Source organism: Cupriavidus sp. Agwp_2, from assembly GCF_040784895.1.
Taxonomy (GTDB): domain Bacteria; phylum Pseudomonadota; class Gammaproteobacteria; order Burkholderiales; family Burkholderiaceae; genus Cupriavidus.
The window spans coordinates 1,634,538-1,863,497 of record NZ_CP088083.1; the positions used below are offsets into that span (position 1 = coordinate 1,634,538).

The window sequence follows — 228,960 nt, forward strand, 5'->3', positions numbered from 1 at the left end:
CCGACGATCATCGGCGCGACCGGGTAGTCGTGGCAGCGCATGGCAAAGCCGACCAGCCCGAACACGACCAGCATGCCCAGCTCGACGATGGACGGGTTGGCCGCCAGCGTGCCCATCGCGGCGAACACCAGGATGCCGGCGTACAGCCAGGGCTGCGGCAGCTTGAGCAGGCGCACCCAGATGCCGATCAGCGGCAGGTTCAGCACCAGCAGCATCACGTTGCCGATAAACAGGCTGGCCACCAGCCCCCAGACCAGATCGGGCTTGTCGGCGAACAGCAGCGGCCCCGGCACCAGCCCGTATTGCTGGAAGCCGGCCAGCATCATCGCGGCGGTGGCGGAGGTGGGCAGGCCCAGCGTCAGCAGCGGCACCAGCGTGCCGGTGGCGGCGGCGTTGTTGGCCGCCTCCGGGCCCGCCACGCCTTCGATCGCGCCGCGGCCAAACTCGTCCTGGTGGTCGGTCAGCTTGCGCTCGAGGGTGTACGACAGCAGCGTCGGCACCTCGGCGCCGCCGGCCGGCAGCGCACCGATCGGGAAGCCGAGGGCGGTGCCGCGCAGCCAGGCTTTCCACGAGCGCTTCCAGTCCATGGCGGTCATGCGCAGGCCGCCTTTGACGGCCTCGATGGTGTCGTGCACGCCCTTGAACTTCGCCGCGGAAAAGAACGTCTCGCCCATCGCGAACAGGCCCACCGCCAGCGTCGTGACCTGGATGCCGTCGAGCATCTCCGGCACGCCGAAGGTCAGCCGCGCCTGCCCGGTGAGCTTGTCGATGCCGATCAGCCCCAGGCCGATGCCCAGCGCCAGGCTGGTCAGCCCGCGCAGCGTGGAATCGCCGAAGGTGGCCGACACCGTGACAAAGGCCAGCACCATCAGCGCAAAGTAATCCCACGGCCCGAACTTCACCGCCAGGTCGACCAGCACCGGCGCCAGCAGCGCCAGGCCCACGGTGGCCAGCGTGCCGGCCACGAAGGAGCCTATCGCCGCGGTGGCAAGCGCCTGGCCGGCACGGCCGGCGCGGGCCATGCGGTGGCCTTCGATGGCGGTGGCGATCGAGGCCACTTCGCCCGGCGTGTTGATCAGGATCGCCGTGGTCGAACTGCCGTACATGCCGCCGAAGTAGATGCCGGCGAACATGATCAGCGAGCCGGTCGGGTCGAGCTTGAACGTGACCGGCAGCAGCAGCGCCACGGTCAGCGACGGGCTGATGCCCGGCAGGATCCCGACCAGCGTGCCGAGCAGCACGCCGATGCCGGCAAAGAGCAGGTTGCCCGGCTGCGCCGCAACGGCGAGGCCCTGGGCAAGGTAGGTAAAGACATCCATTTGCAACTCCCTTCTTTGCCGGCTTAACCGAATACCAGGCGTTCCAGCGGCCCGGCGGGCAGCGCCAGCGACAAGGCCTTGGCAAAGAACGCATACACCACCAGGTTCAGCACCACGCCGATCGCGGCCGACCGGATCACGCGGCGCTCGCCGAAGCCCAGCGCGGTGGCGATGAACAGCAGCGTGGCGCCGGCGATAAAGCCGGACTGCAGTTGCAGCACCGCCATCAGCGCCAGCAGCCCGGCCAGCACCCAGCCGACCGCCTTCCAGTTCATCGGCTCGCGCGCCGGCGTTTCCGTTGTTTCCGTTGTTTCCGTTGCTTCCGTTACGCCGGCGCGGCGCGCCGCGGTGACCAGGTGCAAGGCGCCGAGCACGCCGAGCAGCCCGGCCACGAACAGCATGCCGACGGCGGGGCCGACGCCTGCGGCGGGCGCCGGCGGCAGCTGGCTGGCATCGGCGAATACCACCAGCGCCAGCAGCAACAGCCCGGCGCCGACGATGGCCCTGGGTTTATCGAAGCGCGCCGCGGCGCTGCGTGGTGTGGGTTGGGCGTGGGTCGTCATCGCTTTCATTTCGCCAGTCCGATCGATGCCAGGATGTCGCGCACGCGCGCCTGTTCAGACTTCAGGTAGGCGCCGAACTTGTCGGCGGGCAGGTAGGCATCGTCCCAGCCGCGGGCCTTCAGGATCTTCTGCCATTCCGGCGACTTGACCGCCTTGTCGACCGCGGCGGCCAGCGCCGCGGCCTGTTGCGGTGAAACATTGGGCGGCGCCACGATGCCGCGCCAGTTCAGCAGCTCGACGTCCAGCCCTTGCTCCTTCAGCGTCGGCACCGCGATGCCGGGCATGCGCTGCGCCGACGACATCGCCAGCGCGCGCAGCTTGCCGGTCTTGATCTGGCTTTCGAATTCGTTGTAGCCCGAGACCCCGGCGGTGACGCGGCCGCCCAGCATTTCCGCCAGCGCCTCGCCGCCGCCGGAGAACGGCACGTAGTTCAGCCGCGCGGTGTTGCCGCCCGCGGCCTTGACCACCAGCGCCGCCAGCATGTGGTCGGCGCCGCCGGCGGAGCCGCCGGCCCACACCACCTTGCCGGCATCGGCCTTGATCGCTGCCGCCAGGTCCTGGATGCTCTTGTGCGGCGAGTTCGCCGGCACCACCACGACCAGCGCATCGGCGGTCAGGCGCGCGATCGGCGTGACCTTGTCGAGGCTGACCGGCGCCTTGTTGGTGACCACCGCGCCGAGCATGGTGATGCCCATGGTCATCAGCTGGTTGCCGTCGCCCTTGGCGTTGTTGACGAACTGCGCCAGGCCCACGGTGCCGCCGGCGCCGGGGATGTTGTTGACCTGCACGCTTTTGGCCGCGCCGCTGGCGACCATGGCCTGCTGCAGCGAGCGCGAAGCGCCGTCCCAGCCGCCGCCGGGTGCGGCGGGGGCGGTGATCTTCAGTTCCAGTGGCGCGGCCTGCGCGTGGGCGTGGTGCAGCGGCACGGCGGTGCCCAGCAGGGCCAGCGCGGTGGTGGCGGCGAACCGGTTCAGTTTGGCAAGCATGGTGTCTCCTGTTGTCATGTCCTGGCGGCCTGCGCGGTGAGGTGCGATGGCGGCGGCGCAGGCGGGGGTAAAACGTAAGGGAATTGAAGAAATCAGGCGGCAGCCTCGGCGGGCGCGACCGATGCCCCCGCGATCTGGTGCCGGGCCAGCGCCTGCGCGACCAGGCCGCTCGCCTTCATCTCCTCAACAAAGGCATGCAGGTACGCTGCGGCGGCGCTGCCGCGGCTTTGCGGCAGGCCCATGGCCTGGCGGATCACCATGAAGCGCTCGTCCAGCAGGCGCAGGCCGGGGTGCTTCGCGGCATCGGCTTCCAGTTGCTGGCGCACGCCGGCGGCCACTTCCAGTCCTTGCTCCAGGAAGGCCTGGACCACCGTGGGCGAAGTCGGCGCGCGCACGATCTGCGCCGCCTTCAGTTCGCGCGTCAGGAACAGGTCATAGGCGCTGCCCTTGCCGACCGCCACGCGGTTGCCGGCGATGTCGACCTCGGCGTTGGAGCGGACCGGCGAGGCATCGCGCACCAGGTACCAGCCTTCGATCAGCACGTACGGCGCGGTGAAATGGATGGTCGCGGCACGCTTGGGATCGATGGCGAAGAAGCCGACGTCGGCCTCCTCGCTGGAAACCACTTCAACCGATTTGCCGGCGGCGTCGACCACCACCAGCTGCAGCGGCAGGTCCAGCCGCTGAGCCAGCGCGTTGGCAAGGTCGACGGACACGCCGAAAGGCTGGCCATCCTCGCCGCGGTTGGCGAGGATCGGATTGCCGAGGTTGATCGACGCACGCAGCACGCCGGTCGGGGCGAAGGCTGCAATCAGGTCTGGGTCAGGGCGCATGGCGAAATCAGGGCTTGGGGGCAGGCCGGGCAAGTGCAGGCCCGCGAGTTCGGGAAAGCTCGCGACAGCGCATGGCGAGCGGCGGGACAGCACGCGTCAGGCGGCGGGCTGCGACAGCGTCTTGTGCAGGATCAGCGGGATGACGCCGCCGCGCCGCAGCAGTTCGACTTCGAGCTGCGTCTCGACCGCGGCGGTGGCATCGATCACATCGACAGCGCCGCTGGCGCGCTCGATGCGGATTGGGACGCGGCAGCGTGGCGCGATGGCATGCGCGGGCGCCTCCACGTGGATCTTGTCTCCCGGCCTGATGTCGAGTGTGTGCGGCCCGGTGCCGCGCGGCAGCCGGACCGGCAGGATGCCCATGCCGATCAGGTTGGAACGATGAATGCGCTCGAAGCTCGGTGCGATCACCGCGCGGATGCCGAGCAGCCGCTGGCCCTTGGCGGCCCAGTCGCGCGACGAGCCGGTGCCGTAGCGTTCGCCGGCAACCAGCACCACCGGATCGCCGGCGGCACGGTAGCGCTCGGCGACTTCGAAGATCGGCTGCACTGCATTGCTGGGCACGTGCAGCGTATGGCCCACCGGCGCGGCCGGATGCAGCAGGTTGGCCAGCGTCTTGTTGTAGAACGCGGCGCGCATCATCACTTCCCAGTTGCCGCGGCGCGAGGCGAACACGTTCAGGTCGTTGCGGTCCTCGCCGCGCGCGACCAGGAAGTCGGCAATGAAACTGTCCTTCGGGATCGCGCTGGCAGGCGAGATATGGTCGGTGGTGATGTCGTCGCCCAGCACCAGCAGCGGATAAGCCGTGTAGCTGCCAAGCTGGCTGCCCTGGTCGGCCGAGGCAAACGGCGGGCGGCGAAGCGCGGTCGAGGCCGGGCTCCACGGGTAGCGCGGCGTGTCGGCCGAGGGCAGGGCGTGCCACAGCGGGTTGGCGGTGGCGACGCGGAAGGCCTCGCGGTAGTCGGCGGGCGCGGCGCCGCGCGCCACCAGTGCGTCGATCTCTTCGCGGGTCGGCCACAGGTCCTTCAAATAAACCCGCGTGCCGTCCGCGGCGGTCTGCACCGGGTCGCGGCTCAGGTCGGCCTCGGCATTGCCGGCCAGCGCAAACGCGACCACCAGCGGCGGCGACATGATGAAGCCCAGGCTCAGGTCCGGGTGGACGCGCCCCGGGAAATTGCGGTTGCCCGACAGGATCGCCACCGGCTGCGCGCTGCCATCGGCGATGGCCTCGGCAATCGGCTGCGTCAGCGGGCCGGGGTTGCCGATGCAGGTGGTGCAGCCGTAGCCGACGATATCGAAACCGACCGCGGCGAGATCATCGATCAGGCCCGCGCGCTCCAGGTAGCGCGCCGCCGCCGGCGATCCCGGCGCCAGCGATGTCTTGATCCACGCCGGCACCCGCAGGCCGAGCGAGCGCGCCTTGCGCGCGACCAGTGCGGCAGCGACCAGCAGCGCCGGATCGGTGGTATTGGTGCAGCTGGTGATCGCCGCCAGCGCGACCGGATGCCTGGGCATGCCGGGATGCGCATGCGACGGCGTGAAGCCGAACTTTTCCAGCGCGCGCGCCGTTTCGGCATAGCCAAGCAGGTCCTGCGGACGGCGCGGGCCGGCCACGTGCATGCCCACGGTTTCGAGATCCAGTTCCAGCACGGTGGTGTAGCGCGGCCGCGCGGCGCCGTCGAACCACAGGCCGACGCGGCGCGTATATGCCTCGACCAGCGCGATCGCGGTCTCGTCGCGGCCGGTGCTGCGCAGGTATTGCAGCGTGCGGTCGTCGACCGGGAAGAACCCCGTGGTGGCGCCGTACTCGGGCGCCATGTTGGCGACCACGGCGCGCTCGTTCGCCGACAGCGTCGACACGCCCGGCCCGAAGAACTCCACGAATTCGCCGGAAACGCCCAGGTCGCGCAGCCGCTTGGTCACCGTCAGCGCAAGGTCCGTGGCCAGCACGCCCGCGCGCAGCGCGCCGGTCAGGCGCACGCCGATGACGTCGGGAATGCGCTGCATCACCGGCATGCCGAACATCACCGTCTGCGCCTCCAGCCCGCCCACGCCCCAGCCCAGCACGCCGATGCCGTTGACCATGGGTGTATGGCTGTCGGTGCCGATCATCATGTCCGGCACGGCCCAGGCTTCGCCGCCGCGCTGTTCGCACGTGACCACGGTGGCGAGCTGCTCGAGGTTGATGGTGTGCATGATGCCGGTGCCCGGCGGATGGATGCGCACGCCGTGCAGCGCCTTCGAGGCCCAGCGCAGGAAGCCGTAGCGCTCGGCATTGCGGCGCGTTTCGGTTTCCAGGTTGAGCGGCACGGCGTCGGGGCGGGCGTAGTACTCGACCGCCAGCGAGTGGTCCACCGACGAATCCACCGGCAGCACCGGATTGAGCAGGTCGGGATCGCGGCCGGCCTCGGCCACGGCATCGCGCATCGCGGCCACGTCGACCAGCGCGGGGGTGCTGGTGGTGTCGTGCATCAGCACGCGGCCGGGCTGGTAGGCGATCTCGGCTTCGCTGGTGGCGTGCTCCAGCCACGCCAGGATGCCGCCGACGGCGTCGTCGCGCTCGGCGCCTTCGGCATTGCGGATCACATTCTCCAGCAGCAGGCGGAGGACGACAGGCAGGCGCCAGAGCTTGTCGCCGGCGACGGCAGGCAGGTCGACGATGCGGTAAGTGGCGTTACCGACGCTCAACGCTGCCGTTGGGGTGGGGTTGGTGTTTTTCATGACTGTATATTTGCATGTTTATGCGTAAAAATGCAATCAAGTGAAAACCCGAAGACAGCCAGATGCAATCCCCGAAAGTGTCAGATCCCTCTCATTGGCCGAACGCCACGCGCCGGCACCTGCTGCAAGGCGCCGCTTCCGCCGTTGTGCTGGCGGGGCTGGGCGCCATCGCCGACCCCGCCCACGCTGCCCGGAGCGCTAGCCCGAGCCACCAATCCAGACCATCGAAAGGAAAGTTCATGTACGCCTATGTCGGCTCCCGGACCACCCGTGAGCGCAACGCCCGCGGTGAGGGCATCAGCGTGTTTCGCGTGGAGGCCGGCAGTGGCGCACTGGAACCGGTGCAAGTCGTCGGCGATCTCGTCAACCCGTCGTTCCTGGCGCTGAACCGCCGCGGCGACCGCCTGTACAGCGTGCATGGCGACGTGAGCGACATCAGCGCCTTCGCGGTCGACCGTGCCAGCGGGCGGCTGGAATTCATCAACCGCCAGAGCACCCACGGCAAGAACCCCGTTCACCTGGCGCTGGACCCGAGCGAGCGGTTTGTGGTGGTGTCCAATCACATTGGCGCCAGCCTCGCGGTATTGCCGCTGGACGGCGAGGGCGCGCTGGGCGAGATGACGCAGCTGGTCAAGCTGGATGGCCCAGTCGGCCCGCACCGGATCGAGCAGAAGCAGGCCGAGCCCCATTTCAACCCGTTCGATCCGTCCGGCAACTTCGTCATCGTTCCGGACAAGGGACTGGACCGCACCTTCGCCTTCCGCTTTGCCGACGGCAGGCTGGCGCCGGCGTCGCCCGGCTTTGTCGAGTCGCGCGAGTCGTCCGGGCCGCGGCATGTTGCCTTCCATCCCAACGGCCGCTATGCGTATGTCGTCAACGAGCTGGACTCGACCGTGACGACGTATTCGTACAACCGCAACACGGCGCAGCTCACACCGCTGCAGATCCTGTCGACGCTGCCCGAAACCTTCACCGGCAACAGCCGCGCGGCCGGGATCGAAGTGGACCACGGCGGGCGCTTCGTCTATGCGTCCAACCGCGGCCACGACAGCATCGCGGTGTTTGTGGTGGACCCGCGCACCAGCCTGCTGCGCTTTGCCGGCGCCGACCTGTCGCTCGGGCGCACGCCGCGCTTCTTCACCACGGACCCCACGGGGCGCCTCCTGTACGCGCTCAACGAAGACAGCGACACCATCGTCGCCTTCCACATCAATCCCGACTCAGGCCGGCTCTATCCCACCGGCTTCAGCGCGCGCACCGGCAGCCCCGTGTGCATGGTGTTCTCGCCGCCGCAGGCCTCACCCGCTTTTATGAAATCCGCCGAGGAACCCGGCGTCGCCGACGCCGGGCAGACAGCATGCAATCTAGCCAGCCCCGGCCCGCTGCACGCCCGGGCGCCGGTTCTCCACCACAAACGCCGCCTGCGTGCCGACCGGGCTGTCCACGCGGGCCACGTCTTCCACCGCGCGCAGCGTGGCGGCCCACCGTGCGGGCGTGGCCTCCACCACGGTGTAGCCGCGCTGGTCCGGCCGCGCCTGCACGATATGCGGATTCTGGGCCACGATTTTTGCGACGCTCTGCACGCTGCTGCCCGAGGCCGAGGCGATGGAGGTCGTGCAGAACTCGCTGGCGATCACGCGGGATGACGGGTCGCTGAAGTCCGCCAGCACATTGCAGGCGTAGTTCTGGTGGATATCGCCGCCGATGAACACGGTGTTGCGTGGCGCCGCCGCCGCGATGCTGTCGAGCAGGCGCTGGCGCGCGGCGGGATAGCCGTCCCAGGTGTCGCTGTGGAAGGCTTCCTCCGGCGGCGCCTTGTAGTTGCGCCGCGAGAAGATGGTCTGCTGGGCGATCGCGCTCCAGCGCGTCTGGTCGCGCCGGTCCTGCGCCAGGCCCTGTGCCAGCCATTGCTCCTGCGCGCCGCCCAGCATGGTGCGGCGTGGGTCATAGAGCGCGCTGCATTCGCCGGGGGACACCGAGCCCTTGCGGGGCGGGCCAGGTTCGCGGCAGGGCTGGATATCGCGGTACTGGCGGTCGTCCAGCACATGGAAATCGACCAGCCGGCCCCAGCGGTGGCGTGCCTGGATGCTCAGCGCATCCGGCGAGCCAAGGCCCGCCGTGCCCCGCACCAGCGTGCTCGCGCGGATCGGCATGTTTTCGTAGAACGCCTGGTAGCCGGCTGTGCGCCGGGCGAGAAACGCTGCCGCGGGCTCGCTGCCCGCGCGTCCCGCGTAGTCGTTCTGGACTTCATGGTCGTCCCAGGTGACCAGCCACGGGCACGCGGCATGCATGGCCTGCAGCAGCGGGTCGCTCTTGTACAGCGCGTAGCGGTCGCGGAAGTCCTGCAGGCTGGTCGCGGTGGGCAGGCTGTGCGTGCGCGGCAGGTGCGCGCGCGCGTTGGCGGGCACCGCGGTCTCGTAGATGTAATCGCCCAGGAACACCACCAGGTCCAGGTCTTCCTGCCGCATCTGCCGGTACGCGGCGTAGTGGCCCTGTTCCCAGCGCTGGCAGGAGGCAAAGGCAAAGCGCACGCGCGGGGCCAGCGTGTCGGCCGCCGGCGCGGTGCGGGTGCGGGCAGGGGCGGTGGCTGCGTCGCCGTGCATGAACCTGTAGAAGTACCAGCGGTCCGGGCGCAGCCCGTCGACTTCCACATGAACCGAATGGCCCAGTTCGGGCCGCGCCTGCGCCTGGCCGCGGCGGACGATGCGACGGAACGCTTCATCCTCGGCGACTTCCCACTGGACGGTCAGCGGACCTTGCAGCGGCGTGATGCCCTGGGCATCGGCCTGGGGCGTACCCGGGACGGCGCCGTCGAGCAGGCGCGTCCACAGCACGAATCCGTCCGGCGTGGGGGCGCCGCTCGCCACGCCCAGTTTGAACAGGTCGCGCCCGCGCAGCGTGGCGGAGAGGGCCCAGCGGGGCAGCTGGGTGGCAAGGGCGGAGGCCGCCGCCAGCTTCAGGAAAGTTCTCTTTTGCATGCCGGTTCCGGGAGGTCGGTGGTTCGTCCAGCGCTGTCGATGTGCAGAACTATAGCGAAACGGGTTTACCGGTTCGGGAGATCCGAAAGTCGTCCCGGATGCACCTCGCTGGCCGCGGGCCGGAGATATCCGGCGTGCCGTCAAAGGCCTTCCATGGCAATGCAGCCGCCTTTCTGGCGACCGCCCAGCGTTTCGTGAGCGCCTGTTTTCCGCTTTCCGTAAGGATCGGCCCGACCGCTTAATTGATGGCCGCGCCCCGGCGCCATATCGTTCAGCCAAACCAACAAGACGACACGGGCGCAGCCTCGGGCCCGTTCGGTGCCGTTCCAGGCGGCCTCACAAACAAGGAGACAAGACATCATGGCCTATCCCTTCCATACGTTGCCGTAGCGGCAGATCCGAATCTCCGGCCGGGCACCCGCGCTGCCGGATTCCCCTGACTTCCTTGCCAGGCGGTGTGCGCAGACGCGCGCACGCCGCCACGGAGCCGTTATGTCCCCTCACGTCATTTCCATCTCGGTGCTCGGGCTGATGTTCGTCATCGCCACGGTCCTGCCGATCAACATGGGCGCACTAGCCTTTGTCGGCGCCTTCCTGGTCGGTACGCTGGTCGCGGCCATGCCGGCCAAGGCGATCCTTGCCGGCTTTCCTGCCGACCTGTTCCTCACGCTGGTCGGCATCACCTACCTGTTCGCCGTGGCGCAGAACAACGGCACCATCGACTGGCTGGTGCGGCTCGCGGTGCGCGCCGTGGGCGGCAGGATCGCCGCCATTCCGTGGATCATGTTCATGATCGCGGCGCTGCTGACGTCGGTCGGCGCGGTCAGTCCGGCGGCGGTGGCCATCATCGCGCCGATTGCGCTGGGCTTTGCCGCGCGCTACGGCATCAATCCGCTGCTGATGGGCCTGATGGTGATCCACGGCGCGCAGGGTGGGGGCTTCTCGCCGATCAGCATCTATGGCGGCATCACCAACAAGATCGTGCAGAAGGCCGGGCTGCCGCTCAACGAGATGGCAACCGCATTCGCCAGCCTGGGCGTGAACCTGGCCGTGGCCGCCGGCCTCTTCGTTGCGCTGGGCGGGCTGCGCCTGATGCGCCAATCGGCGCCGGCGGCGCCCGCACCGCAACCGGTCGCCGGCGGCGTGCTGGCCATGGGTGCGCCGTTTGGCGCGCGCACCGTGCCGGCACAGGGGGCGCAGATCTATGGCGATGCGGAGGCCGAGGCCGGCATGGAAGAGCAGAAGACGATGGCGCGCGACCCCGCTTCGGTGCTCGGCGGCGAAGCCGAAGGCACCAGCCAGGCGCCGGCCGGCCTTTACCAGTACCTGACCGTGGCGGGCCTGGTCGCGCTGGCGGTGCTGACGCTCTATTTCAAGCTCGATATCGGCTTTGTCTCGCTGACCATCGCGCTGCTGCTCACGCTGATGGCGCCGGAGCTGCAAAAGCGCGCGCTGAGCCAGGTGTCGTGGCCCGAGATCATGCTGATCGTCGGCGTCAGCACCTTCGTCGGGGTGATGGACAAGATGGGCACCATCGACTTTGTCGGCCACAGCGTGGCCGGCCTGACGTCCCCGCTGATGGCCGCGCTGCTGCTGTGCGTGGTCGGCGCGGTGGTGTCGGCGTTCGCTTCGTCGACCGCCGTGCTGGGTTCGCTGATCCCGCTGGCCGTGCCGTTCCTGCAGCAGGGCTCGGACGTGAGCGCGATCGGCTTTATCGCCGCGATGGCCGTGTCCTCCACCATCGTCGACGTCAGCCCGTTCTCGACCAACGGCGCGCTGGTGCTCGCCAACGCGCAGGGCGTGGACCGGCAGGCCTTCTTCCGCACGCTGCTGATCTATGGCGCGCTGGTCACCGTGATCGCTCCAGTCGTGCTGTGGTTCGTCTTCGTCGTGCTCTGATTCCTGTTGCCGCTACCTGACTCCTGACCATGAAACTGCTTGAATCCGTCATGCACGCCCAGCAGGCCATCCGGCCCGCGCGGGCCCCGGCCCGGCCGGCCGCCATTCCCGACCTCGCCGCCTACCAGGCGCTGTGCGAGGAAGCCGAACGCGACTACGAAGGCTTCTGGGCGCGCCACGCCCGCGAGCTGCTGCACTGGAACAAGCCCTTCACCAAGGTGCTGGACGAGAGCAACGCGCCGTTTTACAAGTGGTTCGAGGACGGCCAGCTCAACGCGTCCTACAACTGCCTGGACCGCAACCTTGAAAACGGCAACGCCGACAAGGTCGCGATCGTGTTCGAGGCCGACGATGGCACCGTGACGCGCGTCACCTACCGCGAACTGCATGCGAAGGTGTGCCGCCTGGCCAATGGCCTGAAGACGCTCGGCATCAGGAAGGGCGACCGCGTCGTGATCTACATGCCGATGTCGGTCGAAGGCGTGGCCGCGATGCAGGCCTGCGCGCGCCTGGGTGCCACGCATTCGGTGGTGTTCGGCGGCTTCTCCGCCAAGTCGCTGCAGGAGCGGCTGGTCGACGTGGGCGCGGTGGCGCTGATCACTGCCGACGAGCAGATGCGCGGCGGCAAGGCGCTGCCGCTGAAGGCCATCGCCGACGACGCGCTGGCGCTGGGCGGCTGCGAGGCGGTCAAGAGCGTGATCGTCTACCGCCGCACCGGCGGCAACGTCGGCTGGACCGAGGGCCGCGACCGCTGGCTCGACGACGTCTGCGCCAACCAGCCCGATACCTGCGAGGCCGAGCCCGTCGGCGCCGAGCACCCGCTGTTCGTGCTCTATACCTCGGGCTCCACCGGCAAGCCCAAGGGCGTGCAGCACAGCACCGGCGGCTACCTGCTGTGGGCGCTGATGACGATGAAGTGGACCTTCGACCTCAAGCCCGACGACCTGTTCTGGTGTACCGCCGACATCGGCTGGGTCACCGGCCATACCTACATCGCCTACGGCCCGCTGGCCGCCGGCGCCACGCAGGTAGTGTTCGAAGGCGTGCCCACGTACCCGAACGCCGGCCGCTTCTGGGACATGATTGCGCGCCACAAGGTCAGCATCTTCTACACCGCGCCGACCGCGATCCGCTCGCTGATCAAGGCCGCCGAGGCCGACGAGAAAATCCATCCGAAGCAATACGACCTGTCGAGCCTGCGCCTGCTTGGCACCGTGGGCGAGCCGATCAACCCGGAAGCGTGGATGTGGTACTACAAGAACATCGGCAACGAGAACTGCCCGGTGGTCGATACCTTCTGGCAGACCGAGACCGGCGGCCACATGATCACGCCGCTGCCGGGCGCGACGCCGCTGGTGCCGGGTTCGTGCACGCTGCCGCTGCCGGGCATCATGGCCGCCATCGTCGACGAGACCGGCCATGACGTGCCTGACGGCAATGGCGGCATCCTGGTGGTCAAGCGCCCGTGGCCGTCGATGATCCGCACCATCTGGGGCGACCCGGAGCGCTTCAGGAAGAGCTATTTCCCGGAAGAACTGGGCGGCAAGCTCTACCTGGCCGGCGACGGTTCGATCCGCGACAAGGACACCGGCTACTTCACCATCATGGGCCGCATCGACGACGTGCTGAACGTGTCGGGCCACCGCATGGGCACGATGGAGATCGAGTCGGCGCTGGTGTCCAATCCGCTGGTGGCCGAGGCCGCGGTGGTCGGCCGTCCCGACGACATGACCGGCGAGGCGATCTGCGCCTTCGTCGTGCTCAAGCGCTCGCGGCCGAGCGGAGACGAGGCGGCCAAGCTTGCTGCCGAGCTGCGCAACTGGGTCGGCAAGGAAATCGGCCCGATCGCCAAGCCCAGGGACATCCGCTTCGGCGACAACCTGCCCAAGACGCGCTCGGGCAAGATCATGCGCCGGCTGCTGCGATCGCTGGCCAAGGGCGAGGAGATTACGCAGGACACCTCGACGCTGGAGAACCCTGCGATCCTCACGCAACTCGGCCAGTCCAGTTAGCGGTGCGCATTGCCCGCCACGCGGCTAAGATAGGAGCCTGCCCCCAACCTGCACCCGAGCACCCCCGACCCCATGAGAATCCGCATTGGCGAAGAGATCACCTTCCGCAAGCTCGAAGCGTTGCTGGCGTTCATGGAATCGGGCAACCTGGCCAAGGCGGCCGAGATCCTGGATACCAGCACGGTCAGCGTGCACCGTGCGCTGCACTCGCTGGAAGAGGGCACCAGCTGCGCGCTGTTCCGCCACGAGGGCCGCAACCTGATCCCGACCGACGCCGCCCATGTGCTGGCGGATACGGCAAGGGAAGTGCTCAAGGCCATGGCCGACGGCATCCGCGCCACGCGCGAGGCCGCCGGCTTTTCGGCCGACCACCTCAAGATCGGGTCGCTCTATTCGCTGACGGTCCAGACCGTGCCGAAGATCGTGATCGGCCTGAAGCTGCGGCGCCCGGAACTGCAGACCGAACTGGTGCTGGGATCGAATGCGGACCTCCTGCAGAAGCTAAAGCAAGGCTCGATCGACGCTGCGCTGATGGCGGTGCCCGACCCCGACCCGGAGATCGAGTCGATCCCGCTGTTCGAGGACGATATCTTCTTTGCGGCGCCGGCCGATTCGCCCTATGCCTCGATGCCCGCGGTGGACCTGCGCGCCTGCCGGGACGAGCCCTTCGTCACCCTGAGCGAAGGTTTCGTCACGTACAGCGGCTTTGTCGAGGCGTTCCGCATCGCCGAATTCACGCCTAATGTGGTGATGAAGGTCGGCGATATCTTTTCGCTGATGAACCTGGTGGGCGGCGGCATCGGCTACACGTTGCTGCCGGGCCGGGTGAAAGGCGTGTATTCGCGCAATGTGGCGTTCGTGCCGCTGGCCGGCGAATACGACATCAAGCAGACCATCGCCCTGAACTTCCAGCGCCGCCGCGAACGGGACCCCAACCTGCTGGCGCTGGCCGCGGTTTGTCGCATGGCGATGCGCGAGGCTGACCAGTAGGGCAGGGGGCGGTTTTTCGCCCACACCCTGGTCTCGCTTCCGGCCAGCGTAACGGTTCATTTCCTGGCGTGATTGTTTGCTGGACGCCGCCTGTTTAAGGTGTAGCCATCAGACAGACGCCAGCCGGAGACGCGATGACCAACACCAGCACGGGCCGCCAGTGGAATACCCGCAGGGAAGCCAAGGCGCGCCGCAAGCAGAACGCCGCCGCCATTGCCGACGGCAAGGTGGTGCCGACCAGCGACATCGTCGCGTTCCTGGAGGCCGTGCTGGCCTGCGGCGACCGCGTCGTGCTGGAGGGCAACAACCAGAAGCAGGCTGACTTCCTGTCGCGCTCGCTGGCGCAGGTCGATCCCGGGCGCGTGAATGCGCTCCACATGATCATTCCCAGCGTCAGCCGGGTCGAGCACCTTGACCTGTTCGAACGCGGCATCGCGCGCAAGCTGGATTTCTCGTACGCGGGGGCGCAGAGCATCCGCATCTCGCAGTTCCTGGAGGATGGGCAGCTCGAAGTGGGCGCGATCCATACCTATATCGAGCTGTATTCGCGGCTGTACGTGGACCTGGTGCCCAATGTGGTGCTGATCGCCGGCTTTAAGGCGGATCGCCAGGGCAACCTCTACACCGGCCCGAGCACTGAAGATACGCCGGCGCTGGTCGAGGCCGCGGCATTCCGCGACGGGCTGGTGATCGCGCAGGTCAACGAGATCGTCGACGATCCCGCGGGCCTGCCGCGCGTCGACGTGCCGGGTTCCTGGATCGACTACGTGGTGCAGGCAGACAAGCCATTCTTCTGCGAACCGCTGTTCACGCGCGACCCGCGGCTGATCAAGCCGGTCCACGTGCTGATGGCGATGATGGCGATCCGTGGCATCTACGAGCGCCACCAGGTGCAGTCGCTCAACCATGGCATCGGCTTCAATACCGCGGCGATCGAGCTGATCCTGCCGACCTACGGCGAGTCGCTCGGGCTGAAAGGCAAGATCTGCAAGTACTGGACGCTCAACCCGCACCCGACGCTGATCCCCGCGATCGAAACCGGCTGGGTCGAGAGCGTGCACAGCTTCGGCAGCGAACTGGGCATGGAAAGCTACGTCGCCGCGCGGCCGGACGTCTTCTTTACCGGTGCGGACGGCTCGATGCGCTCGAACCGGGCCTTCTGCCAGCTCGCCGGCCAATATGCGGTGGACCTGTTTATCGGCTCGACGCTGCAGATCGACGGCGACGGCCATTCGTCCACGGTGACGCGCGGGCGCCTGTCCGGCTTTGGCGGCGCGCCCAACATGGGGCACCAGCCAGGCGGGCGCCGGCACCCGACGCCGGCCTGGCTCGACCTGATCGAGACCGACGATCCGCTCGCGCGCGGCCGCAAGCTGGTGGTGCAGATGGTCGAGACCTTCCAGGCGGGCGGCAAGCCGACCTTCGTTGAATCGATGGATGCGGTCGAGGTGGCGCGCGAAAGCGGCATGCCGCTGGCTCCGGTGATGATCTACGGCGACGATGTCACGCACGTGCTGACGGAAGAGGGCATCGCCTACCTGTACAAGGCGCAATCGCTGGAAGAGCGGCGGCGGATGATTGCCGCCGTGGCCGGCGTCACGCCCATCGGCATGAAGCACGATCCCGCCACCACGCGCCGCATGCGCAGCGACGGCCTGATCGCATTGCCGGAAGACCTGGGCGTGCAGCGCAGCCAGGCCACGCGCAGCCTGCTGGCGGCCAAGAGCATGGCCGACCTGGTGGACTGGTCCGGCGGGCTGTATGAGCCTCCGGCACGCTTCCGGAGCTGGTGATGGCAGGCGCCGCAGCAAGGATCCTGCACGCCCGGCCAGCGGCCTCCGCCCATGCCGAGGCGCTGGCGGGACTGGCCGTCAGCGCCATCGCCGAAGAGGCGCGGCTCTCGCCCAAGCCCGGCCTGGTCGACAGCCGCGGCAGCGGGGCGCATGCCGACCTGACCTTGCCGTTGATGCTGCGCTCGGCGCACGCGCTGGGGCCGTCGTTCGCGGCCATGGCCGATGCCGGCCTGCAGGCGCCGCGCCTCGGCTATGGCCTGCGCGAACAACTGGGCGCGCTCGGGCGCGAGGCCGAGGCCGTGATGCTGGCCGCCACCGGTGGCGTCAACACGCACCGCGGCGCGATCTGGTGCATCGGCCTGCTGGTAGGAGCCGCCGCGAACGCCAGCGCGGCGGGGCTGGCCGCCAGTGCCGGAGCGATCAGCGCCAGGGCCGGCGCCATTGCCTCGCTGGCAGACCGGCACCGGCCGGTTCTTACCGGCAACAAGGGCGAACTCGCCTGCCTGGCCTACGGCGTTGGTGGCGCGCGCGCGCAGGCGCGCGCGGGCTTCCCGCACGTGACGCGGCTGGCGCTGCCGGCGCTGCAGCGCAGCCGCGCGCGCGGCGATACCGAATCGACGGCACGGCTGAACGCGCTGCTCGCGCTGATGAGCGAGCTGGACGATACCTGCGTGCTGGCCAGGTCGGGACGGCCCGGGCTGGACTACATGCAGGCGGGCGCCAGGGCGGTGCTGTTGGCAGGCGGCGCGGGCACGGTGGCCGGGCGGCGCCAGCTGCGCAGCCTCGATGCGGGCATGCTGGCCCGGCGGGCCTCGCCGGGCGGCGCGGCGGACCTGCTGGCTGCGACGATCTTCCTCGACGGGCTGTCACGAGACGGGACTGCCGATGTGACGGCCGCGAGAACGGCCGCTAGAACTGCCGCGAATAACGACTTCAGGGGGCTTTGATGGAACAACTGCGATTTGAATTCCCGGCGGGACAGCCGGCCACCGGGCGCGTACTGGTAGGCGTGGTGGGATCGGGCGACCTGGAGGTGGTGGTCGAACCCGGCCAGGGCGGCAAGACCACGGTGGAGGTCACCACCTCGGTCAATGGCTACGGCCGCGTCTGGGATGCGCAGCTCTCGCGTGTCTTTGCCGCCGAGCCGCGCGCCTCGATGCAGATCCGCATCCACGATTTCGGCGCGACGCCGGGCGTGGTCGGCATGCGCCTGGCGGAAGCCTTTGAAGCGCTGGGCGACCCGCAACAAGGAGACGGTGCATGAACACGGCAGAACTGCTGGCGCGCAACAGCTTTATCGAACTGGGCGCACGCGAGCGCGCGCGTGCATTGCTGGACCCGGGCACCTTCCGCGAACTGGCGGGCCCGTTCGATGGCCTGCAGTCGCCATGGCTGCCGCCGCAGGGCGTGGTGCCACAGAGCGATGACGGCGTGGTGGTGGCCAAGGGCCGCATCGACCAGATGCCGGTGGTGGTGCTGGCCATCGAAGGCGCCTTCCAGGGCGGCAGCATGGGCGAGGTCGGCGGCGCCAAGATCGCGGGGGCGCTGGAACTCGCCGCAGAAGACAACCGCCGTGGCGAACCGACGCGCGCGGTGCTGCTGCTGGAGACCGGCGGCGTGCGCCTGCAGGAGGCCAACCTTGGTTTGGCCGCGATTGCCGAGATCCATGCCGCGATCGTTGATCTGCGCCGGTACCAGCCGGTGGTCGGCGTGATCGCGGGACAGGTGGGCTGCTTTGGCGGCATGTCGATCGCAGCCGGCCTGTGCAGCGCGCTGGTGATGACGCAGGAAGGCCGCCTGGGGCTGAATGGCCCGGCCGTGATCGAGCAAGAGGCGGGCATCGCCGAGTACGACTCGCGCGACCGGCCCTTTATCTGGAGCTTTACCGGCGGTACGCAGCGCGTCGCCACCGGTTTCGCCGATGCGTATGTCGACGATGACAGCGACGCGATGCGCGCGCAGGTCGCCGCGCTGTTGCGCGAGCCGGGCGCCGCCAGCCATCGCAGCGAGCAGTACACGCAATACCTGGCCGCGCTGCAGGCGTACGACGCCAGTGCCCAACCCACGCCCGCGCAGGTGCAGGCGCTGTTTCAACGGGGGACCGACGCATGAACGCACCACTTCATCCCGCTGCCGCGCGCGAAGCCAGCCGCGGCGAACGCTGGCTGCAGGCGCTGGCGCCAACGGCGTCGCGCCAGCCGGGCTACCCGGACTCCGTGCAGGTGGCCGACGGCGAACTGGCCGGCACCGCGGTGCGCTGGATCGCGCTCGTGCCCGATGCCGGCAGCCGCTTCCCGCGCGCGCGCAATGGCGAGGCCGGGCTGCTGGAGGGCTGGTCGCTGGCGCGCGCGGTGCGCGAAGCGATCGAGGCGGATCGTGCCGCGCCGGCCAGGCGCGCCATCGTGGCGATTGTCGATACACCAAGCCAGGCGTACGGCCGGCGTGAAGAGGCCCTTGGCATCCACCAGTCGCTGGCGGGGGCGGTGGCCGCCTATGCCGAGGCACGCCTCGCCGGACACCCGGTGGTCGCGCTGATCGTCGGGCGCGCCATGTCGGGCGCCTTCCTCGCGCACGGCTACCAGGCCAATCGCATCATCGCGCTCAATGACCGTGGCGTGCTGGTGCATGCGATGGGCAAGGAAGCCGCCGCCCGCATCACCATGCGCACGGTCGAGGACCTGGAAGCGCTGGCGTCGACGGTGCCGCCGATGGCCTACGACATCGAGAACTTCGCCACGCTGGGCATCCTGTGGCGGCTGATCGATGTCGAGTCGGCCAGCGCACCGGAGGCGGCCGACGCGCACCTGGCCCGCGACACCATCCTGTCCGCGCTGGCCGACATCCGCCGCGACCCGACGCAGGGCCTGCAAGGCCGTCTCGGCGGGGCCAACCGGCAAGCGTCGGCCGCGGTCCGCGCGTGCCTGTCGCGGCAATGGCAAGCCTGAGCCCCCTTATGCCTGCCACGCCCGCGCCGCACGACCTGGTCTGGCTGGACGACCCGGCCAGTGCCCTGGAGCGCGATGCGCTGCCGGCGTGGGTCTCGCTGCCGGCACTGCACGACACCCCGCTAGTCGTGCGGCGCGACGGCCGCCGGCCGGGTGAGATCCCGGTCGGCCTGCGCGGCAGCACGCGCGCCGAGCGCTTCGGCACCTGGATCGCGCCATCGGCGATCCGCAAGCTCGTCACGCCGATGGACCTCGCCGCCCAACGCGCCTGGCGCCTGCGCCCGGCGCTGGCGGCCTTGGCCCCCATCCGCGCGCTGGAGGCCATCGCCGACCCGCTCGATGCCGCCGGCATCCGCTGGGGCGTGACCGGCAGCGCCGGCTTCTCGCTCGCCTGCGCGCACAACGTGCTGCATGCCGACAGCGACCTCGACCTGGTCGTGCAGGCAGAGCAGCCGCTGCCGCCCGGCCATCTCCAACTGCTTGCCGAATTGCTGCGCGCCGCACCGGCCCGCGTCGACATCCAGGTCGCGACCCCGCACGGCGGGTTCGCGCTGCTGGAACGCCTGCGCGGCGGCGGCAGGGTGCTGCTGAAGACCGGCCAAGGCCCGCGCCTGTGCGACGATCCCTGGCAACCGGCGCCATGCAAGTCCTGATCACCTTTCCCGGCCAGGGGACGCAACGCCCCGGCATGCTGAAGGACCTGCCGTCGGACCCGGCAGTAACGGCGGTGCTGGCCGAGGCCGAGGAGATCCTGCAGGTGCCGGTGGCAGGGATGGATACGCCCGAGCGCCTGCAATCCACGGTTTGGACGCAGCTGTGCCTGCTGACGTCAGGCGTGGCGATGGCACGGTGCCTGGCCGCGCACGACGCCCGCGCCGACGCCGTGGCCGGGCTGTCCATCGGCGCGTATGCCGCCGCGGTGACTGCTGGTGTGCTTGCCTTTGCCGATGCCCTGCGCCTGGTGCGCCTGCGCGGGGAGCTGATGGCGCAGGCCTATCCCGGCGGCTACGGCATGACCGCCATCCTGGGGCTCGACCAGAACCGGCTCGCACCGCTGGTGGCACAGGTCTGCTCGCCGCAACGGCCGGTGTACCTGGCAAACTTCAACGCCCCCACGCAGATCGTGATCGCCGGCAGCGAGGCTGCGATGGCCGAGGTGTCAGCGCTGGCATTGGCCGCCGGCGCGCAGGCGGCAAAACCGGTCGCCATCCATGTGCCATCGCATTGCCCGCTGCTCGATGCCGCGTCGCTTGCACTGCAAGAGGCCATGCAGGCCGTGGTGCTGTCCGCACCTTCGCTGCGCTATTTCAGCGCCAGCAAGGCGCGCGAACTGCGCGACCCACGCAAGATCGCCGACGACCTGGCGCTGAACATGGCCACGCCGGTGCGCTGGCACGACACCATGGTGCTGGCCCATGCCAACGGCGCAAGGCTGGTGGTGGAAGCACCGCCGGGCGATGTGCTGACGCGCCTGGCGCAGCCCGTCTTCGCCGACGGCATGCCGTTGGCGTGCGACAGGACGCGGCTGGACTCGATCGTGGCGATGATGCGGCGCCGGTAGGGTGCCGGTAGGGCGCCGCCGCAGCAAGCCGGCCAGCTTCGCCGCGGATGGACGGCACAAGGCACGAACCGCAGCGGCATCGCGATCACTGACAGGGCGTGTCAGATTTTTCTCTATTTGCTTCGACATCGCTTCCCGGCATATCCCATCGCTATAGTCGGTCCTGCTGCGCCTTCGCGGCGTCACTGACAAGGCAGGAGGAAGAGATGGTTGTCACGCCGACCGCTTCGCGCGCGGAAGCTTCACGGAAAGCACAGCAGGAACAGGCGCCACGCGAGACCATCGGCCGCGGTATTGCCGAGTTGTTGCTGGGCGTCGTGCTGGACACAACATGCGGTGTCGCCAGCCCGGTCATGCTGACCGTGCATACCGGCGGGCCATTGCGAGATGGCCCATTCGGCCTCGATGCGCGCCTGTCGCATGCGCAGGGCCACCAGCAACGATGGTTGGCAGAGCTCACGCAAGCGGGGCTTCCCGTGAGCCGCGCGCACGTTGTCGTGGCAGCCGAACTGCCTTCCTCCAGTTATGTGCCCTGGCATGGCGCGACCCGGCCCGCAGCGTACCGCCATGACGACGGCATTGCGCATTGCCTGCGAGTGGCACGGCTGCTCGATACGGCGATCCGGTTGCGTGCTGACGCAAACGCGCAGTTTCCGCTGTGGTTCACCGTCCGTTATTTCGGCGACGCCGCGCAGTTCGCACGCTTGCGGGAACCGTTGACGGTGTCGGCGATGGGCGAGCAGCTTCTTGGCACGCTCCAGCAATACGAAGTGAAAGTGTGCCAGGGGAGCGAACGGGTCGCGACGCTGACCGCCGTCTGTCAACACAACCATGCCTAGACGAGAGAGCCGCTCGGCGCGTCCCGCCGTCGTCGCCGCAGTGATCGGGCTGGCTCGCCGTGGCGGGCTCCACAGCTCATTCCCGTTCGCGCAATGCCAGCAACTCGCGCCTGGCCGCGGCCAGCACCGCATCGGACCGCTTGCCATCGGCAAGCACCCGTGACACCACCAGCGCGCCGATCATCGCGCTGACGGCGAACATGGCCTTGTCGGGATCGTCACCGCCCAGTGTCTCGTCCATCCGCGCGATAAACCGTTCGATATGGGCCGACATGGCTTCGCGCGCGGGCTCGTCGGCACGCGCCACGTCGCCCGCCAGCGCGGCGATCGCGCAACCGGTGGTGCGCGCCTCCCGATGCGTGCGGCTCAGGTAGCCGCGCACCGTGGCGCCATAGTCAGGCGTCCCTTTGCCGCTCTTGGCCTCGAATGCGGCCTTGCCGTCATCCAGCGCGCGTTCCAGCGCGTGCACCAGCAATTCCGAGCGCGAGGCGAAGTGACCATAGAAGCCGCCATGGGTCAGGTTGGCGCTGCGCATCAGCTTGCCGACGCTGACGGATTCCAGCCCGCCATCCCGGATCTGTTCCGCTGCCTGCTCCAGAATGCGCTCCCTGCTGCGCGCCTTGTCCGCCTGAGAGTGGCCCATCTGTCATTCCCATCATGTCACCTTGACATTCTGCATTGTGATCGTCATTCTCCTGAATGACAACCATCATGCAGATTGCGGACCGCTGCCATGGCCGAAACGGACGAACTCGACGTTGACCTGGATGATTACGAGGTGCCCTTCAAGGGCATCGTCGAACAATCCATCGCCGGCATCTACATCCTGCAGGATGGCCGTTTCCGCTACGTCAACGAGACTTTCGCGCGCATGTGCGGGCTAAGGCGCGAGCAACTGCTCGGCGCCCGCCTGCGCGACGTGGCCCACCCATCGCAACGCGCCGAGCTGATGGACCAGTACGCGCGCAGGATCAAGGGCGCCGCGCCCGCCGACCTGTTCGTCATTCGCCGGACATCGTCCCACAACCCGGGTTGCTTCGAGATCCATGGCACGCGCGTGATCATTCACGGGCGCCCGGCGATCGTTGGCGTCGGCATCGACATTACCGAGCGCGAGCGGCAGCGTGACCGGCTGGTCGAGGCCAGCGAGCGCCTGCAGGAACTGGTGGCAAGCGCCAACAGCGTGCGCGAGAACGAGCGCAACCGCGTGGCGCGCGAGCTGCACGACGTCATCGGCGGCATGCTGACGGCGATCAAGTTCGACCTGTCGCGGCTGTCGCGCGGCATCGAGGCGCTGGACCGCGCCCGCGCGCCGCGCGCCAGGCGCAGCCAGACGGAGGCGCCGGCCCTTGCGTCCCTGGCGCTGACCGCGGCCCAGACCCTGCAGCTCACGCAGGAGACCATCGAGGCCGTGCGCACCATTTCCGAAGGGCTGCGGCCGGGCGCCCTCGATCACCTGGGCTTGTGCGACACGTTGTGCCTGGACCTCGGCCGTTTCGAGAGACGCTACGGCATTGCCACCCGCATGCGCACTGCCGGCGACGCGCGCGCCATGGACCGCTGCCGGGAAATGGGCATCTACCGGATCTTCCAGGAAGCGCTGACCAACGTCGCGCGTCATTCGATGGCCACGGAAGTCATGGTCAGCCTCGACTGGGCAGAGGACCGGCTGGACGTGGAAATCTCGGACAACGGCCTCGGATTTGATTTCGGCTCTGCTACGGCCGAAGGGCACCTGGGCTTGCTCGGCATGCAGGAACGGGCGCGCGAACTCGACGGCATGCTGGCCCTGGACACCGGACCGCGCTCCGGCGCGCGCGTGCGCCTGAGCGTGCCGGTCCCATCCTGCACCCGTCGGCAAGCCAATGCACAAGCGACCGGATGCACCAGCACCGGCGCGGATGAAGACGGAGAGAGACATGATTCGCCTGCTGCTGATCGACGATCACACCATATTCCGCCAGGGGCTAAAGCGCCTGCTGGCCGAGCACGATGAATTCGACGTCGTAGCCGAAGCCGGCGACGCCTCCGAGGCGCTGGGCCGCCTGCGCGAGCAGCCGTTCGACGTGGCGCTGCTCGACGTCAACCTGCCGGGCCGCAGCGGCCTGGAGATGCTGCCTTCGCTGCGCGCCGAGCGGCCCGCGATGCCGGTGGTCGTGCTGAGCATGTACCCGGCCGAGCAGTATGCGCTGCGGGCCTTCCAGGCGGGCGCATCCGGCTATGTCACCAAGGACATGGACGCGATGGAGCTGGTCGATTCCATCCGCAACGTGGCGAAGGGCAAGCGCTATATGACGCCCGCGGTGGCCAACTGCCTGCTGGATGGCTTCGACCGTGTCGCCGACAGTGCGCCGCACCGGCAACTGTCGTCGCGGGAGTACGAGATCATGCTGCTGATCGTGCGCGGCATCCGCCTGACCGAGATCGGCCGCCAGATGTTCCTCAGCGTGAAGACCGTGAGCACCTATCGCTCGCGCATCCTGAAGAAGCTCGGTGTCGCCAGCAACGCCGAACTCGCACGCTATGCCGTCGAGCATCGCCTGATCGACTGAAGTCCGGACCGCTACCTGCGCCGGCGGCAGCTTCAGAAAACGCTGACACGGCGCAGAGTGAGTTCCGACAGCGAGATTCGCGCCCGGCATCCAAACTCTCCTCAACGACACGACTCCACCGGAGTCGGAACCGAAGGAGAGAAAGATGACCACGGACGTGCTGCTGCACCTGGACGACGGCGTGCTGGTCGTGACGATCAACCGGCCGGCAAAGAAGAACGCGATCACCGCGCAGATGTATCAGGCGCTCGCCGACGCCGTCGTGGCAGCCGATCGCCGCGACGACGTCCGCGCCGTGCTGCTGCAGGGCGAGGGCGGCAACTTCAGCAGCGGCAATGACATCGGGCTGTTCGTGAATGGGCAGGCCGCCGAACACAAGACGTCGCCCGCCGCGCCGTTCCTGCGCGCAGTCATCGCGCTGCGCAAGCCGATGGTGGCCTGCGTGTGCGGACATGCGGTAGGCATTGGCGCCACCGTCCTGCTGCATTGCGACTATGTCGTCGCCTCCGACGACGCGCGCATCCGCTTCCCGTTTGTCGATCTCGGCCTGTGCCCCGAATTTGCATCCACGCTGCTGCTGCAGCATGTGGTCGGCCGCAACAAGGCGGCTGAATGGCTGCTGCTCGGCGCCACCATTCCCGCCGCCGAGGCGCATCGGGCGGGGTTGGTCAATCGCGTCATGCCCCAGCACGCCGTCAGCGATGAGGCTTTGTCGGTCGCGAAGTGCCTTGCCGCCAAGCCGCGCCAGGCCCTGATGGCAACGCGCGGACTGGTGCGCGACGCCACCCGTGCGCTGGTCGAGAGCAGTCTCGAGCGCGAGACCGTCGTCTTCGACACCCTGCGCCAGTCACCGGAGGCACAGGAGATCTTCAGCCGCTTCCTGCAGCGCACGCAGGCCCCGGCGCCGGTCGGCGCCTGAGCGGCGGCCGCACTCAGCGCAGTTCCCCCAACCTGAGCCGGGCAGAAATCCCCCGATACGCAAAAGACGCAATAGACGCGAAAGACGCGAAAGACGCAAAGGACCTCCCATGAGCACCGAGTACACAGTCATCGACGACATCGCGGTCATCACGATCGCCAATCCGCCGGTCAACGGCCTGGGCCATGCCGTGCGCGTCGGCATTGTCGACGGCATCGACCGCGCCGCGGCCGATGCAAGCGTCAAGGCCATTGTGCTGAGCGGCGCCGGCAAGGCCTTTTCCGGCGGCTCCGACATGCGCGAATTCAATTCGCCGAAGACCGGCCGCGAGCCGGGCCTCAACACCGTGCTCGCGGCCATCGAAGACAGCGCCAAGCCGGTGGTTGCCGCCGTGCACTCGGTGGCAATGGGCGGTGGCCTGGAACTGGCGCTGGCGTGCCATTACCGCGTGGCCGTGCCCAGGGCGCGCATCGCCTTGTCCGAAGTAACGATGGGACTGCTGCCCGGTGCCGGCGGCACCCAGCGGCTGCCGCGCCTGATCGGCCTGGAGGCGGCCACCAACATGATCGTCCACGGCACTTCGATCCCGTCCGAGGCGCTGGCCGGGTCCGGGCTGTTCGACCGGCTGGTGGACGGCGACATCCTGCCCGCCGCGCTCGCCTTTGCGCGCGAGGTCTCCGCGCGTCCCGGGCCGCATCCGCGCGTGCGCGACCTGTCGGTCAGCCATCCGAATCCCGAGGGCTACCTGGCGGTGGCGCGTCCCGCCATTGCCGCGCGCTACCAGAACCTGCCAGCGCCGCGGCGTTGCCTGGACGCCATCGAGGCCAGCTTCAAGCTGCCTTTCGATGAGGGCCTGGCGCTCGAACGCCGCTTCTTCCTCGAACTGATGAACGGTCCTGTGTCGAAGTCGCTGCGCCATGCGTTCTTTGCGGAAAGGGCGGCGGCCAAGCTGGCGGACGTGCCCGAATCGGTGGCGGAACGGACCATCGACAAGGTGGCCGTCGTTGGCGCGGGGCTGATGGGCAGCGGCATCGCAATGAATTTCCTCAGCGCCGGCATGCACGTGGTGCTGCTGGACGTCTCGGAAGCCGCGGTGCAGAAGGGGGTTGCCGCCATCCGGCGCAACTACGAGGCCAGCGTGAAGAAGGGCAAATTGTCCGTCGAAGGCGTCGAGACGCGGATGGCGCTGCTGCAGCCGACCGTGGAACTCGGCCGCGTTGCCGATTGCGACCTCGTGATCGAGGCGGTCTATGAAGACATGGACGTCAAGCTGCGCACCTTCCGGGCGCTCGACGAGGTGGCGCGCCCCGGTGCGATCCTGGCCACCAATACCTCGACGCTCGACGTCGACCGCATCGCCGCAGAGACCGGGCGCCCGCAGGATGTGGTGGGCCTGCATTTCTTCAGTCCCGCCAACGTGATGCGCCTGCTGGAAGTGGTGCGAGGCGCGCAGACCGCGCCCGACGTGCTGCAAACCGCGATGCGGCTGGCGCGCCGGATCGGCAAGGTGGCGGTGGTGTCCGGCGTCTGCGACGGCTTTATCGGCAACCGCATGCTGGCCAGATACACCCGGCGCGCCGGCGAACTGCTGGAGCAGGGCGCCCTGCCGGAACAGGTCGACCGCGCCATCGAGGCCTTCGGCTTCGCGATGGGGCCGTTCCGCATGGCCGACCTGGCCGGCAATGATATCGGCTGGGCCATCCGCAAGCGCCGCTATGCCGAGGATCCGGCCTTGCCCCGCTTCGAACTGGGCGACCGCCTGTGCGAAGCCGGCCACTTCGGCCAGAAGACCGGCGCAGGCTGGTACGACTACGCGGCCGGCCAACGCAAGGCGTTGCCGTCGGCACGCACGCGCGCCATGCTGGAAGGGTACTGGCAGCAGCACGGCGTGACGCCCCGGCGCTTCCGCGACGAGGAGATCGTCGAGCGGCTGGTCTACGCGCTGGTGAACGAAGGCGCCGCCATCCTGCAGGAAGGCATAGCCGCCCGCGCCTCCGATATCGATGCGGTCTACCTGCACGGGTATGGCTTCCCGAGCTGGCGGGGCGGACCCATGTTCTACGCCGATACGGTTGGCGTGACCAACGTCCGGCGCACGCTGCGCGCGCTGTCCGCCGAGGATCCCGGCTGGATCCCGGTAGCGCTCATCGAACAGCTTGCCGACGAAGGCAACGCCTTCAACGCCTGAATTCCCCAACCCAACGGAAAACCATCATGAATGAGGCCGTCATCGTATCGACCGCCCGTACCGGCCTGGCCAGGAGCTGGAAGGGCGCCTTCAACATGACCCATGGCGCCACGCTCGGCGCGCATGCGGTGCAGCATGCCGTGGCTCGCTCGGGTCTCGACCCGGCCGAGATCGAGGACTGCATCATCGGCGGGACCTTTGGCGAAGGCACCACGGGCGGCAATATCGCCCGAGCCATCGCGCTGCGCGCTGGCCTGCCGGTCACCACGGGCGGCGTCAGCGTCAACCGCTTCTGTTCGTCCGGCCTGCAGACCATTGCCATGGCGGCGCAGCGCGTGATGCTGGAGGGCGCGCCGGCCATTGTCGCCGGTGGCGTCGAGTCGATCTCGTGCGTCCAGAACCAGGCGAACACGCACATGCGGCGCGATCCGTGGCTGGCCGAGCACAAGCCGGAGCTGTACTGGAACATGCTGCAGACCGCCGAGCAGGTTGCCAGGCGCTATGGCATCGGCAAGGACGTTCAGGATGCCTATGGCGTGCGCAGCCAGCAGCGCGCCGCCGCGGCACAGGCCGCCGGCAAGTTCGACGACGAAATCGTACCGATGACCACCACCATGGGCGTGGTAGAGGCTGACGGTCGCGTCATCACCCGTGAAGTCACGATCTCGCACGACGAAGGCATCCGCGCCGACACCACGCTGGAGGCGGTCTCGCGCATTCGTCCCGCGCTGCCGGGCGGCGTGGTCACCGCCGGCAACGCGAGCCAGTTCTCCGATGGCTCGTCGGCCTGCGTGGTGATGAGCGCGAAGCTCGCGGAGCAGCGGGGCATCGAGCCGATGGGGCTGTTCCGCGGCTTCGCCATTGCCGGCTGCGAGCCGGACGAAATGGGCATCGGTCCGGTCTTTGCCGTGCCGCGCCTGCTGGAGCGCGCCGGCGTCCGGCTGGAAGACATTGGCCTGTGGGAGCTGAACGAGGCGTTCGCCTGCCAGGTGCTCTATTGCCGCGACCGGCTCGGCATTCCCGACGACCGGCTCAACGTCAACGGCGGCGCGATCGCGGTCGGCCATCCCTACGGCGTCAGCGGCTCGCGGCTCACCGGCCATGCGCTGATCGAAGGCAAGCGCCGCGGCGCGAAGTATGTCGTGGTGACCATGTGCATCGGCGGCGGCCAGGGCGCCGCCGGCCTGTTTGAAGTGCTTTGACAGTGCTTTGACAGCATCCATCCCTCAGCAAGGAGACAGCAATGACAGTAGTGGCAAATCTTTTCGACCTGAAGGGCCGCACGGCCCTCGTCACCGGCGGATCCAGCGGCCTGGGGCTGCAGATTGCCGAAGCGCTCGGCACGCAGGGCGCGCGCGTGGTGATCTCGGCGCGCAAGGCGGACGCGCTGCAATCGGCGCAGGCGCACCTGGCCAGCCTGGGTGTTGACGCGAGCTGGATCGCCGCCGACAACGCGGCCGAGGACGATGTCGAGCGGCTCGCCAATGAAGCGATGGAACGCCTTGGCAAGGTCGACATCCTGGTCAACAACGCGGGCGCAACGTGGGGCGCGGCCACGGCCGACCATCCGCTGGCCGCCTGGGACAAGGTCATGAACCTGAACGTGCGCGCGATCTTCCTGCTGACGCAGAAGATCGGGAAGCTGTCGATGCTCCCGAACCGCTACGGCCGCGTGATCAACCTGGCCTCGATTGCCGGCCTGAAGGGCAATGGTCCCAAGGGCCAGCCGACGCTTGCCTACAACACCAGCAAGGGCGCGGTCGTGAACCTCACGCGCGCGCTCGCCGGCGAATGGGGGCCGTACGGCATCACCGTCAACGCGCTCGCACCGGGCTTCTTCCCATCGAAGATGACCAGGGGAACGATCGAGAAGGTCGGCGTCGAGAAGCTGTCGGAACGCGCGCCGCTGCAGCGCATCGGCGACGACGACGACCTGAAGGGCGCTGCGTTGCTGTTTGCCAGCGACGCGGGCAAGCACATCACCGGCCAGATCCTCGCCGTCGACGGCGGCCTGACCGCGGTCTGAGTCCATCCACCCCATCCACCCTTGTCCCTTGTCTCTTATCCCGATCCACCTCAAGCACAGGAAGCCATCATGAGCACCGCAGCAGGAACGCCCGAAGTCCGCATGACGATCGAGGACCATATCGCCATCATCTCGCTCGACAACGCAGCCAAGAAGAACGCCATCACCCCGGAACTGATGCAGCAGCTGTCACAGCGGCTGACCGAATTCGACAACGACGACAACCTGTGGGTGGCAGTGCTGGACCCGGCCGGCGAGCACACCACGGCGGGCCTCGACATGCCGAAGTTCTTCGGCCCGACCGCCACGGCAAAGCCGATTCCCGACGACCAGGTCGATCCGTTCGGCCTGCGCAAGCGCTGCCGCAAGCCCGTGATCTCGGTGGTGCACGGCATCACCTACACCATCGGCATCGAGCAGATGCTGGCTTCGGACATCGTGATCGCGGCCGATACCGCGCGCTTCTGCCAGCTGGAATCGAAGCGCGGGATTGCCCCGCTTGGTGGCGCGCATTTCCGCTACCTGACGCGCACGGGCTGGGGCAATGCCATGTATCACCTGTTCCTGTGCGACGAATTCTCCGCGCAAGAGGCATACCGCTGCGGCTTTGTGCAGGAGGTCCATCCGTACGGGCGCCACCGCGAGCGCGCGATGGAAATTGCCCGCGCGATCGCCAGGGTGGCGCCGATCGGCCTGCGCGCCACCAAGGCGGCGGCGCTGACCTATATCGAGCATGGCGAGCAGGCGGCCATCGCGGTGATCCCGCAGGTGCGCGAAGAGGTCTTTGCGTCGGAGGATTTCAAGGAAGGCATCCAGTCCTTCGTTGAACGTCGCGAAGCCCGGTTCACGGGGCGTTGAGAATCGGCTGGCCCAGGGGAGCACCCATGCAGACCTTCACGTCAATCGAAGCCCTGAAGGCATTCCAGGGCAAGGAGGCCGGGCCCGGCGACTGGCATCAGGTCACGCAGCAGGCGGTCGACCTGTTTGCGCAAGCCACGGGCGACGACCAGTGGATCCACGTCGATCCGGAGCGCGCCAGGCGCGAGTCGCCGTTCGGCGGGCCGGTCGCGCATGGGTTGCTGACACTGTCGCTGCTGCCGATGCTGATGGCGCAAGTGACGCAGTTCGAGGGCGTGCGGGCGCGGATCAACTACGGCCTGAACCGCGTTCGCTTTACCGCACCAGTACATGTCGGCGCAAGGGTGCGCGTCCGCGCTGTCCTGCAAGACGTGGATGACGCAGGCGAGGGCGGCGTGAAGGTGACCTGGGCCGTCACGTTCGAGCTGGAAGGCGCGCCCAAGCCCGTCTGCGTCGCGGAATCGCTGGCCAGGCTGCATTTCTAGGCCAGCGCCCTCGTCGGGAACCCGGATATCAGGCGGTGCCGCGCGATGCCTTGCGTCGCGCGGAAGGCGACCTGCGCCCTGCGCATGGCGCCGGGCCCGGGAATGATAAAGAAAACTGGAGACAACAAGATGGCATTTCTCGCATGGAGGTGTCGCTGCGCGAGGCTCGCGGCGGCGTCGCTGCTGATCCTCGGCACGGGAGCCGGCAACTGCGCGCTGGCGCAGTCGCCGGGCCGCACGCCCGCCTCACTGATCGTTCCTTACCCGGCCGGCAGTTCGTTCGACATTGTCGCGCGGCGGATCCAGGCCGACCTTGGTACGCGCCTGAACCGTGTGGTCGTGGTCGAGAATCTCGGCGGCGCATCGGGATCGCTGGGCGCGCAGCGCCTGCTCAAGGCCGACGGCGAGACGCTGGCGATGCTGGTGGCCTCGCCGAACGAACTGACGCTGCCGCCGCTGGCCATGAAGAGCGTTCGCTACAAGCCGGAGGACTTCCGCATGGTCGCGCAACTGACCTCGGGCGTGCTGGCGGTGATGGCACGGCCCACCTACCCGGCGAACAGCCTCAGGGAGTTGATCGACAAGGCAAGGCAGCCCGGCGCGCAGCCGCTGTCGTTTGCCAGCACGGGTGTCGGTTCCATCTTCCACATGGTGGGCGTCGACTTTGGCCGGCGCCTCAGCCTTCCGGTCAATCACGTGCCCTACAAGGGCGGCGCGCCCGTCATGCAGGACCTGATGGGCGGCCAGGTGGATATCACGTTCCTGCCGCTGATTCCCGGCTACATCGAGGCGGCGAAGGCCGGCAAGATCAAGGTGCTGGGGATCCTGTCAGCGGAGCGGCATGCCGCCTTGCCGGAGGTCCCGTCCGTTGACGACATTGCCGCATTGCGTGGCTTCCACTACGCGATGTGGACCGGCCTGTTCGTGCCTTCCAGGCTGCCGAAGGCGACTGCCGAGGCCGTCGGCAAGGCCGCCAGCGCGATCGTCGCCGCCCCGGCTTTCCGGGATTGGGTCGCCGAGCGCGGCAATTCGGCCGGCACTCCCATGGATCTGGAGCAGGCCGCCACGTACTACCGCCAGGAGTCCGACCGCTTTTCGCGGCTGGCACGCGACATCCAACTTGAACGCGAATGAGCCTTGCAATGGAGCGCTCCATGACTGCCCAGATGCCTGATTACTGGACCGACGAAGTCCTCTTGAACGAATCCGAGGTGGCGCGATTCGAGCAGGTGCCGCTTGCGGCCCGCAAGCTGCCGGCCTCGACCTACGAGATGCTGATGGACGGTTGTGCCATCGCACCGTCCAAAGTCGCCATCCACTATTTCACCGACGGCGCCCGTCCGCTGGAGACTGCCCGCCAGGTCACCTATGCCGAACTGCGGGCAAAGGTCCACCAGACGGCCAACCTGCTTGGCGACCTTGGCGTCGGCAAGGACGACGTGGTGTCGGTGCTGCTGCCGGCGATTCCCGAGTCGCAGTTGGTGCTGTGGGGCGCGCAGGCGGCCGGCATCGTGAATCCGGCGAACTGGATGCTCGAGCCGGACATCCTGGTGCAGATGTTCCGCGCGGCCGGCACCAGGGTATTGGTGGCGTATGCCGGCGACGGGAACACCGGGATCTGGGCCAAGGCCGAGGCCGTCGCGCGTGGGCTGCCGTCGCTGGCGGCCGTGATCCGCGTGGGCGGTACCGGACCGGCACCCGCCGCGGTGAACGGCGTGCCCGTGATCGACTTCGCGGCAGCGGTGGAGCGCTATCCCGCGGACCGGTTGCTGTCCGGGCGCGTCTTTTCGGCCGACGACACGGCATCCCTCTTTCATACCGGCGGCACGACGGGCGCGCCGAAGCTGGCGCGCCACCTGCACCGCAACCAGGTGTTCTGGGTGTGGGCGTCGAAATACCTGTCGGGTTTCGACTCGACGGAGGTGAGGCTGGTCGGCGTGCCGGTCTTCCACGTCGCGGGTGCCGTGGTCGGCTGCTTCGGCCCGCTGGCGAAGGGTGCGACGGTCATCCTGATGACCGCCGCCGGCTTCCGGCATCCGTCAGTGCTGCCGAATATCTGGCGGATCGTTGATGTCACGCGGGCCAACATGCTGACGCTGGTGCCGACGCTGGTCAACCAGGTGCTTTCGGTCCCGATGGACGGCGCTGACATCTCGACGCTGAGCTACGTCGCTTCCTCGACGGCGCCGTTGTCGACCACCGTCGCGCAGGCGTTCCATCGGATGACCGGGCTGCGGATCCGGGAAAGCTGGGGCATGACCGAGACGACCGCCGTGACGTGCATCACGCCGCCGATCGAGCAGGTCAAGGTGGGCAGTTCGGGCGTGCGCCTGCCGTACACCCAGGTGCGGATCGTGCACCCGGACGGCGAGGGGGCGAGCGACTGCGCGCCGGGCGAGTCCGGGCTCGTCATCGTGCGCGGGCCCTCTGTCTTCCCCGGCTACCTGGGGCAGGAGTCGGCCGCGCGCTGGTTCGACGGCGAGTGGCTGGATACCGGAGACCTCGGCTACCTCGACACCGATGGCTGGCTATGGATCACCGGGCGCGCCAAGGACCTGATTATCCGCGGCGGCCACAACATCGACCCGAAGATGGTGGAGGAAGTCCTGTTTGGCCATCCGGCGATCCAGGATGCCGCCGTGGTCGGGGCGCCGGATGCGCATGCCGGGGAGGTGCCGGTCGCCTACGTGGTGCTGAAGCCGCAGGCGACGGCTTCCGCGCAGGCCGTGCTGCAGTACGCGGCCGAGCACGTGCCCGAGCGCGCCGCGATTCCCCGGCATTGCTTCGTGCTGCCGGAGATGCCGAAGACGTCGGTCGGGAAGATCCAGAAGAACCTGCTGCGTGTCGACGCCATCGAGCGGATGTTCCGCGCCGCGCTCGACGGTATCGGCCGCGGTTCGGACACCATTGTGCAAGCCACCGACCGGGGCAGCCGCGGCTTCTTCGTCGAGGTCCGCGTGCCGGCGCGCGATGCGGACGATGCCGCCCTGGCCGACGCGCTGCGCAGCTTTACCGTCCCCTATGCAGTCCGAACCGCCGAAGGAGCCTGACCATGACCCGACCCATTGACCGACGAACGGCAGGCAAGTGGCTGTTTGCCGGCGCCGCCACGGCAGCCACCGCCGGCCTGCCGCGCGCGCTGCTGGCGCAGCCGGCCTTTCCGTCAAAGACGCTGCAGCTCGTCGTGCCCTATCCGGCAGGCGGCACGACCGATGTGGTGGCCCGTACGCTGGCGCACGGCTTGTCGGCTCGCGCTCCTGCGCCGGTGATCGTAGAGAACCGGCCCGGCGGCTCCAGTTCCATCGGCACCGGCTTCGTCGCCCGCGCTGCGGCGGACGGCCACACGCTGCTGGTAACCACGGGCAGCACCGTGACGCTGCTGCCGCATACGCAGGGGCTGCCGTTCGATCCTCTGAAGGCGTTGGCGCCGGTGGCGGAGCTGGGCCGCACGCCGCTGTTCCTGTATGCCAATCCCCGCATCCCTGCGAAGGACCTGAAGGGGCTGGTCGCGTGGATGAAGGCCAATCCCGGGAAGATCACCTACGGGTCGTACGGGCAAGGCACGCAAGGGCACTTCGGTGGCGTGATCCTGGGCAAGGCGGCGGGGGTGGACATGCTGCACGTCCCGTTCCAGGGCGGCGCGCCTGCGCTGCAGGCCCTGGTTGGCGGCCATGTGCAACTGCTGATCGACGCGTACCAGCCGGCGATGGAGCAGGTAAAGGCAGGCAGGGTGCTTGCGCTGGCGGTGTCGAGCCCGGAACGCAGCCCGTACGCCCCTGCCGTGCCGACCTTCCGCGAGCTGGGCCTGCCGCAGGTCGAGTCCATCAGCGGGTTCTTCGGCATGTTCGCGCCCGCGGCGACAAAGCCCGAGACCGTTGCCGCGCTGAGCCGGCTGGTCTCCGGCATCACTGCCTCCGATGCCTATCGGCAGAGCCTGGCGAAGCTGGGCGTCCTGCCGCCGCAGGCCCTGGGCCCGGCGCAGATGGGCCAGTCGATCCGGCAGACCCATGCGGCCTGGGCGAAGTTTGTCCGCGACATCGGCTATCGGCACGGCGACACCTGACCGCAGCGGGTTGCCCCATCCATCGCATTCACCAACAAGGAATTGCTGTGTCTACACAATACAAGGCTCCCGTCGACGACTATGTGTTCTTGCTGCATGACGTGATCGCGCCGGTCGCGCCGCATGCGCTGGGCGATATGGCGCGCGACGATACGCGCCAGGTGCTCGAACAGGCCGCCCGGTTCTTCGAAGAAGTCTGGGCGCCGCTGGACGGGCCGGCCGACGCAGAAGGCTGCCGTTTCGAAGACGGCGTGGTGCGGACGCCAGCCGGCTACCAGGCAGGCTACGCCGCGCTGTGCGAGGCCGGCTGGAACCGCGTGTCGGCTCCGCAGGCATGCGGCGGCGCCGGACTGCCGGAAGCTATCGGGCAGGCGGTGCGCGAGTTCTCTGCATCGGCCTGCAATTCGCTCGGTCTCTATGCAGGGCTGACCGCCGGCGCGCATGCCACCATCCGCCGCACCGGCGAGCCATGGATGTTGAGACACGTCGTGCCGCCGATGGTGGACGGGCGCTGGGCCGGCACCATGTGCCTGACCGAGCCGCATTGCGGCACCGACCTGCGGCTGATGAAGACCCGCGCGGTGCCGCAGCCGGACGGCAGCTGGCGGCTGAGCGGCACCAAGATCTTTATCTCCGGCGGCGACCAGGACCTGACCGAGAACGTCATCCACCTGGTGCTGGCCAAGGTGCCGGACGAGAGCGGCCGCATCCACGACGACCTGTCGACGGTCCGGCTGTTCCTGGTGCCCAAGCGCGTCGTGGATGCGGATACGGGCACGCTGGGCGGCCCCAACGGCGTCGTCGTGGCCGGCATCGAGCACAAGATGGGTTTGAAGGGCAGCGCCACCTGCACGATGTCGTTCGAGCATGCGCTGGCGTATCCGCTGCGCGAGTCGAGCCAGCCGGCCGGCTCGCAGCGCAAGTCGTCCGCCGGCATGAGCGGCATGTTCGACATGATGAATTCCGCGCGCCTCGGCACCGGGCTGCAGGCCCTGTCGTCGGCGACACGCGCCTATGGGCATGCGGCCGGCTACGCCCGTGAACGGCTGGCAGGCCGTGCGGCGAAGGCTGAGGACCGCACCGGCGGCGCGGCGGATCCCATCGTGGTCCACCCGGACGTGCGCCGGCTGCTGCTGAAGCAGGCGTCCTTCCTGGAAGCGGCCCGCGCGCTGGCATTGCAGGTCAGAACGCTGCTCGACGAGCCGGACGACGCGCTGCACGGCGAACGCAGCGCCATCGGCAGCCTGCTGACCCCGGTGGTCAAGGCGTTCTTCAGCGACCGTTCGTTCGAGTCCGCCAATGACGCCATGCAACTGATGGGCGGGCACGGCTATATCCGCGACAACGGCGTCGAGCAGCTCGTGCGCGACAGCCGCATCTTCCAGCTCTACGAAGGGGCCAACGGCGTGCAGGCGCTGGACCTGGCGCTGCGCAAGCTGCCCGCCGGTGGTGGCCGCGCCCTGGCCGGCTTCCTCGATCTGGTCGAGGCCACGGCGTCGGAGGCGGGGCAGCACGAATCGCTTCGCCAGCATGCCGACGCACTACGGCAAGCCGCGCAACAGGTCCGTGCCTGCGGCAAGTGGTTCGCCGACCCGGCGCGGGACCCGCACGACGCCGGGGCGTCGTCCAGCGACTTCCTGGCCATGATGGGCATCGTTGCCTGCGCATGGATGTGGCTGCGGATGTCACAGGTGGCGCTGGATCTGCTGCCTGCCGCGGAAAACAAGCCATTCCTCGAACGCAAGCTGGAACTCGCCCGCTACTGGTTCGCGCGGGAACTGCCGCTGGTGCCGGCGTTGCGCCAGCGCGTCGAAACGGGCGCAGCCTGCCTGATGGCAATGCCGGCCGAACGGTTCTGAGCGGCATTCCGATTCAGTCCATTCATTCCTGAGGAGATTTGCCGATGAAGACACAGATCACGGAGATGTTCGGCATCGAGCATCCGATTATCCAGGGCGGCATGCACTACGTCGGCTTCGCCGAACTGGCCGCCGCGGTATCCAATGCGGGCGGCCTGGGGACCATTACGGCGCTGACGCAGCCGGACCCCCAGTCGCTGGCGCGCGAGATCCGCCGCTGCCGGGAAATGACCGACAAGCCTTTCGGCGTCAACCTGACGTTTCTTCCCGCACGCAATCCGCCGGATTACCCCGGCTACGTGCGGGCCATCATCGATGGCGGTGTCAGGGTCGTCGAGACCGCCGGCAACAATCCGCAGAAGTGGCTGCCGATGCTGCACGAAGCCGGGATCAAGGTGATCCACAAATGCACATCGGTCAGGCATGCACTGAAGGCCGAGAGCATTGGCTGTGATGCGGTCAGCGTGGACGGTTTTGAATGCGGCGGCCATCCCGGCGAGGATGACGTGCCCAACTTTATCCTGCTGCCCCGCGCCGCGGATGAACTGCGGGTGCCGTTCGTCGCCTCGGGCGGCATGGCCGACGGCCGCTCGCTGGTGGCGGCGCTGGCGATGGGCGCCAGCGGCATCAACATGGGAACGCGCTTCGTGGCGACACACGAAGCCCCGGTACACCAGAAGGTGAAGCAGGCAATCGTCGCGGCCACCGAGCTGGATACGCGGCTTGTGATGCGCCCGCTGCGCAATACCGAGCGCGTGCTGAACAACGCCGGGGTCGAGCGATTGCTGGAGAAGGAACGGCGGCTCGGGAGCGAGATCGCGTTCTCGGACATCGCCGAAGAGGTGGGCGGCGTCTATCCGCGCGTCATGAAAGACGGCGACCTGGACGCGGGCGCGTGGTCATGCGGCATGGTCGCCGGACTGATCCACGACATTCCCGGGGTCGGGGAACTGGTTGAGCGGATCATGCGCCAGGCGGAGGAGATTGTCGCGCAGCGGCTTCAGGGGATGCTGGCGCGCGGCTGAACACAGCGGATACCAGAGGAGGAAACAGCAATGCGTGGAATTATTGCGAAGATCAGGATCAAGGAAGGCCGGGCGGCTGAGTTCGAAGCACTGGCGGATGGACTGGTGACCGAGTCGCGCCGTGAAGAAGGCTGCCTGTCATACGACCTGTGGCGCTCGGACGAAGCGGGTGAATACGTCTTCATCGAGCGTTATGCGGACGAGGCGGCAGCGCAGGCCCACGTCAAATCCGATCACTATCGCCGGATCGGTCGCCAGATGGGAGCGCTGATGGACGGTGCGCCGACCGTGTTCAGGCTTGCGGCACCGGCATCCGGTGCCGGCGTGGCTCCGGACAAATAGGCCGCCTTGTACGGCCTGCAAGGGGGTACGGTCGCAGGCAGCGTTACAGCAAAGCGTCGTCTCTCCCGGGCCCACCTGGGGCGCCGGGATTTGTCCCGCGGTCAATCCGCGGGTTCTTTTTTCCTGCTGCGCGCAGGTCACGATGCCGCCGCCTCACGCAACGCGCGCTCCACCGCCCGCACGGCGATCGCACGCTTGGTCGCATCCGCGCTCTTGGGTGGAATTGCCTGCATGGCGGTCACCAGCGCGTCATGGAATTCCGGCTTGTCATGGCGCTTGCCCTGGATCGCGGCTTCCACCGACGCCAGCCGCCACGGCCGGTGCGCCACGCCGCCCAGCGCAATGGCGGCGCGCTTGACGGTCTTGCCTTGCAGCGTCACCGCCGCCGCCACGGATACCAGCGCTGACTGGTAGGCGGCGCGGTCACGCACCTTCAGGTAGACGCTGCGGCGCGCCAGCGCGCCACGCGGCACGATGATCCGCACCAGCAGTTCGTGCGCCTTCATGTTGTGGTCGCGTTGGGGCGTGGTGCCGGGCGTGCGCAGGAAATCCTGCGCCGCCAGAACGCGCTCGCCGCTCGGGCCGCGCACCACGATCTGTGCGTCCAGGGCGGCCAGTGCGACCGCGAGGTCGGACGGATGGGTGGCGATGCAGGCGCCGCTGCGGCCGAACAGTGCGAAGGCACGCGTGGCACCGGCAAGCAGCGCGGCGCAGCCGGAACCGGGCGTGCGCTTGTTGCAGGGAACGTCGGTGGTGCCGTTGCGGAAGTAGGGGCAACGGGTGCGTTGCAACAGGTTGCCGCCCACGGTGCCGGCGTTACGGATCTGCGGAGAGCCGATCTGTTCGAGTGCCTGGGCCATGGCCGGGCATTCGCGCACGACATCGGCGTCGGCGGCCACGTCGCTGAGGCGCGCGAGCGCGCCGATGACCAGTGCCGAGCCGGTCATCGAGATCTGGCTCAGTTCGGCGATGCCGCTCAGGTCGACCAGCGTGCCGGGCGCACAGATGCCTTCGCGCATCAGGTTGAGCAGTTCGACGCCGCCGGCGATGCACATCGTGTCTGCTGCGCCGATGGCTGCCAGGGCATCGGCGACGCTGGTGGCGCGCACGAAGGCGAATTCGCGCACGTCAGCCGCCTCCGCCCGGATGCTCGCGGGCGTAGTCGAGCACGGCTTCGACAATGTTGGGATAGGCGCCGCAGCGGCACAGGTTGCCGCTCATCCAGGTGCGTACCTCGTCCGCCGAGCCGGCATGGCCCTCGGTCACGCAGGCCAGCGCGGACATGACCTGGCCGGCGGTGCAATAGCCGCACTGCAGGGCGTCGTGGTCGACAAAGGCGCGCTGCAGGGCATGCAGCTTTTTGGCCGAGGGCGCCAGGTCCTCGATGGTGCGGACGGTATGGCCGTGCGCCATCACGGCCAGCATCATGCAGCCGAGCACGCGCCGGCCGTCGACGTGGAGGGTGCAGGTGCCGCACTCGCCCCGGTTGCAGCCGAGCTTGGTGCCGGTCAGGCCGAGCGCGTCGCGCAGGACATCGGCCAGCGTGGCGCGGGTATCGACGGTCAGGTCGCGGGGGATGCCGTTGACGGTCAGGTGGATGGCGGTGGTTGGCATGCCGGGCTTCGTCAGTGCAAGAGGGTATCGAGCCGGATCGGCAACCGGCGCACGCGCACGCCGGTGGCGTGGTACACGGCGTTGGCGATGGCCGCGGCAATGCCGACGATGCCCAGCTCGCCTACGCCTTTGCTGCCGAGCGGGTTGGCCTTGTCGTCCAACTCTTTCACCAGGATCACGTCGATGGCCGGCACGTCCGCGCAGGTCGGCACCAGGTACGACAGCAGGCTGGCGTTGACAAAGCCGCCCGCCACCGGATCGGAGACCGACTCTTCCAGCAGCGCCATGCCGATGCCACCGACGATGCCACCGGCCAGCTGGCTGCGCACCAGCAGCGGGTTCACAACTTGCCCGACGCCGAAGGCGCTGACCACGCGGCTGACGCGCGGGACCGGTATGTCGATGTCGACCACCACTTCGACGAAATGCGCGCCAAAGGACAGCATCGGCCCCGGCGCAGTGGCGGGTGGGGCCGTATTGGCACTGGCATCGAGCGACGCGCCGCCGGCGGCAACGATGCTGTCAAAGCCGACGCCCTGTGCCGGCGATGCCGTCAGGAAGACGCGGCCGCCGCCGGTAGCCATCGCATCGACCGGCTTGCCCGTGAGCGCGGTGCCCGGCTGCGCCGCGGCGGCGGCGAGCAGCTTGCCGCGCAGGTCGTGGCTGGCCGCGAGCACCGCGGAACCGACGCTGGCGAGCGTGCGCGAGCCGCCCGACACGGTGGTGCGGGGCAGGGCGGTGTCGCCGATCTCGACCTTGACGCGGGCCAGCTCGGTGCCGACTGCATCCGCGGCGATCTGGGCCAGGGCGGTGCAGATGCCCCCGCCCATCTCGTGCGTGCCGCTCCTGACGGTAAGCACGCCGGCCGCGTCCATCGATACGCTGGCGGACGCGGGCGAACGGTTGACGGGATACGCCGCGCTGGCCATGCCCCAGCCGATGCGCTGGCCCTGCGCGTTGCGCATTGAACCGGGCACGGGCTGGCGCGCGGACCAGCCGAATTTCCGCGCGGCACGCTCGTAGCACTTGCGCAGGCTGTTCGAGGTCCATGCCACGCCTGACACCGGGTCGGTGCCGGCGAAGTTCTTGAGCCGCAGCGCGACCGGGTCCAGGCCGAGCGCCACGGCCAGCTCGTCCATCGCGCTTTCCAGCGCGAAGAAGCCGGTGGCTTCGCCGGGCGCGCGCATGGTGGTGGGCGTGGGCAAGTCGAGCCGCACCAGCGAGCGGCTGACTTGGCCCGACGGGCAGGCGTAGATCATGCGCGTGCGCGACGTGGCCGGCTCGAAGAAGCTGTCGTTCATCGAAGTCGTGGTTTTTGCGCTGTGCGTCAGCGCCTTGAGCGTGCCATCGCTGCCGGCGCGCAGCGTCAGCTGCTGCTCGGTGTGCGGACGGTGGCCGACCATCGAGAACATCTGCGCGCGGGTAAGCGCCAGCGCCACCGGCCGCCCGACCCGCTCCGCGGCCACGGCCGCCAGCAGCACGTGCGGCCAGGTCAGCCGCTTGGCACCGAACGAGCCGCCGACAAACTTCGACACCACGCGCACCTTCGCCACGGGCAGGCCAAAGCAGGCGGCCACCATCGCCTGCTCGCCGCGCATCCATTGCGAACCGTCGTGCAGCGTGAGCGTGCCGCCCTGCCAGGCGGCAACGACGGCGGTGCGCTCCATCGGATTGTGGTGCTCGAACGGTGTGAGGTAGGTCTGGTCGACCAGCACATCTGCTGCGGCGGGCGCGACGGCGGCGGGCGTTGCCGCGGCCCAGCGGAAGTTATGCATCGGCGAGGCGGCGGGGCGCGCGACCAGGTGCGCGGCGGGAATGACCGTGGCCGGCTTGGGCGAGTAGCGCACGACCAGGCTGTCGGCGGCAAACTCCGCGGCCTCGCGGTTGTCCGCGACAACCACGGCGATCGCCTGGCCAAGATGGACGACCTTGTCGTCCTGCAGCGGCAGGCGTCGCTGGCCGGCCGCGGTGGGGAAGGGGTCGGTGACCTGGAAGCGGCGGCAGTCGGCGGCGGTGATGATGTCGAGCACGCCAGGCACGGCGCGGGCAGCGCTGTCGTCGATGGACAGGACGCGCCCCTTCGCGATCGCACTGGCGCGGATAACGGCATGCGCCGCATTGGCTGGGGCGGCATCGGCGGCGTACTGCGCGCGCCCGGTGACCTTGGCATGGCCGTCGATGCGCGGTACGGATTTCCCGACTGACGGCATGGTCGGCCCTCCTCCCACATCGCAAGAACTCTAGTACATGAAATCCGGCCCTTCAATGACATGTGGTTGATGTCTGACCTGCAGCGAACTAGGCTAGGTACGCAAAGAAGCGCGTGGCACGCAAGAAGGGGGGACCATGAGCGAGGCACTCGATTTCAGGAAGTCGCTGGCGCGCCAGCTGCTTTCAGCCGGCATGACCGAAGCCGATTTCGACAACCATCCCACCGTGGCGACCACCCTTGCCGCCGCGCCCGGGCTGGCGGCGCACCCCACCATCGCGTTCCCGGCCACGCTGCGGCCCATCCCGGTGCCGATCGATCCCATGCCCGCGCTGGACGCCGCGCTGCCGCGCGCCGATGTGGTGGTCATTACCTGGACCGTGGATGAGACCATGGCGTTGTGCGATGTCATGACGCCGGGATTTTCGCGCGACCACTGGTATCGCTATGCCCGCAACTTCGACCAGTACCTGCCGAAGATCCGCGCCGGCGCGCCCGCGCGCGGCGTGATGCGGCTGGCCAGCTATTTCCCGGTGCGGATCGGTGCGAAGAAGGTGCTGTGCATGAAGTCGGAGCTGCACCTGAACCAGGATGGCATCACCAGGCCGCCGGCGGGCAGCGCGCACAAGGCGTCGCTGCCGGTGCGCGACCTGTTCCACCAGATCCTGACCACCGATTTCTTCGAGTTCGGCACTTCGCTCAACCACCTCGAGGAGATCGGCTCCGCCGTCGAAATGGGCGATGCGGTACTGGGGCTGGTGGTGGAAGAACGCGCCGCCGCGGGCAAGCCCACGCCGCGCTGGCTGGTGGTGCGCAATTGCTCCGACCCGCAGATCAACGGCAAGCTGCGCAGCAAGCCTGCGCGGCAGAGCCTGCAGGCGATGTGGGCCGTCTACTACTACCAGGGCTTCGGCTACTGGACCAGCATGAACAGCGCATTGGCCTGCTGGGCGATCATCGCGGCGAACTGACCGAATTGACAGTAGCGCCGGCCCTAGCCGCCGACACGGATCACCAGCGCGTAACTCTGCGGATCCAGCGCTACCGAGTGCGCCACCACCGCAACCGTAGCTGTGCCCGCCGGGATCTGGTTCCAGTCCACCTGCTCGACGTTGTTGACGCGGTCGAACCCGGCCGCGCCGCGCGTCATGTTGCCGTGCCATTCACGCGTGCCGGCCTTGACGATCAGGTCCAGGTCGCTCTGCAGCCCTTCGCCCGGCGGGTCGGTCCACACCAGTGTCACCTTCAACCGGCGCGCGTCGGTCGGGATCGCAACCAGGTACTCCTCACGCTCGCCGGTATCGAGGCTGGCGTCTTCATCGAAGAACTGCAGCGTTTCATTCTCGGCATAGGGGCCGACCACGGCCTGCAGGTCCACGCGGCCGAAACCCTGGGCGTTGTTGGGCACCACACCGGCCTCTGACGGGGTGTACTGGCCCGCCAGCGAGCGCGCGCCGTTGATCAGCAGCGCCTTGAGCAGCGCGGCGCTGGGCTTGCGCAGCTGGTGCTGCACGCGCAGGAACTGCCGCGTGACGGCGACGCAGCCGGCCACCAGCGGCGTTGCCATGCTGGTGCCGCCGTCGAACATGTAGAGCGGATCGCCGGACAGGCCCCAGCCTTCGGAGCGCGTTGCGCGCGAGCGCGCGGACAGGATGTAGGTGCCAGGCGCCACCACGTCCGGCTTCAGGCGCAGGTCGAGCGTGGGCCCGCGGCTGCTGAAGGCGACCATCCCGTCCGGATTGCTGGCGAGCCGGTCCGAGCGGATCGGGCTGGCGCGGAAATCCGCGGGCCAGCCCCGGCCGTAGGTCATCCGCATGGCAGGACGCAGGCTTTCGCTGGCGCCGATGGTCAGGCAGTTCTTGGCGGTGCCTGGAGGCGGCAGCGAGGAGGGATCGACCTGCCCGTTGGCGTCACGGTCCTTGCCAGCGTTGCCCGCGGCAAAGCAGATCAGCATGTCACGGTGCCGGTAGACAAATTCATCCACCTCCTGCGCCTGCTGGTCATAGACGCCGAAGTTGCCCTGGCTGCACCATGAATTGGAGTGCACGCGCGCCTTGTGGGTCTTGTAGGGCGGCTCGAACAGGTCGTTGAGGTTGTCGGGCAGCCCGCCAAGGCCGGCGTTGCGGTCCAGCACGGATTGCAGCACCAGCCTGGCGCCGGGCGCGGCGCCGCAGACCACGCCGTCGGACGCGGACACGCCGTCGCCCAGGACCGAGCCGGCGACATGCGTGCCGTGGCCGTCGGGGTCGTCCTTGCGCCCCGGCCGGCCCAGCGCGTAGAGCGCCTTGACGCGGCCCTTGAAAGCGGGATGGACGTCGGTGGTCGAGCCTTTGTCTAAGCCGGTATCGGCCACCGCGACCACTTCGCCATCGCCGCGCAGGGCGTGGCGGTCGGCAGACGCGGGCGCGCGCAGGATGGCGCGGGCAACGTTGTTGGCCAGGCGGCGGGAGAAGACCTCCTCGATATGGCGCACGGCGTCGAGCGCGGCCACGTCGGCCAGGCGGCGGCGCTTCAGCGTCAGGCGCAGCTTCTGGCCGGTGGTAACCACGTCCGCCGGCTCCACGTGCGCCGCGGCGGCGACGTCCTTGGCCGCCTGCGCTGGCCTGGCGTTCCGGTGCAGCACCACGTCCACGGTTACGCGTGAACTGTCCAGCGCGGGGGGCTGCACCAGCGCGGCCGCCGCAACGGCCACGCCGCCAGGCTGGGGCGCGAGACGCCGCAGCGACGGCGACAGCTTGACCACCTGCGGATACAGCTCGGCCCAGTCCACGAACGGCAGCGCCCGCACCTTGGCCAGGCTGGTCTTGGGGTAATAGCACACCAGGCCGCCACCCGGCACGGCCTCGAGGATGCTGGCCCCCGTGCGTGCGAGCTGCTGCTTCTGCCTGGCGTCGAGCGGCGCGGTCGGTACCACGATGATGTAGTTCGTGGCTGCGGCGTCTGCGTTGTCCAGCGAGACCGCAGCCAGCGCCGCGCGCGGCGCGGACGTGTCGATGGCGATGCCGTTGATCGTGATCGAAGCCATGGCGGAGTCCTCCAAGGGGGCAGCACCTTGCCGCCGCCTTCTTTCGGTTCTCAGCCTGTTCTAGACGGAAAGCCCGCGCACCGTGATGAAAATTTTCTCGGGCCGGTTGAAATGACAGTGGGTTGTGGCGCAGGCGGCGCAAAGGCGGGCACGGGAAAGCACCGGGCTTTCACCGGGAAATCAGCCCATGGGCCTCGCTCAGCCCTGCACGCTGCGCCAGGTCCGGTCCAGCACCATGCGATAGGAGAAACGGTCCGCCGGATGCACCGACAGCGCCATCTCGATCAGCCTGCCGCCCGCATCCCGATACTGGCGGTTGATCCACAGCCCCGCCGTGCCAGGCGGGACCTGCAGCAGTTGCGCGATGTCCGGGGGCAGCGCGCCCGCGTGGATGACCTGTTCGATGCGCGATACCGCGACATTGAACTGCTGCTCGATCAGGTGGAACACCGAGGCTTCGATATCCCGTTCCGTCCCGCTGACGCCACGGAAGTCAGGGTGGACCCAGACCTCGTTGTAGCAGATCGGTGCGGGGCCGGCGTCGCCGGTGCGAACGCCGCGGATCACCAGCCAGTGCTGGCCAATGTAGGGGTTGAGCACCGGATCGGCATCTTCGTCGACTTCGCGCAGTTCGCGCGAGACCACGCGCATGCGGGTGCTGGCGGCGTACTGCAGCAGGTCCCCGACCTGCCCGACGGCCAGTTCGTAGCCGCCCTTGGCGCGCGATGCGGTGACGACCGTGCCGATGCGCGGCGTGCGCGTAATCAGCTCGAGCCTGACCAGCCGCTCGATGGCGGCGCGCACGGTATGGCGGCTGGCGCCGAACTGCTTGCACAGTTCCATTTCCGTGGGCAACTTGCTGCCGACGGGGTAGGTGCCGTTCTCGATTTCCGAGCGCAGTGTCCGTGCCAGCGCCAGGTAGCGCGGGCCGGCACCGTTGCGCACATCGGCGCCCGGGCCAACAGCGTCGTCGTCGAGATTGCCAGCTTGTTCCATGGTTCCGCTGCATCGGTGTTGGTGAATGACGCTCGCAGCATAGCCGCGACCCGTCCCACGGGCAAGCGAGGCGCCCGCGTCACGGGTTGAGCGGTGTTTGCGGCGGATTATCGCTCTTGCCGGGCTTGGCGGGCTTGGCGGACTTGCAGGCAGGTGCCACCGCAGCCGCGCGGCGTCTGGCACGCCCGCCCCACAGCAACAACGCCACGCTGAGTGCCGGCACGACCGCCAGCGCAAGATAGGCCACGCCCAGGCTGTGGCTGCGCTCGGCGAGATAGCCGAACGCCGGCGGCCCCGACACCACGCCAAAGTAAGTGAAAAACAGCGCGCCACCGGTCACCGACGCCACGCGGCCCGGCGGCGCCAGCCGCGCGACTTCGCCCAGATAGACGCCATTCCAGCCGATTGCGGTCGCGCCCAGCAGCGACGACACCAGGCACAGCGGCACCAGCGTCCACTGCGCAGTGAACAAGCCGGTGGCCACCGCGCTCGCGCTCATCAGCACCGACAGGAAAATCAGCACGCCGCGCGGCGATCCGGTCAGGTCAGCCAGGTGGCCCCACAGGATGCGTCCGACAATGCCGGCGCCTTGCGTGACGGCATACACCATGCCGGCCTGCGCGAGACCGATGCCGACCTCGGTGGTCAGATACACCATCAGGTAGCCGCTGACCGACAACTGGCACGCCGAAAACAGCAGCGAGACCGCCGCCATCGAGCGCAGGCGGCTATCGGCCAGAACGTCGCTGAACAGCCGCCCCAGATTGCCGGCGAACGTCATGCGGCCAGTCGCCCCGACGTCAAACTCGCGCCGCTGGCCGTTGCTGATCGCGGCCACAAGCAGCGCCAGTAGCGCCAGCGCGCCCAACGCCGCCTGCCACGACCACAGCGTGGCCAGCAGCGGCAGCGCCGCGCCGGCCAGCAGGCCGCCGAGCGGCACGCCGGTCTGTTTCAGCGAGAACACGAAGCCCATCCGCTCAGGCGTGGTGCTGCGCGCCAGGATCTGCGAGCTTGCCGGCGTGATCGGGCCGTAGCCCAGGCCGCTGACGAGCGCGGCCAGCAGCCTTGCCTGCGGCTCGCCGGTGGCCAGCAGGCCCAGCGCCACGGCTTGTGCAAGCAACCCCAGCTGGGACGCGCGTACCGGGCCCACTCCCGCCACCAGCCCGGCCCCGGCCAGGCTGCCGAGCATGCCGCCGACATAGACCATGGCCAGGTAGATGCCGACGCTGGCCAGCTCGACACCGGGGATCACCGGTGCCAGCACCGCAAAGGCCAGCGTGCTGGCGGTCGCGACCATCTGTATCGCCAGCGAGCAGGAGAGGGTGGCGGCAGCGCGCCACCGGCCGGCGGCCGCTTCAATCATGACGCGTGGCGCTTGTCGAAGTCCCACACCGATTCGAAATCCATCAGCGTGTTGAAGCGCGGGAAGTCATAGAGGCGGTCGCCGATGCCGAGCGAAGTGCGGTTGGCCTTGACGTGGCCGTAGACGTCTTCGAGCGCCTTGCCCGCGGCAAGGAAGCCCACCGCGGGATAGATGGCGATGGCAAAGCCCATCTGCTCCAGCGTCTCGGCAGGCAACACCGGCGTGCGGCCGGTCTCCACCACGTTGACCAGCAGAGGCAGGTCGAAGGTCTTGCCGATGATCTCCAGCTCCTTCTCCGACTCCGGCGACTCGACGAACAGGATGTCCGCACCGGCGCGCGCGTAGGCTTCGGCGCGGCGCAGCGCCTCATCCAGGCCGAGCGAGGTGCGTGCATCGGTGCGGGCGAGGATCAGGAAATCCTTGCTCTCGCGCGCCTCCACCGCGACCTGGATCTTCTTCACCATGTCCTCGGCCGGAATCACCCGCCGGCCCGGCGTGTGGCCGCATTTCTTGGGGAATTCCTGGTCCTCGAGCTGGATCACGCTGGCGCCCGCGCGCTCGTAGCCGCGCACCGTATGCGCGACGTTGAGCAGGCCGCCATAGCCGGTATCGCCGTCACAGATCACCGGCATGGTGGCCGCGGAACAGAAGGCGCCGACGCGGTTGACCATGTCGGTATAGGTCGCCAGCCCGGCATCGGGCAGGCCGAGATAGGAGGCCACCGTGCCATAGCCGGTCATGTACAGGCAGTCGAAGCCCATGCGGCTGGCGATGCGTACCGAGATCATGTCGAACACGCCGGGCGCGGCGATCAGGCGCTTGCGCGCCAGCAGTTCGCGCATGGTCGGGCGGGTGGTCGTTTGCGGGTGGGTCGATGTCATCAGGCAGCTTCCTTGTTTTCGGGGTAGATGCGCAGCTTCATGCCGTGCGCGCTGGCGATGCGGGCCTCGAACGCGCGGATCTGCGGCGTGATGCCGATGCCGCGGAAACCGCCGCGCACGCAGGCGGCATCGACATCCTTGTAGGCGTCGAGCCAGCCGTGCGGCAGCGGCTGCGCCTGCGGCAGCGACAGCCACAGCCGGAACAGGTGGCGCTTGCGCTCGGGTTCGGGATGGTCCTCGTACTCGGTGCGCGAGTGCAGCACGATATGGTTGTTCAGCAGCTGGATATCGCCCGGCTGCAGGTCCATGTGGTAGCACAGGTCCTCGCGCGCGAGCAGTTCGTCGAACAGGTCCAGCGCCTCGGTCTGCTGTGGCGTCAGGCGCGGCACGTCGGGGAAGGACTGCTGCGCGCCCTTGATATGGTTGCGGATATGGCGGCAGGCAAAGTGCCCGTCGCGGATGCCGAACACCGGCGCGGTGTAATAGGGCGCTTCTTCCGGGGCGTGCTCGCCCTGGCGGCCGAAGACCAGCGGCGCATAGAGTTCGGCGGCCAGATCCGGGCGCAGTCGCAGCATTTCGTTATGCGCGGCGATCGAGCTGGAGATCAGGCTGGAGCCACCGCTCTTCGCGGTACGCACGCAGAAGAGGCCAACCATGTCGCTGCCATCCGCATGGAAATCCAGCCCCGAACGCGTGTTGTAGCCACGGCCGGTGTTGGAGCGGTAGGTGCCGCCCGCGTCGCGGACGTCGGACACGAACTGGCTCAGCTTGCCCTGCGGGCGCGGCACGCCCAGCACCAGGCCAATGCCCCAGAACAGCAGCCGCAGCGCGTCCTCGTCCCAGCGCTGCACCGGGAAACCGCGCAGCAGCTTGAAGCCGAAGCCGCCCTGGGTCTCGTCGATCAGCCCCACCAGGCGCTGCCGCACGCCGGCGTCCAGCGGGAAATCCTCCACCGACATGTCGAAGCGGTCCTTGCCGGTCTGTTGCGCGTGGCGCAGCGCCTGCTCCAGCGCGTCGATCTCCACCTCGCTCAGCACATGGATCCAGCTGTGGTCCTGCTCCACGTCACGGCGCGTCCAGCCGCCTGCCACCGGGCCGATCGATTGGGTGTTCGTGTTGGTTGCTTGCATGTTGACTTGTTTCACTCCGCTTGCAGGTTGACCTCTTTAGCCAGGCGTTGCCAGACCGCGAAGTCTTTCTTCACCTCGGCATTGAATTCATCGACCGACTGCGCCACAGGCGTGGCCGCCTGCTCTGCCAGGATTTCCTTCATATCGGGCGCCATCACCACCGCATGGACCTCCTTCTGCATGCGCTCCAGCGCTGCCTTCGGGGTCTTGGCCGGCGCGTACAGGCTGTACGAGGTGTAGACCTCGAAGTCCTTCATGCCGGACTCGATCATGGTCGGCACGTTGGGCAGGGCCGGCGTGCGCTGGGCGCCGGTGACCGCAAGGGGACGCAGCTTGCCGGCGGTGATGAACGGCTTGGCGGTCAGCACGCTGGTAACGCCCACCGTGGTGACACCGCCGATCACGTCGGTCATCAATGGCGCACCGCCCTTGTAGGCCACGTTGACCATGTCCAGGTTCTGCGCCTTGTTGTACATCGCGCCGACCAGCCGGGTCATGTTCTCCGAGCTGCCATAGGAGTACTTGTCCGGCTTCGCCTTGACGTAGCGCGCGAAGTCGACCGCGTTGCTGGCCGGGAATTCTGTCTGCGTGACGAACACCAGCGGCGACTTGGCCACCATCGTGACCCCGATCAGGTCGTTGAAGGTGTCGTACGGCATCTTCTTGTAGAGGATCGGGTTCAGCAGGTGCGTGTTGACCACCAGCACGTAGGTATGGCCGTCCGGGGCCGACTTGGCGACGGCATCGGTACCGATGATGCCGTTGGCGCCAGGCTTGTTCTCGACCACCACGGTCTGCTTCAGGCGCGGGGTGAGCCGCTCCGCCAGCCGGCGCGCGACGATGTCGGTGCCTCCGCCAGGCGAGTAGGGCACGACGATACGGACGGTCTTGTCCGGGAATTCCGCGTGTGCCGTGCCGGGCAATGCCAGCACGGCAAAGGTCAGCGATAGGCTGATCGCCGCGAGTTGAAGTGGGGCGGGCATGCTTTGTCTCCTCTTTCCTGTCGAGGGGTGGGTAGTCCGGTTGGGCCGGATCGAGAACCGTAAATTGTCCGTATTTATTTTTTTGTCCGGACAATTTGTTGATTCAGGATAGACAGGCTGGGGCGAACTTGCAAGGAAGGAGGTTTCGGGGCTTACCCTAGGGCGGGGACGGGGGTGGACAGAAGGGCGCAATGCCGCGCCAGGACTGGCGCGGACCCCTTTTTACTGCTTACGGCGCAAGCAGAGGAGTTTCAGGCACGAGGCTCGCGCGTCACAGCGCGATCTGCATCAGCGTTCCGATTTCGGCCTGGTCGCCACGCATTGCCGGGGAGGCAAGCACCGCCGGAGCGAGATCCGCGTAGCTGATGGGCGTAAAGCCGAGGCGGGCGAAGTAGCCGGACGCATGCCTTGTCTGCAGCACGATTGACTCGACACCCTCGAGACGGACGTCCGCCACGATGGCGGAAATGAGAAGTTCGCCAAGACCGGATGACCGGGCGCGCTGCGCCACGGCAAGGCCTCGCAGGACACCTGTGCTCTCATAGCGTTCCAGGCCTGCGCAGCCGAGCAGGCCGGCGTTATCCCGGACGACCATGTATTCGCTGATGCGGTCCTGAACCCCCGCCACGGATAATGAGGATGCGTTCAGGAGCGCATGAATGTCCGGCCAGTCCGCCTCGGTCGCATAGTGAGGGCGCATAGCGAAAACCCCGCATAGTTCGTCCTTCTATCCTACTTTCGAGGGGGCATGCTGCCTGTAGGGATTGTTCCTTAGGTGAAAATGCTATTTGGCTGCGATGGCCCGACTGCCGGGGCAGTTTTTTGGTGGGAATCGCTAACGCCAGACGAGGGTGGTTTCCTCTAGCAAATGGCCCGGCAGGATGTAGTCGCCATGCTCGATGGCGAGTGACTCGAGTTCGCACAGCATTGCCTCGGGCAAGGCAACCATGTCGAACTGGCAGTAAAGGTATCGCTGCCTGAAGGTCAGCTTTTCTTCGCGAAGCCCGCGTGTCAATGCGTCGGCAGATTCGACACAAATATGCTCGACAGTCCGGTACTGGACATCGACGCCCAGCTTCTGTCCGAGTCGACCAAGCTCGATCGCATCTTCCCACGCTGTTTCATAGTCCAACTCGACCGTACCTTTCGCGCAGGCGTTGATGTATGCCACGGCGCTGGCCCGGTTGCGTGCAATAAAGGCGCTCATTGGGAAGTCTCCGCGATGGCGTCATCGCGGATGACTATACCTGCCAGGGGGGGCATGACACAAGCAAGTTAGTGTCACCTGAAGAGGAGCGCGCTACCGACGATCAATACCATCAACAGCGCCCCGAGCCACACCGTGTCCGAGGCCCTGGCGCGCCTTGAGGCTCGCAAGGCTACCGATTCGGACTTGTGGAATTCGGCCAATCCGCCAGAGTAGAGCTTTTCCCATCGCATTTCCATAGCAGCCTCCCTTCATCCATGAGTGCATTCTTCAGCGCACGCCAGAACTTTGCAACGGGCAGGAGGGTGGAAATGCGGTAGTCCTTTTGGCTGATAGCAGGAAAGGGGATTGGGGGTATGCTGTTTCTCGCGGATTTCTCTCGTGCCTTCAATCCACCCGGAGAAACTGAAGGTCATGGACCGTCTTGTCTCCGCTTCGAGGCGCCCTGGCGCGCTTGCGGCAAGCTTCGACTGCCTCGCGTATCCGTAGCGCTTCGCGTCGCGATACCGCCCCTGACCATATCGTCTCGCCCCGGCAGAACACCTGTACTGAATACTTTGGCAGTTCCCATGCGAGCACGGTCGGAGCATCGCCCTGGGCTATCTCCGCGTAAACGAGTTTCTTTTTCAACGGCGACTCGATCTTGTAGAGGATGGATTCCGCCGGCACCACGCCACTGATGTCCCGGCCGTCATGGTGGCCGACCAGAGAGATCTCGCGACCATTGACCGGCGCCATTACCAGGCCGTTGAGCAGAAGATAGGACTTGCAGTACAGCAGAAACCGGTTCCGCAACTGCCATACGAAACAAGCCACCGCCGCCGCCACCAGGATGGCGGGAAAGAAGGTTGCTTCCATGTCTCCTCCCATACCGCGCGCTATGTTTGCCGCTGCTAAGTAGTCTAGGCGAACAAATCAGGCTGGTAAGGGCCTGTGGCTTGCCGCCTACAGATCCCATTTTGGAAATCTGCCGGGCCCGTCGGCACCTATGGTGCCGGCAAGGCCACGGGTTCAACTGCGTCGGCGGCTTCTGCAAGTCGATCCCTGCTATCTCCTCCCTGGCTGGCGCAGCACCCCGTCCCCGGGGTTTCTTGTATTCGAATGTATCGATTCAAGTTCTGAACACGTGGTGATACGTTCGCGCGCGTCGATCGACATAGCCGGGATACATGCCATTTCTTCAATGGTCCTTACGCGATGGACATTTCTCTCGACGCTACACGGCGTCCATGCGTTCTTCCCATTTTTGTCAAACGAGACAGAGGAGTCAGCAAATGAAATCGACCCGAACGATGGCTGCGGCCATGCTTTTCGTCGGCAGCGGCCTGGTGATGCAGGCGGCTCAGGCCCACACGCCAGGCGTCCATCGAACGGATCTCGTCCGGCACGACCTGGTCGTGCCAGATCGCGAGGGCATCCAGGTCAGGGTTGACTTCGAACCTGGCGCGTTCGCGCCGATGCATTCGCATCCGGGCGAGGAGATCGCCTATGTCCTGCAGGGGACGCTGGAGTACCAGCTCGGCAATAGCCCGCCCGTCACACTCAAGGCGGGGGAATCCCTGTTTATCCCGGCTGGGACCGCCCACTCGGCGCGCAATGTTGGCAGCGGCACGGCATCTGAACTGGCAACGTACATCGTGAAAAAGGGCGCACCGCTGGTGGTGCCGGCCAAATGAGAGATCGGCATCAGTCGGTGCATCAGTCAGCGCATCAGTCAGCATGACGCGTTGCGCGCAAGCCATATCGGACCTCCGTTTTTGTATGCGTCTGTATTGCGCGGCCGGATCGATACGCTGCCAGACAGGAGCTGCCTTCCTGCACTACATGGGTGATACATCGGTCTTCTCTAATACGTTCCGTGGCCCGGCGCAGAACACCAGCGAAAGCGAGCACCGGGTGCTCAACATTCAACGCCAACTCTTGAGGAAACCGATCATGACTTCCAACATCGCCCGCCGTCTTGTAATGGCCATCGCTCTGACCGCCGCCGCGGCAGGCGCACAAGCCGCGAGTCTGTCCCATGTGGGCGCGCGCGATCCGTACACCGATGGCGCCCGCTCCGTGCTGGATGCGCGTGACCCGTACAGCGAGGGGGCGCGTTCGGTACAGGAGCCTCGCAGCCCTTACAGCGATGGCGCTCGCGGCTTTGACCCCTATCTAGACGGCGCTCACGCCTGACCCACACCCTCACCGTAAATCAAGGAGCAAAACATGACCCAAATCGAAAATGTGCTGTACACCGGCAAGGTCCATATCACCGCGGGTGGCCGCGACGGCGAAGCCCGTAGCGACGATGGCCGACTCAACCTGAAGTTGTCGTCACCGGGATCCAAAGGACCTGGCACGAACCCGGAGCAATTGCTGGCGACGGGATGGTCGGCTTGCTTTATCGGCGCGATCGGGCTGGCCGCGGGCAAGATGAAGATCAAGCTGCCGTCCGACTTGTCCGTCGACGCGGAAGTCGACCTCGGCACGGCCGGCGAAGCCTACCTGCTGCAGGCCCGCCTCAATGTCCGGATCCCCGGCGTCGAGCGCGAAGTGGCCCAGGCACTGGTGGATACCGCGCACCGGACTTGCCCGTACTCGAAAGCCCTGCACGGCAACGTTCATGTTGAAACCAACCTGATCTGAGGACCCGGGAACTGCCTGCGCTCGCCAGGCAGTCCCTCAACTGAAGGAGAACTCCATGTCGAACACCAGCACTCCTGCTGCCATGGCGATTTCACCGGGCACGTTCCATGGCATTACGCTGGTTGGGGCTGTGGTGGCCGCCGTGACAACGTTCGTGACGCTTGCCGCGGCGTTGCCGGCCTGGGCCATGTTCCTGGGCTGGGTCGGATACAACTCTCGCGGGCAGACGGTGCGCGAAGGCCTGGCGAATCTTGTGGCGCTCTTGCTCGGCATCGTGTTTGGCGCAGGGACAGCACTGCTGATCGGATGGCTGACCCCGCACGTCGGGAATCTTGCCACGCCGCTTGCGGTATTCGCCGACGTCGTGCTGGTGCTCAGCCTGCGGGCATTGCCTGGCATCAACAACCCGCTTGCCTATTTTCTTGGCCTGATCAGCTTCTTTGCCGCGGGCCAGCCGCCGTCGCCCCTGCTGCTGGGGGGGCTGGTCGCGGCTGGGGTGCTTGGCGCGATTGGCGGCGGCATCAGCAACGTGCTGCAAGGGCGCCTGGCGCGGTAGGCCAACAGGCCGCATCCCGGGCCCTTGGCGGCCCATCCACGACTAATTTCACCTAAAGTTGTTTGTGGCCAGGCGAGCATGGGTCTGGCACGGGATGCCGCAGGCCACCGCGGTGCTGCCATCCTCACTGCAGTTGGTGCGGGACGAGTGAAGGAGAATCGTGATGGCTCAAGGATTCGACGCGATCATCATCGGCACCGGACAAGCCGGTCCCGCACTTGCCGCGCGGCTGTCAGGCGCCGGCATGAACGTGGCGGTCATCGAGCGCGCGCGCTTTGGCGGCACCTGCGTCAACACCGGCTGCATACCGACCAAGACCTTGATCGCAAGTGCGTATGCGGCGCACCTGGCGCGGCGCGCGGCCGAGTATGGCGTGACGATCGGCGGGCCGGTGGCGGTCGACATGAAGCAGGTAAAGCAACGCAAGGATGAAATTTCCGGCCGGTCCGCCAACGGCATCGAAACGTGGATGCGTGGCCTGGCGAAGGGCTCGGTCTACCACGGGCATGCGGTGTTCGAGACCGCGCACAGTGTGCGGGTCAACGGCGAATTGCTGGAAGCCGACCGGATCTTCATCAACGTCGGCGGCCGGGCCCTGGTGCCACCCATGCCCGGGCTTGACCAGGTTCCGTACCTGACCAATTCGGGCATGATGGATGTCGATTACCTGCCGGAGCACCTGGTCGTCATTGGCGGCAGCTACATCGGACTCGAATTTGCCCAGATGTACCGGCGCTTCGGCGCAAAGGTGACCGTTGTCGAAAAGGGCCCGCGACTGATCCAGCGCGAAGACGAGGACGTGTCGCAGGCGGTGCACGAGATCCTGGCGGGCGAGGGTGTCGAGATCCGGCTCAATGCCAACTGCCTGAGCGCGCGCAGGGAGGGCAATGGCATTGCCGTCGGACTGGATTGCACGGATGGATCGCGCAACGTCCAGGGCTCGCACCTGCTGCTGGCAGTCGGGCGCGTGCCAAACACGGATGACCTGCAACTCGACAAGGCCGGCATCGAGGCCGACGACCGCGGCTATATCAAGGTGGACGAACAGTTGCAGACCAACGTTCCTGGCATCTGGGCGCTGGGTGATTGCAACGGCCGCGGCGCCTTCACGCATACGTCGTATCACGATTATGAAATCGTCGCCGCCAATCTTCTCGACAAGGACCCCCGCAAGCTTTCGGATCGCATCACGGCCTATGCCTTGTTCACCGATCCCCCGCTTGGCCGCGCCGGCATGACCGAGACGGAAGCCCGGCAGTCCGGGCGCAGGGTGCTGGTTGGCAGGCGCCCCATGAGCCGCGTCGGGCGAGCAGTGGAGAAGGGCGAGAGCCAGGGCTTCATGAAGGTGGTGGTCGATGCGGATAGCAAGCTCATCCTGGGTGCCGCGATCCTGGGCCTGGGTGGCGACGAGGTGATTCACACGCTGCTCGACGTGATGTATGCCAGGGCACCCTACACCACGGTCAGCCGCGCCATGCACATCCATCCGACCGTGTCGGAGCTGGTGCCGACGCTGCTCCAGGAACTGGCCTGAATCCGGCAAGGCAGGACGCGCGCCGCGGTTGCCTTGCCTGGGATGCAGGGCGATACTCCCGGGCAGTTGGTGCCCCTGTACCACGACAGGAAGGGGATGCGATGGGCGAGACAGCAAAAGTACCCGCCTCCGCGCAAGCGGAAGCGCACGCGGAACTGCCCGGGCAGGTCGTGCTGGTCCTGCAAGGCGGGGGAGCGCTTGGTGCCTACCAGGTCGGCGTCTATCAGGCCATGCATGAGGCCGGCTTCGAGCCGCGGTGGGTGATCGGTACGTCGATCGGGGCGATCAACGGGGCCATCATCGCCGGCAACCCGCCAGCCGAGCGGCTCTCCCGGCTCAAGCGGTTCTGGGATGGCGTCGCATACCGCCGCGACGGCGCGGGAAGTGGCCACTACGGCGAATGGGAGAACTGGGCGCGGGTGCTGTCGATCACCACGCATGGCATTCCGTCGTTCTTCACGCCAAGTCTTGCCGCCTGGTGGCTGGGATTGCGCGCCACGGTGGGTCTTGCCCAGTCGGCGTTCTACTCCACCGCGCCGTTGCGCGCGACCCTGAGCAACCTGGTCGACTTCGATTACCTGAACGCCGGGAACACGCGGCTGACCGTCGGTACCGTCAGCGTGCGCAATGGCCGCATGCGCTACTTCACCAACCGCGACACGCCGCTGAACGTCGCTCACGTGATGGCCTCGGCGGCATTTCCGCCTGGCTTTCCCGCGGTTCAGCTGGACGGCGAGCCGTACTGGGACGGCGGTATCTATTCGAACACCCCGCTGGAAGCCGTCCTGGACGACCGTCCTCGCCGCAGTTCGCTGATCTTCGCCGTACAGTTGTGGCCGGCCAGCGGCCCCGAACCTGACTCCATCTGGCAGGTCATGAGCCGGCTGCGCGACATCCAGTATTCCAGCCGCGCGGAATGCCATCTCGAGCGGCAGCGGCAGATGCACCGCCTGCGGCATGTGATCCGCGAACTGGGCAAGCACATCCCGGAACGCGAGCGCGCGCAGGCCGCCGTGCAGGAGTTGCTCGAGTGGGGCTGCGGCACCACCATGCATGTGGTCGAGCTGGATGCGCCGCAGTTGGACAACAACGATATGAACCGCGATATCGATTTCTCCGCGCGCGGGATCGAACGCCGCTGGGCAGCCGGATACCAGGACACGCGAGATGCAATTTGCCGAGCGCCCTGGCGCGAGCCACTGGACCCGATCGAGGGAATCGCCGTGCATCGGATTCAGGCGGGCATCCCGGATGCCGCACGTGCCCCGAGATAGTCGTCCTTTGCTTACGGCTGCGCCGGGACGTTGCAGCGATGCGCTGCTGTTCCGCGCTGGCGCTTTCTGGCCGGTATCGGCATTGGGTCTGTGCACGCGGTGGGCCGTGATATATTCGCATGCGAACAAAATCCCCTCTCATATTCCGTCGTACACATGGAACATCGCCTCGTCTATCTGTTGAATGTGGGCCAGCGGCGCCTGCAGCGGTGGTCACAAGGACGCAATGCCGCGGGTGGCGTGACATCCGCCCAGGCCGGGCTGCTGTTCTTTCTGGGCAGGAACGATGGCGCCCTGATAAGCGAGGCCGCCGCGGCGCTGGACCTGGGCGCGCCCGGGATGAGCGGCCTGGCCGACCGGACCGAACGGGCCGGCCTGATCGAGCGCCGGCCGGACGACACCGATCGCCGTGCATCGCGCCTGTGGCTGACGGCGGCGGGGCGCACGGCGCGCCAGCGTTCCAAGGCGAGCATGAAGGTATTGAATACCAAACTGATCGAGGGCTTCACCCCTGCCGAGATCGAGGTAGTGGCGCGCTGGCTGGGCAGCCTGCAGACGAAGTTCCCGGCCGCCGACGAGGGTGAGGTATAACCCGGGCAGCGGCGCGGAAGCGAGGCAGTCGGCTTACTGCCCGTCAATCCTGGTGAAGTCCGGTTTCCGCTTTTCGGCGAAAGCCAGGAAGGCTTCCCTGGCTTCGGCACTGGCCAGCCGCTCCTCGAACCTGGCGCTTTCACTGTGCATCTGCGACACCAGCTTTTCCGCATCGCGCATCAGCTTTTTCATTGCGCTGAGTGAGCCGGGCGGCCTGGTGGCCAGCTTCTCGGCCATCCGGCGCGCCTCCTGGCGCAACTCGTCATTGCTGCATACCTTGTTCGCGATGCCCCAGGCCACCGCGGTTTGCGCGTCGAGCGGTTCACCCAGCGCAAACATTTCGAAGGCCCTGGCGTGGCCGATCCGCAGCGGGAGCAGGTAGCTAGAAGCCGCTTCGGGAACCAGGGCGAGGTTGACGAAAGGCGTGATCAACTGCGCATCCTGGCCGAGCACGACGTAATCGCAATGCAGCAGCATGGTGGTCCCGACGCCGACGGCCTTGCCGTTGACCGCGGCGACAATCGGTACGGTCGAGTTGGCAAGGGCGTGCAGGAAGCGGTGCACGTGGCGTTCGCCGGGGCGCTTTCCCGCAGCGATCGCGGCGAACTCGCCGATGTCGTTCCCGGCCGTAAACATGTCCCCATCTCCCTGGACCAGCACGACCCGGACACTCCGGTCCTGCTGCGCCTGCTCGATCGTGTCGGCGAATACGCCATACATCTCGTTCGTCAACGCGTTCTTCTTGTCCGGCCGGGCAAGCGTCATGGTCAGCACGCCGCCGTTCAGTTCAATGCGGATTTCCGGGGTCATGGTTCGGTCTCCAGGTGGTTTGCATGATGCCTTGCAGGCATCGCGATAGGTTCGCATGCGAAGTATATAGATAATTCGCATGCGAAGTAAACCGCCGAGGGAACAGGGTAGTGCGCGGGTTCCGGAATTGCGAGCCCCGACGGCCGCGTCGACGGTCAGAACCGGTGGCGCACACCCATCACTGCACCGAGCTGGCTCTTGCCTGGCTCCACGTTATAGACGGCCGTCGCGCCCGTGCCGCTGTTGTATCCGCTGACGCCCAGGTATGACTGCTCTTTGTTGAGCGCATAGGCCACCGATGCATAGAGGTCGGTACGCTTGGAGAAGGCGTAGTCCGCCGTGACCACGAACTGCCAGGGGTCCGATCCGGTCTGGCGGAAGTCCTGGTAGTAGGCTGCGCCCGTCAGCGCAACGGCAGGTGTCAGCTTGTAGTTCACCCCAAGCCAGTAGAGGTTGGCGCCGGCGTTCGCAGCCTGCGCACCGGGCAGCCGGGCGCCGTCGATGGCCTTGGCCAGGCGGTATCCGGCGAATACCTTGGCCGGGCCCGCCGCGTACGTGCCGGCTACCGCATAGCGCCGCAGCACCGGTGCCTGGTTGGCCGGCGTGCCGGTGTGCTGGTCGTCATAGGCCAGCCCCAATGACACCGGGCCGCTGGCGTAGCTGAGGTAGGCGCCGTACTCGCGCCCGAACACATCGCTGCCTGCCACCTCGTTGCCATTGGTCTGGAACGAGTAGAAAACCGCGCCGGTCAGTCCGCCGAACTTGCCGACATACTTCACGGCGTTGTCCGCCCGCGCGCCGAACTCGGGCGCGATGCCCAGGATGCCGTAGCGGTCCGCCGTGGAAGCCGGGTCATAGAGGCCATTGAAGTCCCGCAGGGCAGTGTGCTGCCGCCCGAGCAGCACACTGCCATACGGACTCTCCAATCCAACGTAAGCATTGCGGCCAAACAGGCGTCCGCCCTGGGCTGAATTGCCGGTATCCAGGTCAAAGCCGCTTTCCAGCTGGAACACGGCTTTGAGCCCGGCGCCCAGGTCTTCGGTTCCGCGCACGCCCCAGCGCGAGCCTGACTGATTGCCGGAACTCAGCCTGAACAGATTGTCGCCGTTGCGGCCGGCGTTGCTGTTGTACTCGATACCGATATCGGCAACGCCGAACAGCGTGACGCCGGATTCGGCGCAGGCAGCATTTGCCGCCACGGATGCGGCAAACACCGCGAACATCTTCTTCATGATTCTCCAGTTTCCTTTTGTTGCGTTTCCATGTGCGAGACGCATTAGAGGGAACCGGTGTATCTGTCCTGTAGCGCCGGGACACTACTTCTGTCAGCGCGTGTATCGTTCCCCGCGCCGGATACAAAGCGGTACAAAGCGATGCGCAACAGCGCGGGGCGCTTGCACGGAATCCGGCGCGGCGAACCGCCACGGAACTACCGCGCCACGCGATACCGGGCCGCGGGCTGGTCACGTGACAGATTGGGGCCAAGCGCGGCACGTGCAGCCTCGAACGCCGTCCAGTCGGCTTCATCAGGCAACGATGGCACGGTAATCACTTCGCCCAGGTCAAGCCCGGCCAGCGCGGCATCGACCAGGTCGTCGCCGCTCATGACAATGCCTTGCGGCAGGTTCTCGACCGGCTGGCCGGCGGTGTCCCAGAACTCGGTTCGCGTCGCGCCGGGAAGCACGGCCTGCACGCGCACGCCCTTGCCGGCGAGCTCATGCTGCAGCGACTGGGTAAAGGCCAGCACGAACGCCTTCGAGCCGCCATAGACGCCGTTCAGGACCTCAGGCGCCACCGCGACGATCGAGGCGATGTTGATGATGGTGCCTTCGCCGCGCGCCACGAATGCCGGCGCAGCAGCATAGGTCAGGCGAGTCAGGGCCGTGACGTTGAGCTCGATCATCGCCTGCATCTTGTCGATATCCGACACCAGCAACGGTGCCGCGGCGCCAACGCCGGCATTGTTCACCAGCGTGGTAATGCTGGCATCGGTGCGCAACAGGTCTTCGATGCGCCGGACATCGGCAGCCTGTCCCAGGTCCGCCGTCACGATCTCGACCGAGCGGCCGGTTTCATCGGTGATGCGGCGGGCCAACGCTTCGAGCCGGGAGCGGCTGCGAGCCACCAGGATGAGATCGTGGCCCCGGCGCGCGAGGCGGTCTGCGTAGATGGCGCCGATGCCGGAAGATGCGCCGGTGATGAGGGCGGTGCCGGCGTGGGTGGGCGTAGTCATGGTCAAAGCTCCGGAGTTCAGTGGGGAGGGAAGCCGTCGCCGGACTGGCCGGCTGCGTGAACTCAAGATTAGGTGCACAAGGGCATGGCGCCAATGTCATAGATGCAACGTTTTCTGCCATCCCCTTTTGGGCATCCCCCTTTTCTGCCGGTACCATCGCCGGTGCCGGGGCAGCAAGCGGATATGTAATGGATTGTGGCGCCTCCTGCGCCAGATACAGTGCGATACACGGAGAATCGCCGGCACCCATACAATGGCGTCGAAGCGGTTTGCCGTTCACCTTACTTTTCTCAGGGGACAGAGATGGATGCACACGTCGACCATATCCTGGTTGTCGATGACGACCGGGAAATCCGGGAGCTGGTATCGACCTACCTGACCAAGAATGGCCTGCGCGTGACCGTGGCGCAGGACGGCAGGCAAATGCGATCGTTCCTGGATGCCAATGCCGTGGACCTGATCGTGCTGGACGTGATGATGCCGGGCGACGATGGCCTGGTGCTGTGTCGTGAACTGCGAGCGGGCAAGCACAAGACCACGCCGGTGCTGATGCTGACCGCGCGCAGCGACGAGACCGATCGCATCCTCGGCCTCGAAATGGGTGCGGACGACTATCTGCCCAAGCCTTTCGCGGCGCGCGAGCTGCTGGCTCGCATCAAGGCGGTGCTGCGCCGGACGCGCATGCTGCCGCCCAACCTGCAGATCACGGAAGCAGGCCAGTTGCTGGAATTCGGCGACTGGCAACTGGACACCACGGCCCGGCACCTGATTGACCGCGATGGCATCATCGTCGCGCTGAGTGGCGCGGAGTACCGCTTGCTGCGCGTGTTTGTCGACCACCCGCAGCGCGTGCTCAACCGCGACCAGCTGCTCAGCCTCACGCAAGGCCGTGAGGCGGAGATGTTCGAGCGCTCGGTCGACTTGCTGGTCAGCCGCTTGCGCCAGCACCTCAAGGACGATGCGCGCGAACCCCGCTACATCAAGACCGTGCGCAGCGAGGGCTACGTGTTCTCGATGCCGGTTGCGATCCGGGAGGCCCGGCAGTGAATCTCCGAGGCTTGCCATGGCCCCGCACGCTGGGCTCGCGCCTGTTCCTGATCTTGCTGACCGGGCTCGTGGTGGCGCATGGCCTGTCGTTCGGCGTGCTGTTTGCGGAGCGCTACATCACCGCGCGCCAGGTGATGCTCGGCACGCTGGAAACCGACGTGTCCACGTCGATTGCCATCCTCGACCGGGTGCCCGCGGCGGAGCGGCCGCAGTGGCTGCCGCACGTCAATCGCGGCAACTACCAATATATGCTGGGGCCGGGCCTGCCGGGGGTGCCGGAGATGAGCGAGCAGGCGCAGGAGATCGCTGACCGCATTACCGAAGCGAGCGGCGGCCGCTTCCCGGTCAGGGTCGAATCCATCCCGGGGCAGGGCAAACGCATGCAGGCGCACCTCACCCTCAGCGACGGCAGCCCGCTGACCATCGACGTGCATCCGAAACCGACCCCGGTCGCGCAATGGCTGCCTTATGTGCTGGTGCTGCAGTTGCTGCTGCTGGTGCTGTGCTGCTGGCTGGCCGTACGGCTGTCGCTGCGCCCGGTGGTGGCGCTGGCCAATGCCGCCGACGCGCTCGACCCGAACGCAGCGGGCGAGCCGCTGGCCGAGGCAGGTTCGACCGAACTGGTGCGTGCCGCGCGCGCGTTCAACGCCATGCGCGAACGCATCGCGCGCTTTGTCGAGGAACGCGTGCAGATCCTGGCGGCGATCTCGCACGATCTGCAGACCCCGATCACGCGCATGAAGCTGCGCGCCGAGATGGCGGAAGACTCCGAGGACAAGCGCAAGCTGGTGCACGACCTCGACGAGATCGAGACGCTGGTGAAAGAAGGGCTGGCCTATGCGCGCGCCATGCATGGGGATGGCGAGAAGGCATCGCGGATCGACGTCGGGTCCTTCGTCGAGAGCCTGGTCTACGACTACCAGGACACCGGCAAGGCCGTCACCATCCAGCAGAATATCGCCGGCGCCATCATGACGCGCCCGCACGCGCTGCGCCGCATCCTGACCAACCTGACCGACAACGCCATCAAGTTCGGCGGGGCGGCGGAGCTGAGCGTGCGGCGCGACGGCGGCGCGGTGGTGATCGGCGTGCTCGATCGCGGCCCGGGTATCCCGGCAGAGAAGCTCGAATCCGTGATGCAGCCGTTTGTCCGGCTGGAGGAATCGCGCAACCGGGAAACCGGCGGCACCGGCCTGGGCCTGGCCATCGCGCACCAGCTGGCGCTGGCGATCGGCGGTTCGCTGACGCTGCGCAACCGGGAGGGCGGCGGGCTGGAGGCGCAGCTCAGGCTTGGCTGAGGCAAGGCAGGAGAGCGCAAGCCTGTGTTCCTCGGCGACCTGCCGCCGCTTGACCTTAAGATCGATCCCTCCTTCGCGCCGTACTACCAGCCGCCGCCCAGCGCACGGAACGTTGCCACCGCCGCGCGGGCATTGTCGGCGCGCACGCGCGCCTGCTGGTCGCGCGCGGACAGCAGCAGGCGGTCTTCCTCGAGCACTTCGAACAGGCTGACGGCGCCGCCCTTGTAGGCGTCCTCGGCCGCGCCGCGTGCGCGCGCATGCGCGGCCACTTCAACGGCCAGGTCCTTGCTCTGCAGTTCCAGCTGGGTCAGGGCGATGATCGCGTTCTCCACGTCCTCGGTGGCGCGCAGCATTGCCTTGCGGTAGTTCGCCAGGGCTTCGGCATTGGCGCCTTTGGCTTGCGCCACTTCGGCGTCCACCCTGCCGAAGTCGAACAGCCGCCAGCGCAGCCCGGCCGCGGCGGCGGGCTGGAACGCGGCGGCGGTGAACAGCTTGCCGGCGGAGAGGCTTTCGAACCCTAGCAGCGCCGACAGCGACAGCTTCGGGTAGTACTCGGCAGTGGCCACGCCGATGCGGGCGCTCGATGCCGCCAGCCGGCGTTCGGCAGCGATCACGTCGGGCCGGCGCTGCAGCAGGCTGGCGGGGCCTTGCGCCACGGAAACCTGCGGGACGGTGGTGCGCTCGGCCGGCGCCAGCAGTTCGGCGGCATACGTGCCCGGATGCGAGCCCATCAATACGTCGAGGCGGTTCAACTGCGTCTCCAGCTCGATCTGCAGCGGCGGGATGGTCACGCGCGTCTGTGCGAGCTGCGCTTCCGCCTGGGCCCGTTCGCGTTCCGCGCCGACGCCGTCGGCCAGCCGGAACTGCACCAGTTCCAGCAGCCTTGCATTGGTCCGCACCTGCTGCTGCGCGATCGCGATGCGCTGCTGCGCGCCGCGCACGCGGAAGTACGCATCGGCGGCTTCCGCGGCCACCAGCACGCGCACGCCCATGTGCTCGGCTTCGGCGGCCTGGGCTTCCGCGCTGGCGGCCTCGGCGCCGCGTCGCAGCCCGCCTGCCACATCGATCTCCCAGCTGGCGCCGGCGCCCACGCTGTACACCGTGCTGTTGCGGTCGAAGCCCGGGCGGTTTTTGGCAAGACTGCCCAGCGGCCCCTCCAGGGATTGGTGCTGCCTGGTGACGCCGCCCGACAGCGACCCCTCGGGCAGCAGCGCGGCGCCGGCGTACTGCGCCGCCGCGCGGGCCTGGTCGACACGCGCGATGGCAGCCGCCAGGTCGAGGTTCTGTTCCAGCGCGCGCTGGATCACCCGGGTCAGTGCGGGGTCGTCAAAGCCCTGCCACCAGCTGTCCAGCGCCGGCGCTTCGCGGGTAGCTGCGCGGGCTTCCAATGCCGCGGCGTGCGGGTAGGCGGCGGGCATCTCCGGCACCGGGGTCTTGTAATCGGGCCCTGCCGCGCAGGCGGCGAGCGCGGCCGCCAGCAGGAGGGGCACGACGCGGATGACGCCGGAGGGGCGGGCCGGGCGGGAGGGGCGGGAGGGGCGGGAGGGGGAACTTGAGGGATTTTGCGGCATTGCTTACACCTTTCAACGACGACCTTCAACAACTCGACAACGACTCATCAGCGACGAATACAGCACAAGCCAAAAACTAACTTGCAAGATGATAGTGACTACTCTAGACTAACTTTCAAATTGATAGCAACTAGATTTTCCAAGGACGCTGATCATGCCGAAAAAGCCACTTGTTGAAATGCCGTGTCCCATCGCACGCACCGCCGCCCGCGTTGCCGACAGCTGGAGCGTGTTGATCCTGCGCGAATCCTTCTACGGCGTGACCCGCTTCGATGAGTTCCAGCAGAACCTGGCGATCGCTCCCAACATGCTCACGCGGCGCCTGAACTCGCTGGTCGAGGAAGGCATGCTGGAACGTCGCCAGTACTGCGACCGACCACCGCGCTCCGAATACATCCTGACCGAGCGCGGGCGCGATTTCCGCCAGGTACTGCTGGCCATGCTGGCCTGGGGCAACAAGCATCTCGCGCCCGAAGGCGAGAGCGTGCAGCTGGCGAGCCGGCGCACCGGCGCGCGCGTGGAACCCGTCCTGGTCGACGCCGCCACGGGCCGCCCGGTCACTGATGCCGACTACCACATTGCACCCGGGCCCGCCGCCAGCGATCGCGTGCGCCAGCGGCTGTCCCGCTCGGCCGAAGCCTGACCTCATATTCCGATTTCCCGACCCTGCCGCACCACAGGCGGCGCAGCCCCCCCCCCAAAGCAAAGAGCAGCAAGCAGAAAGGAAGTGCCATGAGTAGCAATACGCTGACTGAACGGACAGGTACCGAACCCGTTCCCGCGTCGAAATCCAGGACCAGCCCCAAACGACTGCTGGTGGCTGGCGCGCTGGTTGTCGCGGGGCTGGCGGGCATCGGCTACGGTCACCACTGGTGGGCATCGGGCCGTTACCTGCAAAGTACCGACGATGCCTATGTCGGCGGCGATGTCACGGTGATCGGTGCCAAGGTCGGGGGCTATATTGCCGAAGTCGCGGTGACCGACAACCAGTCGGTCCGCGCCGGCGACGTGCTGGTGCGCATCGACGACCGGGACTATCGCGCCGCACTGGCCAAGGCAGAGGGCGCCGTGGCAGCACAGAAGGCACTCCTGGCCAACCTGGATGCCACCGCACGGCTGCAGGAAGCGGTCATCGCGCAGGCCAGGGCGGGCATCGCGGCGACCAATGCCGACACGGTGCGGGCGCGCGACGACCAGGTCCGCTACGCCAGCCTGGTGGCCAAGGCGGCCGTCTCGATCCAGAGCTCGCAGAAAGCCGACTCGGACTACAAGCAGGCGCAGGCCAATGGCGACAAGGCCCGTGCCTCGCTGCTGGCGGCGCAGCGCCAACTGGACGTGATCGGCACGCAGAAGCAGCAGGCCGAGGCGGCGCTGGCGCAGGCGAGCGCCGAGCGCGACATCGCCAGACTGAATCTCAGCTATACAGAGCTGCGCGCCCCCGTGGACGGCACCGTGGGCAACCGCCGCGCACGCGTCGGCGCCTTTGCCGGTGCGGGCAGCCAGCTACTGTCGATCGTTCCGGCCAGCGGGCTTTGGGTGGACGCGAACTTCAAGGAAGGGCAGCTCGCTCACATGCGCCCCGGCATGCCGGTCGAAGTAGAGGCAGATATCCTGCCCGGACGGGTCTTCCATGGCCGGGTCGCGAGCCTGGCGCCCGCCACCGGTGCGCAGTTCAGCGTGCTGCCGGCGGAAAACGCTACCGGCAACTTCACCAAGATCGTCCAGCGCGTACCGGTGCGCATCCGCCTCGACGACGAGGACGCCCGGCTGGGAGTCCTGCGTCCGGGCCTGTCCGTGATCGCGCAGGTCAATACCCACCCCGCGACGCCGTCGACCTCGCAGGTGCAGTGATGACGACGGCCAGCGTGACTACTACAGCGGCCGCCGTAGAATCAACGCCGGACGCGATGTCCACCGGCGCCAAGGTATTCGCCTTCGGCACCATGTGCGTCGGCATGTTCATCGCCTTGCTGGATATCCAGATCGTTTCCGCCTCTTTGCGCGATATCGGCGGTGCGCTGTCGGCCGGCGCCGATGAAACCGTATGGGTGCAGACCAGCTACCTGATCGCCGAGATCATCGTCATCCCGCTGTCCGGCTGGCTGTCGCGCGTCATGTCGACGCGCTGGCTGTTCGCGGCCTCGGCGGCCGGCTTTACCGTGACCAGCCTGCTGTGCGGGTTGGCGTGGGATATCCACAGCATGATCGTGTTCCGCGCGTTGCAGGGGTTCCTGGGCGGCTCGATGATCCCGATGGTGTTCACCACGGCATTCGCGTTCTTCAGCGGCCCGCAACGTGTGATCGCCGCGGCCACCGTCGGCGGGCTGGCCTCGCTGGCGCCGACGCTCGGGCCCACGGTGGGCGGCTGGATCACCGATCATTTCTCGTGGCACTGGCTGTTCTTCATCAACCTGGTGCCGGGCATCTTCGTCACCGTCGCGGTGCCGCTGCTGGTCAAGGTCGACCGGCCGAACTGGTCGCTGGTGCGCGGTGCCGACTACCTTGGCATCGTGCTGATGGCGCTGTTCCTGGGCTGCCTCGAATACACGCTGGAAGAAGGGCCGCGCTGGGACTGGTTCGATGATGACGTGATCCTGGCGACCGCCTGGATCTCCGGCCTGTCGGGCGTGGCCTTTCTGTGGCGCACGCTGACCTACGCCAACCCTATCGTCGACCTGCGGGCGCTCAGGGAACGCAATTTCGCGCTTGGCTGCTTCTTTTCCTTTGTTACCGGCATCGGCATCTTCGCCACCATCTACCTGACACCATTGTTCCTGGGGCGGGTACGCGGCTTCAGCGCGCTGGACATCGGGCTGGCGGTGTTTTCCACCGGCGTGTTCCAGATGGCTTCCATCCCGCTCTATGCCTTCCTGGCGAACCGCGTCGACCTGCGCTGGCTGATGATGGCCGGGCTGGCGATGTTCGCGGTATCGATGTGGTTCTTCGCGCCCATCACCCACGACTGGGGCGCGGCGCAACTGATGCTGCCGCAGGCGCTGCGCGGCATGGCACAGCAGTTCGCGGTGGCGCCCACCGTGACCCTGACGCTGGGCAGCTTGCCGCCAGAGCGGCTCAAGCTGGCGTCCGGCCTGTTCAACCTGATGCGCAACCTGGGCGGCGCCATGGGCATCGCGGCCTGCGCCACCGTGCTCAACGACCGCGGCAACCTGCATTTCCTGCGCGAGGCGGAGCACCTGACTATCCGCAATGAAGCCATGGGAAGCGTGCTGCAAGGGCTGACCGACCAGTTCGTGGCCGCCGGGCACGATGCCCTCGATGCGCATACCGCAGCGCTCAGGCAACTGTGGGGGCTGGCCTGGCGCGAAGCGCAGACGCAGACGTTCGGCGATGCGTTCCTGGTGATCCTGGTCTGCTTTGTCATCGCCACGGCCATGGTGCCGCTGATGCGCAAGGTCGCGGCGCCGAAGGGCCCGTCGGCGGATGCGCACTGATCGGGAGCAGGGAATGAAAACCGATCTGTTCAAGAGATTGCTGTGTGCGCGCTGATCGCGTGCGGGGCGACGCTGGCACACGCTGGCAATGAGCGTCCGCGTGATACGGGCGTAGCCTGTGCTCGTGCAGGCAATACATATTGCAACCTTCAGGAGCCGGCCGCCGGGCGCTTGCCGCATGGCGCCGCGACTGAAGGGCGTGCGACCGATTGATCTTTGATCTTTGGTGTTGGGCAGGGAGAAAGCGATGAATGCAAGAGATGTCGTGCTGTGTCAGCCGGTGCGGACCGCCATTGGCGCCTACAACGGTTCATTGAAGTCGATTGCGGCAACCGATCTCGGCGCCGCGGCAATACGGGCCAGCGTGGCCGATCGGCGCGACCGGCGCGGTGCTGACGACGCGGCTGCTGCATGCCATGCGCGCGGATGGCATCTGCCGTGGCATCGTCACGCTGTGCATCGGCGGGGGACAAGGGATTGCGCTGGCGCTTGAGGCGTCGGCCTGATTCGCCGGTTCTTGATCCGCGCGCCGGTCGTCGGGATCGGCGCACAACCTACTGAACAATGGAGGAGCAAACAATGAACATCCAATACATCGAGGATCTGGCGCCGGGCCAGAAATATGGTTCCGGGCGGCTGACCGTCGAGACTGAGCGGATCAAGTCCTTCGCCGCTGAATTCGACCCACAGCCTTTCCATCTCGATGAAGCCACTGCCCGCGACACGCTGTTCCGCGGCCTGGCCGCGAGCGGCTGGCACACGGCGGCTCTGACCATGCGCCTATTGGTCGACGGCGAGCTCCGGCCCGCGGGCGGCATCATCGGTGCCGGCTTCGAGGAGCTGCGCTGGCCCAAGCCGGTGCGGCCCGGTGATGCCTTGCATGTCGAGAGCGAGATCCTGGAGGTGCGGACGTCCAGGTCGCGTCCTGACCAGGGCATCGTGAAGGTGCGCATCACGACCTTCAACCAGCATGACGAACCGGTGCAGACCGGCGTGGTCAACCTGGTCGTGCAGTGCCGTCCCGCCGCCAAAGCGTAGACGGGAGGCGCCATGAAAATCCTTGTACTCGGCGCTGGCGCCATGGGCGGCTACTACGGTGCGCGGCTGATCGAGGCGGGCGCGGACGTCACCTTCCTGGTGCGGCCCGGCCGCGCGCAGGCCCTGGAACGCCACGGCCTTGCCGTACGCAGCGAGCTCGGCGCCTTCCATCGTCCGGTCAGGACTGCCCTGGCGGGACAGGTAGACGCGCAGTTCGACCTTGTCCTGCTGGCATGCAAGACCTATGACCTTGCCGACGCGATCCGGGCGATCAGCCCCGCCGTGGGCCGTGACACCGCGGTGCTGCCCTTGCTCAACGGACTCGGTGCCTATGATGGTCTCGATCAGTGCTTTGGCAGGCAACGCGTGATGGGCGGGGTTGCCTACATCGCGACCACGCTGGCGGCGGACGGCACCGTCATGCACGCCGGCCGCCTGGACCGGCTCGTCGTCGGCCCCCGCGCCGCGCAGACCTCCACCCTGGCCGCGGATTTCCACGCGCTGCTGTCACGGGCGGCGGGTACGCGAGAAGTATCGGGCGCCATCGGGCAGGAGCTCTGGAACAAGTGGGCCATGATCGCCGCGGGCGCCGTCATGACATGCCTGATGCGCGGCTCGGTGGCGGACATCATGAAGACGCAGGATGGCCGCCGGCTGATGCTTGACGCGATGGCCGAGTGCCGCACGGTGGCGCAACTGTGCGGCCATGCCATTCCCGAACCCGTCGTTGCTGCCATGCAGGCCCGGCTGCTGGACGAAACCTCCAACTGGGCTGCATCGATGATGCGGGATATCGCGCAGGGCGCGCCACGCATCGAAGCCGACGCCATCGTCGGCGACCTGATCAAGCGCGCCGGCGAGCACGGGCACGAGCTTCCGTTGAGCCGCACGGCCTATTGCCACCTGCAGGTCTATGAGCGCCAGCGCGCTGCCGAACAGGCTGCGGCCTGAGACGCGCCCGCTCACCTGAAACAACCACGACTCACGACATGACGACCTTTTCCTCCCTGTTGCAGCACACGGAAGGCAGCGTGCTGGTGCTCACCATCAACAACCCGGGCAAGCGCAACGCCATCGCGGCGGATCTCTATGACAACATCCGCGCCGCACTGGCGGCCGCCGCGGACGATCCGGCGGTCGGCGCCATCGTGCTGACCGGCGCCGGCAACTACTTCTGTGCGGGCGGCGACCTGGCATTGATCCGCCAGCGGCGCGAACTGACTTACGACGAGCGCATCGAGAAGCTGGGGCATCTGCACGATGTGGTGTGCAAGCTGCGCGATTTCCCCAAGCCGATTGTTGCAGCGGTGGAAGGCGGTGCGGCAGGCGCCGGCTTCTCGCTGGCACTGGCCTGTGACCTGCTGGTGGCATCCTCCGGCGCGGCTTTTTCGATTGCCTATGTGAAGGTAGGCCTGACACCGGATGGCGGCATCACGGGCCTGCTGGCGCAGAGCCTGTCGCGGCAGGTGCTGACGCAGCTCGCGTTGACCGGCGATCGCATCACGGCCGAGCAACTGCAGCATTTCGGCGTCGTCAACCAACTGGTGGAGGCGGGGCAAGCCGGCGTGGCGGCGATCGCGCTGGCGGCGCGGCTTGCCCAGGGCCCCCAGCAGGCGCTGGGTGCGATCAAGGCGCTGTGCCGTCATGCGCATGAACGCACGCTCGATGACCAGCTGGAAGCGGAGCGGGTCGCGATGGCCGTGGCCCAGGGTGGTGCCGAAGCCGCGGAGGGCATCGCCGCCTTCCTGGAAAAACGCCCCACGAACTTTGCAGGGTTGCGCCGCGGCGATCCGGCATAGCCGCGGCTGCCCGCCTTGCCGCCGGGCGCTACGCCGGGCGCTATTGCCCGGCGAGTTTCAGGCTTTTGGCGATGCGGGTCAGCTTCGCATGCTCGTTGGCCAGGAATGCTTGCGCCTGGGCCATCGTCATCGGCTCGATCGCGCGCTGCAGATTGACGGAACGCCTGGTACGGTTCTCCGGGCTGCCCACCCAGGCATTCATGGCGTCCACCACCCGTGCCGTCACGGCGTCCGGGGTATTTGGCGGCGCCAGCACGCCCGCCCACTGGCTGTACTCGAAGTCGGCAAGTTCCCTGGTTTCCGACAGCGCGGGCACATCGGGCAACGACGGATGCCGGGCCTTGCTGGCGACGCCGATCGGCCGGAAGCGGCCGGCCTTGATCATCCCGTAGGTCGGGCCGCCCATCGGAATGAAAGTCAGGTCGACCTGCGCACCCGCGATATCGCTTGTGACCGGCGCCGCGCCTTTGTAAGGGACTTCCAGGAAGCGCACGCCGGTACGGGCCTGGAAGTCGGCGCCGACCAGGTGGGGTGCCGAGCCGGGCCCCCAGTGCGCCAGTGACAGCGGGCGGTTCCTGGGGTTCTTCGCATACGCGATGACCTCGTCGACGTTCTTGAACGACAACGAGGGATTCGACACCAGGATGAAGTCCGAAATCCCGCTGAAGCCCGCCAGCTTGAATTTCTCCGGCGAATACCTGGCCGATGCGATGGTCAGCGGCGCGACCAGGAAATCGATGCCGGTCGTTCCCAGCAGGGTGTAGCCATCGTTGGCGGCGCGCAGCACGTTCATTGCACAGATCGAGCCGCTCGCGCCGGGGAGGTTGTCGGCAAGGACGTTCTGCCCGAGGCTTCTCTTCATCACGACGGCTGCCGCGCGGATCGATTCATCCGCCGGCCCACCGGCGGGAAATGCGACCTTGACGACAACCGGCTTGCTCGGATAGGTGCCTTCGGCCCGCAGCCAGGATGGCGCAAGCATCGCAGGCACGGCGCCGCAGGCCGCCTGCAGCAGGCGCCGCCGTGAAAGCTGGATAGTCATGATTGTCTCCTCTGATAGTTCTGCATGCCGGCAGCGCATCCCCGTTGGGGCGCTGCCGGCATGCACTGCTTCTGTGAGGCCTGCTCAGGCGAACGGGCTATTCGTAGACCACCGCGTACTTGATCGTCAGCGTCGAGAACGCCTTGCCGATGGTTGCGGCCGCGATTTCCCGATCTTCAGGGCTCAGCGCGGCAGGCAGCACCAGCGTGGACAGGATGCCCTGGTCGCCCCGGTCCTCGATGCGGATATCGACAAGCGGCACGGGCGTCTGCGCATTGACCTCGGCAAGCATCTGCCGTTGCGCACGCAGGACGGCATCGCTGCGCAGCGCGTTCTTCTGGATCTTGCCGACGGCCGTCTTGGGAATGGCATCGACCAGGTAGAACTGCTTGGGCACGGCGGCGCGTTCCGGAATCACCTCATAGGCGTAGTGCTTGATGCGGCCAAGCGGGAAGGTGCTGCCCGGCTTGAGCGCGATGTACGCCACCGGCAGTTCCCCGGCATGCGCGTCAGGCAGCCCGACCGCCGCGGCGTCGAAGACCTCGGGGTGGCGATACAGCGCCTCTTCGATCATGCGCGGGTCGATATTGTTGCCGCCGCGGATGATCAGATCCTTGGCCCGCCCGGTCAGCCAGAAGTAGCCATCTTCGTCCGCATAGCCCAGGTCGCCGGTATTGAACCAGCCGCCTTCGAACCAGATGCCCTTGTTCTGTTCCGGGTTCAGGTAGCCCGCGAAGATGTTGGGGCCGCGCACCACCACGATGCCAGGTTCCCCCGGCTCGCAGTCGCGCTGGATGCGCCCGCCGGCGACCTTGACGACCTTCATCTCCTGGTAGGCCATGGGCAGGCCAATGGAGCCGATGCGGCGCTGGCCATAGCGCGGGTTGGTGGCGCTGAGCGCGGTGCCTTCGGTCAGCCCGTAGCCCTCGAAGATCATCGCGCCGGTCAACCGCTCGAAGGCTTCGGCTACGGCCACCGACAGCGGCGCGGTACCGCAGCTGGCTGCCTTGAGGGAGCTGATGTCGGCGTCGCCAATCGGGATATTGAGCGCCATGTTGACCACGCTCGGGACCATTCCGAGCGCCGTGACGCCGAAGTGCCCGACGATCTGCCAGAGATTGCGGATGACCGAGGGATCGCGCCAGCCGCTGGAGGTCAGCAGCACGACCGAGGCGCCGCGGGCCAGCGGCATCAGGCAATTGGTCAGCACGCCGGTGACATGGAACATCGGCACGCCGCAGACGCGGACATCCTCGGGCTGCACGTCGATCTGCATCGCGCTGACCCATGCCATGGCCACTTCGTTGCCGTGGGTGTGCAGCGCCAGCTTGGGCGTGCCGGTCGTGCCCCCGGTATGGAACATCGAAGCGGTATCGCCCGGCGAAAACACCCGCTGGCTGTCCAGCGAATCGTCGTCGAAGCGCTCAAGCCCGGCATCGAGATCGACGATGCCCGCCTCGCTGGCCTTGCCGCCGCCGGCCTTGATCCAGTGCTGCACGCCCGGCAACTCGCGGCGCACCAGCATGGCCTTGTTCCAGGCTTCGATATCGGGGTCGGGGCCGTAGGCAATCACCGCCTTGGCGCCGGCATTGCGCAGCAGCGCCGCGATAATCTCGGGCTCCAGCATCCAGTTGACCGGGCAGGCAATGCCGGTCGCCTCGCTGCCCCAGATCGCGTATTGCGATTCCGGTGTCACCGGCATCAGCACCCCGATCACGTCATCGGCGCCCAGGCCGAGCGAGTGCAGCAGGTTGGCGGTCTGCGTGATGCGCCCGAACATTTGCGCATGGGTGATGGTGACCGACTTCGCCAGCTCGTCGCCGGAGGTGAAATAGTGCAGGGCAGGCGCCTCCGGCGCACGATCGCGGGCCAGGCGCAGCAACTCGTAGGTGCTGTCGGGCAGGCGGCGGTCGGCAAGGGGCGTCTGCTCGAAGCGGCGGATATCGGCAAGCGCCGTCACGGTCAGCCTGGGGCGGTAGGGGTCCGGTTGCGCCAGGTTGGTGGCCGCCTGCACGTGGGTGGTGAGCTGCGTCATGTTCAGACCCCCCGGTACACCGGACGGCGCTTGTCGAGGAACGCTGCGCCGCCTTCGTGCATGTCTTCGGTGCTGAACAGCGTGGCAAAGGCCAGTTGCTCCAGCATCAGCGCGGTATCCAGCGTGGCGTCCTGGCCGTTGTTGATCATCAGCTTGGCCATGGCGATCGAGTGGGGCGATTTTTCGGCAATGCGGTGCACGTAGGCTTTCGCCTCGGCCAGCAGTTCGTCCGCGGGCACCACCTTGTTGACCAGGCCGATGCGGTAGGCCTCGTCGGGCTTGATGATTTCGCCGGTAAAGATCATTTCCTTGGCGCGAGTCGCGCCGACCAGCCGGGTCAGCCGCTGCGTGCCCCCACGCCCCGGGATCAGGCCAACGTTGGTTTCGGTTTGTCCCATCAGGGCATTTTCCGCGGCGACGCGCAGGTCGCACGCCATCGCGAGTTCCAAACCACCGCCAAAGCACGGCCCGGCGATGGCCGCGATCACGGGGATGGTGCTGTGATGGATCAGCGCCCACAGGTTGGGCGCGCCGCTGGTCGGGACGAAGGCTTCGATCGGGCGGCGCGCGAGCATTTCAGGGATGTCGCCGCCTGCCACGAAGGCCTTGGTCCCGCCCCAGAGGACAATGCCGCGAACCGTCCGGTCCGCCATCAGCGACGACAGCGCCGCGTAAAGGTCAGTGCGCAGCCCCGTGTTCAGCGCGTTGTACTTCTCCAGCCGGTTCATGGTGACGACGGCGCAGGGGCCGTCGCGGTCGATAAAGACGGTGTCGTACTCGGTGATGCCGGTCATCGGTGTCTCCGTTGTCTCTGTGGGATGCTCAGTGGATGAACTCGAACAGGCCGGCCGCGCCCATGCCGCCAGCGGCGCACATGGTCACGACGCCATACCTGGCCTTGCGGCGGCGGCCTTCCAGCAGGATGTGGCCGGCCTGGCGCGCGCCGGTCATGCCATACGGGTGGCCGATGGCAATGGCGCCGCCATTGACGTTGACGCGCTCCAGCGGCAGGCCGAGCTTGTCGATGCAATACAGCGCCTGGCAGGCAAAGGCTTCATTGAGTTCCCACAGGTCGATGTCGTCGATGGAAAGCTCGTTGCGTTCCAGCAGCCGCGGCACCGCGCGCACCGGGCCGACGCCCATCTCGTCCGGTTCCACGCCGGCAGTGGCCAGGCTGACAAAGTAGCCGAGCGGTTCGAGGCCGCGCCGTTCGGCTTCACGCTCGGACATCACCACCAGCGCCGCGGCGCCGTCGGACAACTGGCTGGAGTTGCCGGCCGTCACCTGGTAACCCTCGCCCTTCACGGCGGGCAGCGCACTCAGGCCTGCCACCGTGGTGTCGGCACGGACACCTTCGTCCGCCTCGAGCAGGAACTCCACCGTCGACGTCTCGCCGGTCACTTTGTCCTTCACCGACTTCACGGTTGCCAGCGGGACGATCTCGTCAGCGTAGCGGCCTGCCTTCTGGGCTTCCACGGTGAGTTGCTGGCTGCGCAGCGCGAACTCGTCGGAGCGCTGCCGCGACATGCCGTAGCGCTCGGCCAGGATTTCGGCCGTATCGATCATATGCAGGTAGACGTCGGGGCGGTTCTTCGCCAGCCACGCTTCCTGCTGGGCGACCTTCAGCGTGACGGGTTGCGACAGGCTGATGGATTCGACACCACCCGCCACCATCACCGGCACCTTGTCGATCAGCACGCGCTGGGCGGCAAACGCGACCGCCTGCAGGCCGGACGCGCAGAACCGGGTCAGTGTCGTGCCGCTGACGGACACCGGCAGGCCCGCGCGGATGCCGCCTTGCCGGGCGACATTACCGCCGGTGGCTGCGATGGGCTGGCCGCAGCCGAAAATGATGTCCTCGACTTCCGCGCCGTCAATCCCCGCGCGCTGGACGGCATGCTGGATGGCATGGCCCGCCATGGTCGCGCCATGGGTCATGTTGAATGCGCCTCGGGTGGCTTTTCCGATCGGGGTGCGGGCAAACGAAACGATCACTGCACGCGACATGGGTTCTCCTTTGATGTAGATGCGGGCGGTAGTCCGCCTAATATAGACAGTGGATACATTGGTGTGTGTGTTGTTGCGTTGGAACGGGAAGCCAGACGCCGGCACTCAGTGTATCCACTGTCTACATACTAGGATCGCGATTGCGAAGGCGTCAAGAAGTCGTTGTGCAAGGTCGGGTTTACCAGCCTGCCAACGCTGCTGGCATCGCAGCGTCAGCCAGATTGGTGAAGGTGCATCGTTGCTAGGGTTAGCACTAGGGGCAAATGGCTTCCCGTTCCTTGACGCTGGCCGACGCGCTCCCTACGATATAGACGCTGGATACATTGATGTTCAGACATGCGGTGACGGGATAACAGAAGCCGATAGGAGGAAGTATTGGAATTCACTGGCAAACAGGTAATCAAGGCTCCCAGGGCAGAGGTCTGGAAGCGCTTGAACGATCCGGCGACTTTGCAGCAGTGCTTGCCGGGATGTGAACAGTACGGGCAAGGGGAAGACGGCGGGTATGACGCGGTCATCGTCGCGGCCGTCGGGCCGATCAAGGCTCGCTTCAAGGGAACAGTCCGCTTTTCCGACCACCTCGAAGGCGTCGGCTACCACATCGAAGGCAGCGGGAGCGGTGGCGTCGCGGGATATGGCAAGCTGGGTGCCGACGTCCGGCTGGAAGACGTCGATGGTGGTACCACGCTGCACTATGTGGCCGCAGCCCAGATCGGCGGAAAGCTCGCACAGATCGGATCCCGTCTGGTGGGCTCCGTCGCGAACAAGTTCCTGGCGGAGTTCTTTTCCCGCTTCGAACAGCTGGTCACGCAAGAGATGGAGCAAAGTGCCGCCCTGTAAACTTCCCCTGAATGAGCGTCGGACGGAAGGGAAGTGCACCCAAAAATTTTTTGGCCTTTAGTATGATGTTCGTAATACTATACGCATCGCGTGTGCTGATGCTGAAGGTGCTAACGGAACACAGAGGTGACCGTGAAAATTGAAAACACCATCAATGGCGTGACGGGGACGACCGAGATCGAGCCAAGGCGGCTGCTGGTGCATATGCTGCGGGACCAGAAGCGCCTGACCGGCGTTCACATCGGCTGCGATACCTCCCAGTGCGGCGCTTGCACGGTGCTTGTGGACGGGGCGACCGTGAAGTCTTGCACGGTACTTGCCGCACAGACGGACGGATGCGACCTTCGCACGATCGAAGGGATGGAGCACGACCACACCACATCGGCGCTCAAGCAAGCCTTTAACGAGTTGCATGGCTTGCAATGCGGATTCTGCACCCCGGGGATGCTGCTGGCGGCGCGCGCGCTGCTGGAGCATCACCCCGCGCCGGCCGAAATCGACGTCAGGGAAGCGCTGCACGGCAACCTGTGCCGCTGCACCGGGTATCAGAACATCGTCGATGCGGTGCTGCTTGCCGCCACCAGGCTGCAGCAAGCGCCAGCCGCCATGCAAGGGGAGGCCTGAGATGAGCGAAGCACTGAACGGCAGCGCAACCCGGTACATCGGCAAATCGGTCAGGCGACGGGAGGACAAGCGCCTGATGAGTGGCCAGGGCAGGTTCACTGATGACCATCAGTTCCCTGGCATGGTCTACGCGGCCTTTGTCAGGTCGCCATATGCCCACGCCAGCGTCACCGGAGTCGACACGTCAGCCGCGCGCGCGCTTCCCGGCGTGATCGGCGTGCTGACCTATGCGGATATCCACGGCAAGGTCGGCGACATCCGGCCGAACTGGGTGGTGGGCAATTCCAGGGTGCCACCGCATCCTCCGCTTGCGGCGGAGCGCGTGCGGTACGTCGGGGAGGCCGTGGCGATGGTGGTGGCCGAGAGTCGGGAAATCGCGGCGGATGCCGCCGAACTCGTCGCGGTAGGCTATGAAGAATTGCCGCCGGTCGTCGATGCGGAAGCCGCGCTGTCTGACACGGCGCCCCAGCTTCACGATAACGTGCCGGGCAATCACATCGGCACGTTCCGACTCAAGGGCGGCAGCTACGAGGATGCATTGAAACGCGCCGATCGCGTGATATCGATCCGGCTGGTGAACCAGAGGCTGATACCCAGCCCGCTTGAACCGCGCGCCTTGTGCGCGAATTTCGACCCGGTTGACGAGCGTCTCACGTTTATCGTCCCGACCCAGGTTCCGCATATGTCGAGACGCTGGCTGGCGGAAACCCTGCGCTGGCCCGAGCACCGGGTCCGGATCGTGGCGCCCGATATCGGCGGCGGATTCGGCGCGAAGATGCATTTCTACGCGGAAGAGGTGCTGGTGGCGTTCGCTTCCAGGCATTTCGGGCTCCCGGTAAGCTGGACCGAGACGCGCAGCGAGAATTTCGTCGCGACTACGCATGGCCGTGCGCATACCGAGTATGTGGAAGCGCCTGTCACGACCGACGGCAAGGTGCTGGGGATCCGGGTGCGCTCGTTCGCCAACCTTGGCGCCTACCTGTCGAACATGGCGACGGGTATTCCCACCGTCAACACGGCCAACTACATCACGGGCAACTACCAGATTTCCTCGGTCGACGTGGAGGTGAACCTGGTAACGACCAATACCACGCCGGTCGACGCGTACCGCGGTGCCGGACGCCCGGAAGCCGCTTACATCATCGAGCGGCTGATGGACGCCGTGGCAGGAGAACTGGACCTGGATCCGGTGGAGCTGCGGCGCCGCAACCTGGTGCAGCCCGATCAGTTTCCCTATCTGCCGCATGACGGCGCGCGCGGCAGGTGGGATTCCGGCGACTACGAAGCCTGCCTGAACAAGGCGACCGAACTGATCGGCTACCGGCGCTGGCGGACGGAGCAGGCGGCGCTGCGCGAGCAGGGCAGATACATCGGCATCGGCGTGATCTGCTATCTGGAACTGGTCGGCATGGGCATTTCGCCGATGCTGGAGAAGGTCGGGTTCAACCGCGGCGGCTGGGAAAGCGCGCATATCCGCGTGCATTCGGACGGCAAGGTGACGCTGTTCAGCGGGTCGATGCCGCAGGGCCACGGCCATGCCACCAGCTTCGCGCAGATCGTCGCGGAAGCCCTGCAACTGCCGATGGAAGATATCGATGTCGTGCAGGGCGACACCGACCGCGTGCTGGCTGGCCACGGCACGTTCAATTCACGCTCGATGCCGGTGGGCGGCAGTGCTGCCTACGTGGCAGCGGGCAAGATCCTCGCCAGGGCCAGGCGCATCGCCGCCTTCATGCTGGAAGTCCCGGAAGCGGAGGTGGACTATGCAGATGGCCAGTTCTCGAGCGCAGCCAATCCCACCGTTATCCCGTTCTCGCAGGTGGCAAGGATGGCATACCTTGCGCACAAGCTGCCCCGGGATTTTGAAGCAGGGCTGGATGAGCGCGTCTTCTATGAGCCGGTCGCCCTGGGAGCACCGAATGGCTGCCATGCCGTGGTCGTGGAGGTCGATGCGGAGACAGGCGTGGTGACGATCCTGGACTATGTCGCGGTCGACGACGTGGGGGTCATGATCAACCCGATGCTTTGCCACGGCCAGATGCACGGTGGCATCGCGCAGGGTATTGGCCAGGCGCTGTTCGAAGAAGCCAGCTACGACGATGCTGGGCAACTGCTGTCCGGATCGCTGCTCGACTACGGCTTTCCGCGCATCGAGCAGGTTCCCCGCATGCGCACCGGTTTCCATGTCTCGCCGGCGCCGTCGAACCCGATTGGCGTCAAGGGCATCGGGGAGGCGGGCTGCGTCGGTGCGCCGCCCGCGGTGGTCGCGGCGGTATGCGATGCACTGAAGCCATTCGGCATATCCCATCTCGATATGCCGCTGACGCCGCCGAAGGTCTGGCGTGCCATCCAACAGAGCCGGAGCGCGACATGATTCCATACGAAGTCGAGTACCTCAGGGCCGGCAGCGTGCAACAGGCACTCGCCGCCCTTGCCCAACACCCCGAGGCGAAGATCCTGGCCGGCGGCCATACGCTGCTACCGATGATGAAGCTCAGGCTCGCGCGGCCCGGACTGCTGGTGGACATCGGCCGCCTGCCCGAACTTCGCGGGATCGTGGTCCACGAGGATTCCGTTTCCATCGGCAGCGCCACGACCCACGCCGAACTCGAGGCGAGCGCGGCACTGAAGCAACTGGCCCCGCTGTTCCCGCTCGCCGCGACGGTGATTGCCGATCCTACCGTCAGGAACCGTGGCACGATCGGCGGCGCGCTGGTGCACGCGGATCCGTCGGCCGACTGGCCGGCTGTCGCGCTTGCCATGGACGCGGAGATGGAAGTCGTAGGCGCACACGGAAGCACGCGCATTCCCGCGCACGAGTTCTTTGCCGGCTTCATGGCGACAGCCGTCGAGCCGGACGAGATCCTGACGCGCATCCACGTGCCATTGCCGGCGCCGGGCAGGGTTGCCTACCGCAAGTTCCGCCATCCGTCGTCCGGCTACGCGGTCGCTGCGGCGGCCGTTGCGATCAGCGTCGGCAAAGACGGCTACGCATGGGGAAGGATCGCCATCACCGGCGTTGCCGACACGGCATTCCGCGCATGGGAGGCCGGGGCGTTGCTGGAAGGCAGCTTCTCAGACCTGCCGGGCAAGGTCGATGCCATCGTCGAAGCGGCGTTCGCCAACGTGACCCCGCTGGCGGACAACTTTGCCGATGGGGCATACCGGCTGCAGCTTGGCCGGGTGATGCTGAAGCGCGCGCTTGCCGATGCGCTGGAGCCGCCCGGCGCAAGCTGAAGGACCTGGGGGAGGGTTACGCCTGCGCGGCGCTGCGTGGCCTTGCCTTCGGTTTGCCTGCGGCGGCCTCGTTGGCCGCCGCGGCCTTTTTCTGGCCCGCAGCCAGCAGGCCGGTCAGCACGAACTGCTGTACGCTCTGCCGCCATTGGGCCAGCGCCACGCGCGGGCGCGGGCTGGGCCCCGCCGGCCTGGCACTGAAGAACATGCTGACACCGTGCATGGCCGACCACGCGCAGCGCACCATCATGTCGTCGAACTGCTCGGCAAGACCGTTCTCGCGGAAGTAATCATGGACCCCGCCAGACAACAGCTGGTAAGACGCGCTGCCGGCTTCCAGCAACTCCGGATACCGTTCCTTATCCTCGATCTGCGGCCCGAACATCAGGTAGAACAGCGCGGGATGCTTGACGGCGAACTCGATGTAGCCATCCATGATCGTGAGCAGCCGCGCCTCGGCGCTCATCTCCGGCGCGAGGCGGGCCCGCCGCACCGCAACCAGTTCGCGGAACCCTTCGGCGGCGATGGCGGCCAGCAGGCCTTCCTTGTCGGAAAACTGGTTGCGCGGCGCGCCGTGTGACACTCCGGCGAGCTTGGCCGCGGAGCGCAGGGTCAGTCCATGGACGCCCTGGCTGGCGAGGATTTCGCGGCCGCAGCGGATCATTTCTTCCCGCAGGTTGCCATGGTGATAGCTTTGGCGGGCCGGGCGCTTGGTGGTGGTCGTCATGAAAATGCGGGTCGCGATGTCGTCAGGCCTCCATATTAGCGCTAACGCACCGCCTGCCCCCGCGTCGCAGCGGGATGGCGCGGGCCGCAATGGGGAGCTACCGTACCTGGGCGTCGACAACCTCGATGTCGTCGAAGGCGATCGGCGAACCATCGGCGCGTGCCAGCGGTGGCGCTGCGATCTCAACGCCTGTTTGCTTGTCCACGAAGCGCTTGGCGCGCCGCTTCGGTTCCGCTACCCATCGTTCCGCCCACGCCTTGAGGCTCAGGTACGTCGGCAGGAAATCGCGTGCGCTCTCGGTCAGGAAGTACGCGCAACGTGTGCTGCCTTCAGGCTTCCTGCGTGCCAGCAGGCCATGATCGGTCATTGTCTGGAGCCTGGCGCTCAGGATGTTGGAAGCGATGCCGAGCCGGCGCTGGAACTCCTCGAATCGTGTCGACCCGTAATACGCCTCGCGCAGGATCAGGATGACCCAGCGTTCGCCCAGTACTGCCGATGCCTGTGCGACAGGACATGGCATCGGGAGGAATCCGGATTGGCTCATATCGGCGCAGGGGCTGGTGCAGGGGCCGGTGCAGGGGCGAGCGCCCTACAGGGAGGTCTGGAGTGCATCCAGGATTTCGCTGGACAGCGCTTCCGACCTGACGGAACGCGCCAGCACCATCCCGCCGACCATGGCCGACAGCGTGACGATGGCGTCCTTGCGCGCGGCCTCGTCATCGCCCCCTGCAATGGCTTCGATCAGTGCGGTCACGCGCGCCTCGAAGCGCTTGCGCGTCTTGGCGTCAAGGCGCGACACATCGGCGCCGAGTGCCGCGATGGCGCAACCCGATCCGGGATTGTCGCGGTGCTTCTTGTTCACATACGCCTGGACCACGGCTTGCTTGCGCTGCCGGGAAGAGGTTACCGACGTCGCCTCTTGCAGGAAATCCATGGTCTGGTCAAAGGCCGCGTCGACGGCCTCGGCAACCAGCGCATCCTTGGATTCGAAATGTGCGTAGAAGCCACCATGGGTGAGGCCGGCGCTTTTCATCAGCTGCGCAACGCCGATGCCGTTGACGCCGTGCTTGCGGAATTGCGTCGAGGCGGCCTTGACGATGTGCTTGTGGGTTTCAGCCTTCTGGTCGAGCGAGTAGCGCATGATCTGGAGCGAAGAATGACAGGGCGTGAGTGTCTGCAATATATAGCATTACGGTCATCATTGCATCGGGCGATTCCCGCAGGCTGCCGATTGCGCCAGGAAATGTGGCTGCCAATGGATGCGGGCCACCCCCTTCACTAGGGATAGCACCAAGGCAGCGGCAGGATGTTCGTCCTTGACCATGCCGGTCCGCCTGACTAGCATGTAGACGCTGGATACATCAGCGGGGCATTGCAGGAATCTGACGACGCGCGGCATGTGGAACGACATGGCCGCCGCGATCGTACGCCCATCTATATGACGATCATCATGGCATGACGGATAACGGAGACAAAGCACATGAAACCACAGCAATCCAGCTCGCCGGGGACGGTTGACGTCCAGGCGTTTATCGACAGCCAGAGATTCTCGCCTTACCAATGGATGGTCCTCATCGTCTGCTTCCTGGTGGTGGTGGCGGATGGCTTCGACACGGCCGCGATCGGCTATGTCGCGCCATCCCTGACCAGGGAGTGGGGCGTTTCCAAGCTGGCGATGGGCAATGTGCTGAGCGCTTCGCTGGTTGGCCTTGCACTCGGCGCGCTGATCGCCGGCCCCTTTGCGGACCGGTTCGGGCGCAAGCCCGTGCTGGTTGTATCGGTGGCCGTCTTCGGCCTGTTCAGCCTTGCCACCGCGTCGGCGGCGTCCGCCGTCGAGCTGTCCGGCTGGCGCTTCCTGACGGGCATGGGGCTGGGTGCCGCCATTCCCAACGCGACCACGCTGCTGGCCGAGTATGCGCCCGCCAGGCGCCGCGCGTTCCTGGTGAACAGCATGTTCTGCGGCTTTACGCTGGGTGCCGCCGGCGGTGGCTTCCTTGCCGCGGTCATGATTCCCGAGCTTGGCTGGCGCAGCGTCTTTATCGTCGGCGGCGTGGTGCCGCTGGTCCTTGCCGTCATGGTGCTTGCGCTGCCGGAATCGATCCGGTTCATGGTCCTGCGCGACTGGCCGGCGGAACGGATCAGGACGGTGCTGGGACGCATCGCAGGTTCCGCGCAGTTCCAGGCGTCCCGCTTTACCTTGCCCGATGACCAGGCCGACAGGCTGCGCTCGCCGCTCTGGCTGATCCTGTCGCAAAAGTATCGGATGGGAACGTTCATGCTCTGGACGACCTATTTCATGGGTGTCCTTGTCTTCTACCTGGTGACGAGCTGGATGCCGACCCTGGTCAACGAAACCGGCGCGACACCGGCTGAAGCCTCCCTGATCGCAGCCCTGTTCCCGCTGGGCGGCACGCTGGGCGCCATGGCGTGCGGCTGGCTGATGGACCGCATCAATCCGCATCGCGTCATCGGCCTGGCCTATTTCTTTGCGGCCGTATTCACGCTGGCAATGGGGCACGCGAGCAATGGGTCATACCTGACGATGCTGACGCCGGTCGCCGGGCTGTTCATGGGGGCGGGCCTGGTCTCGATGCCCGCGCTGGCCGCCTCGTTCTATCCAACGCAGGGCCGCGCCTGCGGCGTCGGCTGGATGCTCGGCATCGGGCGCTTTGGCGGCATCCTCGGCGCTGTCGCCGGTGGCACGCTGTTGCAGCTGGGCCTCGACATGAGCGCGATCCTGAGCATCCTCGCCGTGCCATCTCTTTTCGCAGCCATTGCTGTCGCCGCAAAGGGAATGGCGGCGGACGGGAAACCGTCGCAGCAAACGGCTGTTGCGAAAGAGGCATGACCCACCTGTTGGCCCCGGGGTGTTGACCCGGACATGAGCCTGCTCCGCCTGCCAGGGGGCAGCGGACGCGGGCTGCAGGACAGGCAAAATCCCGCCGGGAGATGCCGACGGATAGCATCGGCGCACGCGGGGTATCGTCACGCCGTAACGGCGTTGCGGCTTGACATGCAGGTTGGCCGCGGCCTCGCAAGGACGGTCGCGGCCACTCGCGTCATGTGGTGCTTGCAGGAGCGCCCGCGCCACTGTCGTTCAGATCCGTGGGGTGCTGCGTCACTGCAGGCTTGCCCGGATTGATCTCGTTCGCATCGGCAGGCACCCTGATCCGGTACCAGATCGCATACATCGCTGGCAGGAACACCAGGGTCAGCACCGTGCCGGCAAAGGTGCCGCCGATCAGCGTGTAGGCCAGCGTTCCCCAGAACACCGAATGCGTCAGCGGAATGAAGGCCAGGATCGCCGCCAGCGCGGTCAGGAGCACCGGCCGGGTACGTTGCACCGTCGCCTCGACGACCGCATCGAACGGCGCCATGCCGGCTTGCTTGTTCTGGTGGATCTGCCCGATCAGGATCAATGTGTTGCGCATCAGGATGCCGGACAGCGCGATCAGCCCGACCAGGGCGTTGATCCCGAACGGCTGCTGGAACAGCAGCAAGGTAGGGACCACACCGATCAAGCCCAGCGGGCTGGTGGCAAGCACCATCACCATGGCGGAGATCGAACGCACTTGCAGGATGACGATCAGCAAGGTCAGGGCCAGCATGATCGGGAACAGCGGCAGCAACGCCTTGGTGGCCTTGTCGGACTCCTCGATGGCGCCTGCCTGTTCGATCCGGTAGCTTGCCGGCAACCTGGCGACGATCGGCTGCAGTTGCTGCTGGATAGCCGCGGATACATCGGGCGGCTGCAGCCCCTCGGCGATATCGCCGCGTACCGTGATCGTCGGCGTACGGTCGCGGCGGCGCAGGATCGGATCTTCCATGCGCACATCGACGGTGCCTACCTGGGAGAGCGGAATCCGCTGTCCCGCCGCCCCGGTCAACGTGAAGCCGGAGATCTTTGCGGGATCCAGTCGGATGTCGCCGGCGGCGCGGGCAAGGACCTGTACCGAGCGGATGTCCTCCCGGACTTCGGTGACCGGCACGCCGTTAAGGAGCAGCTGCAATTGCTGCGCGACGCCGCTGGAAGTCAGGCCGACGGCCTGCAGACGATCCTGCTGCAGCGTGAAGTGCAGGGCGGGTGCTCGCGACCCCCAATCGGTATTGACGGTTCTCATCAGCGGGCTGGCGTCCATTACCTGGCGCACGTCCGCGGCAATGGCACGCAGCTTGTCCGGATCCGGCCCGGCGACGCGGAATGCGACCGGGAAGGGCGAGTAGGGACCGAACACCAGCTGGCTGACGCGCACGCGGGCCTCCGGCGCCAGCCCGTCGGCAATTGCCTGGCGCAAGCGGACCTTCAGCGCTTCACGTTCGTCCTGGCTCTCGGTCCGCACCACGATCTTCGCAAAGGAGGGGTCCGGCAACTCCGGCGCCATGGCGAGATAGAAGCGGGGCGCGCCCTGGCCGACGTAGGCCGTCACGATCTTCGCTTCCGGCTGCCTGGCGAGCCAGGCTTCGACCTTTGACGTGGCCGCGCTGGTCCCGCCGATGGCAGTGCCATAGGGCATCTGCACTTCGACCAGCACCTCGGGGCGATCGGAAGTCGGGAAGAATTGCTTCTTCACAATGCCCATGCCCAGCACCGACACCGCGAAGCCGCCCACCACGACCGCGGCCACGATCCACTTGCGCCGGATCACAAGCCCCAGCAGACGACGGAAGCGGTTGTAGTTGGGCGTGCCATAGATGGCGTCGTGACCACCTTTCGCCTTGCCGATCTCGGGCAGCAGCTTGACGCCAAGGTAAGGCGTAAAGGCAACGGCGACGATCCAGGACACGATCAGCGCAATGCCCACGATCCAGAACATGTTGCTGGTGTATTCGCCGGCCGTGGAGCGGGCAAAGCCGTTAGGCATGAAGCCCACCGCAGTGACCAGGGTGCCGGACAGCATCGGCGCGGCAGTATGGCTCCAGGCATAGGCCGAGGCGGCAATGCGGCTGTAGCCTTCCTCCATCCTGACCACCATCATTTCGATCGCGATGATGGCGTCGTCCACCAGCAGGCCCAGCGCCAGGATCAGCGCGCCCAGGGTAATGCGGTCGAAGCTCTTGCCTGTGGCCGCCATCACGACGAACACCGCGGCCAGCGTCAGCGGGACAGCCGCAGCCACGACGATGCCGACGCGCCAGCCCATGCTCAGGAAGCACACCACCAGCACCACCAGCAGCGCGACAAAGAACTTGACCATGAACTCATCGACCGATGCGCTGATGTTGACGGACTGGTCGGTCACCTTGGTGAGGCTTATGCCGAGCGGCAATGCTTCATTGATCGCCGACACCTCCGCATCCAGCGCCTTGCCCAGGTCCAGGCCGTTCCAGCCGTCTCGCATCACGACGCCCAGCAGCAACGCGGGTTCGCCGTTGTTGCGGACGAGGAAGGTCGCCGGATCTTCATAGCCACGTTCCACCGTGGCGACATCCGAAAGCTTGAGTGTGCGGCCCTGTGCCACCACCGGCGTGTCGCGGATCTTCTGCAGCTTGTCGAAGGCGCCGTCGAGGCGGATGAACACCTGGGGACCCGCGGTGTCGATCGAACCGGCGGGCGTGAGTGTGTTCTGGCTGTTCAGCGCCGCCAGGATGGCCTGCGGCGAGATGCCCAACGTCGCCAGGCGGTCATGGGAAAAGCTCACGAAAATGCGTTCGGACTGTTCCCCGATGATGTTCACCTTCTTCACGCCGGCGACGTGCAGGAGGCGCTGCCGCAGTGCTTCGGCATCGCGGACGAGCGCCCGCTGCGACTCGCCCCTGGCCTTCAACGCGAACAGCGCGAAGGTCACGTCCGAATATTCGTCGTTGACAATGGGGCCGATGACGCCGGCGGGCAGGGCGGCGGACTCATCCCGGATCTTCTTGCGGGCCTGGTAAAACTCTTCCTGGACCTCCGAAGGGGGGGTGCTGTCGAGCAGGGTTACTGTGGTGAATGCCAGGCCGGGGCGCGTGTAGGTCTCCGTGCGGTCGTACCAGCGCAATTCCTGCATGCGCTTTTCCACCCGTTCGGCCACCTGGTCCTGCATCTCCTGCGCCGTCGCGCCCGGCCAGGCCGTGATGACAGTCATGGTTTTCACCGTGAAGGCGGGATCTTCCGCGCGGCCCAGCTGGAAGAAGGCGATGACGCCTGCCACCGACACCAGGATGATCAGGAACAGCGTGACGGACCGCTCGCGGACCGCGAGTGCCGAAAGGTTGAAACCACTCATTGCAGCGCTCCTTCCCCGGAAGCCTGGGTAGCCTTGGTGCCAATGGCTGCGATCCGAACCTGGTCGCCTTCCCGCAGCAAGTGCGCGCCGAGCGCCACGATCCGGTCGCCGGCCCTGAGCTCACCCGCCACGCGCGCGGCATCGTCGTCCAGGCTGCGGACCTTCACCGGGCGCCAGGTGACGCGGTTGGATTTTCCGTTCAGCATCCACACACCCGGGCCTTTGCCCGGATCGAAGAGGGCGCCGATCGGCACCTGCAGGTCGGGTTGCGTGGCGGTGCGGCTGACTTCCGGGATCTGGACGATAACGGTGGCGCCGAGCGGGGCCTCGGCCAGCGCGCCTTCGAGCACGTACCTCGCTTCGTAGGTGCGGGTCTGCCGGTCCGCCGCGCTGGAAAGCTGCCTGAGTTTCGCCGGTACGGTCAGCGTGTCATTGCCGTAGAGCGTTGCCTCGCCAACGGAACCCACCGGCGGCAGCAGCGTTTCGGGCAGGTGGACGACGGCTTCGCGCCGGCCGGCATGCGCCACGCGCACCACCACCTGGCCGGCACTGACGACCTGCCCGGCATCGGCCAGTGTTTCCACGACAACGCCGTCGGCGTCGGCGACCAGGACCGCGTAGCCGGTTGCATTCCTCGCCACGTCGGCCTGGGCTTCCGCTGCTTTGAGCTGGGCCCTGGCCGACTCCGCCGCTGCCTTGATCTGGTCATAGGCCGAGGCCGATACCGCGCCGGTCCCGACCAGGTCGCGATACCGGGCTTCGTCCTCCGCCGTTTGCCTGGCCCGTGCCCGCGCGGCAACAACCGTCTCCTGCTGCGCATGCGCTGCCAGCTTCAGGTCGTTCGGATCGATGCGCATCAGCGGCTGGCCGCGCTTGACGGCCTGGCCCGTATCGACGAGCCGCTCAACGACTTTGCCCGCCACACGAAAGCCCAGATCGCCCTGGATTCTGGTGGCCACGATTCCCGTGAATGCACGAGTCGGGGTGGCCGGATCCTGGACGATTCCGACCCTGACCAGCGGAGGCTGGCTGCGGGGATCGGGTGCCGCGGGCTCGCCGCAAGCGGCTAGTACAAGTGGCAACACGCACGCGGCGGCGGATAAGGCGATTCGGTGCTGAAGCATAAGATCCTCTCGAGCGAGACTGAACCTGGATTATTGTTCTGGTGACTAATTTAGTCAATGGTCACAATGGCGCAAAACAAAAGCGGCGTCTGATGCGCCGCTTCCGGCAATGTTCAGTTCCTTCCTATGGAGCCAGGCTGCGCAGGATCAGGCTGGAAAGCTGGGCGTGAGCCTCCGCGGCGACATCGAGGTTGTGCTGCAGCAGCAACGGATCGATGTAGGGACGCATGACGAGGTAGATGCCGTTGGCGGTCTCGTCCAGCGGTGTCTTGCGCTCGAATTCCCCGGATTTGCGACCCTCCAGCACGATCCGCATGACGAGATTCCGAATGTGGTCCTCATAGGCGAGTACCGGCTGCCACCGCTCCTGCGCCGCCGCCGAGGCAATGGCGTAGAGCTTGCGGTCCTGGAAGAACAGGCGCACCCCGGCCTCGACGAGCGTCTTGAAAAGGCGCCGCAAGCGCTCGGAAGCGGTCGGGACCGCTGCAAGGGCCTCGTCGACCTCGCTTGTGATCGCGCCCAGGCAGTTGGCGCATATCACTTCACCGATCGCCTGCTTGGAATCGAAGAACTTGTAGATGTATGCCTTGGAGAAGCCGATTGCCTTGGCGAGGTCGGAAACCGTTGTCTTCTCGTAGCCGTAGAGGCTGAAGTGCTCGGTGGCAGCCTCAACGATCTGCGAGCGGACGTTGTGGTCCGCGGGGCCTCGGGACGGCAGGACAGGGGGTGTGGTTTCGATCATTCGGCCAGCTTACCGTGGCAGACGGTCATTGACAACTAGTGACCGTTTTATAATATAGTCACAGTTCCGATCGATCTTGAGTACCGCACATCCATGCCTTTTCCTCGCTATCTAACCCTGTTGCTGAGTGCCGGCGTCATGGCGGGTTGCGCAGTCGGCCCTGACTACAGAAAGCCGGATGCCCCGGTTTCGCAAAGCTACCTGGGACAGTCCGGTGTTGAACAAAGGCAGGCGCCGACGCCGGCGGAGCTGACGACGTGGTGGGAAGGATTCGGTGACCCGATGCTGACCCGCCTGGTGTCTGTGGCGTTGGCGCAGAACCTGGACCTGGCGCAGGCCTCAGCGCGCGTCACCCAGGCACGCGCGGGCCTCGGCGCGGCCAACGCGGCCTTGCTGCCTTCAGGCAGCGCCAGCGCGCAGGCGGCCAGGAGCTACCAGTCGATCGAGACGCCCGTCGGCAAGTTGCTGAATGCCACGCCGGGCTTTGACAGGTATGGCAACGCCTACGAGGCAAACCTCGGCGCCGGCTGGGAGCTGGACGTATTCGGCGGACTGCGCCGCGGGCGGGAAGCCGCCCTGGCGGAGTACCAGGCCTCCACAGCGGGTGCCTCCGCGACGCGCCTCGCCGTGGCCGCGCAAACGGCCGATCTCTACATCACCGTGCGTGGGTTGCAGGCCCGTCTCGGCATCGCCAGGCGGCAGATGGAGACCCAGCAGAAGCTGCTCTCGACGGTTCGCCTGCTGTTCAGCAAGGGGCTTGCAGCCGAACTGGAAGTCCGACAGGCCGAGGGGGCGCTGGCTCAGGTCAGCGCCACCATCCCGGTGCTGGAGACCGGGCTCGATGCCGCGTTGAACGCGCTGGACGTGATGCTCGCTGTCCCGCCGGGCACGTATCGCGCCGAACTGGCCGGTCCCGGTACGATTCCCGCCGCACCGCAACTCGCCGGCACGGGTTCGCCGGCGGACCTGCTGCGACGCAGGCCCGACCTCATCGTCGCGGAGCGCCGGCTGGCGGCGGCCAACGCACGCATCGGCGTAGCGATGGCGGAGTATTACCCCAAGTTCTCGATCAGTGCCCTGTTGGGCAGCGCCACGACCGTAGCCAGCGGCAACCTGTTTTCAGCGGGCGCGAGCCAGGCAGCGGGCGTGCTGGGCTTGCGCTGGCGCTTGTTTGATTTCGGCCGCATCAATGCACAGATCGAGCTGGCCCGAGGCCAGGAGGCTGAAGCTTTGGCGGCGTACCGGCAGGCCGTGCTGCGCGCGACCGAAGATGTCGAAAACGCCTTCTCCGCGCTGATCAATCGTGAAAGCCAGGCCGGCACACTGGCACAAGGCGAAGCCTCGCTCACGCAGGCGCGAAACGCCTCGCTAGCCGCCTACCAGAAGGGCGTCGTTCGCCTGATCGAAGTGCTGCTTGCTGACGAGAGCCTGCTGCGCACGTCTGATGCCAGGGCGCACGCACAGGCCGAATCGGCCCGCGCCGCGGTGGCGGCGTTCAAGGCGCTCGGCGGCGGGTGGGAGCCGGCAACGGGTGTGGCTGCGCTGGTCCCGGCGGGAAGCCAGATGAATTAACGACGTATGAACAAGCCATGGCATTACGGTCATCAGGGCGACCACGCGCGCTGGCTTTATACGGAATCGCCCACAAGGAACGCCATGGGCGACAGGAAGGGCGCGCCAGCGCATGGCTGGCGCCGCTTACTACAGTGACAGCCGCAGGATCAGACAGCGCGGCGGACCATCAGCTCCTTGATCTTGCCGATGGCCTTGGTCGGGTTCAGACCCTTGGGGCACACGTCGACGCAGTTCATGATGCTGTGGCAGCGGAACAGGCGGTACGGGTCGTTCAGGTTGTCCAGGCGCTCGCTGGTGGCCTGGTCACGGCTGTCCGCGATGAAGCGGTAAGCCTGCAGCAGGCCGGCGGGGCCGACGAACTTGTCCGGGTTCCACCAGAACGAGGGGCACGACGTCGAGCAGCTGGCGCAGAGAATGCACTCGTACAGGCCATCCAGCTCGTCGCGCTCTTCCGGCGACTGCAGGCGCTCTTTCTCGGGCGGCGGCTCGTCGTTGATCAGGAACGGCTTGATCGAGTTGTACTGCTTGAAGAAGTTCGTCATGTCGACGATCAGGTCGCGCACCACCGGCAGCCCGGGCAGCGGACGCAGCACGATGCGGTCCGGCAGCTCGCGCATGTTGGTCAGGCAGGCCAGGCCGTTCTTGCCGTTGATGTTCATCGCGTCCGAGCCGCACACGCCTTCGCGGCACGAGCGGCGGAACGAGATGGTCTCGTCCAGCTTCTTGAGCTTGACCAGCGCGTCCAGCAGCATGCGCTCGTGACCGTCCAGCTCGACCTCGTAGGTCTGCATGCGCGGTGCCGCATCCTTGTCCGGATCGTAGCGGTAGACTTCGAAAATACGCTTCATTTCTGTGGGTCCTGTTTTCTCTACGACGCGGTGCTCAGAAGGTACGGGCCTTCGGCGGCACGCTTTCCACCGTCAGCGGTTCCATCTTCACCGGCTTGTAGTCGAGGCGGTTGCCTTCGCTGTAGAACAGCGTGTGCTTGAGCCAGTTCTGGTCGTCGCGGTTCGGGAAGTCGCTGTGCGCGTGGGCACCGCGCGATTCCTTGCGGGCCGCCGCCGAGATCATGGTGGCCTTGGCCACTTCCACCAGGTTGGCCACTTCCAGGGCTTCCACCAGCGCGGTGTTGAAGACCTTGGACTTGTCCTTCAGGTGGATGTCGTTGGCGCGCTCGGACACTTCCAGGATGCGCTCGACGCCTTCGTCCATCAGCTTCTGCGTACGGAACACGCCGGCATGCGACTGCATGTTCTTGCGGATGTCGTTGGCGACGTCCTGCGTGTACTCGCCCGACGACGTGGCCTGCAGCTTGGCCAGGCGCGACAGCGCGAGGTCGGCGGCATCGGCCGGCAGCGGCTTGTGTTCCTTCTGCTTCAGGTTCTGCGCGATGATGTGGTTGCCGGCGGCACGGCCGAACACCACCAGGTCGAGCAGCGAGTTGGTGCCCAGGCGGTTGGCGCCGTGCACCGACACGCACGAGCATTCGCCGATCGCATAGAAACCGTTCAGGACTTCGTTCGGGTTGCCGTTCTTCGGCACCACGACCTGGCCGTGATAGTTCGTCGGGATACCGCCCATCTGGTAGTGGATGGTCGGGACCACGGGGATCGGTTCCTTGATCGCGTCGACGTTGGCGAACTTCATGCCGATTTCGCGGATCGACGGCAGTCGCTTCATGATGGTCTCGGCACCGACGTGGGTCAGGTCGAGCAGCACGTAGTCGCCGTTCGGGCCGCAGCCGCGGCCTTCCTTGATTTCCTGGTCCATCGAGCGCGAGACGAAGTCACGCGGCGCCAGGTCCTTCAGCGTCGGGGCATAGCGCTCCATGAAGCGTTCGCCGTCCTTGTTGCGCAGGATACCGCCTTCGCCGCGCACGCCTTCGGTGATCAGCACGCCCGCGCCGGCCACGCCGGTCGGGTGGAACTGCCAGAACTCCATGTCTTCCAGCGGCACGCCAGCGCGTGCGGCCATGCCCAGGCCATCACCGGTGTTGATGAAGGCGTTGGTGGAAGCGGCGTAGATACGGCCGGCACCGCCGGTCGCGAACAGCGTGGTCTTGGCTTCGAGGATGTAGACCTCGCCGGTTTCCATTTCCAGCGCGGTCACGCCCAGCACGTCGCCGTCCTGGTCGCGGATCAGGTCCAGCGCCATCCACTCGACGAAGAAGTGGGTCTTGGCGCGCACGTTGCGCTGGTACAGCGTGTGCAGCAGCGCGTGGCCGGTACGGTCAGCCGCGGCGCAGGCGCGCTGCACCGGCTTCTCGCCGTAGTTGGCGGTGTGGCCGCCGAACGGGCGCTGGTAGATGGTGCCGTCGGGGTTGCGGTCGAACGGCATGCCGAAGTGTTCGAGCTCGTACACGACCTTCGGGGCTTCACGGCACATGAACTCGATGGCGTCCTGGTCACCCAGCCAGTCCGAGCCCTTGATGGTGTCGTAGAAGTGATAGTGCCAGTTGTCTTCGCTCATGTTGCCCAGCGAGGCACCGATGCCGCCCTGCGCCGCCACGGTGTGCGAGCGGGTCGGAAACACCTTGGACAGCACGGCCACGTTCAGGCCGGCTTCCGCGAGCTGGAGGGATGCGCGCATCCCGGCGCCGCCAGCACCGACGATGACCACGTCAAAGCGGCGACGCGGCAATCCAGTCTTGACTGCGACCATTTATTACACCCTCCAGAGAATCTGAGCAGCGTAGCCCGCGCAACCGACGAGCCACAGAATCGTAAGTACTTGCAGCACGAGGCGCACCGCCATCGGCCTCACATAGTCCATCCAGATGTCGCGCACGCCGATCCAGGCGTGGTAGAGCAGCGACAGGATGGTCAGGAACGTGATGATCTTCATCCACTGGTTGGCGAAGAGCCCTGCCCACGCTTCGTACGAAGCGCCGTTCGACAGCAGGAAGGCAATGGCCAGGACCACGGTGAACACCACCATGATCACGGCCGTGACGCGTTGCGCGAGCCAGTCTTTCAGGCCGTAGTGGGCACCGACGACCAGACGCTTGGGACCGATATTGTTATTTGCCACCTTGATTCTCCTCAGAACAGGCCGAACAGCTTCAGGCCGAAAATCAGGGTAAGCAGCAGGCTGACAACCAGCACGCTGATGGCAGACTTAGCCGAAGCGGGCTTGGACACACCAACGTGCACATCCAGCAGCAGGAAGCGGATACCCGCGCAGAAATGATGCAGATACCCCCAGATCAGGGCCAGCACAACCAGCTTGACAAAGCCACCGGACAGCAGGGCCGAAAACTTTGCGAAGCTCAGTTCGGAGGTGATGCTCTGCTCGAACAGATACAGGACGAAGGGAAGGAGGAGGAACATCAAGGCACCGCTCACGCGATGCAGGATGGATACCTTGCCGGCCCAGGGCAACCGGTATTTCGCGATCTGCGAAATACCGATATTCCGGTATTCGGGCCTGGTGGATAGTTGCTTTTCCATGGGGCGCTGATTTCTTGTAGTGGGATGATTCGCCGCCTTTGCCTTGAACAACACGATTCGAACGCGGTCTTCGACACCGTGAAGCCCCGGCAAGGGGTGATACGCGCGTATTTTGGCCTTCCGCTGATATACTGTCCAATATCTATCGCATCTTTCTGATATATAGGACGGCAGATATCGCATGGAGCTGCGGCATATTCGCTACTTTCTCGCCGTCGCTGACGAGCGCAACGTAACGCGGGCAGCGGAAAAGCTCGGCATTGGCCAGCCGCCGCTCAGCCAGCAGATTCACGCGCTGGAGGAGGAGCTCGGTGTAAAGCTGTTTCGCCGGACCGGGCATGGCGTGGTCCTGACCGAAGCGGGCGAGGCGTTCGCAGCGGATGCCCGGCGAATACTCCATGACACGCGCGCGGCCGTAGAAAAGGCACAAAGCGCCGGACGGGGCGAGATCGGGCGCCTCAACATCGGATTTACCGGTTCTGCCGCGTTCAACCCCGTGGTCTCCAGGCTGATCCGCGCATATCGGCAGGATTACCCCAATGTTGTCCTGACCCTGGCGGAAGGCAACACCTCGCAACTCCTCTCCTATCTCAACGATGGCCGTGTCGATGTGGCGTTTGTCCGATTGAGCGGGCAGTCGCCGGCGGGGGTTCAACTGCAGCACATTGCCGTGGAGCCAATGAAGGTCGTGCTTCCCGCAACCCATCCTCTTGCGAAGCGGCGCCGGATATCCCTCGAAGCATTGGCGGAAGACCATTTTGTCCTGCTACCCCGCGAGGCGAGTCCGACCTTGCATGACGTCATTGTCGGCGCCTGCAAGCAGGCCGGTTTTGATCTCATCGCCGGGCAGGAAGCGCCGCAACTCTCTTCGGTTGTGAATCTCGTTGCAGCGGAGTTCGGCGTGTCCATCGTCCCTGCGTCTGTTTGCCAGATTCAGGTCGAGGGCGTTGTCTATAAGGACATCGTCGGCAGCCCGGTTTCCATCCGCCTGGCACTCGCGTCACGGATTGAGTCGACCCCTGCGAAAACGGCTAACTTCCTCGAAAAGGCTCAGGGATTCGGCGTCGGCGCCAACGCAGGCTGACCTGCATGATGTGGCTGGGACGTGAAGACACGCCTTACCATCGGCGCAAAGACTTCCAGCGGCAGGGTGTCATAGTGGGGATCGAACGAGTTTTGATCCCACTGTTCGCAGAAGCGTTCGGCCGATGCAAAGTACGGGTGCCCGCGAAACGCCTCGCGTGCGTGCCTGTCGCGACCAATATGGTGCCAGTAGTAGACCCCCTGGAAGACGCCATGGTGCCGGATGACCCAGTAAATCTCGTCCGAGACAAACGGCCGCAGAATCTCCGCCGCGACGGCTGAATGATTGTCCGGAGCCAGGACGTCACCGACATCATGCAGCAGCGCAGCAACGATCCATGCCTCGGATGCCCCATCACGACAGGCACGCGTCGCGGTCTGCAGGACATGCTCCAGGCGATTGACCTGGTAGCCGCCATCGTCGCTCGCCTGTGTTGACAAGATCTCCAGGATCCGATCGGGTAGCGCATGGCTGTATGCCTCGTCCCGGGCGGCCAGCATCTGGAACTCTTCGGCCGTGCCGGCCTTCATCTCGATGAAATTGACTTTTTCCACGTTTAACCAGAAATAGTAGAGGGTGCGTCAGTTCGGCACGGCCACGGGCAGTTGTCGGCAGCCGTGCCACTGGTCGGCAATGCGGATCAGTCCAGCTTGATGCCGACCTCGTCGACGACTTTCTTCCACTTGCCGGTTTCGCTCTTGATCAGCGCACTGAGCTGCTCGGGCGATCCGCCAGCCGGAACGAGGCCCATTTCGGTCAGCTTTGCCTTGGTCTCCTTCTCTTGCAGGATGGCGTCGATCGCTTGATTCAACCGGGTGACGATCTCTTTCGGCGTTCCTGCCGGCGCCACGAAGGCGGACCAGAAGATCAGCTCGAACCCGGGCACCCCGGACTCTGCCACCGTGGGCAGGTCCGGATAGTCGGGAGAGCGCTTTGTCGTGGTCACCGCCAGGGCCTTCAGCTTGCCCGCCTTGACCAGGGGCATGGCTTCAGGCACGAGCGCCATCATGACTTCTACCTGCCCGGCCATCAGGTCCTGGAGCGCGGGCGCCCCGCCTTTGTAAGGCACATGCATCGGCTTGACGCTGGTCGCCTTCTTGTAGAGCTCCATGCCCAGATGGTTTGGCGTACCGTTTCCGCCGGATGCGTAGGCGATGCCGGGCCGCGCCTTCAGGTACTCCAGCAACTGCGGCATGGACTGCACCGGTACGCCGGGATTCACGACCACTACGCAGGGAATCGTTGCGGCGAGGGCAATTGGCGCGAAATCTTTCTGCGGCGCATACGGCAGCTTGCTGAACAAGCTCGGGTTGACCGTCAAGCCGCTCATGGTGGAAAGAAAGATCGTGTAGCCATCGGCCGGCGACTTGGCAACGAAGCTTGCCGCGATGGCCTCGCTTGCACCGGGCCGGTTCTCGACGACAACAGGCTGGCCGAATTTCGCGGAGAGCTTCTGGCCGACCAGCCGCGCGACGGCATCCGTCGATCCGCCTGCCGGATACGGGACGACCAGACGGATCGGCTTGGTGGGGTAATCGCCCGGCTGCGCCATCGACTGCATCGGGCTCAGCGTCAGGCAGGCGGCGAAGAAGGGAATAGCGAACTTCATGGCAGTCATCCTCTGGATGGAAAGATAGCGCATGCGGGCTCTGGCCCGTACGCGGGGTGAGCTGACATTCAGCCGCTGCTCGAGCGCACGGAAGGGGTTGGCTTCCGGCTCTATCGCATTGCGTCGCGCCGATGTCGTCATGTCGGCATCATCGGCGACGGATGCGGCGCGAGACAAACAAGAATTTGATGGCGCCAGGGCAAGCTTCGCTGGTTCGGTAATAACCCTGAGCCGGTGATGGTGCATCGCGACGCTGCTGCGACACGCGTATGGTGCACCCCGACATCCGACGCACCATACCCATGGCATGCGCACCAGAATGCGCATACCTGACAGGCTTGTGCGCCCGATGATGGCGCAATGTCCTGCTTGCATGCGCAGGACTAGGGTTAGTACGGAATCAGAACGGCTTGCCCTGGTGCCATCAAATTCTTGTTTGTCAGCCGCCACATCGTTCGCCCATGATGATCTCAACGCGGCGTCGGGGGCTTCGGTGTGACAGCCTCCACGCGCTAATCCTCCGAGGCAAGGCATCGAGAAAATGGGCAAAGATACACAACAGATCAGGGCAGGCGTCGATATCGGCGGCACCTTCACGGATGTTGCACTGGAGTGCAACGGCCGCATCCATACGGCAAAGATACTGACTGACTACGAGAAGCCCGAGCGTGCCATCGTCGCCGGGCTGAAGGCCGCGGCGCGCGAGGCATCGATACCAGTGGGATCGATCGGCGCGATTATCCACGGCACCACGCTGGCCACCAACGCACTGATCGAGCGGCGCGGTGCGCGCACCGCATTCATCACGTCGGAGGGATTTCGCGACGTGATTGAAATGCGCACCGAAGGGCGTTTCGAGCAGTATGACCTGGGCATTACGTTGCCGGCGCCGCTGGTCCCGCGCAATGACCGGTTTACCGTCGCAGGGCGTCTGGATGCAACGGGCCAGGAACTTGTGCCGCTGGACCTGGCCGGGGTGGAGGCCGTGACCCGAAAACTGCGCGCTGGCGAGTATGAAAGCGTTGCGATCGGCCTGATGCACAGCTATCGGAATGGCGCACACGAACGCGCGGTGCGCGACCTGGTGGCAAAGGCGCTGCCGGACATCGCCATCTCCATCTCGAGTGAAGTGTCGCCCCAGATCCGTGAATTCGAGCGGTTCAACACGGTTTGCGCCAATGCCTATGTCAAGCCGCTGATTTCTTCGTATCTGAACCGGCTTGCCGGTGCGCTGGCCGAGGACGGGATGCGCTGCCCCTTGTATCTGATCCACTCCGGCGGGGGGCTGATGTCGCTGGGAAGCGCCGCCGAGTTTCCGGTGCGGCTGCTGGAATCCGGGCCGGCAGGCGGGGCGATCTTCGCCAGCGACATTGCCGCGCGCTACGCGTTGCCGGAGGTGGTTTCGTTCGATATGGGCGGGACGACGGCAAAGATCTGCCTGATCGAGAACCAGGTGCCAAAGACAGGGCGCGTGTTCGAGGTGGCGCGGACCTATCGCTTCAAGAAGGGCAGTGGCATGCCGATCTCGATCCCCGTCATCGAAATGATCGAAATCGGCGCTGGTGGCGGCTCGATCGCCCACGTCGATGAGATGAAGCAGGTGCGGGTCGGACCGGAAAGCGCGGGTTCCGAGCCGGGGCCGGCATGTTATGGCCGCGGCGGCAGGCGCCCCACGGTGACCGATGCGGACCTGGTGCTGGGCAAGCTCGATCCTGAACGCTTTGCCGGCGGCAGCATCAGGCTGGACCGCCTGGCATCGGAGACGGCGCTGGCCAACGATATCGGCAAGCCGCTGCAGGGCGAGACCATCCAGGCCGCCCACGCCGTGGCGGAAGTGGTCGATGAGAGCATGGCCAATGCGGCGCGCATGCATGCGGTAGAAAACGGCCGCGCCCTGGAGCAGTACACCATGATCGCCTACGGGGGCGCGGCGCCGCTGCATGCCGTGCGCTTGTGCGAAAAGCTTGGCATCCGCAGGCTGCTGGTCCCCGCCGGGGCAGGCGTAGGCTCGGCCATCGGTTTCCTGCGCGCGCCGTTTTCTTATGAGTCGTTGCGCAGCGCCGTGATGCGACTGGCAGATTTCGATGCCGGGGTGGTGAACCATCTTCTTGAGCAGATGGAGGCTGAGGTTTCGTCCTTCCTGGCGGATGCCGGCTACGAAGGCGAAACCATACGCGAACTCCGCGCCTACATGCGCTATGCGGGGCAGGGCTGGGAGATCCCCATTCCCGTGGAAATCCACCGCTTCGATGCGGCCAGCACCGGGACGTTGCGCGAGCGTTTCACCGCGTCCTATGTCGAACTGTTCGGACATGCCGTCGATGGGCTCGATGTCGAGGTTGTCAGCTGGGCGCTTTCGCTGCGCACCGAACTGGCCCCTCCGCAACGTGTACAGGCATGCAGCGGCCAGGTGCCGCCTGCCGGGGCCGCCACGGCACCGATGGCATGGCGCGATGTCCTCGACGCAAAGACCGGGCAGCAGCACCGCTGCGCAATCTATGACCGCGGACAACTCGTGCAGGGGGAGGGCATCGACGGGCCCCTGATCGTTGTAGAGCGGGAGACCTCTACCTACGTCAGCCCGGACTACCGGGTCACCCGCCAGCAGGACGACTGCCTGCTCATCGAACGCCGCAATTGAGGATGAAAGCAATGAGCCATCAAATCGCAGTACACCAGCAGATCATGTGGAACCGCCTGATTTCCGTGGTGGAGGAACAGGCGATCACGCTGATGCGCACCGCGTTCTGCACCAGCGTGAGAGAGGCGGGAGACCTGTCCGCCGGGGTTTTCGATGCGCAAGGCCGCATGATTGCGCAGGCCGTCACCGGAACGCCTGGCCATGTGAACTCCATGGCGGAGTCGGTGGCGCATTTTGCGCGCTTGTTCGACCCGCAACGCCTGGCACCCGGCGATGTGCTGGTCACCAATGACCCCTGGATGGGTACCGGCCATCTGCACGACATCACCGTGGTGACGCCAGTCTTCCGCAAGCAGGGCGACGCGCCACGGCTGATCGGCTATTTCGCGTCGACGGCGCATGTGGTGGATATTGGCGGCCGCGGCTTCGGGCCCGACGCAGGGGATGTGTTCGAGGAGGGAATCTGTATCCCGCCGATGAAGCTGTACAAACGCGGCGAGCTTAACGAAGACCTCATCGCCATCCTGCGCTGCAATGTACGAGAGCAAGACCAGGTCGTTGGCGACTTCCAGTCGCTCGCCGCCTGCAACGAGACCGGCAGGCGCCGCCTGGACGCGATGCTTGATGAGTTTGCCTTGACGGATCTCGCTTCGCTGGCCGAATTTATCTTTGCGCACAGCGAGCAAGCCACCCGCGCGCGCATCCAGGGACTGCAAGGCGGACAGCACAGGTATGCCATGACCGTCGATGGCTATGAGCGGCCGATTGAACTGAAGGTTGCCGTCGAGGCCAGGGCGGGGGCGCTGCACGCCGACTTTGCCGGCACCTCAGGCACTAGCCGCTATGGCATCAACGTACCGCTGACCTATACCAAGGCTTACACGTGCTATGCGCTCAAGTGCGCCATCGCGCCTGATATCCCCAATAACTGGGGTTCCCTGCTGCCGTTCGAGATCTCGGCCCCGGCAGGCTGCATTCTCAATGCACCGCGGCCATGCCCGGTATCGGTACGGCACGTCATCGGGCATCTGATTCCCGATGTCATCCTCGGCGCGCTGCAGCCGCTTTGCCCGGAAGTCGTTCCCGCTGAAGGGGCGAGCGCGCTGTGGAACCTGCAGATGCGCTTCCAGGGCGTCACCGACGAGACGAACGGGCTCCAGCACGAAGTGCTGATGTTCAACACTGGCGGCACCGGCGGCCGCCCGTCGAGCGACGGACTCAGCGCCACGGCATTTCCAAGCGGTGTCCAGGCCATGTCGGTCGAAGTGACGGAGAGCGTGGGCCCGATCGTCATCTGGCGCAAGGAGCTGCGGCCGGATTCGGCGGGCGCAGGGCGGTGGCGGGGTGGCCTGGGCCAGCATATTGAAATCAGTGCCCGCGCCGGCTACGAGTTCAGCCTGAATGCCATGTTCGATCGTGTTGCGTTCCCCGCGCGAGGCCATCACGGCGGTGGCAACGGTGCCGCCGGCAGGGTGGCCCTGGACGACGGCACCGTCCTGAGAACCAAGGGCAAGCAGACCATTCCGGCCGGCCGCAGGCTGGTGCTCGCCCTTCCGGGCGGTGGCGGCAACGGGCCGGCCGGCGAGCGCGCGGCAGACCTTGTCAGGCGCGACGTCGCCTTCGGCTACCTCAGCCGAGAGCAGGCAGAGCGCGACTATCCGCACGTCTTTGCCGCTGCTGCCGCGGCCGTAAGCAGCGTCTAAGCAGCGTCTAAGCAGCGGCTCGCCAACGCCAAAGTCCTGGCGTTGTCATCCAGGGCCTGCGCCATGCCCGGCTGCAGGCCTTTCTGCTTGCTAGCCTGCTTTCCACTTGCAACGCGATTCGTAGCCGATGACCTCGGGCTGGCAGACATACTCGAGCAACCACTCGATAAACCGCTTGAGCACGGGAGACTGCGCGCGTTCCTGCTTGAAGCAGAGGAAGAATTGAGGCGTTTTCTCCAGAGGCAACTGGCGCAACAGATCTACGCCGAACGGCGCAACCAGTTCCCCGGCTTCGATGTGCCTGAGCGCGTCCAGGTAGGAGATAAAGCCGATACCTAGCCCGGCCAGCGTGGCCTCCAGCATGGCGTCGTGCGTGTGCAGCTGGAGCACGGACTGTCCCGCTTTCGGTTCGAGCCCCAGCATCTCGAGCGTGTCAGGCCAGAGCGAATTCTTTGCCAGCGGCAGCACCAGGTTATGGCGCAGCAAGTCTTCCGGTGCGTTGATCGGCTGCCGTGCAAGCAGGGGCGGGGCGGCAACCAGTACCTTCAGGTCTTCGATCAGCGGTATCTCGGTCAGCGTGCTGCTGCCCCCGTAGCCCCAATGGATCGCGGCATCGATGCCCTGGTGGTCAAGATCGACCATCTCCACGCCGACCGACATGCGGAACTCCAGTTCAGGGAGGTCGGCGGTGAAGTTTCCCAGGTTGCGCACCAGGTAATGCGTGGAGAAATAAGGGCTGACATGGAGATACAGGCTCTTCTTCGCCGTGTCACCGCTTACGGCACTGACGCCCTGTGCGAACTGGTCCAGACCCTCCTTGACCGGGCCATAAAGCCGCCTGGCTGCCTCGGTCGGCGTCAGGCTGCGGATGCTGCGCTCGAAGAGGCTTTGTCCCAGCGAGGACTCCAGGATCTTGAGTTGCTGGCTGATCGCCTGTGGCGTCAGGCAAAGCTCGGCCGCCGCCTGGCGAATGGAGCCCCGGCGATAGATGGCCTCGAAGATGCGGAGCGTGTTCAGAGGTGGCAGTCTGTATTGCATGGATCTCATCACGTTGCGCAATTGGATAGGGACGGTCGTTCCTACGGCGTCCAGGGAGCGCGAGCACCGGCGTCGATTCCGCAAGCCGTTATAGCACCGGGCATGCGCCCCGTAAATCTAGGCTTGCCCTCGGCCGAGGAATTTCTTGTTTGTCAGTGCCTGCCGCCGCGGAAAAGAATGGGAGGCAGCGAGATGCGCCTTGCCTGCGCTGTCTTCCGTGAAACCAGAGACCTGAAGAGACGACACCATGATCTCCACCACCGACCCGCATATCAATCGCGTACCCAGAAACATGTCCCGGGAAGAATGGGAGACGCGAGTCCAGCTGGCGGCCGCCTACCGTCTTGCCGCGAAGTTCGGGATGACGGACCTCATCTATACCCACATCTCCGCCCGCGTGCCCGGTACCCCGGACCAGTTCCTCATCAATCCGCATGGTTGGTTCTTCGACGAGATCACCGCCTCGTCACTGGTCAGGATCGACGTGAACGGTCAGCCGATCGGGGACGAGCGCTTTGAAGTCAATGCAGCCGGCTTCACCATTCACAGCGCGTTGCATATGGCACGCCATGACGTGGAATGCGTGGTGCATCTGCACACCACCGCGGGAATGGCCGTCGCGGCGATGAAATGTGGCCTGCTTCCCATCAACCAGATCAGCATGCAGTTCTACAAGCGCGTGGCCTATCACGACTACGAAGGCATCTCCCTGGAGCTGGATGAGCGCGAACGCATCGTCCAGTCGCTGAAGGACAAGGATTACCTGATCCTGCGCAACCATGGCCTGCTTACCACCGGCAGGTCGGTGGCCGAGGCGTTCACCCGCATGTTCTACCTGAATCGCGCCTGCGAGATCCAGGTGACGACGCTGTCGGCTGGGCAGGAGCTGGTAATTCCTTCGCCCGAGGTTTGCGAGCACGCGGCCAGGCAGCACGATAACTACGCCTGTCTCGACACTGTGCATCTCGATCGCGAGTGGACGGCGCTGCTGCGGCTGCTGGAGCCGGATGCCGCGGGGTATCGTTGCTGAATCTGGATTTGACAGCGGGGTCCTTGAATGGTGCCGACGAACGCATCCTGCAAGTTGCCGGGGCGATTGAGAAGGGCCTTCGCTGAAGGGCAGTGCGCTTGGACGCTCTAGATACCCGGCTGTCCTACGATCTTGGCTTCCACCACAGGGCCAGCCCGGGCTACCTCCTGGTCCAGCAAGTCAATGATGCCGGCGACGACGCGCAGTTCGCCCATCCGCACGCCTGCCAGCGCAAGCGACAGCGGCAGGGCGGGCGCGGCGATGTGTTGGCCGATTGCTGCCACGTGGCGGTCCTGCCGTTCGATCAAGCCACTTTCGCCGCCGCCGCTGGCGTGCAATGCCTGGCCGAAATCCCATGCCGCGGCGCGCGTCTGCACAAGCGCCGCGCCGATCAGCGTTTCGTCCAGGCGGCCGGCCACGTTGTCTGCCAGCCGCAGCAGCGGCCAGACCGCGGCGAGCCGGTCCTGAACCTCATCGACCATCAGCAACAGGAGATCGTTGACGCGCTCGAAATCCGCCCGTGGCAGCGGGTAGTCGGCCAGCGTCCGGGCCGCGGCGATACCCAGGTCCAGGTTGATATGCGCATTGATGCCGAGCAGCAGATGTTGCGATACCGTAGGCCGCCAGCGCCCTGCGGCATCGAAGGCGACCTGCCATGAACGGGTCACCGGGGCGCCGCCGAGGTGCGCCGCCAGCGCTTCGAAGTACCGGGTGGCGAACAGCACCACCAGGCGTTCGGCTGCCTGGGGTTGCTCGAAGGCGCCGGCCGCGAGGGCACTGCGGGCACGCAGCGTGACGCCGCGGTAGAGCGCGGCAAAATAGCCGAGCCGGCTTGCATGCTGGCGCGACCAGGCAAGGACCGCATCGAAGCGCGCGAGGACTGCCGCGCCGTCAGGCGGCGGCAGCGGATCGAGCAGGAGGCTCATTCGCCTATCGTGACGTGTTCGATCCCGCCATCGTCGTCGAGCGCAATCGAGACGCACAGGTTTTCGTCCCGCGCCTTCTCCAGCAGGCGTCGCAGGCGCTCGTCGTGGCGCTTCACGGCAACCTCGCGCTGTCCGTCCAGCAGGGCAGCGAGCAGCCGCCCGCGGGCATCGAAGCGCAGGGCGGTGACGAAGCCCTTCAGCAGGCGGTGCCCGCTTCCCGGCAGTTTCTCCACCACGATTCCGCCAAGGGTTTCGGCATCGGGCTGGTAGGTCAGCACCTCGCGCGCACCGGGGAAGGCGTCGCCGGCGACCGCGATTTCCGCGATGGCTTCGAGCGGGCTCAGCACCGTGAAGCGCACGACTTCGATACCCGCCCCGAAAGCGATCTGGGTTGCGGCGGTGAAGGCCGCATCGTGGATCGTTACCGCTACCCTGTAGCGGCGGCCCGGCCGGAAGCGGGCGGGCTCGACCGTGAGGCGTGGATCGCGCGGGCGTCCGACCTGCACCGAGGTGAACTCCATGCGCGCGACCTTGTGCTTGCCTTCCAGCAGGCCCTTCAGTTCGACGCGCAGCGGGGCGATACCAGGTTGCGGGAAGTCTGCCTTGGCAACGAGGGTGCCATCCTGCTGCGGATGCATCGGCCAGGTGCGGCCGGTGAAGTCGCTCAGGACCGCTTCGAACTTGCCGGCGGCGGGCTTGCCCTGGAACATCGGCGTCGCGGTGACGACGCTGGTGTCCTGCGGATTGAGCTGGAAGGGATCGACATGCAGCAGGATATCGAACTCCGGGCTGACCGAGCGCGCCATCAGGTTCATGCGCAGCGGCCGGAACTGCGGGTCGCCGGCCACGCGCACACGCCAGGTACCGGCTTCGGGCGAGGGGACGTGCAGCGCGGTCATCCATCCCACGCCGATCTCGAAGGCACCGTTGATCCCGTGGCGGAACAACGTGCCCGACGGCGAGGTGGCTTCGATCGAAGGGCGGCCGGGGTGATGCCACGTCAGTCCCAGCAGGAGTTCCTGCGAGATGTCGTCGACATCGACTTCGAACTGCGCCTCGTTGATGCGGCGTCGCGATCTTTCGTCGCTGCCTTCCGTCGTCAGGCCCGGCAGGCTGAACTGCTCCCACAGCAGCCTGGAGGCTGGCCATGCCAGCGGCCGCAATGGCAGGATGCCGTTGTTGTTGACGACCTTCATCGAGTTCGTCATCAGCGCTGCCGAGGTGTCTGCCGCATACGACGGCGTGGTGCTGATCGTCTTTGCGGTGCTGCCGAAGGGCTCGGCTTCGGCGACCAGGTCCGTCAGCGTCGCGTTGAGCAGATCCGAGCCGATCCCCTGCGCATTGAGCGCGATGCCGTTGCCTGCCAGCAGCACGGCAAAGTCGATGCCCTGCTCGAATTCATAGCCGCCCTTGGTCAGCCGGTTGTCATGCTGGATGGTCTGGTTGCCGTCGGTGAACAGCACGATTTTCTTCTTGTACACCGCGGGGAACAGCGGCGGAGGGTTGGCGACCATGAAGTCGGCGACGGTCCGCACCGCATGGAAGATATCGGTCATGCTGCCAACCGCTGCCTGCACGGAGGGCTGGTTTTCGATGGCGCTGACCACGTCTTTCCAGGTCGTGGTGTCTCCCACCGGAAAATTGCCCTGGCCGATCAGTCCGTTGGTCTGCGTGGCGAAGTACCAGAACGAAACCGCCCAGGTTTCACCGGATGACGATGTCTTGTTCTGGATCTCATCGATGATGTACTGCACCGACTCCGAGGCTTCGACGATCTTGTCCTTGGACGAGCCGTTGCCGGCGGCGTGGAACATCGAGCCCGAGGCATCGATCAGGATAGCGAGTTGCTTGTCCATGCAGTGCTCCTGTTCGGACGAATAGCGCTTGCGCGACGGACAGGGGCAAGTTCGAACCCCAGTTAGTTATAGTGCGTCGGGCAATGACCGCGGGGCCGGTTGTTGCTTTTCTGTCTATCCCTCTGGTGCAAGTGAAAATCGTGCAGATCTCATCTGCAGACGGTTTGAAGCCTGCCTTGGGTTTCAGTTTCCCGGTCAACCAATCCCCTGCACGTCGAAGACGTGATAACCCCACGGGGGCAGGTCCAGGAAAAGTCCGCGGGCGCGCAGGTCATTGCCAGGTCGATCATAGGCAGCCGGGCTGAGCCGGTCCTGCAGCCGCACGGTCCGCTCGCCCAGTTCCGTGAGTTCCGGGAAGGGCGTTTGCATGAAGCATTGGCTTTGCTGCGGCGAGTAGTTCACGGCAACGAACATCCACTCGTGGGGATCGCCCACCCAACGGTATGCAATGAAATTATCCGACGACTTGTTGTCGGCCCAGGCGGGAACGCATTCCAGCAAGGACCAATTACCATCGCGAAGCAGCGGTTGGTGTAACACGGCGAGGAGCCGGGCATAGAACTGGGCGAGGGCGCGGTCCTCCGCTTCCTCCGGCGCGCGGACCAGATGTGGCGAAATACGCGTGCGCCAGCCCGCGAACTGCCCTTGGTGGAAAAAGCGCAAGCCTGGCGAGAGGAATGTCAGCACTGCCGCGGCGGGATGGGCTTCGGGCGCAAAGGTCGATGCGGCGCGCGGCTCGTCGTGATTCTCCAGAAAGCGCGCCAGCTTGTCCTGATAGGCCATGTCCGCGTGCAGGTGCTCGCGCACGGGGCGGGCGCGCTGTTCGCGCAAGCGGTCGTACAAGCGCTTGTCATAGGTGTAGTCGAAGCCCTGCTGCTGCAGCGTCCATTCCAGATCCCAGTAAACCTCGGCCATGAACAGGAAGCCGGGATGCTGGCGCCGCACCGCCTCAATCGCCTTCGGCCAGAACAAGTCGGGCCGGATGCCCCAGGTGCGCTCGAACACCTCGGGCAAGACGAGCATGGCCATGTCGCAGCGCACGCCGTCGCACTGGCCGGCGATGCGCTCCAGTTCGGCAATCATCGCTTGCTGCAGTTGCGGATTGCCATAGTCAAGCTGCAGCGTGTCGGGCCAGCCGTCAAAGTAAGGGTCCCTGCCGTAGGCGAGGCGAAGCGGTCCGTTCTTCGTCGCCATGCGGCAATAATTGCGGGGCGAACGCACCAGATCTTCCTCGGTGCCATGGACGAAATAATCTGGGTGCTCGTCGACCCACGCGTGATCCGGGGCCATGTGGTTCGGCACGAAATCGAGCATCAGGCGCAGCCCGCGCTGTCGCGCGCGCAGGCGCAGGCGGGCCAGCGCATCGTCGCCGCCGAGGTCGCGGTGCACGGTGTAGCTTTGGATCGCAAAGCCGGAGCCGGCGATATCCGCCTCGCGCAGGTCGGGCAGCGTTTGCTCGAACTCGTGCCGCCACCCTGCGTTGGTGCGCGAGATGCGCTGCGCGGCAGGCCCGGTCTGCCAGACACTCAGCAACCAGAGCCAGTCGAAGCCCATCTCCGCCAGGCGGTCCAGTTCGGTGTCAGTGATGTCGTCCAGCGTGGCCGCATGGCCCAGCGACTGCGACAGTTCGGTTAGCCGGACCCTGGTGTTGAGCTGGTAAAGCGCTGGATAGCGAGGTGTCAGCATGGCAGCCCCTAACTGTGCGCGGCTCTCAGCGCTCGCAAGAGCGCCACTTCGGCGCCCGGTGTGAGCAGCATGTCCTTCGACAGCACGGAGTTCGCCTGGATGATGCGCGCGACGCAGCCGGTCCAGCCGGTCTGGTGGCTGGCGCCGATCCCGGCACCGGTGTCGCCGTGGAAATATTCGTAGAACAGCACCAGGTCACGCCAGTGCGGGTCGTCGCGGAACTTGTGCGCCCCGCCGTAGATGGGCCTGCCTTTGTCGCCGTCGCGCAGGAAGATCCGGCTCAGGCGTTCGCCCAGTTCCTTCGCCACTTCTAGCAGCGTCATCATCCGTCCAGACCCGGTCGGGCACTCGACCTTGAAGTCCTCGCCGAAGTAGGCATACAGGCGTATCAGCGACGTGTAGAGCAGGTAGTTGATCGGCATCCACACCGGCCCGCGCCAGTTGGAGTTGCCGCCGAACATGCCGGTGTCCGAATCGCCCGGCACATAGGCCACGCGATACTCCTGGCCTGCGTGGCGGAAGACATAAGGGTGCTCGAGGTGGAAGCGTGACAGCGCGCGGATGCCGTGGGGGCTGAAGAATTCGCTTTCGTCCAGCATGCGCGCCAGGATCCGGCGCAGCTTCTGCTCGCCAACGATTGCCAGCATGCGACGGTTGGCGACGCCGGGCTGATCGGGAAGATGCATGTTGGCGGCGAGCTCAGGGTGCCGTTCCAGGAACAGCCTCCCGCGCTCGGGGAACTTCTGCAGCCTCGCGAGGATGTCTTCTTCGAACACGGCCACGGCAGCCAGTGGCAGCAGCCCGACGATGGAGCGCACCTTGAGGCGCGTGGCGCTGCCGTCCGGGAAACGCAGCACATCGTAGAAGAAGCCATCCTCTTCATCCCACATTTCGTCGTTCCGCTCGCCAACGCAGTCCAGCGCGCCGGCAATGAACACCGTGTGCTGGAAGAATTTCTCGACGAACTCTTCGTAGACCGGCTCCTGCAACGCAAGCTCGACCGCGATGCGCAGCATCTGCTGGCTGAAGAACACCATCCACGCGGTACCGTCGGCCTGGTCCAGGTAGCCGCCAGTGGGCAGGGGGGACGAGCGGTCAAACACGCCGATATTGTCGAGTCCGAGGAAGCCGCCCTCGAACACATTGGCACCCGTGCGGTCCTTGCGATTGACCCACCAGGTGAAGTTGACCAGCAGCTTGGAGAAGGCGTACTTGAGGAACTCGACATCGCCCCGGCCGCCGTGACGCTCCTTGTCGAGGACGTAGAGTTGCATCGTTGCCCAGGCATGCACGGGTGGGTTGACATCGCCGAAGTTCCATTCGTAGGCGGGGAGCTGGCCGTTCGGATGCAGGTAGTCGTTGCGCAGCATCAGGTCTAGCTGTTGCTTGGCGAAGTCGGGATCGACCATGCTCAGCGGAATCATGTGAAACGCCAGGTCCCACGCGGCGAACCAGGGATACTCCCATTTGTCCGGCATCGAGATGATGTCGTCATTGAACATATGGGCCCAGTCGCTGTTGCGTACCCGCCTGCGCTCCGGCTTCGGCAACCGGGCACCCGCGCCGTGCTGTTCGAGCCAGAGGCCGAGGTCATAGTTGAAGTACTGCTTGGTCCAGAGCATGCCGGCAAGCGCCTGGCGCATGACGTTCCCCCGGTCTGGGTCGTCGCGAATGGCGGGCGGTGTGATCGATGCGTAGAAGGCATCGGCTTCCACCAGCCTGGCGGCGAACACCGTGTCGAAGTCATGGAAGGGCGCGGATGCCGCGGCTGGCGTCCGGGTCGTCAGCCGCAACCGCACGACTTGCGACTCACCCCCGCCGATGTTGAGCTGATAGCAGGGCGCCGCCTTGGTTCCCTGCTGTGCGGGATTTACCGCTGCGGCATCGCCGTGCACGATGAAATTGTGGATACCGTCCTTTACGTAGGGCGACGTGTTGGCCGTGCCGAATACCCGGGTGTTGTTGGTCTCGTTCTCGGTGAAGAGCAACGGCACGTCGGCGTCGCAGCAGAGGTAATAATCGCCCAGCGAGTCCTTGAACATCGGATCGCTGTGACGGGCGCGGACCGTTGCCCGGCCAGGGGAATCGACGCGCTCGAGGATCGGCTTCAAGCCGCCCGCCGGCTGCGACCATGTGTTGCGGAACCACAGGGTCGGCACGAGGTGCAGCGGCGCCGCGTCCGGACCGCGGTTGAAAACGCTGATGCGCACCAGCACGTCCTCGGGCGCCGCCTTCGCGTACTCGACAAAGACGTCAAAATACCGGTTGTCGTCAAACACGCCGGTGTCCAGCAACTCGTACTCGGCCTCATGCTTGCCGCGCCTGCGGTTGGTCTCGACGAGGTCGGTGTATGGATAGGCCTTCTGCGGATACTTGTACAGATACTTCATGTACGAGTGCGTCGGCGTGGAATCGAGATAGAAGTAGGCTTCTTTCACGTCCTCGCCATGATTGCCCTCGCCGTTGGCCAGGCCGAAGGCGCGCTCCTTCAGGATAGGATCGCGCCCGTTCCACAGGGCTAGCGCGAAGCACAACACCTGGTGGTCGTCGCAGATACCGCCAAGGCCGTCTTCGCCCCATCGGTACGCGCGCGACCGCGCCTGGTCATGGGTAAAGTAATTCCAGGCGTCGCCGTTCTCGCTGTAGTCCTCGCGCACCGTTCCCCATTGCCGCTCGCTGAGGTAGGGGCCCCATTTTTTCCAGGCCGCGCGGCCCGCCTGCGCTTCGTCGAGCCGGTCCCTCTCTGCATCGTTGCTCATCGCGCTCTCCCTTTGGCCAGCGAAGCTGGGCATCCGGATTGGAACGGCCTGACGTGGAGCACGAAACACGTGCGGTCCCGTCAGGTATCAAGCTGGCTAAATAGTGAGAATCCGCCCCCGGGGCCGCTGAACGAAATGCCGTTATCCCAGGGCAGGGCGGCAAATCGTGGGCAACAAAAAAGCACCCTGTCTAAGGGTGCTTGGGTACGTCCGAACCGGGTCAGCAACTTATGATCCGGTTCGGACTCGCAGGCACTCCGGCCTGCGCGACCACGCTCTCAATCAGGGAAACATGATCGCTTTTTCTGACCTACCTCCGCTTGTCACGGCGTGTCTCAGTCAGCGTTGAAAGTATAGGTCAGCCCGTGCGCACGTCAACCACGGTCGCAATGGTGTGCGGACATATGCACGTACTGCTGAGTGGGAGTCCTGCTTGCGCGACGGCTGGGCTACCGGGGGTCCCCGCCGGAGTCGTGCCGCGAAAACATCGACATGTGCCGGGTGATGTGATCCAGCAGCTCGAGCGCCGCCGCCGGCAACGGCCTGCCGGCCTTCACCAGCAGCCGGGCCTGGGTGCCCAGGAACAAAGGGTGATCGATCGGCACGACGGCCAGCGTTCCCGCCGCGATCTCGCGGTAGGCAGCGAACTCACCGATCAGCGTCATGTAGTCGCCGTAGGCGACGAACTGCTTGAGCGCTGTCAGCGAGTTGCTGACCAGCGTCGCGCGGATCGAGAGGTTCTCGGCGAACTCGACCATGCTGAGTGCATGCCCGACGCCGAACGATGCCGGCATCATCGCAAGCGGGTAGGCGAGCAGGTCCTCTACGGTGGCCGCGCCGCCGCGCAGGGCCAGCGGGTGGCCGGGGCGGACCAGCAGCACCACCGGCTGCGGCGCGCTCGCGCGGTATTCGATGCGCGCGTGCGGCGGCGGGTTGTAGGCCAGGCCGATGTGGGCGCGGCTCTCCGCGACTTCCTCCAGCACGCCATCCACCGCCAGGATGTCCATGCGGATATCGAGCCTGGGGTAACGCGCGCAGAACTGCGCCAGGACTTCGTTGACCAGGAGATCCACATAGCCCTCGCTCAGCACCAGGCTGATCTCGCCTTGCTGCAGTCCCTTGAGCGAGTGCAGCTGGTCCTCGAGCTTCTCCTGGTGCGAGCGATAGCCCCGCCAGAACTCCAGCAGGTGCGTGGCGGCCGCAGTCGGCTTGAGGCCTCGTGCTTCGCGCTCGAACAGCGTTGCGCCGAGTTCTTCCTCCAGCAGCCGGATCTGCCGGGTGATCACTGACGGCGACGTATTGAGGTTTTCCGCGGCGCCGCGGATGGTTCCGCGCGCCAGCACCTCACGGAAATACCGCAGCCGCTGCTGATTGATCTCTCGCATGTCGAACCGCCCGCTCAAGGTGTTTTTGCCGAGCGATAACGATACCTGAACCCCGTTCGTGTTGTCTGTCACGTGCGCCGTGAAGCACCGCATGCCCGCGAAAGTGGTGTTCGCACCTCTCTCAGCAAGCGTGTTGCTCAAAAGGGAACGGATCGTGGACTTTGTTGCTCTTTGCCCCCATCGCCGCGACTGCCAATATCAAGGCCACAAAAGAGCCATCGAAACACAAACCACCCGGAGACATGCAGCATGCTGGCAATCCCTACCCCGAGCACCGTCGACGACGCCTCGGCGCTCTACAGCAAGATCAACTGGCGGTTGCTGCCGTTCCTGCTGATCTGTTATCTGTTCGCCTACCTGGACCGCGTCAACATCGGCTTTGCCAAGCTGCAGATGCAGAGCGACCTGGGGTTTTCCGATGCGGCATATGGCGTGGGAGCCGGCATCTTCTTCCTGGGCTATGTGCTGTTTGAAATTCCGAGCAACCTGCTGCTGCCGCGGGTTGGGGCACGCAAGACGTTCAGCCGCATCCTCGTGCTGTGGGGCATCACGTCCGCGTGCATGCTGTTCGTGCGCAATGTGCCGATGTTCTATGCCATGCGCTTCCTGCTCGGCATCTTCGAGGCCGGCTTCGCGCCGGGCATGATCTATTACCTGTCGTGCTGGTACGGGCCGCAGCGCATGGCCCGTGCCATTGCCATCGTGTTCCTGGCGGGGCCGATCGGCGGCATTGTCGGTGGCCCGGTCTCGGCGTGGCTGATGACCGCGCTCGCCGGCCATGCCGGCCTGGCCGGCTGGCAGTGGATGTTCCTGGTCGAGGGCCTGCCCTGTGTCCTGTTGGGCATCCTCGCGCTGCGGCTGGTGCCGGACCGCCCGGCGCAGGCGGCATGGCTCAGCGATCAGGAGCGGCGGCTGCTCGAGGCGGAACTCGGGCATGCGGCGGCGCACAAGCACTCGTTCAGGGCGGTCGCGAAGGATGCCAGGGTCTACGTCCTCGCACTGGCCTACTTCTGCATCATCGCCACCATCTACGCCATCAGCTTCTGGCTGCCGACCATCATCAAGGCGCAGGGCGTGGCGGATACGGTGACGCTGGGCTGGTATTCGGCGGTGCCCTACATGGCTGCGGCAATCGGCATGTACTACATGGGCCGCAAGTCCGATCGCTCGGGCGAACGGCGCTATCACTGCGCGCTGCCGGCGTTGGCAGCCGGCGCGCTGCTGGCCGCATCGATCCTGGCCGATGGCAACCTGACCGTGTCGCTGGTGCTCCTCACTCTCGCCACGATGGGGCTGTGGATGGCCTATACGGTGTTCTGGGCCATGCCCGCCGAATACATCAAGGGCCCCGCGGCGGCCGGCGGCATTGCGCTCATCAACACCATCGGGCTGTCGGGCGGCTTCTGGGGCCCCGCCATCATCGGCTGGGCCAAGACGGCAACCGGCAACCTCCATCTCGGCGTGCTGCTGATGGCCTGCCTGCCGTTGCTGGCAGCCATGATCATCCTCGCCAACAAGCTTCCCGCGAAACAGTGATCCCACGCCGCGGGATACAACGCCATCCATGACGTCCGGCACACGGACCAAGACAGGAGTAACCATGCGACTACATCTTTCAACCTGGGCGGAGATCGAGCAATACCTGGCGCGCAGCCGCACCATCGTGGTCCCGATCGGCTCGAACGAGCAACACGGTCCGACCGGGCTGCTGGGTACCGACTGGCTGTGCCCGGAAATCATTGCGCATGAAGCAGAGAAGCGTGCAGACATCCTGGTGGCGCCGACATTCAATATCGGCATGGCGCAGCATCACCTCGCGTTCCCGGGCACCATCTCGCTGCGTCCCTCGACCTTTATCGCGGCAATCGGGGACTGGGTCCGTTCGCTGGCGGGGCACGGGTTCGAGAAGATCCTGTTCCTGAACGGCCACGGCGGCAATGTGGCTTCGATCGATGCCGCGTTCTCCGAACTCTATGCCGAAGCCAGCTTCGGCAGGCGCCGCGCGGGATTCGCGCTGAAGCTCTGCAACTGGTGGGACCTGGAGGGCGTCGGCGAACTGGCGCGCGGCCAGTTCCCGCAGGGCCATGGCGCGCACGCCACGCCGTCCGAGATTGCGATCACCCAGTGGGCCTTTCCCGATGCCGTGAAGCATGCGGACTATGCGCCGAAGATCGCGCCCTCGGGCCCGATTCGCGAAGCGCTGGATTTCCGTGCGCGCTATCCCGACGGCCGCATCGGCTCCGACCCGGGACTGGCGACACCGGAGAAGGGTGCCGCGCTGGTCAGGCTGGCGGCGCAGAGCCTTGCCAGCGAGCTGGATGCATTCAGCCGCGAGCTGCTGCCCTGAGTAATTCCCGTCAGGCGTCGATCATCGGCAGCGTGGTCAACCGCTTGCCGGCATGGCTAACCGCCAACGCCGGCAGCCTCTTTCCCACGCTGCCTGCCCTGCAAGCAAAACACCTTGTGTGTAGCGGCAACCAGCCGCTGCCAATGGCACCGCCAGGATGGTCGCTTCGCGACACTCGCCGGCCGGGCCGGCTCCAGGTCCGCTTGCGTTTCTGTTTGCGTTTCTGTCTGCATTAAAGGCTGCACCAGTATCGCGAAGTGGCTGTACTCGGACAGCAACTCTTCCCGACTGACATCCTGCGCTCCGCCGCCCCAGCCCGGCAGCGCGACCAGAAGACGTCCATAGTTGCGGCGCTCCAGCAACACGCACGGTCTGCGCCCGCGCAGGAGCAGGATTGCCGGCAGTTCGCAGTCCGGGATCTCGTCAAGTTTCCTCTGCACGAGGCGGGTCGACCAGCCGGCGTGTGCCGCTGCGGCGCCCAGCAGAGGCAAGGTGAGGCGCTGGCCTTCCAGCGGCAGCCCTTTCAGCATGAGGGCAGACGGCACTGGCCGCTGCCGCGCGCGGTTGATCAAAATCAGGCAGCCAAGCAGCGGATCATCCGAGGGTGTTGTCTCGGGCGGCACGACCAGTGGTGGCGCCTTGGGCCGCTTCTCTGTCGGTCTTTGCGCCGGTGTTCCGGCTACGCATGGCTCAGGCATCTCGCACAATGACAGCTCAGCTGGCTCGTACTGCTCGTACGGCCCGCGCGGGTTCCACTCGCCCATGATTCCCCCCGGTTCAGTGGTGTCGTATTTTTTTGCAAGCGTAATGTAGCGGGGCACCCGTTCCCATCCTTCAAACAGGCGAATGCAGGCTGATTCGACTTTGAAACAACTGCTCGGGTCGCGTGCGTCGGCTGGCCTTCACTGCGAGCGGCCCTTTGGACGCGTGCATGGCGGTTGCGGGCAGTTGACATCTCTGCCGGAGTCAATGCGTGGCCAGAGCGGCACGCTTTGATGGCCACGACGTTTCATTTCTTAAGCATCCTTTCGGCGTCCGGTCGCGCTTGCCGCAAACCCGGCGCTCGTCCATAGAGGCGATTTTTCTTTCCAATCCCGCCACCTAGATTGAACGCATCGTTGGCGCAAGCGCAAGCCATCAAATTTCAAAGTGGCTAAGAAAAGCCGGGAAAAGGGGGGATATCCATGAAACGCATCCACGTGAGGCTGGCTGCCGTGCCGCTTGCCTGCCTGATCGCCACAGTCGCCGGCTGCGGGGGAGGCGGGGGCGACTCGGCGCCTGCCAGCGCCACGTCAGCCGCGACCACGACAGGCAACCCGGGATCGTCCACGACAGCGCCAGCTGCCGCCACCGCTGGCAGCGCCATGCTGTCCGGTACCAGTGATCCGGGGCCCGATATCGGCAAGGACGGGGACTTCTATCTCAATACCGCGACGTGGATGCTCTTCGGCCCCAAGGCTAACGGCGTATGGCCGGCAGGGGTGTCCGTAGCAGGGCCGGCGGGCGGCACCGGCGCGCAGGGCAACACCGGGGCCGGGGGCAATACGGGCCTGGCCGGTAATACCATCCTGTCCGGCTCGACCGATCCGACCAGTGGTGTCGGCAACAATGGCGACTACTACATAAACACCTCCACCTCGACACTGTTCGGGCCCAAGGCGGATGGCACCTGGCCGCCCGGCGTCCCGCTGGGTGGCGGCACCGGTTCGTCGGGCCCCGGCGGCGGCACTGTTCTGACGGGCGCGGGCGCTCCGGACAACAGCGTCGGAAACAATGGCGATTACTACCTGGATACCAACACCTGGACGCTGTACGGGCCCAAGGCCAACGATGAGTGGCCGCAAGGAGTCTCGCTGGCCGGCCAGTCCGGCACTGGCTCAGCCGGCGGCACGGGTGGCACGGGTGGCACGGGTGGTACCGGCGGTACCGGTGGGAACACGGCCGGCAATGGCGGCCATATCCTGTACGGCAGCGGTGCCCCGACCGACAGCATCGGCGTCGATGGCGATTTCTATTTCGATACCTCGACCTCGACGCTGTACGGGCCGAAGCAGGACGGCAAGTGGCCAACCACCGGCGCGACGATGACGACAGCGACCGTCTACAACGGCAACTTCAACGTGCCGGATACGCTCAGCCGCGGCCACTATGCCATGACCGGCGCGGGTGGCGCGGTGGCTCTGCCGTCGGATTTCGGTGTCGTGATTCCCTATGACTGCAGCAGCGTCAAGCTCACCGCCAGCACGCTCGGCAAGGTGCACGGATCGCTGGACATTTCGGTGTACAAGGTGACAGGGGCGGGCGCTGCAGTGCAGCTGGCGGAGGTGGGCAGCCTGAGCTGCAAGGTGACCAACGGCCTGCAGAACTGCACCCGTGAGGTGCCTTCCGGAACCATCCTTCACAACGACAAGCTGCAGGTCCAGGTGGACAACAACCAGGCCACCGAATGGGGCGGACTGGCCGTCAACCTCGCGTGCGTCAAGTAGGCTGGCTGGACAAGGCGCGTCACGAGGCCGGGCAAACGGGTTTGCCCGGCCTCGTGGAGGTGCAGCGCCCTGGTTGTCTTAATCAGCCGTGATGTTGTTTGCCTTCACCACATCGCCCCACATCTTGTAGTGGGTGCGGGTCAGCGTTGCGAGCTGTTCAGGTGTGCCGCCACCGGGCTCGTCGCCGCGGTCGACGATGCTCTTGACGACAGCCGGGTCCTTCAGCGCCGTATTCAGGGCGCCGTTGGCTTTCTTGACGATGTCAGGGCTCAGGCCCGGCGGCCCGTACAGTCCGATGAACGAGATGATGGTGAAGTCCTTGATGCCGCTCTCGGTGGCCGTCGGCACATCCGGGATCATTGCCACGCGCTTGGGGCCGGTGACCATCAGCGGCCGCAGCTGGCCCGACTTGATAAAGGGTGCGACCACCGAGGTTGCATCGAACATTGCATCCAGGCGTCCGGCCATCAGGTCGACCATCGCCGGGCTGCTGCCCTTGTAAGGCACATGGTTCATCTTCGGCCCGCCCATGCGCTCGCGCAGCAGTTCCATCGTGACATGCGGCAGGGCGCCGGTGCCGCCCGAGCCATAGTCGACGGTCTTGCCCGACTTGTCCCGCGCCTTCACTTCCTCGACGAACTGCGCGTAGGTCTTGATGGGCGAGCTGGCGGGCACGACGAGGACCAGCGGAGATTGCAGCATGACGCCGATCGGCGTCAGCTTCTGCGGATCGACGATGCCGAGCTTGGTGTAGACGTGAGGCATGATCGTCATCGAGCCGTTGCCTACCAGCAGCTTGTTGCCGTCCGGCGCCGCGCGCATTACCTCTATGGATGCGATATTGCCGTTCACGCCGGCCTTGTTGTCGATGACGAACGACTGGCCGAGCGAACTCTGCAGGCCGCCAAGCAGCGCACGTCCCGCGAAGTCGGTCTGGCCGCCGGGCGGGAAGCCGACCAGCAGGGTCACCGGCTTGGTCGGCCAGGTGGTCTGTGCCCAGGCGGCCGTCGTCGCCAGCGTGCCAAGGCCGAGCGCAGCGAGGCCCAGGATCAACGCCGAACGGCGCGATTGCACCGATTGCACCGATTGCACGGGCGATTTCTTGATGATTGTCATGCCAGGTCTCCCATTATGTTTTGACAGGGCAGCAGCCCCGCGGCGCTTCAGGCCGTCTTTTCCATCGCTTCCCACATCCCGTTGATATAGACGGCGCCCAGTGCCCGGTCATAGAGCCCGTATCCCGGCTTGCCCGTCTCTCCCCAGATCATGCGGCCGTGGTCGGGGCGGAAATAGCCCTGGAAGCCGACGTCATGGTACGCCTTGACGATCGCGGCGATATCCAGCGATCCGCAGCTCGACAGGTGGGCGGTTTCCTCGAAGTCGCCGTCCGGGGTGATCTTGACGTTGCGGATATGGGCGAAGTGGATGCGTCCCATGCCGCCGAACTCGCGCACCAGCGCCTCGACGTTGTTCTGCGGGCCGGCGCCAAGCGAGCCCGAGCACAGCGTCAGGCCGTTTGCCGGCGTGTCGACAATCCCGAGGATGCGTGCCAGGTCGTCGCGGTTCTTGACGATGCGCGGCAGTCCGAAGATGGGGCGCGGCGGATCGTCCGGATGGATGGCCATCTTGATCCCGCACTCCTGCGCCACGGGAATGATCGCGCACAGGAAATGCTCCAGATGCTCCCAGAGCCTGGCTTCGTCGATGCCGCGGTACTCGGCCAGCAGGGCCTGCAGCTGCCCCGGCTGGTAGCTGGAGTCCCAGCCGGGCAGGGCGATACCCTGGCTGACATCGATCTGTTCGACCTCCCGGGTGCTGAAGGCAAGGCAGGTCGAGCCGTCATCGAGCTTTTTCGCCAGTTCTGTACGGGTCCAGTCGAACACCGGCATGAAGTTGTAGCAGATGACTTCGATGCCCGCGGCGGCCAGGTTCCTGATGTTCTGCTGGTAGTTGGCGATCAGCTGGTCGCGCGTCGGCTTGCCCAGCTTGATGTCCTCGTGGACCGGGACCGACTCCACCACCTTGAACTGCAAGCCCGCCGCCTCGATGGTGGACTTGAGCGCCAGGATCTTGTCCAGCGGCCATACCTCGCCGACGGGTTCATCGTAGATGGCCGAGACGATATGGGTCATGCCCGGGATCTGCCGGATGTATTCGAGAGGGATCGGGTCGGACGTGCCAAACCAGCGGAACGACATCTTCATGTGAGGGGCTTCCTTGGGGCGACTCTGTTGAGGCAGGAGGAGGGAGCGGCGATCCGTCCTGCCATCCAAAGCGGCGCGCGGCATGGGCCAGACGCCTGACAGCATTGGTCTACCAAATTTATTTAAGTGGTTCACCAATTATGAACCGGTTGCCCAATTTTGCCGTCATGGTTTACCATGGGATGCATCAGGCACTGCCCGGCCGTTCCACGCGCGAACCCTCCCTATGATGCGAAATTCCACCAGCGATCTTGCAACCACTCCGACAGTCGAGAGCCCGCCCGCTGCCGGCGACCGGTCCTACCTGAGCCTGGCCAGCCAGGTGCAGGCACTGATCGCATCCGGAGAGTTCTCCGCCGGCATGCGGCTGCCGTCCGAACGCACCCTGGCCGAGCGGTTCAGCGTCAGCCGTACCCTGGTGCGTGAGGCGATCATCGCGCTGGAGGTCCAGGGGCTGGTCGAAGTTCGCGGCGGCTCGGGTATCTACGTCTGCGCGGCGGCGCCCGCGCCCGGTCCCGAGCCGTTCGAACTGCCGTGGCGGCCGGGGCCAATCGAATCGCTGCGCGCCCGGGTGCTGATCGAATCGGAAGTCGCCGGCCTGGCGGCCAGCGAGCGCAAGGACAGCGACCTTGACCGCATGTTCTCGGCCCTGAGCCTGATGCGCGAGCACATGGACGACAAGCAAGCCAACGAGGCGGCGGACCGCCAGTTCCACCTGTGCCTGGCCGAATCGACCGGCAACAGGGTCCTGCTGCATATGGTCACCGCACTGTGGGACAGCGGGCGCAGCGACCCGCTGTGGGGCAAGATCGAGGAACACTTCCATACCACCGGACTGCGCGAGGCATCGCAGGAAGACCATCAGCGGATCTTCGCGGCCGTGATGGCCCGCGACGCCACGGCGGCGCGGGCGGCAATGCGCAACCACCTCGAAAGGGTCATCGGCGAGTTCACGCAGGCGTGGCGCTGAAGGCCCGGAATCCTGCCTTGCCAAATTCTGCTTAGGCAGCTATATTCCGTCTGACTGAATCTGGATGAGCCCATGAACGCAAGGAAACCCTCGGTGATCGCAGAGTTGAGTTCAGGCGAACTTGGATTTCTCGTCACAGACGTGCGCAACCAATTGCTTGCCGGTGTGGAGCGCGAGCTGGAACCGTTGCAGATCACCGCAGCGCAGTTCGTCGTCCTGAACAGCATCATGTCGGGCAAGGGCCGCACGCTCAGCGAATTCTGCCGGCTGCTCGGCTACGATTCGGGCGCAATGACGCGGCTGCTGGACCGAATCGAAGCCAAGGGCATCATCCGCCGCGTTGTGAATCCGACCGACCGGCGCAGCTTCATCGTGGAACTGACGGAGCAGGGCCAGGCGGTGTTCCCGCAGGCACGGAAGGGTACCGAGGTGGCGATTCGTCGCCTGCTTGCCGGCTTCAGTGAAGCCGATGCCCAGACGCTGCGCGGCATGCTCAGGCGCATCCTGGCCAACGCAGCGGAAGTTTGAGCCTGGCCATTTTTTTTGGATATTTATCTGCCTAGGCATATTCAGCCTGGGCAATGGTTGCGGAGAAGGTCGATGACCTTGATGACTACCTCAAAGACTGACTCCCTAAAGGCGCGCACCGTCCCGGCCCGGTGGCGCCTCGCCGTACTGGGCGCCGCGGTGTTCCTGGCGAGCTGCGCCAGCATGACGGGGCTGGAGACGCAGGCCACGGTCGACGATGCCAACCACCTTGCCGCGGCCGCATCGATCGGCGCTACGCCGGTATCACCGGCGGCATGGCCGGAGCGAGCATGGTGGCAGGGCTTTGGCGACCCGCAGCTGAATGCGCTGGTCGAGGCGGCCCTGGCCGGACAGCCGACGCTGCGCATCGCCGCGGCGCGTGTGCGCCAGGCGGATGCGCTGGCGGGCGGTGCCGAAGCCGCGCTGTTTCCGCAAGCCAGCCTGAACGCGAGAAGCACGCGCCAGCGCTTCAGCGAGAACAGTGTCGCGCCGCGGCCGCTGGCAGGCAGCTGGAAATGGGCCAGCGACGTGCAGCTCGGCCTCGGCTATGAACTGGACTTCTGGGGCAAGAACCAGGCGACCTTCGATGCCGCGCTCGACCGCGCCCGCGCCGTGGAAGTCGATTACCACGCGGCGGAGCTGATGCTGACGACGTCCGTGGTGCGCACCTACCTGAAGCTCGACGCCGCCTATGCGCAGCGCGCGCTGACCGAACAAACCTATCGCCAGCGCCAGAACACGCTGGACCTGACGCGCCGGCGCGTCGACGCGCAACTCGACTCGCGGCTCGACATGAAGCAGGCCGAAGCGGCACTGCCGGCCACGCGCGAGCGCCTTGCCGCGATCAACGAGATCATTGCACTGACCCAGAATCAGCTCGCCGCGCTGGCGGGCAACGGCCCGGACGCCGGCGCCAACATACGCCGCCCGCAGCTTCGCGATGGCTACGCGGCGGCGGTGCCGGCATCGCTGCCAGCCGAGCTGATCGGCCGCCGGCCGGACGTGGTCGCGCAGCGCTGGCGCGTGGAAGCCGCCAGCCATGACATCAAGGCGGCCAGGGCGCAGTTCTATCCCAACATCAGCCTGACCGCCTTTGCCGGCCTGCAAAGCCTGAGCCTGTCAGACCTGCTGATGGCGGGCAGCCGCACCTTCGGCATCGGCCCGGCGATCTCGCTGCCCATCTTCGACGGTGGCCGGCTACGCGCCAACCTTGGCGCCAGGCAGGCGGAGTACGACGCTGCCGCGGAGCAATACAACGCCACGCTGGTCACGGCGCTGCACGACGTGGTCAACCAGCTGGTGTCGCTGCGCTGGCTGTCCGAGCGCGCCGGTGAACAGCAGCAGGCGCTGCAGCTGACGCAGGAAGCCTACGACATGGCCGTGTCGCGCTATCGCAGCGGCGTCGGCAACTACCTGCAGGTGCTGTCGGCCGAAGGCCAGGTGCTGCAGCAGAAGCAATTGCTGATCGATATCGAAACCCAGGAACGCACCCTGCACCTGGAACTGATCCGCGCCCTCGGGGGCGGATACGAAACGGCTGCCGCGACCGCCAATGACGCGGGCGCTGCCAGATCCCCCGCAACAAGGAACCCGTCATGACCCCCGCCAACCAACCCAACTCCGCCGGTGCCACACCCGCGGAACCGGCCGGGGTCCGCCCGGCACGGCGCCGGCGCATCGCAGCAGCAGCCTCGGTCGCCGTCGCTCTCGCCGCTGCATCCGTCTACTGGCTGCAATACGGTCGCCATTGGGTTTCGACGGAAGACGCGTATGTCGAAGGCAATGTGGTGCAGGTGACGCCGCAGGTAAGCGGTGTGGTCACCGCGATCCTTGCGGACAACACTGACCTCGTTGGATCCGGCAAGACGCTGGTCGAACTCAACGGCGTCGATGCACGGCTCGCCCTGGCCGCGGCACAGGCCCAGCTTGCCCGCACGGTGCGCCAGGTGCGCGGCCAGTTTGCCGCCGCCGGCCAGGACCGTGCCAACGTGGAACTGCGCTCGGTTGACCTGGCGCGCGCCCAGGAAGATATGGCGCGCCGCTCGGCGCTGGCCGCCAGCGGCGCGATCTCGGGCGAGGAACTCGTCCATTCGACACAGGCGGTGCGCACCGCCAAGGCGTCGCTGGCCGTGGCCACCCAGCAGCTCAAGCGCAACCAGGCACTGGTCGAACGCACCTCGGTGGACTCCCACCCTGATGTGCAGGCGGCCGCAGTGCAAGTGCGCAATGCCAGCATCGCGCTGTCGCGCACGCGCATTCCCGCGCCGGTCGGCGGCGTGGTGACCAAGCGCTCGGTGCAGGTGGGCCAGCGCGTCAGTGCCGGCGTGCCAATGATGTCGGTGGTGCCGCTGGACCACCTGTGGGTCACGGCCAACCTGAAGGAGTCGCAACTCCGCGATATCCGCCTGGGCCAGCCGGTGACGCTGACCACCGACCTGTACGGCGACGGGGTGGTGTACCACGGCCGTGTCATCGGGCAGGACGCCGGCACCGGCAGTGCCTTTGCGCTGCTGCCAGCGCAGAACGCCACCGGCAACTGGATCAAGGTGGTGCAGCGCGTGCCGGTGCGCATCGCCCTGACGCCTGCGGAAGTGATGGCCCATCCGCTGCAGATCGGACTGTCGATGAAGGTCTCGGTCGATACGCGCTCGCGCGACGGCAAGCGGCTGGTCGCCGTCGATGCGTCGGGCCAGAACTACCGTACCACCGTGTTTGCCGACGAACTGGCGCGCGCCGACGAACTGGTGCGCCGCATTGTCGAAGAGAACCTGTAGGCACCGCCACACAACGGAGACGCCGGCATGAAACCCGCCGCTAAACCCAAAGCCTTGCTGATGCTGACGATCGGCGCGCTGACCTCGATCGACTTCCTGCAGAACGGCATGGTGGCCTTTGCCACCGCCCCGATCATGGGAGAAATCGGCGCCAGCCCCGAGGAGTACAGCACCATCGCCGCGGCCTACGCCAGCGTGGCCGTGGTCGTGATCGCGCTGCAGCGCTGGATGGTGGAGCGCATGGGCTGGCGCCGCTATGTCCAGGGCGCGCTTGGCGCGGCTGCCATCGGTGCGATCCTGTGTGCCACGGCCGAGAGCTATCCCGGCTTCCTGGCCGGCCGCATGGTGATGGCGCTCGGATGCGCGGGCATGCTGACCTCGTCGCGGCTGGCGATCAACCTGATTCCGCCGAGCCCGGCGAGGTTTCTTGGCATCAAGGCGCTGGCCACGGGCATTTGCTGCGGCACGGCGATCGCGCCCTGGCTGGCCGCCGTCATTGTCACCGCGGACCGGTGGCCCCTGATTTTCTGGCTGGTGGCTGCCGCCGCCCTGGCGTTGCTCCCGGCCACCGGTGTTCTGCCCACGGCAGTGGTGGCGCCTGCGCAACGCTCGGACGCGCATCCGGTGCGGCTTGTCGCGCTGTCGGTGGGCAGCTTCCTGGTGCTGTTCGTGCTGCAGCGTTCCTACTATGACTTCTACGCCGACCGGCTGTGGCTGGTGATCGGCGCGGTCGCGGGCGCCGGCGCGCTGCTCGCCTTCGTCTGGACGGAATCCAGGAGCGCGCGGCCGCTGCTCAGGCTGCGCAGCCTGGTCGAGCCGCGCTATCTGAGCGGCCTGGCGCTCTTTACCTTCTGCTACGTCACGCTCGGTTCGAACGGCTACCTGCTGCCGATCGTGCTGCAGCGCTCGCTGGGCCATTCATGGGCCACCGCCGGACAGTTCTATGCGCTCGGGCTTGCCGCCGGCGTCGCGACCTGGCTGACAATCTCGCGCCTGCTGCCGCGCTGGCCCAGCCCGCGCAAGTACTTTGTCGCGGGCTTCCTCGCCCTGGCGGCCTCCGCGTGGTTGCTGAGCCGGACCACGCCCGCGCCCGACCTGTGGGGACATATCCTGCCCGCGCTCGCGCTCTATGGGGTGTTCATCATGACGCTGATGCCGGTCACGGCCATGCAGACCTTCAACGGCGTGATGCACGACGAGTCGGTGTTCTCGCATGCGCAGCAGACCAAGAACATGCTGGGGCAGTTGGGCCAGGCGCTGGGCGTGACCATTGCCACGGTCGGGCAGCAGTGGCTGACGACGCTGCACTACAGCACGCTGCATGGCGCCATCAATCCTGCCAGCCCGCAATTCCAGGAGACCCACGCGCGCTTCACGGCCGCGTTCTCTAACTCGATGGATCCGGTCCGCGCCGCGGAGTCCGCCACGGCGCAGATCGCGCAAGTGCTGGCGCAGCAGTCCGCGCTGCTGGCCAATATCGACTATTTCCGCGCGCTGGCGGTGGTGGGGGTGCTGGCGATCGGCGTCAGCATGTTCCAGAAGGTGCTGCGATGAGCGCCGGGCTGGTTACGGCATTGGCGACGGAGGGGGCCGCGCTGTCCGCTGTGCTGGTTGCGGCCAGCCGCCTGCGGCGCGCGACCCAGCAAGGCGCCACGCAGGCCTTGCGCGCGGCGGACCTGACCGTGCCGCAGTGGCTGATCCTGTGCCACCTGCGCGGTGCCGGCGGCAGCACCCTCACCGAGACCGCCGCAGCTATCGACCATGATGCCGGCGCGCTGTCGCGCGCGGTGCACTTGCTGCGCGAGCGCGGCCTGGTCGTGGCGCTGAAGGTGCCAGGAGACCGGCGCAGCGTCAGCTTGCGCATCAGCCGCTCGGGGGAGGCGCTGTGCGATCGGATCGATGCGCACCTGAAAAGGCAGGTGGCCGATGCACCCGATGGCGAGATGGGGCCGCAGGAACTGCACCGGTTGCTGGACCTGATGGAAAAGGCCGTGACGGCACTGTTGGGGCGCACGGAGCAGGGCTGACCTTTTTGCCTGCAGGAGCCATACAGCACCGAAGACAAAGCCAATTGCCGAACCCGTGCTTTTCGTGACCCGTGCTTTTCGTGCCAGCGCCAGCGCGTGGCGGTCCCGCGGGCCCTTGCCGTGCCGGCACTTCCCTCTGCGGCAAGTCCATCAGATTGGAAACTGCGTCGTCGATAGCACCTGCTTGAGCACCATGAACGACCGGATCTGCCTGACGCCCGGCAGGTAGAGCAGTTGTTCCGCGTGGAGGCGGTTGAAGCTCTCGCTATCTCTGGTGCGCACCAGCATGAAGTAATCGAATTCGCCGGTCACGACATGGCACTCCATGCAGCCGGACACCTTTTGCGCGGCAGACTCGAACAGCGCGAAGGATTCTGGCGTGGAGCGATCCAGCACCACGCCGATCATCACAAGCATTCCCGCATCCAGTGCAGCAGGGTTGAGCAGCGCCACGATGCCGCGGATCAGCCCCAACTCCTTGAGTCGTTCCACGCGCCGCAGACAGGCGGGCGGGCTCAGGTTGACCTTTGCGGCCAGGGCCACGTTGGAGATCGATGCGTCCTGCTGCAGGGCTCGCAGGATCGCCTTGTCGGCGCGATCGAGCGAGTCCACGTGGGGTGTGGATGGCAGCGTTTGCGACGCGGCCTGAACTGGTGCATCGCGGGCGGATTTGGTGCGAAATTTTGTTTCTTTCATTTGGTCTGGAAAAGAATTTACAACAGCTTTCGCGTGATATCACTTATTAATAGTGTTCAAAATCACGCTTCTTTGCAAGCACGTTTCGTGGCTTTTTTCCTAGGATAGAGTCCGTCGCCGCATCGTTTGGCCTTGCTGAGAGGCACACCGATGACGGGATAACACCCTAACCCTGGAGTTGCCACCATGAATCTCAAGCGCTTTGCCCGTTACCCGCTGACGTTCGGCCCCACGCCCATCCAGCCGCTCAAGCGCCTCTCTGCCCATCTTGGCGGCAAGGTCGAGCTGTACGCCAAGCGTGAGGACTGCAACAGTGGCCTGGCCTTCGGGGGCAACAAGACCCGCAAGCTCGAATACCTGATCCCGGACGCGCTCGCGCAAGGCTGCGACACGCTGGTCTCGATCGGCGGCATCCAGTCGAACCAGACGCGCCAGGTGGCCGCCGTGGCCGCGCACCTGGGACTCAAGTGCGTGCTCGTCCAGGAAAACTGGGTCAATTACTCCGATGCGGTATATGACCGGGTCGGCAACATCCAGATGTCCCGGATGATGGGCGCCGACGTGCGCCTGGTGGCCGACGGCTTCGACATCGGCATCCGCAAGAGCTGGGAAGAGGCCATGGAGAGCGTGCGCAAGGAGGGTGGCAAGCCGTATCCGATCCCGGCCGGCTGCTCGGAGCATCCGCTGGGCGGCCTGGGCTTCGTCGGCTTTGCCGAGGAAGTGCGCGCGCAGGAGGCCGAACTGGGTTTCAAGTTCGACTACGTCGTTGTGTGTTCAGTCACCGGCAGCACGCAGGCGGGCATGGTGGTGGGGTTTGCCGCCGACGGCCGGGCTGATCGCGTGATCGGCATCGATGCCTCCGCCAAGCCCGCCCAGACCCGCGCGCAGATCCTGCGCATCGCCAGGCACACGGCGGGGCTGGTGGAACTGGAGCGCGACATCGTCGACGCCGACGTAGTACTCGACGAGCGCTATGGCGGCCCCGAATATGGCCTGCCGTCCGAAGGCACGCTCGAGGCCATCCGCCTGAGCGCCAGGTACGAAGGCATGATGACCGACCCGGTCTACGAGGGGAAATCGATGCAGGGCATGATCGACATGGTCCGACGCGGCGAATTCCCCGAAGGCTCGCGCGTGCTGTATGCCCATCTCGGCGGCGCACCGGCGCTGAACGCCTACAGCTTCCTGTTCCGCAACGGCTGACCGACGCACGGAGGTGCTGCGATGAATCCCACTCTACATTCGTCCCTGCGCAGAGCCTTCGTGGCGGCCCGGGCGCTGGCGCTGCCAGCGCTGGCGGTTGCCGCCGTCGGGGCCCACGCGGCATCGGCGTATCCGGTCCGGCCCGTCACGCTCGTGGTGCCGTTCCCGGCCGGCGGGGCGGTCGACATGATCGGCCGCCTCGTCGGCAAGAGCCTCGGCGATGCGCTGGGCCAGCCGGTGGTGATCGAGAACCGCGCCGGTGCCGGCACCATCGTAGGTGCCGGCTACGTGGCCAAGGCCGCGGCCGATGGCTACACGCTGCTTATCAGTTCGGGCTCGACATTCACCGTCAATCCGGCCATCAACGCGAGCCTGCCGTATGACCCCGTGAAGAGCTTCGAGCCTGTCGGGCTGGTGGCGCGCGTACCGCTGATTGTGCTGGCGAACAAGGCGGTGCCGGTGGATACGCTGCCGCAGATGGTTGCAGCGGTCAACGCCGCGCCGGGCAAGTATGTCTATGGGTCTTTCGGTACCGGCACCACCGGGCATTTCGCAGGCGAGATGCTGCTGGGTGCCACGGGCATGAAGCTGCAGCATATCCCGTACAAGGGCAGTGCGCCGGCCGTGGCCGACCTGATCGGCGGGCAGATTCCATTCTCGGTCGATACGGTCGCCGCGTCGTTGCCCCATATCCGCAGCGGCAAGATCAAGCCGATCGCGGTCACGGGCGCGCGCCGCGCCACGCTGCTGCCTGACGTGCCCACCGTGGCGGAAGCTGGCTATCCCGGTTTCGACGCCGACTCGTGGGTAGCCATCGCGGCGCCGCGCGGCTTGCCGGCCGACGTCAAGGCCCGGCTGGAAAAAGCGGTAGCGCAGGCGATGAAAGACCACGAGGTCCAGCAAAAGCTGCTGGCTAACGGGCTGGAGCCGAACTACGCGGGCCCGGGGCAGGTCAGCGCGATGATCAGCAAGGAACTGCCGCTGATGCGCGCCACCGCACAGCGTGCGAGCATCACGGCGAATTAATGGCTTCCATCGTCTTGCCTGGAGACGGCGGCTTGGAAGAACAAAGGAAACTGGTAGCGCGTCCGGCCACCGAACTGCGGTGCATGAGCCTGCTGGCGTGCCTACGACTTGCTGGTCCAGCCAATCCGGTGCCGCTCCTGCGTGGCCTCATGGCGTGCATCCTCCTCGCTGTGCAGGTAACCGCTCGTCGTCGACAGCGAGCTGTGCCCGAAGTTGTCGCGCACAAAGCGCAGGTCGATCTGTCGGTCGGTCATGTGCGAGCCAGCGGTGTGGCGCAGCCAGTGCGCCGAGGCGCTGGCCAGCACCGCGGCTTGCGCCTCCCATTCCGGCCCGCGCTCCCGCAGGCGCGCCGCGGCCATGCCGAACACCTCTTTCAGGATCAGGTGCAGCGCGCCGCGTGACAGCGGTTTCTCGCTGCCCGTTCTTCCGATCACCGGCAGCACCAACGGACGCGTCTCCCCGAACTGCGGGGCAGGCGGCAACGCGTGGGCGCGGCGGTATCGCGCCAGTTCGGCAACCAGCTCGTCGGTTGCAGGCACCAGCCGGGTCTTGTTGCCTTTGCCGGTCACCTCCAGCCACCAGCGCTCGATACCCTGGGCATCGCGCCGGCAGAAGAACGCGCCCATGGTGGTGGCCGTCAGTTCGGCGGCACGCAAGCCGCCCAGATACAGCACGGTCAGCACCCAGCGGCAGCGCGCGGCGTGCAGGCGTTCCCGCGCCGTCTCGGTCGGCATTGCCGCGACGGTCTCCTTGACCGTCTCCCACAGGTCGTGGCTCAGATAGCGGGTGATGCGCGCCTGGGCAGGGGCGCGCCGGCGGCGGGCGAGGGCGAGCGGGTTGCCGGCCAGGTAGCCCGCCTCGGTCAGCCAGGCGAACAGGGCGTTCAGGATCACCATCGCCTGGCGCACGCTGCCGGGCGACAGCGGTCCGGCAAACGGGCGCCAGTCCGGATGGCCGCGCGCGAGCTTCTTGCTGCCGGCCAGCACCCAGCGCTCGGCCGGTTGCGGATCGGCGAGGAAGCGCTCGTAAGCGAGCAGGTCTTCGTGGGTCAGCGAGGACAGGGGTTTGGCCAACTGCAGCACCGCCCACAGGATCAGCCGCTCCACCTCGCGGCGATAGGTGGCCAGCGTCGCGGCGCTGTCGGCGTAGCGCGCGAGCCAGGCGGTCACGGCGGCCAGGTCGTCGCCCGCGGCGATGCGGGCGACGGTGGCCGGCGCGCGGTTGGTGCCGGCGGCGCCGGACAGTGCCGGTGGCAGGCGCAAGCGCTCGAGTGGGGCAGGACGGCTCTCGGGTGGGGAAAGGGGGAGCAGTTCCATGGTGCAAGGCAATGCATTCGCGATTGGAGCGAAGATTATAGACATAAGCAAACTTATGTCTAAGGATTTCCGAGAGATGTTTAATCTATTACGTATTACGTAGTATTATTTTCTATTCCTTTTTCGGTGCTCAGCCCGGCAGCGGATGCGCGAGGAAGAAACGCAGCATTTCCGCACTCGCATCCGGCCCCTTCGGATCGGTATAGCTGCCCTGGCGGCTTCCGCCCGCCCAGGCGTGCCCGGCGCCGTGGACGATCCAGTACTCGGCATCGACGCCGGCGGGCGTGGTGATCCTGTGCCGCGTGTAGTCATGCCCACCGGCAACGTTCCTGCGTTCCGTCTGCTGGCGCGGGCGGTCCTGCTCAAACGGCGCGACAAGACGGTCGCCGTTCGACGGATGCACCGTGTGGTCCGCATCGCCGTGGAACACAATCATGGGCCGCCCGGTCGAGGCGGGCGGCACCGCGCCTGACCTGGACCGGCCAATCCCTTTGCCGCCCTTCATCGCGCCCAGCGCCGACGGCAGATCGTGCGCTGACCCCGCCGGCAGGCCGGAATGCACGCCGGCCGCCGCGAACAGTTCCGGATAGCGCTGGATCAGCACCGCCGCCATCGCGCCGCCGGCGGACAGGCCAGCAATGTAGACGCGCCTCGCGTCGATGCTGTGGCTGGCGATCACCTCTCGCGCCATGCCGGCAATGATCGACGGTTCTCCCTTGCCGGCTTGCTGGTCACCGGGCCGGAACCAGTTCCAGCATTTGGACGGATTGTTCTCGGTGGCCTGGATCGGGTACAGCACCATGAAGCCAAGCTTGTCGGCGAGGGCATTCATCTGCGTGCCGGCCGCGAAATCATCGGCATCCTGCGTGCATCCATGCAGCATCACGACCAACGGCATCGGCTCGGCCCGCCGGCCGGCGGGCACGTAAAGCTTGTACGCGCGGGATCCCGCCTGGTTCACGAACGTGCGTTGGCTGAAATGGCCGACATCGTGCGGGGCCGCGTGTTTGCTGTCGGGGCGCAGCGCGTGGGTGGCGCGCGAAGATGCCGGGGGCGCTGCGTTGGCGGTGTTGCTGGCAACATCGGCCGGGCGGGCCGGCGCGCGGTCATCGGTGAGCAGGCGTTCGACCACCTGTGCGGGCATTGGCGCGGCGCGGGAGGCTGGAGCGACTACGGCGCCCATCGACGCTTGCTCGCGCAGTGCGCGCTGGATAGCCTCAGTGGCTTCCATCGGGCCCGCGGTCTGCAGCAAGTGCATGGCTTCTCGCATCGAAGCGAGGAAGGCGTCATTCATTTTCATACTTGTTTCCAGGAAAACCTGGCGAACCAGGGCGCGGCGACATTGCCGCGGTACTACCGTATGCGCCCGGCAAGCGCGGCCTTGACTGCCGCGGGGGCGTGAAAGGCGCCCAGCACCACGATCGATTCAATGGTTGCCAGCGCCAGTTCCGGGCTGACATCCGAGGCGATGCTTGCCAGGCCGAGGACATGGATGTCCAGCTTCTCGTTGGCCGCGCGCGCTGCCTCCAGGTCCCGGCGGGTGAAATGCTGGAGCCCGAGGACCAGCGCCCGGCGCGTCACCGTTTCCTGTATGGCCAGCGCGTGCGTGGCCAACTGGTTGCGGATGGCGGTCCGGATCAGGTCAGTGCGATTCGAGTAAAAACCTTCCTCGACCAGCAGATCGATCTGCCCAAGGTCCACCGGGCCGAGGTTGATCGTGATTTTTTCCGTGTCGCCGGTTTTTGGTTTGTTCATCTGTTTGCGTGCGTTGCCATCTGGCTGGCTAAAAGTGACTTTTAATTATCACTACATCCGGATACCATCTGTAAACCATCCAATTACCATCCATATGGATGGTCAATGTATATACGTCTGGAGATGCCGGGTCAAGGGGAAACCGCTTTTTTCCCAAGATTCACGGGCAGGAGTCGTCTAAGCGAGGGGGGCGCAAAAGGCGGAGGTGAGAATCAACCCGGTGCGTCGGGGGCCGGGAAAGAACTGGTCGCCAAGTCGGCTGATGTCGCCAGGCGTGTCACAGGACGCGTCAAGTCCGAGTGGGAAAACGGCGCGAGCGTGCCGAATCGCTTGTCCATGCCAATCCGGTGCGCGCGCTTGGCGTCGCCTTGGGCATCGGCGTTGTTGCCTGGCGGGAAATTACTCGGATCGCATCGGCGAGGCGGCTCTCTGCAAACGCTCGCCGCTCAGTGAAGCGCGGGGCGTGGAATGCAGCGCCCTCGAGTTTGCGGGTCTTGCCAGTAGGTCGCGTATGCCCTCGCCACAGAGAGAGCGGCCGGCCCGGTAAGCGGCCCGGCCGGCTCGCGACTATCGGCTCGCAGTTGGCAATGGAGCTGGCGCCGCCGCTGCCTGCGGTTGCGCCTCAGAGCATCGACGCTGGTAGCTGAGGGTCTGCAACTGACGCGCCCGTTGGTCGGCGCTTTCCATGGCACTATTCTTCTCGATCATGTTCCCAATGCCGAAGTCGCCCAGGAACGACAGGATTGAACGGCCGCTGAACTCGCTCTCCTTCTCAACGGCCTGGGTAAAGCCATTTACCTTTGCCTGCTCGAGCTGAATTTCACGACAGGACATCGTCTGCCGCTCGAAGTCTGTCACGGTCCCGACCCGCCCATAGTTCTTTGTCGCGCAGCCCTGCGCTGCCAGCAGGCAAAGACCAATCACCAGAATTGACCGATTCATGAGGAACTTCCTCCGCTGTTGTCCTGACAGAGTAGTCCCCTGAGGGGTTTGCCCCATATCGTGCAGAAGGATGTTTCAGGCGTGAACATGTGTGAAGCCCCACCAATTCAGGCGGCGCATGGTCCCTGAGGCATAGAATATTGTCCCCGCGATTAGTACAACGAACTATGCATCACACCGACGAATCACTTTCGGAGCAAGAATCGGCCGCCATCCACGAACCCCGACTTTGGCGAGACAAGGGCTGGACTGCCCGGGTGATCAAGAACGAGGATGGCGACGGCTGGGCGGTCGAAATGATCCGGGATGGCAGCGCAGAACCGGCGCTTGTCGGTCCCTGGACCATGGGGCGCAACAAGGTCGATCCGAAGCCGCTCGATGCCACGGCTCACCAGACGCTGGTCAAGACCGCCGCAGAAGTCATCCGGCGGCATGAGCAGCAACTGCACGCTCAACTCAACAAGCAGACCAGCTTCGAGACCGAATCCGGAACCGTGACGGTCAAGCTTGTCGTTACGCCAGATGAGTTCGAGCCTTTCGGAACGCTTACGGCAGTGGATCCCTTCGGGGATGTGATTGCGGCCGTCAAGGTACCACCGGATTTTCGCCTGACGCGCGATAGCGCCGCACGCTGGGCGGCGGATGGCTTTTGCAAGATCCGCTAACGTCGCACACGGTGGAGACAGCAGGCGGTTCGCACCCCGTTACTGCGACTTGCGTCGCAGCGCCTGGCACCCGGATGCCTGCGCCAACCGAACCAAAACCGAGCCAACATAGGCATTCCGGCGCGCTTCCACGGAATCCAGGTTCCGGATTACACCGCGGAGACGCCGCCGCTTTGATGCGCAGCGCCGGCTGACGGCGGCGCGGTGACGATCGAGCGCAGCGCCGGGTCGGCGGGCCTGAGCGCTGCCAGGTCGGGCACCGGGCGGCGCAATGCCGGCGACGCGGCGAACGCCGTTTCCATGGCCCGCGCGGCGGCCAGCGTTTGCAGGTCGCCGCGGAAGCGGCCGGTGACCTGCAGGCCGAACGGCATGCCGGCTTCGTCGGTGCCGCAGGGGAGCGCGATGGCCGGGTGCGTGGTCAGCGTCACGACATAGGTCAGCGCCAGCCAGCGGTAGTAGTTCTCCTGCTTCTCGCCATTGATGGTGTCGGCGTACAGCCTGGTCCATGCGAACGGCGACACCGGGGTGGTCGGCGACAGGATCAGGTCGTATTCCTGGTAGGCCCGCTGGAAGCGCTGCAGGATGCGGTTCTGCTCGGCCTGCGCCCATGCGCTGTCGGCCAGCGACATCTTCGCGCCCATTTCATAGTTGGCGCGGGTGTTGGGCCCGAGCGCTGCGGGGTCGCGCTGGTAGGCGTCGTGCAGGCCGGCGACAAAGCTTTCGGCACGCAGCACGTCGAAGCAACGATGCACATCGCCAAGGTCGAAGCTGACTTCGTCGCAACGCCCGAACAGGTGGCGCATCGCCGCGATCTTCGCGCGAAACACGCGGCGGATGCCGTCATCGACCGCACAGCTGCCGAAGTCTTCGGTCCAGCCCACGCGCAACGTCGACAGGTCGACCGGCGCCGGCGACAGGTAGGCATTCGCGTCCACCGCGTAGCTCAGCGGATCAGTGACCGACACACCGGCCGAGGCCGCCAGCTGCAGGCAGGTGTCGTCGACGGTGCGGCCCATCGGTCCCACCACCGAGATCGGCGTCCAGCCCAGCAGCTTGCGCGAGTTGGGCACGATGCCGGGCGACGGGCGGAACCCGACCACGCCGCACTTGGCCGCGGGAATGCGCAGCGAGCCGCCGGTGTCGGAGCCGGTGCAGACCGGCAGCAGGTCCGCGGCCAGCGCAGCGGCCGACCCGCCCGAAGATCCGCCTGCATTGAGGTTCGGATTGAACGGATTGCCGGTCGCGCCCCAGACCGCGTTGCGCGAATTCGCGCCGGCGCCCATCTCCGGGATGTTGGTTTTGCCGACCACGATGGCGCCCGCCGCGCGCAGGCGCGCCACCAGCACGTTGTCCTCGGCCGGCACATGGTTGCGGAACAGCGGCGAGCCATAGGTGGTCAGCAGCCCCTGCGTCGCTTCCAGGTCCTTGACCCCCAGAGGCAGCCCGTGCAGCAGGCCCAGCGGTTCATTGCGCAGTACCGCCTGCTCGGCGGCGCGCGCTTCCTGGCGGGCGCGCGCGAAGCAGGTGGCCGTGATGGCATTGATCAGCGGGTTGTAGGCCTCGATGCGCGCGATGCACGCTTCGAGCAGTTCTACCGGCGAGATTTCCCGGGTGCCGATCAGGCGGCGCAATTCGACCGCGGTCAGGGAGGTCAGCGATGTTTGCATCGGTTGCTTAGGGTGGAATGTCAGTCTGTGGCGCGGTACCTCTCTACCGGCATCAGCCGGCACCGGCCCGTGCCAGGAAGGTCAGTCGAGCTTGATGCTGGCGCGTTGCGCGATCGCGCGCATCTGCGGGATTTCCTTGTCGATCATGGCGGCGACCTGCTTGCCGGGTGCGAACGAAGGCTCGATGCCGCTGTCCGCCAGTTGGCTGCGCGTGGCCGGATCGGCGATGGTGTCGGCCAGCGCCTTCTCCAGCTTCGCCCGGACCTCGGGGGGCAGGCCGTGCGGCCCGACCAGCGCGATCCAGGTGCTGGCATCCATGCCGGGATAACCGCTTTCCGCCACCGTCGGCACATTGGGCAGCAGGGTCGAGCGCTTTGCCGTGGTGACCGCGATGGCCTTGATCTTGCCGGACTTCAGCTGGGGGATCGCCGCCGCGACGGTATCCACGCTGAACGGGATCTGGCCACCGATCAGGTCGGTCATGGCCGGCGCGCTGCCCTTGTATGGCACGTGCAGCAGCTTCGTGCCGGTGAGATTCAGCAGTTCCTCGCCGGCGAAGTGCGCAGTGGTGCCGGCGCCGAACGAGCCGTAGGAATACTTGCCCGGCTGTGCCTTGACCGCGCTGACGAACTCCCTGAGGTTGTTGACCGGCACGTCGCGGTTGGCCAGCAGTACCAGCCCGGTCGAGCCGATCAGGCCGATCGGCTCGAAGTTCTTCTGCGGGTCATACGGCAGCCTGGCGTAGACCGCGGGATTGACAGTGAAGGTGGTGCCCGAGGTGGCCATCAGCGTATAGCCGTCCGGTGCCGACTTGGCCACATAGCTCGCCGCGACCACGGTGCCGGCGCCGGGCCGGTTCTCGACCACCACGGTCTGGCCGAGCCGTTCGCCGAGCTTGCGCGCGATCGTGCGGCCGACGAGGTCGGTGGCGCCACCCGGCGGGAACGGCAAGACGAGCTGGATCGGCTTCGACGGATAACCGCCGCCCTGCGCCGCGGCCGGGTGGGGCGCCAGCACGGCGGCGGCGGCCAGGCTGCAGGCGGAGAGGAACAACGGGGGGCGGTGAGCGGTGGATCGCATGGAGAAGCTCCGGCAGTTAGGACTCGACGCAGCGCGGTGGGGGGCGGTGACCGCGTTGAGTCCATCGTACGACCGATCCGGAATGGAATCGTGGCAATGTTTCGAAGGCTTGATTGCCAAAACGGCAATCCATAGAATGGACTTCGTCGATGCAGTGATCTCATCCCAAAAAAGCCGCCCATGTCGTACCGCATCCTGCAGGAAACCGCCGTCCGCTACTTCCTGGAGGTCGTGCGCACCGGCTCGGTCAAGGACGCCGCGATCAAGCTCAACGTGGCGCCGTCGGCGGTAAGCCGGCAGATCGCCAAGCTGGAGTGCGAACTCGATACGCTGCTGTTCGACAGGCGCGCCCGCGGCCTTGTCCCCAACGCGGCGGGAGAGCTGCTCGCCGCACACGCCAAGCGTGCCCAGCAGGAGATCGATCGCGTCACCGGTGATATCCAGGCGCTGCGCGGCCTGCGCGTCGGGCAGGTGCGCCTGGCAAGCGTGGAGGGTATTGCGCACGATTTCATCCCGGAGCTGGCCGCCAGCTTCCGCGAAAAGTACGGTGGGATCCGCTTCGATCTCGACGTCTGCCCGCAAGGCGACATCGCGCGCCGCATCCGCGATGGCGAGGCGGATATCGGCATCACGCTGAGTGGCCTGCCCGAGCTCGATATCGAAGTGGAACTGCGCCATCCGGCGCCGGTGCTCGCCATCATGGCGCCGGACCATCCGCTTGCCGGCCAGCGCCAGGTGTCGCTGTCCCAGGTCATCGGCTACCCGCTGGCGCTGCCGCCAAAGGAAAGCTCGCTGCGGCAGCTGCTGGACACCAGCTGCAGCCGGCAAGGGCTGAGCTACCAGACCGTCTTTTCCAGCAACAACCTGGATTCGCTGGTCGGCTTCACCGTGGCAGGCGGCGGCGTGGTCGCTTTCTATGGCGAGCTGTCGGTGCGGCGACGCCTGGTGGAAGGCAGCATTGCCGCAGTACCGTTGCGCGACCGAGAAATGAACGAGCGCTATATCGAGATCCAGACACTTGCCCGCCGCAACCTGCCGCCGGCGGGGCGCGCCTTTGTGCAGCACCTGGCCGAGGCGATCACCCACATCGCCAAAGCGTGATTGCCGATCCGGCAATCACGGATTCCAATAATTGCTTGCGACCGATATTACGCGGGGCCCCGCCACCGATGCAGAATCAGGTTTCGGATACTCGGATCTCAGGCACCGCATCAGACATCATGACTAAGGACATCGTTGTACTCGGCGCCGGCATGGTCGGCGTCTGCACTGCGTTGGCGCTGCGCCAGCGCGGCCATGCGGTCGTGCTGGTCGACCGGCGGGAGCCGGGCAGGGAGACGTCGTATGGCAACGCCGGCATCATCCAGCGTGAAGCGGTGCAGCCCTATGCCTTTCCTCGCGAATGGATGGCGGTGCTGCGCGTGATGGCCCGGCAGGGCAACGATGTCCATTACCACCCGGGCGCACTCGCCAGCCTGCTGCCACCGCTGGCGCGCTACTGGCGTGAATCGGCGCCCGACCGCTATGCCGGCACCGTCACGGCCTACAGCGCGCTGATCCGCCATTGCCTGACCGAGCACGAGCGCCTCATTGCGCTGGCCGGCGCCGACGACCTGGTGCGCAAGTCGGGATGGCTGCAGGCCTATCGCAGTGCCGCCGCGTTCGACGACGCCGCGCGCGCCGCGACCGAAATCGGGCAGCAGCACGGGCTTGACTACCGGGTCCTGGACAATGCCGGCATCAGCGCAACGGACCCGGCGTGGCGCGGCCCGATGGCCGGTGCGGTCCACTGGCGCGACCCGTGGACCGTCGCCGATCCCGGCGAGCTGGTCAGCCGCTATGCCGCGCTGTATACGCAGGCGGGCGGCATCGTGCGCCGCGGCGACGCGACGACGCTGAAGCAGGCGGGAAGCGGCTGGACCGTGACGACGGACGACGGCCCGGTCAACGCTGCCCACGCCGTCGTTGCCTTGGGGCCGTGGGCCTCGACGCTTATCCGGCCGCTCGGCTACCGTTTCCCACTGTTCGTCAAGCGCGGCTACCACCGCCACTATGCAGTCGAAGCAATGCCGACGCTGCCGCTGCTGGATGTCGAGAACGGCTTCCTCCTGGCGCCGATGAAGCGCGGCCTGCGCCTGACCACGGGCGCCGAGTTCGCCCACCAGGATGCGGCGCCGACGCCAGTCCAGTTGCGCAATGCCGAGCGCCACGCGCGCGAGCTGTTGCCGATGGGCGCGCCGGTCGAGGACATGCCCTGGCTGGGCGCCCGGCCTTGTGTCGCGGACATGAGGCCGATCGTCGGGCAGGCGCCGCGCCATCGCGGCCTGTGGTTCAACTTCGGGCATGGGCACCAGGGTTTCACGCTCGGGCCGGTCACCGCCCGGCTGCTGGCCGAGTTGATGGACGGCGAGCAGCCGTGGGTCGACGCCAGGCCGTATGACCCTGTGCGCTTCGGCTGATCTCGCGACGTATCCGGCCGCCTGGGTAGGCGTAGATTGACTGCCAAGTGCCGAAGAGGGCTCTTTGCGGTTATTTTCGAAAAAGGGCTTGCAAGCCTGGTATGGAGACATTAATATTCGCCCCCCGTTCGCAAGGCACCGCGTAACGGGGAGGGAAACGATCTGCAAGGCTTCACTCGAAAGAGCGTGTTTTCCAGAATAAAGAATTTTTCGAAAATGATTGATTAATCGAAAAAAATTCTTTAATATCTCGTTTCTTCGCTGCTAACCAAACAGCGACGCGACCAGCAAAGCGAATCGCGGGAGTTCTTTAACAAACAAACACCGATAAGTGTGGGCGCTTGATTAACGGATGCGAAAGACCTCGGTCTTTCAGCTTACAAGTTATACAGTGCTCGCACAGCAAAACGTGACTGGGTCTTTGGATCTGGTCAGTCAGTTTTCTGAGAGTGAGCGACCGCTCGAAAGAGCGAGGGAGCCGCGAGGCTTCCACACAGAGATTGAACTGAAGAGTTTGATCCTGGCTCAGATTGAACGCTGGCGGCATGCCTTACACATGCAAGTCGAACGGCAGCACGGGCTTCGGCCTGGTGGCGAGTGGCGAACGGGTGAGTAATACATCGGAACGTGCCCTGTCGTGGGGGATAACTAGTCGAAAGATTAGCTAATACCGCATACGACCTGAGGGTGAAAGCGGGGGACCGGTAACGGCCTCGCGCGACAGGAGCGGCCGATGTCTGATTAGCTAGTTGGTGGGGTAAGAGCCTACCAAGGCGACGATCAGTAGCTGGTCTGAGAGGACGATCAGCCACACTGGGACTGAGACACGGCCCAGACTCCTACGGGAGGCAGCAGTGGGGAATTTTGGACAATGGGGGCAACCCTGATCCAGCAATGCCGCGTGTGTGAAGAAGGCCTTCGGGTTGTAAAGCACTTTTGTCCGGAAAGAAATGGCTCTGGTTAATACCCGGGGTCGATGACGGTACCGGAAGAATAAGCACCGGCTAACTACGTGCCAGCAGCCGCGGTAATACGTAGGGTGCGAGCGTTAATCGGAATTACTGGGCGTAAAGCGTGCGCAGGCGGTTTGATAAGACAGGCGTGAAATCCCCGAGCTTAACTTGGGAATGGCGCTTGTGACTGTCAGGCTAGAGTATGTCAGAGGGGGGTAGAATTCCACGTGTAGCAGTGAAATGCGTAGAGATGTGGAGGAATACCGATGGCGAAGGCAGCCCCCTGGGACGTCACTGACGCTCATGCACGAAAGCGTGGGGAGCAAACAGGATTAGATACCCTGGTAGTCCACGCCCTAAACGATGTCAACTAGTTGTTGGGGATTCATTTCTTCAGTAACGTAGCTAACGCGTGAAGTTGACCGCCTGGGGAGTACGGTCGCAAGATTAAAACTCAAAGGAATTGACGGGGACCCGCACAAGCGGTGGATGATGTGGATTAATTCGATGCAACGCGAAAAACCTTACCTACCCTTGACATGCCACTAACGAAGCAGAGATGCATCAGGTGCCCGAAAGGGAAAGTGGACACAGGTGCTGCATGGCTGTCGTCAGCTCGTGTCGTGAGATGTTGGGTTAAGTCCCGCAACGAGCGCAACCCTTGTCTCTAGTTGCTACGCAAGAGCACTCTAGAGAGACTGCCGGTGACAAACCGGAGGAAGGTGGGGATGACGTCAAGTCCTCATGGCCCTTATGGGTAGGGCTTCACACGTCATACAATGGTGCGTACAGAGGGTTGCCAACCCGCGAGGGGGAGCTAATCCCAGAAAACGCATCGTAGTCCGGATCGTAGTCTGCAACTCGACTACGTGAAGCTGGAATCGCTAGTAATCGCGGATCAGCATGCCGCGGTGAATACGTTCCCGGGTCTTGTACACACCGCCCGTCACACCATGGGAGTGGGTTTTGCCAGAAGTAGTTAGCCTAACCGCAAGGAGGGCGATTACCACGGCAGGGTTCATGACTGGGGTGAAGTCGTAACAAGGTAGCCGTATCGGAAGGTGCGGCTGGATCACCTCCTTTCAGAGCGTGCATCCCAGGTTGAGCGTCCACACTTATCGGTAGTTTGTTGGTTAAGGCCAGGTGGCCAAATGCAAGCGCTTAAGGATTGAGCGTTTGCATTTGGCATTGCCAAGCGATCGGAACGATCGGCTGTTCTTTAACAATATGGGATGTAGTAAAGGTGTCGCGCGAGCGTTGATGAGACGCTGCAGTACCAACGCGATACCGGGTTGTGATTGTATCAACCAAAATGTATTTAAGTGATCGAAAGATGACTTGGAATACGGCACAAATGCGAGAACTCAACCTGTAGTGAGCGGTGTCATAGAGCGCAAGCTTGAGACACACTTGTTATAGGGTCAAGCGAACAAGTGCATGTGGTGGATGCCTTGGCGATCACAGGCGATGAAGGACGCGGTAGCCTGCGAAAAGCTTCGGGGAGCTGGCAAACAAGCTTTGATCCGGAGATGTCCGAATGGGGAAACCCGGCCCGAATGGGTCATCCCACACTGAATTCATAGGTGTGGGAAGCGAACGCGGCGAACTGAAACATCTAAGTAGCTGCAGGAACAGAAATCAACCGAGATTCCCAGAGTAGTGGCGAACGAAATGGGAACAGCCTTGTACTCTTTAGCAGCATTGTTAGCAGAACGGGATGGAAAGCCCGGCCGTAGCAGGTGATAGCCCTGTATGCGAAAACAGCGTTGTGGAACTAGGTGTACGACAAGTAGGGCGGGACACGTGAAATCCTGTCTGAAGATGGGGGGACCATCCTCCAAGGCTAAATACTCGTGATCGACCGATAGTGAACCAGTACCGTGAGGGAAAGGCGAAAAGAACCCCGGGAGGGGAGTGAAATAGATCCTGAAACCGCATGCATACAAACAGTCGGAGCCCCGCTTTAAGCGCTTTCGGCGATTTTTACGACAGTAAAAATCGTCAAAAGACACCAGTGTGAAATAGCACTGCTGGCGCGCAAAGCGGTTTAAGCGCGAGAGCGCTTAAAGCGGGGTGACGGCGTACCTTTTGTATAATGGGTCAGCGACTTACATTCAGTGGCAAGCTTAACCGATTAGGGCAGGCGTAGCGAAAGCGAGTCCGAACAGGGCGTTGAGTCGCTGGGTGTAGACCCGAAACCAGATGATCTATCCATGGCCAGGTTGAAGGTGCGGTAACACGTACTGGAGGACCGAACCCACTAACGTTGAAAAGTTAGGGGATGAGCTGTGGATAGGGGTGAAAGGCTAAACAAATCTGGAAATAGCTGGTTCTCTCCGAAAACTATTTAGGTAGTGCCTCGTGTGTCACCTTCGGGGGTAGAGCACTGTCATGGTTGGGGGGTCTATTGCTGATTACCCCGCCATAGCAAACTCCGAATACCGAAGAGTGCAATCACGGGAGACAGACATCGGGTGCTAACGTCCGGTGTCAAGAGGGAAACAACCCAGACCGCCAGCTAAGGTCCCCAAGATTGGCTAAGTGGGAAACGAAGTGGGAAGGCTAAAACAGTCAGGAGGTTGGCTTAGAAGCAGCCACCCTTTAAAGAAAGCGTAATAGCTCACTGATCGAGTCGTCCTGCGCGGAAGATGTAACGGGGCTAAGCCAGTCACCGAAGCTGCGGACGCGTGCGTTCCTTTAAGTGCACCAAGCTTGTCGATGCGCAGCATCGACAAAGCCACCACCAATGATCGTGGTGGTGAAAATGCTAAGTGGATTTAAAGGAGCGCACGCGTGGTAGGAGAGCGTTCTGTAAGCCTGTGAAGGTGTCTTGTAAAGGATGCTGGAGGTATCAGAAGTGCGAATGCTGACATGAGTAGCGATAAAGGGGGTGAAAGGCCCCCTCGCCGTAAGCCCAAGGTTTCCTACGCAACGTTCATCGGCGTAGGGTGAGTCGGCCCCTAAGGCGAGGCAGAGATGCGTAGCTGATGGGAAGCAGGTTAATATTCCTGCACCGTCGTATGATGCGATGGGGGGACGGATCGCGGAAGGTTGTCCGGGTGTTGGAAGTCCCGGTCCCTGCATTGGAGAAGGCGCTTAGGCAAATCCGGGCGCGGAATTCAAGGATGTGGGGCGAGCGGCCTAGTGCTGCGAAGCAATTGGAAGTGGTTCCAAGAAAAGCCTCTAAGCTTCAGTCATACGAGACCGTACCGCAAACCGACACAGGTGGGCGAGATGAGTATTCTAAGGCGCTTGAGAGAACTCGGGAGAAGGAACTCGGCAAATTGGTACCGTAACTTCGGGATAAGGTACGCCCTGGTAGCTTGACTGGCCTGCGCCAGAAGGGTGAAGGGGTTGCAATAAAATGGTGGCTGCGACTGTTTAATAAAAACACAGCACTCTGCAAACACGAAAGTGGACGTATAGGGTGTGACGCCTGCCCGGTGCCGGAAGATTAAATGATGGGGTGCAAGCTCTTGATTGAAGTCCCGGTAAACGGCGGCCGTAACTATAACGGTCCTAAGGTAGCGAAATTCCTTGTCGGGTAAGTTCCGACCTGCACGAATGGCGTAACGATGGCCACACTGTCTCCTCCCGAGACTCAGCGAAGTTGAAGTGTTTGTGATGATGCAATCTCCCCGCGGCTAGACGGAAAGACCCCATGAACCTTTACTGTAGCTTTGCATTGGACTTTGAACCGATCTGTGTAGGATAGGTGGGAGGCTTTGAAGCGTGGACGCTAGTTCACGTGGAGCCGTCCTTGAAATACCACCCTGGTTTGTTTGAGGTTCTAACCTTGGCCCGTGAATCCGGGTCGGGGACAGTGCATGGTAGGCAGTTTGACTGGGGCGGTCTCCTCCCAAAGTGTAACGGAGGAGTTCGAAGGTACGCTTGGTACGGTCGGACATCGTACCTAAAGTGCAATGGCAAAAGCGTGCTTAACTGCGAGACCGACAAGTCGAGCAGGTGCGAAAGCAGGACATAGTGATCCGGTGGTTCTGAATGGAAGGGCCATCGCTCAACGGATAAAAGGTACTCTGGGGATAACAGGCTGATACCGCCCAAGAGTTCATATCGACGGCGGTGTTTGGCACCTCGATGTCGGCTCATCTCATCCTGGGGCTGTAGCCGGTCCCAAGGGTATGGCTGTTCGCCATTTAAAGAGGTACGTGAGCTGGGTTTAAAACGTCGTGAGACAGTTTGGTCCCTATCTGCCGTGGGCGTTGGAATCTTGACGGGGGCTGCTCCTAGTACGAGAGGACCGGAGTGGACGTACCGCTGGTGTACCTGTTGTCTCGCCAGAGGCATCGCAGGGTAGCTATGTACGGAAGAGATAACCGCTGAAAGCATCTAAGCGGGAAACTCGCCTGAAGATGAGGATTCCCTGGAGGCTTGACCTCCTTGAAGGGTCGTTCGAGACCAGGACGTTGATAGGCTGGGTGTGGAAGCGCAGTAATGCGTTAAGCTAACCAGTACTAATTGCCCGTAAGGCTTGATCCTATAACCAGTGTGTTTCACCTGGTGTGTGTGATCGTGTCGGTGCCCTCGGTTGGCACAATACGCACAACCCAAGACTACATCCCGATTCGCAGCGTTGGCCTCAACCTCAGCGCTGCACCCCCTTATGCCTGGTGACCATAGCGAGCTGGAACCACCCCTTCCCATCCCGAACAGGACCGTGAAACAGCTCCGCGCCGATGATAGTGCGGACTACCCGTGTGAAAGTAGGTCATCGCCAGGCTCTTATTGTGCAAAACCCCTCGACAGCGTGTGCTGCGAGGGGTTTTTGCTTTGGAGGTTTTGCTCCTGCCCAGCAGGTGCTCGTGCCTTGCTTATTGCTGCAAGTAATTATCGCGATCATCTATATAACCACAAGGCTTATGAGAGTGAAACGGTAGGCCAGGGTGGCACTCAACGCGCGCGCATTCCATACTGGAAATGGTGCCCCGCTCGGTAGGACGACGGGCTCGGGGCTGGCGCATGAGCGCCCGTCCTGAGGGAAGCGCGAAAGGCGCCAAAACGGCTAGGAGCCAAGGCTAGATATGAAAACGCTAGGCGTGCTTCTCGGCATAACCATGGCGGCTGGCTTTGCGGCTCACGCCGGGGCCGCCGGATGCCAATATGATATGCAGTGCAAAGGCGAGCGAATCTGCGAGAACAGTCAGTGCGTCTCTGCTGGCACACAGGACCGGACCGTCGAGCAAGCTCCCAAGGCTCCCACGACCCCAAAAAGCGTTCCAAAACTTGAGCAACCCGCCAAGGTTCCCCTGGCAACGAGGAATGTTCCGCCGCCTGCGCCATCCCCCAGGGCTGCGCAAGTGACGAAGAACATTCCGCCCCCCGAGCAACCCGCGCCGGCCGAGCGACCCGCCATGACTTCCCCGGCAGTGGCGAATTCCCCAGCGCCTTCGACGGGATTTCGCTTCTGCTGCACCAAGGTCGGAAAATTTCCCCTCGATCCGGAAGCGAACGACGAGGGCGTTGCGCTCAAGTCTGGCGATACCTGCTACGGGGTAACCAGTTATGGGACGCCGCTCCCTGGTACGCCCTGCAATTGAAATGCCCGCGCGCCGGGAATCCCTCAGCCAGAAAGGCTCCGGCGGCTAGGCACGCCCGCTCCTTGCGACTTCAGGCACCAAGGCATGAAGCCTGGAAAGAACGAGTCGCGCCGCCCGGGACAACGGATGATGTCGCGTGACGCCCATCGCAATGGTCCGTGTCAGGCGCGGCTCGACGATCTCGACTGCTGACAAGCGACCGGCGGCAACCTCGTTATCCACTGCCAGGACCGGGAGTATCGTCAAGGCGCCACCAGCGAGCGCAACCTCCTTCATCGTATTCAGCGATTCCACTTCCAGTGCCACATCCAGCGAGATGCCGAGCTGGCGCGCGTGCTGGTCGAGAATGGATCGCAGGCCGTTGGGCGCCGGCGGCAGGACGAGCGGGAGGCCGTCGAGCTTGCGGAACGCCACCGTTGGCATCCCGGCGAGCGGATGCCCGGGCGCGCAGATCAGGTAGGTGGCGACCTGGGCGAGCACATCTTCGTTCTGTCGCGGCCCGGGGCCATAGCGGTTGATGACTGCAAGATCGAGATGGCCCGACTCCAGCTCCTCATCGAGTTGTCCGCTGAACCCTTCGGCCACGCGCAGCCGGACGCCCGGCGCCTTGGTGCGCAGGTCCTCGAACAGCGACGGAATCAGGCGTGGCGCCATTGACGGCAGCACGCCGATCCTTACCTGACCGACCGGCACGCCCGCCGCGTCCTTGACCTCGTCGCGCAGCCGTACCGACTGGGCCAGCAGTAACTGGACATGGGGGAAGATCCGCTGGCCAAACTCCGACAGCACCACACCCCGGCCGGTCCGTTCGAACAGCCGGTCGCCCCATTCGGCTTCGACCTGGGCAATGGCGCGGCTCACCAGCGACTGGGCGATTCCCAGCGAACGGGCAGCACGTGACAGGGACCCCACTTCGGCCACCAGCGCCACGGTTTCAAGCTGTTTCAGGTTCACGGCCTCATCCCATCCAAAAACTAGATATCAGATATCAACGATTCTACTCTTTTGCGTTAGCTCGGGACTCCATACACTAAGTTCATCCCTCCTGGCAGAGAGAGGGCTTATGAACATCTGGAGACAACATGCCGCGCTTTTCCGCCGTGCTTCGCGCATTCCGGCGACCGCTTTGCGCCTTGCTGGTCGCTGCCGCCCCGGCCGCCTTCAGCGCCGCCGCTGCCGCCGCTACCGGCTATCCCGCCAAACCAATCCGCCTGGTCGTGCCGTTTCCGGCCGGCGGGCCCACTGATGCGATGGCGCGGCTGATCGGCCAGCACCTGTCGCAGAAACTCGGCCAGGCCGTGGTGATCGACAACCGCGGCGGCGCCGGCGGCACCATCGCCACCGAGGCCGCCGCGCAGGCGGCACCCGATGGCTACACGCTGTTCTTTGCCACCACCGGCACCATGGCCATCAACCCGTGGCTCTACCGCTCGCTCAAGGTGGACCCGGTCAAGTCGTTCGATGCCGTGGGCTCGGTGGCCGCCACGGTCAATGTGCTGGTGGTTCCGAGCAACCTGCCGGTCAGCAACGTCAGGGAACTGCTGGCGCTGGCAAGACAGAAGCCGGGCACGCTGACCTTCGGCTCGGCCGGTAACGGCAGCTCCAACCACCTGTCCGGCGAACTGTTCAAGTCGATGGCGGGCATCGACATCGTCCATGTGCCGTACAAGGGCTCGGCGGCGGCGTTCACCGACCTGCTTGGCGGACGCATCTCGATGATGTTCGACACGGTATCAAGCCAGGTGCAGTACATCAGCACAGGCAAGGTCAAGGCACTCGGCGTGACCGGCGCGACGCGTTCGGAAGCGCTGCCCAAGGTGCCGACGATTGCCGAGGCCGGCCTGCCGGGCTTCGACGTGACGATCTGGTTCGGCCTGTCTGCACCGAAGGGGACCACGCCAGACGTGATCCGCCGCCTGAACAGCGAACTTCAGGCCGTGCTTGCGCAGGCAGACGTGCAGAAACAGCTTGCCGCGCTGGGTGCCCGGCCGCTGCCGGGCACGCCGGCCGACTTCACCAGGCTGATCCAGCATGACGCGGGCAAGTGGTCGCCGGTGGTCAAGGCATCGGGAGCGAGCCTTGGCTAAGACCGCCGCAACCTTCGACGCCCTGTTCTCGCCAGCCTCGGTGGCCGTGATCGGCGCCTCGGACAACCCCAACAAGGTGGGCGGACGCCCGATCCACTACCTGCGCACCTTCGGCTACACGGGCGAGGTGTTTCCGGTCAACCCGGCGCGCGAGGTCATCCAGGGCTATCGTGCGTACCCCGATCTCGGTGCGATCGGCAAAGCGCCGGACGCCGTGGTGATTGCCGTGTCCGGCGATGCCACGCTCGAGCAGGTGCGCCAGTGCGGCGCCGCCGGCGTCAAGGCTGCGGTCATCATGGCCTCGGGCTTCGCCGAGACGGGCGAGGCCGGACGCCTGCGGCAGCAGGAACTGGTGGCGGTGGCCAATGACAGCGGCATGCGGCTGGTGGGGCCGAACGCGCAAGGCACGGCCAACTTTGCCAGCGGCGCGGTGCTCAATTTTTCGACCATGTTCATGGAGGTGGCGCCCCAGGATGGCCCGATCGCGATCATCAGCCAGAGCGGCGCGGCGAGCGTCATGCCCTATGCGTTGCTGCGCCAGGCCGGCTACGGCGTGCGCTACCTGGTAGCGACGGGCAACGACGCCGACCTCGACGCCTGCGCGATGACCGCGGCCGTGGCGGCGGACCCCGAGGTGCGGCTGATCCTGGTCTACCTCGAATCGGTCTCCGATCCGGCACAGCTTGCCCGCGCGGCGGCAGTAGCCCGGGCGCGTGGCGCCAGCATCGTGGCGATCAAGGCTGGCAACAGCCAGCGCGGCGCAATGGCGGCGGCCTCGCATACCGGTGCATTGGTCGGCAACGACGCGGCGATCGATGCGTTCCTGGCCCGTCACGGCATCTGGCGTGCGCGCGATATCGGCGAGCTGGTTCGCGCCGTGCCGCTGTATTTGCAGCAGCGACCGCCGGGGCAGGGCCGCACGGTGGTGATGAGCCATAGCGGCGCGGTGGGCGTCATGGCGGCCGACCTGGCCGAACGGCACGACCTGCCGCTGACCGGGTTGCAGCCTGCAACGCTGCGCGAACTGGGCGCGATCCTGCCCGCGTTCGGCACGGCCAGCAATCCGCTCGACATGACCGCGGCGCTGCTGGGCAAGGGCGACATGTTTCCGCGCGTGCTCCAGGCGCTGGGCGCCGATACGCAGGCCGATATGGTGATGGTCGGCATTCCGGTGGCCGGTCCCGGCTACGACGTCGAGGCGCTGGCGCGCGATGCCGCCGCCTTCAGCGCGGGGCATGCCAAGCCGCTGGTGGCGAGCGCGCCGCAACAATCGGTGCGCGAGGTCTTCGTGCGACACGGCGTGCCGGCCTTTGTCACCGAAGCAGATGCCATTGCAGCGCTGGCGCAATACGCCGCGCATCACCGGCTGGCCGATGCGGCAACGGCAATGGCAACGGCAGCGGCCTGGCCTGAGGCACAGCAGCTCGACGGCGGCGGCCTGCAGGACGAAGCCCATAGCCTGGCCCTGCTCGCCGAAGCCGGCGTACCGGCCGTGCCCCACCGGTTGTGCGACAGCATGGATGCGGCGGTGAGAGCGTTTGACGCGCTCGGCGGGGTTCCGGTGGTGGTCAAGGGCTGTGCGGCCGAGATCCCGCACAAGAGCGAGCATGGCCTGGTGCATCTCCGGCTCACCGATGCGGCGAGCGTGGCCCGCGCGACGCAGGACTGCCTCGATACGCTGCAGCGGCTGGGCGTGGCAGCGCCACGGGTGGTGGTGGCGGCGATGGTCAAGGGCCGCCATGAGTTTGCGCTGGGCGTCTCGGTCGATCCCGTGTTCGGGCCGCTGGTCATGATCGGGGAGGGCGGCACGCTGCTCGAACTGCGCAAGGACGTCGTTACCCTGCTGGCGCCGTTCACGGCCGAAGATGTCAAGGTGGCCTGCGCACGGCTGCGCCTGGCGCCGCTGTTCGATGGCTATCGCGACATCCCGGCGCTCGACCTGGAGGCGCTGGCGTCGTCGGCGGTCGCGCTCGGCGACTGGGCATTGCGTCACCGCACCGTGCTGGCATCGGTCGACATCAATCCACTGATGGTGATGGCTGCCGGCGAAGGTGTCATGGCAGTCGATGCCGTGGTGGAACTCAAAGGGAATTGAAACATGGAAGCCATACGTGTCGAACAGGATGGCGAGATCGCCATCGTCACGCTGAACCGCCCGGCCCGCATGAACGCCGTCAACGACGTCCTGCGCGGCGAGCTGATCGAAGCGCTGGGCCGGCTCAACGCCGAACCGTCGGTGCGCGCCATCGTGCTGACCGGCGCCGGCGAGCGGGCCTTCTGCGCCGGGCAAGACCTCGATGAGGCGGCCGCCGTGACATGGCAGCAGCTCGTGCCCTGGCTGAACCGGCAGCGGGCGATGTACCAGGCCGTCCGCGACCTGGACAAGCCCTGCGTGGCCGCCGTGCGGGGCGTAGCGGCAGGCGCGGGTTTCCAGCTGGCGCTGTGCGCGGACTGGCGCCTGACTACGGCAGACAGCCGCTGGGGACAGCCGGAGGTCAAGGCCGGCCTGGCGAGCATAGTCGGGTCCTATCTGATGACGCTGCACGTGGGGCACACGCATAACGTGCAAATGTCGCTGTCCGGCGAACTGGTCAGTGGCCAGCGCGCCTTCGACATCGGCCTGGTGACGGCACTGTGCGGCGAGGCCGAACTGATGACACAGGCGCTGGCGCAGGCCAGGTTGCTCGCGGCGCTGCCGCCGACTGCCGTGCGCCTGTCCAGGCAGCGCTTTCGCGCCATGACGCAGCCGGGCTTCGACGAGGCCTGTGTCGCCGGCATCCGGGCACAGCTCGAATGCTATGCCGATGGCGAACCGCAGCGCGTGATGGCTGCGTTTCTCGAACACCGCAAGACAAGGGAGTCGCAGTGAAGCAGTTGACCCAACACTATATCGACGGCGCACGTCGTCCCATGCGTGGCAGCGAATCGATCCGCGTCTACGATTCAGCGACCGAAGCCCCGTTGGCCGAGGTCCGCCTGGGCACCGCGGACGATGTGGCCGAAGCCGTGGCGGCGGCAGCGCGGGCCCAGCCTGGCTGGCACGCGCTGGGCGCACCCGGGCGGGCGCCGTATCTGAATGGGCTGGCCGACGCGCTGGAAGGCTGCGCGGCGGAGCTCGCCCATGAGATCTCGCGCGAAGTCGGCATGCCACTGAAGCTGTCGCGCCGCATCCAGGTCGATGCGCCGATCGCGGCCTGGCGCGCCGCGGCGGCGCTGGCCGACACGTTCGATTTCGTCCGCACGATCGGCAATTCCCGCGTGACGCTGGCACCAGTCGGTGTGGTGGCCGCCATTACGCCGTGGAACTACCCGTTGCACCAGATCACGGCCAAGCTGGCGCCCGCGCTGCTGGCCGGCTGCACGGTGGTGCTGAAGCCGTCAGAACTGGCCCCTGCCGTCACGGAACGGCTGATGGCCGCGTGCGAACAGGCGAAGCTGCCGCCGGGCGTCCTCAATCTTGTGCTGGGCGGTGCGGCGGTCGGCGAGGCGCTGGTCCTGCATCCCGGCGTCCAGATGGTCTCGTTCACTGGCTCCACGGTGGTCGGCCGCAAGGTCGCCGCGCAGGCCGCCGGCGACATGAAGCGTGTGTCGATGGAACTGGGCGGCAAGTCGGCGGCCGTGGTGCTGCCGGGCGCGGATCTGGCCAGGGCGGTCAAGGCGACGATCAGTTCGTGCTTCCTCAATTCGGGGCAGACCTGCAGCGCGACCACCCGGCTGATCGTTGCACGCGAGGACTACCCGCGCTGCCGGCAACTGCTGGCGGAGGCGGCGGCAGCGATGAAGCTCGGCGATCCCGCCGATGGCGAAACCCGGGTCGGCCCCTTGTTGTCGGCGCTGCAGCGCCAGCGCGTGCAGGCGCATATCGCTGCAGCGGAGCAGGCAGGCTTTGACCGGATCGCCGGCGGTGCCGATGCACCCGTGCCCGCGACCGGCTATTTTGTCGCGCCGACCATCTACGGCAATGTCGCACCGGACAGCCGGCTGGCGCAGGAGGAGGTCTTCGGGCCGGTGCTGGCGGTGCTGTGCTACGACAGCGTCGACGAGGCGATCGCCCTGGCCAATGGCACGCGCTACGGACTGGCTGCCACGGTCTGGGCTGCCGATGACAGCGCCGGCGAAGCGGTCGCCAACGCGCTGCGGGCAGGGCAGGTGGACGTCAATGGCGCCCGATTCAACCCCGCGGCACCGTTCGGCGGCTTCGGCCTGTCCGGCGTCGGGCGCGAAGGCGGCGTCCACGGGCTGGAAGAGTTCCTGGAGCCGAGATCCGTCCAGCTTCCCTAATCACGACTCCGAAACACGACACCGAAAATCACGACATCGAAAGGCATCGCACTATGTACAGTCAGGTTACCGTTGCTCGCGCAGGAAAAAGCGAGCGGATCGCCGTCGTCACCTTGAACCGGCCAGACAAACTCAACGCGCTGACCAAGGTCATGGAGGCCGAGTTGCGCGACGCCATGGAGGCAGTCGATCGCGACGACAACGTCCGCGTGGTGGTGCTGACCGGCGCGGGCAAGGGCTTCTGCGCCGGCATGGACATCAACGAACTCGAAGTGCTGCCGCCGGGCGATATCCGCGCCGCCCAGTGGATGCGCCCGTTCGACATGAACCGGCGCGCCGACTACCAGACCCGCTATGGCTACTTCCCGGCCATGCGCAAGCCCGTGATCGCGGCGATCAATGGCGCCGCAGCGGGGTTGGGCCTCGTCTTCGCGCTGTACAGCGACATGCGCTTCGCCAGCGCCAATGCCGCGTTCAGCACCGCGTTCGCGCGTCGGGGCCTGATTGCCGAGCACGGCATTTCCTGGCTGCTGCCGCGCGTGGTCGGCCCCGGCCATGCGGCCGACCTGCTGTACTCGGCGCGCAAGGTCCTGGCTGACGAGGCGCTGCGGATGGGCCTCGTCGACCGTGTGGTCGATGCGGACGCGCTCATGAAGACGACGCTTGACTATGCCGACGACCTGGCCGAGAACGTTTCACCCCGGTCCATCCGCGTGATGAAGCGGCAACTGTGGGAGCAACCGTTCCAGTCACTGGCCGAAGCCACGCGGGTCGCCAATGCCGAGATGTTCGAAAGCATCCAGAGCGAGGACTTCACCGAGGGGGTTGCGCATTTCATCGAGCGCAGGCCAGCCCGATTCTCCGGCCAGTGACCGATAACCTGTCCGCAATGGATGCAGCGTAGGAGATGGCCGTCAAAGTGCAACTGCGCGCCGTTTAATTCTGATCTGCACGTTTTTCGGGCCCGGCCCCGCGCCGGGATCCCTTTGATCTTCTTGAAATCCGCAACGGCACGCAGGCTCACCGCTGGGCGTGCTTCTCCCTTGGGGGCAGGCCCGCGACCAGGCACGCGCAGCGCAATCCTGCCGTGCCGCCTCTAGCTTCGACGCGGCAAGATATTAGCCCCCCTAACATCTGGCTTTAAACAATAAAAATTATCACGGCATGCCACGCTGCTAAGATAGTAGAAATGCAATAAATCAATGTGGTCAATGTCAGATAAAGCAGAACCACAATAATAAATATTGGACGGGAACGCCATCGGCAATCTTCAGCGCCGGTATAAAGCAATCCACATCTTTCAAGTCATCCGACTTCGCCACGGGGGTGGCCAGGCTCGTCTCTAGATCAGGAGGCGGCATATGCCTTCCGTGACCGCCGCCCTTTCTGGCGATGCCGCAGGGCCCGCCTGCGGCAGACGGAATGGCTGTTCACGAACCTCCACCAGCGTTCCGCTTCACGCCCATAGGGCCATCCTCGACGGCAGCAGGGTGCGTTGTCCCCGCCAAAGCTGACCGCACGAGAGTCGCAAGTTCTTTCATTGATCGCCAAAGGCATGAGCACCAATGAAATTGCGACAAATCTCGGCGTTACCTTGTTCACCGTGAGGAAGCACAGAAACAACATATCCAGGAAATTGGATATCCACACCACGTCCAGGCTCGTTTCCTTCGCGATACACCGTGGCAATGTCGTTGACAACCATCATCCATTAGAGAATTCAGGGCACGAAATCCTGAGCGATCGTGAAAAAGAGATCCTGCGAAAGCTGGAACTTGGCCTGACAGCCAAGGAAATAGCCAGGGATCTTCGCATCAGTCCACGGACCGTCAGCAAGCATATCGAGAATATCCGCGCCAAGACGGGGCTCAAGGCACTGGCGGATCTCATGCTGGTTGCCAGGCAGCTGCAAAGCGCTGAAAGACACCGCTCGGAGTGCTAGGCACGGACGTCCTTTCCTCATCGCTGGCAAGCGCAGGCGTAGGAATACGCATTCGGAGTAATTGTTTGCCCCCCCTGCAACGCCAACACTGACTGTGCGGCAGGCACCAATTCCGCACAGTCCTTCCGATCCCAATCGCTTGCAAGGGAGTAGAACCATGAACTGGAATCGTTCCTTCACTGACCTGATACGAAATGGCCGTCCGGCCTACTGGGGCAACTGGACGCTGGCCCCGAACATCAAGCCAGGCGCCGTCGGCTTCGTCTCTCCGGACAGCGGCGACTTCACGCTGGTCCGGGAAGAGACGCCCGGGCTTGCGCTGAGCACGCGCGGCATCCCCAATCAATGGAAGCTGTCGTCCAGCAATGTCCAGCGCACCGAATCCAACGTGAACCTGGACGGTTCCGGGACCGACCCGGATACCGGCACCAAGGTCACGGCGGGCGTGGAGGTGAAGTGGGATTTCGCATCGGTGGGGTCGGTGGCATCCGAGTTCAGCATCGCGTCGGAAACTTTCATCAGCGACCTGACATTGCTCAGCAAGCCCGATACGCTCAAGTGGCTTTCCGACCAAGCGCAGTCCGTCAGCATGGGTTCGAACGGACAGATGGCGCAAGGATTCGGGGTGGTGACCAGCGCGGTCTATGCGCATAGCGGGCTGAATGTGGGTTCGCAGGACAACAGCTCGTCCTTTTCCATTGCCGGTTCGGCCAGTGCCGTCCATGACATGCTCGGCGGCGCCAACGGCAAAGGCTCGTTTGTTTCCACCAGCCAGAACAAGAGCGTGGATCAGCATCTCTGGCCGTACCAGGCGGAGCAACTCGCCTCGGCTCCCATTCCGATCGCCTATACCTTTGCCTCGTTTGACGGGACGCTGTTGATTCCGAACTGGATCACCCGGCTTGGCGCGTTCGAGATCTTCTTCGACAACAAGCCGGGATGCACCTACATCACGCACATCCAGATGAGCTACGACACCCCGAAAGGTCCGCAGAAGGACGAATTTTCCCTGACCGGCGGCATTTCAAAAACGGTTGGCAACATTCCGCTCAGCGCCACCAACATCAAGGTGGACGTGAAGTTCCAGGGAATGATCAACAGTGATCACTACGGCTTCAGTTGGCCCAACCCGCTTGGGCAATGGCTGACGGGCCGTCGTGTGATCGAGATGACCGGGGTCTGGCCCGGCCAGACCCACGCCCGCGAACTGTAGCGCCCCCCGCCAGCGCCGGATGTCGAACACGCTGCTGCGCGAACGTTCTCGCTCACGGACGCGCCTGCGCGCGACATCGGGCCCTGGTCCTTTGCCGTTGTCAAAGCTCTCAAGGAGATCAAGCCATGGCCACCCTGGTTAATATCACCCAGAAAACCCCCAACGCCGTACAGATCTGGGGCTTCCATGATCCCTGCACAGTGAGGGATGTTGCAGGCGCACTGAACACCATCGCCGCCGGACTGAGCGGCGATGGCAACACGATCCACATCATGTCAGGAACCCACGGATACTGCGGCGGGCAGGTCGGCGCCGTTGCCACGCGCGACCAGCGGTTCGCGCAGGAAGACCGAAGCCTCGCTTCCCCGAAGACCAGGGACAACAAGCCGGTCGCAGTCGCCGTGCACGATTTCAACAATGGCAAGCTGCCTGCGCCCGACTATGTGACCGCCGCGATGGCGAAGCTGAATACGGACATGCGGGCGATCGTGACGAACAGCCCGGGAACCCATACGTTCCTGCTGGCCTATTGCTGCAGCGCCGGCACGCGGTAAGGTCTGGCCAGAGGTAAGCCTGGCGGCCAGGATGGGGCCGCCGGGCACATTCCACGGCGTCAGGGCGACGACACGCCTTCCGCCTACCGGGTCGCCGTGGGGTCGGCGACGGGCATATGGGTCGCGACCTGGTCGAGCACAACTTCCGGTTCATCGGCCTCAACGTCGGACTCGTCATCAAGCCGGCGGCGCATCCGCTCGACGTCGAGGTCGCCGGTCCATTTCGCCACCACCACCGTGGCCACGCCGTTGCCAATCAGGTTGGTCAGGGCGCGCGCCTCTGACATAAAGCGGTCAATGCCGAGGATCAGGGCGAGCCCTGCCACCGGAACATGCCCCACCGCTGAAAGCGTAGCCGCAAGCACAATGAAGCCACTCCCGGTTACGCCGGCAGCGCCCTTTGAGGTCAGCAGCAGCACGGCGAGCAGGGTGAGTTGCTGCGTCAGGCTCATGTCGGTGTTGGTTGCCTGGGCGATAAACACCGCCGCCATGGTCAGGTAGATGGATGTGCCATCCAGGTTGAAGGAGTAGCCGGTCGGGATCACCAGTCCGACGACGGACTTTCTGGCACCCAGGTTTTCCATCTTGGCCATCATACGTGGCAACACCGATTCGGATGACGACGTGCCCAGTACGATCAGCAGTTCCTCCTTGATGTACTTGATGAACTTCCAGATCGAGAAGCCATGCAGCCGCGCGATCGTGCCCAGCACGACGAAGATGAAAAGCAGGCAAGTGGCGTAGAAGGTCGCCATCAGCTGGCCAAGCTGCAGCAGCGAGCTCACGCCGTACTTGCCGATCGTGAAGGCCATGGCGCCGAAGGCGCCGATCGGCGCGACCTTCATGATGTACCCGACGATGGTGAACAGCACGTGGGAAAACTTCTCGATGAAGTCGAACACCAGCGTGCCGCGGCCGCCAAACCTGTGTAGCGCGAAGCCGAACATGACTGCAAACAGCAGCACCTGGAGGATCTCGCCCTTGGCAAAGGCATCCACCACCGTGTTCGGGATCACGTGCAGCAGGAAGTCGACCGTGCCTTGCATCTTGCCGGGCTCGGTATAGGCGGCGATGCCTTTCGTATCGAGGGTGGATACATCGACGTTCATGCCCGCGCCGGGCTTGACGATGTTGATGATCAACAGGCCAACCAACAGCGCAATGCTGCTCACGACCTCAAAGTACAGCAGTGCCAGCCCGCCGGTCTTGCCGACTTTTTTCATGTCTTCCATGCCGGCGATGCCCACCACGACCGTGCAGAAGATGATCGGCGCAATGATCATCTTGATCAGCTTGATGAAGCCATCTCCCAACGGTTTCATCGCCTCGCCGGCCTGCGGGTAGAAATGGCCAAGGATGACACCGAGGACAATGGCGGTGATGACCTGCACGTAGAGGGATTTATAAAACGGCTTCGGATGATCGCCTGTTTCCATCATCTTCTCCATTGATGATTCACTGCTGGCGACCGGAGTTCCGGTCGGGTCACCCGTATGTGTATGCCTGAGCATGCTGCGCGCTGGCATCAGCGCTCGCGACCGTCATCATGCTGGCGCTGCGACGAACGTTCGACGACGCTGTTCAGTATATGCACGGGGTGCACGGCGCCAAGAGGGATGCTGCTCAAACGTGACGCGGCGGAAGGAGATACGCCATAACGGAAAAATTCGACATTCGGTTAACTGGCTGAAACACTTCGATACGGAAAGTGCACTCCGCAGCCCCTCAGGGTTACGGCTTGACCGACGTTTTACAGCCCGCGATACAGTGCCCCATCCGCAGTAGCAGGGAGGTACGAAGTGGGGCCAGGCCCCGAGCGTCCTGGCTTGCTTGCGTGGAACCACATCCTGGTATTAGTTGGTCTTGTGACATGCCGATCCCGGGTCAGGCACCGTCGGGAAGCGCCATGTCGGATCGAGGCCTGTGCCACTGCCGCCTCGACTCGCAATTTCCCTCCGGGAGACGGGCATGCGCGGGATTTTCATCAGCTACCGCCGTGATGATGCCGAGGGGCAGGCTGGACGCCTGTTTGACGACCTCACCGAGCATTTTGGCAACGACGCGGTGTTCATGGACGTCGCTGATATCGAGCCGGGCCGGGACTTTCGCCGCGTGATTGACGAACATGTCGCCTCTTGCGCAGTCCTGCTTACCATTATCGGCAAGAGCTGGCTTACGATTTGCGACGCGTCGGGTGCGCGAAGACTTGATGATTCGGCGGATTTCGTTCGCCTTGAAACGGCATCGGCGCTTCGGCGCGACATTCCGGTCATACCGGTTCTGGTGCATGGCGCCAGGATGCCCCGTGCAGAGGATTTGCCCGACGACATCCAGGAGTTGGCATTTCGCAACGGCGTCGAGCTCTCGCACGCGCGTTGGGAATCTGACGTTCGCCTGCTCATCAATGCCCTGCGCCCCTACGTCCAGTCGAAGCACGTGCCGACAAGCCAGGAGCGCGAAACCGGGCGCAGGGCCGCGCCGGCGCCCGGTACGCGCATGGCCCTGGCAGGCGTCGCGGCAGTTTTGGTTTGCGCGGCTGGCGCCTATGTCTGGTACGACCGCTCCGCCAACAAGGCATCGGCTCCTGAGCCAGGGAACGGTGAGCGCGTCAGCAAGTCTGTTCCCATTCCTGCCGGGCCGGATACTGCTACCGCGCCGGCGGCCCCCCCTGTCTCAATGGATCCGCCTGTCCCCCAGAATCCGGGTGAGCCGCGCTTCGCCACCATCTGGGAAATGAGGCAGGGGCCGGCCTGGCAGGCCCGGCACGCGCTGACCGCTGAAGAGCTGCAACACGCGGAGGACACGCTTGCCGGCCAGGGATACCGGCTCGTGGATCTCAGCGGCTATGCGGTCGGTGGACAAGCGCGCTACGCCGCAATCTGGCAAAAGACCTCGGGTCCTGACCAGAAGACGCGTCATGGCCTGACTGCTGACCAGTATCAGCAAGAGTTCAACCGCCTGGTCGATCAAGGATATCGCCCGGTCCATGTGGTTGGGTACGCCGTCGGCGACCAGGTTCGCTTTGCCGCCATCTGGGAAAAAGGCGGGAGCATCGCATGGGTGGCGCGGCACGACATGACGCCAGGCCAGTATCAACGGCAGTTCGAGCGCTTCACCACAGATGGCTATCGCCTTATCGACGTCAGTGGGTACGTGCGTGAGGGGCAGGACCGCTACGCCGCCATCTGGGAGAAGAAAACTGGCGCAGCCTGGGAAACGCATCACGGGATGTCGGCAAAGGTTTACAAGCAGGAATATGACCGGCTGTCCCGGCAAGGCTATCGTCCCGTACGAATCAGCGCATGGAGTGCCGGAAATGCGACGCACTACGCCGCGATCTGGGAGAAGGGGGAAGGATCTACATGGACCGTGCAACACGGCGTACCGTCGGGGCAATATCAGGCGGCATTCAATGCAATGAAGAGCGCGGGCTATCGACTCGTGGGTGTCACCGGCTATCAGCCGGGCATCGAGTAGTAGTTGCGTAGGCCAGGCCGCATAGCATTCCCTTTCGCTACCGGCACGCGATGAAAAATATAGAAAAGGGAGATTTAAATTAATTTCACAGTGTTACATAAATGAAATTAAGAGAAGCATTCTTCATTCGCATATTTTCGTTTCCTTTATCCCAATAAAGCAAAAGGATCCGCAGTTTCTTTAGCGGCGAAGCCCTGCGTCGCTATCTACTTGTGGCCGATCTGGCAATCAACTAAATTACATCCAATCAGCCTGTATCCAGCGCATACGAGAGCGCTTCCTCGCGATTCCATCGCTGCGACTGCCGTTTTGTGGCAGAAGCCAATCGCAGAAAATTTGCATGGCCAATATGTGAAGGGATAAGAACCCGGTGGGTTTATAGACGCATCCTCATCAAGCCTACCTCCCGGTGGCCAATCAGCGGGTTTCACGATTTTCCCTGCATCGGCAGAGACTTCTTGATAAGGCAACGCAAGCCGGGATTCCGGCCATGTCCTGGATGGATCCTGGCAGGCCGTGAAGTCTCTTATGAGGTGCCTGGAGAACGAATCTCTGGTCGTGTCCACTGTCTTGGGGGATCGGTGGGCATGGCGCCACGCAGCAGGCCGCCAATGGCCTGCTCACGACTGTCCGGTCGCGGCCTGATGTCATTCCCCAGCACCGGCTGCCCGTCCGCACGGCTACGTTGACCGCCCCGGCGCCAGCGAAGCTGGATGGACAGCCCACAAGGGGATCGCACATGTCTTCCTTCGATGAACTGCTCGCCGAGACGATCAGCACGCCAGGGCTTCTGGATGCCTCGGACACTTCGCCAGATGAGGAACGCAAGCTCTTCGAACATGAGAATCCGCCCCCGGAAAGCACCATGCTGCTGGGAACGGCGACGGTTTCCACACGTGCGATGGACATGATCGTTGCGTTCGAGGTGAGCAGCGAAGCCGCCTACAACCGTTTGTATCGCCATCCGGTCTGGCCCCACGGCAAATCGGGCGTCACGATTGGTATCGGATACGACATCGGCTACGTCACGGCGGAGGTTCTCGCGACTGACTGGGACGAGGCCATCGGCGGTCCTGCTGTCGGTACGCTAAAGCCCGCTTGCGGCAAGACGGGCGAGACTGCCAAGCAGATCCTGCCGCAGGTAAAGTCGGTCGACGTGCCATTTACCGCTGCGGACGCGGTGTTCAAGAAGACCGTGATGCCGCGCTTTATCGGCCGCACGCTCGCGGCGCTGCCACCCGCCGCGGAGAGCCTAACGCCCGATTGCCTGGGCGCGCTGGTTTCGCTTGCCTACAACCGTGGGGCCTCCTTCAATGCAGCCGGTGATCGCTACCAGGAGATGCGCGCCATCCGCGATGCGATTCAGGCAGGGCGCCTCGCCGACATCCCGGCGCAGATCCGGGCGATGAAGCGCCTTTGGGCAGGCAAGCCGGAAATGGCGGGCCTGTTGCGGCGGCGTGACCTGGAGGCCCTGTTATTCGAGCAGGGCCTGGCAGCGGCCTGAACCACCGCCGCAGGCCCGCGCCTGCGAGACGCGTTGAGACAGCGCGCGCGCCGGGACGCTGTGCCACCCGGCAGAAGAGAGGGGAGACTGCCATGCCGATTCGACAGATTGCCGGAACCGATGTCGAATACTTCCTCGTGCTGTTTGACGAGGAAGGACGCGAACGAACGGAGCCTGACGGCTCGCTGCTCAGCGCCGCCATCTGCCAGCGCCTCGCCGACCCCGGCGCGGCGGTTACCGACGTCTTTGTCTGCAGTCACGGCTGGCAGGGCGACGTGCCGGCCGCCATCTTCCAGTATGACAACTGGATCCGTGCCATGGCCGCCTGCGAAGCCGACCTGGCGCTGATGCAGAGCAACCACGCGGGCTTCAATCCGTTGGTGATCGGCATGCACTGGCCGAGCCTGCCGTGGGGGATGGAGGAGGTGCCGGCTGAAAGGGCGGCCGTCCTGGCCGCTGGCCATGACGCTGACATCAACGCGGTTGTCGCGCAACTGGGCGAGGAGGCGCGCGGCACCATTGCGCACATTTTTGCCTATGCGGACACGGCAAGCAGTGCCGAACTGACACCAGCCATCGAGGACGATTTCGCGGCACTGTTCCAGCTCTCGGGATTGCGTACCGGCAGCACAACCGGGCGACCGGGTGCGGACCAGGACGGCTTTGATCCGCAGGCGATCGTTTCCGAGGCGGCAGCAGGCGAGGGTGGCGCAGCGAGGGATGCGCAAGTCCTGGGCTTTGGCAGCAAGGTAAAGGACGCCATCCTGGCGCCGGTACGCCAGCTGTCTTTCTGGAAGATGAAGGACCTGGCGCGCCGCTTCGGCGAAACGGGCGCGCATCAGCTCCTGATCGGCATGCAGACAAACGGGCCCAAGGTTCGTATCCACCTGATGGGCCACAGTTTCGGTTGTATCGTCGTGTCTGGCATGGTGGCAGGCGAAGCGGGCGGTCCGGCATTGCGGCGGCCGATCGAATCGCTGTTCCTTGTCCAGGGCGCACTGTCGTTGTGGTCCTATGCCGACGATGTCCCTTATGCGCCCGGTTCGCCCGGCTACTTCCGGCGTATCGTTGCCAATGGCATGGTGAGAGGGCCGATCCTGACCACACGTTCAAGGCACGACACGGCAGTCGCCAGGTTTTATCCGCTGGGTGCCGGCGCCAAGGGACAATTCCTGCTTGGCGAAGATTTGCCCAAGTATGGCGGCATCGGGGCATTCGGCATCCAGGGCAGTACCGGCATGGTTGACATGCCGATGGCGGCCAGCGATCTGCCCTATGACTTCAGTGAAGGCAGCATCTTCAACCTTGAGGCAAGCAACGTCATCTGCAACGGCGGCGGCGCTGCCGGCGCGCACAACGACATTGTCCATCCTGCTGTCGCGCACGCCTTCTGGGCCGCTGCGATCCAGGGATCAGCCCGACCTTCCATGCTGTCACCAGACTGGGGAATAGCGGCCGATCCTGAACCGCCGACAGGATTCGGCGCCGGCGCGTGGAGGGGGACAGGGAGAGGGACAGGGACAGGGACAGGGACAGGGACGGTGGTCCGTGGTGGTACGGGAACCGGCACGGGCACTTCCCGTGGCGCCACGCCGGCACCTTCGGTTTCGCCGTCTGTTCCGCCCTGCAACGGTGGCGGACTTCTGGGCATCGATGAGATGCCGCCCGCCCCGCCGCCCCAGGAGCCGCGGCAAACACCCTCCCCAGGCGGAGAGCCCGGGTCGCCACGCTGGATTCACGCCGATTTCGAGGGACTGGATCCGGACGCACCGGTGGTGCAAGGCGAGTGGTACACCTTGGCTTTCGACCTGGATGTCGCGCAACGTGGGGAGGCACTGGCTACCGCAGAGGCGCCCCTGCCGACAAGTGACCTCTTCGCGCCGGACGACAAGGCTGTCGTGCTGACGGTTCAGCTGGACACCGATGACTTCGAAACGTCCGGACACACCAGCCTGATGCGCATCCCCCGCACGGGCAAGGGACTCACCAAGGCGCGTTTCGACGTGTCGCCACTGAAAAGCGGGGCGTGCAAGCTCAAGGCAACCATCCTGAAGGACGGCCAGTTCATTCAGCAGATGGACCTGACGATCCAGGTGGGCGTGCCGGGTGCGCCCGCGCAAGTCACAACGCGCGGACGGGCAATGAGCGGGGTCGCCGTGCTGCAGCCACGCGACCTGAGCATGCAGATCTACCCGGGCGCTGCCGGTGGCTATGAATGTGTGGTATGCGGCCCGGTGGCCACGCGAGTGCGGCTGCCCGTGAATGCAGGCCTCATCGACAGCTACATCAACGGCGCCCGGGCTGACCTGATGAAGGTCGTCATGCACGAGGATCCCACCGGCCGCTACGTGTTCCAGCGCGACATCGACATCCCCCCTGAGGCCCAGCAGAAGGCCTTGCAGATCATGGCCCGGGCTGGCGCGCTACTGATGCTTCGGCTCTTCGAGGGCGCCGGCGCCGGAGAAGATACCAGGGCGGTCGGCAGGGCGCTGCGGCGGTTGAGTACCAATCCCGACATCCGCCTCAAGATACAGGTCGTCGCCGAGACGTTGCCGATGCCTTGGCCGCTGCTGTACATGGGCGATGTCAGCGGGGCCGAGCCACTGGACTGGAACAACTTCCTCGGCATGCGCCACATCATCGAGCAGATTCCCTTGCAGAACCCGATGGCTGTGATGGCTCCGGAAATCCCCAGCGCGCCAAACCTGCAAGTCAGTCTGAACTTCAACGCGGGCATCGATGCCGCGATGGGGGTGGACTTCGTCAAGTCTCAGCGCGGCTTCTGGAAGGACAGGCCGGGCGTGGCCGTGACTGACCGCGCCACGCCCGCCGATTTCATCAGCGCGCTCAACAATCGGGATACGCCGGACCAGATCCTTTACCTGTATTGCCACGCGGTATCGCGCGGCCTGACGGAGGCTGGCGGACCCGGCGCCTCGAGCCTGGCGCTGACCGACGAACTGATCAGCCTGAATGACCTCGATCTCAGCGCACCGCGTGCCGTGCGACTGAGCGGCCAGCCGCTGGTCTTCATCAACGCGTGCGAATCCGCCGAAATGTCGCCGACCTTCTACGACGGCTTCGCCCCATACTTCATGGACAAGGGCGCGCGCGGCGTCATCGGCACGGAATGCAAGACACCAGCCCTGTTCGCCAGGGCGTGGGCGGACCGGTTTTTCGAACGCTTCCTGCACGGCGAGCCCCTGGGCGAGGTTGTGCTCGGCCTGCGACAGGAGTTTCTCAAGCAGCATGGCAATCCGCTGGGGTTGCTTTACGCCGTGCACTGTGATGCCGACACGGTCATCCGGCCAGCGCTGAACTGAAGCTCTCATGAAGCCACAAGATGGCGGCACGGGTGCCGTTCCTGCCCGGTCCGCCGACACAGGCAAAGCCGAGCCAAAGCCCGAGAGCGCGGGAACGCGGAGGACGACGCTCGGGCAAAGGCGCGCCGCGGGCGCGGCCGCCTTGCGCGTGGAAGTTGTCAACGGCAACCTCAAGTTCTTCGACGCCCCCGTGCTGGTGGGCCACTATCGCGGCAGCGCGCTGACGGGTACCGAGGCCGCGATGGACTGGCTCATCGGCAATGCCATGTCGACCTCGATGCGACTGGGTCGCTATCCACAGGAACTGAAGACGCAGCAGGTCTTCGTCAATACCAGCTCGGACAGGATCAATCCCTTGCGCGATGTACCCCGGCCCAAGGGCATTGTCGTGGTTGGCCTCGGCGACGAGGGGCATCTGCGCGCCAGCGGACTGGACGAGACGGTCCGGCTCGGCGTCATCGCCTGGGCCCAGCATCTGACCGAAGCCGAACGCCCTCCGGGCGAGTCGTCGCCTTGGCCTGCTTCCTTCTCGCTCGCCGCCGCGCTGGCGGGCAGCGGCGGCACCGGGATGTCGGCCGGCCAGGCTGCGCGCTCGGTGGCCGAAGGCGTGTGTGAGGCGAATCGCCAGCTTACTGCGGCTGGCTGGCCTGTTGCGGCGTGCCTGAGCCTGGTCGAACTGTATTTGGACAGGGCTTCCGAGGCATGGCGGGCATTGCAGCTGATCGTCCAGGCCTGCCCCGGGCGTTTTGTCCTCAAGCCATACATTCGCAGCAGCCCAGGGGCACTGCTGCGGCCACTGGACTCCAACTATCGTGGCGCGAACTTTGACCTCATCACGGCGACGACGCAGGTCGACGCCCGGGGCGCCTCCTCGATCGTCTACACGCTCGATACCCGGCGCGCACGCACCGAGGTGCGCGCGGTTGCCGCGCAGGGCCGCCTTCTGCGTGAACTGGTCAGCGTGGCGTCGTCGAGTTCCTGCAACGATGACAGTATCGGGCGGACGCTGTTCAAGCTGCTGGTTCCGGTGGAGGTGCGGCCGTTTCTGGCCAGTGCCACGGAAATGCAGATCGAGCTGGATCCCGGGACCGCCGGCATTCCCTGGGAGATGCTCGACAGCGGGCGGGATGCCGGCGCAGGCGAGAACGTCGACTACAAGCCGTGGGCGATCCGCGCCAAGCTGCTGCGCAAGCTGCGCACGCAAGAGTTCCGCCGCCAGGTGGAAGACGCCGGACGGCGCGCGCCAATCCTTGTGATCGGTGATCCCTGCGCGGACGACAGGCGCTATCCGCTGCTGCCCGGCGCCAGGCGAGAGGCCCGTGCGGTGTCGGCGCTGTTGTCGAAGCGACTCGGCATGGATCGCCAGGTGAAGATCCTTGCCGCGGCCAACGACGTCGACCGGGGCCCGGACAGCCGGCAGGTCGTGGCAACACTGCTGGACGGCGACTGGGGCATTGTCCACATTGCGGGTCACGGCCAGGCGGCCACTGATAGCGACGATCCTGCGGCCGACAGTGGCGCGGCGCGGACGGGAGGGATCGTGTTGTCCAACGATACGTTCCTCGGACCAGAAGAATTCGCCCGGATGGAGCGCGTGCCGGACCTGGTGTTTATCAATTGCTGCCATCTTGCGAAGACGGATACGGCAAACCTGCTGGGCAGCTGCGCCACGCCGTCCTTTCATCGGCCGGATTTTGCCGCCAGCGTGGCCGAAGCGCTGATCAAGCTTGGCGTGCGCTGCGTGGTGGCCGCCGGATGGGCGGTCGACGATGCGGCGGCCGAGATATTTGCCACTACTTTCTATCGGGCCCTGCTGGATGGCCAGCGCTTCCTTGACGCCGTCGGCACGGCCAGGGAGGCGGCGTACAAGGTGCCTGGCAATACCTGGGCGGCCTATCAATGCTACGGCGACCCGGACTGGTGCCTGCCGGGCTGGCTTGACATAGGCTGCCGCGGCGGCACCCGGGCGGCTGGCCAGTCGCCGGAGGAAGAGAGGCAACGCTTTGCCATGGCCTATGGCGGTATCGGGTCACCGCAGGGATTGCTGCTTGCCCTCGACATGATCCAGATGGAGTTGCGCGTGAGCAGTCCCGATGTGGAGGAGTCCGCCAGGCGCTTGCGCTATTTGCTCGATACCTTCGGCGACCCGGAGCGTAACTGGACACGCATGGGCGCAGTGGCCGAAGCGTTTGCGACGGCGTGGCGCGAGGCAGGCCTGCTGGAGGAAGCGGCGGTCTGGTATCAGGCCGCATTCAATGCGGCCGACGGCAAGGCGAGCCTGCAGTCCGCCGAGCAACTCGCGAACGTGCAGGTGCGGCTGGCATGGCAGCGCCTGCGCGCCGCCGCCGGCGCAAACGCAGGCGTGCCGCAGCCGGCAACCGACGCTTCCAGGGAACTTCTTCTTGCCACCATGGAGCAGTTGGCACAACTGCTGGCACTGCACCGTTCCATGGAGCGGCTTGCATTGTGCGGTTCTGCCAGCAAGCGGCTGGCAATGGTCGAGCGCGTGGCTGGCCGCCGCGATGCCGAGGTCACTGCCATCGGTGAAACCGTGCGGTGGTACCAGGAGGCCGAGGCGCTCGCCAGGGCACAGGGCGCTCGCAATGCTTACTACCCGGCCATCAATCGCTGCGCGGCGGAGCTTGTCGCGCACTGGACGGCTGGGAAAGAGGGCAGTTACGAGGCCGACTGGGAAGGGTTGGCGACGGCATCGCCGGAGCGGAACAATGCCGAGCCGGACTTCTGGAGCCGATCGGCCCTCAGCGAGATGTGGATCTACCAATGCGCGGCGCGCGGCAACCTGGCACATGACCTGCCCTGCATCCTCGCCGATCTGGGCAAGCTTCACCGGAGCCTGCCGGCTATCAACAACTGGCGTACCGTGCGCGACCAGGCAGACTTCGTCCTGCCGGTCTACGCCCGGCAAGCCGACACGGCGGAGCGGACGGCTGCCGAATCGCTGTTGCAACGCCTGGAGCGCTGGGCGGGCACCGCCCCGGCGGTCACTGGATGAGCGCCGTGCTCCCTGCAACCCCTGCAGTCGTAGCCCTGGCGGGCCGTCGCATCGATGCCGCGGACGCGCAGCCGGCGCGCTTTCCGCTGGTGAATACGGACCGCGTCGCGGCGCGCATCGCCGCCGGGTTCCGGCTTGTCGGAGCGGCGGCGCTGGTGTGTTCGGCCGCCTGCGGCGCGGATCTCATTGCGCTCGACGTTGCCGCGAAGCAGGGGCTGCGCCGGCGCATTGTATTGCCGTTCGAGCCGAGCCGCTTTGTCGAGACCTCGGTACAGGACCGCCCTGGCGACTGGACCGAGGCATTCTGGAAGCAGGTGGGCGCCGCCGAGCTTGAAGGCAATCTGGTCGTCCTGCAACCGTCCGGCAACAGCATCGAGGACTACCGCAGGGCAAACACAAGGATTCTTGAAGAGGCCCGTGCCGTCGCACGAGCATTCGCACCAGCCACGCCATCGCTGCACGCGTTCACTGTCTGGGATGAAGCGTTACGCCCTGGCGTTGATGCGACTGCGGAATTCCGGGAACTGGCCACGATGTCACATTTCCACATCGTGACCATTCCAACTCTTTAAGAGTAGGGCGGCAACCTGCAATGGCTACAGATCAGGGAGCTGGCTGATGAACGACTTGCTGTGCTGCGCGACGCGCTTGCCAAGCTCCGGCTCCAGCTCGTCGAGGATGCCGACATTGATCTCGGCCTTGGAGTCGAAATGCGTGAACTCCGCATCATTGCTGCTCGCCTTGAAGAAGAGCACCTGCGTGACTGCCGAGTCCGCCTTCAGCGTGAACGCCATCATGGATACGACAAAGCGTCCATCGGCGGCCTCTTCGGCCAGCGCGACCTGGAAGTTCGATACGCTGGAGGAAGTGGTTTCGCGGCTGAAGATGGTGATCCACGGCTTGCTCTTGTCCATGCTGGCCAGCCCGTCGAGCGTGGTCTGGACCAGCGCGAGCGCGCCGGGAGAACCCGGGCCAAGCAGCAATGCCGCCACCGACATGACGGCCTTGTGCGTTTCGAACTTGTCGCTGCCTTCGACATAGCGGGTGGCCGTCGTGCTCTCGATCAGCCAGCCGATGTTGGCCAGCACCCGCACATATTCCTTGTGCCACGCTTCAACGTTTTCCGGATCGCCAGCGGTGCGCCGCGCAACCAGCTGCGCCAGCAGCAGCGAGTTGGTCACCGCGGTACGGCGCGCTGCAGGTACGCCTTTGGCGAAGGTCAGGACACCGGATCCCACGACGACGGCCTGGTCCTTGTTCTCATCGAACTGTGGCGTCTCGCCGTCCAGCAACATCGGACCGCGCGTGTGGTCCACCGGGGGCAGTTCCGCGCCAAGCAAGAACGTCTTGGCGCTTTCGATGGTGACGTCTGGCATGGGGATCTCCGGCAGGTTGAAGGGTTCGTTCATTCTAGGTCGGCAACGACGATTCGCCATGGCGAGAACACAGCAACTTCGGGCACGCACGCCCTGAATGGACGCCTGGAAAGAACGACTGATATCGGGAACGCGACATGACCTCAATATTCATCAGCCACAGTAGCGCCGACAACAACGCGGCGGCTGAAATGAAAGCGTGGCTGGAAGCGCAGGGCCACGCTTCGCTGTTCCTGGATTTCGACCCCGAGGCAGGCATCAAGGGCGGCGCCGGATGGGAGCAGACGCTTTATCAGAAGCTGCGCCAATGCCAGGCGGTGATTGCGCTGCTGACGCCAAGCTGGCTGGCCTCCAAATGGTGTTTTGCGGAGCTGGTGCAGGCACGGGAGCGCGGCAAGGCGATCTTTCCGGTCAAGGTGCAACCGTGCGACGCAAGCGGGATCTTCAGCGACATCCAGCATATCGATCTCACAAGCGAGCCGGAGGAAGGCTATCGGCGGCTCAGGGCCGGCCTTCTGGAGCGGGGGCTCGACCCGTTGGATGTTTTCGCCTGGGATCCCAGGCGGCCCCCGTATCCCGGGCTACTGGCATTCGAGGAGCAGGATGCGGCCATCTTTTTCGGGCGCGGCGAAGACATTCTCAAGACGCTTGAAACCCTCGATGCGCTACGCCGCCAGGGTAGCGACGCGGCGCGTTTCGTGCTCCTGCTCGGCGCCTCCGGCAGCGGCAAATCGTCGCTGGCAAGGGCCGGAGTCATCCCTCGGCTCAAGAAGAAGCCTGCGGAATGGCTGCCGGCGCCGCCTTTCCGGCCCCAGGTCGAACCACTCGACGAACTGGCCATCGCGCTGGCCGCAAGCTTTGATGACCAGGGGGCGCCACGCGACTGGAAAGCGATCCGAACCGAACTGCAACAGGCGGCAATGCAAACGCCTCCGGATGGCCAGGTGTTGCTTGCCGTGGCCCGGGATCTGGCGGTTGCGGCCAGGCGTCAGGAAGCGACGGTATTGCTGACGGTCGACCAGGCCGAAGAACTGTTCGGCTACACGCCTCCGGAAGCCGCCACGCGCTTCCTGCGGCTGTTGCGTGCCGGGCTGGAACTCGGCGACCGCCGCCTGATGGTGATCGCCACGCTGCGCTCGGACTTTCTCGGCGATTTCCAGAACCATCCGGTTCTGCAGGACAACGACTATCCCCATCATTTCCACTACCGGGCTGTGCCGATTGACCCGATGCCGCTGCGAAGCTTCCCGGAGATCATCCGGGGGCCGGCCCGGCTGGCGGGGCTGCAGCTTGCCGATGGCCTGGTCGAGGCCATGGTCAGTGATACCGGTACCCGCGATGCATTGCCCCTGCTGGCATTCACGCTGAGGCGACTCTACGAACGCAGCGGCGGCAGCGGCCAGCTGGCGCTGGACCAGTATGAACGTCTCGGCCGGCTGGAAGGCGCAGTCCGCGAAGAAGCGGAGCGAATCATCGTGGAGGCGAACCCCGCGCCGGATGAACTCGACGCGCTGCACGCCGCCTTTGTGCCGACGATGGTGCGAATCAACGCCGAAGGCGCCTATTCGCGCCGGCGTGCCCTGGTTGACGACTTGCCGCGTCGCGTCCTGGCGCTGCTGCGCCGGTTCATTGACGCGCGGCTGCTGGTCACCGACCGTGATTCCCAGGGGCGGGAAACCAGCGAGGTTGCACACGAGGCGCTATTGCGGACCTGGCCGCAACTGAGCAACTGGCTGATGGAGGATCGGGACAAGCTGCGTCTGCTCGAAGGCTTGCAGCGTGCCGCGGAGGAATGGAACCAGGGCGGGCGGGCTGACGATCTTCTGGTACACCGCGACGGTCGCCTGAGCGATGCCGAGGCACTTCTGGGCAACCCGCGTTTCACCATGCCCGAAGCCTCCGTGGAGCGGGCTTACCTCAATGCCTGCAGCGTGGCGCAGCGTGCCCGCGAGGCGGCCGAGAAGGCGGAGCAGGAGCGACGGATCCGCGATGCCGAGCGGATCGCCGCAGAGCAGACCAAGGCCGCGCAGGCGCAAAAACGGGCGGCACGGATTTCCCGCATGTTCACCTTCGTAGCATTGGGCTTGTTCCTGGTCACTGCTGTCGCCGCTGTGATGGCCACCTGGCAATATCGCGAGGCAACCGCCGCCAACAAAAGAGTGGGCGAAGTGCAACAACTCGCACGGCACACCAGCGATATCGGGACCAACGCGCCGCGCAGCCTTCTGTTGAGCGTGCAGGCCGCCTCCCTGAGCATGGATGGCCGGGACGGCACATTGCTTGGCATCGACGGCCTGCGCCGGCAACTGCGGGTGATTGGCGGCAAGCCCCTGGGCGGGCACGAGAAGGCCGTGCGCATTGCCGCGTTTTCAAAGGACCGGCGCTGGCTTGCCACGGGAAGCGACGACGGTGCGGTTCGGCTCTGGGATCTCAATACCGTGAATCCGGCGGGCCACTCCCTCGGGGGACATAACGGCGCCATTCACGGCCTGTCATTCAGCCCCGATGGCCAGTGGCTCGTCAGCGGAGGGGCCGATGGCGCGATCCGGCTCTGGCGCCTGACATCCGATGGTGCAAAGCCAGGGCCGGCCTATGGTGGCGGCCAGTACGGTGCCATTCGCGCCGTGGCGATCAGCCCCAACGGGGCGTGGCTGGTCGTTGGCACCCAGAGCGGCAAGATGTGCATCTGGAAGATGACCGGGGAAGGGCCGGTGGAAGCGCCTTGCGAGACGTGGAAAGACGATCTGCCCGTCATGAATGTCGTGTTCAGTCCCAAGGGGCGCTGGCTTGCGACCAGCTGCACCGGTGGCTGCAAAGAGTTCGGCGCGCCGGTTCGCCTGTGGGACCTGTCGGCTGACTTTCCGAATCAGGAACCCAGGCGGCTTACCCACGCGACGGAACTCAATGAGGACTCCCTGCTGGCTTTTGCCTTCAATGGAGACGAGACACGCCTGGCGGTTGCGTATGGCTACGCCGTCGAGGTCTGGGACCTGACGCAGGAGAACCCGCCACAAAGCGTCGTGGGACGCTACGCCAGCAGTGGCGGCTGGGTCGGCGCTGTCGGCCTGAGCCCTGACAACAAATGGCTGGCGGTAGGGAGCGGCAGCGGGGCGGCCGTCATGCTGTGGGACCTGACCGGAACGCGCAAGGATCCGGTCGCGCTGAAGGGGCATCGTGCCGCGGTCAATTCCGTCGTATTCAGCGATGACGGGCGGTGGCTTGCGACGGGCGGCCAGGATGCAACGGCACGCCTTTGGGACCTGGATGAGCCGACGATACCGTCCACGGTCCTGCGCGGCCAGGAATTGCCCATCAGGCAAGTCCTGTTCAGCGCTGGCGCGGAGCCGCGCCACCTCGTTACGCTAGGGGAAGATGCCCATGCGCGGCTCTGGACCGTGCCCGACCCGGTTGCGGACCCCCTCGTGCTGCGCGCAAGGGTCAAGCCTGCCATTGTCGGGATGGCGGTCAGCCCGGACGGGAACTGGATTGCTACGTCGAGCCAGGAGGACAAGAAGCTTGTGCTGTGGTCTACCAAAGATCCTCGTCAACCGGCCCGGGAACTGCCGCTGCCCGGTGCCTCGCATGCCATCGCATTCAGTCCGGACGGGCGCTGGCTGGCCGCCAAGAGCCAGGACCAGCACGTCATCAGCCTCTGGCACATGCAGGATCTCTCCAGGAAGCCGCTCGAGCTGTTCGAGCAAAGGTGGGGAGACGTGCGGACCCTCGTGTTCAGCCCGGACAACCGGTGGCTGGTGAGCGGGACGTGGGAGGGTGGCATGGTCAATATCTGGGACGTCTCCAGCGATAGCCCCTCCCTGGAGCCACGGCACCGCTGCATCCAGGGAGACCCGGTGCGTGAGCCTGCGTTCAGCGCGGACGGACGCTATCTGGCAACGGCGGCACACGGCCTCAACGCGCGCATCTGGGACCTGCGCGCCAGCAATCCTTGCACAAGCCCGCGTCTGCTTGCGCATGGAGACGTGGTGTACCAGGTTGTGTTCAGCCCCGACGCGCGCTGGGCTGCGACTGCCAGCATGGATACCAAGGGGCGGCTTTGGGATCTTGGCGCCGACGCCGGGGCCGAACCGAAACTGGTTGCAGAACTGGCGTTCTCGGATCGGGTCCTGGAGGCGGCCTTTAGTCCCGATGGCCGTTGGGTAGCCTTCGGCTCCTGGGACACGACGGTCAAGCTGCTCAACCTTGCGGAAACCGGTACCAGGAAGCCGATCGAACTGACCGGGAACACAGGCCGGATCTTGTCGGCATCGTTCAGTCCGGACAGCAAATGGCTGGCCGCGGGTGGCGAAGATCGGACAGTCCGCCTCTGGGATCCAACGAATCCGGCTGCCGCGCCCGTCGTCCTGCGCGGGCACGAAGCGACGGTTGCCCATATTGGCTTCACAAAGGATAGCCGTTGGATCATTACGGGTGCTTACGATGGGACAGTAAGGCTGTGGCGGCTGACGTTAGCTGACCTGCAGGACATTGCCTGTCAAACCGCAGGGAGAAGCCTCACAACCGAGGAAGCCAATGCATTCCTGTCAGAACCTGCCCACCAGCCCTGTACCGGTAAAGTCATGCCGCAGCTAAGCGCGAAGCAATGAAACCGGGCAGCCTGGTCCAATGTGTAGCAAGAGCCGTACCCGAGCGGCCTTGCCCGGGATGGCAGATGGCCTGGCGCCGCCCGCCTGGAAGCCGCCGGCCCAAATGAGAAAAGCCCTTCACGATCGGAAGGGCTTCTATTGCAATGCTTCATGCCTGAACGGCTAGAGCTTGCGAATGTTTGATGCTTGCAAGCCTTTTTGGCCTTGCGTCACTTCGAACTCGACTTTCGCGCCTTCCTCCAACGACTTGTACCCGGTACCCTGGATTTCGGAGTGATGCGCAAAGAGGTCTTTGCCACCGTCATCGGGCGTGATGAAGCCATAGCCCTTCTCGCTGTTGAACCACTTCACAATGCCTGTCGCCATCTCATCCTCAATGCCAAAAGCCTGCAGGTTGCACTCGTTGCCAAGATGCTGCGCGCCACCGAGATCGGCTGTGCGCAGTAGTAGGCGCCGTCAGCATATCGTGACGTTTCCCTTGCGCCAAGTCATCCGGCGCTAGGGTTTACCTGTGTCAATGAGCCGCCGAGGAGGATTGGTAGGCAAGCGGGTGGGTTTGGGTCATCGGAGTGTGAGCGTCAGGAGGCAAGGGGCGGCAGGGGGGGCTTAGGACAGGCGGGCGATCTCGTCAAGCAGCGCCGCCTCCATTGCCTCGATCGGCGCGCGTGCGCAGCCGGTGTAGAACTCGACCTGGGCGCACGCCTGGTGCAGCATCATGCGCGTGCCATCGATGGTGCGGCAGCCGAGCGCGGCGGCATCGCGGATCAGTTTGCTCCTGACCGGGATGAAGGCAGCGTCCATGACGATCAGGTGCGCGGCGAGTTGCCCGGCCACCGGGTTGACATCGGGGGCGCGAAAGCCCGCGGCGGTCGCGTTGGCGAGCATGTCGAAGTCCGCCGCGCGGAAGTCGGATAACCCGCCGCCAAAGCGCAGGCCAAGCGAGCCGGCCAGCTCCTCGCCGCGCGCCGCGGTGCGGTTGAACACGGTCACGCTGGCGCCGGCCTCGCGCAAGCCATAGGCCATCGCACGCGCCGCGCCGCCCGCGCCCAGCAGCGCAATGCGCTTGCCGGCGACTTCCGTCACCTCCTGGAACGCCCGGACGGCGCCGATGCAGTCGGTGTTGTAGCCGGTCAGCACGCCATCGATATTGTTGATGGTGTTGACCGCGCCAATCGCGCGAGCGGTCTCGTCAAGATGGTCGAGGTGCGGAATCACGGCCTGCTTGTGCGGCATCGAGACATTCATGCCGCGCACGCCGAGCGCGCGGATCGACTGCACGGCGCCGGGCACGTCCTGCACCCCGAAGCACACAAAGGTGTAGTCGATCCCCAGCGCCCGATAGGCGGCATTGTGGATGCGCACATTGAAGGTGAAGGGCTCGCCCATGATCGAGCCGCACAGCGTGGGTATGGAGCTGGGCATTGCGGGGTGTCCTTGCGGGATGTCCTTGCGGGAAAAATCAGGCGGCTGCCTGGGCGGCAAAGGCCGCCAGGTCGAAACGCGCGGCGGGTTGCCGTCCGGCGAGCGCGTCCAGCAGGTTGCGCGTGGCCAGTTCGGCCATGGCGCGCCGGGTCTCATGCGTGGCCGAGCCGATATGGGGCAGGGCGGTCACCCTGGGATGGCAGCGTAGCGGCGAGTCCTGCGGCAGCGGCTCGGTGGCGAAGACGTCCAGCCCGGCCGCGCGCAGGTGGCCGCTTTCGAGGGCCGCGAGCAGCGCGTCTTCCTGCACGATCTGGCCGCGGGCGCCGTTGACGAAGATGGCGCCCGGCTTCATCAGCGCGAACTCGCGCAGGCCCATCAGGCCGCGCGTGCTGTCGGTCAGGGGCAGCGTGACGGCGACGATATCGGCGCGCCGCAAGGCATCGTCAAGTTCCGTCCGGGTGGCGCGTCCCACCAGATCGGGCGGCTCCGCGGCAGCCTCGTTGACGTAGAGCACCTCCATGCCGAAGCCGAGCGCCGCGCGGCGCGCCACGGCCTGGCCGATGCGCCCGAAGCCCAGGATCGCCAGGGTCTTGCCATGCACGTCCCAGCCGAACAGGCTTTCGCCGATATTGGCGGTCCAGCGGCCTCCGCTGACGTGGGCCGCCAGCTCGACCAGGCGCCGGCTCGTGGCCATGATGAGGGCGAAGACCGTGTCGGCAGTGGTCTCGGTGAGTACGCCGGGCGTGTGGCACAGGGTGATGCCGCGCCGGTGCAGGCAGGGCAGGTCGTAGTTGTCGACCCCCACCGAGATACTCGAAATCACTTCCAAGCGGCCGGCTTCGGCCAGTTCCGCCGCGCCCAGCTTCACGCTGGAGCCGATCAGGCCATGGGCGCTTGCCAGCGCGGCGCGGAAAGCCGGCCGTTGTGCCGGCTGGCGCGGGTCGGCCACGATCACGTCATGCTCCGACTCGACCCTGGCGAGCAGGTCTTCAGGAATCGGGCGGAACACCAGTACATTCTTGCGCATGGGTCATCCTTGCTGTGGGCTTTACAAACTGGCGGCCGCCAGCTGGGCATGGGTGGGCAGGCCTTCGGTATCGCCCCGCACCTGCACCGCCCGCGCGCCGATCCAGGCGCCGCGCCGGACGGCTTCGCCAACCGGCCGGCCCTCCAGCAGCGCGCTGATCACGCCCACGGCAAAGCCATCGCCGGCGCCCACGGTGTCGACGACGCGCTCGACGCTGAACGCCTCGACATGGCCGCTGCCGGCCTCGCCATCGAACCAGGCGCCGTCGGCGCCCAGCTTCACCACCACCAGCTTCGCGCCGCGGGCACGATAGAAGGCGGCAATGCGTTCCGGCTCGGCGTGGCCGGTGAGGAAGCGGCCTTCCTCGATGCCGGGCAGCACCCAGTCGCACTGCCGCGCGAGGTCGTTCAGCGTCTCCCGCATCAGCTCGGGCGTGGCCCACAGCGTGGGCCGCAGGTTGGGATCGAACGAGATCGTGCGGCCGGCGGCGCGCATGGTGGCGATGGCCTGGCGCGTGGCGGCCTGCGTGCCAGCGGCCAGCGCGGGAAACACGCCGGTGACGTGCAGGTGCCGCGAACGCCGCAGCCAGCTGTGGTCGAGGTGCTCCGGGTTCATGCGGCTCGCCGCCGAGCCGCGGCGGTGGTATTCGACGGGCGGATCGCTGCCGTCGTCCACCCGGCCCTTGAACTGGAAGCCGGTGCGTTCGCCGCGCTCGCACACCACCTGGCTGCAATCCACGCCTTCGCGCTGCATTTCACCGAGCAGGTAGCGGGCCATCGAGTCATCGCCCAGCCGGCTGGCCCAGCCGACCTTCAGGCCCAGGCGCGACAGGCCGATGGCCACGTTGGTCTCGGCACCGGCGGTGCGCTTGTGGAAGGTCTGCGCGCCTTCGAGCGGGCCGGGTTCGCCGGCGACCAGCATCAGCATCGCCTCGCCCAGCGTGACCACGTCAAGATCGGTGCTCATGCGGAGACCTCCACCGAACGCAGCAGTTCGACATGACGGCGCGTGACCGGCACCAGGTCGTCGCCTTGCAGCGGGAATTCGATCGCACGCGCAACGTGCGTGGGCAGGCGGCGCAAGACGCTGCGCCATGGTGCCGCCGACTGGTCAAGCGGCACCGCGATCCATTTGGCGGGCGTGCGCTGCACGCCTTTGCAGTGCACGTAGCCGACGTTGGCGCCGAGAAGCTGCGCGGCGTCGAGCGGGTCTTCGCCGGTCCAGTGCCAGTTGCCCATGTCGAAGGTCATCGGCACGGTCTTGCCGAGGTCCGCGATGCGCGCGAAGAAGTCGCGCAGCGGCGGTACGGTGCCGGCCTGGGCGGTCTGGTCGTTTTCCACGACGAGTTCGATGCCATCGTGCCGCAGCCAGGGAAGCAGTGCTTCCAGCGCCGTGCCTGCCCGATAGCCGCCAAGCGACATCTTGACCCGGGCCGCACCGAGCGCCAGCGCGGTCGTGAAGGCACGGTCGAGCGCGGCGGCATCGAGGCTGCCTGCGTCATTCCAGAGGCCTTCCGGGCTGGACCAGACCACGCTCAGTCCATGCTCGCCGGCGGCCTCGCGCTGCTCCCTGACTTCCTCCTTGTACCCGCGCTGGAGTTCGCCGCGGAATTCCACGCCGTCCGCACCCGCTGCCGCGGCAATCCGCGCCAATGCGGCCTGGCCGTCGCGCAGGGCGAGGTCGGCGCCATAGGCGGTCAGCGAGATCAGCACCGGCGGACGTGAAACACCTCCTGCTTGCCACTGGCTCATTTCAATGCTCCCGCGCTGAGGAATTGCTGCAGTTCCGGCGTCCGCGGCTGCGCGAACAGCGCCTTCGACGGCCCCGCCTCGTGCACCTTGCCCTGGTGCATGAAGATGGTGGTATGCGCCATGCGGCGCGCGAACTCCATCTCATGCGTGACCAGCACCATGGTCATGCCGGAGGCGGCCAGGTTCTCCATGACCCGAAGCACTTCCGCCGTCAGCTCGGGGTCGAGCGCGGAGGTGACCTCGTCGAACAGCATCACCTTGGGTTCCATCGCCAGCGAACGGGCGATGGCCACGCGCTGCTGCTGGCCGCCCGAGAGCTGCTCGGGGTAGCAGTCCTTCTTGTCCAGCAGGCCGACCTGGGTCAGCACCTGGGCGACGATGCCGTCGATCCTGCCTGCGGCCATCTTCTTCACGATGGCCGGCGCCAGCGCAATGTTCTGGCCCACGGTCAGGTGCGGAAACAGGTTGTAGCTCTGGAACACCATGCCCACGTCGCGGCGCAGGTCGAGCAAGCGCTTGCGGTCGTGATCCAGCTTGTGCCCGGCGACGGTGATATTGCCAGCGTTGATCGTCTCCAGGCCGTTCAGGCAACGCAGCATGGTGCTCTTGCCGGAGCCGCTGCGGCCGATGATGGCAACCACCTGGCCCGGCTCGATCGCAAACGACACGCCTTTCAGGACTTCGACTGCGCCATAAGACTTGTGCACGCCTTGTGCTTCAACGATTGACATGGAGCCTCCTTTCCATGCGCCGGGCTGCCGCGGACAGCGGGAAGCAGAGCGCGAAATAGATAAGTGCGACGACGACAAAGACCGCGAAGGGCTGGAAGGTCGCGTTGTTGATCAGTTGGCCGGCGCGGGTCAGTTCGATGACGCCGATGATGGAAGTGATAGAGGTGTTCTTGACCAGCTGGACCGAGAACCCCACCGTGGGCGGCAAGGCCAGCCGCACCGCCTGCGGCAGCACCACGTGGCGCAGCTGCTGCCAACGGGTAAGGGCGAGCGCTTCGCTGGCCTCCCACTGTCCTTGCGGCACGGCCTCGATGCAGCCGCGCCAGATCTCGCCAAGATAGGCGCTGGCGTAGATCGACATCGCCAGCATGGCCGCGACCATCGGCGACAGCTTGAGCCCGAGCACGGAGAGTCCGTAATAGCTCAGGAACAGCACGATCAGCACCGGCGTTCCTTGCACGACCTGGATATAGACCGTGCTGGCCAGGCGCAGCAGCGGGCTTCCGGAGGTACGCGCCAGCGCCACGATGAAGCCGGCCAGCGTGCCCCCGACGAAGGCGAGCAAGGTCACCCACAGCGTCCAGCGTGCCGCCAGCAGCAGGATCTCAAGATGATTCCAGGAGAACTCGGTAATCATTTCCCGCTCCCTGCGACCGCTGCTGTCAGTTCCGCCCGCGCAAGCGGCACGACCGGGAATGTGCGGGCCAGCTTGCGTGCGCGCGCCACCACGCGGCGCCGCCTGAACACCAGGTTGCCGATCACGGCGAACATGGCGCGCAGCAGCAGGGCCAGCGCGATATACATGAACATGACCAGGATGTAGCTCTCGAAGGTGCGGAAGGTCTGCGAATCGATGTGGCTGGCGACCGCCGTCAGCTCTTCCACCGAGATCGCCGACACCACGCTCGAGGTCAGCATCATCAGCGTGAACTGGCTGGTCAGGGCGGGATAGACCTTCTCGAAGGCCGGCACCAGCGCGACGTGGCGGATCAGCTGCCAGCGCGTCATGCCCAGCGCTGCGGCGGCTTCAAGCTGCGAGCGGTGCACTGCCTGCAGGCCGGCGCGGATGATTTCCGTCGAGTAGGCACCGAGATTGACGGTCATCGCAATCACCGCGGCGGTGACGGCATCGATCTGCAGGCCCACCGTCGGCAAGCCGAAGAAGATGATGAAGAGCTGGATCAGGAAGGGCGTGTTGCGGATCGCCTCGACATAGGCCCGGGTGGCGCGCTGCAGCCAAGGGCCGCCAAAAGCGGCGGCAATGGCGCCGGCGGTGCCGACCAGGGTGCCAAGCAGGATCGAGCTGAAGCTGAGCGCCAGCGTCATCGCCGCGCCTTCCGCGAAGCGATCCAGCTGCGACAGCACCGGGGTCCATTCGAATTGGTAGTTCATGCGGGTCTCCTGGCACGCCGGCTGGCGCCGGCGCGCAGCGTCGGACTGCCTGGGTCAGAACGTTTGCAGCGCGGGCAGCGCCTTGCCGGTCCACTTCTGCGCAATGGCGTCGAGTTCGCCGTTGAGCTTGACGTAGGAGATGGTGGTGTTGAGCCATTGGCGCAACTCGAAGGCGTCGCGGCGCACGGCCATCGAATTGGGCTGCACCGAGAACGCGAACTTGGCGTCGAACTTGCCGGCACCGCGCGCCTTCATGATCTCGTTGCCGGTGGTGTTAGGCAGCGCAATGGCATCGACCTGATTGCTGATCAGCGCCTGCGCGCAGGTGGCATCGTCCTCGAAGCGGACGATATTCATGCCGGGCACGGCCAGCCGGGTCAGCGCGGTGTCCTGCGTGGTGCCGCGCGTCACGCCAACCTTCTTCTTGCCGAGCTCGGTCAGCTTGGCGTATTTGGCTGCGGCGGGCGCAAAGATGGTCAGCTCGAACGCGCTGTAGGGCGCGCTGAACATGATGGCCCGCGCCCGCTCGGGCGTCGGCGCCAGCGTTGCCACCAGGAAATCGACCTTGCCGGCCTCCAGCGCAGGAATCCGGCTGGGCGAGGTGAGCGGAACGATATCGACCGGCACGCCCAGGTACTTGCCAAGCAGGTTGGCCACGTCGACGTCATAGCCGGCGGGTTTGCCGGTGGCGTCCGTGGTGCCGAAGGGCGGGGCGCCGGTCACCACGCCGATGGTGACCTTGCCCTTCTTGACGATCTCGGCAACCGTCTGCGCCTGGGCGGTGAAAGCGGCGCTGGCCAGGACCAGCAGAGTCAGCACGGGCGCGGCTACGCGGCGCAACAAGCGTTGGACGTTCATCTATGTCTCCTGCACGTATAGGGGTGTCGCTGGCGTCGCAGCGGTGGCAAGTACCGTCTTGAAACCGGTTTCAGGATTATAGGAAACCGGTTTCAGAGATCCAGCAGTGGAAACCCTTACGGGCAGGGCCGTGTTTGGCCTGTGGGGGAAATGGGCGCGTTGCTGCACCCCCTACGCTGACGCAGCGGGTCTATGCGTGGCTTACATGCGCGCGCCAGACGGCGGCGGGGGAGGGATCAGCCGCGGCGGGTGGAGCCGCGCGTGACCAGCGTGCCGGGCAGCAGTACCCGGCGTGGCGGCAGCTGGGTGCCTTGCAGGCGCTCGATCAGGCAATTGGTGGCGACGCGCCCGATATCGTCGGTGGGCTGGGAAATCGCGCTGAGGCCAGGACCGACCAACGCAGCCCATTCCGGATCATCGAAACCAATCAGTCCAAGGTCGGTACCGAGCTGCCAGCCCAGCCGGGCGGCCGATGCGGCCACGCGCAGCGAGATCACCGCGTTGGCCGCCAGCACGGCAGCGGGTGCCTCGCCAGCACGGCGTCGCAGGTCGCGCAGCGCTGCATCCAGGGCATCGTCTTCACCCCTGTGGGCTTCAAATGCGGTCCCGCTGACAGAGTCCGCGTGCTCGGCGACAAAAGCCTGGAAGGCGCGGGCCCGCTCGTTGCGCGAGCTGATGGCCTTGATCGGCTCGCTGATAAAGAGCACGTGCCGATAACCGGCTTCGACCAGGTGGCCGGCAGCTTCATGGACGGCGGTCAGGTTGTCGAGCGCCACCAGGTCCACCTCCGCATCGCCGACCTTGCGGTCGACCAGTACGACTGGTTTGCCCAATTGCGCCGCATCGGCCAGGGCGCCGGCATCATGCCCCAGCGTGTGCAGGATAAAACCCTCTACCCGGTACGCCGACAGCGAGCGAATCGCCTCGCGCTCCAGTTCCTCGTCATTGCCGAGATTGAACAGCATCACCATGTAGCCCGCGTCGCGGCAAGCCTTCTCCACGCCACGCAGTACGGCCACCGAGAAGGAATTGGAAACATCCGCCACCACCAGCCCGATCAGGCGCGACTTGCCGCGCTTGAGCCCCTGCGCCATGGGGCTGGGACTATAGCCAAGCGCGCGGATGGCCGCGGCCACGCGCGCCTCCACGTCCGCGGACAACTGCTCGCCGCCCCGGTTCAGGTAGCGCGAAACGGTGGCCTTCGAGACGCCCGCATAGTCGGCAACGTCCTGGATGGTGAGCTTCTCTGCGGGTTTCAGGTCGGAAATCGGTCGGGTCACGGGACGCGGGGGCATTGGATTCGGGTCTTGGTGAAACCAGTTTCACAATTATGCCTCGGCATGCCGGAATTTGGCAGCACCCGGAACCCCTGATGCACTTCACAGGATGTGAAGACCCGACCAGGCCAGATAGACAAGCCCTGCCGCCACCACGAAAACCGACAGCAACGCATAGTAGCGAGCCCCGTGACATGGCTGTTCTGGATGCCCTGGCTGGTGAAAAATCACGTTTCGCATGCTGCTCTCCCGTTTAAGAGGAGTCTGATGCAGTTTACGCGCTACCGACCCAGTCGGCGTATCGGCCCCGAGAAGCACGTTGCCGGCCACGCGTTGGCGACGTTGAATGGGCAACGCGTGGCAAGCAGGTCGACTGAACGACCACTATTCCGGCTGGATTCCCGCTTCCTTGACGACTTTCCCCCACTTTGCCAGGTCAGACTTGATCAACGCCGCGTATTCCTGTGACGTGCCGCCCTTGACCTCGATCCCCGCCGCTTCCAGCTTGGCGCGCACCTCGGGCAATTTCAGCGCGGCATTGATCTCGGCATTCAGCCTGGCAATGATCTCTTTCGGCGTTCCCGCTGGGGCCAGGAAGCCGCCATTGGTATTGGCGTCATAGCCCTTGAGGCCTTGCTCTTCAGCAGTTGGCACATTGGGCAACGCCTTGGATCGGTGGTGGGTGGAGACCGCGACGGCGCGGACGTTGCCCGATCTGACCTGCTCCTGGATGGCGCTAATGGTGTCGATGTACAGCGTGGTCCGTCCGGCGATCAGGTCGGGATGGGCGGCGGACGACCCCTTGTAGGGCACCAGCAGTACGGGGGCCCCGCTTACCATGCGGAACATTTCGGCGGCCATTTCCTGCGCACTGCCACGGCCGGAGGTGGCAACCTTGGCCTCGCCGGGATTGGCCTTCATCCAGGTGACGAGCTCAGGCACCGTCTTGACCGGGAGTTTCGGGTAGACCGCGAACACCAGCGGGATTTCATGCGTGTAGACGATGGGCTCGAAGCTCTTTTGCGGATCCCATCCCAGGTTTTTGAAGAGGAATTTGTTGATGTTGTGGCTGCCGCCCACGATGCCGATCGTGTATCCGTCGGGCCTGGCGTTGGCCAGCACCGCAGTGCCCAGGTTGTTGGACGCGCCCGGACGGTTCTCGACGATGAACGGTTGGCCAAGCTTGACTGAAAGCTTTTCGCCGACGACCCGGGCGATCAGGTCGATGCCACCCCCCGCTGGCGCCGGGACGATGATGGTGACAGGCCGTGCCGGGTAATTCTGGGCCGATGCCAGGCCGGGTGCGATGAGCAGCGCGGCGGGTACGACCAATGTCTTGATCAGGGTAGTGAACTGCATCGTTGTCTCCGTTTGTTTCTGGTTAACTCATGTCAACTCTGGTGACGCACCCTTCGCCATGAGGGCTGGCGGGGGGCGGGGGGCATTCAGCCGCGCCCGACGAATGGCATGGCACTGGCCATGACGGTCATGGTCAGCACGTTGGCGTCGAGTGGCAACGACGCCATATGACGCACGGCATTGGCGACGTGGCTGGCGTCCATCATGGGCTCGGGTGCGGTCGTTCCGTTGGCCTGCAAGACGCCGCGCGTCATGCGCTCGGACAGGTCGGTCAACGCGTTGCCGATGTCGATCTGGCTCGCAACGATGTTGAAGGCGCGCCCGTCCAGCGCCAGTGCCTTGGTGAGGCCAGTGACGGCGTGCTTGCTGGCGGTGTACGGCGCCGTGTAGGGACGCGGCGTATGCGCCGAGATGGAACCGTTGTTGATGATGCGCCCGCCCTGCGGCGATTGACGGCGCATGAGTCCGAAGGCCGCGCGCGCGCAGAGATAGACCCCGGTGACGTTGGTGTTGATGACGTTGAACCAGTTGTCCAGCGGCAGCTCGTCCATCGGCACGGCCGGTGCATTGACGCCCGCGTTATTGAAAAGCAGGTCCAGCCGCCCGAACTCGCGTTCGATCGCGTCAAACAAGGCCTGCACGCGTTCGGGGTCGGTAACGTCGGCAGGCATGGCCACCGCGGCCTGTCCGCGCGCGGCAGCTTCGGCGGCCAGCGCTTGCAAGGGAGCGGGGCGACGGCCGGCCAGCACGACCGTCCAGCCGTCGTCGAGCAAGCCAATCGCGGTAAGGCGGCCAACGCCGCTACCAGCACCCGTAACAAGGGCAATCTTTCGGGAAGCGTTCAAGGACGGTCTCCAGCAATGAGGTGGGAACGAAAATCAGGAATGAGGGGGCCTTGCGCCATCAGTGGGTGACGGTCAGTGAGAATTCGCCAATGCCGGCCACGCTGGCGCTGACGACGTCGCCGGGATGCAAAGGCCCCACGCCTGCTGGCGTGCCGGTAAAGATGAGGTCGCCGGCCATCAGCGTCACGGAGCGCGACAGCATGGCAACGAGTTCGTGAACCGGCCACAGCAACCCGGACAGGTCGGCATGCTGCCGTTCGACGCCGTTGACCTCCAGCGCTATCGCCCCTTCCCGGAGATGCCCGCAGTCGGCCGCGGGCACGATCGGGCTGCAGGGCGCCGAGTGGTCAAAGGCCTTGGCTGGTTCCCAGGGTCCGCCCACGCGTTTGGCCTGCTGCTGCAGGTCGCGGCGCGTCAGGTCGAGCCCGACGGCATAGCCCCAGATATGGCGGTCCTCGGCCTGCGCCGGCTCGATGTCGCGGCCGCCACGCCCGATGGCGACCACCAGTTCGACCTCGTGGCAAAAGTCTCCCGTTCCCGGCGGATAGGGCAGCCGGTCCTGCGCGGGCACCACGGCGGTGGCGGGCTTCATGAACCATGCGGGCATTTTCCGTGGCGCCGGTTCGTCAGGAGACCACCGGTAGTTGCGCCCGATGCAGAAGACCCTCGCGACGGGAAACAGCGCCGCGCGGCCGCTGACGGGCAGGGCGGGCGTGGCCGCGGGTGGGAAAACGAAATCGGTCATCTTGGGTGTCCGTGATTGAACCCGCGCTCAGGTGGTCAGGCTCATGGTGGGACGGCTGCCGGCCAGCGCCTGGGCGACGCTGTCGAGCACCATCTGCGCCATGGCGGTACGGGTTTCCCAGGTGGCGCTGGCGCGGTGGGCCTGCAGCGTCGTGCGGTCGGACTGGCGTAGCGCCAGGGGAACGCGAGGCTCGTCCACGAATACGTCCAGCGCGGCGCCCGCGATGCGGCCCGCGGCGATGGCTTCGGCGAGATCAACCTCGTTGACCAGTCGGCCACGTGCCACGTTGACGAGGAAGCCGCGGGCGCCGAGCGCATCCAGCACGGCGGCATCGACGAGGCCTTCGGCCTTGTCGGCAGCCGCGCACAGCACCAGCGCATCGCTGTCGTGCGCAAGCTGGCGCAGATCTGCCACAAACTCATGCGGCATGTCGTCCATGCGGTGCAGGTCGGTATAGCGGATGGGGCAGCCAAAGGCGGCGGCCCGCGTCGCGACCGCGCGGCCGACTCGCCCCATGCCCACGATGCCGACGCGCATGCCGCTGAAGCGCCGGGCAAGCGGGATGGCGCCGGGCTGGGGATGCAACTCCCATTGACCGTCGCGCACAAAGCGGTCGCCGGCGCAGATATTGCGGCAGGCTGCGATCAGCAAGCCGATGGCCAGGTCTGCCACGTCTTCGGTCAGTGCGCCCAGGGTGGCGGTGACGGGCAGGCCGCGTTCACGGCAGTAGGCCAGATCCACCGCATCCGTCCCGACGCCATTGACGGCTACCACCTTCAGGCCAGGCAACTGTTCCAGCATCGCCCGGGAGATTCCGGTGTGCCCACCGGTAATGACGGCCTCGATGGCGGCGCCATGCTCCCGCAGCCAGGCCGCCTGGTCCGCGATCTCGAAGAGTTTGTGAACCTGATAGCGGGTGGCGAGTTCGTCATTGGCCGCCAGGATCAGGATGGGATTGAGTTGCAGGATCTGTGGCTTCATGTCCGGATGCAGTCAGGTTGTTGAAGGTTGACTGCATGGTGGGATAAGTTGATTTGATAGGCAATCTTGATATATAAAATCAACATAAAATTACTCAACCACAAGTCATCATGGGTTCCTGGATATCGATGGAGGAGGCGTGCAAGCGCCTTGGCGTCCGGCCGCAGACGATCTATGCCTATGTCAGCCGAGGCAAGCTGGAAGTCACTTCAGACCCCACGGACACACGCCGCAGCCTGTACCGCGCCGAAGATGTGGCAAACCTGGCCAGGCGCAAGCAGGCCGGGCGCAAGTTCGAGACGCTCGCAACCAATACGCTGTTTGGCGCGGAGCCCAGCATCCCCACCGCGCTCTCCACGTTTGTGCGGGAGCGGCTGTACTACCGCGGCCAGGACGCGGTGATGCTGGCAGGCTCGGCGAGCCTGGAAGACGTTGCGCGCTTGCTCTGGAATGCCGACCAACCCGTCGACTTTTCATCGACCGCCCGCTGCGGCAAGCCGGGGCGTGTTGCCGCGTTCAGGGTCCTGGCCGAGCTGGCCGCCACGGGCCACTCCACCCATGGGCGCATGACCCGCGTCTTGCATTACGAATGCCAGAGCCTGGTGGGCCAGTTGGCCAACAGCTTTGGCGCGCATGCGGGACAACAGCCGTTGCACTTGCGCTTTGCGCAAGGGTGGAAGCAATCCCCGCAAGTGGCAGATCTCCTGCGGACCGCAATGGTGCTTCTGGTCGACCACGAGCTGACCAGCTCGGCCTTTGCCGCGCGCATTGCCGCGTCCACTGGGGCATCCCTGCCGGCCTGCCTCCTGTCCGGCCTGACCACACTGTCCGGTCCGCTGCATGGCGACGCCTCGGGCCGCGTGAAGGCGCTATTCAATGAACTGGACCGAGAGGGCGAAGATCAGGTGATCGCCCACCACCTGTCCGCTGGCTTGCCGTTGGCTGGCTTCGGGCATCATCTCTACCCCGAAGGCGATCCGCGCGCGGCTGCGCTGCTGTCCCTGTTCGATCCGCCCGAAGTCATCGCCCGCTTTATCGAGAAGGCGACTCGCCTGACCGGCCTGCAACCCAATATCGATGTTGCCCTGGCGGCCCTGGTTACCCACTACGGGCTGCCTGACGACGCAGCGTTTGGCATGTTCGCCACGGCACGGAGCATCGGACTGTTGGCGCATAGCCTGGAACAACTCGGTGTTGGGCAAGTGATACGCCCGAGAGGGCGTTATGTCGGGAAGCCGCCTGAAAGAGCGGCCGAGGGTTGAGGCGCGACAGGGCTAGCCGCGTTCGACGCTGTCGGCGAGCGCGCGCAGCAAGGCCGCGCCATCGCCGCGCCAGGCGCTGCCATGCATGCAGGCAAGCGTCGTCGGCTGCAAGGCAGCGAGGCGTTCCAGCATGGCGCGGGCGTTCCTGGTGTGCGAGAAGTAGTCCATCTTGCGACGAAACGCCTCGCTCGGATCGAGGATGTCACCTTCGGTCAGCGGCGGGGGATGCGAGCCGCCCTGGGTAAACAAGTCCCCACAGAGCAGCGTTGCCGACGTGGTCTCCATGAGGAACCCGCACTCCCATGCATGCGGCAGATGCGGTGTGTCCAGCCAGCGCACGCTGTGCTGCCCGAGCGAGATTGTCTCGCCATCATCCAGCGCGCGTGGCGGCCGGTCGGCATAGTCACTCACCGAGACCATGGCCGCGATCTGGCCACACAGTGGCTCCGCCCGCGGCGCGGCAGCGAGAAACGCATTGAGCGCGCCGCATTCGTCAGACTCGAAATGCGAGAAACCGACATAGCGCAAACGATCGATTGGCATGATCCGCTCGACGGCCTCGCTGACAACCGGAAACAGCCTGCGCAAGCCGGTATGAAACAGCAGCGGGTCTTCGTCGTCGATCAGGTACTGGTTAAACGAGAAGCCGACACCGCCAGGGATCTCGACCGGCGTGGAGATGCGATAGATGCGGTCCGCAATCTCGCCGATCGTTGTCCCGCTTGAAAGGGCTAGGGTCGCCATGGCGCGCTCCTTCTGAAGGCGCAAGGGAAGGGTTAATGGAAGGGTCAATGCTGGCGGAGCGGTGGCGCTTCGGCACCGGGCTTTGCCGCGGAGGCGGCGGGTATTGCAGGTGATCCCGCCGCGGTTGCTGATTCAGCGTCCGTCGGCGGGCTGTCTTCCTCGTGCGCCGGTTTCCTGCCGGTGACCATGGCCAGCATCAGGTTCTCTTTGTGCAGCCAACTCATGAAGCATGCAGCGGCGATATGGATGCCGACCAGCGCCATCAACACGTAGGCCAGGATGGCGTGGAAATCCTTGGGGCCGTCTTCCCCCCAGAACAGGTCCAGCCGTGATAGCCAACCGGTAAATGCCAGTGCGAGGATGAAGATCCACAGCGTCAGCATCATCATGGCGCCAAGCGGACTGTGGCTCAGATAGCGGGGCGGGCGCCCGGCGGCGGCGGCCTTGAGATAGGCCAGTACCCCGTGACGGGTGGGCATCCACGCGCGGAAATTCCCTGCGCCCGACCCTGCGACACCCCACGCCACGCGGATCAGCACCAGGCACGCGGCGGCATAGCCGAGATTGCGGTGCAGCGGCCCGCCGGAATCCTCGTACAGATCCCACAGCACCAGTGCCGCCACGCTCCAGTGCGTCATTCGGACAATGGGGTCCCAGACCAGAATGGACCGGCGCGAAGGCTGCATGGTACGGCAGGGCAGGGACGACGGAAACCCGTGTCGTTACTTCTCGATTTCTGACTTGACCACGTCCAGTGTCTTGGTATCGAAATAGATCTCAGCCTTTTTCCCATCCTTGGTGGTGCCGTAGATCTCGTAGCAATTTCCGTCAACCTTGAATTTCTTGATGTTGTAGCCCTGCGCCTCGATTTTGGCGCGGGCATCGCTTTCCTTCATCCATTCGCTCTTGGGGTGCGCGGGACATTTCGCGCTAGCCAGTGCTGAACCGGACACCAGGATCATTGCCATCAGCGCACCAAGCTTCAGCATGGGAGTCTCCGTTTCGAGGGAGTCTTGAGCATAGTGCACGCGAGAATCATTCGCAATCCGCGGCGGGCCCGCGGAGGGACTGGCCAAATCAGCCCGCGACGTCGCCCGGATCGCCAAACGAGCTTCGCTCCACGATCTGGCGGTCACGGCCGTGGACAAGCAGTTCCACCTTTGCACGCCTGGCCTTTTCCCTGCCGGTGGCAATCGCGTGATCCATGGAAGTGAATCGCTGCTGCCTGCCGGCGCCACCTTCCGCTTCAACGGCCCAACCGTTATGGGTAGGCACGACGTGGATGTTCTTGCTGGCCATGGTCGTCTCCGGAGGTTGTGCCCTCAGTGTCTGCCCACGTCACCGCGCCGCTATCAGGCGTTGTCCGACAAGCGCGTGGCAGCCGTAGCAGTCTTCCGCCCGTCTTTCATGGAAGCTCTGGTCGCACCTAAACTGGTGCCATCACATCCTTCTTTGCGCGACTTCGCGAAATCCGGGGTCATTCGATGGAGGGACGAATCATGCACACTGTTATCAGGACTTATGCCGGAAGCGGGGCCAGGGCGCTATTTGATCTGCTGGAAAAGCGGACACCGGAAGTCGAATCCCTGATGCGCTCGGTCCAGGGCTTGGTGAGCTATACGCTCGTGCGGACCACCGATGGCGGATTCTCCGTGACGACCTGCAATGACAAAGCGGGCGTGGATGAGAGCGTCAAGAAAGCCAGGGAATGGATTGCCGAGAACGCGACCGGTACCGGTGCCAGCGCGCCGACGATTGCCGAGGGGACCGTCATCCTGCACGTGAAATAGCCGCTGTACGCAAGCAGGGCAGATCGCAAGTGCGCCGCGTGCCTTGGCGCGCCATTTCGATCCGCCCCAGGCTTGCCCAACCGGAAGATCAACATGGCAAAGCTTGTCGCACTGTACAAGATGCCCGCCGACAAGGCGGCGTTCGACGCGCACTACTTCTCGAAGCACATTCCGATTGCCAGGAAGATGCCCGGCTTGCAGGCTTACGAGGTAAGCAGCAGTCCGGTGGAGACGCCAGCCGGGCAATCACCTTTCCATCTGGTAGCGTTGCTTACCTTCGATTCCCTGGAGGCAATGCAGCAGGCTCTCGCTTCGCCAGAGGGCGCCGCGGCCGCGGCCGACCTGGCGAATTTTGCACAGGCAGGCGTGGATCTTCTGGTCTTCGACACCAAAGAGGTGTAGCCCTGTCAGGCAGCTTCGATCTGTTTGCGCAACGCCGCGAAACGCGCTTGTACCCTGTCTCCAAACAGGGGATCGGCGCCATCCGGAACGGTCTCCGCGACTTCGGTCCAATCCCTTTCGGTCAGTCGCTGCGCGGCACGCGGCATGACCTGTTTTTCCTCAGTGGAGAGATGGTTGCGATAGTAGGCAAGGTACATGGCGGCGGCGGCTTCGAGCGCCGTCCGCGACGTGATGACGTCGCTTTCAGCTTCATGCAGCCGGCTGAGCAGCTCCTCGCCCACCGCGGCAATGACACGATGCTCTTGCAGGAGCCGACTGACCACAATTTGCATGTCCGGGGATCGCTCAACGAGCAGGGCGTATGCCACATCCTCGCGAGGGTGGTGAACGCGATCGCCATAGTTGCGCAGGTAATCGATGATCGTGCCCATCAGGCCGTAGTCTGGCGGCTCCTCCCGGTAAAAGGCGTTCACCTGTTCTTCCAGCAGGTCAAGCAGTGCGGCGAAATGGATATGGTCGGAATGCCAGACGGCAAGCTGGTTGGCCATGGCGCCCTCCAGGGAAAACTGGTTACGGAAACCGCTGCGTCCAAATTCATCGGAACTGCAACATTTCAGTAACAATAGTCTTCCCTCGCGACGTGGGTCTGATCCAGATCAAAGAGGCGCATGTCCTGACCCGCGTGCTACCAACAGCGGAAGGCCGTGCTCACTGTTCGTGCCTGGCGATAAAGGCCTCAATCGTGGCGTTCACGAGATCGGGCTTTTCCAGGAAGATGAAGTGACCACCGTCCAGGGTGGCAAGCTCGGCTCCCGGAATCCGCTCGGCAATCTCCGCGGAGAAGTAGGGCGGGGCGCAGAAATCGCGCTCGCCGACCATCACCAGGGTCGGCGTCGTGATCGACGGAAGAGCGTCGAAGGCGTCGTGCGACACGATCATGTCGATCCGGGCGAAGCCGATCTCCGGTTCAAATGTGCCGGCCGCTGTCGCGTTCACCCACGCCTGCACCTGCTCCGGGTGTTCGCGCATGAATCTCGCATCGAAAAGGAACAGTGCGTTGGCCTCGGTGGATGCGCGCATCCCGGAATCGGTCAGCATCCGTCGCCGCATCTCGAACTGGCGACGGTAGAACGCATCCGCGCGTGCAATGGAAGAGACGATGGTCGCGCTGCGCAGCAGCTCGCGGTGACGGATCGCCAGCCATTGCGCGATGGCGCCCCCCGTTGAGGAACCGACCGCGTGGACCGGCCCGCATCCTACCGCCTCGACAACCCGCGCCATGTCCCGTGCGTGTTGTGTAATCGTCATATCGCGGGCGGTATGCCCGGACGCGCCGGTTCCGCGGTGGTCGGGCACGATTACCTGGTGATGCGCGGCGAACAGCTCGATCTGTGGCCCCCACGATGTACCCACTCCCGCCAGCCCCGCCAGCAAGAGCACAGGCGAACCCTGGCCCTTCACCTCGTAGTGGATGGAAACACCGTCGGACATTACGTTTGGCACGTTTCCCCTCCGATGCAGAAAGACGCGAAGGACGGGCCGAACGCGTCAAGAGTCAGGTTATTGCATTTGATAATAGCGCCGCCCTGGGTACCTGACGAGCGCTGGAGCCCACGATCGCCATCGCTCTTTTTCTTATATCGGCCAGTGCGCAAGCGCACAGTGGCCGTATGTCGAAAGTCGCACAATTGCTCTCATTGCGGCATAGCGCAGTGGAAGCGCGCGGGTCTTATTCTCCCCGAGGCCGGTGGTTCGATTCCACCTGCCGCAACCCCATTCAATGGCAGACCGACGCGAACCCGGGCGGTCGTCAGGCAGGGCTGTCAGCCGAACCAGGGTCTCCGTCGATTCTCGTCGCCAGACTGCATCGATTACTTGCTTCGCCGGCTTTTGTGACCGGGGAAGAGGAGGGCAGCGAGCAACAGACCTCCGACGGTCAGAATAAGAATGTCCTGCATGTTTTCGCCTCCCATGAAGATGCCAGATCGAGCGGGTCAATCTAGTCGCTGCCTGTTTGTAGTGCTATCGGTCTTTGTCCGACAAGTTTTCGTGGGAAAGCCCAAGACCCATGCTCAGCCTGCCACGAATGACTCTGTCCAAATGAAACAGATGTAATCGATTGTTAGCGCGGTGCCGCGCATCCACGTTTGGCACCAGACGCGTTCCCGCGCTTTGGTACGATCCCGCTCTTTCCGCCAAACGTCCCGCCACCGTGATTCGCCGCCCTGTATTGTTGTTTCGAGAGTATTGCGCGCGGTGGCTCATCCGTATCCGACCGCTGGTCGTTGCCAGCGTCACGGCGGCAGGGCGCGCCTTCAAGGGCGCGCTGGAACGCATGCGCCGGCCGACGCGACGCGGCGTCATCCTGACCCTCGCCGCGGTGCCCGTGCTGTTCCTGCTGTACGTGCTGGCGCTCGTGCCTTTTACACCTGGCATCAGCGATATTCGGAAAGCTCGCATCGACCGCCCGGCGCTCATCGTGTCGGTCGACGGCAGAGTGCTCGACGAATTCAAACCGGTCAATCGCGAGTGGGTATCGCTCAGGCAGATCTCGCCGTACATGCTGGATGCATTGATCGCAACCGAGGATCACCGCTTCTACGAGCATCACGGCATCGACTGGCTGCGCATGGCGGCGGCTGCGCTGCATACGTTCTCCGGCGATCGCCAGGGCGGTTCGACCATCACGCAGCAGCTCGCGCGCAACCTGTATCCCGACAAAGTCGGCCGCGCCCCGACCCTGGCACGCAAGATCAGGGAAGCGATCACGGCGCTCAAGATCGAAGCCGTGTACAGCAAGGACCAGATCCTTGAGACGTACCTGAACAATGTGCCGTTCCTGTACAACGCCTACGGCGTGGAAATGGCGGCGCGCACCTACTTCGGCAAATCGGCCCATCAGCTCGATATTCTCGAAAGCGCGACACTGGTCGGCATGCTCAAGGCCAACAGCACTTACAACCCCGTTCTCAATCCGGCGCGCGCCATGCAGCGGCGGAACACGGTGCTAGGGCAGATGAACAAGCACGGGAAGCTCAGGCCCAATGCTTACATCTGGTTGAGCCGACAGCCCCTCAGGGTCAATTTCGAGGTGCAGGCCGCGCCGCGAAGCGCCGCGCCGCATTTTTCAGTGCAACTGCGCAAGTGGCTGATCGCATGGGCCGAGCGCAACGGCTACAACATCTACGCCGACGGGCTTGTCGTGCGCACGACCATAGATTTTCGCCTGCAGGCCATGGCGTTGCAGGCGGTGAACTGGCAGGCGAGCCAGCTGCAATGGATCGCGAACGGGGCATGGAACGAACGCCGGGGCTGTCACCCAGGCAACGACCTGTTCCGGACGTTCATGCGGCAAACGCCCGAATATCGCGCCGCACGCGATGCTGGCAAATCGGATCAGACGGCGCTCAGGAACCTCGGCCGGAACCTGACCTTCGTCCGTGACCTCTGCCGAAGCAAGACGCAGGTCCAGGCGGGTTTTATCGCGATCGATCCGCGCAACGGCGATATCAGGGCATGGGTCGGTAGTCGCGATTTCACGGACGCACCGTTCGATCACGTGCAGCAGGCCCGGCGTCAGCCGGGTTCGACATTCAAGCCGTTTGTCTACGGGGCGGCGTTCGCAGATGGCGCCCGGCCGGGCGACACGATCGTAGACCGCAGCGTTGCCATTCCACTGAAAGGGCAGGCCATGTGGCGGCCCACCGACGCGGAGCCGCCTACCGGCCGGCCGATGACGCTGCGCGACGCGCTGGTGTACTCCCGCAACCGCGTTACCGCCCAGCTCATGCAAAAGACACGCCCCGAAAAAGTCGCACGGCTTGCGCGCGCGATGGGCGTGCGCGAGAGTGCGCTTGAACCGGTGCCGTCGCTAGCGCTCGGCACGAGCCCGGTCACGCTCAAGGAAATGGTCTCGGCTTACAGCACGATTGCAAACCGCGGCGCCTATGTCGAGCCGCGCATGGTCACCCGCATCGAGGATCACGAGGGCAAGGTCCTTGCCGAATTTGGGAGCGCATCGCCGGAACAGGCACTGCCCTCAGCTGCGGCGCAAACGCTCGTCGATGTGATGCGCGACGTCGTGGCCCGAGGCACCGGGGCGGACATCCGGACGCGCTTCGGAATTCGCGCCGACGTGGCGGGCAAGACGGGCACGACGCAGGACAATGCCGATGGCTGGTTCATCCTGATGCATCCCCAACTGGTCGCGGGCGCGTGGGCGGGCTTTGATGATGGGCGCGTGACGCTCGGCGACTACTGGGGGCAGGGCGCGCGCAGCGCCCTGCCGATGGTAGGCGCGTTCTACGATATGGCACTGCGGGCACGGGTTGTCGACCCGGAGGCGCGGTTCAGCCCTGAGGCCCGGTCGCCTCGCGAAGCCCAGGCACGGCAGCATCGGCACTTCCTGTTCTGGTAGTACTGACACCACCGCCAGCGCCTGGTACGCGTCCGCGAAGCAGGGGGGCTGCCTGACCCGGGCGCACGTGCAGTTTTCAGCCAGCCAACTCCCGGTGCAACGCCACGTATTCCTGCGCGAGCTTATGGCGCGGATCCAGGTGAATCATGGGAGTAGCGTGCTGGTGCGATTCCCGGATCTTTACCGAGGAAGACAGCCGCGACGCAAGTACCGGCAGCCCCTCGCTGATCAGTTCTTCGACCAGCTTTATCGGCAAGCTGGCGCGCGGCTGGAACTGGTTGATGACGATGCCCTCGACCTGCAGCGCGTCGTTGTGGTCTTGCTGGATTTCCTTCACGTTATCGAGCAGCGTGTAAAGGGCACGGCGCGAGAAGTCATCGCAGTCGAACGGGATCAGGCAGCGCTCCACGGCAATCAGTGCAGAGCGCGTATAGAAATTCAGGGCTGGCGGTGTGTCGATGTAAATGGCGTCGTAGACCGACTCCAGTTCGAGCAGGGCGTCGCGCAGCTTGTAGATCTTGTAGCGGGACTCAAGCTTGCCATGCAGGGCGTCAAGGTCGGCATGCGCTGGCATCACGTCGAGGTTCTCGAAGGGCGTCGAATGGATATACGACGTCAGGTCCACCGGCTTGAAGCTGTAGGTCAGGGACGCTTCGAAGAAGTTTGCCGCGCTCGGACTCGCCTCGCTGGCGCGCGCGCCCATCAGGTATTGGGTCGAGTTGCCTTGCGCATCCAGGTCGACGACCAAAGTGCGCAAGCCTTCGCTGGCGCTGATTGCCGCAAGATTGCATACAATTGTTGACTTGCCAACACCGCCCTTCTGATTGAATACGACGCGCCGCATTTCTTCCTCTGAGAAGACCGTTTCGAAGGCGAAAGCATACCTTAGCGAGGCGGCGCGTGGTCATGGAAAGCGGGCATCTGGCGCCCGCCCGCCACAGGTGACAGCCCCTATGCCGCCTTCGCCGCTGCCGCGTCCTGCCGGCCGTCCGTCGCCTCGCGCTGTAGCGCGGACGCGCGTTGCACCAGCTTGCTGAGGCTCGGGTTCATCGGCTTGAGCTCCATGCGCTCGGCCGCCAGCGCGCAGGCCAGGTTGGCGTGTTCACCGCGCAGCGCCGCCTCGATCAGGGTCAGGTTGATCAGGTCTCGCTGGGCATGGCTGCCGCCGAAGCGATGCGCGATCTGGCGTACCGGCATCAGCAACCCGATAGCACGGCCATAGTTGCCCCGGGAGAAGGCGACCAGGGCCTCGGTCACCGGCAGGCCGACCTCGCGCGTCATCATGGCGTTGCAGCCGCCTCCGGCTGCAGCGGCGCGCATGCCGGCGAGCAGGGCGGTGAGTGCGTCATCGCGCCCCGCGCACAGGAAGGCCATCGCCGCATGGGTGTCGTTGAAAGCGTAGTACCCTTGCGCATCGCGGGCCTGCCAGGTGTCGGCCAGTTCATTCCAGCGCGAGCCCACGTCGATGCCGCGCAAGTGCAGACGCCACAGCATGGCGCAGGCATCGATCAGTTCCAGCGCGACTGAAGACTGGTTTTCGCGGATATGCGCGTCGTAGATGTCCAGCACCTGCCTGGCATGGCCGAGCTCCAGGTGGAACAGGGCCAGGTGCCACCAGTTGTGCACGGCCATCATGTTGTCCTGCGACCAGTCGCCGGCACGCCCGCTCAGCCAGTCGATGCCTTCGTCCTGGCGGCCTTGCATTTCCATCACGTGGGCCACCGCATGGATCGCCCAGGGATCGCGCGGGTTCAGCTCCAGCGCGAAGCGGCCGCGCTCCTCGGCCTGCTCGTACCGGTGCGTTTCCTCCAGGCCGAAGGCATGCATGCCCAGCACATAGCCGAAGCCCGGCACGCGGGTATTCCAGTGGGGCAGCACCTGGGCGATGCGGTCACGCAGCAGGGTGGACTGCCCAAGCAGGAAGTCGCCGATATGGGCAACCTGCAGCGCCAGGCTGTCGCGCGGATAGTCGATCACGATGTCGCCGTAGAGCTGGATCGAGCATGTGAAGTGGCCATCCAGCCACGCGCGCGCCGCGGCGATATGCCGGCGTTCGCGCTCGTTCGCGCCGGCGGACAGCGCCTCGCCGGCTTCGACGCTTTCCCGCAGCAGCGGCGCTACGGTGCCGTCGCCGGCGGTGATCATCATCCCGGCGCGCAGCGCATGCCCCATCACGAAGCCGGGATCTTCCGCCAGCGCATGGTCGATCACGGTGAGCGGGTCGCCGTAGTAGCCGTGCAGCAGCTCCAGGGCCGCCTCGAAGCGCTCGATCGAGCTGGCGTTGGTGCTTGAGACCGAAACACTCCGCGAATCAGTATGTGCCATGACGCAATCCTTCCAGTGTGATGGAGACAGCCCTTGTCCCGATGAAATTGACCGTTCGCGCGCGCCGCGGTGGTGCCTCGCGCCCGAGGTTGTGCTGATACTAGGCAGGGGCCGTGAAGGGGTCCGGCAGTCCTGCGTGAAAGAAGCGTGAAAGTTGCCGCGGGCGTGAAAGTAGCGATTGATTCTCTTTGCGGCGGGGCTACGCAGCGTAGTCCTTTGGCGTCGCCTATAAATGATGGGCTTGCCAGCCTCCATCCCATGACCCGCGCCCGTCTTGACCTGTTCGGCGGTTTCCACCTCAGTTCCGCCGACGGCACGCCGATTCCGCTGACGGCGCGCAAGGCGCGCGCCGTGCTGGCCTATCTCGCGCTGGCCCAGGGGCGGGCCCAGCCGCGCGACAAGCTGGCCGCGCTGTGCTGGGCGGAGAGCAATGCCGAGCAGGCGCGCAGCAGCCTGCGCCAGGCGCTGAGCGCTGCACGCCGCGCGCTGGACGATGCCGGCACGCACGGCCAGCACGTGGTACTGGCGGAAGGCGACTGCGTGATGCTGGGCGAGATCTCGGTGGACGTGTGCGAGTTCGAGCAGTGTGCCCGTGAAGCCACGCCGGCGTCGCTGGCCCGCGCCGCGGACCTGTACCGGGACGACTTGCTGGAGGGCTTCCACGCCGCCGCGCCGGCCTTCGACCACTGGCTGGCAATCGAGCGTGAGCGCCTGCGCGGCGTGGCGCTGGGCGTCCTGGCGAAGTTGCTGGCGCATCACGAGCAGGCCGGCGCGACCGACCTTGCCATCGCCAGCGCCACGCGCCTGCTTGCGCTCGACCCGCTGCAGGAAGCCGTGCACCGGGCGCTGATCCGGCTGTATGAGCGGCAGGGCAGGCAGGCGCTGGCGCTCAAGCAATACCGGCTGTGCCGGGCGGCACTCCAACGCGAGCTCGGCGTGTCGCCCGAGCCCGAGACCGACGCGCTGTACCAGGCCATCCTGCGCGCGCGGCGCGAGCCGGCAGCGGGCAGCCCGGGCGGTGACGACGCCGCCGTGCAAACGGCCGGTTCGGACATGGCCCCATCCGCCGCCACGCTGGCGGCCGCCCTGACACCCGAGCCGCAACTGCGCCATGCGGTGGTGCTGGTGGCCAGCCTGGACGAGGGCGCTGCCGGCGCGCTGGAACCCGAGCAACTGCACCAGGCCCTGGCCTGCTGGCGCCAGCAGGCCCGCGCCCTGGCGGGCGCCTGCGGCGGCCACATTACTGATGAAATCGGCACCCGGCTGACCATCGTGTTTGGGGTTCCGGTGGCGCACGGCAACGACGCCGAGCGCGCGCTGCACACCGCGGGGGCGCTGCATGCCGGGCTGGCGCGGTTGGCCGGTGCCGCCGAGGCTCGGCTGCAGGCCCGGGTGGGCCTGGCAAGCGGGCAGGTGCTGGCGGCCTATGGTGACAGCGGCATGATGCTGACCGGCGGCCCGGTCGGCGTGGCCTTGCAGGCGATGGAAGCTGCCGGGGCCGGCGCCACCATGGTGTCCAACCGGGTCTACCAGGCGCTGCCCGGACGCCTGGAAGCCGATTGCGCGGCCCGGGCCGCGTTGCCCGGCGTGGCCGAGCCGATCCCGCTGTGGCACGTACGGCGATTCCTAGGGGTGGAGCAGGCGCCGGCCGAGCACGCCTTCATCGGGCGGCACGCGGAACTGGCCCAACTGGCCGGCGTGGCCGACAGCTGCCTGCGCTCGGGCCATGGCCGCGTCGTATTGATCCGCGGCGAGGCCGGCATCGGCAAGAGCCGGCTGGCCGGACGCTTCGTCGCGCTGGCGCGCGAACGCGGGATGGAAGCGCACCGGGCCCTGGTGCTTGACTTCGGCGCCGGCAGCGGCGGCGATCCCATGCGCATGCTCGCGCGCAGCCTGCTGGGCGCCGCGCCGCGTTCCGATGCGGAGGGCGGCAACGGGGCGGCCCTCGAAGGCAGGCTCACCGCCTGGCAACTTGCGGAGCAAGACCTCATGTTTGCGCGCGACATGCTGGAGCTGCCCCAGTCCCCCGAGCATGCCGCCGCACTGGCCGCGATGGATGCCGCCAGCCGGCAGCGCGGCGCGCAGCGCCTGATGGTAGCGCTGGCTATCCGGCGCAGTGCCGCCCGGGCGCAGCTGATCGTGGTCGAAGACGTGCACTGGGCGGAGCGTACGGTGCTCGACTGCCTCGCGCAGCTGGCCGCGGCAACGCGCAACCATGCGCTGCTGCTCGTGCTGACCGTGCGCCCGGAGCACGACCCGGTCGATGCGGCGTGGCGCGCGACCAGTCAGGGCGCGCCGCTGACCACCATCGATCTCGGGCCGCTGGACGATACCGAAGCGCACGAACTGGCGGCCTGCTACCGGCAGGTCGATCCCGCCATGGCCGCGTCCTGCATCCGCCGGGCGGAAGGGAATCCGCTGTTCCTCGACCAATTGCTGCGCGGCGCCGAGGCGGGCGCGGAAACCGGCGGGGACGAACTGCCCGGGACGCTGCAGAGCATCGTGCTGGCGCGGCTGGACCGCTTCTCCACCGCCGACCGGCAGGCGCTGCAAGCCGCTGCCGTGCTGGGCCAGCGCTTCAGCCCCGCCGCGCTGCGGCACCTGATCCAGGATCCCGCCTATGCGTGCGAGCACCTGGTCATGGCCGCCATGACGCGGCCGGAAGGCGAGGATTACTTGTTCATGCACGCGCTGATCCATGAGTCGGTGTACGCCTCGCTGCTCAAGTCGCGCCGGCAGAACCTGCACCGGCGCGCGGCCGCCTGGTACGAGGGCAGGGACCCGGCACTGAAGGCCGAGCACCTCGACGCCGCGGGCGATTCCGGCGCGCCCGAGGCCTATGCCGCCGCGGCACGGCACGAGGCGGCGCACTTCCGCGGCGAGCGCGCGCTGCGCCTGGTCGAACGCGCGCGGCGGCTCGACAGCGATGACGCTTGCCGGCATGCGCTTGCCTGCCTGCATGGCGAGCTGGCGCTGGATCTGGGTTTAGCCGCGCAATCGCTGCAGGCGTTCCGGCAGGCCCAGCCGCTTGCGAGCGGGGCGGCGCAGCAGGCGCGGGCATGGCAGGGCACGGCGGCGGCCCTGCGCCTGCTCGACCGCCATGACGAAGCCCTGTCAGCGCTGCGCGAGGCCGAGCAGGCCGCCGCCGCGCTGGGCCAGTCCGAGCGGCTGGCCGAGATCGAATCGCTGCGCGGCAACCTCTATTTCCCGATGGGCGACATGGACCAGTGCCTCGCCGCCCACCAGCGCGCCCTCGGCCACGCACGCGCAGCCGGATCGGTGCTGGGCGAGGCGCGTGCGCTTGGCGGCCTCGGCGATGCCTACTACCAGCAAGGCCGCATGATTACCGCCCATGCGCACTTTGCCCGCTGCGTCGAACTGGCGCGGGCACACGGCTTTGTCCGCATCGAATGCGCCAACCTGCCGATGGTGGGCGCGGTGGAGCTGTTCCGCAACCAGCTCGATGCGGCGCGTGCCGGTTGCGAGGAAGGGCTGCGGCTGGCCCAGCGCATCGGCGATGCGCGCAGCGAAATGCTGGCCTACGACGTCATGACTTCGACCGCGCAGCTGGCCGGCGACTGGCCGCGCGCTGAAGCGCAAGCGCGGCTGGCCCTGGCGCTGACGCGCCGGCTGGGCGCGCGCCGCTTCGAGGCCGAGGTGCTGGCGCGGCTTGGCCTCGCCCTCGGCGCGCTCGGCCAGATGCAGGAAGCCGAGGCACTGCTCGATGAGGCGCTGCAACTGAGCCACGCCAGCGGGCTGCGCTACTCGGGCCCCACCGTGCTGGGTTTCCTGGCACGCACCACGCGCGATCCCGGCCGGCAACTCGACGCCTTGCGGCAGGCCGAAGCGATCCTGGCGCAGGGCTGCGTGAGCCATTGCCACGTCGACCTGCTGGAAGCCGCGATCGACGTTTCCGTGTCGTTGCGGCGCTGGCAGGAAGCGGATCGCTACCTGGCGGCGCTACAGGACTACATGCGGCCTGAGCCGTTCCCCTGGGGCGACTTCCTGATCCGCAGGGGCCGCGCCCTGGTCGACGCCGGGCAGGAAGAGGAGGGCGGCGGCACGCCGGCGCTTCGCGAGAACCTGCGCCAGCTCAGGGACGAGGCGCATGCGGCCGGCCTGCACGCGTCGCTGGATGCCATCGATGCCGCACTGATGCGGCTGGCGGCAGGGAGTAATTAGTGAGACGCATGCACCATGCACCTTGGAAAATCGTACTCAATATCCGAGTTCACGTTCTGGTCGAGACGGCAACTCTATGCCTCGGTAGCATGCGCATCGCTGCCAGTCATGCTCTACCAGTTCCTGGGACTGAAATGGCTGTCAATCCCGGTTTCGGTTGTGGTGCTTCTGGGAACGGCCACTTCGTTTATCGTGGGTTTCAGGAACGTGCAGACTTACAGCAGGGCGCTGGAGGCCCACCAGATCTGGACCGAAATTCTGAATGGCAGCCGGTGCCTGGGCGTGATGAGCCGGGATTTCCTGGCAGGGCAGCCGGGCGCGCGCGAACTGATCCTAAGGCATTGCGCCTGGCTGACGGCGCTGCGTTACCAGCTGAGGACCCCAAGGGTGTGGGAAAACGCGGGCAAGGCATCCATCGTGGAGTACCGCAAGTACTACCGGATCCCGGAGTGGGAAACGCCATTGGATAAGGCGCTCGCGCGATACCTGCCAAAGGCCGAGCTCGACTCGCTTTCGCATGCCGAGAGCAAGACCAGCCGGTTACTGGGAATGCAGTCAGCGACGATCAAGCGGTTCCTTGACGCGGGCGAGATCAGCAATGCCTTCTACCTGGAGTTGGGAGGATTGCTCAGGGGCTTCATCGCGCAGCAAGGGCGAGCGGAGCGCATCAAGGACTATCCGTACCCCAGGCAATATGCGGTCATCAACAAGCTGTTTGTCCGTACCTTTTGTGTGCTGCTGCCCTTTGGGCTGCTTACAGAGTTCGAAAAGCTCAATGCCGGCGTTTCAGGCTTCATGCATGGCAACATGATCTGGCTGGTCATTCCATTCGGCACTATGATCTCGTGGATGTACCTAGCGCTGGAGCAGGTGGGCGAAAGTACCGAGAACCCGTTCGAAGGCAACGCCAATGACGTACCCATGGCACAGATCTCACACAAAATCGAACGCGAGCTCATGGACATGCTTGGCGAGAAAAGCGACGTCCCCGAGCTAAAGGCAGAGCGCGGTATCGTCCTCTGACCGATTCCGCAGGCTGGCGCCTGCACGCCACCTTGGTCCGTGCGCAGCCCCGGTCCGCGCTGTTACGGGGATGAGACGGTGTCTTGACCTGCGTGCGCCATCAACTTGATTTAACATAACATACATTATGCGAAACAAAAATGTTAGGCCCAAATAGTAATGTCGTACTTGAGCCAAATAGTAATGTCGTACTTGAGCCAAATAGTAATGTCGTACTTGAGCCAAATAGTAATGTCGTACTTGAGCCAAATAGTAATGTCGTACTTGAGCCAAATAGAAATGTCGTACCCCCTTGCCAAGGCTGGCATGCTGGCGGCTTTCCGTCTGTCCGAGACCGGAGGCCGCGATGCGCAAGCCCGAGACCATCACGATGACTATGCGCGAACTCGATCGGCTCAAGGTGATTCAGGCCGTGGTCGATCATGGCCTGTCGGTATGGCGCGCGGCCGAGAAGCTCGGCTTATCACGGCGTCAGGTGGAACGTCTGGTACTACGCTACCGTGAGGACGGTCCCGTCGGCTTGGGCTCGCGCAAGCGTGGTCGTGACAGCAACCGCCAGCTCCCGCCCGGGCTGGAATCCCGTGTCCGGGGCCTGATCCGCGACAGCTACGCCGACTTCGGCCCCACGCTGGCGGCCGAGAAGCTGCGCGAGCGCCATGGCATCAACCTGGCCACGGAAACGGTGCGCCGGATCATGATCGACGCCGGTTTTTGGATCCCCAGGAAGCTGCGCCCGCCCAAGGTGCACCAGCCGCGCAACCGCCGCGCCTGCCTGGGCGAGCTGGTGCAGATCGACGGCAGCGACCACGCCTGGTTCGAGGACCGGGCCCCGGCCTGCACGCTACTGGTGTTTGTCGACGATGCCACCAGTCGGCTGATGCAGTTGCTGTTCGTCCCATCGGAATCCACACCAGCGTACTTCACCGCCACACGCGCCTACATTGAGCGCCACGGCAAGCCGATGGCGTTCTACAGCGACAAGTTCAGTGTCTTCCGGGTCAATGCCCGGGACAGCGCCGAGGGGCGCGGCTACACCCAGTTCGGGCGCGCGCTGTTCGAGTTGAATATCGACATCCTGTGCGCCAATTCGAGCCCGGCCAAGGGCCGCGTCGAGCGCATGAACGGCACACTGCAGGACCGGCTGGTCAAGGAGCTGCGGCTGCGCGGCATCAGCACGATGGATGCGGCCAATGCCTTTGCCGCGCATTTCATCGCCGACTTCAACGCGCGCTTTGCCAAGGTGCCGCGCAGCGACTTTGATGCGCACCGGCCGCTGCGCGGCGATGAGGATCTGGAGCGGATCTTCAGCTGGCGCGAGTGGCGCAAGGTGTCGGCCAGCCTCACGCTGCAGTATGACAAGGTGCTGTACCTGCTCGAGGACCGGCCCGAGCACCGGCGCCTGGTCCACCGCTACCTCGAGGTCGCCGAGTATCCGGACGGGCGGATCGAGCTGTGGGCCGACGGCGCGTCCCTGCCCTACACCACCTTTGACAAGCTCGCCGAGGTCGACCAGGGCGCGATCGTCGAGAACAAGCGGCTCGGGCACGTGCTGGCCATTGCCGCGCAGGTGCAGGCGCGGCGCGACAGCCGGCAAACCATCGGGCCGTCGCGCACGCTGGCCGGCGAGCCGCCGCGCCCACACCGGCCGGCGCCCAACACCAAGCGGCAGCGGCTGATCAACCGGCTCGATCTGGAGCGCGCGATGGCGGCGCCGCCGCGCAATGAGAAGGCGGACATTTTAACTTTGCCCACCGTGAATCCATTGCCCCACCCTGGGCTAAATTCTGTCACGTCAGGCCAGCACCACCGCCCCACCACCACCCCGCAAAAGACGCCAACCCCGCACAAAAAGCACGCTCGCTCCGACATTTGAATTCAGCGGAAGGGACGACCTTTCAAAACCGGCTGGACAAAAAAATCGAATTTTGGGCGGCCCAGAATTATTCCAGCGGCGAAATCGTCGTGCCCGCCGCGCCCGCGTCCGACGAATCGGCGTCGATCCAGACACGCGTAGCCCCGCCCACGCGCGACAGGCGCATCTGGTAGGTGTAGCGCTCCGGGTGATACAAGCCCACCAGGTATTGCACACGCCGGCCTTGCCGATCCGTGGCGATGCGCGAAACGCGCAACAGCGGCACGCCGGGACTAAGGCGCAGGATGCGGGCAACCTGAAGGTCCGCGACGGCAGCCCCAAGGGTCTGGTCGGCGGAAACGACATGCACGCCGTGCTGTTCCAGCGCCACCAGCATCGGCGTGTCCTGCAACGTATGCCGGTCGAGCGCGGTGGCCAGGTCGTCGGGCACGAAGACCTCGGTATAGGCGATCGGCTGCGCCTTGAACTTGCGCACGCGCACCACCTTGAGCACCGCGGCGCCGGGCGGCAGGTCCAGCGCCGTGCTGACCGCTGGCGGAGCCGGCATGCGCTTCCATTCCAGGACCGTGACGCGCGTTCGCTTGCTGACGCTGACGATGTTGTCCAGCAACCCGCCGCGCACCGCCGTGGCGGTGACTGCCGCATGCCGGAAGGTCGGCACGGTGCCCTTTCCGCGCAGACGCGCGACCATCCCCTCCTCTTCCAGCCGCGCCAGCGCCGAGCGCACGGTGACGCGTGCCACGCCGAATTCTTCGGCGAGCTGGCGCTCGCCGGGCAGCGGCATCCCGGTCTCGTAGTAGCCGCCGCGGATACGGTCGCGCAGGATCAGCCGGACTTGCTGGAAGCGGGGAAGATCGGGATTGGCATCCAAAGACATGGGCAACAGGCTGACGAGCGTACCGTGGCATTGCCGCCACGGTACGCCCGTCGCGCCGCCTGGACAAGCGCTGCTGCCCTATTCGTAGCGCTTGCCCAGCGCCAGCATTTCAGGCGTGCCGATCGTCTCGTTGAGCGCCTGGAACGAGAGCATCCGGTCCAGGTACGGCGTGGTGGTCTGGTGCGCGCCCAGGCTCTGCAGGTAGTCGCGCAGCGCAAAGGCCAGCGCCCGCACGGTACCGCCGGGGAATATCACGACGCGAAAGCCGATCTGTTCCAGTTCCGGCGCGGGCAGCACCGGCGTCTTGCCGCCTTCGACCATATTGGCCAGCAGCGGCGCGCGTGCCCCGAGCCTGGCGATGGCTGCCGACATGTCTTCGCGGCTGCGCAGCGCTTCCACGAACAGCAGGTCGGCACCGGCCTCGGCATAGCGCTCGGCGCGTTCCAGTGCCGCTTCCATGCCCTCCACCGCCACCGCATCGGTGCGGGCAATGATCAGCGTGCCCGCATCGCGGCGCGCATCGCAGGCGGCGCGGATCTTGCCCGCCATCTCGGCGGCCGGGATCACCGACTTGCCGTCGAGATGCCCGCAGCGCTTGGGCATTGCCTGGTCTTCCAGCTGGATCGCCGATGCGCCGGCACGCTCGAGCACGCGGACGGTCTGCACTACGTTAAGTGCATTGCCGAAGCCGGTGTCGGCATCGACGATCAGCGGCAGCGCCACGCGCTCGCGGATATTGCGGGTGACCGAGGCCACGTCGTCGAGCGACAGGAAGCCGATATCCGGCCGGCCGAATCGCGTATAGGCGATGCTGGCGCCGGACAGGTAGGCGGCCTGGAAGCCGGCCTGTTCGACCAGCAGCGCGGAAAATGCATCGTAGACACCCGGTGCGGTGACGATGCCGGGTTGTTGCAGGCGTTGCTTCAGTGTCATGCTGGAATCCCGGTCACGGAAAGTTGGCCCGCCGCAATCTTGCGTGCGAGGTGCGGCACGAGGCCGCCGTCGTGGATCATGTCCACCAGGTGCGGCGGAATCGGTTCGCATTGTAGCGGCGTGACGCCTTCGACAAAGACCTGCGCACGCGCAAGATCGCAACCGGCGCGCTGGCCCGCCGCGATCCGGGGCAGCGCCGGGCAGGTGAACAGCGGCAGGCCCAGGTTGAAGCCGTTGCGATAGAACAGCCCGGCGAACGACGGCGCGACCACGGCTGCCACGCCCAGGTGGCGCAGCACTTCCACCGCCTGTTCGCGCGACGATCCCGCGCCGAAATTGCGCCCGCCGAACACGATGTCTCCGGGCCGCACCGCGCCGGCAAACTCGGGATCGACATGCTCCATGCAATGGCGCGCGAGTTCTTCGATGCCGTACTTCATGTAGGCGCCGGGCGCGAGCAAGTCCGTATTGATATCGTCGCCGAACACCCAGGCGCGACCGGTGAAAGGACCAATGTCTGGCGTCATCGTCTTGTTCACGACAGCATCTCCCGTGGATCGGCGATTCGGCCCGCGATCGCCGACGCGGCTACCGTGTACGGCGAACCGAGATATACCTGCGACGATGCGGCGCCCATGCGCCCCTTGAAATTGCGTGCGGTGGCGCTGATCACCACGGTGTCCTCGCCAAAGCGGTGCTCGCCGTAGCCGGCGCACGCGCCGCACGCGTTCGGCAGCAGTTCGGCACCGGCAGCCACCAGCGCGCCCAGCGTACCCTCCCGCTCGGCCTGCGCCTGGTCGGCGGCGCTGGCCGGTGCCACCAACAGCCGGATATTGCGCGCCACGCGCTGCCCGCGCAGCACCTGCGCCGCCATGCGCAGGTCGTCGAGCTTGGCGCCGGTGCAGGCGCCGATATACGCGATGTCGATTCCCACATTGCCAAGGCTGTCGACATCGCCCGCATCCGCCGGGGTATGCGGCCGCGAAACCTGCGGCGCCAGCGACGCGGCGTCGAAGTCATGGGTAGCCAGGCAGGCGGCGCCGGCATCCGACTGCCAGCGGTCGACGTCGATGTCCGAAGCCTCCACGCCGGCGCCGAGCAGCCAGTCACGCGTGACCGCGTCGGGCGCCACCAGGCCGGCTTGGGCGCCGAGCTCGGCGGTCATGTTCGACAGCGTCATCCGCTCCTGCATCGACAACGCCGACACGGCGGCGCCGGCATATTCGACCGCCTGGTACTGGCCGCCGTCCATCCCGAACTGCGTGCACATGCGCAGCATCATGTCCTTAGCGGACACGCCGGCGCGCAGTTGGCCATGCCATTGCATGCGGATGGTCTGCGGCACGCGTACCCAGATCTCCCCGGTCACCAGCACGCCAAGCATCTCCGTCGCGCCGATGCCGAACATGTAGGCGCCGAAAGCACCGCCGGTCGACGAGTGGCTGTCGCCGCCGACCGCCATCATGCCGGGACGCAGGTAGCCCTTCTGCGGCACCACCACATGGCAGATGCCCTCCATGTCGTGGAAACGCGCCACGCCCTCCTCCCTGACCCAGTCGCGTGCGATCTGCACGATCCTGCGGCTGTCGGCGTCATGGGCGGGCACGTAGTGGTCGGTGACCACCACCACCCTGGACGGGTCCCAGACCCGGGCGCCGATTTTCTCCAGCAGCGGCTTCACGCGGCGCGGGCCGCCCGAGTCATGCATCATGGCCAGGTCGACGCGGCAGGTGACGATTTCTCCTGGCGTGACATGCGCGCGGCCGGCCGCGCGGGCCAGCAGTTTCTGGGCGAGCGTCTGGGGCATGGCCTGCGGCGCTGCCTGTGCGGACACCTGCGCCATCATTCCACCCGCGTGCCGGATGCCTGGATCACCTTGGCCCAGTGCTGGATATCACCGCGGACAAACTGCGCGAACGCCTGCGGCGTCATGCTGACCGCGCTGGCGGCCTCGGTTTCCATCCGCTGCTGGTACGCGGGATCCTCCACCGCGAGCTTCACCGCCCGATACAGCTGGTCGGTGGTTGCCTGCGGCAGCTTTGCCGGCCCGAACAACCCGAACCACGCCGATGACTCGAAGCCCTTCACGGTACTGCCGATGGTGGGCACGCCCTGGAACTGCGCCAGCGGCTGCTTGCTGCTGACGCCCAGGATCTTGAGCGCGCCGGACTTCGCATGCGGCAGCACGTTGACGGTACTGGCGAACATCAGGTCCACGGTGCCGGCCAGCAAGTCGGTCAGTGCGGGATTGGTGCCCTTGTAGGGAATGTTCAGGATATCGGTGCCGGTCTGCAGCTTGAACTGCTCGCTCGCCAGGTGCAGCGACGATCCTTGCGCGCCGATGGCAAAGCTCAGCTTGCCAGGATTGCGCTTCGCATAATCGATCAGGCCGGCGGTATTGTTGAACGGCGCGTTCTTGCGCGCCACCAGCACGCTCGGCACGCGCGCGACCATCGATATCGGCGTGAAGTCCTTGACCGCGTCGAACGGCAGGTTCTTGTAGAGCGAGGCGTTGATGGTATGGCCGGTAAAGCTCATCAGCAGCGTGGTGCCGTCCGGCGTGCTGCGCGCAACGTATTGCGCGGCGATATTGCCGCCGGCGCCGGGCTTGTTGTCCACCACTACGCTGCGCCGCAGCGTCTCGCCCATCGAACGGGCGATCAGGCGCGCCAGTGCGTCGGTGGTGCCGCCGGCCGGGCTGCCCACCACGATCGTGATCGGCTTGTCGGTTGCGGCCTGCACTGCCGGGGCCATCGAGGCCAGGGCGGCCAGCGCGGCACTGGCCAGGAACTGTCTTCTGCTGAAAGGCATGTCGGTCTCCACCACTGTTCTGGCTACTTCGGGTGAAGTGGACTCTATGCCCGGGGCCAAGCGCGTTCAATGGAACCGGGTGGTCCTATCTACGGGACCACCTGTGGACCTCGGTCAGATTACAGGTGTTGGCCTGTTTTCTTGCTGTACAGGTTTTATCCTGTATTCTTCAGATACAGGCCATAGCTTGTAAAACACTAAAACAGGTTATATCCTGTACATTGTCAGCAACCCATGGCCAGCCATCCCGGGCCGGCACGCGGCACCATGCAATATCCCATCCATACCCTCAGCCAGTTGCGCCCGATCCTGCAGGGCTTCAGGAAGTCCAGGGGCCTGACGCAGGCAAATATGGCGGCTTACCTGGGCGTCAGGCAACAGACCTACGCCGAACTGGAAGCCAATCCCGCCGCGGCCAGCGTCGAGCGGCTGTTCAAGGCGCTGCGCGTGCTCGGCGTGGATATGGTGCTCTCCCCTGCCCCTGATACCCATGCGCAGCCGGAGCCTGCGCAAGAGACAAGTCCCGCCGCCCTGCCGACAGGCAAGGTTGCTCGCAAGGCAGCGCCGGCAGACAAGCCGAAAAAGCCCGCCGGGGCCAAGGCAAGCCGTCCCGTCCGCACGACCACCGAACCACAGCGGGAGGACTGGTAGCCATGGCACGCGGCACGCAGGGGAAGCGGCTCGACCTGTGGATGAACGGGTTGCCGGTGGGCCACTGGGAAACCACGCCCGCCGGCGACCGGCTGGCCTATCGCGAAGACTGGATTGCCGACCCGCAAGGCCGGCCGTTGTCGTTGTCATTGCCCTTCACGCCGGGCAACCAGCCACACCGTGGACCGGTGGTCGCCAATTATTTCGACAATCTGCTGCCTGACAGCGATGCCATCAGGCGGCGCATCGCTGCCCGGTACCAGACCGGCGGGATCGACGCCTTCGCGCTGCTGGCCACGGTCGGCCGCGACTGCGCCGGCGCCATCCAGATGTTGCCACCGGGAGAAACGCCGACGGCGTTGAACCGCATCCAGGGGCGGCCGCTGTCGGATCCCGAGATTGCCACCCTGCTGCACGAGGCCACGACCGAGCCCGTGCTCGGGCTGCGCGAGCCCATCGACGACCTGCGCCTGTCCATCGCCGGCGCGCAGGAAAAGACCGCGTTGCTGTCCTGGGGCGGGCAATGGCTGTTGCCGCAAGGCAGTACGCCTACCACGCATATCTTCAAGCTGCCAATGGGGCTGGTCGGCAATATGCGCGCCGACATGCGGACCTCGGTGGAAAACGAATGGCTCTGCGCCAGGATCGTCGCCGCCTTTGGCCTGCCGGTCGCCGCCTGCGAGATTGCACGCTTCGGGGAAATCAAGGCCCTGGTAGTCGAACGCTTCGACCGCAGGCCTTCTGCAGACGGTTCCTGGCTGCTGCGCCTGCCGCAGGAGGACATGTGCCAGGCCACCGGGACCTCGGCATTCCAGAAGTACGAATCGGACGGCGGGCCTGGCATCCAGCAGATCGCCGACATCCTGTCGGGCTCACGCTCGGCGCTGTCCGATCGCCGCAACTTCTTCCTCACGCAGATCGTCTTCTGGCTGCTCGCGGCCACGGATGGCCATGGCAAGAACTTCAGCCTCAGCCATCTGCCGGGCAGCCGGTATGAAGCCACGCCGCTGTACGACATCCTGTCGGCGCATCCGATCATCGGCAAAGGCAAGAACCAGCTGGCGCCGCAACGGGCACGGCTGGCGATGGCGCTGCACGGCAAGAATTCGCACTACGCCATCCAGGAGATCCAGCGGCGGCACTGGTTTGCCCAGGGACAGCGCATCGGGTTCTCGCCCGATGACGTCGGATCGATGCTCGACCAGGTCGTCTCGCAGACCAGCCTGGCCATCGATACCGCCGGCTCGGCACTGCCGCCGGAATTTCCCATGGACCTGGCCAACGCCATCTTCGATGGCATGCGCCGGCAGCAGCGGCGCCTCGCCGCCTGAGGCTAGCGCCGGCCCTTGGACTGGTTCAGCGCCACGGCGGCGCGGATCAGTGTCTTCAACGCCTTTTCGTCGATCTTGTCGCCTTCATGGAAGTCGATGGCGCGGCGGGTGTTGCCCTCCAGGCTGGCGTTGAACAGGCCGGCAGGATCGTCCAGCGCCGCGCCCTTGGCGAAGGTCATCTTCACAGCGTTCTTGTAGGTCTCGCCGGTGCAGAGGATGCCGTCGTGCGACCAGACCGGGACGCCGCGCCATTTCCATTCCTCGACGACTTCCGGATCGGCTTCCCTGACCAGCGTGCGCAGCCGGCCGAGCATCTGGCCGCGCCAGTCGTCCAGCTCCCGGATCCTGGCATCGATCAGCTCCGGAGCCGGAATGCTGTCTTGCTCGCTGTCCTGCTTGCTGTCTTGCGTGTCGCTCTTTTTCATGGCGGTTGCTCCTCAAGCGGATGCCGTGCCGGAGGCACTTGGCTGGCCCTGCATTGTGCCCAAGCCGGCGCTGCATTGCCACCACCGCGCCACCACGGCGTCAACGACGCCCTCACCTTGCCACGCCGCCCAAATCTGCCTCTAATAGTCTGAACAGGCGGGTCGGCATGACCCGGTCCGGTCAGGAGGCGAAATGCGCTGCACGCATTGCGGCTTCGCGAACCTTGCGGGCGCCAACTTCTGCGAGGAGTGCGGGGCGAGGCTTGCCCGCGTTTGTCCGCAATGTGGCGCAGAGGCCACGCCTGCCGCCAAGTTCTGCCGGGCCTGCGGCGTTTCCCTGACTGACACACCCGCGCCGGCACCCGCGCCTCAACTGGCGCCGCAACCAGCCAGGCCACCGGCGACCGCCCCCGTCCACTACACCCCGCCCCATCTCGCCGAACGCATCCTGGCCGAACAGGCAGCCATGGAAGCCCGCGGCGAGGCCGCCGGCGAGCGCAAGACCATCACCGCCCTGTTCGCCGACATGGCCGGCTCGACCGCGCTGACGCAGGACCTGGACCCGGAAGACGCGCGCCGGCTGATCGACCCGGTGGTGACGCTGATGATGGAGGCGGTCCACCACTACGAAGGCTATGTCGCCAAGTTCCTCGGCGACGGCATCCTGGCGCTGTTCGGCGCGCCGATCGCGCACGAGGACCATGCCCTGCGCGCGTTGTACGCGGCGCTGCGGATGCAGGGCGCGATGCATCGCCACAGCGACCGGGTGCGGCTGGAGCAAGGCATCCCGCTGCAGATCCGCATCGGCATCCATACCGGCGAGGTGGTGGTGCGATCGATCCGCAAGGACGACCTGCATACCGACTATGACCCGGTCGGGCACACCATCCACATTGCCTCGCGCATGGAAGGGATTGCCACGCCGGCATCGATCCTGGTCAGCGAATCCACGCACAAGCTCGCCGAAGGCTATTTCGAGTTCACGGCGCTGGGCACCACGCATGTCAAGGGCGTGCGCGAACCGCTGGCGGTATATGAGGTGGTCGGCCTGGGTGCGTTGCGCACGCGCCTGCAGGTGGCGGCGCATCGCGGGCTGGCCCGTTTCGTCGGACGCCAGCAGGAACTGGAAGACTTGCATGAGGCGCTGGAGCATGCCAAGGCGGGCGACGGCCGCATCGTCGCCGTGGTAGGCGAGGCCGGCGTCGGCAAGTCACGGCTGTTCCATGAATTCAAGACCCGCTCGCAACAGGGATGCCTGGCACTGGAGACGTTCTCGGTCTCGCACGGCAAGGCCTTCGCCTACCTGCCGCTGATCGAATTGCTGAAGAACTACTTCCAGATCACCGCGCAGGACGGCGACCGCGCTTGCCGCGAGAAGGTGACGGGCCGGCTGCTGACGCTCGACCGTTCGCTGGAAGACCACCTGCCCTACCTGCTCTACCTGCTGGGCACCACCGAACCGGGTTCGCCGCTGCCGACCATGGATCCGTCGATCCGGCGCCAGCGCACCTTTGACGCGATCGCCCGGCTGCTGGTGCGCGAGAGCGCCAACCAGCCGCTGATGCTGATCTTCGAAGACCTGCAATGGCTTGACGGAGAAACCGAGGCCTTCCTCAACATGATGGTCGACCATGTGCCCGGCGCGCGCATGGTACTGCTGGTCAACTACCGGCCCGAATACACCCATCGCTGGGAAGCCGGCGCACATTACTCGCAGCTGCGGCTGCAGCCGCTGGGCCCGGCCGAGGCGCAGGGCCTGCTGACCGCGCTGCTTGGCGACGACCAGAGCCTGGTGCCGCTGAAGCGGCTGATCCTCGGCAAGACCGAAGGCAACCCGTTCTTCATGGAGGAAGTGGTCCAGACCCTTTCCGAGGAAGGCGCGCTGCTGGGCCAGCCCGGCTGCTACCGCATCGAGCAGGCGCCGGCGCTGCTCCACATCCCGACCACGGTCCAGGGCGTGCTGGCCGCGCGTATCGACCGGCTGCCGCTGGCGCAGAAAGAGCTGCTGCAGACGCTGGCGGTGATCGGCAAGGAATTCCCGCAAAGCCTGGTGCTGCGCGTGGCCGGGCTCGACGACGACAAGCTGCATCCGTTGCTGGCCGACCTGCAGGCCGCCGACTTCATCCACGAACGCCCGGCGTTCCCGGAAGTCGAGTACGCGTTCAAGCACGCGCTGACCCAGGAGGTCGCCGGCAATTCGCTGCTGACCGAACGCCGCAGCGCATTGCATGAATGCACGGCACGGGCAATCGAAGACTTGTTCCAGGGCCGGCTCAAGGACTATTGCAGCGAGCTGGCCCACCACTACAGCCTCAGTGGCAACGTGCCCAAGGCGGTCGAATACCTGCACTGCGCCGGCCAGCAGGCGCTGCAGCGCTCGGCGCAGGCCGAGGCGATCCGGCACCTGAGCACCGCCATCGAGCTGCTCAAGCGGCAGCCCGACACGGCCGAGCGCGCGCGCCAGGAACTGACGCTGCTGCTGACGCTGGGACCGGCGCTGATGGCCGCGCGTGGGCAGGCGTCGCAGGAAGTCGAGGCCAATTACCAGCGCGCGCTGGCGCTGTGCGAACAGGGTCGGCAGACGCCTTATGTCTTTTCCGCGCAGCTCGGCCTGTGGGCCTTCTACCAGTTGCGCGCGCAATACCAGGTGTCGCTGCCGCTGGGCAAGCGGCTGCTCGGCCTGGCACTGCAGTCGCAGCGGCCCAAGCAGCTGGCCGAAGGCCACCGCGTGCTGGGAGCCACGCTGTTCCGGCTGGGCAAGCTCGACGCCGCGCGCACGCATATGGAGACGGTGCTCGCCCTGCCCCACCCCGATTCGCAGGCCTATGACTTCCTGATGGGCTACGGGCGCGATCCGGTCGTGCACGCGACCAGCACGCTGGGCTGGATCATGTGGTACCTCGGCTTCCCCGACCATTCCCGCGCACTATGCCAGGAAGCGCTGGTGATGGCGCGCACGCGCCCCGACGCCTACAACCTGGCGCTGTGCCTGGTATTTGCCGCCGAAGTGCACCAGTGCCGGCGCGAGGCGCAGCTGGCACGCGAGTATGCCGAGGCCGCGATCGCCATCTCCGGCGAGCAGGGATTCCCGATCTACCTGGCGTGGGGCACGGTGGTGCAAGGCTGGGCGATGGCCGAACTGGGCGAGGCCGAGGAAGGGATCGCCCGGATCCGCCATGGCCTGGCCGCCTACGAGGGCACCGGCGCAGTGCTCGGCATCCCCAACCTGCTGTCGCTGCTGGCCGATGCCTGCGGCAAGGCCGGGCGGGCGGACGCCGCCCAGGAAGCGCTGGCGCGTGGGCTGGCACTGGCTGAGGAGACCGGCGAGCGGCTCGACGAAGCCACGCTGTGGCGGCTGCGCGGCGACATGCTGTGCCGGCTGCAGCCGTCCGGACACGAGGAAGCAGAAGCCTGCTTCCGGCAGGCGCTCGACATCGCCACCGGGCAAGGTGCGAGGCTGCTGGCGCTGCGCGCCGCGCAAAGCCTGGCCAGGCTGTTGCGCACCCAGGGCAAGGCCGATGTGGCGCGCGAGATGCTGGCCCGGCACCTTGCGCCGCTGACCGAAGGCAGCGACACGGCCGACCAGCAGGAGGCCGCCGCGCTGCTGGCCGCGCTGGGAGGCGAGGTATCCGCCACGCATCCGGCACCATAACCCTTCGCGCCCATGACCCCGCTACAGGCCAGCCAGCTCCAGGACCGCTTCGCAGCCGTGTGGGCGCGCGCTGGGGGCACGCATGCGCGCGACGCCTTTGCCGACCTTGCCGGCCGCTACGGCGAGCCGGGCCGCCATTACCACACGCTCGACCACATCCGCCGCTGCCTGCGCGACCTGGACTGGGCGCGCGACGCCATCGCCCCGGACGATACCGACGCGGTGGAACTGGCGCTGTGGTGCCATGACGTGATCTACGTGCCCGGCGCGACCGACAACGAAGCGCGCAGCGCCGGCTGGATCCTGCAGTGGGGGACCGGCATTGCCGCCGCCGACCGGATCGCCGCACTGGTGCGGGAAACGGTCCACGACGGGATGCCGGCAAGCCCCGCGGGCCGCTTCACCGCCGATATCGACCTGGCGGCGCTCGGCTGCAGCCGGGTGCGCTTCCGCCACAATGGCGCCTGCCTGCGCGCCGAGCGCACCGACCTGGACGACCAGGCCTACGATGCCGCCGAGCGCGCCTTCCTGCGTGCCTTGCTGGACAGCCCGCGCATCTACTACACCGAGCTGTTCCACGCGCGCTACGAGGCCCGCGCTCGCGGCAACCTGGCGTGGCGGCTGGCACAGCCGGGCCCCGCCGGCGTCACAGGAATTCGCCGCTGATGTCGATGCTGGAGCGCTGGCCGATGCTGTCGTAGTGTTGCGCCAGCCAGGCCGTGGCCTGCTCCCTGCCCCGGTCGCGCAGCGCGCACAGGAAGCCCCAGTCGGCGTTGTACTTGGTCGACACGCCGAGCGCCGCCATGGTCTCGTCGGAGCGGATCGAGTGGATCCACATCTCCTTCATCTCGCGACCGTCGACCTTGCCCTGCTGGATCAGCGCGGTGACGAAGGCAATGGCGCGCATCTCGCGCATCAGCGATGAGTTGAAGCTGAGTTCATTGACGCGGTTGAGGATATCCGCCGCCGAGGTGGGCACGCCGTGGCGCACGATCGGGTTGATATGGACGATGACCACGTCGTGGGTCCGGCAGTGGTAGATCAGCGGGAAGATCGCCGGGTTGCCGACATAGCCGCCGTCCCAGTAATACTGGCCATCGATGCACACCGCCTGGAACAGCGTGGGAACGCAGGCCGATGCCAGCACGGCATCGATGCTCAGTTCCTCCGGCGGAAAGATGCGTATGCGGCCGGTCTCGATATTGGTCGCGCACAGGTAGAGCTGGATCGGGCAATGCTGGCGCAGCACGGCGAAGTCCACCTGCGAGCCGAGCACTTCGCGCAGCGGGTTCAGGTTGTTGGGGTTGAACTGGTATGGCGACAGGAGGCGCAGCGCAATGTCGGCCATGGCATACAGCGGGGAATGGTTCAGCCCCAGGGTATGGCCGGTCTTGAACCAGGGCATCCAGCGGAACGGGCTGTAGCGCTGCGCCGAGTGCGAGATCGCCAGCCAGAATGCGTGCAGGGCCTCGCGTGCGCCGGCGCTGCCGCCTTGCAGCAGCCCGTAGGCCAGCACCGCGCCGTTCATGGCGCCGGCGCTGGTGGCGCTGACGCCCTCGATCGCCAGCCTGCCGTCCTCAAGCAAGCGGTCGAGCACGCCCCAGGTGAATGCCCCGTGCATGCCCCCACCCTGCAGGGCAAGCGCCACGGGTTTGGGGTCTGGCTGGTCTGGCTGGTCCGGCTGCATGCGAGGCTCCCTTCCTGGCGCAGCTTGCGTGCGCCAGGCTCCGTGCCGCGGGCGGCTGTCCGTATGCATCCAGTGTAGGGAATAAGCCGTTTGGTAACAGCCTGGCGCGTGGTGCGGCGACCGGACGGATGGCCGGCTTGCCGCTTGCGCCATGCCGGGGCATGCCTCAGCCGCTGGCGACGGCCATCACGACATGCGCCTGCATCGGGCCGGCGACGGGTCCGTCTCCAAATGCCGCCAGGAGCGCCTGTGCGCAAGCGTCAGTCGCCCGCGCCAGCGCATCGGGGCCGCGCCGCTCCAGGTCCGCGCGCAGCGGCGTGCCCTGGCAGTACGCCACTGCCGGGACGCGGGCGGCATCGGCGCGACTGGTGGCGGTGACGGTCTCGAACAGCGGCGGCGCGGTAAAGCCGCCCTGGCGCAAGTCCTGCTCGATCGCCGCCTGGCTGTGATAGCCGTGCGGCGTGCGCGCCATGAAATCCGGGGGGGCCTCGGGGAACAGGCGGGCCAGCGCCGCCGAGACATCGCGGGCAAATGCGTTGAACTCGATCCGGTCCCAGACGTTGAACACCAGCGTCCCGCCCGGCACCAGCACGCGGCGCGCTTCGGCGAAGGCCTTGGCCTTGTCGGGGAAGAACATCACGCCGAACTGGCAGGCCACCAGGTCGAAGCTGGCATCGCCGAACGGCAGCGCCATGGCGTCGGCCTCGCGCCAGGTCACCGGGCGCTCCGTGCCCTCGGCCTGGGCCCGCGCCAGCATCGGCGCATTGAGGTCAGTGGCAACGATGATCGCGCCGGGCGCGAGCCGGCGCGCCAGCTCGCGCGTGAGCACGCCGGTACCGGCGGCCAGCTCCAGCACCCGGCGCGGTTGCAGCGCTGCGATGCGTTCGGCCAGTTCGGCGGCATAGGGCGCAAAGATCATGGGCACCATCAGCGACGCATACACGTCAGGGATCGCACCCGCGAAAATGTGGTCGGAATCCGGGTGGTCGGCATTCGGCTGGTCGGCATTCGGCAAAACCATGGAAGTCCCCTTGCCCGGCACGCTGGAAGCCGGGATCGCCTCAGTGGGTGTAGGACACCTGGCCGCGAAAGTAAACCAGGCGGGGCTGCGTGGAGCGATGGCGTCAGGGCCGCCCCAGCGCCTGCGCTTCCTTCATCTGCACGTTGGCAAATTCGAGCATGCGCAGCGCTTCGTCGAATACCGGCAGCGCCTGTTCCCGCTCCGGCACGTCAGGCATGCCGGCGCGGTCGGCGGCAACACCACGGATCAGGTCGTCCAGGAAGCCGGGCTGGCTGGCCTCGGCGCGCTGCAGCAGCAGGTGCAGCAGGTAGGCGCAGGCGCCGAGGCGCGGATCTTGCATGGCGGTCATGGAACTTTCCCCCTGTAACGTTGGCAAGGCTGCGCGCCGCGCATGGCGCGTCATTGCAAAAAATATAGGGCACGCGGGGGTCAGGCAATGATCCGGATCGGCATCGCGCCTGCAGAAAAAATGTAAGCGGCCTTAGTCGCGGATGCGCGGCATCCAGCCGCTGCCGCGCGTGCGCGGATCCACCGGCAGCTGGCGCTGCAACGCGGCCTTGGACAGCATGTGCGCACTGATCGGCGCGGTCAGGAACAGGAACGCGGTCACCAGCAGCTCATGCACGCTGGCGTCGCCGCGAAAGCTGAAATACGCCACCGACGCCAGCACCACGCCGCCTACGCCCAGCGTGGTCGACTTGGTCGGCCCGTGCAGCCGCATGAAGAAGTCCGGCAGGCGGAACAGCCCGATCGCGCCCACCAGCATGAATACGCTGCCGATCACAAGCAGCGCGCAAACAATGAATTCCGCGACGGGATGCAGCATGGCGGTCTCTCAGTATTCGATGATGTCGCCGCGTTGCAGGTACTTGGACAGCGCTACCGTGCCGACGAAGCCCATCACCGCGATCAGCAGCGCGGCCTCGAAGAACATGGCCGAATCCAGGCTGATGCCCAGCAGCACGATCAACGCGATGGCGTTGATATTAAGCGTGTCCAGCGCCACGATGCGGTCCGGCAGGCTGGGCCCGCGCAGCAGCCGCGCAAAGGTCAGCAGGAAGGCCAGCCCGAGGATGACCAGGCACACCGGTATCACGATGGCAAGCATTGGAAAATCTCCTTCAGCGGGATTTCATAGCGCGACTTGATGCGTTCGACCAGGGCCGCTTCTTCTTCCAGGTCGAGCACGTGGACCAGCAGCGCGCGCCGGTCGTCGCTGAGTTCGGCGCACAGCGTGCCCGGGCTCAGGGAAACGATGCTGATCAGCGCGGTGGTGGCCAGTTCATGCTCCACGTCCAGCGGCACCACGATGAAGGCCGGCCGCAGCCGTGCGGTGCGGCCCAGCACCAGGATGGCCACTTCGATATTGGCCATGACGATATCGATCAGCACATGGATGCTCAGGCGCAGGATCAGGTCGGGACGTGACAGCCGGAATGCGCTCAGCACCAGCCATCGGTCGGCCAGGCGGCCGATGGCCCAGCCGAGCAATGCGCCCAGCAGCCAGTGGCCGGGGGCGATGCTGTTGGACAGCATCAGCCATATCAGCAACAGGATCAGGCTGAGCCAGGGATGGGGCAGCAGGTGGCGCATCAAGCGGCGCAGCATGGCTACTCCCCTTGCGCGGGCAACACGGCCCGCAGGTAGGCCGCGCGATCCAGCAACTGCGCGGCGGCGTCCGCCATGTATTCGGTGGCCGGCCGCGCATAGACGGTCAGCGCGACGTTGCCCGCCAGCAGCAGCGCGCAGCAGGCCAGCTTGCGCGGATCCGGCCGCACGCGGGCGCGCGCCGCGGAAGGATGGTCCTCGTCGAGATACTCCGCGCCTTCCGGCACCTGCGCCGCTTCATGCGGCAGGCGCCACAGCAGCCGCGTACCGGTGCGCGACACCGCGATCAACAGCAGCAGGCTCGATCCCAGTACCACCGGCCACAGCGCCGGCATCCATGGCGCGGGGGTCGCGCGCAGGATCATGGCCTTGCCGAGGAAGCCCGACAGCGGCGGCAGGCCCACCGCCGCGAGCACGCCGACCAGGTACAGTACCCCGGCCAGTCGCGAGGCCACCGGCGGCGCGCCGTCGCGCGCGGGATCCGGCTCCAGCGCATCGGCCAGCAGGAACAGGCCCGCCGTGCACAGCGTGGTGCTGGGCAGGTAGTACAGCGCTGCGGCCCAGCCGGCCTGCGTCTGCATCGCCACGCTGGCCGACAGCAGACCCACCGACGCCACCACCAGGTAGCTCGTCATCGCGCGCAGCGTGCGGGCGGCCACCGCGCCGATGCCGCCGATCGCCAGCGTCACCAGCGCCAGCGGAAACACCCAGTCATGCAGGAACGGCCCCAGCAGCCCCTGCGCGCCGCCGAACAGCAACGCGGCACAGCGCAACATGGCGTAGATGCCGACCTTCGTCATGATGGCGAACAGCGCGGCGACCGGGCCGGTCGCACTGCCATAGGCACGTGGCAGCCAGAAGTACAGCGGGAACAGCGCCGCCTTGAGCGCGAACACCAGCATCAGCATGACGCCGGCGGCCACTGCCAGCGGCAGGTCCTGCGCCGGCAGGCCGGCCAGCCGCAAGCCCAGGTGCGCCATGTTGAGCGTGCCGCTGAGCCCGTACAGCACGCCGATCGCCACCAGGAAGAACGACGAGGCCACCAGGTTCAGGATGACGTAGTGGAGCCCGGCGCCGATGCGCGCGCGGCCCGCGCCATGCACCAGCAGCGCGTAGGAGGCGATCAGCAGGATCTCGAAGAAGACGAACAGGTTGAACAGGTCGCCGGCCAGGAACGCGCCGTTCAGGCCCATCAGCTGGAACTGGAACAGCGCGTGGAAATGCCGGCCCTGGCGCGCGGTGCCCTCGCCTGCCGCGGCAAGCGCCGCAATAGCCAGCACCGACGTCAGCACCAGCATCATGGCGCCGGTACGGTCCAGCTGCAGCACGATGCCGAACGGGGCGGCCCAGTTGCCCATCGCATAGACGTCGATGGCGCCCGTGGCCGCATGCTGCATCAGCATGATGGCCACCGGCAGCAGCAACAGCGCGGCTACCGTGCACACGGCACGCTGCGCACGCAAGGCCTGCGCTGGCATCGCCGTCAGCAGCGCGCCGGCGAACATCGGCAGCAGGATGGGAAGCAGTACGGCGTGGTTCATGGCCGCGGCTCCGGCTTGCTCCCTGCATCATCACCATCGGGGTCTGGCGCCGCGGTGTTTTCAGGCTCGCCGGCCGCGTCGACATGATCGCTGCCGGTCAGCCCCAGCGAACGCAGCGCCAGCACCACGGCAAACGCCGTCATGCCGAACGCGATCACGATGGCGGTCAGCACCAGCGCCTGCGGCAGCGGGTCGGCATAGCTGGCGCCGGGCACGATCACCGGCGGCTGGCCGATCGACAGCCGGCCCATGCCGAGCAGGAACAGGCTGACCGCATACGACAGCAGCGTCAGGCCCAGCACCACGGTGAAGACCCGCTCGCGCAGCAGCAGGTAGATGCCGCAGGCGGTCAGGATGCCGATGGTCACGGCGTAGAGGGCGGCCATCAGTCGTCCTCCGTGGCGCGCGCAGGCGGCAGGTTGCGCACGCCAAGGTGCGAGATGATGACCAGCGTGGTCCCGGTCACGGTGCAGAACACACCTACGTCAAAGATCATGGCCGTGGCCAGTTCGATTTCGCCGATGCCCGGCAGGTGGAAATGCCCGAACGCGGTCGTCAGGAAGGGATAGCCGAAGGCCAGGCTGCCGAGACCGGTCAGCCCCGCCAGCAGGATGCCGGCGCCGGCGATGGCGCGATAGTCCGGCGCGATGCGCGATTCGGTCCAGCGCACGCCGTTGGCCACGTACTGCAGCAGCAGCGCCACCGACGTGATCAGCGCCGCGATAAAGCCACCGCCCGGCAGGTTGTGCCCGCGCAGCAGGATAAACACCGCCACCAGCAGCGTGAGCGGCAGCATCAGCCGCGCCAGCATCGACAGCAACAGCGGATGCGCCTGGCTGGTCCACGGCAGCCCGTCAGGCGCGGCCGACGGCGTTGGCAGGCGCATGCCCTTGAGCAGCGCCTGCACCGCCAGGCCGGCGATCAGCAGCACGCAGATCTCGCCCATGGTGTCGAAGCCGCGGAAGTCCACCAGCAGCACGTTGACCACGTTGTGGCCACCGCCGCCCGGCACCGCCTGCTCGACATAGAAGGCCGACACCGGGTCGTACGGACGCGTCATCACCGCATAGGCGGCCACCGCCAGCAGCGTACCGCCGCCCAGCGAGAGCACCACGTCGCGGGCGCGCCGCGCCGGGCCGCCCTGCTCGGCCGTCTCGCGCGGCAGGTAGAACAGCGCCAGCACCAGCAGCACGACCGTCACCACCTCTACCGAAAGCTGCGTCAGCGCCAGGTCCGGTGCCGAGAAACGCAGGAACACCAGCGACACCATTAGGCCGCAGCCGCTGAGCAGCACCAGCGCCGCCAGTCGCTGCCCGCGCGCGACCACCACCGCCAGCGCCAGCACCGCCAGCAGCGCCAGCGCCGCGCTGCCCATCGGGTCGAGCGCGCCGGCCGGGATGGTGCCGGCAAGCGCGTCGAGATCGGCCAGGTACCAGGCCGGCAGCGCCAGCATTGCCAGCAGCATCCAGGCGATATAGCCCGGCAACGAACCGCGCTCCAGCGTGCGCGTGATGGCGGTGGCTACGCCCTCGAGCGCGCGCATGCCGCTCTCGAACGAACGGCGCGCATTCAGGTGCTCGAGCGACTGTTGCCAGCGCCGCAGCGCATCGCGGCGCAGGAAGAACAGCGCCGCGCCGCCCGTCATCGACAGCAGGCTCATCACCAGCGGCAGGTTGACGCCGTGCCACAGGTTCAGGCTGTACGGCGGCAGCGGCGCGCGCAGCGTGGCCAGCGACGCCGCCGCCAGCAGGGTGCCCACCGTGTAAGCGGGCACCAGCCCGACCACCAGGCAGATCACGACCAGGAATTCCACCGGCACCTTCATGAAGCGCGGCGGCTCGTGCGGCGGGTAGTTGGGAATGTCTGGCTGCCTGGCGCCAAAGAACACGCCGTAGATAAAGCGCAGCGAATACGCCATCGTCAGCGCGCCGGCCATCGTCGCCGCCGCCGGGATGACCCAGTTGAATTCGCCCAGCAGGCCCTGCGCCAGGGTCTCGCCAAAGAACATTTCCTTGCTGAGGAAGCCGTTGAACAGCGGCACGCCCGCCATCGACAACGACGCCACGATCGCCAGCACTGCCGTATGCGGCATGTAGCGGGCCAGCCCGTGCAGCCGGTCCAGGTCGCGCGTGCCGGTCTCGTGGTCGATGATGCCTGCGGCCATGAACAGCGACGCCTTGAACACGGCGTGGTTGATGATGTGGAAGATCGCCGCCACCGTGCTGAGTTGGGTATCGAGCCCGAACAGCAGCGTGATCAGCCCCAGGTGGCTGATGGTGGAATACGCCAGCAGCCCCTTGAGGTCGCGCTGCAGCAGCGCCATCGCGGCGCCGAAGATCAGCGTTGCCAGCCCGGTCATGCTGACCAGGTAGAACCAGCCGTTGGTGCCGTCCAGCACCGGGTACAGGCGCGCCAGCAGGAACACGCCGGCCTTGACCATGGTGGCCGAGTGCAGGTACGCGGACACCGGCGTGGGCGCGGCCATCGCCTGCGGCAGCCAGAAGCTGAACGGGAACTGCGCCGACTTGGTAAAGACCGCCAGCAGGATCAGCACCAGCATCGGCATGTAGAGCGGGTGGCGCTGCACGTTGCCGGCCTGCGCCAGCACCGCCGACAGCTCGAAGCTGCCGCAGATATGGCCCAGCAGCAGCACCCCGGCCAGCAGCGCCAGCCCGCCGCCGCCGGTGACGGTCAGTGCCATGCGCGCGCCCTGGCGGGCGTCGCCGCGCCATGACCAGAAGCCGATCAGCAGGAACGACAGGATGCTGGTCAGCTCCCAGAACACCGCCAGCAACAGCAGGTTGCCGGCCAGCACCACGCCCAGCATCGCCGCCATGAACAGGAGCAGCAGGCAGAAGAAGCGCACCGCCGATTCATTGCGCGCGAGGTAGTAGCGCGCATACAGGATCACCAGCAGGCCGACACCGACCACCAGCAGCGCAAACAGGTAGGCCAGCCCGTCCAGGCGCAGCGACAGGTCGAGTCCCAGCGCCGGCAGCCAGCTCACGCGCCAGGCCAACCCATCCCCGGGCTGGTCGAAGACCGCGCCGCGCAGCTGCAGCAGCAACACCAGCCCGACCAGCGGCAGGCCGACGATGATCGGCGCCACCAGCCGCGGCACGCGCATGCCGATCACCCAGGTCAGCGCCGCGGCCAGCAGCGGCAGCGCGATCAGCAGCGGTAGTTCCATGGGCGCCGCCTCAGGCCTGGGCAGGCGCACGCGCCTGCGCGGCGCGCGGATTGACGACGATCACCGGCACCGTGGCTTGCGCCAGTACCGCGGACACCACCGATCCCAGCAGCGCCGACACGAAAGGGCCGCGTCCCTTGGCGCCGAGCACGATGGCATCGGCATCCAGCGTGTCCGCCAGCTGCGCCAGCTCGGCCGCGGGATCGCCATGCAGCCAGTGCCGCACCAGCGGCATGCCGGGCAGCACGGCTTCGGCGGCGGCAAAGGCGCTGTCGGCCTGGCTGCGGTTCTCGGCGTCGAGCGCGGACCGGGACAGGCCGGGGCTGCCGAGCACCGGCGAGACATGGGCAACATGCACGGACAAAGGCTCGGCCAGCAGCGGGCGGCTGGCCAGGCGGCGGGCGGCGGCAACGCTGTCGGGCGATCCGTCCATCGCGAGTACGACGACTGTCATGGGCAAAGTCCAGGCTTAACGATACAGCGGGCAGGCGTGCCCCCTACTTTCCGGATTCTGGGGGTATTGCGCAAGTCATGCATGGCCTGTTAGGGGATGCACGAAAAAATTCATGGTCCTGCATAACATACTGAATACACACGCGCCAGCGCATGCATCGCGGCAACATGGTGGCGCGCGGCAAACGATATATGCCCGCTATCGCCCGCCAACAAATGAATATTGGACGCGGCCGGCCCGGCTGCCTTAGCCTTGGCGCCAGCAACTGAACCCGATGCACCCGGAGACACCCACCATGAGCGACTTCCTCCTCTACGAACAGGACGGCCACATCGTCACGCTGACGATGAACGAGCCCGAGCGCCGCAACCCGCTGACCGGCAATACCGCGGTGGCGGAGTTCCTGGCCGCGATCGAGCGCATCCATGCAGACCGCAGCGTGCGCGCCGTGGTCATCACCGGCGCCGGCACGGCGTTCTCCTCCGGCGGCAATATCAAGGACATGGAACGCCAGGCTTCGGGCCAGGTGCCGGGCATGGAGATCCGGCAGGACTACCGCTGCGGCATCCAGCGGCTGCCGCTGGCACTGTTCAACCTGGAAGTGCCGGTCATTGCCGCCGTCAACGGCGCGGCCATGGGCGCGGGGCTGGACCTGACCTGCATGTGCGATATCCGCATCGCCTCCGAGCGCGCGCAGTTTGCCGAATCGTTCGTCAAGCTGGGCATCATCCCCGGCGACGGCGGCGCATGGCTGCTGCCGCGCGTGATCGGGCTGTCGCGCGCCGCCGAGATGACCTTTACCGGCCAGGCGATCGATGCGAAGACCGCGCTGGAATGGAACCTGGTCTCGCGCGTGGTGGCCCCCGAGGCGCTGCTGCCGACCGCGTACGAGCTGGCCGGTCGCATCGCCGCCAACCCGCCGCACGCGGTGCGCCTGGCCAAGCGGCTGATGCGCGAAGCCATTCACACCCGCCTCGACACGCTGCTGGAACTGTCCGCCGGCTTCCAGGCGCTGTCGCACCAGACCGCCGACCATCGCGAGGCGGTGCAGGCATTCCTGGACAAGCGCACGCCGGTGTTCAGCGGCAACTGACCAAGCGGATCGAGCGGATCGAGCGGATCGAGCGCATGAGCAGCCGGCTTCAGGCGGATTGGGTTTCCGCCGCCTTGAGCTGGTTGACCAGCGCCACGTAGTCACGCATGGCCTGATCGCGCGGCAGGCCGCGCCGCGCGGCCCAGGCGTCGAACTTGGCGCGCCCGACCATGTCCATCATGCCCGGACGGTCGCCGCTGACATCGCCAACGCTGCCTTGCTTGTAGAGCGCATAGAGCGACAGCAAGGTGTCGTTGTCGGGCGCCTGGCGCAGCGTCTTCGATAACGCCGCCGCGGCCTCGAAGGCCTTTTCGGCGGGGCCTGGCCCCTGCACCGCCGGCGTGCCGCCGAAGTGCGCGTCTTCCAGCGCCACCTCGTCCGGGAACCACCGTCCCTCCAGCAGCCTGCCCTCGCGCAGTGCAAACGCCAGCACCCCCTGCGAAGCCAGCGTGCCACTGCGCAAGGTCGCCGGCACCACCGCCATGCCGGTATTGAGCACCGGCGCGCCGAACGCAGCGAACGACAGCCCCACATCCGCCCACGCCCGCATCCGCGCGAGGCCGCGGTCGCCTCGATAGACTCCGCTGGTCCGGTTGGCCCCCGGCTGGAACCACGCAAAATCGCCCTTGCCGCGCGCATAGAGCGCGGCCAGATCGCCCTGCTCCAGGTCCGCGCGCGCCGCCGCCAGCAACTCGGCCATCTGCTCCGGCGTCATGCGCGCGTCATCGCGCTCCGCACCCGCCATGCCGAGCGAAGTGCCGACACTGGCCTCGAAGAACTCCAGCACGTTGCGCGCCACCAGCTCGCGGTCATTGTCGACGCAGACCATGTGGTAGCTGTCTTCCAGCACCACCATGCGCGCCTGCCCGGCACGCTTGCCCTGCCCGATCTGCTCGACCAGGTAGTTGGCCGAGCGCAGGCTGGTCAGTTCGTCCAGCCGCGCGTGGACCACCAGCGTGGGACAGGCAATGCGCTGCAGTCCCTTGCGCACGAAGGCGCGCAGCCGGTCGACCTCGCGGATGCAGGCCAGCGGCACCCACTGGTAGTGGAAGTTCTCGCCGCGCGCGAACTTGGCCTTGACGATCTCGCGCAGCTGCTCGTTCTTGATGCCGAACGGCTCTTCCTCTTCCACCTTCATCCGGTTGGGAACGCCTGGAATCTGGTACAGCAGCGGGCGCAGGCCGCGATACCACGGCGTGGCCCAGCCGTCGATATAGACCGGCGGCGCCAGCGCGACCAGCCGGCCCTTGGCGTGCTGCTCGCGCTTGACCGTCTCCACGGCGAGCAGTGCCCCCATGCACATGCCCATCACGTGCAGCGTTTCATGCTGGTCGATGATCTCGCGGTACTTGACGCGCACTGCCTCGAGCCAATCCTCGGCGCGCACGCCGCACAGGTCTTCGGGCCGCGTGCCGTGCCCCGGCAGCGTCAGCGAGTGCGTGACGAAGCCGGCGCGCTTGAGGCGCTTGTGCATCGAGCCCAGGTCATATTGCGTGCCGCCCAGGCCGTGGATCAGGAACACGCCGGGCTCAGACATGCGCCGGCTCCGCGCCAGCGCGGCGCAGCAGCGCGGCGACCTGCTCGACCTGGCCATCGGCACCGCGGATGCCGGCCAGCCGCTCGTGCACCCGCAGGCGGCCGCTGCCCGGCAGCGTCACGGCGTATTCCTGCACGCTGTCGGGCGCATCGCCGCGCGCCACGGCGGACCAGGTGGCCTGCACCAGCCCGCGGTCGGCGGCATCGATATGGTCCAGCCATTCGTCGACGCTGTTGACGTCGCGGATCGTGTCGCCGAGCAGTTCCGCCGCGCCCTCGCTCCATGTAGCGCGGCCGGTGACCGCGTCATACTCGACGCTGGCCACGCCCACCGCCTGCAGCGTGCGCGCATAGCGCAGGCGCCAGGCCCGCGCTTCCTCCAGCGCGGTGCGGCGGCCCTCCGACAAGGCGCGGCCGAGCAGCATCACCAGCGCCCAGACAATGACAAAGCCTTGCACCTCGACCACGGCCTCGCCCGGAAAACCTTCGATGACGTTGAACGGGCCGGCGCCGGCCGCGGTGCGGTGGATGATCAGCAGGCAGCCCAGCAGCGTGGCAACCGCGCCGCCACGCGGCCCCCACAGCAGCGCGGTGGCCAGCAGCAGCGGCATCGGCACATAGGCCAGCGTCGGCGCTAGGCCGCCGAAGCGCTGCGCGGCGTTGTCCGAGAACACCGCCAGCACCGCCACGATAAAGATCACGAAGGCCAGCCCGCCGGCGGCGAACTGCTGCATCGGCATGCCGCCCGAGCGCCGCACGCGGAAGCCGCGGAACGCCACCGCCAGCGGCCCCACCAGCAGCAGCCCGGCAGCGGTGGAGAAGGCCCAGGCGCGCCATTCGACCGGCAGGTCCAGTCCCGGCCGCTGCCAGCGCCAGAGTTCGACCGCCAGCGATGCGCCCAGTGCCGCGCCGACCAGGGCGCCCGCGATCAGCAGGGTGGCGCCCGGCGGGCTTTGCGGGTCGCGGCGGCCGTAGGTGGCAATCCAGCCGGCGGTGCCCAGGCTGATGACCTCGATCAGGCCGAACGCCACGGCACCGCGCAGCGGCAGGCCGTGGGTGGCCATGCCCCACCCTGCCAGCGCCAGCCCCGCGCCGGCCAGCACCGCCGGCCACGACCAGCGCGCGCACACCAGCAGCGCGGCAAACGTGACGCCGCTGCCAAGCCAGACCGGCACTGCTTCGGTCGACGCATGCGCCAGCGAGCGCGACACCACGCCGGCGACAAGTACCAGCACGGCGACGATTGCCGCCAGGCGGATCTGTTGCATTGGCCTACCCCCAAGAAAGCTGTTCCTGGCGTGTTCCCGACGTCCTGTTTGTGACTCAGGATAGCCGCCAGCCTGCTGGTGGGGCAAGGTACGTCACTCGACCAGGCAGGCCCCCCGGCGGCGTCAGCCGGACACCCCCAGTGCGCCTTCCACGTTGCGCACCAGGCTGACCAGCCGCGGGCCGATGTCTTCTTCGATCTGCTTGCTCTGCGGGCTGAACACCGGCACCGACGCGGCAAAGATCCACGCTTCGCCGTCGCGCCGCGCGCGCATCGGCACGGCAACCGATTCGACCTCGCGATGCAGGTCGCGATGGCCACGGCAGAAGCCGTGCTCCTGCAGGTCGCGCGTGGCGTCGGCCAGGCGCTGCTGCAGCCAGTCGGCGCGCGTCGGGTCGGCCGCGCGCAGTTGGGCGAGCCAGGCCTCGCGCTCGGCCTCCGGCATCCGCAGCAGGTAGCCGCGGCCGGACCCCGTGCGGGAGATCGATACCCGGGTGCCGACCTCGGGCCGGAACACATGGCTGCCCACGCCCTGGGCGATTTCGACATAGGTCAGCGCGTTGCCGTTGCCGACGATCAGCTCGACCTGCCCGGCGATATGGTCGGCCAGTTCCTGCATGGCCGGCCGCGCCAGCTGGCGCACCGTCATCCGCGCCAGTGCCGGCGCCGCCAGGTTCACCAGCCCGATCCCCGGCACATAGCGCGACAGGCGCTCCGAATAGTGCAGCAGGCCCACCTCGCACAAGGTGTCGAGCAAGCGGAACAGCGTCGGTTTGGCCAGCCCGGTGCGCTCCATCAGCTCGCGGCTGCTCAGCTCCTGCACCGTCGGCGAGAAGCAGTTGAGGATCGAAACGCCCCGGGCCAGCGCGCTGACCAGGCGCGCCTCGCCGTCGGCATCGGCAGGCGGCGGGGTCAGGGAGGGGTGTGCTGAATTCGTCATACAAGGGCCTTCGTCTGGATTTTTTTGATACCAGCGTCTCAAAACCCGGATGTTGCCCTTCGTTGATTCCGAAGTCAAACGTGGGATTTTGAGTTTACAGAGTGAAATTCCAACGCGAGAATCCCAATTCATCGTATTGGACGATCACTTTTTGAAACTGACGTCTCAATATCCCGAATCAACGATTCATCCACGACTTGCAACCGCTCTGCATCAGGAGACACCCCATGCAACAAGCCGTCATCGTCGACGCCATTCGCAGCCCGATGGGCCGCTCCAAGCCGGGATCGGCCTTTACCGAGCTGCATGCCACCGAGCTGCTGGCGCAGGTGCTCAAGGGCCTGGTCGAACGCAACAAGCTCGACCCCGGCCTGGTCGACGACGTCATCACCGGTTGCGTGACGCAGGCCGGCGAGCAGTCCGCCGGCCCGGGCCGCGTGGCCTGGCTGGCCGCCGGCTTCCCTGACCATGTGCCCGCCACCACCATCGACCGCAAGTGCGGCTCGAGCCAGCAGGCCGTGCACTTTGCCGCACAGGGCATCATGGCCGGTGCCTATGACATCGTCATCGCCTGCGGCATCGAGTCGATGAGCCGCGTGCCGATGGGCTCGGCCCGCATCGGCCAGAACCCGTACGGCCCGTCGATGGAAGCGCGCTACGCGCCGGGGCTGGTGTCGCAGGGCGTGGCGGCCGAACTGGTGGCGGCCAGGTACGAACTGTCGCGCCAGGACATGGACAGCTACTCGGCCCGTTCGCACGAACTGGCCGCCGCTGCGCGCGAAAGCGGTGCCTTCCGCCGCGAGATCCTGCCGATCAGCACGCCCAATGGCGTGGTGGAGCATGACGAAACGATCCGCCCCGGCACCTCGGTGGAAAAGCTGGGCACGCTGCAGGCCTCGTTCCGCAACGATGAGCTGAGCGGGCGGTTCCCGCAGATCGGCTGGAATGTCACCGCCGGCAACGCCTCGCAGATCAGTGACGGCGCCTCGGCCATGCTGCTGATGAGCGAATCCATGGCGCAACGCCTGGGCCTGAAGCCCCGCGCGCGCTTTGTCGCCTTCGATGTCTGCGGCGACGATCCGGTGATGATGCTGACCGCCCCGATCGCGGCCAGCCAGCGCGCCATCAAGAAGAGCGGTCTGCAGCTGGACCAGATCGACCACTACGAAATCAACGAAGCCTTCGCC

General features: G+C 65.9%; 190 protein-coding genes, 1 tRNA gene, 3 rRNA genes and 4 pseudogenes (2 of these 198 running past the window's edge). 98 read left to right on the top strand and 100 right to left on the bottom strand.

From position 1 onward, the window contains the following. From LPA45_RS07610 to acnA, 5 genes are all read right to left on the bottom strand, one after another. A protein-coding gene (locus LPA45_RS07610) for a tripartite tricarboxylate transporter permease (protein ID WP_116323347.1) crosses the window boundary here: on the bottom strand, positions 1 to 1,319 show its 5' portion. 181 nt of this gene lie to the left of the window's left edge; 1,319 of the gene's 1,500 nt are visible here — the first part of the coding sequence; its start codon is at positions 1,317 to 1,319; its stop codon lies beyond the left edge, outside the window. 23 nt (positions 1,320 to 1,342) lie between these two features. After that, positions 1,343 to 1,891, bottom strand: coding sequence for a tripartite tricarboxylate transporter TctB family protein (locus LPA45_RS07615; RefSeq protein ID WP_317925433.1), 549 nt, complete (start codon positions 1,889 to 1,891; stop codon positions 1,343 to 1,345). Beyond that, positions 1,888 to 2,868: a tripartite tricarboxylate transporter substrate binding protein gene (locus LPA45_RS07620; protein ID WP_116323345.1), complete on the bottom strand. Its 981-nt coding sequence runs from the start codon at positions 2,866 to 2,868 to the stop codon at positions 1,888 to 1,890. The genes LPA45_RS07615 and LPA45_RS07620 overlap by 4 nt, the downstream gene beginning before the upstream one ends. Positions 2,869 to 2,960: 92 nt before the next feature. Beyond that, positions 2,961 to 3,701, bottom strand: coding sequence for an ABC transporter substrate-binding protein (locus tag LPA45_RS07625; RefSeq protein ID WP_116323344.1), 741 nt, complete (start codon positions 3,699 to 3,701; stop codon positions 2,961 to 2,963). 96 nt (positions 3,702 to 3,797) lie between these two features. Next, on the bottom strand, positions 3,798 to 6,422 hold the full coding sequence (gene acnA / locus LPA45_RS07630; protein WP_116323343.1) for an aconitate hydratase AcnA: 2,625 nt from the start codon (positions 6,420 to 6,422) through the stop codon (positions 3,798 to 3,800). 239 nt (positions 6,423 to 6,661) lie between these two features. Between acnA and LPA45_RS07635 the strand changes: the two are divergent. Beyond that, positions 6,662 to 7,720 (top strand): annotated as a pseudogene (locus LPA45_RS07635) (lactonase family protein); the annotation flags it as partial. A gap of 66 nt (positions 7,721 to 7,786) precedes the next feature. Here LPA45_RS07635 and LPA45_RS07640 read toward each other — a convergent pair. Then, positions 7,787 to 9,400 (bottom strand): alkaline phosphatase, encoded by a 1,614-nt coding sequence (locus tag LPA45_RS07640; RefSeq protein ID WP_116323342.1) that lies wholly within the window; start codon positions 9,398 to 9,400, stop codon positions 7,787 to 7,789. 492 nt (positions 9,401 to 9,892) lie between these two features. On the opposite strand from LPA45_RS07640, the gene LPA45_RS07645 reads away from it, so the two are divergent. The 11 genes and pseudogenes from LPA45_RS07645 (at position 9,893) to LPA45_RS07695 (ending at position 21,439) form a co-directional block, all read left to right on the top strand. Then, positions 9,893 to 11,299, top strand: coding sequence for an SLC13 family permease (locus LPA45_RS07645; RefSeq protein WP_116323341.1), 1,407 nt, complete (start codon positions 9,893 to 9,895; stop codon positions 11,297 to 11,299). Between the two features lie 95 nt (positions 11,300 to 11,394). After that, positions 11,395 to 13,311: pseudogene (acs, locus tag LPA45_RS07650) on the top strand (acetate--CoA ligase); the annotation flags it as partial. A gap of 72 nt (positions 13,312 to 13,383) precedes the next feature. Then, complete coding sequence (locus LPA45_RS07655; protein ID WP_116322556.1) at positions 13,384 to 14,301, top strand: LysR substrate-binding domain-containing protein; 918 nt, start codon at positions 13,384 to 13,386, stop codon at positions 14,299 to 14,301. Between the two features lie 134 nt (positions 14,302 to 14,435). After that, complete coding sequence (gene mdcA / locus LPA45_RS07660) at positions 14,436 to 16,094, top strand: malonate decarboxylase subunit alpha (protein ID WP_116322557.1); 1,659 nt, start codon at positions 14,436 to 14,438, stop codon at positions 16,092 to 16,094. Further along, positions 16,094 to 17,041, top strand: coding sequence for a triphosphoribosyl-dephospho-CoA synthase (locus tag LPA45_RS07665; protein WP_116322558.1), 948 nt, complete (start codon positions 16,094 to 16,096; stop codon positions 17,039 to 17,041). The genes mdcA and LPA45_RS07665 overlap by 1 nt, the downstream gene beginning before the upstream one ends. Then, complete coding sequence (locus LPA45_RS07670) at positions 17,041 to 17,358, top strand: malonate decarboxylase subunit delta (protein ID WP_029044871.1); 318 nt, start codon at positions 17,041 to 17,043, stop codon at positions 17,356 to 17,358. Before LPA45_RS07665 ends, LPA45_RS07670 begins: the two co-directional genes overlap by 1 nt. Beyond that, a complete protein-coding gene (locus LPA45_RS07675; protein ID WP_116322559.1) occupies positions 17,355 to 18,206 on the top strand; it encodes a biotin-independent malonate decarboxylase subunit beta in 852 nt (283 codons plus the stop codon). The genes LPA45_RS07670 and LPA45_RS07675 overlap by 4 nt, the downstream gene beginning before the upstream one ends. Next, complete coding sequence (gene mdcE, locus LPA45_RS07680) at positions 18,203 to 19,039, top strand: biotin-independent malonate decarboxylase subunit gamma (RefSeq protein WP_116322560.1); 837 nt, start codon at positions 18,203 to 18,205, stop codon at positions 19,037 to 19,039. The genes LPA45_RS07675 and mdcE overlap by 4 nt, the downstream gene beginning before the upstream one ends. A gap of 8 nt (positions 19,040 to 19,047) precedes the next feature. Continuing rightward, positions 19,048 to 19,692, top strand: coding sequence for a malonate decarboxylase holo-ACP synthase (locus LPA45_RS07685; RefSeq protein WP_317922474.1), 645 nt, complete (start codon positions 19,048 to 19,050; stop codon positions 19,690 to 19,692). Then, complete coding sequence (mdcH, locus tag LPA45_RS07690) at positions 19,680 to 20,600, top strand: malonate decarboxylase subunit epsilon (RefSeq protein ID WP_317922473.1); 921 nt, start codon at positions 19,680 to 19,682, stop codon at positions 20,598 to 20,600. Before LPA45_RS07685 ends, mdcH begins: the two co-directional genes overlap by 13 nt. Positions 20,601 to 20,806: 206 nt before the next feature. Then, complete coding sequence (locus tag LPA45_RS07695; protein WP_116322563.1) at positions 20,807 to 21,439, top strand: hypothetical protein; 633 nt, start codon at positions 20,807 to 20,809, stop codon at positions 21,437 to 21,439. Between the two features lie 76 nt (positions 21,440 to 21,515). Here the strand turns inward: LPA45_RS07695 and LPA45_RS07700 are convergent, their stop codons facing one another. Next, positions 21,516 to 22,082 (bottom strand): TetR/AcrR family transcriptional regulator, encoded by a 567-nt coding sequence (locus LPA45_RS07700; RefSeq protein WP_116322564.1) that lies wholly within the window; start codon positions 22,080 to 22,082, stop codon positions 21,516 to 21,518. 90 nt (positions 22,083 to 22,172) lie between these two features. Here LPA45_RS07700 and LPA45_RS07705 point away from each other — a divergent pair, with 90 nt between their 5' ends. From LPA45_RS07705 to LPA45_RS07770, 14 genes are all read left to right on the top strand, one after another. Continuing rightward, the gene (locus LPA45_RS07705) at positions 22,173 to 23,435 is read left to right on the top strand and encodes a PAS domain-containing sensor histidine kinase (protein ID WP_116322565.1); all 1,263 of its coding nucleotides are present in this window, start codon (positions 22,173 to 22,175) and stop codon (positions 23,433 to 23,435) included. After that, positions 23,359 to 23,991 carry a response regulator transcription factor gene (locus LPA45_RS07710; protein ID WP_116322566.1) on the top strand — a complete coding sequence of 211 codons (633 nt, stop codon included), beginning with the start codon at positions 23,359 to 23,361 and terminating at the stop codon, positions 23,989 to 23,991. The genes LPA45_RS07705 and LPA45_RS07710 overlap by 77 nt, the downstream gene beginning before the upstream one ends. A gap of 157 nt (positions 23,992 to 24,148) precedes the next feature. Continuing rightward, positions 24,149 to 24,910, top strand: a complete 762-nt coding sequence (locus LPA45_RS07715) for an enoyl-CoA hydratase-related protein (RefSeq protein WP_158577728.1) — start codon at positions 24,149 to 24,151, stop codon at positions 24,908 to 24,910. A gap of 109 nt (positions 24,911 to 25,019) precedes the next feature. After that, entirely contained in the window at positions 25,020 to 27,098 is a 2,079-nt protein-coding gene (locus LPA45_RS07720) for a 3-hydroxyacyl-CoA dehydrogenase NAD-binding domain-containing protein (RefSeq protein WP_317922471.1), read from the top strand. A 26-nt stretch (positions 27,099 to 27,124) separates the two neighbouring features. Further along, a complete protein-coding gene (locus LPA45_RS07725; RefSeq protein ID WP_116322569.1) occupies positions 27,125 to 28,300 on the top strand; it encodes an acetyl-CoA C-acyltransferase in 1,176 nt (391 codons plus the stop codon). Positions 28,301 to 28,341: 41 nt separating this feature from the next. After that, positions 28,342 to 29,124 carry an SDR family oxidoreductase gene (locus LPA45_RS07730; RefSeq protein WP_116322570.1) on the top strand — a complete coding sequence of 261 codons (783 nt, stop codon included), beginning with the start codon at positions 28,342 to 28,344 and terminating at the stop codon, positions 29,122 to 29,124. Between the two features lie 69 nt (positions 29,125 to 29,193). Then, a complete protein-coding gene (locus tag LPA45_RS07735; protein ID WP_116322571.1) occupies positions 29,194 to 29,982 on the top strand; it encodes a crotonase/enoyl-CoA hydratase family protein in 789 nt (262 codons plus the stop codon). Between the two features lie 26 nt (positions 29,983 to 30,008). Further along, positions 30,009 to 30,467 carry a MaoC family dehydratase gene (locus LPA45_RS07740; RefSeq protein ID WP_116322572.1) on the top strand — a complete coding sequence of 153 codons (459 nt, stop codon included), beginning with the start codon at positions 30,009 to 30,011 and terminating at the stop codon, positions 30,465 to 30,467. A 129-nt stretch (positions 30,468 to 30,596) separates the two neighbouring features. Continuing rightward, positions 30,597 to 31,601 (top strand): tripartite tricarboxylate transporter substrate binding protein, encoded by a 1,005-nt coding sequence (locus LPA45_RS07745; RefSeq protein WP_158577729.1) that lies wholly within the window; start codon positions 30,597 to 30,599, stop codon positions 31,599 to 31,601. Positions 31,602 to 31,621: 20 nt separating this feature from the next. Then, entirely contained in the window at positions 31,622 to 33,517 is a 1,896-nt protein-coding gene (locus LPA45_RS07750; protein WP_158577730.1) for an acyl-CoA synthetase, read from the top strand. A gap of 2 nt (positions 33,518 to 33,519) precedes the next feature. After that, complete coding sequence (locus LPA45_RS07755) at positions 33,520 to 34,530, top strand: tripartite tricarboxylate transporter substrate binding protein (protein WP_116322575.1); 1,011 nt, start codon at positions 33,520 to 33,522, stop codon at positions 34,528 to 34,530. A gap of 47 nt (positions 34,531 to 34,577) precedes the next feature. Further along, on the top strand, positions 34,578 to 36,389 hold the full coding sequence (locus tag LPA45_RS07760; RefSeq protein ID WP_116322576.1) for an acyl-CoA dehydrogenase C-terminal domain-containing protein: 1,812 nt from the start codon (positions 34,578 to 34,580) through the stop codon (positions 36,387 to 36,389). A gap of 44 nt (positions 36,390 to 36,433) precedes the next feature. Further along, the gene (locus LPA45_RS07765) at positions 36,434 to 37,414 is read left to right on the top strand and encodes a nitronate monooxygenase family protein (protein ID WP_317922467.1); all 981 of its coding nucleotides are present in this window, start codon (positions 36,434 to 36,436) and stop codon (positions 37,412 to 37,414) included. 30 nt (positions 37,415 to 37,444) lie between these two features. Beyond that, complete coding sequence (locus tag LPA45_RS07770; protein ID WP_317922466.1) at positions 37,445 to 37,756, top strand: putative quinol monooxygenase; 312 nt, start codon at positions 37,445 to 37,447, stop codon at positions 37,754 to 37,756. Between the two features lie 137 nt (positions 37,757 to 37,893). On the opposite strand, the gene LPA45_RS07775 is transcribed toward LPA45_RS07770, so the two are convergent. Genes LPA45_RS07775 through LPA45_RS07785 form a run of 3 tightly spaced genes read right to left on the bottom strand, consistent with a single transcriptional unit; the run spans position 37,894 to position 41,580 of the window. Then, a complete protein-coding gene (locus tag LPA45_RS07775) occupies positions 37,894 to 38,883 on the bottom strand; it encodes a xanthine dehydrogenase family protein subunit M (RefSeq protein WP_199414697.1) in 990 nt (329 codons plus the stop codon). Between the two features lies 1 nt (position 38,884). Then, positions 38,885 to 39,370, bottom strand: a complete 486-nt coding sequence (locus tag LPA45_RS07780; RefSeq protein ID WP_116322578.1) for a (2Fe-2S)-binding protein — start codon at positions 39,368 to 39,370, stop codon at positions 38,885 to 38,887. 11 nt (positions 39,371 to 39,381) lie between these two features. After that, positions 39,382 to 41,580 carry a xanthine dehydrogenase family protein molybdopterin-binding subunit gene (locus LPA45_RS07785; RefSeq protein ID WP_116322579.1) on the bottom strand — a complete coding sequence of 733 codons (2,199 nt, stop codon included), beginning with the start codon at positions 41,578 to 41,580 and terminating at the stop codon, positions 39,382 to 39,384. Between the two features lie 136 nt (positions 41,581 to 41,716). Here LPA45_RS07785 and LPA45_RS07790 point away from each other — a divergent pair, with 136 nt between their 5' ends. After that, complete coding sequence (locus LPA45_RS07790; protein ID WP_317922465.1) at positions 41,717 to 42,550, top strand: hypothetical protein; 834 nt, start codon at positions 41,717 to 41,719, stop codon at positions 42,548 to 42,550. A 23-nt stretch (positions 42,551 to 42,573) separates the two neighbouring features. Here the strand turns inward: LPA45_RS07790 and LPA45_RS07795 are convergent, their stop codons facing one another. From LPA45_RS07795 to LPA45_RS07835, 9 genes are all read right to left on the bottom strand, one after another. Next, positions 42,574 to 44,604, bottom strand: coding sequence for a S8 family serine peptidase (locus LPA45_RS07795; RefSeq protein WP_317922464.1), 2,031 nt, complete (start codon positions 44,602 to 44,604; stop codon positions 42,574 to 42,576). Between the two features lie 198 nt (positions 44,605 to 44,802). Then, complete coding sequence (locus tag LPA45_RS07800; protein WP_116322582.1) at positions 44,803 to 45,600, bottom strand: GntR family transcriptional regulator; 798 nt, start codon at positions 45,598 to 45,600, stop codon at positions 44,803 to 44,805. Between the two features lie 79 nt (positions 45,601 to 45,679). Further along, positions 45,680 to 46,897, bottom strand: a complete 1,218-nt coding sequence (locus LPA45_RS07805) for an MFS transporter (protein ID WP_158577731.1) — start codon at positions 46,895 to 46,897, stop codon at positions 45,680 to 45,682. A 62-nt stretch (positions 46,898 to 46,959) separates the two neighbouring features. Then, a complete protein-coding gene (locus LPA45_RS07810) occupies positions 46,960 to 47,805 on the bottom strand; it encodes an oxaloacetate decarboxylase (RefSeq protein ID WP_376790641.1) in 846 nt (281 codons plus the stop codon). 38 nt (positions 47,806 to 47,843) lie between these two features. Further along, positions 47,844 to 48,974, bottom strand: a complete 1,131-nt coding sequence (locus tag LPA45_RS07815; protein ID WP_116322585.1) for a TauD/TfdA family dioxygenase — start codon at positions 48,972 to 48,974, stop codon at positions 47,844 to 47,846. Positions 48,975 to 48,985: 11 nt separating this feature from the next. Then, a complete protein-coding gene (locus tag LPA45_RS07820; protein WP_116322586.1) occupies positions 48,986 to 49,957 on the bottom strand; it encodes a tripartite tricarboxylate transporter substrate binding protein in 972 nt (323 codons plus the stop codon). A gap of 271 nt (positions 49,958 to 50,228) precedes the next feature. Beyond that, on the bottom strand, positions 50,229 to 50,657 hold the full coding sequence (locus LPA45_RS07825; protein ID WP_116322587.1) for a GNAT family N-acetyltransferase: 429 nt from the start codon (positions 50,655 to 50,657) through the stop codon (positions 50,229 to 50,231). A gap of 135 nt (positions 50,658 to 50,792) precedes the next feature. Then, a complete protein-coding gene (locus LPA45_RS07830) occupies positions 50,793 to 51,164 on the bottom strand; it encodes a PHA-granule associated protein 4 (protein WP_116322588.1) in 372 nt (123 codons plus the stop codon). 387 nt (positions 51,165 to 51,551) lie between these two features. After that, complete coding sequence (locus LPA45_RS07835; protein WP_116322589.1) at positions 51,552 to 52,022, bottom strand: hypothetical protein; 471 nt, start codon at positions 52,020 to 52,022, stop codon at positions 51,552 to 51,554. A 416-nt stretch (positions 52,023 to 52,438) separates the two neighbouring features. Here LPA45_RS07835 and LPA45_RS07840 point away from each other — a divergent pair, with 416 nt between their 5' ends. The 7 genes and pseudogenes from LPA45_RS07840 to LPA45_RS07870 all read left to right on the top strand — a co-directional run bounded on the left by LPA45_RS07840 (position 52,439) and on the right by LPA45_RS07870 (position 57,750). After that, positions 52,439 to 52,840, top strand: coding sequence for a cupin domain-containing protein (locus tag LPA45_RS07840; RefSeq protein ID WP_116322590.1), 402 nt, complete (start codon positions 52,439 to 52,441; stop codon positions 52,838 to 52,840). Between the two features lie 259 nt (positions 52,841 to 53,099). Continuing rightward, a pseudogene (locus tag LPA45_RS07845) lies at positions 53,100 to 53,333 on the top strand (hydroxyquinol 1,2-dioxygenase); the annotation flags it as partial. 42 nt (positions 53,334 to 53,375) lie between these two features. Further along, positions 53,376 to 53,795, top strand: a complete 420-nt coding sequence (locus tag LPA45_RS07850) for an organic hydroperoxide resistance protein (protein WP_116322591.1) — start codon at positions 53,376 to 53,378, stop codon at positions 53,793 to 53,795. A gap of 55 nt (positions 53,796 to 53,850) precedes the next feature. Continuing rightward, on the top strand, positions 53,851 to 54,351 hold the full coding sequence (locus tag LPA45_RS07855) for a DUF1097 domain-containing protein (RefSeq protein WP_116322592.1): 501 nt from the start codon (positions 53,851 to 53,853) through the stop codon (positions 54,349 to 54,351). Between the two features lie 163 nt (positions 54,352 to 54,514). Continuing rightward, positions 54,515 to 55,885: an FAD-containing oxidoreductase gene (locus LPA45_RS07860; protein WP_116322593.1), complete on the top strand. Its 1,371-nt coding sequence runs from the start codon at positions 54,515 to 54,517 to the stop codon at positions 55,883 to 55,885. Between the two features lie 101 nt (positions 55,886 to 55,986). Continuing rightward, entirely contained in the window at positions 55,987 to 57,159 is a 1,173-nt protein-coding gene (locus LPA45_RS07865; protein ID WP_116322594.1) for a patatin-like phospholipase family protein, read from the top strand. A gap of 156 nt (positions 57,160 to 57,315) precedes the next feature. Next, on the top strand, positions 57,316 to 57,750 hold the full coding sequence (locus LPA45_RS07870; protein WP_116322595.1) for a MarR family winged helix-turn-helix transcriptional regulator: 435 nt from the start codon (positions 57,316 to 57,318) through the stop codon (positions 57,748 to 57,750). Between the two features lie 33 nt (positions 57,751 to 57,783). On the opposite strand, the gene LPA45_RS07875 is transcribed toward LPA45_RS07870, so the two are convergent. The 3 genes from LPA45_RS07875 to LPA45_RS07885 form a co-directional block, all read right to left on the bottom strand. Then, a complete protein-coding gene (locus LPA45_RS07875; protein WP_317922456.1) occupies positions 57,784 to 58,560 on the bottom strand; it encodes an enoyl-CoA hydratase in 777 nt (258 codons plus the stop codon). A gap of 155 nt (positions 58,561 to 58,715) precedes the next feature. Continuing rightward, the gene (locus tag LPA45_RS07880) at positions 58,716 to 59,792 is read right to left on the bottom strand and encodes a porin (protein WP_317922454.1); all 1,077 of its coding nucleotides are present in this window, start codon (positions 59,790 to 59,792) and stop codon (positions 58,716 to 58,718) included. A 197-nt stretch (positions 59,793 to 59,989) separates the two neighbouring features. Further along, positions 59,990 to 60,793, bottom strand: a complete 804-nt coding sequence (locus tag LPA45_RS07885; protein ID WP_116322598.1) for an SDR family oxidoreductase — start codon at positions 60,791 to 60,793, stop codon at positions 59,990 to 59,992. Between the two features lie 303 nt (positions 60,794 to 61,096). Here LPA45_RS07885 and LPA45_RS07890 point away from each other — a divergent pair, with 303 nt between their 5' ends. After that, positions 61,097 to 61,840, top strand: a complete 744-nt coding sequence (locus tag LPA45_RS07890) for a response regulator (protein WP_116322599.1) — start codon at positions 61,097 to 61,099, stop codon at positions 61,838 to 61,840. Continuing rightward, positions 61,837 to 63,138 (top strand): HAMP domain-containing sensor histidine kinase, encoded by a 1,302-nt coding sequence (locus tag LPA45_RS07895; protein ID WP_116322600.1) that lies wholly within the window; start codon positions 61,837 to 61,839, stop codon positions 63,136 to 63,138. Before LPA45_RS07890 ends, LPA45_RS07895 begins: the two co-directional genes overlap by 4 nt. A gap of 83 nt (positions 63,139 to 63,221) precedes the next feature. Here LPA45_RS07895 and LPA45_RS07900 read toward each other — a convergent pair whose 3' ends face one another. Next, positions 63,222 to 64,709, bottom strand: a complete 1,488-nt coding sequence (locus LPA45_RS07900; RefSeq protein WP_116322601.1) for an efflux transporter outer membrane subunit — start codon at positions 64,707 to 64,709, stop codon at positions 63,222 to 63,224. A 154-nt stretch (positions 64,710 to 64,863) separates the two neighbouring features. Between LPA45_RS07900 and LPA45_RS07905 the strand changes: the two genes are divergently transcribed. The 7 genes and pseudogenes from LPA45_RS07905 to LPA45_RS07935 all read left to right on the top strand — a co-directional run bounded on the left by LPA45_RS07905 (position 64,864) and on the right by LPA45_RS07935 (position 70,998). Further along, on the top strand, positions 64,864 to 65,352 hold the full coding sequence (locus tag LPA45_RS07905; protein WP_116322602.1) for a helix-turn-helix domain-containing protein: 489 nt from the start codon (positions 64,864 to 64,866) through the stop codon (positions 65,350 to 65,352). 89 nt (positions 65,353 to 65,441) lie between these two features. Further along, positions 65,442 to 66,560 (top strand): HlyD family secretion protein, encoded by a 1,119-nt coding sequence (locus tag LPA45_RS07910; RefSeq protein ID WP_116322603.1) that lies wholly within the window; start codon positions 65,442 to 65,444, stop codon positions 66,558 to 66,560. Then, positions 66,560 to 68,161: a DHA2 family efflux MFS transporter permease subunit gene (locus LPA45_RS07915; protein WP_116322604.1), complete on the top strand. Its 1,602-nt coding sequence runs from the start codon at positions 66,560 to 66,562 to the stop codon at positions 68,159 to 68,161. The genes LPA45_RS07910 and LPA45_RS07915 overlap by 1 nt, the downstream gene beginning before the upstream one ends. 368 nt (positions 68,162 to 68,529) lie before the next feature. Further along, positions 68,530 to 68,667 (top strand): annotated as a pseudogene (locus LPA45_RS07920) (acetyl-CoA C-acyltransferase); the annotation flags it as partial. 73 nt (positions 68,668 to 68,740) lie between these two features. After that, on the top strand, positions 68,741 to 69,199 hold the full coding sequence (locus LPA45_RS07925) for a MaoC family dehydratase (RefSeq protein ID WP_116322605.1): 459 nt from the start codon (positions 68,741 to 68,743) through the stop codon (positions 69,197 to 69,199). Between the two features lie 12 nt (positions 69,200 to 69,211). Beyond that, a complete protein-coding gene (locus LPA45_RS07930; protein WP_116322606.1) occupies positions 69,212 to 70,150 on the top strand; it encodes a ketopantoate reductase family protein in 939 nt (312 codons plus the stop codon). A gap of 38 nt (positions 70,151 to 70,188) precedes the next feature. Continuing rightward, positions 70,189 to 70,998, top strand: coding sequence for an oxepin-CoA hydrolase, alternative type (locus LPA45_RS07935; RefSeq protein WP_116322607.1), 810 nt, complete (start codon positions 70,189 to 70,191; stop codon positions 70,996 to 70,998). Positions 70,999 to 71,038: 40 nt separating this feature from the next. On the opposite strand, the gene LPA45_RS07940 is transcribed toward LPA45_RS07935, so the two are convergent. From LPA45_RS07940 to LPA45_RS07955, 4 genes are all read right to left on the bottom strand, one after another. Next, the gene (locus tag LPA45_RS07940; protein ID WP_116322608.1) at positions 71,039 to 72,040 is read right to left on the bottom strand and encodes a tripartite tricarboxylate transporter substrate binding protein; all 1,002 of its coding nucleotides are present in this window, start codon (positions 72,038 to 72,040) and stop codon (positions 71,039 to 71,041) included. Between the two features lie 97 nt (positions 72,041 to 72,137). After that, positions 72,138 to 74,075, bottom strand: coding sequence for an acyl-CoA synthetase (locus LPA45_RS07945; RefSeq protein ID WP_116322609.1), 1,938 nt, complete (start codon positions 74,073 to 74,075; stop codon positions 72,138 to 72,140). Between the two features lie 2 nt (positions 74,076 to 74,077). After that, positions 74,078 to 74,869, bottom strand: a complete 792-nt coding sequence (locus tag LPA45_RS07950) for an enoyl-CoA hydratase/isomerase family protein (protein WP_317922448.1) — start codon at positions 74,867 to 74,869, stop codon at positions 74,078 to 74,080. Between the two features lie 28 nt (positions 74,870 to 74,897). After that, positions 74,898 to 76,082, bottom strand: coding sequence for an acetyl-CoA C-acyltransferase (locus LPA45_RS07955; protein WP_116322611.1), 1,185 nt, complete (start codon positions 76,080 to 76,082; stop codon positions 74,898 to 74,900). A 375-nt stretch (positions 76,083 to 76,457) separates the two neighbouring features. Between LPA45_RS07955 and LPA45_RS07960 the strand changes: the two genes are divergently transcribed. The 4 genes from LPA45_RS07960 (at position 76,458) to LPA45_RS07975 (ending at position 80,783) form a co-directional block, all read left to right on the top strand. Further along, positions 76,458 to 76,922 carry a carbon monoxide dehydrogenase subunit G gene (locus LPA45_RS07960; RefSeq protein WP_317922446.1) on the top strand — a complete coding sequence of 155 codons (465 nt, stop codon included), beginning with the start codon at positions 76,458 to 76,460 and terminating at the stop codon, positions 76,920 to 76,922. Between the two features lie 126 nt (positions 76,923 to 77,048). After that, positions 77,049 to 77,546 carry a (2Fe-2S)-binding protein gene (locus LPA45_RS07965; RefSeq protein ID WP_376790637.1) on the top strand — a complete coding sequence of 166 codons (498 nt, stop codon included), beginning with the start codon at positions 77,049 to 77,051 and terminating at the stop codon, positions 77,544 to 77,546. A gap of 1 nt (position 77,547) precedes the next feature. Then, on the top strand, positions 77,548 to 79,920 hold the full coding sequence (locus LPA45_RS07970; protein WP_116322613.1) for a xanthine dehydrogenase family protein molybdopterin-binding subunit: 2,373 nt from the start codon (positions 77,548 to 77,550) through the stop codon (positions 79,918 to 79,920). After that, positions 79,917 to 80,783 carry a xanthine dehydrogenase family protein subunit M gene (locus LPA45_RS07975; RefSeq protein WP_116322614.1) on the top strand — a complete coding sequence of 289 codons (867 nt, stop codon included), beginning with the start codon at positions 79,917 to 79,919 and terminating at the stop codon, positions 80,781 to 80,783. Before LPA45_RS07970 ends, LPA45_RS07975 begins: the two co-directional genes overlap by 4 nt. A 16-nt stretch (positions 80,784 to 80,799) precedes the next feature. On the opposite strand, the gene LPA45_RS07980 is transcribed toward LPA45_RS07975, so the two are convergent. From LPA45_RS07980 to LPA45_RS07990, 3 genes are all read right to left on the bottom strand, one after another. After that, positions 80,800 to 81,507 (bottom strand): TetR/AcrR family transcriptional regulator, encoded by a 708-nt coding sequence (locus LPA45_RS07980; protein WP_116322615.1) that lies wholly within the window; start codon positions 81,505 to 81,507, stop codon positions 80,800 to 80,802. A 97-nt stretch (positions 81,508 to 81,604) separates the two neighbouring features. Next, entirely contained in the window at positions 81,605 to 82,027 is a 423-nt protein-coding gene (locus LPA45_RS07985) for a helix-turn-helix domain-containing protein (protein ID WP_233528348.1), read from the bottom strand. A gap of 69 nt (positions 82,028 to 82,096) precedes the next feature. After that, the gene (locus tag LPA45_RS07990; protein ID WP_116322617.1) at positions 82,097 to 82,648 is read right to left on the bottom strand and encodes a TetR/AcrR family transcriptional regulator; all 552 of its coding nucleotides are present in this window, start codon (positions 82,646 to 82,648) and stop codon (positions 82,097 to 82,099) included. A gap of 339 nt (positions 82,649 to 82,987) precedes the next feature. On the opposite strand from LPA45_RS07990, the gene LPA45_RS07995 reads away from it, so the two are divergent. Then, a complete protein-coding gene (locus tag LPA45_RS07995) occupies positions 82,988 to 84,355 on the top strand; it encodes an MFS transporter (RefSeq protein WP_116322618.1) in 1,368 nt (455 codons plus the stop codon). Positions 84,356 to 84,566: 211 nt separating this feature from the next. On the opposite strand, the gene LPA45_RS08000 is transcribed toward LPA45_RS07995, so the two are convergent. The 3 genes from LPA45_RS08000 to LPA45_RS08010 form a co-directional block, all read right to left on the bottom strand. Continuing rightward, positions 84,567 to 87,713, bottom strand: coding sequence for an efflux RND transporter permease subunit (locus LPA45_RS08000; RefSeq protein WP_116322619.1), 3,147 nt, complete (start codon positions 87,711 to 87,713; stop codon positions 84,567 to 84,569). Beyond that, positions 87,710 to 88,837 carry an efflux RND transporter periplasmic adaptor subunit gene (locus LPA45_RS08005; protein ID WP_116322620.1) on the bottom strand — a complete coding sequence of 376 codons (1,128 nt, stop codon included), beginning with the start codon at positions 88,835 to 88,837 and terminating at the stop codon, positions 87,710 to 87,712. Before LPA45_RS08005 ends, LPA45_RS08000 begins: the two co-directional genes overlap by 4 nt. A gap of 124 nt (positions 88,838 to 88,961) precedes the next feature. Next, a complete protein-coding gene (locus LPA45_RS08010) occupies positions 88,962 to 89,579 on the bottom strand; it encodes a TetR/AcrR family transcriptional regulator (protein WP_116322621.1) in 618 nt (205 codons plus the stop codon). Between the two features lie 93 nt (positions 89,580 to 89,672). On the opposite strand from LPA45_RS08010, the gene LPA45_RS08015 reads away from it, so the two are divergent. Beyond that, a complete protein-coding gene (locus LPA45_RS08015) occupies positions 89,673 to 91,151 on the top strand; it encodes an efflux transporter outer membrane subunit (protein WP_116322622.1) in 1,479 nt (492 codons plus the stop codon). Between the two features lie 149 nt (positions 91,152 to 91,300). On the opposite strand, the gene LPA45_RS08020 is transcribed toward LPA45_RS08015, so the two are convergent. From LPA45_RS08020 to sdhC, 4 genes are read right to left on the bottom strand one after another with little or no spacing between them, the layout of a single operon-like run. Beyond that, positions 91,301 to 92,002 carry a succinate dehydrogenase iron-sulfur subunit gene (locus tag LPA45_RS08020; RefSeq protein WP_011298473.1) on the bottom strand — a complete coding sequence of 234 codons (702 nt, stop codon included), beginning with the start codon at positions 92,000 to 92,002 and terminating at the stop codon, positions 91,301 to 91,303. A 34-nt stretch (positions 92,003 to 92,036) separates the two neighbouring features. Next, complete coding sequence (gene sdhA / locus LPA45_RS08025) at positions 92,037 to 93,815, bottom strand: succinate dehydrogenase flavoprotein subunit (RefSeq protein ID WP_367394574.1); 1,779 nt, start codon at positions 93,813 to 93,815, stop codon at positions 92,037 to 92,039. A gap of 3 nt (positions 93,816 to 93,818) precedes the next feature. Beyond that, on the bottom strand, positions 93,819 to 94,184 hold the full coding sequence (gene sdhD, locus LPA45_RS08030) for a succinate dehydrogenase, hydrophobic membrane anchor protein (RefSeq protein WP_116324062.1): 366 nt from the start codon (positions 94,182 to 94,184) through the stop codon (positions 93,819 to 93,821). An 11-nt stretch (positions 94,185 to 94,195) separates the two neighbouring features. Continuing rightward, the gene (gene sdhC / locus LPA45_RS08035) at positions 94,196 to 94,603 is read right to left on the bottom strand and encodes a succinate dehydrogenase, cytochrome b556 subunit (RefSeq protein WP_271815643.1); all 408 of its coding nucleotides are present in this window, start codon (positions 94,601 to 94,603) and stop codon (positions 94,196 to 94,198) included. A 181-nt stretch (positions 94,604 to 94,784) separates the two neighbouring features. Here sdhC and LPA45_RS08040 point away from each other — a divergent pair, with 181 nt between their 5' ends. Further along, a complete protein-coding gene (locus tag LPA45_RS08040) occupies positions 94,785 to 95,687 on the top strand; it encodes a LysR family transcriptional regulator (RefSeq protein WP_116323539.1) in 903 nt (300 codons plus the stop codon). Here LPA45_RS08040 and LPA45_RS08045 read toward each other — a convergent pair. Next, entirely contained in the window at positions 95,654 to 96,241 is a 588-nt protein-coding gene (locus LPA45_RS08045) for an HD domain-containing protein (RefSeq protein ID WP_233528452.1), read from the bottom strand. The two genes, LPA45_RS08040 and LPA45_RS08045, sit on opposite strands and share 34 nt — an antisense overlap. An 86-nt stretch (positions 96,242 to 96,327) precedes the next feature. Next, a complete protein-coding gene (locus LPA45_RS08050) occupies positions 96,328 to 97,542 on the bottom strand; it encodes a tripartite tricarboxylate transporter substrate binding protein (RefSeq protein ID WP_233528451.1) in 1,215 nt (404 codons plus the stop codon). Positions 97,543 to 97,837: 295 nt separating this feature from the next. Here LPA45_RS08050 and LPA45_RS08055 point away from each other — a divergent pair, with 295 nt between their 5' ends. After that, positions 97,838 to 99,937 (top strand): hydantoinase/oxoprolinase family protein, encoded by a 2,100-nt coding sequence (locus LPA45_RS08055; protein ID WP_116323536.1) that lies wholly within the window; start codon positions 97,838 to 97,840, stop codon positions 99,935 to 99,937. A 2-nt stretch (positions 99,938 to 99,939) separates the two neighbouring features. Continuing rightward, entirely contained in the window at positions 99,940 to 101,640 is a 1,701-nt protein-coding gene (locus LPA45_RS08060; RefSeq protein WP_367394993.1) for a hydantoinase B/oxoprolinase family protein, read from the top strand. Positions 101,641 to 101,730: 90 nt separating this feature from the next. Here the strand turns inward: LPA45_RS08060 and LPA45_RS08065 are convergent, their stop codons facing one another. Beyond that, positions 101,731 to 102,678, bottom strand: a complete 948-nt coding sequence (locus LPA45_RS08065) for a LysR substrate-binding domain-containing protein (RefSeq protein WP_158577760.1) — start codon at positions 102,676 to 102,678, stop codon at positions 101,731 to 101,733. A gap of 247 nt (positions 102,679 to 102,925) precedes the next feature. Between LPA45_RS08065 and LPA45_RS08070 the strand changes: the two genes are divergently transcribed. Continuing rightward, the gene (locus tag LPA45_RS08070) at positions 102,926 to 103,708 is read left to right on the top strand and encodes a class II aldolase/adducin family protein (protein WP_116323533.1); all 783 of its coding nucleotides are present in this window, start codon (positions 102,926 to 102,928) and stop codon (positions 103,706 to 103,708) included. A gap of 107 nt (positions 103,709 to 103,815) precedes the next feature. On the opposite strand, the gene LPA45_RS08075 is transcribed toward LPA45_RS08070, so the two are convergent. The 5 genes from LPA45_RS08075 to LPA45_RS08095 all read right to left on the bottom strand — a co-directional run bounded on the left by LPA45_RS08075 (position 103,816) and on the right by LPA45_RS08095 (position 112,320). Further along, on the bottom strand, positions 103,816 to 104,634 hold the full coding sequence (locus LPA45_RS08075; protein ID WP_116323532.1) for a DUF5995 family protein: 819 nt from the start codon (positions 104,632 to 104,634) through the stop codon (positions 103,816 to 103,818). Continuing rightward, entirely contained in the window at positions 104,631 to 106,490 is a 1,860-nt protein-coding gene (locus tag LPA45_RS08080; protein WP_116323531.1) for a vWA domain-containing protein, read from the bottom strand. The genes LPA45_RS08075 and LPA45_RS08080 overlap by 4 nt, the downstream gene beginning before the upstream one ends. A gap of 195 nt (positions 106,491 to 106,685) precedes the next feature. Further along, positions 106,686 to 108,176 (bottom strand): alpha-amylase family glycosyl hydrolase, encoded by a 1,491-nt coding sequence (locus tag LPA45_RS08085; protein ID WP_116323530.1) that lies wholly within the window; start codon positions 108,174 to 108,176, stop codon positions 106,686 to 106,688. 8 nt (positions 108,177 to 108,184) lie between these two features. Beyond that, positions 108,185 to 110,935 (bottom strand): glucosidase, encoded by a 2,751-nt coding sequence (locus LPA45_RS08090; protein WP_116323529.1) that lies wholly within the window; start codon positions 110,933 to 110,935, stop codon positions 108,185 to 108,187. Positions 110,936 to 111,384: 449 nt separating this feature from the next. Continuing rightward, positions 111,385 to 112,320, bottom strand: coding sequence for a LysR family transcriptional regulator (locus tag LPA45_RS08095; RefSeq protein WP_116323528.1), 936 nt, complete (start codon positions 112,318 to 112,320; stop codon positions 111,385 to 111,387). Between the two features lie 249 nt (positions 112,321 to 112,569). Here LPA45_RS08095 and LPA45_RS08100 point away from each other — a divergent pair, with 249 nt between their 5' ends. Next, positions 112,570 to 113,856 (top strand): MFS transporter, encoded by a 1,287-nt coding sequence (locus tag LPA45_RS08100; RefSeq protein ID WP_116323527.1) that lies wholly within the window; start codon positions 112,570 to 112,572, stop codon positions 113,854 to 113,856. Between the two features lie 64 nt (positions 113,857 to 113,920). Next, complete coding sequence (locus LPA45_RS08105; protein WP_317919990.1) at positions 113,921 to 114,667, top strand: creatininase family protein; 747 nt, start codon at positions 113,921 to 113,923, stop codon at positions 114,665 to 114,667. 56 nt (positions 114,668 to 114,723) lie between these two features. Here the strand turns inward: LPA45_RS08105 and LPA45_RS08110 are convergent, their stop codons facing one another. Further along, positions 114,724 to 115,488 carry a peptidase gene (locus LPA45_RS08110; RefSeq protein WP_317919991.1) on the bottom strand — a complete coding sequence of 255 codons (765 nt, stop codon included), beginning with the start codon at positions 115,486 to 115,488 and terminating at the stop codon, positions 114,724 to 114,726. 363 nt (positions 115,489 to 115,851) lie between these two features. Here LPA45_RS08110 and LPA45_RS08115 point away from each other — a divergent pair, with 363 nt between their 5' ends. Then, on the top strand, positions 115,852 to 117,153 hold the full coding sequence (locus LPA45_RS08115) for a hypothetical protein (protein WP_317919992.1): 1,302 nt from the start codon (positions 115,852 to 115,854) through the stop codon (positions 117,151 to 117,153). Positions 117,154 to 117,231: 78 nt separating this feature from the next. Here the strand turns inward: LPA45_RS08115 and LPA45_RS08120 are convergent, their stop codons facing one another. Together LPA45_RS08120 and uxuA are read right to left on the bottom strand one after the other, a co-directional pair. Further along, a complete protein-coding gene (locus LPA45_RS08120) occupies positions 117,232 to 118,269 on the bottom strand; it encodes a tripartite tricarboxylate transporter substrate binding protein (protein WP_116323523.1) in 1,038 nt (345 codons plus the stop codon). A gap of 47 nt (positions 118,270 to 118,316) precedes the next feature. After that, positions 118,317 to 119,357 carry a mannonate dehydratase gene (uxuA, locus tag LPA45_RS08125; protein ID WP_317919993.1) on the bottom strand — a complete coding sequence of 347 codons (1,041 nt, stop codon included), beginning with the start codon at positions 119,355 to 119,357 and terminating at the stop codon, positions 118,317 to 118,319. Positions 119,358 to 119,586: 229 nt separating this feature from the next. On the opposite strand from uxuA, the gene LPA45_RS08130 reads away from it, so the two are divergent. The 6 genes from LPA45_RS08130 to LPA45_RS08155 all read left to right on the top strand — a co-directional run bounded on the left by LPA45_RS08130 (position 119,587) and on the right by LPA45_RS08155 (position 125,656). After that, positions 119,587 to 120,327 carry a FadR/GntR family transcriptional regulator gene (locus LPA45_RS08130; RefSeq protein WP_116323542.1) on the top strand — a complete coding sequence of 247 codons (741 nt, stop codon included), beginning with the start codon at positions 119,587 to 119,589 and terminating at the stop codon, positions 120,325 to 120,327. Positions 120,328 to 120,420: 93 nt separating this feature from the next. Continuing rightward, on the top strand, positions 120,421 to 120,855 hold the full coding sequence (locus LPA45_RS08135; protein WP_317919994.1) for a MarR family winged helix-turn-helix transcriptional regulator: 435 nt from the start codon (positions 120,421 to 120,423) through the stop codon (positions 120,853 to 120,855). Between the two features lie 72 nt (positions 120,856 to 120,927). Next, positions 120,928 to 122,454: an efflux transporter outer membrane subunit gene (locus LPA45_RS08140; RefSeq protein ID WP_233528448.1), complete on the top strand. Its 1,527-nt coding sequence runs from the start codon at positions 120,928 to 120,930 to the stop codon at positions 122,452 to 122,454. Then, positions 122,451 to 123,629: an efflux RND transporter periplasmic adaptor subunit gene (locus tag LPA45_RS08145; RefSeq protein ID WP_317919995.1), complete on the top strand. Its 1,179-nt coding sequence runs from the start codon at positions 122,451 to 122,453 to the stop codon at positions 123,627 to 123,629. Before LPA45_RS08140 ends, LPA45_RS08145 begins: the two co-directional genes overlap by 4 nt. Positions 123,630 to 123,656: 27 nt before the next feature. After that, positions 123,657 to 125,183 (top strand): MFS transporter, encoded by a 1,527-nt coding sequence (locus tag LPA45_RS08150; RefSeq protein ID WP_317919996.1) that lies wholly within the window; start codon positions 123,657 to 123,659, stop codon positions 125,181 to 125,183. Continuing rightward, entirely contained in the window at positions 125,180 to 125,656 is a 477-nt protein-coding gene (locus LPA45_RS08155) for a MarR family winged helix-turn-helix transcriptional regulator (protein ID WP_317919997.1), read from the top strand. Before LPA45_RS08150 ends, LPA45_RS08155 begins: the two co-directional genes overlap by 4 nt. Positions 125,657 to 125,806: 150 nt before the next feature. Here LPA45_RS08155 and LPA45_RS08160 read toward each other — a convergent pair whose 3' ends face one another. Next, positions 125,807 to 126,352 carry an Lrp/AsnC family transcriptional regulator gene (locus LPA45_RS08160; protein ID WP_317919998.1) on the bottom strand — a complete coding sequence of 182 codons (546 nt, stop codon included), beginning with the start codon at positions 126,350 to 126,352 and terminating at the stop codon, positions 125,807 to 125,809. A gap of 186 nt (positions 126,353 to 126,538) precedes the next feature. On the opposite strand from LPA45_RS08160, the gene LPA45_RS08165 reads away from it, so the two are divergent. After that, positions 126,539 to 127,555, top strand: a complete 1,017-nt coding sequence (locus LPA45_RS08165) for a 1-aminocyclopropane-1-carboxylate deaminase (protein ID WP_116323517.1) — start codon at positions 126,539 to 126,541, stop codon at positions 127,553 to 127,555. A 21-nt stretch (positions 127,556 to 127,576) separates the two neighbouring features. Beyond that, positions 127,577 to 128,581, top strand: coding sequence for a tripartite tricarboxylate transporter substrate binding protein (locus tag LPA45_RS08170; RefSeq protein WP_022540418.1), 1,005 nt, complete (start codon positions 127,577 to 127,579; stop codon positions 128,579 to 128,581). A 101-nt stretch (positions 128,582 to 128,682) separates the two neighbouring features. Here LPA45_RS08170 and LPA45_RS08175 read toward each other — a convergent pair whose 3' ends face one another. The 4 genes from LPA45_RS08175 to LPA45_RS08190 all read right to left on the bottom strand — a co-directional run bounded on the left by LPA45_RS08175 (position 128,683) and on the right by LPA45_RS08190 (position 132,594). Next, positions 128,683 to 129,897 (bottom strand): tyrosine-type recombinase/integrase, encoded by a 1,215-nt coding sequence (locus LPA45_RS08175; RefSeq protein ID WP_317919999.1) that lies wholly within the window; start codon positions 129,895 to 129,897, stop codon positions 128,683 to 128,685. 130 nt (positions 129,898 to 130,027) lie between these two features. Then, positions 130,028 to 131,197, bottom strand: coding sequence for a PHB depolymerase family esterase (locus LPA45_RS08180; RefSeq protein ID WP_317920000.1), 1,170 nt, complete (start codon positions 131,195 to 131,197; stop codon positions 130,028 to 130,030). A 53-nt stretch (positions 131,198 to 131,250) separates the two neighbouring features. Beyond that, positions 131,251 to 131,652 (bottom strand): CopG family transcriptional regulator, encoded by a 402-nt coding sequence (locus LPA45_RS08185; protein WP_317920001.1) that lies wholly within the window; start codon positions 131,650 to 131,652, stop codon positions 131,251 to 131,253. A 567-nt stretch (positions 131,653 to 132,219) separates the two neighbouring features. Next, on the bottom strand, positions 132,220 to 132,594 hold the full coding sequence (locus LPA45_RS08190) for a hypothetical protein (protein ID WP_116323513.1): 375 nt from the start codon (positions 132,592 to 132,594) through the stop codon (positions 132,220 to 132,222). Between the two features lie 167 nt (positions 132,595 to 132,761). Here LPA45_RS08190 and LPA45_RS08195 point away from each other — a divergent pair, with 167 nt between their 5' ends. After that, entirely contained in the window at positions 132,762 to 133,259 is a 498-nt protein-coding gene (locus LPA45_RS08195; RefSeq protein ID WP_317920002.1) for a hypothetical protein, read from the top strand. 149 nt (positions 133,260 to 133,408) lie between these two features. Here the strand turns inward: LPA45_RS08195 and LPA45_RS08200 are convergent, their stop codons facing one another. Then, a complete protein-coding gene (locus tag LPA45_RS08200) occupies positions 133,409 to 134,926 on the bottom strand; it encodes an amidase (RefSeq protein ID WP_317920003.1) in 1,518 nt (505 codons plus the stop codon). A gap of 81 nt (positions 134,927 to 135,007) precedes the next feature. Next, entirely contained in the window at positions 135,008 to 136,006 is a 999-nt protein-coding gene (locus LPA45_RS08205; RefSeq protein WP_116323510.1) for a tripartite tricarboxylate transporter substrate binding protein, read from the bottom strand. Between the two features lie 180 nt (positions 136,007 to 136,186). On the opposite strand from LPA45_RS08205, the gene LPA45_RS08210 reads away from it, so the two are divergent. The 5 genes from LPA45_RS08210 (at position 136,187) to rrf (ending at position 144,159) form a co-directional block, all read left to right on the top strand. Next, positions 136,187 to 137,107: a LysR substrate-binding domain-containing protein gene (locus LPA45_RS08210; protein WP_116323509.1), complete on the top strand. Its 921-nt coding sequence runs from the start codon at positions 136,187 to 136,189 to the stop codon at positions 137,105 to 137,107. A 119-nt stretch (positions 137,108 to 137,226) separates the two neighbouring features. Beyond that, on the top strand, positions 137,227 to 138,465 hold the full coding sequence (locus tag LPA45_RS08215; protein WP_317925699.1) for an FAD-binding oxidoreductase: 1,239 nt from the start codon (positions 137,227 to 137,229) through the stop codon (positions 138,463 to 138,465). Positions 138,466 to 138,967: 502 nt separating this feature from the next. Next, positions 138,968 to 140,501, top strand: a 16S ribosomal RNA gene (locus LPA45_RS08220). Between the two features lie 336 nt (positions 140,502 to 140,837). Continuing rightward, positions 140,838 to 143,918 (top strand): 23S ribosomal RNA (locus LPA45_RS08225). Between the two features lie 127 nt (positions 143,919 to 144,045). Then, positions 144,046 to 144,159 (top strand): 5S ribosomal RNA (gene rrf, locus LPA45_RS08230). Together the 16S, 23S and 5S rRNA genes form the textbook arrangement of a ribosomal RNA operon. Positions 144,160 to 145,021: 862 nt before the next feature. Here the strand turns inward: rrf and LPA45_RS08235 are convergent. After that, a complete protein-coding gene (locus tag LPA45_RS08235; protein ID WP_116323057.1) occupies positions 145,022 to 145,930 on the bottom strand; it encodes a LysR family transcriptional regulator in 909 nt (302 codons plus the stop codon). Between the two features lie 128 nt (positions 145,931 to 146,058). Here LPA45_RS08235 and LPA45_RS08240 point away from each other — a divergent pair, with 128 nt between their 5' ends. The 8 genes from LPA45_RS08240 (at position 146,059) to LPA45_RS08275 (ending at position 155,053) form a co-directional block, all read left to right on the top strand. Further along, on the top strand, positions 146,059 to 147,063 hold the full coding sequence (locus LPA45_RS08240; protein ID WP_317920077.1) for a tripartite tricarboxylate transporter substrate binding protein: 1,005 nt from the start codon (positions 146,059 to 146,061) through the stop codon (positions 147,061 to 147,063). Continuing rightward, entirely contained in the window at positions 147,056 to 149,158 is a 2,103-nt protein-coding gene (locus LPA45_RS08245) for an acetate--CoA ligase family protein (protein ID WP_317920076.1), read from the top strand. The genes LPA45_RS08240 and LPA45_RS08245 overlap by 8 nt, the downstream gene beginning before the upstream one ends. Positions 149,159 to 149,161: 3 nt before the next feature. Then, on the top strand, positions 149,162 to 149,932 hold the full coding sequence (locus tag LPA45_RS08250) for an enoyl-CoA hydratase/isomerase family protein (RefSeq protein WP_317920075.1): 771 nt from the start codon (positions 149,162 to 149,164) through the stop codon (positions 149,930 to 149,932). Further along, positions 149,929 to 151,344 carry an aldehyde dehydrogenase family protein gene (locus LPA45_RS08255; RefSeq protein WP_317920074.1) on the top strand — a complete coding sequence of 472 codons (1,416 nt, stop codon included), beginning with the start codon at positions 149,929 to 149,931 and terminating at the stop codon, positions 151,342 to 151,344. Before LPA45_RS08250 ends, LPA45_RS08255 begins: the two co-directional genes overlap by 4 nt. A 53-nt stretch (positions 151,345 to 151,397) precedes the next feature. Next, entirely contained in the window at positions 151,398 to 152,216 is an 819-nt protein-coding gene (locus tag LPA45_RS08260; RefSeq protein ID WP_116323052.1) for an enoyl-CoA hydratase, read from the top strand. Between the two features lie 683 nt (positions 152,217 to 152,899). After that, positions 152,900 to 153,286 carry a helix-turn-helix transcriptional regulator gene (locus LPA45_RS08265; RefSeq protein WP_147316304.1) on the top strand — a complete coding sequence of 129 codons (387 nt, stop codon included), beginning with the start codon at positions 152,900 to 152,902 and terminating at the stop codon, positions 153,284 to 153,286. Positions 153,287 to 153,443: 157 nt separating this feature from the next. Then, entirely contained in the window at positions 153,444 to 154,499 is a 1,056-nt protein-coding gene (locus tag LPA45_RS08270; RefSeq protein WP_317920072.1) for a hypothetical protein, read from the top strand. 125 nt (positions 154,500 to 154,624) lie between these two features. Then, positions 154,625 to 155,053: a hypothetical protein gene (locus tag LPA45_RS08275; RefSeq protein ID WP_116323049.1), complete on the top strand. Its 429-nt coding sequence runs from the start codon at positions 154,625 to 154,627 to the stop codon at positions 155,051 to 155,053. Between the two features lie 83 nt (positions 155,054 to 155,136). On the opposite strand, the gene LPA45_RS08280 is transcribed toward LPA45_RS08275, so the two are convergent. After that, positions 155,137 to 156,489 carry a dicarboxylate/amino acid:cation symporter gene (locus LPA45_RS08280; protein WP_317920078.1) on the bottom strand — a complete coding sequence of 451 codons (1,353 nt, stop codon included), beginning with the start codon at positions 156,487 to 156,489 and terminating at the stop codon, positions 155,137 to 155,139. 532 nt (positions 156,490 to 157,021) lie between these two features. Here LPA45_RS08280 and LPA45_RS08285 point away from each other — a divergent pair. From LPA45_RS08285 to LPA45_RS08305, 5 genes are all read left to right on the top strand, one after another. Then, a complete protein-coding gene (locus LPA45_RS08285) occupies positions 157,022 to 158,530 on the top strand; it encodes a TIR domain-containing protein (protein ID WP_317920071.1) in 1,509 nt (502 codons plus the stop codon). A gap of 739 nt (positions 158,531 to 159,269) precedes the next feature. Next, on the top strand, positions 159,270 to 160,034 hold the full coding sequence (locus LPA45_RS08290; RefSeq protein WP_116323047.1) for a hypothetical protein: 765 nt from the start codon (positions 159,270 to 159,272) through the stop codon (positions 160,032 to 160,034). A 92-nt stretch (positions 160,035 to 160,126) separates the two neighbouring features. Beyond that, entirely contained in the window at positions 160,127 to 163,357 is a 3,231-nt protein-coding gene (locus LPA45_RS08295) for a CHAT domain-containing protein (protein WP_367394994.1), read from the top strand. 7 nt (positions 163,358 to 163,364) lie between these two features. Then, positions 163,365 to 166,370 carry a CHAT domain-containing protein gene (locus LPA45_RS08300; RefSeq protein WP_367394995.1) on the top strand — a complete coding sequence of 1,002 codons (3,006 nt, stop codon included), beginning with the start codon at positions 163,365 to 163,367 and terminating at the stop codon, positions 166,368 to 166,370. Further along, positions 166,367 to 166,942, top strand: coding sequence for a hypothetical protein (locus LPA45_RS08305; protein ID WP_317920067.1), 576 nt, complete (start codon positions 166,367 to 166,369; stop codon positions 166,940 to 166,942). The genes LPA45_RS08300 and LPA45_RS08305 overlap by 4 nt, the downstream gene beginning before the upstream one ends. A gap of 24 nt (positions 166,943 to 166,966) precedes the next feature. On the opposite strand, the gene LPA45_RS08310 is transcribed toward LPA45_RS08305, so the two are convergent. Next, positions 166,967 to 167,779, bottom strand: coding sequence for a hypothetical protein (locus tag LPA45_RS08310; protein ID WP_116323041.1), 813 nt, complete (start codon positions 167,777 to 167,779; stop codon positions 166,967 to 166,969). A gap of 104 nt (positions 167,780 to 167,883) precedes the next feature. On the opposite strand from LPA45_RS08310, the gene LPA45_RS08315 reads away from it, so the two are divergent. Further along, entirely contained in the window at positions 167,884 to 172,350 is a 4,467-nt protein-coding gene (locus LPA45_RS08315) for a TIR domain-containing protein (protein WP_317920066.1), read from the top strand. 162 nt (positions 172,351 to 172,512) lie between these two features. Here LPA45_RS08315 and LPA45_RS08320 read toward each other — a convergent pair whose 3' ends face one another. The 15 genes from LPA45_RS08320 to LPA45_RS08390 form a co-directional block, all read right to left on the bottom strand. Continuing rightward, on the bottom strand, positions 172,513 to 172,716 hold the full coding sequence (locus tag LPA45_RS08320) for a cold-shock protein (RefSeq protein WP_116323039.1): 204 nt from the start codon (positions 172,714 to 172,716) through the stop codon (positions 172,513 to 172,515). Positions 172,717 to 172,956: 240 nt separating this feature from the next. After that, entirely contained in the window at positions 172,957 to 173,772 is an 816-nt protein-coding gene (locus LPA45_RS08325; protein WP_116323038.1) for a shikimate dehydrogenase, read from the bottom strand. A gap of 37 nt (positions 173,773 to 173,809) precedes the next feature. Next, on the bottom strand, positions 173,810 to 174,799 hold the full coding sequence (locus tag LPA45_RS08330; protein ID WP_317920065.1) for a D-glycerate dehydrogenase: 990 nt from the start codon (positions 174,797 to 174,799) through the stop codon (positions 173,810 to 173,812). Between the two features lie 21 nt (positions 174,800 to 174,820). Continuing rightward, positions 174,821 to 175,765: a sugar kinase gene (locus LPA45_RS08335; RefSeq protein WP_317920064.1), complete on the bottom strand. Its 945-nt coding sequence runs from the start codon at positions 175,763 to 175,765 to the stop codon at positions 174,821 to 174,823. Then, on the bottom strand, positions 175,762 to 176,550 hold the full coding sequence (locus tag LPA45_RS08340) for a sugar phosphate isomerase/epimerase (RefSeq protein WP_317920063.1): 789 nt from the start codon (positions 176,548 to 176,550) through the stop codon (positions 175,762 to 175,764). The genes LPA45_RS08335 and LPA45_RS08340 overlap by 4 nt, the downstream gene beginning before the upstream one ends. Then, the gene (locus tag LPA45_RS08345; protein WP_116323034.1) at positions 176,547 to 177,281 is read right to left on the bottom strand and encodes an amino acid ABC transporter ATP-binding protein; all 735 of its coding nucleotides are present in this window, start codon (positions 177,279 to 177,281) and stop codon (positions 176,547 to 176,549) included. Before LPA45_RS08345 ends, LPA45_RS08340 begins: the two co-directional genes overlap by 4 nt. Then, a complete protein-coding gene (locus tag LPA45_RS08350) occupies positions 177,268 to 177,918 on the bottom strand; it encodes an amino acid ABC transporter permease (protein ID WP_116323033.1) in 651 nt (216 codons plus the stop codon). Before LPA45_RS08350 ends, LPA45_RS08345 begins: the two co-directional genes overlap by 14 nt. Beyond that, complete coding sequence (locus tag LPA45_RS08355; protein ID WP_317920062.1) at positions 177,915 to 178,673, bottom strand: amino acid ABC transporter permease; 759 nt, start codon at positions 178,671 to 178,673, stop codon at positions 177,915 to 177,917. Before LPA45_RS08355 ends, LPA45_RS08350 begins: the two co-directional genes overlap by 4 nt. A 54-nt stretch (positions 178,674 to 178,727) precedes the next feature. Beyond that, on the bottom strand, positions 178,728 to 179,531 hold the full coding sequence (locus LPA45_RS08360; RefSeq protein WP_116323031.1) for a transporter substrate-binding domain-containing protein: 804 nt from the start codon (positions 179,529 to 179,531) through the stop codon (positions 178,728 to 178,730). A 236-nt stretch (positions 179,532 to 179,767) separates the two neighbouring features. After that, entirely contained in the window at positions 179,768 to 180,826 is a 1,059-nt protein-coding gene (locus LPA45_RS08365; protein ID WP_116323030.1) for a LacI family DNA-binding transcriptional regulator, read from the bottom strand. Between the two features lie 84 nt (positions 180,827 to 180,910). After that, positions 180,911 to 181,048: a hypothetical protein gene (locus LPA45_RS08370; protein ID WP_158577741.1), complete on the bottom strand. Its 138-nt coding sequence runs from the start codon at positions 181,046 to 181,048 to the stop codon at positions 180,911 to 180,913. 144 nt (positions 181,049 to 181,192) lie between these two features. Further along, the gene (locus LPA45_RS08375) at positions 181,193 to 182,167 is read right to left on the bottom strand and encodes a tripartite tricarboxylate transporter substrate binding protein (RefSeq protein WP_116323029.1); all 975 of its coding nucleotides are present in this window, start codon (positions 182,165 to 182,167) and stop codon (positions 181,193 to 181,195) included. 86 nt (positions 182,168 to 182,253) lie between these two features. Next, positions 182,254 to 183,012 (bottom strand): SDR family oxidoreductase, encoded by a 759-nt coding sequence (locus LPA45_RS08380; protein ID WP_116323028.1) that lies wholly within the window; start codon positions 183,010 to 183,012, stop codon positions 182,254 to 182,256. Positions 183,013 to 183,070: 58 nt separating this feature from the next. Then, complete coding sequence (locus LPA45_RS08385) at positions 183,071 to 183,757, bottom strand: fumarylacetoacetate hydrolase family protein (RefSeq protein WP_116323027.1); 687 nt, start codon at positions 183,755 to 183,757, stop codon at positions 183,071 to 183,073. A gap of 27 nt (positions 183,758 to 183,784) precedes the next feature. Then, positions 183,785 to 184,738, bottom strand: coding sequence for a 2-hydroxyacid dehydrogenase (locus tag LPA45_RS08390; protein ID WP_317920061.1), 954 nt, complete (start codon positions 184,736 to 184,738; stop codon positions 183,785 to 183,787). Between the two features lie 128 nt (positions 184,739 to 184,866). Between LPA45_RS08390 and LPA45_RS08395 the strand changes: the two genes are divergently transcribed. After that, positions 184,867 to 186,000: a citrate/2-methylcitrate synthase gene (locus tag LPA45_RS08395; RefSeq protein WP_367394996.1), complete on the top strand. Its 1,134-nt coding sequence runs from the start codon at positions 184,867 to 184,869 to the stop codon at positions 185,998 to 186,000. 12 nt (positions 186,001 to 186,012) lie between these two features. Here LPA45_RS08395 and LPA45_RS08400 read toward each other — a convergent pair whose 3' ends face one another. The 4 genes from LPA45_RS08400 to LPA45_RS08415 form a co-directional block, all read right to left on the bottom strand. Beyond that, a complete protein-coding gene (locus LPA45_RS08400; protein WP_317920059.1) occupies positions 186,013 to 186,744 on the bottom strand; it encodes an MBL fold metallo-hydrolase in 732 nt (243 codons plus the stop codon). A 44-nt stretch (positions 186,745 to 186,788) separates the two neighbouring features. Then, complete coding sequence (locus LPA45_RS08405) at positions 186,789 to 187,430, bottom strand: cytochrome b/b6 domain-containing protein (protein WP_317920058.1); 642 nt, start codon at positions 187,428 to 187,430, stop codon at positions 186,789 to 186,791. 36 nt (positions 187,431 to 187,466) lie between these two features. Beyond that, positions 187,467 to 187,733: a PepSY domain-containing protein gene (locus LPA45_RS08410; RefSeq protein ID WP_116323022.1), complete on the bottom strand. Its 267-nt coding sequence runs from the start codon at positions 187,731 to 187,733 to the stop codon at positions 187,467 to 187,469. A gap of 88 nt (positions 187,734 to 187,821) precedes the next feature. Then, positions 187,822 to 188,043 carry a DUF2188 domain-containing protein gene (locus tag LPA45_RS08415; RefSeq protein ID WP_317920057.1) on the bottom strand — a complete coding sequence of 74 codons (222 nt, stop codon included), beginning with the start codon at positions 188,041 to 188,043 and terminating at the stop codon, positions 187,822 to 187,824. Between the two features lie 200 nt (positions 188,044 to 188,243). On the opposite strand from LPA45_RS08415, the gene LPA45_RS08420 reads away from it, so the two are divergent. Both LPA45_RS08420 and LPA45_RS08425 read left to right on the top strand, forming a co-directional pair. Further along, positions 188,244 to 188,534, top strand: coding sequence for a hypothetical protein (locus LPA45_RS08420; protein WP_116323020.1), 291 nt, complete (start codon positions 188,244 to 188,246; stop codon positions 188,532 to 188,534). A gap of 93 nt (positions 188,535 to 188,627) precedes the next feature. After that, complete coding sequence (locus tag LPA45_RS08425) at positions 188,628 to 188,936, top strand: EthD family reductase (RefSeq protein WP_317920056.1); 309 nt, start codon at positions 188,628 to 188,630, stop codon at positions 188,934 to 188,936. A gap of 5 nt (positions 188,937 to 188,941) precedes the next feature. On the opposite strand, the gene LPA45_RS08430 is transcribed toward LPA45_RS08425, so the two are convergent. Continuing rightward, complete coding sequence (locus LPA45_RS08430) at positions 188,942 to 189,484, bottom strand: hemerythrin domain-containing protein (RefSeq protein WP_116323018.1); 543 nt, start codon at positions 189,482 to 189,484, stop codon at positions 188,942 to 188,944. 160 nt (positions 189,485 to 189,644) lie between these two features. After that, entirely contained in the window at positions 189,645 to 190,427 is a 783-nt protein-coding gene (locus tag LPA45_RS08435) for an alpha/beta fold hydrolase (RefSeq protein WP_233528387.1), read from the bottom strand. A gap of 207 nt (positions 190,428 to 190,634) precedes the next feature. Between LPA45_RS08435 and LPA45_RS08440 the strand changes: the two genes are divergently transcribed. Both LPA45_RS08440 and LPA45_RS08445 read left to right on the top strand, forming a co-directional pair. Beyond that, positions 190,635 to 190,707 (top strand) — tRNA-OTHER (locus LPA45_RS08440). A 444-nt stretch (positions 190,708 to 191,151) separates the two neighbouring features. Next, positions 191,152 to 193,353, top strand: coding sequence for a penicillin-binding protein 1A (locus tag LPA45_RS08445; protein ID WP_376790642.1), 2,202 nt, complete (start codon positions 191,152 to 191,154; stop codon positions 193,351 to 193,353). Positions 193,354 to 193,429: 76 nt separating this feature from the next. On the opposite strand, the gene LPA45_RS08450 is transcribed toward LPA45_RS08445, so the two are convergent. Further along, a complete protein-coding gene (locus LPA45_RS08450) occupies positions 193,430 to 194,197 on the bottom strand; it encodes a ParA family protein (protein ID WP_116323015.1) in 768 nt (255 codons plus the stop codon). Positions 194,198 to 194,304: 107 nt separating this feature from the next. Continuing rightward, positions 194,305 to 195,678, bottom strand: coding sequence for a tetratricopeptide repeat protein (locus LPA45_RS08455; RefSeq protein WP_317920055.1), 1,374 nt, complete (start codon positions 195,676 to 195,678; stop codon positions 194,305 to 194,307). 258 nt (positions 195,679 to 195,936) lie between these two features. On the opposite strand from LPA45_RS08455, the gene LPA45_RS08460 reads away from it, so the two are divergent. The 3 genes from LPA45_RS08460 to LPA45_RS08470 all read left to right on the top strand — a co-directional run bounded on the left by LPA45_RS08460 (position 195,937) and on the right by LPA45_RS08470 (position 202,756). Next, positions 195,937 to 199,860 (top strand): BTAD domain-containing putative transcriptional regulator, encoded by a 3,924-nt coding sequence (locus LPA45_RS08460; RefSeq protein WP_317920054.1) that lies wholly within the window; start codon positions 195,937 to 195,939, stop codon positions 199,858 to 199,860. Between the two features lie 15 nt (positions 199,861 to 199,875). Next, positions 199,876 to 200,883 (top strand): bestrophin family protein, encoded by a 1,008-nt coding sequence (locus LPA45_RS08465; protein WP_317920053.1) that lies wholly within the window; start codon positions 199,876 to 199,878, stop codon positions 200,881 to 200,883. A gap of 346 nt (positions 200,884 to 201,229) precedes the next feature. After that, complete coding sequence (locus LPA45_RS08470) at positions 201,230 to 202,756, top strand: ISNCY family transposase (RefSeq protein ID WP_271815661.1); 1,527 nt, start codon at positions 201,230 to 201,232, stop codon at positions 202,754 to 202,756. Positions 202,757 to 202,823: 67 nt separating this feature from the next. Here the strand turns inward: LPA45_RS08470 and LPA45_RS08475 are convergent, their stop codons facing one another. From LPA45_RS08475 to LPA45_RS08495, 5 genes are all read right to left on the bottom strand, one after another. Further along, positions 202,824 to 203,633, bottom strand: coding sequence for a GntR family transcriptional regulator (locus LPA45_RS08475; RefSeq protein ID WP_317920949.1), 810 nt, complete (start codon positions 203,631 to 203,633; stop codon positions 202,824 to 202,826). Positions 203,634 to 203,711: 78 nt separating this feature from the next. After that, positions 203,712 to 204,566, bottom strand: a complete 855-nt coding sequence (locus LPA45_RS08480) for an oxaloacetate decarboxylase (RefSeq protein WP_116320745.1) — start codon at positions 204,564 to 204,566, stop codon at positions 203,712 to 203,714. Further along, positions 204,563 to 205,093, bottom strand: a complete 531-nt coding sequence (locus tag LPA45_RS08485) for a 3-isopropylmalate dehydratase (RefSeq protein ID WP_317920958.1) — start codon at positions 205,091 to 205,093, stop codon at positions 204,563 to 204,565. Before LPA45_RS08485 ends, LPA45_RS08480 begins: the two co-directional genes overlap by 4 nt. A gap of 8 nt (positions 205,094 to 205,101) precedes the next feature. Further along, the gene (locus tag LPA45_RS08490) at positions 205,102 to 206,373 is read right to left on the bottom strand and encodes a 3-isopropylmalate dehydratase large subunit (protein WP_317920946.1); all 1,272 of its coding nucleotides are present in this window, start codon (positions 206,371 to 206,373) and stop codon (positions 205,102 to 205,104) included. A gap of 35 nt (positions 206,374 to 206,408) precedes the next feature. Beyond that, the gene (locus LPA45_RS08495; protein WP_116320742.1) at positions 206,409 to 207,377 is read right to left on the bottom strand and encodes a tripartite tricarboxylate transporter substrate binding protein; all 969 of its coding nucleotides are present in this window, start codon (positions 207,375 to 207,377) and stop codon (positions 206,409 to 206,411) included. 234 nt (positions 207,378 to 207,611) lie between these two features. On the opposite strand from LPA45_RS08495, the gene LPA45_RS08500 reads away from it, so the two are divergent. Further along, a complete protein-coding gene (locus LPA45_RS08500; protein ID WP_317920943.1) occupies positions 207,612 to 208,028 on the top strand; it encodes a helix-turn-helix transcriptional regulator in 417 nt (138 codons plus the stop codon). Between the two features lie 2 nt (positions 208,029 to 208,030). After that, positions 208,031 to 209,359, top strand: a complete 1,329-nt coding sequence (locus LPA45_RS08505) for a type II toxin-antitoxin system HipA family toxin (protein ID WP_116320741.1) — start codon at positions 208,031 to 208,033, stop codon at positions 209,357 to 209,359. 2 nt (positions 209,360 to 209,361) lie between these two features. On the opposite strand, the gene LPA45_RS08510 is transcribed toward LPA45_RS08505, so the two are convergent. After that, positions 209,362 to 209,784, bottom strand: a complete 423-nt coding sequence (locus LPA45_RS08510; protein ID WP_317920941.1) for a DUF1801 domain-containing protein — start codon at positions 209,782 to 209,784, stop codon at positions 209,362 to 209,364. A gap of 193 nt (positions 209,785 to 209,977) precedes the next feature. On the opposite strand from LPA45_RS08510, the gene LPA45_RS08515 reads away from it, so the two are divergent. Both LPA45_RS08515 and LPA45_RS08520 read left to right on the top strand, forming a co-directional pair. Beyond that, positions 209,978 to 213,436, top strand: a complete 3,459-nt coding sequence (locus tag LPA45_RS08515; protein ID WP_317920940.1) for an adenylate/guanylate cyclase domain-containing protein — start codon at positions 209,978 to 209,980, stop codon at positions 213,434 to 213,436. Positions 213,437 to 213,448: 12 nt separating this feature from the next. Further along, entirely contained in the window at positions 213,449 to 214,102 is a 654-nt protein-coding gene (locus LPA45_RS08520) for a hypothetical protein (protein ID WP_317920938.1), read from the top strand. Here LPA45_RS08520 and LPA45_RS08525 read toward each other — a convergent pair. The 10 genes from LPA45_RS08525 to LPA45_RS08570 all read right to left on the bottom strand — a co-directional run bounded on the left by LPA45_RS08525 (position 214,083) and on the right by LPA45_RS08570 (position 222,937). Beyond that, positions 214,083 to 215,123 (bottom strand): patatin-like phospholipase family protein, encoded by a 1,041-nt coding sequence (locus LPA45_RS08525; RefSeq protein WP_116320737.1) that lies wholly within the window; start codon positions 215,121 to 215,123, stop codon positions 214,083 to 214,085. The genes LPA45_RS08520 and LPA45_RS08525 overlap by 20 nt on opposite strands. Before the next feature lie 166 nt (positions 215,124 to 215,289). Then, on the bottom strand, positions 215,290 to 216,144 hold the full coding sequence (locus LPA45_RS08530) for a class I SAM-dependent methyltransferase (protein ID WP_317920936.1): 855 nt from the start codon (positions 216,142 to 216,144) through the stop codon (positions 215,290 to 215,292). A gap of 103 nt (positions 216,145 to 216,247) precedes the next feature. Continuing rightward, a complete protein-coding gene (locus LPA45_RS08535; RefSeq protein ID WP_116320735.1) occupies positions 216,248 to 216,493 on the bottom strand; it encodes a hypothetical protein in 246 nt (81 codons plus the stop codon). A gap of 132 nt (positions 216,494 to 216,625) precedes the next feature. After that, on the bottom strand, positions 216,626 to 216,970 hold the full coding sequence (locus LPA45_RS08540; RefSeq protein WP_116320734.1) for a Na+/H+ antiporter subunit G: 345 nt from the start codon (positions 216,968 to 216,970) through the stop codon (positions 216,626 to 216,628). A 9-nt stretch (positions 216,971 to 216,979) separates the two neighbouring features. Next, positions 216,980 to 217,252 (bottom strand): K+/H+ antiporter subunit F, encoded by a 273-nt coding sequence (locus LPA45_RS08545; RefSeq protein WP_116320733.1) that lies wholly within the window; start codon positions 217,250 to 217,252, stop codon positions 216,980 to 216,982. Then, the gene (locus LPA45_RS08550; protein WP_317920956.1) at positions 217,237 to 217,740 is read right to left on the bottom strand and encodes a Na+/H+ antiporter subunit E; all 504 of its coding nucleotides are present in this window, start codon (positions 217,738 to 217,740) and stop codon (positions 217,237 to 217,239) included. Before LPA45_RS08550 ends, LPA45_RS08545 begins: the two co-directional genes overlap by 16 nt. Positions 217,741 to 217,754: 14 nt before the next feature. After that, positions 217,755 to 219,293 carry a monovalent cation/H+ antiporter subunit D gene (locus LPA45_RS08555; RefSeq protein WP_317920932.1) on the bottom strand — a complete coding sequence of 513 codons (1,539 nt, stop codon included), beginning with the start codon at positions 219,291 to 219,293 and terminating at the stop codon, positions 217,755 to 217,757. Then, a complete protein-coding gene (locus LPA45_RS08560; protein WP_317920930.1) occupies positions 219,290 to 219,679 on the bottom strand; it encodes a Na+/H+ antiporter subunit C in 390 nt (129 codons plus the stop codon). Before LPA45_RS08560 ends, LPA45_RS08555 begins: the two co-directional genes overlap by 4 nt. Continuing rightward, positions 219,679 to 222,483, bottom strand: a complete 2,805-nt coding sequence (locus LPA45_RS08565) for a monovalent cation/H+ antiporter subunit A (RefSeq protein WP_317920928.1) — start codon at positions 222,481 to 222,483, stop codon at positions 219,679 to 219,681. Before LPA45_RS08565 ends, LPA45_RS08560 begins: the two co-directional genes overlap by 1 nt. A 10-nt stretch (positions 222,484 to 222,493) precedes the next feature. Further along, a complete protein-coding gene (locus tag LPA45_RS08570) occupies positions 222,494 to 222,937 on the bottom strand; it encodes a universal stress protein (RefSeq protein ID WP_116320729.1) in 444 nt (147 codons plus the stop codon). 295 nt (positions 222,938 to 223,232) lie between these two features. Here LPA45_RS08570 and LPA45_RS08575 point away from each other — a divergent pair, with 295 nt between their 5' ends. Then, positions 223,233 to 224,030: a crotonase/enoyl-CoA hydratase family protein gene (locus LPA45_RS08575; protein ID WP_116320728.1), complete on the top strand. Its 798-nt coding sequence runs from the start codon at positions 223,233 to 223,235 to the stop codon at positions 224,028 to 224,030. A gap of 49 nt (positions 224,031 to 224,079) precedes the next feature. On the opposite strand, the gene LPA45_RS08580 is transcribed toward LPA45_RS08575, so the two are convergent. The 3 genes from LPA45_RS08580 to LPA45_RS08590 form a co-directional block, all read right to left on the bottom strand. Beyond that, positions 224,080 to 225,567 (bottom strand): acyl-CoA-binding protein, encoded by a 1,488-nt coding sequence (locus LPA45_RS08580; RefSeq protein WP_317920927.1) that lies wholly within the window; start codon positions 225,565 to 225,567, stop codon positions 224,080 to 224,082. After that, complete coding sequence (locus LPA45_RS08585; protein ID WP_116320726.1) at positions 225,560 to 226,834, bottom strand: MASE1 domain-containing protein; 1,275 nt, start codon at positions 226,832 to 226,834, stop codon at positions 225,560 to 225,562. The genes LPA45_RS08580 and LPA45_RS08585 overlap by 8 nt, the downstream gene beginning before the upstream one ends. Positions 226,835 to 226,957: 123 nt before the next feature. Then, entirely contained in the window at positions 226,958 to 227,773 is an 816-nt protein-coding gene (locus tag LPA45_RS08590) for an IclR family transcriptional regulator (protein WP_367394997.1), read from the bottom strand. A 227-nt stretch (positions 227,774 to 228,000) separates the two neighbouring features. Between LPA45_RS08590 and LPA45_RS08595 the strand changes: the two genes are divergently transcribed. Continuing rightward, a protein-coding gene (locus LPA45_RS08595; RefSeq protein WP_116320724.1) for a thiolase family protein crosses the window boundary here: on the top strand, positions 228,001 to 228,960 show its 5' portion. The gene runs 219 nt beyond the window's last position; 960 of the gene's 1,179 nt are visible here — the first part of the coding sequence; the start codon lies at positions 228,001 to 228,003; the stop codon falls past the right edge of the window.

What these genes read in the sequence shown, in the direction of transcription:
- LPA45_RS07615 (WP_317925433.1), bottom strand. Translation starts at nt 1,891, where the DNA reads ATGAAAGCGATGACGACCCACGCCCAACCCACACCACGCAGCGCCGCG.
- LPA45_RS07620 (WP_116323345.1), bottom strand. Translation starts at nt 2,868, where the DNA reads ATGCTTGCCAAACTGAACCGGTTCGCCGCCACCACCGCGCTGGCCCTG.
- LPA45_RS07625 (WP_116323344.1), bottom strand. Translation starts at nt 3,701, where the DNA reads ATGCGCCCTGACCCAGACCTGATTGCAGCCTTCGCCCCGACCGGCGTG.
- acnA (WP_116323343.1), bottom strand. Translation starts at nt 6,422, where the DNA reads ATGAAAAACACCAACCCCACCCCAACGGCAGCGTTGAGCGTCGGTAAC.
- LPA45_RS07640 (WP_116323342.1), bottom strand. Translation starts at nt 9,400, where the DNA reads ATGCAAAAGAGAACTTTCCTGAAGCTGGCGGCGGCCTCCGCCCTTGCC.
- LPA45_RS07645 (WP_116323341.1), top strand. Translation starts at nt 9,893, where the DNA reads ATGTCCCCTCACGTCATTTCCATCTCGGTGCTCGGGCTGATGTTCGTC.
- LPA45_RS07655 (WP_116322556.1), top strand. Translation starts at nt 13,384, where the DNA reads ATGAGAATCCGCATTGGCGAAGAGATCACCTTCCGCAAGCTCGAAGCG.
- mdcA (WP_116322557.1), top strand. Translation starts at nt 14,436, where the DNA reads ATGACCAACACCAGCACGGGCCGCCAGTGGAATACCCGCAGGGAAGCC.
- LPA45_RS07665 (WP_116322558.1), top strand. Translation starts at nt 16,094, where the DNA reads ATGGCAGGCGCCGCAGCAAGGATCCTGCACGCCCGGCCAGCGGCCTCC.
- LPA45_RS07670 (WP_029044871.1), top strand. Translation starts at nt 17,041, where the DNA reads ATGGAACAACTGCGATTTGAATTCCCGGCGGGACAGCCGGCCACCGGG.
- LPA45_RS07675 (WP_116322559.1), top strand. Translation starts at nt 17,355, where the DNA reads ATGAACACGGCAGAACTGCTGGCGCGCAACAGCTTTATCGAACTGGGC.
- mdcE (WP_116322560.1), top strand. Translation starts at nt 18,203, where the DNA reads ATGAACGCACCACTTCATCCCGCTGCCGCGCGCGAAGCCAGCCGCGGC.
- LPA45_RS07685 (WP_317922474.1), top strand. Translation starts at nt 19,048, where the DNA reads ATGCCTGCCACGCCCGCGCCGCACGACCTGGTCTGGCTGGACGACCCG.
- mdcH (WP_317922473.1), top strand. Translation starts at nt 19,680, where the DNA reads ATGCAAGTCCTGATCACCTTTCCCGGCCAGGGGACGCAACGCCCCGGC.
- LPA45_RS07695 (WP_116322563.1), top strand. Translation starts at nt 20,807, where the DNA reads ATGGTTGTCACGCCGACCGCTTCGCGCGCGGAAGCTTCACGGAAAGCA.
- LPA45_RS07700 (WP_116322564.1), bottom strand. Translation starts at nt 22,082, where the DNA reads ATGGGCCACTCTCAGGCGGACAAGGCGCGCAGCAGGGAGCGCATTCTG.
- LPA45_RS07705 (WP_116322565.1), top strand. Translation starts at nt 22,173, where the DNA reads ATGGCCGAAACGGACGAACTCGACGTTGACCTGGATGATTACGAGGTG.
- LPA45_RS07710 (WP_116322566.1), top strand. Translation starts at nt 23,359, where the DNA reads ATGATTCGCCTGCTGCTGATCGACGATCACACCATATTCCGCCAGGGG.
- LPA45_RS07720 (WP_317922471.1), top strand. Translation starts at nt 25,020, where the DNA reads ATGAGCACCGAGTACACAGTCATCGACGACATCGCGGTCATCACGATC.
- LPA45_RS07725 (WP_116322569.1), top strand. Translation starts at nt 27,125, where the DNA reads ATGAATGAGGCCGTCATCGTATCGACCGCCCGTACCGGCCTGGCCAGG.
- LPA45_RS07730 (WP_116322570.1), top strand. Translation starts at nt 28,342, where the DNA reads ATGACAGTAGTGGCAAATCTTTTCGACCTGAAGGGCCGCACGGCCCTC.
- LPA45_RS07735 (WP_116322571.1), top strand. Translation starts at nt 29,194, where the DNA reads ATGAGCACCGCAGCAGGAACGCCCGAAGTCCGCATGACGATCGAGGAC.
- LPA45_RS07740 (WP_116322572.1), top strand. Translation starts at nt 30,009, where the DNA reads ATGCAGACCTTCACGTCAATCGAAGCCCTGAAGGCATTCCAGGGCAAG.
- LPA45_RS07745 (WP_158577729.1), top strand. Translation starts at nt 30,597, where the DNA reads ATGGCATTTCTCGCATGGAGGTGTCGCTGCGCGAGGCTCGCGGCGGCG.
- LPA45_RS07750 (WP_158577730.1), top strand. Translation starts at nt 31,622, where the DNA reads ATGACTGCCCAGATGCCTGATTACTGGACCGACGAAGTCCTCTTGAAC.
- LPA45_RS07755 (WP_116322575.1), top strand. Translation starts at nt 33,520, where the DNA reads ATGACCCGACCCATTGACCGACGAACGGCAGGCAAGTGGCTGTTTGCC.
- LPA45_RS07765 (WP_317922467.1), top strand. Translation starts at nt 36,434, where the DNA reads ATGAAGACACAGATCACGGAGATGTTCGGCATCGAGCATCCGATTATC.
- LPA45_RS07770 (WP_317922466.1), top strand. Translation starts at nt 37,445, where the DNA reads ATGCGTGGAATTATTGCGAAGATCAGGATCAAGGAAGGCCGGGCGGCT.
- LPA45_RS07780 (WP_116322578.1), bottom strand. Translation starts at nt 39,370, where the DNA reads ATGCCAACCACCGCCATCCACCTGACCGTCAACGGCATCCCCCGCGAC.
- LPA45_RS07785 (WP_116322579.1), bottom strand. Translation starts at nt 41,580, where the DNA reads ATGCCGTCAGTCGGGAAATCCGTACCGCGCATCGACGGCCATGCCAAG.
- LPA45_RS07790 (WP_317922465.1), top strand. Translation starts at nt 41,717, where the DNA reads ATGAGCGAGGCACTCGATTTCAGGAAGTCGCTGGCGCGCCAGCTGCTT.
- LPA45_RS07795 (WP_317922464.1), bottom strand. Translation starts at nt 44,604, where the DNA reads ATGGCTTCGATCACGATCAACGGCATCGCCATCGACACGTCCGCGCCG.
- LPA45_RS07800 (WP_116322582.1), bottom strand. Translation starts at nt 45,600, where the DNA reads ATGGAACAAGCTGGCAATCTCGACGACGACGCTGTTGGCCCGGGCGCC.
- LPA45_RS07805 (WP_158577731.1), bottom strand. Translation starts at nt 46,897, where the DNA reads ATGGTCGCGACCGCCAGCACGCTGGCCTTTGCGGTGCTGGCACCGGTG.
- LPA45_RS07810 (WP_376790641.1), bottom strand. Translation starts at nt 47,805, where the DNA reads ATGCGCGAACTGCTGGCGCGCAAGCGCCTGATCGCCGCGCCCGGCGTG.
- LPA45_RS07815 (WP_116322585.1), bottom strand. Translation starts at nt 48,974, where the DNA reads ATGCAAGCAACCAACACGAACACCCAATCGATCGGCCCGGTGGCAGGC.
- LPA45_RS07820 (WP_116322586.1), bottom strand. Translation starts at nt 49,957, where the DNA reads ATGCCCGCCCCACTTCAACTCGCGGCGATCAGCCTATCGCTGACCTTT.
- LPA45_RS07825 (WP_116322587.1), bottom strand. Translation starts at nt 50,657, where the DNA reads ATGCGCCCTCACTATGCGACCGAGGCGGACTGGCCGGACATTCATGCG.
- LPA45_RS07830 (WP_116322588.1), bottom strand. Translation starts at nt 51,164, where the DNA reads ATGAGCGCCTTTATTGCACGCAACCGGGCCAGCGCCGTGGCATACATC.
- LPA45_RS07835 (WP_116322589.1), bottom strand. Translation starts at nt 52,022, where the DNA reads ATGGAAGCAACCTTCTTTCCCGCCATCCTGGTGGCGGCGGCGGTGGCT.
- LPA45_RS07840 (WP_116322590.1), top strand. Translation starts at nt 52,439, where the DNA reads ATGAAATCGACCCGAACGATGGCTGCGGCCATGCTTTTCGTCGGCAGC.
- LPA45_RS07850 (WP_116322591.1), top strand. Translation starts at nt 53,376, where the DNA reads ATGACCCAAATCGAAAATGTGCTGTACACCGGCAAGGTCCATATCACC.
- LPA45_RS07855 (WP_116322592.1), top strand. Translation starts at nt 53,851, where the DNA reads ATGTCGAACACCAGCACTCCTGCTGCCATGGCGATTTCACCGGGCACG.
- LPA45_RS07860 (WP_116322593.1), top strand. Translation starts at nt 54,515, where the DNA reads ATGGCTCAAGGATTCGACGCGATCATCATCGGCACCGGACAAGCCGGT.
- LPA45_RS07865 (WP_116322594.1), top strand. Translation starts at nt 55,987, where the DNA reads ATGGGCGAGACAGCAAAAGTACCCGCCTCCGCGCAAGCGGAAGCGCAC.
- LPA45_RS07870 (WP_116322595.1), top strand. Translation starts at nt 57,316, where the DNA reads ATGGAACATCGCCTCGTCTATCTGTTGAATGTGGGCCAGCGGCGCCTG.
- LPA45_RS07875 (WP_317922456.1), bottom strand. Translation starts at nt 58,560, where the DNA reads ATGACCCCGGAAATCCGCATTGAACTGAACGGCGGCGTGCTGACCATG.
- LPA45_RS07880 (WP_317922454.1), bottom strand. Translation starts at nt 59,792, where the DNA reads ATGAAGAAGATGTTCGCGGTGTTTGCCGCATCCGTGGCGGCAAATGCT.
- LPA45_RS07885 (WP_116322598.1), bottom strand. Translation starts at nt 60,793, where the DNA reads ATGACTACGCCCACCCACGCCGGCACCGCCCTCATCACCGGCGCATCT.
- LPA45_RS07890 (WP_116322599.1), top strand. Translation starts at nt 61,097, where the DNA reads ATGGATGCACACGTCGACCATATCCTGGTTGTCGATGACGACCGGGAA.
- LPA45_RS07900 (WP_116322601.1), bottom strand. Translation starts at nt 64,709, where the DNA reads ATGCCGCAAAATCCCTCAAGTTCCCCCTCCCGCCCCTCCCGCCCCTCC.
- LPA45_RS07905 (WP_116322602.1), top strand. Translation starts at nt 64,864, where the DNA reads ATGCCGAAAAAGCCACTTGTTGAAATGCCGTGTCCCATCGCACGCACC.
- LPA45_RS07910 (WP_116322603.1), top strand. Translation starts at nt 65,442, where the DNA reads ATGAGTAGCAATACGCTGACTGAACGGACAGGTACCGAACCCGTTCCC.
- LPA45_RS07915 (WP_116322604.1), top strand. Translation starts at nt 66,560, where the DNA reads ATGACGACGGCCAGCGTGACTACTACAGCGGCCGCCGTAGAATCAACG.
- LPA45_RS07925 (WP_116322605.1), top strand. Translation starts at nt 68,741, where the DNA reads ATGAACATCCAATACATCGAGGATCTGGCGCCGGGCCAGAAATATGGT.
- LPA45_RS07930 (WP_116322606.1), top strand. Translation starts at nt 69,212, where the DNA reads ATGAAAATCCTTGTACTCGGCGCTGGCGCCATGGGCGGCTACTACGGT.
- LPA45_RS07935 (WP_116322607.1), top strand. Translation starts at nt 70,189, where the DNA reads ATGACGACCTTTTCCTCCCTGTTGCAGCACACGGAAGGCAGCGTGCTG.
- LPA45_RS07940 (WP_116322608.1), bottom strand. Translation starts at nt 72,040, where the DNA reads ATGACTATCCAGCTTTCACGGCGGCGCCTGCTGCAGGCGGCCTGCGGC.
- LPA45_RS07945 (WP_116322609.1), bottom strand. Translation starts at nt 74,075, where the DNA reads ATGACGCAGCTCACCACCCACGTGCAGGCGGCCACCAACCTGGCGCAA.
- LPA45_RS07950 (WP_317922448.1), bottom strand. Translation starts at nt 74,869, where the DNA reads ATGACCGGCATCACCGAGTACGACACCGTCTTTATCGACCGCGACGGC.
- LPA45_RS07955 (WP_116322611.1), bottom strand. Translation starts at nt 76,082, where the DNA reads ATGTCGCGTGCAGTGATCGTTTCGTTTGCCCGCACCCCGATCGGAAAA.
- LPA45_RS07970 (WP_116322613.1), top strand. Translation starts at nt 77,548, where the DNA reads ATGAGCGAAGCACTGAACGGCAGCGCAACCCGGTACATCGGCAAATCG.
- LPA45_RS07975 (WP_116322614.1), top strand. Translation starts at nt 79,917, where the DNA reads ATGATTCCATACGAAGTCGAGTACCTCAGGGCCGGCAGCGTGCAACAG.
- LPA45_RS07980 (WP_116322615.1), bottom strand. Translation starts at nt 81,507, where the DNA reads ATGACGACCACCACCAAGCGCCCGGCCCGCCAAAGCTATCACCATGGC.
- LPA45_RS07985 (WP_233528348.1), bottom strand. Translation starts at nt 82,027, where the DNA reads ATGCCATGTCCTGTCGCACAGGCATCGGCAGTACTGGGCGAACGCTGG.
- LPA45_RS07990 (WP_116322617.1), bottom strand. Translation starts at nt 82,648, where the DNA reads ATGCGCTACTCGCTCGACCAGAAGGCTGAAACCCACAAGCACATCGTC.
- LPA45_RS07995 (WP_116322618.1), top strand. Translation starts at nt 82,988, where the DNA reads ATGAAACCACAGCAATCCAGCTCGCCGGGGACGGTTGACGTCCAGGCG.
- LPA45_RS08000 (WP_116322619.1), bottom strand. Translation starts at nt 87,713, where the DNA reads ATGAGTGGTTTCAACCTTTCGGCACTCGCGGTCCGCGAGCGGTCCGTC.
- LPA45_RS08005 (WP_116322620.1), bottom strand. Translation starts at nt 88,837, where the DNA reads ATGCTTCAGCACCGAATCGCCTTATCCGCCGCCGCGTGCGTGTTGCCA.
- LPA45_RS08010 (WP_116322621.1), bottom strand. Translation starts at nt 89,579, where the DNA reads ATGATCGAAACCACACCCCCTGTCCTGCCGTCCCGAGGCCCCGCGGAC.
- LPA45_RS08015 (WP_116322622.1), top strand. Translation starts at nt 89,673, where the DNA reads ATGCCTTTTCCTCGCTATCTAACCCTGTTGCTGAGTGCCGGCGTCATG.
- LPA45_RS08020 (WP_011298473.1), bottom strand. Translation starts at nt 92,002, where the DNA reads ATGAAGCGTATTTTCGAAGTCTACCGCTACGATCCGGACAAGGATGCG.
- sdhA (WP_367394574.1), bottom strand. Translation starts at nt 93,815, where the DNA reads ATGGTCGCAGTCAAGACTGGATTGCCGCGTCGCCGCTTTGACGTGGTC.
- sdhC (WP_271815643.1), bottom strand. Translation starts at nt 94,603, where the DNA reads ATGGAAAAGCAACTATCCACCAGGCCCGAATACCGGAATATCGGTATT.
- LPA45_RS08040 (WP_116323539.1), top strand. Translation starts at nt 94,785, where the DNA reads ATGGAGCTGCGGCATATTCGCTACTTTCTCGCCGTCGCTGACGAGCGC.
- LPA45_RS08050 (WP_233528451.1), bottom strand. Translation starts at nt 97,542, where the DNA reads ATGCACCATCACCGGCTCAGGGTTATTACCGAACCAGCGAAGCTTGCC.
- LPA45_RS08055 (WP_116323536.1), top strand. Translation starts at nt 97,838, where the DNA reads ATGGGCAAAGATACACAACAGATCAGGGCAGGCGTCGATATCGGCGGC.
- LPA45_RS08060 (WP_367394993.1), top strand. Translation starts at nt 99,940, where the DNA reads ATGAAAGCAATGAGCCATCAAATCGCAGTACACCAGCAGATCATGTGG.
- LPA45_RS08065 (WP_158577760.1), bottom strand. Translation starts at nt 102,678, where the DNA reads ATGCAATACAGACTGCCACCTCTGAACACGCTCCGCATCTTCGAGGCC.
- LPA45_RS08070 (WP_116323533.1), top strand. Translation starts at nt 102,926, where the DNA reads ATGATCTCCACCACCGACCCGCATATCAATCGCGTACCCAGAAACATG.
- LPA45_RS08075 (WP_116323532.1), bottom strand. Translation starts at nt 104,634, where the DNA reads ATGAGCCTCCTGCTCGATCCGCTGCCGCCGCCTGACGGCGCGGCAGTC.
- LPA45_RS08080 (WP_116323531.1), bottom strand. Translation starts at nt 106,490, where the DNA reads ATGGACAAGCAACTCGCTATCCTGATCGATGCCTCGGGCTCGATGTTC.
- LPA45_RS08085 (WP_116323530.1), bottom strand. Translation starts at nt 108,176, where the DNA reads ATGCTGACACCTCGCTATCCAGCGCTTTACCAGCTCAACACCAGGGTC.
- LPA45_RS08090 (WP_116323529.1), bottom strand. Translation starts at nt 110,935, where the DNA reads ATGAGCAACGATGCAGAGAGGGACCGGCTCGACGAAGCGCAGGCGGGC.
- LPA45_RS08095 (WP_116323528.1), bottom strand. Translation starts at nt 112,320, where the DNA reads ATGCGAGAGATCAATCAGCAGCGGCTGCGGTATTTCCGTGAGGTGCTG.
- LPA45_RS08100 (WP_116323527.1), top strand. Translation starts at nt 112,570, where the DNA reads ATGCTGGCAATCCCTACCCCGAGCACCGTCGACGACGCCTCGGCGCTC.
- LPA45_RS08105 (WP_317919990.1), top strand. Translation starts at nt 113,921, where the DNA reads ATGCGACTACATCTTTCAACCTGGGCGGAGATCGAGCAATACCTGGCG.
- LPA45_RS08115 (WP_317919992.1), top strand. Translation starts at nt 115,852, where the DNA reads ATGAAACGCATCCACGTGAGGCTGGCTGCCGTGCCGCTTGCCTGCCTG.
- LPA45_RS08120 (WP_116323523.1), bottom strand. Translation starts at nt 118,269, where the DNA reads ATGACAATCATCAAGAAATCGCCCGTGCAATCGGTGCAATCGGTGCAA.
- uxuA (WP_317919993.1), bottom strand. Translation starts at nt 119,357, where the DNA reads ATGAAGATGTCGTTCCGCTGGTTTGGCACGTCCGACCCGATCCCTCTC.
- LPA45_RS08130 (WP_116323542.1), top strand. Translation starts at nt 119,587, where the DNA reads ATGCGAAATTCCACCAGCGATCTTGCAACCACTCCGACAGTCGAGAGC.
- LPA45_RS08140 (WP_233528448.1), top strand. Translation starts at nt 120,928, where the DNA reads ATGACCTTGATGACTACCTCAAAGACTGACTCCCTAAAGGCGCGCACC.
- LPA45_RS08145 (WP_317919995.1), top strand. Translation starts at nt 122,451, where the DNA reads ATGACCCCCGCCAACCAACCCAACTCCGCCGGTGCCACACCCGCGGAA.
- LPA45_RS08150 (WP_317919996.1), top strand. Translation starts at nt 123,657, where the DNA reads ATGAAACCCGCCGCTAAACCCAAAGCCTTGCTGATGCTGACGATCGGC.
- LPA45_RS08155 (WP_317919997.1), top strand. Translation starts at nt 125,180, where the DNA reads ATGAGCGCCGGGCTGGTTACGGCATTGGCGACGGAGGGGGCCGCGCTG.
- LPA45_RS08160 (WP_317919998.1), bottom strand. Translation starts at nt 126,352, where the DNA reads ATGAAAGAAACAAAATTTCGCACCAAATCCGCCCGCGATGCACCAGTT.
- LPA45_RS08165 (WP_116323517.1), top strand. Translation starts at nt 126,539, where the DNA reads ATGAATCTCAAGCGCTTTGCCCGTTACCCGCTGACGTTCGGCCCCACG.
- LPA45_RS08170 (WP_022540418.1), top strand. Translation starts at nt 127,577, where the DNA reads ATGAATCCCACTCTACATTCGTCCCTGCGCAGAGCCTTCGTGGCGGCC.
- LPA45_RS08175 (WP_317919999.1), bottom strand. Translation starts at nt 129,897, where the DNA reads ATGGAACTGCTCCCCCTTTCCCCACCCGAGAGCCGTCCTGCCCCACTC.
- LPA45_RS08180 (WP_317920000.1), bottom strand. Translation starts at nt 131,197, where the DNA reads ATGAAAATGAATGACGCCTTCCTCGCTTCGATGCGAGAAGCCATGCAC.
- LPA45_RS08185 (WP_317920001.1), bottom strand. Translation starts at nt 131,652, where the DNA reads ATGAACAAACCAAAAACCGGCGACACGGAAAAAATCACGATCAACCTC.
- LPA45_RS08190 (WP_116323513.1), bottom strand. Translation starts at nt 132,594, where the DNA reads ATGAATCGGTCAATTCTGGTGATTGGTCTTTGCCTGCTGGCAGCGCAG.
- LPA45_RS08195 (WP_317920002.1), top strand. Translation starts at nt 132,762, where the DNA reads ATGCATCACACCGACGAATCACTTTCGGAGCAAGAATCGGCCGCCATC.
- LPA45_RS08200 (WP_317920003.1), bottom strand. Translation starts at nt 134,926, where the DNA reads ATGCAAACATCGCTGACCTCCCTGACCGCGGTCGAATTGCGCCGCCTG.
- LPA45_RS08205 (WP_116323510.1), bottom strand. Translation starts at nt 136,006, where the DNA reads ATGCGATCCACCGCTCACCGCCCCCCGTTGTTCCTCTCCGCCTGCAGC.
- LPA45_RS08210 (WP_116323509.1), top strand. Translation starts at nt 136,187, where the DNA reads ATGTCGTACCGCATCCTGCAGGAAACCGCCGTCCGCTACTTCCTGGAG.
- LPA45_RS08215 (WP_317925699.1), top strand. Translation starts at nt 137,227, where the DNA reads ATGACTAAGGACATCGTTGTACTCGGCGCCGGCATGGTCGGCGTCTGC.
- LPA45_RS08240 (WP_317920077.1), top strand. Translation starts at nt 146,059, where the DNA reads ATGCCGCGCTTTTCCGCCGTGCTTCGCGCATTCCGGCGACCGCTTTGC.
- LPA45_RS08250 (WP_317920075.1), top strand. Translation starts at nt 149,162, where the DNA reads ATGGAAGCCATACGTGTCGAACAGGATGGCGAGATCGCCATCGTCACG.
- LPA45_RS08260 (WP_116323052.1), top strand. Translation starts at nt 151,398, where the DNA reads ATGTACAGTCAGGTTACCGTTGCTCGCGCAGGAAAAAGCGAGCGGATC.
- LPA45_RS08265 (WP_147316304.1), top strand. Translation starts at nt 152,900, where the DNA reads ATGAGCACCAATGAAATTGCGACAAATCTCGGCGTTACCTTGTTCACC.
- LPA45_RS08270 (WP_317920072.1), top strand. Translation starts at nt 153,444, where the DNA reads ATGAACTGGAATCGTTCCTTCACTGACCTGATACGAAATGGCCGTCCG.
- LPA45_RS08275 (WP_116323049.1), top strand. Translation starts at nt 154,625, where the DNA reads ATGGCCACCCTGGTTAATATCACCCAGAAAACCCCCAACGCCGTACAG.
- LPA45_RS08280 (WP_317920078.1), bottom strand. Translation starts at nt 156,489, where the DNA reads ATGGAAACAGGCGATCATCCGAAGCCGTTTTATAAATCCCTCTACGTG.
- LPA45_RS08285 (WP_317920071.1), top strand. Translation starts at nt 157,022, where the DNA reads ATGCGCGGGATTTTCATCAGCTACCGCCGTGATGATGCCGAGGGGCAG.
- LPA45_RS08290 (WP_116323047.1), top strand. Translation starts at nt 159,270, where the DNA reads ATGTCTTCCTTCGATGAACTGCTCGCCGAGACGATCAGCACGCCAGGG.
- LPA45_RS08295 (WP_367394994.1), top strand. Translation starts at nt 160,127, where the DNA reads ATGCCGATTCGACAGATTGCCGGAACCGATGTCGAATACTTCCTCGTG.
- LPA45_RS08300 (WP_367394995.1), top strand. Translation starts at nt 163,365, where the DNA reads ATGAAGCCACAAGATGGCGGCACGGGTGCCGTTCCTGCCCGGTCCGCC.
- LPA45_RS08305 (WP_317920067.1), top strand. Translation starts at nt 166,367, where the DNA reads ATGAGCGCCGTGCTCCCTGCAACCCCTGCAGTCGTAGCCCTGGCGGGC.
- LPA45_RS08310 (WP_116323041.1), bottom strand. Translation starts at nt 167,779, where the DNA reads ATGAACGAACCCTTCAACCTGCCGGAGATCCCCATGCCAGACGTCACC.
- LPA45_RS08315 (WP_317920066.1), top strand. Translation starts at nt 167,884, where the DNA reads ATGACCTCAATATTCATCAGCCACAGTAGCGCCGACAACAACGCGGCG.
- LPA45_RS08320 (WP_116323039.1), bottom strand. Translation starts at nt 172,716, where the DNA reads ATGGCGACAGGCATTGTGAAGTGGTTCAACAGCGAGAAGGGCTATGGC.
- LPA45_RS08325 (WP_116323038.1), bottom strand. Translation starts at nt 173,772, where the DNA reads ATGCCCAGCTCCATACCCACGCTGTGCGGCTCGATCATGGGCGAGCCC.
- LPA45_RS08330 (WP_317920065.1), bottom strand. Translation starts at nt 174,799, where the DNA reads ATGCGCAAGAATGTACTGGTGTTCCGCCCGATTCCTGAAGACCTGCTC.
- LPA45_RS08335 (WP_317920064.1), bottom strand. Translation starts at nt 175,765, where the DNA reads ATGAGCACCGATCTTGACGTGGTCACGCTGGGCGAGGCGATGCTGATG.
- LPA45_RS08340 (WP_317920063.1), bottom strand. Translation starts at nt 176,550, where the DNA reads ATGAGCCAGTGGCAAGCAGGAGGTGTTTCACGTCCGCCGGTGCTGATC.
- LPA45_RS08345 (WP_116323034.1), bottom strand. Translation starts at nt 177,281, where the DNA reads ATGTCAATCGTTGAAGCACAAGGCGTGCACAAGTCTTATGGCGCAGTC.
- LPA45_RS08350 (WP_116323033.1), bottom strand. Translation starts at nt 177,918, where the DNA reads ATGATTACCGAGTTCTCCTGGAATCATCTTGAGATCCTGCTGCTGGCG.
- LPA45_RS08355 (WP_317920062.1), bottom strand. Translation starts at nt 178,673, where the DNA reads ATGAACTACCAATTCGAATGGACCCCGGTGCTGTCGCAGCTGGATCGC.
- LPA45_RS08360 (WP_116323031.1), bottom strand. Translation starts at nt 179,531, where the DNA reads ATGAACGTCCAACGCTTGTTGCGCCGCGTAGCCGCGCCCGTGCTGACT.
- LPA45_RS08365 (WP_116323030.1), bottom strand. Translation starts at nt 180,826, where the DNA reads ATGCCCCCGCGTCCCGTGACCCGACCGATTTCCGACCTGAAACCCGCA.
- LPA45_RS08370 (WP_158577741.1), bottom strand. Translation starts at nt 181,048, where the DNA reads ATGCGAAACGTGATTTTTCACCAGCCAGGGCATCCAGAACAGCCATGT.
- LPA45_RS08375 (WP_116323029.1), bottom strand. Translation starts at nt 182,167, where the DNA reads ATGCAGTTCACTACCCTGATCAAGACATTGGTCGTACCCGCCGCGCTG.
- LPA45_RS08385 (WP_116323027.1), bottom strand. Translation starts at nt 183,757, where the DNA reads ATGACCGATTTCGTTTTCCCACCCGCGGCCACGCCCGCCCTGCCCGTC.
- LPA45_RS08390 (WP_317920061.1), bottom strand. Translation starts at nt 184,738, where the DNA reads ATGAAGCCACAGATCCTGCAACTCAATCCCATCCTGATCCTGGCGGCC.
- LPA45_RS08395 (WP_367394996.1), top strand. Translation starts at nt 184,867, where the DNA reads ATGGAGGAGGCGTGCAAGCGCCTTGGCGTCCGGCCGCAGACGATCTAT.
- LPA45_RS08400 (WP_317920059.1), bottom strand. Translation starts at nt 186,744, where the DNA reads ATGGCGACCCTAGCCCTTTCAAGCGGGACAACGATCGGCGAGATTGCG.
- LPA45_RS08405 (WP_317920058.1), bottom strand. Translation starts at nt 187,430, where the DNA reads ATGCAGCCTTCGCGCCGGTCCATTCTGGTCTGGGACCCCATTGTCCGA.
- LPA45_RS08410 (WP_116323022.1), bottom strand. Translation starts at nt 187,733, where the DNA reads ATGCTGAAGCTTGGTGCGCTGATGGCAATGATCCTGGTGTCCGGTTCA.
- LPA45_RS08415 (WP_317920057.1), bottom strand. Translation starts at nt 188,043, where the DNA reads ATGGCCAGCAAGAACATCCACGTCGTGCCTACCCATAACGGTTGGGCC.
- LPA45_RS08420 (WP_116323020.1), top strand. Translation starts at nt 188,244, where the DNA reads ATGCACACTGTTATCAGGACTTATGCCGGAAGCGGGGCCAGGGCGCTA.
- LPA45_RS08425 (WP_317920056.1), top strand. Translation starts at nt 188,628, where the DNA reads ATGGCAAAGCTTGTCGCACTGTACAAGATGCCCGCCGACAAGGCGGCG.
- LPA45_RS08430 (WP_116323018.1), bottom strand. Translation starts at nt 189,484, where the DNA reads ATGGCCAACCAGCTTGCCGTCTGGCATTCCGACCATATCCATTTCGCC.
- LPA45_RS08435 (WP_233528387.1), bottom strand. Translation starts at nt 190,427, where the DNA reads ATGTCCGACGGTGTTTCCATCCACTACGAGGTGAAGGGCCAGGGTTCG.
- LPA45_RS08450 (WP_116323015.1), bottom strand. Translation starts at nt 194,197, where the DNA reads ATGCGGCGCGTCGTATTCAATCAGAAGGGCGGTGTTGGCAAGTCAACA.
- LPA45_RS08455 (WP_317920055.1), bottom strand. Translation starts at nt 195,678, where the DNA reads ATGGCACATACTGATTCGCGGAGTGTTTCGGTCTCAAGCACCAACGCC.
- LPA45_RS08460 (WP_317920054.1), top strand. Translation starts at nt 195,937, where the DNA reads ATGACCCGCGCCCGTCTTGACCTGTTCGGCGGTTTCCACCTCAGTTCC.
- LPA45_RS08465 (WP_317920053.1), top strand. Translation starts at nt 199,876, where the DNA reads ATGCACCTTGGAAAATCGTACTCAATATCCGAGTTCACGTTCTGGTCG.
- LPA45_RS08470 (WP_271815661.1), top strand. Translation starts at nt 201,230, where the DNA reads ATGCGCAAGCCCGAGACCATCACGATGACTATGCGCGAACTCGATCGG.
- LPA45_RS08475 (WP_317920949.1), bottom strand. Translation starts at nt 203,633, where the DNA reads ATGTCTTTGGATGCCAATCCCGATCTTCCCCGCTTCCAGCAAGTCCGG.
- LPA45_RS08480 (WP_116320745.1), bottom strand. Translation starts at nt 204,566, where the DNA reads ATGACACTGAAGCAACGCCTGCAACAACCCGGCATCGTCACCGCACCG.
- LPA45_RS08485 (WP_317920958.1), bottom strand. Translation starts at nt 205,093, where the DNA reads ATGACGCCAGACATTGGTCCTTTCACCGGTCGCGCCTGGGTGTTCGGC.
- LPA45_RS08490 (WP_317920946.1), bottom strand. Translation starts at nt 206,373, where the DNA reads ATGCCCCAGACGCTCGCCCAGAAACTGCTGGCCCGCGCGGCCGGCCGC.
- LPA45_RS08495 (WP_116320742.1), bottom strand. Translation starts at nt 207,377, where the DNA reads ATGCCTTTCAGCAGAAGACAGTTCCTGGCCAGTGCCGCGCTGGCCGCC.
- LPA45_RS08500 (WP_317920943.1), top strand. Translation starts at nt 207,612, where the DNA reads ATGGCCAGCCATCCCGGGCCGGCACGCGGCACCATGCAATATCCCATC.
- LPA45_RS08505 (WP_116320741.1), top strand. Translation starts at nt 208,031, where the DNA reads ATGGCACGCGGCACGCAGGGGAAGCGGCTCGACCTGTGGATGAACGGG.
- LPA45_RS08510 (WP_317920941.1), bottom strand. Translation starts at nt 209,784, where the DNA reads ATGAAAAAGAGCGACACGCAAGACAGCAAGCAGGACAGCGAGCAAGAC.
- LPA45_RS08515 (WP_317920940.1), top strand. Translation starts at nt 209,978, where the DNA reads ATGCGCTGCACGCATTGCGGCTTCGCGAACCTTGCGGGCGCCAACTTC.
- LPA45_RS08520 (WP_317920938.1), top strand. Translation starts at nt 213,449, where the DNA reads ATGACCCCGCTACAGGCCAGCCAGCTCCAGGACCGCTTCGCAGCCGTG.
- LPA45_RS08525 (WP_116320737.1), bottom strand. Translation starts at nt 215,123, where the DNA reads ATGCAGCCGGACCAGCCAGACCAGCCAGACCCCAAACCCGTGGCGCTT.
- LPA45_RS08530 (WP_317920936.1), bottom strand. Translation starts at nt 216,144, where the DNA reads ATGGTTTTGCCGAATGCCGACCAGCCGAATGCCGACCACCCGGATTCC.
- LPA45_RS08535 (WP_116320735.1), bottom strand. Translation starts at nt 216,493, where the DNA reads ATGACCGCCATGCAAGATCCGCGCCTCGGCGCCTGCGCCTACCTGCTG.
- LPA45_RS08540 (WP_116320734.1), bottom strand. Translation starts at nt 216,970, where the DNA reads ATGCTGCATCCCGTCGCGGAATTCATTGTTTGCGCGCTGCTTGTGATC.
- LPA45_RS08545 (WP_116320733.1), bottom strand. Translation starts at nt 217,252, where the DNA reads ATGCTTGCCATCGTGATACCGGTGTGCCTGGTCATCCTCGGGCTGGCC.
- LPA45_RS08555 (WP_317920932.1), bottom strand. Translation starts at nt 219,293, where the DNA reads ATGAACCACGCCGTACTGCTTCCCATCCTGCTGCCGATGTTCGCCGGC.
- LPA45_RS08560 (WP_317920930.1), bottom strand. Translation starts at nt 219,679, where the DNA reads ATGGCCGCCCTCTACGCCGTGACCATCGGCATCCTGACCGCCTGCGGC.
- LPA45_RS08565 (WP_317920928.1), bottom strand. Translation starts at nt 222,483, where the DNA reads ATGGAACTACCGCTGCTGATCGCGCTGCCGCTGCTGGCCGCGGCGCTG.
- LPA45_RS08570 (WP_116320729.1), bottom strand. Translation starts at nt 222,937, where the DNA reads ATGACAGTCGTCGTACTCGCGATGGACGGATCGCCCGACAGCGTTGCC.
- LPA45_RS08575 (WP_116320728.1), top strand. Translation starts at nt 223,233, where the DNA reads ATGAGCGACTTCCTCCTCTACGAACAGGACGGCCACATCGTCACGCTG.
- LPA45_RS08580 (WP_317920927.1), bottom strand. Translation starts at nt 225,567, where the DNA reads ATGTCTGAGCCCGGCGTGTTCCTGATCCACGGCCTGGGCGGCACGCAA.
- LPA45_RS08585 (WP_116320726.1), bottom strand. Translation starts at nt 226,834, where the DNA reads ATGCAACAGATCCGCCTGGCGGCAATCGTCGCCGTGCTGGTACTTGTC.
- LPA45_RS08590 (WP_367394997.1), bottom strand. Translation starts at nt 227,773, where the DNA reads ATGACGAATTCAGCACACCCCTCCCTGACCCCGCCGCCTGCCGATGCC.